Raw genomic sequence first — 230686 nt, 5'->3', positions numbered from 1 at the left:
CTGCCGCAATGATGACCAAATCCGCTGCCGCAATTTCTTCTGCGGTAAGTTGGTTCTTCGCACCGACTGAACCACGAGTCTCAACTTTAATCTGATGGCCCTGACGCTTACCTTCCTCTTCCAAAGCCTCCGCGGCCATAAAGGTATGCGCAACACCTGTCGGACAGGCGGTAATCGCTACAATTTTCTTGCTAGCCGACTCACTGCTTTCATCTTCGGCGACACAAGTCACCTGAGTTAAAACTGTCGCATGGTTAACGGCATGGGAAAGCGCCCCTTTCGGATCAGCCAACACATCTTCAATAGAGATTTGGGACAGCTTCTTACCTTTGAAGCGGGTCGTATCTACAGCGGTATTCGCAGCCACGACGATGCAATCTGCTTGTTCGATAACAGTCTGGCTCAACGCCTTGACTGGCACCACAGAAGACTGGCATTCAACTGCTGCTGTCCATTTAAGATCTGCTGCTGCTTTTTCAATTAAGCCAGCGGCAATAATGCTATTTGCAATGCCACTCGGACATGCTGTTATTACTGCAATTTTCATTTCAATACCCTCTGATCCGAATCAGCTATTCACGTTATTGAGTTGGACATTTTCTTTTACTTTCAGCACCTGGTTGATATCTTCTACACCAACCCCTACTTGGCTGACGGCCAATGCCGACAATGCTGTGGCAAAGCCCAATGTCTCTTTTTTATTCCACTGGTTGATCTGTCCCCAGCACAATCCTGCCACTAATGTGTCTCCAGCACCCACAGTACTCACTACACTCATTTTCGGTGGCTGGGATCTCAACCAGCCTTCACTGTTAAGCCACATCACACCTTTTGCACCCAGAGATACAACCACGTTGGCAATACCTTTTCCTGAGAGTTGCTCAGCCGCTTCCAACAAAGCATGTTCAGATTCAAGTTCACGTCCGGCCCAATCAGCAAGCTCTTCGTCATTAGGTTTGACCAACCAAGGCGAGGCATCCAAACCTGCGGCAAGGGCAGCCTTGCTGCTATCGAAGAACACCTGCTTACCGTTATCGTGCAACCATTGGATCCACTCAGCGCATTTTTCAGGGGTTATACCTCGAGGGAGGCTACCTGCAATCACGAACACATCATGGCTCTCGGCCAATGTGTACAATGTCGTTTCGAAAGCCTTGAGATCGTCTTCACCCACTTCGACACCCGGGAAGTTGATGTCACTAACCTGGCCATCTAGTTCTACCAATTTGACGTTTATTCGGCTGGCACCCTGCACCCGTACAAAAGCGTCTTTTGCACCGAGCTCTGCGAACAGCTGGCAGAACGGCTCTTGATTATCGGCACCCAATAGGCCGGTCACAGTGACGTCCGCACCTAATTCTGCCAGTACTTTCGCGACATTCACGCCCTTCCCTGCTGGGTGCAATGTACCGGTATTAACTAAATTCACTGTGCCTGGGTTAAGAACATCGAGACTACCGGTGAGATCCAAGGCTGGATTAAGCGTAACCGTCACGACCTTTGGCTTGCTATTGATACTTTTAGATTCAGTCATACCTATTTACCTTCACCAAGGCCATCGGCAATTGCTTGTCCTATTGCGACTAATGCTTCATCTGCATCATCACCCTTTGCCGTGAACTGTAATTCGTGGCCTTGCTTCACGCCTAAAGCAATCACCTTCATCAGGCTCTTTGCATTAACCGCTTTACCTTCGCTATTGAGGTTTGAGACCAAGATGTTGCTGTTGAATTTCTTGGCAACGCTCACCAGCATGGCGCCTGGACGGGCATGCAAACCGTGCGGATTGCGGATCTTGAAGACGTCAGTATTGCCATCCAGTGCTTCTTCGGTCAGAAGCGTCACGACCTGTTCGGCAGTAGAAGTGAATAACTTGCCGGCTTGATTGGTGAACAACAGCTGGGCCAGGTAATTCATGTTGTTAATATGTGCACCATTGCAAGCAGCAACAAACAAAAGACCTTTTACGGGGAAACCGGCTTCTTCAATAGATGTGGCTGGTGTAACAAATGACAAAGCCGTACGACTGACCCCTTTGCTGCTTTTTGCTACCCACAAACCCTGACCCAGGTGAGTCGCACCAGATGCAATCGCATCGGCAACAGTCTCGTTACTGGCCGATTGATGGTTTTTCACCAAACCAGCAGCAACAGCGGTTAGCTGAACGAGATCGGTAGCAGGAAATGTAAGCTGGATATAACTTTCATCAAAATCAGCTTCCAGTTGTGCTTCACCATTTAAAATAGCTATCAAGCCTTCAGCACTGTCACTTGTTTTCAGCTTCTCCTCTACCCCATCAGCAGACAACACTTTGGTTAACTGCTTAAGGATACCCAGGTGCTCATCAGATTTCGCCGCGATACCAATCGCAAGATACACGGTTTTACCATCGCCCCAGCTAACGCCTTGTGGGAAGTGGTGGACGCGTACTCCCGTTTCTTTAACTAGATCACGGGTGTCTGTTGTGCCGTGTGGAATCGCAATTCCGTTACCAAGAAATGTAGAGTTTTGCGCCTCGCGATCCAGCATGCCGCGAACATAGCCTGTTTCAACTAGGCCCTGCTGTTCCAAACCAGCGGCAATCGCTTTAATCGCTTCCTGCTTATCTATTGCTGATTGTTTGAGCTGAATGTCTTTTGTTGAGAGTGACAGCATGTGTTTACTCCAGTTTCGTTAAACCTGGTGAAGACCGGTGGCCTTCTCTCCCCGTCTACACAAATATAAATCAAAATGACCAACTGCATATTTTGCTGACTGAATCGATTCAGCTTTTGGTCAAAATAAAATTCCAGCAGAGTTTAGTTCAAAATTATATCGCTGCTGAAACCATTCAGCTGACATGCTGAATGGTTTCAGCTAAAATTGCAAATGTGCCTACGAGATCGTGAGTGAATTTATGATCCGACGCACATAAGGGTGCAACTATATGCGCACAATTCAACGAGTCAGCCTCTTTCTGTTCGTGATACGAACCAGTAGAATGAAAGTTGCCTGCTAACTGTAACCAACAAGAATCAGAATGAAGCTAGACGAAATTGCAAAACTTGCCGGCGTATCCCGTACCACAGCCAGTTACGTGATAAACGGAAAAGCACAGAAGTACCGGATCAGTGAGAAAACCCAGAAAAAAGTGATGGCCGTTGTGAATGAGCACAACTTCCGCCCTGATCATGCAGCGACGTCCCTTCGTGCAGGAAGCAGCCGGTCTTTCGGCTTGATCATCCCCGATCTTGAAAACAGCAGTTATGCCAAGTTGGCTAAACTCCTCGAGCACAATGTGCGAAAGGCCGGTTACCAGCTAATCATCTCCTGCTCGGATGATGATGCTGAAACTGAAATGAAAGTGGCTGAAACGCTGTTGAGCCGGCGCATAGATGCGTTGATTGTGGCGAGCGCCCTGCCGACCGATAGCGACTTCTACCAACGAATCCAAAAAGGTGGCGTACCTGTTATTGCTATCGACCGGGCGATGAATGATGAAATGTTTGCCAGTGTGATCAGTGAAGATCTAGATGGTGCTTTTGATCTCACCTTGAGTCTATTAGACAAAGAAATCAAAACGATAGGGTTAGTGGGAGCCGTACCAGAGTTGGGGGTATCAAAAGAGCGTGAACAAGGCTTTCTATCGGCTATCCGTTCGTACAGCACCCAAAAACAACAACCTGAAATTAGATCGCTAATAGCCAATGGCGATCATTTCAGCCAGCAACAGGGTCAGCGGCAGGTACAATGCTGGATCGACAATGACTGTATGCCAGATGCGATTCTGGCGACCTCCTACACCTTATTTGAAGGTGTACTCGATTGTTTGCTAGCCAATCCGGAATTAATGCAGAAAACCCACCTGGCGACATTTGGTGATAACCGCCTACTCGATTTCTTGCCAATAAAGATACAGTCATTACCGCAGCAGTTTGAGCTCATAGCCGACAATGCATTGGAGCTGGCACTCAATGCCATCGCGGGCCGTTACCGCACCGGAGTGGAAGTGATCCCGCGAAAAATTAAGCGCCGATAAAAAGCATGCTTGGGCCCGTTGAATAGACCAAGGCCCAAGTCATCATGTTTAAGCGGTATACCGCTTTACCGCCACCTTACCTAACCGGTACAACCGCTTTGCTTGTTTCGTCAGTGCGTCGCTCTTATGCTCAATACGACGCCGGTTAAGCTGAGTATTTACGCCATCTTGAAACGCACTCAGAAGTGCCTCTGCCAAGCAATCCATATTATAAGGTTGCTCATTTGGCGGCATCGCGACGATAACGTCATCGTCAGGCATGAGCTGTGCTTTATTGAAATCAAGCGCCGCTTTTATCGTGTTGGCTTTCGCTGATTGTGGCGCTGACAAATCATAAGGCGGCTGCCACTCTGAGGCTGGAGATAAACGGTCAACCTGATTAAGCACCATAACGATTTTTGGCTTTTTACGGCTACGATTCTCAGCCTGCTGATAGTGTTCATCAAATTGCTGGCGAAGTATCACATCGCTTTTTCTCGCTGGCTGATTGGCTTTCAACACCCAAAGGACAATATCACTTTGCGCCATTTGCTTAATCAGTCGTTTATTGGTCGACTCTTGCCCATCAATACCCGGAAGGTCAACCAAGTGGATAATATCAATTCCATCGACATAACAACGATGAACGACAATATTTTCCGTTGAAGGGATAGCGCTCACTTCAGCCACCATATTGCCAACAAACGTATTGACCAAAGAAGACTTACCCGCACTCACCTGACCAACAATAGCCACCCGGAGCGGCTTTAGCTCCTCAGCAAAGTGTTCGCTGTCTGTATCGCTGTTGTTCAGCTCTCCTTCCGCGGCTTTATATCGACCACTGTATAGGTCGATTGCTACTGACAGAACTTCCTGCAGCAGGACTTTTTTCAAATTGTGCTGGACTTCCTCACTAACTTCATCAAACAAACGGCCCAGCAATTGCCCCCTCGCCTCTGCGACCAAGCCTGCTGGTGTCATCGCTCTAAATACCCGGTATACATCATAGAACTTCTTGGCAGCGCCAAGCTTTTCTTTATGCTGGTACCCTTGCTGAAAGTAGGACAGCTTCAATGTTTCTGCGAAGGGAATATGATTAAGCAGAAAGAGACGGTAGCGATGGCTCACCTTCTCCAGCATCAATAGAAATTCCGGCGCGGTAAAAGACAAGGCTTGGGTATCGCGTTCAGGATAATATTGACTCGCAACCGCCATCGACAACGCTAAGGCATGCTCCCTTAACCCCAGCCAACTGTCATCCTGTTCGAGGTGGTGGGCTATTGCTGGGTTGAGAACATGCCAAACCTCAAGATCAAATTCACCCCACTCACCGGATGGCGCGACATCATAATCACCACCGAGCCGAATACCCTCCTCTGAAGATTGCCGACGCATCTTCCGCAGTGAAATCGCGCCCGCAATAACGACCAATGAGGAAGAGGCAATCAATACCGATAAGAACAACCATTGATCATCTTGAATAATCCGAAATAGCCCCCAGCCGGCCAACACGAATACCGGTATGATCAGCGAGGCAAAAACTAACGGCGCAACGCCTGATGAAATGCGCGTCAGCAAGCTGACGCTATTGATGGTCTTTTTCATGACTGTCTTTTGCCTGCTTTAACGCTTGTTCGAACACATGGCGAATATCACTCTCACTAACCGTTTCCCCGCGACTGATATGATAGAGATACTTGCAACCCGCTCGGCCTATCGCATAGGTAAGACCAAAGCTAATCGCAACCGCAACCGCGCTGCCTACCGTCTGCCCATATACCGGAATAAACTTCGCCAACTGCCTCACGCCCAATTTAGTGGCGTATTTCAATGCAAAGCTACTGCCTAAAAGACCTGCGAATTCTGTAAAACGCTTTCGGTTCCACTCCACCCCATATTGCCGCGCCAAGCTATGCAGCATTTTTCCTTGAATGGCCGGCACCGACACCAAGCCTACACCAGGAAGCGCATCTGAAGCCGCCGCACTGCCGGCATACCACATCACTTCTTGTTGAAGTTTATGGAAATTACTTTGCTCAGCATTACCATGCTGCTGTGATTGCTGCATCAGCTGAATAATCGGCAGCATTTCTGCTAGCTGCACATTCAATGCTGATAGACCAAACAATTCATTATTTTGGGCTGCTACACTCTCAGGATTGGTGGCCTGGAAGTCCACATTAACCGACATCAACGTCGTTCCCCATACTTTCTCCACCTGCGCTTGGTTATATCTAATCGCTTGGAGCCGTTGCTCTGGGTCGATAATTGACAAACACGCAGTATGGACCACCAGCAGACTGTCAATACGGCCATCTTTGCGGATTTTCTTCAACGCCGATAGCACATCACTCTGCTCCGGCTCTTCAGCTTTCATGACGACCAATAACGCATGACTTTGTGCCTGACAGGCCGATATATCCTCAGAAGGGTCATAATCAGCTTCTGATAAGCCACGTGTATCAAGAAAACGCAGCACTGGGTTTTCAGCGGGAAAAGCATATTCAACAGCGGTCTGGGTACACGGCTGGAAGCCATTCCCCACTTCTACCCACTCATTACCGGTGACTGACGCAACAAGCGTTGACTTACCCGCCCCGGTCTTTCCCAGCAACCATAGCGTTGGCAAAGATGACTCCCACTGCTGGTTAGCCGCTTGCAGGGCGGGATCTCTCTCTGGGTTGATGTACTGGTAAATATTTTTGAAAAAATGCTGCATTAAAACCTCTTACTCACCATCATACACCTGATAATACCTGCATTTATGCCAAACACAATTACCGCTCAAGTCTCTGGCTAACCGTTAATAAGGAGGGCATTATTGCGCTTTCGCATAAGTGGCGTGCAAACAATATAAATAATATATATCAGTTATTTATATTCAATTCCTGTACGATAAATAGATTAACTTTAAGACGAGCATGAGATAAATATGCAATACACTGTTGGGGTAAGGTCAATGTGTGCCTAGGGCGCAAATCGTTGGTTACTTTTATATAAAAATAACCAACGATAAATAACAACACTGAAATTAAGGTACAACAATGACATGACTTACATACCGATAAACGGTTAGCTTCAACTCAAAAACAAATCTCGCTGCAGAGAAGCCCCTGGCTTACAGGCATAGTCAGAAAAATCAGTAACACCTCGATGCTGCAATACCTCTTCATCAATAAAGAACCGCCCCGTACATTCTTTCGCATCGCGAGTGATAATTTCATAACACGCATCAGCCATGATTGCTGGATGGCGAGAGTGCTCCATGATTTTTTTGCCATTTTTCATGTGGGATATTGCTGACGTAGCAATCGTCGTTTTGGGCCACAACGAATTGGCTGCAATACCATACTCTTTAAGTTCGTTAGCAAAAGTCATGGTCATCATCGACATGCCATATTTTGAACTGGTGTAGGCACCATAGTTCTTAAACCATTGCGGGCTTAAATCAATCGGCGGAGACAGCGTCAAAATGTGTGGATTAGAGGATTTACGTAAATACGGTAAACAAGCTTGAGTTAATAAATACGTCCCACGCACATTAATCGAGAACATCAGGTCAAAACGCTTACTTGGGGTATTTTCCATGTTCTGTAGATGAATGCTGCTGGCATTGTTGATCACTACATCAATGCCACCGGTTTGCGTGACAACTTGCTCTACCGCACTAGCGATTGCCGCTTCATCTCGAATATCTAACACAACTGGAATGGCTTTCCCCTTCCCCGCTTGGTTAATTTCTTCTGCTGCGGTATATATGGTGCCGGGTAATGTCGGGTGTGGCTCTGCGGTTTTCGCCGCGATGACCACTGTCGCCCCTTCTTGCGCGCATCGCTTGGCAATCGCAAAGCCAATGCCGCGAGAACCACCGCTGATAAACACCGTTTTATTCACTAGAGAACTCGATTGGTCGGTAAGCGGCTTGCTGAGGTTCTTCTCACCTTGTTTTACTTTCGGCATAGAAATGGTATTCACCATCACTTCTAGCTGGTTTATTGCTCGTCTTGCTTTATCGAAAAAATTACTCATTACCACGACGTCCTGTTGTGTTGTTTATTGGTGCCATAAATGTCCACTGTATTCAAGGCACCGATGTCTATCCCAAAATCAAGTATAGAGTAATTATTCAAATGACAAGCAAAGAAAAGCTGGAATACAAAAGTGACAAAACACAATCGATATTCCAGCAGCTATCTATACCCCTAACACTCTACAGTTAAATTCAGCGGCGCTTAAATCAGTACTATTCGTTAATCAGGATTTTGCTCGACCTTGGCTGCTTCATCTGTCTCATTGCCACTCTCCTTCTCTTGCGGTGACACCTTCATCCAGGAAATGAACAGCTCATACCAAATGGCCAAAACCACCGCACCAAGGAAAAGTCCGATAATACCAGCAGAGATCATACCGCCAATCGCACCAATCAAAATAACCGGCATGGGGATTTCCACCCCTCGTCCCATCAATAATGGTTTGAGAAAATTATCAGATAACCCAGCCAATAAGACCCAAACAGTAAAAATAGTTGCTGGCGTGGTATCCATATAAGAAAAGACATACACGATGACCGGCAATACGATGAGCAAAGCGGGTAATTGCGCTATCGCCAAAATAAAGACAGCAAATGTGATCAGACCAGCCGCAGGGATTTTAAAAACAAACATCGCAGAACCAATCAATACTGATTGAATAAAGGCGACCCCAACAACGCCCAATAGTACGCTACGAATAGTCGCGGCTATTAATCCCGCCCACTCTTCGCCATGTTTGCCTACCACCCTGACCGAAATCTGTTTTACTGCTTTTGCCATCGATTCTGAGTAAGCCATGAAACCGGCGGCAATCAATAATGAGATGATAAACATCACGATGGTTGCCAAGCCACTTCCCAATGCGCCGGCAAAGGCACTCACACCCGCCTTAATTTCTTCGCCATAGCGCACCAGGGCTTGCTCCATATTGGTCGCAAATAATGCCCATGCACTATAAAGCTTCTCACCCACCAGCGGAATTTCAGCCACTTTCGGTGTTGGGCCGGGTAACTTCACCGTTTCATTTTGTAATAATGCCGTCAACCCAACGACCCCATCAAAGATCGAGCCCATTACAACCACTAACGGCACGACTAAAATGGCAATGCCTATCAGGGCTAGCAGAGTCGCTGACAGTCCTCGCCGCCCTTTCATTACGCCTTCAAGCTTAAGGGTCAGCGGCATCAAAGCCACCGCAATGATGGCCCCCCAAAGTACAGGGATGACAAAGGGCTTGATGATGTCATAAGTCCATACAAGCAGGATTAACAGCAGTCCAATTCGTATTGAGGACTCCAGCATATTATTGATAAATATCTTGCTTTTGTATTTTTCAAGTTGTTTATCCATCGTTGTTTTCCTGACTGTTTTGGCTGGCGCCGACCAGGCTGGCTACAACAATTGCCATATAGAACACACCAGCAATCGCTTCTAAATACACTATGACCTGAGCAACGGGTGAGATTGGGCTCATGTCGCCATAACCCAATGTTGTTAGAGTGACAAAACTAAAATATGCGGCATTGGAAAAGTTATCCCCCCAATTTTTGGCTTCTAAGCCAGTGAAGGATTCCGGGGAAAACTCGAGAATAAGCAGATAGGCAATGGCCCACATTAAGCCGAGAAGTAAAAACAGAGCCAGCGAACCCACGACCTTGTTATTATCAATCGAGCCGGTAAACAGGATCTGCCGCATGGTAGATTTGAACGTACCGAAAAAGAAACTCAGCATCAGCACCAGCATAGCGATATCGACTTGCTTGAAATCAAACAACTGGTTAATAATCATCAGCCCAATCCAGGCCACGGCAAGGCTCAGCAAAAAGCGATACCAACCTGAATCAAAACGTAAACTCAACAAGCAGACAGCAAAGGTCAGCAAAGTGATCCCCTGCATGATTTTATCCAGCCAAGTAATTTGCAGTACCTGATCGAGTGACGAACTCACCAGCAGAATAATTAGAGCGATAGTGAGGTAGTAAAAATTATTTTTCTCAGTAATTTTCTTACCCATTTCCCCTCCTAACACGATGATTGTTAATGCCCTGACTCTGAAGCCTGATTCTCTTCCATCACCATAATCGATGCCGTCATACCGAAACGCAGGTTCACGCCCTCAGGTAATGCCGATAACGTAATTTTTACCGGGATCCGCTGTGCCAAGCGAATCCATTGAAAAACAGGATTGACGCTTGGTAGTAAGTTATAGCCCACGGCACCGTTTTGCGGGGCGATCCCCCACCCGACAGAATCAACAACGGCCTCAATCGGCTCTTCTGGATAAGCCATCAAGGTCACTTTTGCCTGATCGCCTATGGCGATATTGGATAGTTGGTTTTCACGAAAATAGCCAAACACCCAAAAACTGTTTACATCTACCACAGCGAGTAAAGGCTGATTGGCGACGGCTTGCGTGCCTTCTCGAATATCCAAGTTAGACACATAGCCATCAACCGAGGCGAACACCTGGGTAAATTCCATATTCAATTTGGCTGCGCGCAGTTTTTGCTCGGACACTTTGATTTGAATGAGCGACTCTTCATAAGAGATTTGCCGACGGGTAATGTCCTTCAGTGATACAGCCCCTTTATCTTTACGTTGAATATCGAGTAAGCGGTCTAATTCGATTTTCTTGCCTTTCGAGCTTATTTTCGATTTCTCAAGAGAGGCTTCTGCTTGTGATAGCGCCACTTCATACGTGGTGGGATCGATTTGAAATAATAGCTCACCCTTGCGCACAAATTGATTATCGACAACAGGCACATAAACAACAGGTCCTGAAACCCTGGGCGCGACCTTAACAATATTGGCGCGGACTTGGCCGTTGCGAGTCCACGGGTTGTCGAAGTACTCTTGATATTTCTGGTAACCATAGTAGATGGCACCACCAATAATGATGAGATTTAGCGCAATAACGAATAGCTTTTTTATACTCTTCATATGCACACCTAAAACTGAATAAAGTAAGCATCAATAGCAACGGTATAAAGCACCGTTATTGCCAAAAATGTCATCGATGGGTAGGCAATCAGTCGAGATAGCCGCGTTTTATTTAAAATCACTACCGTTATCCAAGTCGCAATTACAGACAAGATGATGACAAGTAAAAAGGGCGAGTAATACACATCTCCCCAAGACATTTCATGCGGCACTTCCATTATGGGCCTCCAGGATAACGTTGCTTGGTCGGATCAATCGGCTCACCAAAGGGGGATACGGCTTTCGGCACTTCATTGGGCGACAAGACAGGAAGCTGCGTTTCATCCAGCATCTCCCCCCAGTCAGTCCGGCTCTCCATTTGCGAACGCAATGCATCATTGAGGTATGGCCGGCCGGTTTCAGCTTCCCATCCGCCGCCGAGTGACTTATAGAGAGCGATCACTTGATTGGCGACATTCCCTTTCACAGTGGCATAGGCATCTTCGCTTCGGGTCATCTTCTCGAGTGAGCTGAGTAAACGATCGAAGCTAATCTGACCATTTTCATATTGGGTTAATGAGATGTTGTAAGCACGTACTGATGCGTCTACGGAGCGGAAGGCAAGCTTTTGTTGATATTGATTGAGCTGGTAAGACTCCATCGCATTTGTGACCTCCTGTACCGCCAGCAGCACCTGCTTGTTGTAATTAGTCAACGTCTCTTGGAAGCGAGCGTCTTGAGCCCGAACCGTATTTTTCACCCGGCCGTACTGAAAAATATTCCACGAAAACGCGGGACCAAGGGAAAGATTGAGTGAATCACTAAAGCTAAAGTCATTACCTGCCGGAACGGTACTGTTGATACCGATGACACCAAACAAGGAGAACTGCGGGTATAGATCTGCTTCGGCAATACCGATTTGGCTACTCTGCGCATGGGCTTGTAATTCGGCTAGTTGAAGGTCTGGCCGGCGTAGTACCAAACCGGCATCGACTTGTGTACTGATAGGTAACGTGGCAGGTATCAATGAATATTGGTCGTAATCGCTGGTTAGCCTGCTAGTGCGCGTATTTTCATATTTATTGTCGAAGGCTTTCACTTTGGCACTTACCCAAGGGCTATCCAGCAGCACCATCGCTTGTTCCGGCAGAATGCCAAGCAGCACGGCAATGGCATTGCGCGATTGCATCATGCCGATTTTCAGACTAGGTAATACCGACTCGGTGTTATACAGCTGGGTTCTCGCCTGCTGAACATCCAATTCAGTCACATCCCCCGATTCATATTGAATCTCAGTGATCCGCTCAACGCGGCGCTGAATTTCAATATTTCGCTCAGATAGCAGCACCCGCTCTTGGAATGTCCGGTAATTGATGTAATTTCTAGCAACTTCTGAAGTAATGGTGACCAAAATATCGTGATAGGAAGCGATAGAGGCATACAGGGTCGCCTCAGCTGACTCGACGCCAAGCACATAACGCCCCCAAACATCCAGCTCCCAACCAGCGTCGAAGCTCAACGCAGCATTATCGAAGGTGTTCTCGTTTTGATATATTTTTGCCACACTCCCCGATACATTTTGTCGCTGTGGGTATTGAAATGATTCCGCGATACCGACGGCGGTCCGGGCCTGCAGGATCCTCAACCCCGCGGCTTCTAAATCGAGATTTTGCTGGCTTGCGGTTTCCACTAATTCATTGAGTACAGGATCATTAAATTGCTGCCACCAGCGAGCGGTTTTGTTTTTGCTCTGCACAAGGTCCGATGCAGACCACGATGTTGGCAACGTAGCCGGTGCCACGCCTTCAAACTTCGGTCCCAATACCGTACAGCCTGACGTAACAAGCAAGGATAATGATGTTATGCAAACGCCGATCTTACTTACCACACCCTGCCCCCTAAAATCGCTTCACCGACAATTCTTCCCAAACAACGTCATCGCTCGCCTGCTTGCAGCTCAGCAATGATTCAAAAATATTTTTCTTCAAGTTTAGAAAAATATAAAAGCCGGCAATGTCTGAATTAGAATACTTCTCCAATTCAAGATGAGAAAAATACTCATCGAGTCGAGCTTCTAAGTCTTGATAGTCTTGTTTTAAAAGCTCAGCATTGCGCCGCTCAGTTTCCGGTCGGTCCGCTATCCATAAAGCCTGTGACAATGCAGGGATCACCGTATCCCTATTGCCTTTTTGAGCCTGGGCCAATAACGGATTTTCATTCAATTTTTTCCGCGCTTTGATAAATGTCATCAAGTGATGGTGGAATAAGTCACATTGGGAGATATAGCGATTAAGCCGCTCAGTCGTGAGTGATGGATAAGGATCAGTGTTAAATTTCGATCCCCATACTTGCATCTTTTTCAACGCGACCACCATTGTGGTTACCCGCCAAGCCAATTGTATCTTTTGCCATAGTGACAACTGCTCGAACTGAAGCAACCGGATCACACCTGTCGCATGACGAAAAAAGCGTTCCCTGAACACCAACAACAAGTGTTCTGGACGACTTGAAAACGGTAAATAGTAGGAAATCACCACTGACAACACCGTCATGTAAAATAAGGTGACAATCGTTAAGGTGATGCCGAAGTGATACACCATGTTGTTATCGATACCGAGGGTGAACATCCCTAACAAGAAAAAGATGGTCACAGGGCCTTTGAGCACATAGAAGCCGACAAAGGTATAAATGAAAATAAACAAAGCCAGCTCTGCGCCTAGGGTTAATTGTGGCAATAGAAAAACATAGGCCGGTACAGAAAAAACAAAACCCAGCGTAAACAATATCAATAGCATTACTGGGTGGAACGGTAGAAAAGAGAGAATAGAAACAAACAGTGTGCTAAAAATGACAAAGTTATAGCCACCCGGCGGATTAAACTGAATCCAAAATGCGGCAGCGATCCAATAGGTCACAAATACCTTAATGCTAGACTTTGCATTTTCAGCATCCCACCAATTAAAATTGGGCTTGGCTTTTAATGGCGGTAAATCGAAATCGACGGTTCCTGTCAATGAATCGATACTGCTGATACAGCTTTCAAGCTTGGCCAGACGCTCTCGTAATTGGTTGATCAAATACCCCGAAGATAATGCCTCACCACGATACAGGTGCCCGGCTTGTTCCAACCTATCTCCATCATATTCAACAGGGTCCAAAGGCTGGGGAGAGTGTGCAGCCTGTTTTTCCCATGCATCAGGGAGCCTTTCAAACAGTTGGATCACCTCTTTGCGTAACTCATCAAAACCCCTAATGTATTCTATTGGATGCGCTCCTGACCGCGATTGTTCCTTGGCTGCAAAAAGAAGTAATTCCGTGATTTGAGCATACAACGCTACCGTGCCATCCCACTCTTTTTTATAAGCAGATACTTCACTGCACTCACTGTTCAGTGTTTGGTATCTAGTCTCAAATGCTTGCTGGGCAGCAAATACCGCTTTACTGAGTTCTGCCAAGGTTGGAGAGGCAGGGCCAACGTCGGTATCGCCGTTATCCGAACTATCCGCAGGCTCTGCCAGCGGCTTTTGCTTCGGCGGGACACTCATTGATTCAAACAAGTCTTTTTGCACACGAGTCAGATCATCACCTAACTGACGCAGATTTTGTTCGATCTTGGGCGGAAAGAGAAAGACACCAACGAGGGTATAAACAACGACCCCGAACACCGTCATAAAAGTACGATCAATACCGTAAATAAAAGCGCCCTCGGCATTGCCCCCGTTGTACATCATCAGGATCATAACGCCGGTGAGCATAAACAATGTCGGATCATTCAGATAGGCTGAACGGATATAGAACACGACCACCACAACAAGAGAAACCGCCAGCATATACAGCAAACGATCCTGCGCGAACAGTCCGACTAACAGCAAGCCAATAATGCCACCCGCAATTGTACCGAGTACTCGCAACGTCCCCTTTGCCATGGATTCACGACGACTACCTGTTGATGCAATCAACATTACGGTCGTTGCAGCGGTTGAAGGTTGTGTCCACCCCAAAGCCATTGGGATCATATAGGCTAATGTAAGACTGGTGGCGACACGGAAAGCAAACTTGAACTTATCGCTCAAGCAAAAAGGGATTAGCCAGTTTCCCAACTGGAAAACTGATAATTTATCTCTGATACGCAGTACCTGAGTGTTGGCTTTGCTCACCCCACCCCTCCAGCATTAGTCATTATGTCCGTGTGGACATAACTACAATGCTAGGATATTTTTGGTAACACTCAGCAAAAAAATTATCTTAGCTATCGAATTGTTAAGCTGTTAAAACAATTATCACAATAGTAAGAAATAACTTATAACTGCGTTAGTTCCTGCGGTTTAGAGAATATGAAGGCTGGCATATGCGTTTCCAATTCCATTTTAGAGCCATAACCCCAAAGCACACCTGCTGACGTTAATCCATTCTTATGTGCTGCAGTAAGATCGACATAGCGATCACCGATCATCAGGGACTTCTCAGTAATCACGCCTTGCTCCTTGAGTGCCTGCAGCTGTTGCCACTTTTCTACCCCAACATCCCCTCCATCGACAAACTCAAAGTGCTCAAGTAGGCCGAACAGCGCTAAAATCTTGCACGCAAAATCAACACGTTTGGACGTACAGACGCCTAGGCGATATTTCCCTTCCGATTTCAATGTATCAAGCGTGTCTCGCATACCAACATAAAGTTGATTCTCTGAATAACCGATATCGGCATAGCGTTGACGGAAGGTAGCAACAAGCTCAAGGATCAATGACGATTGCTTTGATCCAACAAGATCCATGAAAATTCTATCCAGCGGAGGACCAATATAGCGGGCAATTTCATCTTCGTTTCGTGCAGGGTAGCCATGGGCAATTAAAGCATGGTTCATCGAGCGCACCACCCCGACCTTGGGATCGCTGATAGTGCCATCTAAATCAAAAATCAATGTATCGAATTTCATGATCTCTCCCCCGAATAATGCCGCTACCATTCTGACGTCTTGCGTGGTTCAGTAGAAAAAACCCCAGCAATAAGCTGGGGCATGTAATCAATTACTGGTGATCGACGACTCACCTATTGGCTCTTTTACCAAAGGCGGTTGCTGAAGCGCATTGACCGCATTAAGCAGTAGCTTCACTGCGGGTAGCATGCGGCTCTCATCAATATCAAAATCACCGTTATGATGGCCAGCTGTTAAGTCCGAGCCAACCAGGCAATAGATCGCCTTACCGCCACGAGACTGAACACGATCAACCAAATATCCCGCATCCTCACTGGCACCGAAGTCTTTTTCTCGAACCACTTCGGTAAACCCACTCTCCGGGCCAACACCCTCGAGCAATTCAACTAATTCAGGATCATTCTCAAGGCCAATCGCCTCGCCTTGGGCACACAGATTAACTTTTACCCCGTGCATCATAGCTGCAGCTTGGGCGATATTCTCTACCTGCTGGAACATATAGGAATTAAGCGCACGATTTTCACCGCGGGTTTCCCCCAGCAACACTGCACTGGCCGGAATCACATTGCGCCCATCCCCCGCATGCATTTGCCCAACGTTAATACGGGTCATGCCATCACGATGACGCGGAATTGCCAACATTTGATTGACCGCCGTACAAGCCGCAGCAAGGGCATTTTGCCCAGCATTCGGCTCAATACCGGCGTGAGCCGGTTTCCCCACAAAATGAAGATCAAACTTGGAACTACATAAAAAGTGTTGAGGATCACAAACCAACGTACCACTTGGCACATTCATTCCGATGTGGGCAGCAAAGAAATAATCGACATCATCCAACCAACCACTTTCGGCGATTGCCTTACCTGCGCGGCAACCTTCTTCAGCAGGCTGGAAAAGTAATTTTATTTTCCCTTTTAGGAGGTGTTTATTTTCAGCCAGTACCTCGGCAACCCCTAGACCAATCGAAGCATGGGCGTCATGTCCACATGCATGAGCAATACCAGGGGCCAGAGAAGCAAAACCAAGAAAACGCGGTCGATGAGCATCTTCCTCGCTTTCCATCACTTCTACCGCATCGATATCAAAGCGGAGCGCAATCACAGGGCCTGGTTTACCGGTGTCCAGTACCGCACCAACCCCGGTGATCCCATCCATGTGGGCCAGATACGTAATATCAGCCCCCCAGCTTATTGCCCGCTCTTGCGCTTCAGCGACGAGCACTTCATTGCGTCCCATGATTGAAGAGCGCGAAATGATCTCATCACTGAAGTGCAGCGAGTAGCCCAAGTGTTCAAGGTGGCTAGCGATACGACTTGTCGTAAAGAATTCACGCCACGCGGCTTCTGGGTAGCGATGAAACTCTCGGCGATGATTCATTAAGCGCTGCGACAGCGTCTGTTCATCGAAATGCACGTTACTTAACACCTATTTTTCCTAATAATCTTTTACAGGGCTCGGCTTCAATAGCCCGTCAGCTCCATAAATCCTTGTCCTGTGTGACTACCCGTAACCGTTATAGGCCCTTCCCAGTACGAGAAGATGAAGGGAAGCCACTGCTCCTTTCGGACCACATCCACTTTAAGCTCTATCGCCTTTGACGGCACTTTGACCCGCCATACCACAGGATACGTCTTATCTGCATGTTTAGTAAATGATACCGGTGATAGCTGAATATCATCAGCTGACAATAGTTCAGTCGTACCATCAGGCCAGCTGAGCGAGCCAAAATAATACGGCCGGGTATCTTTTTCCCTGATCTGGTACAGCATTAACGCACTTCCATCATCAAGATGGATAGAGAACCAATCCCAACCTATCTGATCCTTTGAAAGACCACGGCTACTCCATTCACGGTCATACCAAGCATCACCAGATACCTGGTACAGCTTGCCATCCAGCTCCAACTGTCCATCAATCTGCAAAAAAGGTGCGCTGAAGTAATAAGATGCAATATCTTCCGTAGCGTGTTTTTTACTATAGCCTTGCTCGCCCTGCAGCACGATACTACCTGTTTGCTGAATGGCTAATTTACCCGCCATACCGCTATTGTCTGCGAACGATAAAATACCGGGAAACGGTGAATCTGAAACAGAGCGCCACTCCCAGTTATCCAGCCAAGCTCGGTAAGGCTGACCTAAGACACCGGCCTGTCCAATACCGCCACGGGCAAAGCGCTCCGCAGACCACGTTTTGTCTTTACTGGTCACCACCGTATGCGCCATATATCGCTGAGGACTTTTCCACCCCCGGCCAGCCTCTGTGACCGAGCGGGAGCGGAACAAAGTCCACTGCAAACCAAACTCTTCTCCGTCCTCAGATTTCAGGTTTGCCGTCAGGTACCACCATTCCGTTCTGAATTCAGGGTGCGGTAAATGATCTCGAGGAAACTGAAATTGATAGCCCGGCGTAACTTGCGCAAACTGGTCACTATCCTGCCCTACCATCATCGTAACAGAGGGGTCAGCCTTTGTTACCGGCCTGTCGTAGCTCAACATAAACAATGTGATGATCAGCGCTAATACCGATAAGGCCAGATACCAACGAGGAAACTTGTTTCCCTTCATTAGAATGACTCCCTTAATGACATAATGGCTGACTGCTTCACCAAACGCCATACGGGCCATGCTCCAGCAAGCAACAACACCAATAAGGCCGAACCTAAAGAGAACAGATAATTCGTTGGAAAATACTCAATCGGCATCGTCCAGCCAAAAGAATACTTAAGCACTACATCAATCAACAATTGGGCTAATACCAATCCCAGAGGCAAAGCTATCAATGCCGTCAACACCCCGATAACGAGCAACTGACCGCCACCGAGCAAGGCCAACTCCCGCCCCGTCATACCCATACAGCGCAGCAATGCAAACTGGCGAAGGCGCGAGGTTTCACCTGCCACCGTAGCAAAGAACAAACCACACACGGCCACAAATAAAGTAAGCTTGCCAAGGGTTGCCGTGACAATAAAGGTACGGTCAAATACGTTCATCGCTTGCAACATCAATTCATTATTGTTCCGAATCCGCTCTGGTGGCAGACGGAAGGCCTCACCCAACAAGCGGATCATGGTATCAGCCTGAGAATGGTCATCCAGATGTATCGCCAAGCTAACCTGACCTTTATTCGGCCATACCGCTTTCCAGCGTTTTTGAGACATGATTATTTGGCCATGGGGATTGCCATAATCATAGAAAACCCCTGCGACCCGCCATTGCTTATTGAGCGGAGGAGGAAGGTCTAACACTTGTCCCGGCTTGATATTCTGCTTCAATGCCATCGATTCACTGACAAGAATGGCACGCTCATGATGGAGCATCTGCCAGTAATTGGGAGCCGCAACTTTCACGGCCAAAGCCTTTTTCTCATCGGCTGTACCGCCAACACTGACAACTTGTAGTGTCCCCGCTTCGGTTGGCAGTACCTTACGCCACTGCCACCAAACCTGTTTCACTTCATCCTGATTTTCCAGCCATTGCGTCATCCTAGGTGCCATATTGACCGAAGGGCGGATATAGATATCAGCAGCCAATCGCTGTTCTAACCATGTTTGGGTAGTATTCCTGAAGCTACCGACCATGGTTTCCATCCCAATATTCGATGCCAATGCCAACATAAATGCCATTGAGGCAACGCCGCGATAGCTCAAACTGGCGGCGGCATCAGAGAAAAACCAGCGCAGGCGCGCCGAGCGTGCCGCAATACCCAAGACCCGAAACAGTTGCCACAGTAGGAATGGCATTACCAACGCCGACGCTATCAAAATGCAGGCAATCAAGACAAAGCCGGCCTTTTGACCATGTGGCAGCTGATACACCGCGATGGCAGCGCCGATAAACAGGCACGAGAATACCGCTTGAAGTGCAAACTCGCGCCCACTGAACCTGATCAGAGACATCCGAGTCGACAAGCGTGCAGGCTGAGTCCTTATTAAGCGTACTAATGGCCAACCACAGGCCAATAAGCAACCACCGACGGCAATCAATACCGAAGCAAGGCCCCACTCCCACTGCCAGCGAACAACAAGACTGACATTAGCCCCATAAAGATCGTTGAGGCTTTGCGCCACAGACGGCAACAACTTCTCCGCCAACAATAAGCCAAGAAGGTTACCACCAACCAGTCCGACAATAATCCAAACAATCAGCTCGACACTCAATGCCCGCACCAACTGCCCTGAAGAAACACCGGCTTGCCTCATTAACCCTACCAATGGCTGACGCTGAGAAAAAGACAGTGACATCGCTTGATAGAAGATGAATAGGCCAACGACAAAAGCCAGCATGCCCATTGCAAATAAATTCAAGTGAAACGCATCCGTCAGCGGCTCTAGGCCCGCCGTTTCTTGTTTCTCAAGCTTCAATGCTGCCGGTAACTTACCTTCAAGCCGACTGAGTGTTCGGGCATCCAATTCACCGCATAAAATAGAGCTCAACCCTGAGCTTGGCTGTAACTGCCTGAGCAAGGACATATCAGCAATGAGTCTAGGCCCCTTAATCCTTTCTTCATTTAATACGCGCAGTGGCCCGATAGTCTTTCCAGACTCCAGTAAAAGTGTCTGACCGTCTTGAAATCCCATATAGTTGGCAAGTTGGTCGCCCACCAGCACAGGATACGGCGGCTGCATTAATGACAGTATTTGCTCTTGGTTACCAGAACCAGCCATCGTGTTTTGACGGAAACTCGAGAACAGGGCGACAGGGTCAATACCAACGAGTTCGACACTGCGGCCATTTTCTAGCGAGATACGCTGTTCATCCAACGGTACGCACTGACTAAAACCTTCACGACGAAGCTGGATATAAAACCCCTGAGGCACCTTCAGTGCAGGTTGACTGTGACGAATACGATAAGGAAATGGATTTGAAAAAAGGAGTTCACCGTCACGGTAGCTTTCTCGGGCCTGCTGGTTAACCCCCATCACGCCAACAAGCAAGGCAATGCCTAAGGTCAACCCCAACCACACAAGGACAATTTGAAGTGGGTGACGCTTGTAATGCCCCCAGAGCGCTTTAGCTACGGGGCTTGACATGCAACAGCCCTCCTTGCAGGCGAATACAGCCATTCATATGCTTGGCAACCTGCTTACTGTGCGTTACTAACAGCAACGTACAGTGCAATTGTTTGGTCAGGTTTACCAATAAGTTAATTACGGCAGCTGCATTTCGTTCGTCCAAACTGCCGGTCGGTTCATCAGCCAATAAGATTTGTGGTTCCATGTAAAGAGCCCGGGCAATTGCAGCCCGTTGTTGCTGCCCCCCCGACATTTCTTCAGGGTAGCGGCCTAACAGCGGCATCAAATCTAATGCGGCTATGATTTGACGCCATAGTGCCGGTTTCTCTGGCAACCCTTTAAGCTGGCGACAGAAACGAATATTATCGGCAGTGCTTAAGGTCGGTAATAAGTTGAATTGCTGGAATACAAGCCCAATATTGTTACGACGAAAAGCAGTTCGCTCTCGCTCTGAGATCGAGTGTATCGGCTTATTACCTAACCATACTTCCCCAGAATCAACAGAATCTAAGCCTGCAATAAGGTTGAGCAGTGTACTCTTACCCGAGCCACTCTCACCCATTAATGCCAGTTGCTCACCCTGCTTTAAATCCAGCTCAGCTCCTTGCAAAACTGAATGGTATTCATCCCCATCCATGTACCCTTTGCAAAGGTTGACCAGTCGTAACATTATAATCCCCAGAGGTAGGAAGTCTTTGAACTGAAATTTACAGTAAACCGATTGTTCTATAAAGCACTTTGAAGAACATGGAGATAAAATACAACTAATCCATTACATCTGGCCTACATTTTCGGCAAACCCCCTACAAGGGACTCACAAAAAGACTCTACTTAATACCAATTACTGTTATATTTTAGTGTAAACCCTACTTACATTAAGTTGCAGGGAATCACTGTGCTATTAAGCCCAGAGTAACTATCCATACTAACCAGCAACCCTGTGACACGGAGCCGTAGTTTATGGAGCAAACAATTTTAGTGGTCGGCGCATCAGGTTACATAGGAAGTCACCTTGTGCCGGAATTGGCTAGCGCTGGCTACAAAATTAAAGCCACTGGTCGCAACTTAAAATTGTTAGAAAAACGCGGGTGGCAAGAAATACAAAACATCAGCCTTCACCAATTAGATCTCAATGAAGCCAACAATTTACCTGAGCTGCTTGAAGGTGTAGACAGTGTGTTTTTCCTTGTTCATGGTATGAATCATGGCCATGATTTTATTGATATTGAGTTACAGGCGGCTCAAAACTTCAGTAACGCCTTAAAACAATCTTCGGTCGAACGAGTGATCTACCTCGGTGCCCTGCAGCCTGCTGATGGCGAACCATCCGAGCACCTGCAAGCCCGAAAAGCCACAGGTGACATCCTTAGAGAAAGCGGTAAAACCATCACAGAATTACGAGCCGGAATCATCGTCGGCCCGGGCTCTGCGGCATTCGAGGTGATGCGGGATTTTGTTTTCCACTTTCCAATTCTCATCACACCTAAATGGGTGTATTCCAAAAGCTCACCAATAGCACTGCGTAACCTGCTGTACTATCTGCTGCAGTTACTGCATTTCAAGCCAACTCGCCATCAAATCATGGATGTAGCTGGACCAGACAATATCACTTACGCCCAACAGCTAAAAATGATCGGGAGGCATTTAGGCAAAAAAGCCCGTATCTTGTCGGTTCCCTTTCTGACTCCAAAGTTCGCGGCAAGGTGGCTACGTATTGTGACATCGGTACCGACCAATATTGCTAAGGCGCTGATAGGGGGACTCGGACATGATCTGCAGGCAAATGGCACAGCCCTACACTCCCTAATTCCCCAGCATCTGCTCAGCTACGACGAAGCAGTCGAAGAAACCCTGGGGCATGAAAATGAAGTCGTCAGAAGTGATATATGGGGCTTTGACCCGGATGCCCTCGCCCGCTGGCAACCCGGCTATGGTTATTACCCCAAGCAAGCAGGATACCGTTTGAAAACCGATGCTACCGCTGAGCAACTATGGCACCAAGTACAGCTCATCGGTGGAAAAGAAGGGTATTTCTATGCTAACTACCTATGGCGGATACGGGAATGGATGGATTTCGCTATTGGCGGCAATGCCCTCAAGCGCTATCGCAGGGATCCCAAGCAGCTGGAATTAGGTGACAAAATCGATTCATGGAAAGTCATCAACATAATACCGAATGCGTTTTTGTCACTGCTATTTGGCATGAAGGCACCGGGACTGGGCCGATTGGAATTCACCATTGAGGATAAAGGTGATTACCGCGAGATTGACATCCGAGCCTGGTGGCACCCAGCTGGGTTCTCAGGTTTACTTTACTGGTTTGCCATGATGCCGGCCCACCTCTTTATCTTCCGTGGTATGACTCATGCGCTAGTCGAACGCTGCCACGCACATGCCCAAGAAGGCAAAACCGAAACCATATAATGTAGACTGCCGCCGTATTATTGAAACCAATAACGGGAACCACAAGGTTCCCGTTATTCATTAAAAGCAGTCGTTTATTTTTGCGTTGGTAGCTCTGGCAGGTGCGTGCCAGCATTTCGCGGGAACAGCTTATACTCACCGTGGTACTTCACAATCGACTTATAGTCCGTCACTTTGTAAAGCAACAAACCTTGCCCATAAGCAACATCGATCAACGCACGGGCATCACCTCGAACAAACAGAGATAACGGTTTCACCATCTCACCCGCTTCATCAAAAGCAGCCGCATACTGTGTCGAGCAAACAACCAGTGACGCCTGACCATCAGTATGATGGGTTACCTTGCGGTTGACTTCATGCTCGGTCGTAACTAGCCAGTCTTGTTCTTCCAATTGCTCATAGAATGCTTTTAGTTGCGCATCGCTCAGCGTATTCGCGATCTCTCCTTCATGAGGGATCCCTTCGTAGCAAGCTTTGATCTGTTCAAACTGGCTCTTCAGTTGCGCATTTTTACCCATACTACGCGCCTGCTTCTGCCAAGCAACCAACGTCTTGGCAACAACATGCTCATAACGCTGCTGCTTGATGACCTTGGTCACCCAAGCATTGAGATACAGAGTCTCACTCACCGGGTTTTTAGGTGTCTTTCCAGCTTGCTGAGAATCAACCAACTCTTGCAGCCCCTGCGAAACAACCTTATATATTTCTTGATAAAACGTAGCCATTGATAACCTTTATGCCTCTCGTGAAAGGAACCAATAAAACAAAGCTGAAAGCACAGCACAGGCCGCCATTGTCAGCGCCATCGGCCACGGCGTATTGTTATGCATTAAAGCGACCAGCCCGCCAACAACGGTACCGGTACCAAAACGCAACGTTCCTGCCAGCGACGACGCCGTACCCGCCATATGAGGATAGCGAGCAAGCAGACATGCCATGGTGTTACTGCCGATAATTGAGATGGTTCCGACAAATAGCATGACAGGGATCACTACCCCCCACAAGCCCAAGCCAAGCAGCTGGCCACAAACCAAGCCAAGACCGGCGATTAACTGCACAGTCAGGCCAAAACGTAGCATCCAATGTGATCCTAACTTTTTCACCAAACGACCATTGATACTGGTCATCAAGATCAAACACACCACATTCAGACCAAATAACAGGCCGAAGTACTGTGTACTGACATGGTAAATATCAATGTAGATAAACGAACCAACAGTCAAGAAGGTAAACATACCAGCAAACGAGAAACCACTACAAAACACGAGGCCGACAGCCACGGGGGTGGTGAGCATTTTTGCATAGTTACGCAGGGTTGAACCAAGATGAAACGGTAAGCGTTTTTCCTTTGGCAGCGTCTCTGGGATTTTGGTCGTTACTGCCAAACAGATAATAATGGCAAAGAGTGCCAACACCCAAAAAATCGATCGCCAACCAAACCACACAGCCAGATAACCACCTAGCATTGGTGCAATCAAAGGCGCAACCGTCATCACCAAGGTAATGAACGACATCATTCGGGCAAAGTCTTCACGCTCGAACATATCCCGCACCAAGGCTTGGATAATTACTGCCGCAGCCGCACCGGCAAAGCCTTGCGCCGCCCGAATCCACGTCAATTCAATGATATCTCCGGAAACAGCACAGAAAACAGCAGCGATGGCGAATAGAATAATTCCTATAATCAGAATGGGTTTACGACCATAGCTATCTGCCAGTGGACCATGTACCAACTGACCGACGGCAAAACCTGCGGTATACGCAGTCAGCGTCGCTTGTACCAACCCGGGATTAACCATCAAATCTTTGGCAATGGTTGGCATCGCCGGAAGATACATATCAATAGCCAGCGGCGTCAGTGCACCAATTGCACCTAAAATTATAATAAGTTGAATACTTAGTTTTTGGCTGTCTGTCGCAGTCATGTGTTCTCAGTTGTGCTGGAAAAAGTCAAAGACTTGTATTGTACGATGAATTGGCTGAATACACTCTTTCCTTCTGGGAAATAGTGCGTTTCTACCATGTCATATTGCAGGGATAAATAGAAATGGAGAGATGTATAGAATGTAGAGGGATCACTAGCATAATCCCTCTTAAGTTATTCAATTATTATGTGCTGTTACTTGGAGAAAGACGCGACTTCTTCGGCCGTCAAAGCGCGGTATTCACCCGGTTCAAGATCTTCATCCAACTCCACGCTGCCGATCTGCTCACGGTGCAAGGCTTCAACCTTATTACCGACAGCAGCGAACATACGCTTCACCTGATGGTATTTACCTTCGGATATTGTAATCAACGCTGCTTTTTCATCTAAGATTTCTAGCTTCGCAGGACGAGTAAGATCTTTTTCACTGCGCAATTGCACACCTTCGGCAAACTGCTTGATAGTTTCTTCTGGAATTGGATCAGCCGTTTCCACGTAGTATACCTTTTCGCATACATGGCGAGGAGACGTGATACGGTGTGACCACTGACCATCATCTGTTAATAACACCAAGCCTGTTGTATCGCCATCAAGTCGACCAGCAACGTGTAGTTTTTCCGGGCTCACTACATCAAGCAAGACAAAAACCGTCGGGTTATGGTCATCCACGTGGGAACAAACAAAGCCCGATGGTTTATTGAGCATGAAATATCGTGGACCATCAAAACGCAAAGAGCGGCCATCAAACTGAACGTCGCAATCATCGGTCACCTTTAGGGAACCATTTTTTACAATGTCACCGTTCACTTCAATTTGTTTGTTTTTTAATAGCTTACCAGCTTCTTTACGGGTAATTCCAAGTGTCGTGCTAAGGAACTTATCAAGCCTCATTATTGGCTCCAGATGGTACAAAAGCGCGTATCATAGCAATTCTAAAGAGGTTAGGCATTATCCTCGGCGTGTAATGGACTAAAATAGAAGCATCTGAACAACGAAACCACAAAGCACCCTGCTTTGTGAAACACAATTTTCCCAAAAGTTCAGTGCAAAATCTCAGAACGTAACTAACCTCAAAGTCTCGAACTTTTTTCGATGTATCTGTAAGAATCAATAAACGTATTCAGGCAATGGTTACGTATAACAAGTATCATCTACGCATTGGTTATACCGACTAACTGTGAAGGTTACGATATGAATATTTCACTTGTTGCGCCAAGTATTTCATCTATGGACATGCTGCTTACTCTGGTTGAGGAACTGTTTGAATATGAAGTACTACCGAAAAAGAAAGAACAAACTCAACAGGCTATCCAACACCTGATCACTAACCCCGAGCTCGGCCAGGCTTGGTTTATTGAAGTGGACAATGATGGCGAAAAGCTCATTGCCGGCCATATTATTATTAGCTATAGCTTCAGCTTGGAGCATGGTGGACGAGTCGGCTTGATCGATCAGTTTTACCTTAAACCTGAATGGCGACAGCAAGGGATCGGGACGATTTTACTGCCACAAATCGAAGCGCATGCTGCTTCTGCTGGGGTTAACGCCCTTTCGCTTGAAGTCAATATCGGCAACAAAGGTGCACGTAAGTTCTATGAAAAACATGAATTTGTACCCCGTCGCCAGTTCTGTATGATGACAAAAATCATCACCGCAGAAGAAATGCCACTACACATCGCCTCTTAATCTATAACCCGAATACATCAACACCTGCGGGCAGTTTACCCGCGGGTGTTTTCATTCTATCGCCCTACCTGTACACTTACACAGTATTTTCATTTCCGGGCTTTCACCATTTATGTATACGCTCCGCCCATACCAGCAAGACAGTGTCAATGCGACCATCCATTACTTTAGAAAGAACACCTCACCGGCCGTACTTGCCCTGCCTACAGGGGCAGGTAAAAGCTTGGTCGTGGCTGAACTTGCGCGTATTGCCCGAGGACGTGTACTGGTGCTTACCCATGTCAAAGAGCTGGTCGAACAAAACCATAGCAAATATGAAAGCTATGGTCTCAAAGCCTCTATCTTTTCAGCCGGACTAGGAAGAAAAGAAACCGATCGCCAAGTCGTCTTTGCCTCTGTGCAATCAATGGCCAACAGCCTTGACCAATTTGCCAATGAATTTTCATTGTTGGTCATTGATGAATGCCACCGTGTGCCCGATGACGAGAACAGTGCCTACCGCCGGGTGATTTCACACGTACAAAAAATCAACCCCGGCATTAAGATCCTTGGCCTAACCGCGACACCTTATCGCTTAGGAATGGGGTGGATTTATAAATACCACACCCGTGGTCAGGTCCGTACCGAGGGAGAGCGTTTCTTCAGGGACTGCATTTTTGAATTGCCAATCCGCTACCTGCTCGATGAGGGCTTCCTAACCGAACCCAAAATGATGGATATGGCCGTAATGGGCTACGACTTCTCCCAGCTAAAGCCCGGCAATAATGGCCGTTATAAAGAAGCGGATCTCGACAGTGTGATTGAACAGTCTGGTCGCGCAACCCCAATGATCATCGATCAGGTGATTGACTACGCTAAGAACCGTCGAGGGGTGATGATTTTTGCCTCTACCGTCAACCACGCCAAAGAGATCATGGGTTATCTCGAGGGTGAAAACGCAGCGTTGGTCATTGGTGATACCCCGTTAGATGAACGGGATCGTATCATCGAGCAGTTCAAGAACCGTGAAATCAAATATTTGGTCAATGTTTCAGTATTAACGACCGGCTTCGATGCCCCACACGTCGATCTTATCGCGATATTACGCCCGACAGAATCTATTAGCTTGTACCAACAAATCGTTGGCCGAGGGCTGCGTCTGTTCGAAGGCAAACAAGATTGCTTGGTACTTGAATATGCGGGTAACTGTTATGACCTTTACCAACCCGAGGTCGGCGATCCCAAACCGAATAGCGACAGTGAAGTTATTATGGTTCCCTGCCCTGCTTGTGGTTTCAAAAACAGCTTCTGGGGCAAACTCGACCCTGCCGGGTTTCTGGTTGAGCATTATGGCCGCCGCTGCCAGGGCTACTTCGAAGATGACGATACTGGTGAGCGTGAAGAATGCGGTTATCGTTTCCGCGCTAAGTACTGCGAAGAGTGTGGCGCAGACAATGACATCGCCGCAAGACGCTGTAATGTCTGCGATGCGGTGATGGTGGACCCCGATAAGAAACTGCGTGACGCGTTGAAGCTCAAAGACGCAATGATCATGAACTGCCACGACCTCCGTCTTGAAGCGGGTAAAAACAAATACGGTAAACCCCAGCTTAAAGTCATTTACATCAGTGACGAAGGAGCAGAAATCAGTGAAGTGTGGCCACTATCAACCAAGGTCCAAAAAGAGATATTCACCAAGAAATTCGTCAATCCGCACCTTGCCGATCGCCACCGTCCCTTTACCGATACGGCACCGACAAAAGTCGCCAATAACGAGCACCGTTTCCGACCACCTGAAATCGTTATTGCCCGTAAGAACGGGCGCTTCTGGGCGATTCGCGACAAACTATTTGACCTAGACCAATATCAAAAAGCGTAAACCGTTTTCACCCCTTCCATAAAAAAACCGCACAACAGCAATAACTGTGTGCGGTTTTTTGTCTAAATAGATGTTGAATTAGAAGCTGTAATCGAGGTTGATCCCCCAGTTACGGCCAGGTTGTGTTCGGCGGTCAACACCGTCTGTCGAAGCCGTTGTGCCTTCTAGGTCTTGATATTGCCAGTACTTCTCATCAAAGGCATTAAATAGGCCAGCACGTAGGGTTAGATCCTGCGTAGGACGGTAGTAACCCGTTAGGTCAACAACGGTGTAACTCGGTGCCTCTAGGTTGTCAGTCTCTTCCCACTCATCTTTTGCTGATACCGCAGTAACAGTCAATGCACTCCCCCAGTTTTCTGACGGTGCATCGTAACCAACACCGACAACAGTCGTGAACGGTGCGATTGTATCAAGTGTGTCACCCGTTTCTTTATCTTCACCATCCAAGTAAGCCATCGACAAGCGAGCATAGGTTCCCATTGGCGCACCGAAAGCTTCATCTAACCAGAGGCTACCTTTTAACTCAGCACCATAAATACGCGCTTTATCGATATTCTCATTGGTCGTTACATCAATACCGTTCACTTCCTCGGTCTTTGACTTAATGAAGTTATCGTAGTCGTTGTAGAATGCTGCTAACTCCAATGCGCCAAGGCGATTGTTTGCTCGCAGGCCAATTTCATAAGACTGGCTTTCTTCCGGTTTCAGGTTCGGGTTAGAGACAATCTTGTAACCATGAGCAGCATTGTCTTTGTCGTAATAAAGCTCATAAATGGTTGGCGAGCGGAACCCTTCACTGTACTGGGCATACGTACTAACATTTTGATTCCAGTGATAAACAGCGCCTAATCGTGTCGTTATGGCATCACTGCTATGTTCTTCTAAGCCGGAAGATGAATCCGGTTTCGCCCTGTAATCGTCGTAGCGGAGGCCCGCTGTCACAACCAGCTTCTCATCCATCAAGAACATCTGGTCCTGCACGAATACAGCCCACTTCTCCTCGTCAGATTTAGGGACTTCTGACGAACCTGGCATGCTGGTGCCTGTATCCAGAAAGTAATCTGTATAGTCCAGCTCAAACGACGCGTCTGATGCATCAATACCGTAGGTCAACTCATGGCGACTTGTTGCCAATTGCAGCTCTTTTTGCATTTGAACATTAAGCTGTAAACTTTCATCGGTCCCTGAGCGGGCGCGGTTACGGTTTCCATAGGTATCAGTATGATCGAAGTTATTATGTTCAGTTTCACTCTTAGACCAGTTAAGCTTCCACTCTAATGAGTCAAAAGCGACGTTCCCAGCCAGCCACTCGTGCTCAAAACCCAGTCGTAAACGATCATCCTTATCATCACCTTTGACGTTGGTATAGACAAAGCCAGGCATGAAGCCACCGCCACCGTCGTAACCTTCACGGCTCAATGTGGTCACCATCTGATCGCGAGTATAAAATTCACCGGTTAAGCCAACACGGTGGTCCGCGTTAATTTGGTAAAAAATCTTACCCAGCACATTATGCGACTCGTAGCTCAGTGGATCTGCGGCACCACGTTCAGGACCGGTAATGCTAGCCCCGTCACCGTGTGTTTCAGTTTCATTACCATCGCGATAAGTGTAAATCACCATGGTTTCAAGATCGCCAGTACGGTTGGCCACTTCTACGGTTGCTTTATATTCATCACTCGCGCTGGCATAACCCGTTTTTAGACCAACATGGGTATCATCCCCAGCGTCAAGTAAATCCTCTGGGGTCTTGGTGCGCATCAGTACGGTACCACCAAGCGCATCACTACCATATAATGTTGATGTCGGCCCTTTATTGACCTCAATAGCTGTTAGCGTATCAACTTCAAACGTGTTGGCGTTTTTACGCATCACATCAGCACCCGGATTGTAAGATGCAGGTTGCTCTACCCCATCCACCAGCACTTTCACTCGGCTACCACTCATACCACGAACGGTAATATCTTCCATGCCAAAACGGCCTTGCCCATTTACCTGTACGCCCGGCTCATATTTCAACGCCTGCTTAACATCCGTCGCTAAGTTCTGCTCGATATCTTCCGAAGACACCTTAGAGACTGACGATGGAATGTTTTTGATACTTTGCTCTGAGCGGGTGCCCGAAACAACCACTTCATCAAAAACTGAATACTCTTCTTGTGCGTATAGAGCCGGTGAAAGCGCAAGAACCACTGAACTTGCCAAAAAAGTAAGCTTGTAACTCATATTCCCTGCTTAATGATATTTTAGTTGGTAATGAAACTGGCAATAATTATTACAAACACAAACGATAATTACTATCATTATCATGCGTATTTTTGGTTTTTCTTTTCTTTGATTGCTTTCGCTCTCAAATATCATCTAATCACGAGAAACTTTTTTGCTTCAGGCTATTAGGTATAATCAGTGCGTGGCTTATCGCCAAGCAATTGTCTTTTCGTGCTAATCGCTTAATTTTTAAGTCATTGAATAAAAGGAACGCTTTTTTCCTTGATGCATCACAGTATCGCTGCTATTCTTCGCGCTCGTTTTTACGACATTGAGTAAGGTCGCATTACTCAGTGAATTTAATTTAAAGAGTATTTAAAATGAAATTTGAAGCAGTAGTACGTACTGACCTTGGTAAAGGTGCGAGCCGCCGCCTACGTCACGCAGGTAAATTCCCAGCAATCGTTTACGGTGGCGAAGCAGCTCCTGTATCTATCGAGTTGAACCACGACGAAGTGATCAACCAGATGGACAAGCCTGAGTTCTACGAAGGTCTAGTTCTTGTGATCGACGGTCAAGAAGTTGCTGTTAAGCCTCAAGACATCCAGCGTCACGCGTTCAAGCCAAAAGTTGAGCACATGGACTTCAAACGCGCTTAATAGCCGTTGATTCATACTCAATATTAAAAAGCGCCTTTATGGCGCTTTTTTTATACCTGTCTCTCAACTAAAACAACTCTTGTTGAGGGGAATGACCATTGTCTGAATCGTCTTGACGGCCTTGCTGTGCTTTCGCCCTCATCACTCTCTGGTAGCGCTGCTTGCACAGTCTAACGACGTTTCGCTTCTGCTCATTGGTCAGTTGCTGCCAATGAAATCGCTCGTCACGACTGCGAAAACAACCTTTACAATATCCTCGGTCATTGGTCTGACATACCCCAATACATGGGCTGGGAATCGTAAAAAAATCGAGTTGTTCCATTCCTCTTCCCATCGTCGTTAAGTGATTACTACTAATGATAATAATCTCTAATGACATTTTCCCCAAATTAACCAATAGATATAAAAGTTACTCGCAATAAGCAGGAGAATTTCTCACCAAGAGTGAATGACCATTCATGGCCTTGTACTTTTGTTAATAATTTTGCTAGTCTTTTATCGTTATCTGGATCGATAGCATTCTCTAAATCGCAGTCAAATTTTTTTCCAATGACTGCTGTTCAACCAGGAGGGAACCATGGATTTCTTTGTACCATCGGCATCTAGCCCACAGCAAGCAGAAGCAGTATTCAACTCAATCGCTAACCACGTGTCTGCCCCAGAGCAAAATCAACGCATTTACAAACTTGTATGGCAGCATGAAGGTGCTGAATGTGCTTGTGAAATCGGCAAGCCGCTTCCTGAAGTATTCAGAACTGAAGAAACTGTACTGGCTATTTTCGAGTGTGATGAGGTATATAAGATCTGTACCCCGAACCGCGGCGCGATCAAATTTGATCCTATCCACGCCATGAAGTCTTCTGTATCCAATGTCGAGTACTTCGGCTGATCCCGACGATCTCTTGCTAAAGCAATAAAAAACCGCATATGAATGCGGTTTTTTTGTTTTCGTTTTACACCGTCACTCCAGCTTCTGCAAAACTCGCCATATTATTATAAAACTCAGCAGCAGCTCGAAGCAGCGGAACCGCTAACACTGCACCAGTCCCTTCCCCTAACCTCAAGGATAGATCCAGCAACGGCTCGGCATCCAGTTGTTCAAGTGCTATTTGATGGCCTGTTTCATGGGATTGGTGGGCAAAAATCAAGTAATCACGGCAGGAAGGGGCTATTTTTGTCGCCAGTAATGCTGCAACCGTCACAATGAAACCATCAACAAGGATTGGAGTACGTTGCTTTGCGGCTGCAAGGAAGCCTCCCACCATTTGCACAATTTCATAACCACCCAACTCAGCCAGCAGAGTCTGCGGGTCATTTGAGTGGCAACGTTTGATACCTTGACCTACCAATCGCTTTTTCTTTTCCAGTTGTTCCGAAGACACACCCGTGCCCAAACCAACGCATCGTTCAACGGGCTCACCGGTAACTGCAGCAAGCAGCGCTGACGCACTGCTAGTATTGCCGATCCCCATTTCACCAAACATGATCAGATCACAGCCTTGGTTTATCACAGCCTGAACGACGGATTGCCCCCATTCTAAGCCTTGCTGTACCTGTTGCGGTTTCATTGCCGGTTCAATGGCTAAATTTCCCGTCCGCTCACCAAGGCGCTGTTTGACCAGCAAAGGAGATTCAGACTCAATGGGCAGCAAAATACCGCAATCAATGACTTTTATCGCCACATCATTAGCACGGCAGAAACAGTTAACCGCCGCGCCTCCGGCCAAAAAGTTTAGTACCATCTGTTGGGTAACGGCACTCGGGGCGATACTCACCCCTTCTTCAGCAATACCGTGATCACCGGCAAAAACTAGAACGTAAGGTTGCTCTAATGTGACTTTATCAACGGCTTGTGCTTTACCTTGGCTCTGAATAAGCGCCAATTGGTGAGCCACTTTTTCCAGTTGACCCAGCGCCCCGAGCGGTTTGGTTTTTTGATCTATACGCCCTTGGATCTCGGTGCTATAACGGGTATCAAACATCTATTCTATCCTTGGTTTAAATTTAAAATAGCCCTAATTGCGGAGCGGTAATATCATCAAAGTGTTTACCGATGAAAGGCAAAATACCATCTGCTACGGGTCTTAGCTGCTTATCAATATAATGCTCGTAATCTATCGGGCTTTGCTGGGCTTCTATCGGTTCTGGGCCATTAATCGTGATCACATACTCAATCCAACCGCCGTTTTGATATTGCAGCGATCGGCCTTGACGTTGATTCACGTCATCAGCCATTCTGGCAGCCCTGACATGAGGTGGGACATTCTTTTGGTATTCCGACAAGTTACGCCGTAACCGCTTGCGGTAAACCAATACATCGTCATATTTCCCGGCTCGGGTATCTTCCACATACTGCCTGACGTACTCTTCCACTTCCTCGTCGTGAAACACATGATGATACAAGGTTTGCTGGAAAGTCTGTGCCAATCGAGTCCAGTCAGTGCGTACTGTCTCTAGCCCTTTGTATACCATTTCCTCCTGACCCTTATTGATCACCAAGCCGGCATAGCGTTTTTTACTACCCGTTTCCTGACCACGGATCGTCGGCATCAAGAATTTGTGATAGTGGGTCTCGTACTCCAGCTCCAGCGCGGACTCAACGGCATACTCATCTTGTAAGTGTTCAGTCCACCACTGATTGATATGCGTCACTAGCTGCTGGCCAATTTCATCGGCTTTTTCCGCTGAATGGGCGTGTTTGAGTGACACAAAAGTCGAGTCGGTATCACCATAGATCACCTCGTAGCCCTTCCCTTCAATCAGCTCACGGGTGGTTTTCATAATTTCATGCCCACGCATGGTGATCGATGAGGCCAAGCGATGATCGAAGAAACGGCAGCCTGATGATCCCAGTACACCGTAAAAGGAATTCATGATGATTTTAATCGCTTGTGAAAACGCTTTGTCTCCATCGCGCTTGGCTTGATCCCTTGCCGCCCACAACGACTCAATCATCTTCGGTAAAAAATGCCTAGTTCGATGGAAACGTCCTCCCCTGAAACCAGCAATCGCTTGATTGTCCTCTTTGCCTTCCTCGAGCAGTAAACCTTCAATCAATCCAAGTGGATCAATGCGAAAGGTACGGATTATCGACGGGTACAGCGATTTGAAATCCAGCACCAGTACCGATTCATACAGGCCGGGTTTCGAATCCATGACATAACCGCCAGGGCTTGCTATCCAGTTTTCGCTATCTAAACTTGGGGCCACATAGCCCGCTCGGTGAAGCTGAGGTAAATATAGGTTGGTAAAAGCCGCAACCGAACCGCCGATTCTATCCAGTTCTACACCGGTCAAACGGCTTCGCTCGATAGCGAACTCAAGCAAATGGGTATGGTCGAAAATGCGCGAAACCAACTTGCAATCTTGCAGGTTATATTTTGCCAGCGAGACTTTGTCATCACGAAACATCTGATTGATTTCCGCCATACGGTCATGGACATTATTTATCTCTTTGCCCTCTCCGAGCAGCTCTCGCGAGACTGACTCCAAAGACCAGGAACGGAAATTGTAGGTTGCGGTTTTCAGGGTATCGATACCATCTAATACCACTCGCCCCGGGATCGAAATAAAACCTTGATTGGGGTTTTGATTAGACTGTCGCCAATGAGGTGGCTGCTTTCCCCTCCCCATACGCAACGTAATCGCATTCCATTCCGCCCGTTTAAGCAGCAAGCGGAAGTCAAAATCAATCACGTTCCAGCCGATCACAATGTCTGGATCGAATTCTAGAAACCATGCTTCTAAGGCAAGTAATAACGCTTTTTCTGAGTCTACCCACTGAATCCAGTCGTGTGCGCCCTTATCGCAAGATGCCTCCCCCACCATAATCACTCGGCTGTCTTTGTCGCAATGCAAACCAACCGAATATAGCACTCCTTTTTCCGAGCATTCTATATCCAGCGACACAACCGATAGTTGAGGCTTATACTCGGCTGATTTCGCTTTAACCTGATGAAACTCATCGAAGCCGGCCTTAGTCGTCGGCTTACCGGAAAAAGCAATACCACCACAAATAAAGCGCTCCATCAAATAGCGGTCAGCTAAACGAATGTCAGCCTCGAAGGCTTCTATCCCGGCCGCACGTAAGATTTGAGAAAGTTGAAGACTGTCTTTTATCGAATGGCAATAACATGCGGCCATATCTTCATGCTGGAAGCTTTTTAGCGCCAATGGTTTCCAATCAACACGCATGCCTGCTTTATGGAGTTCGCTTTGGGCCATCACTTGATCTTGCTGGCGAAAAAAGCATACCGGCTTATCATTATTGATCACCAGTCTGGCTGGCCCATTGTCGGTGCTAACCCAAAGCACAATCTCTGTTTGACCACGAACATCGCGGCCTTGCCTTGTTAGTACAAAGCCTTTTGACTGAGTTTGCAAAAACACCTCGTTAGTATGGTATTAACCAATTTTACGTTCAATCTTATCAAATTCAGTGACTATCCACTGACCGAAGTCATTAATCATAAACAGTACGGCCTTTTTAGGGACTTGCTGACCTGAGACCAACATAAAAAGACGCTCAATCGCCAATTTGTGCTGAGGGTAATAAATCAGAAATTCCTGCGCGGCGTACTCTATCGACAATGCTAATTTTCCAGAACGATGAAAGACCAAGGAATAACACGACCAAATCATTTTTTGTGCTACATCACGGCATAAAGATAAGTAATGGGAAACAACCCGTGTAGCCATGATATTGCGGCGGTAACCGTTAAGTTGCAGCGACAAATCATCATTCATCGACTTGCCAATTTCCCAGCTTGGCTCAAAGCAGCCAAATCGACTGGATAGATCATCGCCAAACACACACACACAACAATGCTTCAGCCAGAATCCCCACTTAAAAATCGCTGCGATATCCAGCACCTCATGCTTTGCCAATCGTGTCATCTGTACAGCAACAATCTGTGGACATTGATGATCTATACGACTGACAATACTATTGAGTACAGCTTGATCCGATGATGTCAGCGGGTTAGTCGTCACTATGGTGACATTAAGATCTGATTGCCCAGGCACGGCTTCCAGCCTAACAATGCTACCCGCAATATAGACACTATGGAGATCGGGTATACAACATTTGAGCTGATAAACCAGTTCATCAACCGCCTGTTCGAACATCGGTTGAAATGTGGGTGGGCACTCCAAAGCAGGTAAAGCTCGTGTCACTGATATTCCTCTAAATTACTGCAAGCTGGCAAGGGCCTGTTGACCCTTTCGGGCAGCGTTTGATCAACTGCCGTAATGATATCAAATCGTAGGCCATCATTATCTAGCACCACCTCTAATTGAACATTAATTACACACCTACTGACAGATAATTGTCATCACTCACACACAAAACGACAAGATTATGACCAAGTATTAAAATATTAATAATTCCCCATATTTCCATATAATTACTAATAAAACTATTATAGTATTTGCGTACTTTTTGACTTTGACTCAACATAATGAATATAAAGAATCAATTTTTTATTTTTATTTGTATGATATTCACAGGCTTAGTAACATTCTTTGCCTACATTAATGCCTATGCGATTAGCAAGTCAGAAGACACGGCCAAAACATTACTGTCATCAATAAGTACAGAAATTACCACTATAGAAAAGCAATTAATTTCTATCGCTAAATTATACCCTGACTGCAGCGAAGAAAGTCGAAATGCACTCGAGGCGATGACATTGAAGAAGAGTGTCATTAAAGAAGTTATTTTCATCAGAAACAACACAACTATATGTAGCGACAGAAGCATGACTCTTACAAAAGAAGAAGTTGCTGATGTTGAAATAGAAAAAATACCGGCTGGAAAAAAATATTCAATATATCAAACCCATGACAACGACAATAATACATCCATTTTTTTCATGATGTATATAGAATCGGGTTGGTATCAAATTCATTTCGATAGGAATTTCTTACAGTTGTGGCTAAAAGAAATTGCCAGTCGTCATGAAGTTTACGCTTATATGTACAATAACCATCGGACATACCTATCGAATATAGAATTTATCAATATCGATAAATTGATATTTTATAAAAATCAAGAAGAATCAAAACGATACCCTGTCGGTATTTCCGTTGGTTATACCAGTGTGTTGTTGTTTAATCTCATCATGCATTTTCTACCAACTGGTATTTTATTAACTATTGTCAATGCGGTTGGTGTTACTTTCCTCGCACATTACTTTGTTTTAAAACGCGTCCCTATAGATATCGAGATTCAAAAGGGACTCAATAAATCAGAGTTTTATGCTGAATACCAACCTATTGTCTCTACTAACTCAGGGCAATGGATAGGCGCAGAATTACTTGTTCGGTGGCAACATCCAAAAAAACAGAAAGTCATGCCAGCTGAATTTATACCGGCAGCAGAGCAATCAGGGCTGATTAACGACATAACACTACAACTGCTTGAGCAAGCAGCAAAAGATAAAGCCTCCATGATGGCAATGGATAGACCATTTTACTTATCTATCAACGTAACCGCATCTATGATTGCCTCGCCACACTTTGTTGAGGCAATCACAGCAATTATTACACGCAATCCTCGGCTACAAAGCGGGATCGTTATGGAGTTTTCAGAGCGTGAAAATTTCTCCAATACCGATGTCTCGCTGCTGCAAAATGGTATGCAGGCACTGCGCGATCAGGGAATAAAGTGGGCATTAGACGACTTTGGAACGGGTTATGCCGGACTGTCTACCCTCCAAGCACTCAGTTTTGACATTATCAAGATTGACCGAGCATTTGTCGCGGCTTCATCCACAGACTCAGTCACCAAGTCAATCCTTGGTAACATTGCCCAAATAGGTCATAACCTTAGTTGCCATATAATTGCTGAAGGGGTCGAAACTTTGGAGCAGGTTGAGCACGTTAAAGCATTAAACATCCAAAGTTGCCAAGGCTTTTTCTATGCTAAACCGATGCCTTTTGAGCATTTTTTAGCTAAATTCAAAGTGCACTCGGCACTTCCAGAAGAAGTTAGCTCTTCAGTTCAGGAAATTGTTGGTGTTCAGGCTTAACCGTGGTAATTTTCGGTTTTTACCAACAGAAAGATATATCCCATGCCAAGAGCTAGTGAAATTAAGAAAGGTTTTGTCATTGTAACCGGCGGCAAAACGTTGTTAGTCAAAGATATTGAAGTTACAACACCTGGCGGCCGTGGCGGTACAAAAATCTATAAAATGCGTTGTTCCGATCTAGCGACAGGCCACCGTGTTGACGAACGCCTTAAAGCTGATGATGTGGTAGATACTCTCGAAATGACTAAGCATGCAGTTGCTTATTCGTACACTGAAGGTGAAAGCATCATCTTTATGGATACAGAAAGCTACGAGCAGTACACTTTCAACGCTGAAGATATTGCTGATGAAATGCTATTCATCACTGAAGACACCCAAGGCCTTCATGTCATTTTGGTGAATGACAAAGCGGCAGGTCTAGAGTTACCTTCAGCGGTTGAACTGGTTATCGAAGAGACTGACCCTTCAATCAAAGGGGCATCAGCATCAGCACGTACTAAACCTGCTCGCTTTGCAACAGGTCTGTCAGTACAAGTACCTGAATACATCTCTACAGGTGAGAAGGTTAAGGTAAACGTTCAAGAACGTAAGTTCATGGGCCGTGCTGACTAATTAATATAGTTAGACTATTACCAAAGGGAAGCAAATCGCTTCCCTTTTTGTTTTTAGGGTGATCGCTTCTCAGGTAATTCGCGCTCAAGGTTGATAACCAAAGGCCGAAACTTGCACCTTCATATTGCTTGGGTATACTGCGATTTCAATTAACCAATGACAGATAGAGTTCATGGACACACCAAACCTAATTTCTTACGACGATGTTATCGATGCCGCTTATGATATCTTCCTTGAGATGGCTTCTGATAATCTTGAGCCTGCCGACGTATTGCTCTTCACTATGCAATTCGACGAGCGTGGTGCTGCTGAGTTAGTTGAAACAAAAGATGACTGGGCTGAGCACGTTGGCTTTGACGTTGATAACGAAGTGTATGCCGAAGTGCGTGTTGGTCTGGTTAATGAAGAAAATGACGAGCTAGATGATGTCTTCGCTCGCCTTCTTGTGAGCCGTGATCCTGACAACAAATTCTGCCACGTTTTGTGGAAGCGCGACTAAGCCCCAAGCTCATAGAAATACAAAAAAGGCGGAACCATCTTCATGGCTCCGCCTTTTTATTTGTCTGTCTCGTTAAACCAAAACTGGGGTGTCATGCTGCTCACTGCGACGTACCCACAGCAAGCTCAATACAACCAGTATCGCCATCACCACCATTACCGCCCCTAAGCTATACTGATCTTCTGCTCGCATCATGGATGCTGCCAAAGTCGCCAGACCTGCACCAAGGTTTTGCAACCCCCCTAACACCGCACCCGCTGTTCCTGCATGGTGAGGAAAAGGTTGGATTGCTGCTGTGGTCGCAGCCGGAAATAGCACGCCAGCGCCAATAAAGTATACAAAAGCACCGCCAATCAATGAGCTTACGGTAACCAAACCAGCCATACCCGGAATAAAGATAGCCAATGCACCTGCAATAATCGCTAGCATCCCCAAGTACATCACGCGTGTGTTACCAATTTGTTTGGCAAGTACTGCCGATAACCAAGAACCAGCAAGGTAACCTGGGAGTGGCATAATAAACAATAAGCTTACCGTTTTCGGATCCAACTTCAGTACGCTACCCAGCAGGACGCCTGCCGCCGCTTCAAACACTGCAATACCTGCAAACGTGGCGATCAGACAAAGGACATAACCTTGAAAGCGACGGTTACCAAGCACATAGCGGTAGCTTACCAATACTCGTTCATGACGGCGGTTCTCTTGCGGTAACGTTTCAGTAAACATCAACATCATCGCGACGGTAACAATCGTACCGAAGATCAATAGGAACCAATAACTTGCCTGCCACTCAAATGCAGATGAAAGGAAGCCTCCCAACACTGGTGCAATAAGCGGTGAGAAGATCACTCCCATACTGACCAAGCTATTTGCACGGTGTAGCTGCTCACCATCAAAACAATCGCGAGTGACAGTCCGGCACATTGCGCCACTGCAACCTGTACCCATCCCCTGTACGAAAGTCGCAACCAGGAACCATTCAAAACTAGGTGAAAACAGTGCAGCAATAGACCCTGCTAGGAAGATCACCATACCAACAATAATAACTGGACGACGCCCTATTCTGTCAGATAACGGTCCATAGACAAATTGTGACAAGCCGTAAGGGATCAAATACGCAGCCATCACCGCTTGTAGGTATGCCGATTTTACTGAGAAATAATCCGACATTGCAGGAATTGAAGGCACATACATGGTTTGGGTCATTTGCCCAACAGCAGCAAGAATGATTATTAGAAATAACAACCGTGCCATGCTTGAAGAAGGTAATTGCTGTTTCACAGCCGATATCCTCATTACAGAATAATATTTTGGAATGCTGCGTCATCTTTGATGAATTTCATTAACAAACAAAATTTAATGCTATTTTTTGGAGTTGACGCGGAATATACACTCGATGAGGTGATCTTTTGCAGACTCAACCCCTGATACGTTGATCGGAATATTATAGCTGAACTTCAAGTATGGCAAGCAGTTAGGCGGCTGTGTAGCACGATTGTTTATTATCAATCGCATTACTTTAAGTAATGATTAACCACGCTAATTTGCTTATGTTCCTCGCGTAAAACAACCACCATTAAAAAGCGGGCGTAATATTCAGTGAATAGGACGTCGAATTTTATGCAAAAAAAACCCTGCGAATGCAGGGTTTGATAGACGTCTGAACAGGTATTAATCAAAGTGGAAGCGGTGTTTACCGTGCGCTGCTTTGGTTTTTAGATAGTTTTCGTTACCATCTTTGACATGCGCTTTTGTACCCACAACTTCTGAAATCACAATACCCAGAGACTCAAGCTCATGGATCTTTTTCGGATTATTGGTGATCAGACGAATTTCTTTCAAGCCCAACGCAGCCAGCATATGGGCTGCTTCAGAGAATTCTCGAAGATCATCACCAAAACCTAAGTGATTATTTGCTTCATAGGTGTTCATGCCCTGACTTTGTAGCTCATAGGCGTCAATCTTGTTGTAAAGACCGATCCCACGCCCTTCTTGACGCAGGTACAGTAGAACACCACCTTGTTCGCCCATTTTTTCGATGGTTTCATCTAGCTGCTCACCACAGTCACAACGCGATGAATGAAAAACATCCCCCGTCAGACATTCAGAATGCATGCGTACAAGTGGCGGTATAGAACGCTGATCGGCATTTTGGAAAATCACGGCAACGTGCTCTTTGCCTGATTCTAACCCGTTAAATGAAAGCAGTTCAGCAGGAATATCACTTCTTTGACCGACTTTAAAAGGCACACGGGCCCTTACTTTAACCATGTTGTTCCTAAGTACTTCTACAGCCAAACTAGCAGCGGCATTAAACTCGATACAAAGCCTACGGTTAAGGCTACAGGCTCACTGTTTGACTGACTATTCTTTACACAACACCCAGCGGTTGAATACTCGATAATACGGTTATCGCTAAGGCATTACTCTTTAACTCGGGTTGATAACTCGGGTTGATATACCCAAGTAACTTCAAGGCGCTTGAATAAACTCTGAATCCTTCAACTTGAAGTCACTTGGGTATAACTCGTAATGATATCTAAAATTATTGCACTAAAACAGCATAAAGGCATAGGTTGCTGGTTATCAGAGCAATATTGGCGCACCATGACGGTTACGTTATAACATAACACCACCAAGCAAAAAACCATAAAATGTCTAAGGTTTAGTCGGCGCTTACTCGGTAATAAGCTTTCAACCTGCGACTTTGAAAGAGACAAACTGACATCAAAGTAAAGCAGACGACCGACGCCATGATCAGCGACATTCGTAACCAATCGTCACCCATCATCAAACGGTTCGAGATCAAGCTATAGGTAACTTGTAGCCATTTCAGCGCAACTAGCACGAGGCTTATTGACATCACACGGGGAACCCAGCGATGGCGGATAACAAGTAATACGGGGAAGACGGCTAACAACAAGCTGGGGCCCCATGCACCGTAGCGTAAAAAGTGTGCCGCTATTAGCCAGAAACTCGCGACGATAGGGAATATCCGCATTATCATTTCATCACCTCCACTAAAGAAGCATTATATATATACCTTTGAGCGATAAATATAAAGATATATTTGATAATCAATACGTTGCTAGTATCAATAAATAGCCACCATTATAAGACTGCAAATTTTTGCTATTAATCATTGTGTTCCCTCTGTTATATCCTATAGAGTTGTGTTTCAATAACGCCCTTTTTGAACAACTCATATCCTATTGATGAACATGACTCTTTGGTTACGTTGGCGATTCCCTATCCTAGTTTTTATACTCGGTGCTACAACTATTGTTATGTCAGCACAACCGATACGCTATAACTTGTTCAAAAATGAAGTCGAAAAACGACTCGAAAATATCCATATTTTTTACCAAGAGAGATACCTGGATGTTGGGCGTGAATTACAAGACCTCATCACAGGGCTTAACTTTACCTGTACCCAGCAAGATATCTCCTTATTACGAGAGACCATTGAACAATCAACCGGTATTCAGCTACTAGAGCTGCAGACGGAAACCGGCCATTGCTCTGTCTATGGAAGCAATGTTCCACTGATCAAGGACTTTGATAAAGACAGCACTGTTATCGGACACGATACTGTCGCCTTTAGCTATAACGTCGCGCCTTATCACAACCACCGTCTGAAGCTTCACTACCGCCTGCCCGAAGCAAGCTTAATCCTGATCACAGAGCCAATACAACATGTCTTCACGCAAAGTGAAGTATGCAACAACTGCACAGCAATGACCCTGAGCAAAGGTGACGAGGAAATTCAGGTTTACCCTAAGCAAGGGACTGACCATTATTTCCACATTGCGACTAGAGCTTTTGGCCCCAACTTCGCTTTTAACGTCTATGCGACAGAGGAAGGGATCAACTATGTCACCACGAATGATTTGCTTATCACTCAGATGTTACTGTTCTTTATGCTGCTATCAGGTTGCTTGCTGATTGGGTTATACCGTACACCAGAGCGAACACTAAAAGACATGATTGCGGATGGCTTATTAAAAAAAGAATTCATTCCTTTTTACCAGCCGATCATTGATACAAAATCCGGTAGGATGACCTGCTGTGAAGTCTTGATCCGCTGGCAACGCCCTAATGGTGAGCTCATTTCACCGAATCAGTTTATCCCTAGTGCAGAGCACAACGGGCAAATCAAGCTATTAACAGTTTACCTGCTTGAGATGGTTATCGATCATTTTCAAGACGAGCTCATTGCTGACTCTGAATTTTATGCCAGCATTAACGTTACACCACAACAATTGGAAGATGACGAGTTCCTAAACACAACGATCAACCTACTTACGGAAAGGAAGATCCCTGCTCATCGCTTGGCGTTCGAAGTGACAGAGCGGATCCCATTCAAAAACTTGTCAAAAGCCAGATCAATCATTCAACAGCTGACAGATTTTGGCATCTCCATAAAACTTGATGATGCTGGCACCGGCTATGGTGGGTTCAGCTACCTACAAAACTTGCCAATCGATACATTGAAAATCGACAAAATGTTTATCGACACAATTGGTACCAATGATGTGAAGTCAAATATTCTTGACTCCATTATCCTATTTGCCAAACACGCTGGACTCAAAGTTATAGCCGAAGGTGTTGAGACACAGGACCAAGTTGAATACCTACATCAACGTGATATTCATTTGATGCAAGGTTTCCATTTTGCCAAGCCGATGCCGTTTAAGGAATTTAGAGAGTATTTACAACAAGATCTGAGGAAATTCTCTCGCTAATTTAGCTGTGATATTAACCAACCAAGATTTTTTTGCGCAACTTCAATTGTTATTTTTTCCAGAAACTCTAAAATTGCGCGGTTACATTCCTGTATCACCTGTCACAATACAGGCTCAGGATAAATTAATTAGTCTTGCTGCTTACAAGCAGTGATTGACGCAGTAAAGGAAACGACATGATTCAAGTAGTTGGTCACAAAAACCCTGATAGCGATAGCATCTGTTCAGCACTTGTTGGTGCTGCTCTTCTTAAAGCTCGTGGCGTTGAAGCTAAAGCTGTTCGTCAAGGTGAAATCAACCGCGAAACACAGCACATTCTAAATACAGCCGGTGTTGATCAACCTGAAATGTGTACGGGTGTTGCAGGCGAGAAAGTTTGGCTAGTTGATTACTCTGATCTAGCACAAGCACCGGATGACATCGCTGATGCTGAAATCGTTGGTATTGTTGACCACCACCGCCTAGGTGATGTGATGACAGTGAATCCACTTGAAGCATGGATCTGGCCTGTTGGTTGTACATGTACCATCATGTTCAATCTATTCAAGATGGAAGACGTAGAAATCACTCGCGAACTGGCGACTCTGATGATGTCTGCAATCCTAAGTGACACCGTTGGTTTCGCTTCTCCAACTTGCACTCAGAAAGATAAAGATGCAGTGGCTGAGCTTGCTCCACTAGCAGGTGTTGAAGATCTAGACCTGTTTATCAAAGAGCTACTGATTGCAAAAACTGACATCCAGGGCCTATCTGCTGCTGAGCTAGTAGAAAAAGACCTTAAAGCATACCCGTTCAAAGAGCGTAATGTTGTTGTTGGCCAAATCGAACTTGCGACTCTTGAGCAAGTTGAAGACATGATTGCAGATCTTGAAGCTGATCTTCAGCGTCGTTGTGACGAAGAAGGTCTAGCAATGGCGGCGCTAATGCTAACTGACATCACTAGCAGCACAACGCGTCTACTGTACAAGGGTGAGTGGAACGACGTGCTAGATACACATGCGAAAGACGGCATGTTGATGATGGAAAACACGCTAAGCCGTAAGAAACAAGGCTGGCCTTGGCTACAGAACGTACTTGCTTAATCGCCAGTACTTCTTGCTAGTTGAAAAAGGAACGCTTCGGCGTTCCTTTTTACTTGGGTTTATACCAAAAGCGATTATCAGTTATCGCTTTACCGCCGTGGCCTCATTCAAAATATCAGCAAAATGAGATATAAACTCACGCCCTATCAGTTTCCCCTCGCGATAATCTACCTCCAAGTCATCTTTACCGCTCAGCAATGCTCGACTCTTCAAACCTTTTTCTGGTGCAATTTGAATAATTTGCAAACCTTCAGGAGGAGACAGCATAAACTCATGCGAGCCTTGGTAAGTAGTATAGTAACGGTTGAGCATGTCAATAACCTCAAGCCGTTTATTACTGCCTGTCAGTGCTAAAAATCGCTCGATGTTGTCAGCCGACAGTAAACTCCACCCTTTTCCCTTGTTTATTGATTCCGCTTCAGGGCCGGCATCTGTTTGCCCAGTTTTTACTAATGGGGTATCGCGCCAGTTCAGCTTCCAGCTTTCGAATTTCGTTGTCAGCTCTCCATGTAATGCTTTCACCTTGTCCAACGATTCGTTCAAACTCAGCCGTTCAATATAATCAGGGAGAGCAATTTCAACTTTTCCTCTCCAATCATCAAAGCGGCTACTTTCATCTTGAGGTAACAACACAGGTTCAGTTCTAATGACAATGACCAAATCAGCGCCGCGCTGCCAAGCCTCCTTTACCGGCACAGCAGCACTCACTCCACCATCAACCCATTCCAAGTCGTCAAAGTTAACGGGTTGGTTATAAATAACAGGTATGGCGCATGAGGCCCGCAAGACGTCACACCAGTTATCCTTGTACATGGGCATGTAGATATCTTGCAGGGTATCTTTACGGGTGGCACAAGCTAGCGCGCGTCGATGACGCAGTACTTCCCTTGCAGTCGTCACATCTAGCGGAAGAGAACCTTGAGCGCGCACTTCGTCGAGTACCCAGTCGAGGTTCATCGGTTTCTGTTGGCTAAGGTACTTATATAAATTGAAGAATTCATTATCGGTCGTGTAATTAACAATGAAATCATAACCGAATCGAGGCTGACGACTGATATAAGAAGACAAATTTAGAGCGCCAGCAGAAGTGCCAATATAAAGTTCAAACGGATCAAAACCACTTTCCAGAAAAGCATCAAACACCCCGGCTGTAAAAATGCCGCGCTGACCGCCTCCCTGTACAACAAGAGCTATTCTTTTCTTTTTCACACTGAGCAACTGGCGCGAAAAATTGTTAATTAATGGTAAATCGAACGCTTTTAAGCTAAACGGCAAATGATTTGTCATACCCCTGACTCACTAACTACAGGAATCCTTGCAGGCAGTATACCGACCTATATTGATAAACCCTAACCTGTTCGATGTTTCATTTATCTATTAACACCTTAAGCAGTAACCGACACAATACCAAACCCCATGATGACAGTCATTATGATGATTGCCGTGAATACAGCTAGCTTCAATTCAAATTCCATAACAACACTCCTACAGCAAATAAAATTAACAACTTGTTAACTCTATTTTAGGGAGAGTTCAAGATTCTGGCTAATGAAAAAGCAATAATATAAGAAAGCTGTCACACTTATACCTATGTTTGCGTTATGGGGTAATAGTATGAAAGCAGGACATTTATTGATAGTTATCGCAGGGATGTTGACGGCCTCGCATACAGTATCGGCCAACACTATCTATGTGACGCCATACCTCGGCTACACATTTTCCAGCTCAATCACCGATGATAATGGCATTAACATTGAGCCCGAAAATGATCTGCATTACGCAATCGCGATTGAGACTGACCTCGACAAAGGCCGTGTGGGTTTATTTGTCAGCCACCAGCCGACAGACTATGAAAATTTTCTAAATTCTGGATCGTATACATACGTACATTTTCAAAGTTCGCTGCGTTTCGAAGCTTCTCAGCGCATAAATACTTACTTAGGCGCAAGTATAGGGACAACGATTATCGACGCGGATTGGAGCGATCAAGACCTGGTTTTCTCCGGTGGATTTTTAGGTGGTCTTGAGTATAAATTCAACCCCAATTTTTCCATCCTACTTGAAGGTCGCTGGCTAGCCAACCTGATGGAAAGCGACACCACAACTCTCTGTAATCTTCCCGAAGGCAACCAAACCTGTAATATTCGGGTGCATTCTGAGTGGTTAACCCAATTCCAAACAAACCTAGGCTTTACCTACGCGTTTTGAGTTCTGCTGACCTACACACCCGTGAACAGGTTCATTGGTGTGTAGATGAGCTGAAAACTGGCTAATTTACAGACTAAATCAATGAGTTTGTAAAATAATATTTCCAACCACGTATTTTCTATCTCGCTAGTTTTTCCCACCAACAAGAACCAGTTCACAGTTTTCTTCACTAGCAAATCACCCAAAAGCGAAAATTAACAACTACTCAAACCTCTCGCTACAACCTTACTCTCTATTGCTTTACATGTTTACTCTAGTTAATCTCGTCTCATCAGCGTGGTCTTACCTTTGATTCTCACGCTAAGTATCGATAATAATTGGACTAATTCTCTGACTAATCCTATTTCCATAGTGATTTGCAGTACATAAGGAGATGTATATGAAACGTGAACAATGGGGCTCACGTGCTGGATTTATTCTGGCAGCTGTCGGCTCTGCAATAGGTCTAGGGAACATCTGGCGTTTCCCTTATATGGCCTACGAAAATGGTGGTGGCGCCTTTTTTATCCCTTACCTTTTTGCCATGCTCACCGCCGGTATCCCTTTTATGATTATGGAGTTCAGCCTTGGTCATAAACTTCGTGGTGCCGCACCAAGAGCTTTTTCCAAACTCGGCCTAAAGTTTGAGTGGTTAGGTTGGTTTCAAGTCTTTATTGCGGCAATTATCGCCGTTTACTACGTGGCGATTATCGGTTGGGCAATTTCTTACCTGAGCTATTCATTCACCCAAAGCTGGGGTACGGATACCAATGCCTTTTTCTTTAGTGAATACCTGAAGCTAGGTGACAACAGTCCAAGCAAACTAGGCAGCCTGCAAAGCCACATTGCTATCCCGATGGCAATTGCCTGGGCGATCACCTTTGCTGCAATTTTCACCGGTGTCAAAGGGGGGATTGAGCGTGCAAGCAAAATTATGATGCCTTTGCTGTTTATCATGGTTATTGCGTTGATCGCGCGCGTTGCCTTCCTTCCGGGTGCACTCGATGGACTAAATTACTTATTCCAGCCTGATTTTAGCAAGATCATGGATGCCAAAGTCTGGTCAGCGGCATACGGTCAAATTTTCTTCACCCTGAGTGTCGGCTTTGCCATCATGATAGCTTACTCTAGCTACCTGCCGGAGAAGTCTGATATCAACAACAACGCCTTTATGACTGTCCTCATCAACTGTGGCTTCTCTATCACAGCCGGTGTATTGATCTTCGGTGTATTGGGCTACATGGCACAAGAGCAGGCTAAGCCAATCACAGAGGTGGTGTCGGCGGGTGTCGGCTTGGCATTTGTCACCATTCCCGCAGCAATTAACTTACTACCTGCACCCTATATTTTAGGTCCACTGTTCTTCTTGGCTTTGGTTGTTGCAGGCTTAAGCTCGCACATTTCAATTATTGAAGCGGTTACGTCAGCCATCATCGACAAGCTAAACATCACTCGCAAGCTTGCTGCTTCTTTGGTGTGTGGTAGTGGCTTTGTAGTTTCCATGGCATTTGCCACCAATGGCGGCTTACTACTACTTGATTTGGTTGACTACTTCATTAATAACGTTGCCCTTCTGGCTAGTTGCTTGGTTGAACTCATCGTCATTGCATGGCTGCTGAAAGTGTCTGATATTCGTAGCTATGTAAACAGCATCTCAGAGTTTGGTATCGGTAAATGGTTTGAAATCTGTATCCGATTCCTTAGCCCTGCAATGCTGGCTGTTATTCTGGGTACTAACCTCGTTAACACATTCAATGATGGCTATGGCGGTTACGAAACCTCTGATCTTCTGATGTTGGGCTGGGGCCTTGTTGCCGCAATGTTTATTGTTGCCGTCATTATCAATGTTTCATCTAAACCACAGCCACAGCAGGAGGCCAAACTATGACCACAGGTGCGATAATTATGATGCTTTTCGGCTTGGGCATTACATGGGGCGGCGCTGCATACTGTATTTCCGTCGCGATGAACAAGCAGAGCAAGTAACAAGCTCACGCTAACCGATTAAACAAGGAGGCTATTGCCTCCTTGTTTTTTTGAGTAAAGAAACTGAACAACCCGAGCATTTATGTTAACAACAATCAATTCTGTTAAAGAAATCTTTTCCTTATGGCAATCAAATAGCTACAATCGGGAGATTCAGGAGATTGCGGCAGATAAAAGCACAGAAAAAAGCAGCTGCCTTATATCTAGGTGATTTCAAGTTGTAAGACTTGGAGACAGCATCAATACGCTCAGTTCAAGGAACAGAAATGAAGTTAGCAGCATTAATACTCTCAACAGCACTTATCCCTTCCATTGCTTTTGCTTCTTCGACAAATTGTGAAAGTGAAAAATACCATCAGTACATTGATGCCTCCCTCAACTGGTATGAGAGCCTCGTTGAATTGGCAGTAGAAAAAGATCCGAGTCTTAGCGACGTTGGTCAATGGTTTCTTGAAGGCCGCAAGCATCACTTCGAATTGAACCGCGATGCCTTTGATTGGTATCTCGCCAATGACAAGGACAAGCTATCGCTTTCTCTCCCCGTTGAATCATGGCTGAACCTAACACAGCAAGATGTCAAAGCCTTATCCGCAGAACAGAATTCAAAATTGGGCAAAGCGGCGAAACTGGCCTTCGACGACAGACAAAGTAATCCCCATCCGCAAAACTATGCCTTGCGAAGTGCTTTCGCCGAATTGCTCACGCACCCGGGAAATATCGAAAAACCACTTAATGCCTATAACGAAAAAATGGCAGTGATTGCTGATATGAAGTGTAAATAAGCGTAGTATCTGATACCAGACACGAATTGCATATTCACTGGGCCAATATCTACCTCCAATTGTATACCAGTGCTGATTGATACATGGCGGATAATGTATTCTGCTATGGCTAAGCAACTCTTTTTCTGGATGAATCTCTGCTCTTAGGAAGGATCCACGATGATACACCGGTACATTAACGCATTATGCTTTCCCATACTGGCTTTTGGCATAGCCAGCAATGCACAAGCTAACCAGCCACAGCGATGGTCTGCTGGTTTTAATGCTGATATCTCGCTATTAGCGGGGTATTCGGAAAGCCGCTCTCCGTTTAATACTGATGACAGCACCATCAGTGATTATGGTAAAGCAGACAAAGAAAGTAACTTCCTTGTCGCTCCACTTGGGACCATTAGCTATACCAACCAAGCACTAGACAAACAGGTTTACTTCGGTACCAGTCGCTCTGACTTGGCGTTCGGTCGCTTCCATGTCGAATTAGGCTACAAACACAAGCTTGATAACAAGGGAGTATTGGTTTTTAGCTATGTTCCAGGCTTATTAACGAGTGAAACATGGCAAGACCCTTACCTACGAAACCAAAGCAGAGCTAAAACAGACAGTAAAATTAAAGGGGTACGTTTCCAATATAATCAGATCCTTGGCAGTAATTTCTCACTAGAACTTTCAGGTGGCAACCAGGACCTCGACGAAGAAACCAGCGGTTCAAGCCAAACCACGTTGTCTGATGCTCAGAAACAATCACTCGACAGGCAATCTGACATTTACTATGCCCAGCTAAGCCACTTCATGCCAATACGCCGAACACAATTCTTGCGCTCAGCCATCAGCTATACTCGCAATGATGCACAAGGCAATGCGATGGCCAGTGACAGCTACGGCGCAGAGCTCGGTGTTGTACAGCGAGTCAACAAAGCAAGCTTTGCTCTGACACTAAGCTACAACTATATTGACTTTGATGAACAAAACCCAATATTCGAACGTACACAGCAAGATGATAAGTGGGGTTTGTTCTTGGCGTCACAATACGATGCGCCTATGGGCTGGAAAAACTGGAACTTAGTCTCGCTGATAGGCTATAACCAAAGTAACTCAAACATCGCATTTTATGATGAAGAGAGCTTACTTTTTACCGTCGGTATGAACTACCGGTTCTAATTTTTTTTCGACAGCAGCGGCAAATTGCATTAAATTAGCTGCAATTTGCCGAAATAGTTACAAGTTATTAATCGTTATGGCAGTAGTGGATCACAAAAAAGCCGATGCAACCCAAGAGTCGTTGCATCGCATTTTTACAGTGCCGGAAGCACCTGAATCGACCTTAGGTCGGATTGAAAAAGAGATTTCAGAAAACCTGAATGCGTTTTTGCAAACGCATATCGCTGCCCGTGAAAAACCTCTGGCAGAAATCGAAAAAGACTTCTCGTCTGCAGATATACCTGAGCGCCCGAGCTTTGTCTCTGAGCATACCCATTTCCTATTGGACAAACTGGTTGCCCAGTCAGTGCACACATCTGCACCGACATTTATCGGCCATATGACGTCGGCCCTGCCCTACTTCTTGATGCCGCTGTCCAAGATTATGATTGGCCTGAATCAAAATCTGGTGAAGATCGAGACCTCCAAGGCATTTACGCCATTGGAGCGGCAGGTATTGGGGATGCTTCACAATTTGATTTACCACGAGGAAGACGCCTTTTACCAACAGTGGATGCACAGCGCCAACCACTCACTAGGCGCCTTTTGTTCCGGTGGTACTATCGCCAACATCACAGCTCTTTGGGTTGCGAGAAACAGTGCATTAAAGCCTGACGGAGAATTCAAAGGGGTCGCGCAAGAAGGCTTATTCAAAGCAATGAAGCACTATGGCTATGAGGATCTGGTCGTTTTGGTTTCGGAGCGTGGCCACTATTCACTTAAGAAAGCCACCGATGTACTGGGCCTAGGCAGAGACTGCCTGATCCCAATCAAAACTGACAGCCATAACCGCGTGTGTGTTAACGAAATGCGCGCCAAGCTTGATGAGCTAAGGCAGAAGAACATCAAGGCCTTTGCAATTGTCGGGGTAGCTGGTACGACGGAAACAGGTAATATCGATCCACTCGAAGATCTGGCTGATCTGGCGCAGGAATATGGCTGTCACTTTCATGTCGATGCCGCATGGGGTGGCGCAACACTGATGTCCAACACCTATCGCTCTCTGCTTAAAGGGATCGAACGGGCAGACTCAGTAACGATAGATGCCCACAAACAGCTCTACGTTCCTATGGGCGCAGGTATGGTCATCTTTAAGAATCCAGCCTTAATGACGGCTATTGAACATCACGCTGAATATATCTTGCGTAAAGGCTCAAAAGATCTGGGTAGCCATACACTGGAAGGCTCAAGAAGCGGGATGGCGATGCTGCTGTATGCCAGCCTCAATATTATCAGTCGGCCAGGCTATGAAATGCTGATCAACACCAGCATAGAAAAAGCCCAGTATTTTGCATCGCTAATCAATGAGCATCCTGACTTTGAGCTGATTTCTGAACCTGAGTTATGCCTACTGACTTACCGATATGCACCCGCTCGGACTCAGGACGCCCTTCGTCTTGCCGATCCCGAACAGCGTGAAGAGTTACTAGCCGCCCTTGATGATATGACCAAATTCATCCAGAAGCGCCAACGTGAATCCGGCAAATCGTTTGTGTCTCGTACGCGTATTACACCAGAAGCGTGGGACCGTAGGCTAACAACGGTTTTCCGTGTTGTGCTTGCTAACCCGCTAACCACAGAGCAAATACTCAAAGGTGTACTGGAAGAACAACAAGAAATAGCCAAGCAAAGTTTGATTAGTTTTCCTAAGATCAACACGCTAACTGAGAGCATCCTTAATCAACAAGTCGCGCTTTAAGCGGGATAAAAGCGCACTCACTTGCTAAGATAAAGCCTGACTGAAGTCAGGCTTTATTGCTTCTGTTATCAGAAAAGTGAATTCATATTTCTTCATAGACTGTGCTAAAAATAGCCATCTCCCTTAATAAAAACGCCCACAGCAGTTAACCGCCTGCTAATTAACCTCTTGAGGGTATAATTTACGACCAAACAGTCACTCTACCGAGTAGATAACTGCTCTCCACACCACTGCCCGCGCAACAATAAAAACCGTATAACCCAACCGTACATTAACTTTTAACCATAAAGCGCAAATTAAATTGCGAGAGTCTTGTTTATGAGAGCCTCTTCGCTATTCACATCACGCAATTACGTTTGATCAAGATCAACATAATTGCCGATAGAATCACACGAAAAAGGCCGATACCCTATGGATACCGGCCTAGTTATTACAAAATATTTCAGCGAGTCAGTAGTGCGTTGACGGGTAATTAGTCACCCGCGAACATGTAACCTTCGCCGTGTACCGTCACAAATATCTGTGGGTTTTTCGGATCAATTTCCATCTTCGAACGCATACGGCGAATGAGGACATCGATGGTGCGATCGTTCGGCGCTTCAACACGGTGGCTTAGCATATTCAAGATACGTTCACGACTTAACACCACATTAGGATGTGAAGAAAATGCCACCAACAACTCATATTCGGCCTTGGTCAGTTTTACCGGAACCCCGTTATGAGTAAGCGCACGTTTGTTGATATCAAACTGCCAATCACCAAAGCGAATAATGCTATCTTCCTGCATCTCAACAATGGTTTCATCACGTGCTTTTTCGACCAGAGAGATACGCCACAGCAGGTTTTTCACGCGTACCAGTAGCTCGCGAAGTTCGAATGGTTTAGTGACATAATCATCGGCACCCATTTCTAATCCGACGATACGATCAATACTGTCTGTACGTCCTGTCACCAAGATAATACCGACTTCAGAGCGGCTTCTGAGCTCGCGTGTTAGCATCAAGCCATCTTCACCCGGAAGGTTAATATCGAGCATGACCAAGTCGATTCTTTCACTGGCCATAACCTCACGCATCTGCGCGCCACTTTCGGCCTGACTAACTTTATATCCCTCGTTTTCAAAGTACCCAACCAATTTGGTACGGGTAACAATTTCATCCTCTACTACAAGTACGTGATGACTCATTTCTTTCTCTTTATGTCTTATTTACTGTTCTATAAAACGTTAGCACAGGAAGCGGCTATTCACAATTTGTCATAATCAAGCAAATCCTGTTCACCGCCGCCATTAACCTTATTCACATCGTGGAATTAAGATTACCCCATAAAAATTTAAACGTCACCGTAGTTTACGGCAGGCATTCATTCTAAATTGGAATATTCCACTATGAAAAAACTTTGGCAAATGTTAACTAAGCCTAGCAGCAAGTATTCGATTCTTGCGCTGGTCTTGGTTGGTATTGGTATTACCTTGGCGGGCGTTTTGACCGTACACAAGAGTTTTGAATTCGCTTCTACAACTGAATTCTGTACGTCTTGCCATACAATGGAACAGAACTACGAAGAGTACAAACAAAGCATTCACTTTAAAAATGCCTCAGGTGTTCGTGCCGAGTGTGTAGACTGTCACCAGCCAAAAGATTTGCCAGGCAAGCTTCAGCGTAAACTTGGCGCATGGAAAGATGTATACAACCACTTCATCACCAAGAAGATTGATACCCCAGAATTGCTGGAAGAACACCGTCTCGAACTGGCAACCGCCGTTTGGGATCGTATGAAGAGCCAGAACTCTAAAACCTGTAAGAGCTGTCACTCTTACGATGCAATGGATCACTCCAAACAGTCTGCTCAAGCTGCGTTTGAAATGAACAAAGCGGCAGCTGAAGACATGAACTGTATCGAGTGTCACAAAGGTATTGCCCACGAACTACCGAACATGGCGGGCGGCTTCCAGAAAGACTTCGAAGAGCTTCAAGCGACGGCTAACACGCAAGGTGCCGTTGCAGAGACCCTTTACTCACTCAGCGAAAAGAGTATTTTTGCCGTTGCTGATGCAAACAGCACCGTATCAGGCAACCTGTTACCAGCCTCTGAAGTTACTGTGCTTGAGCGTGATGGTGACATGATGAAAGTGAAGATTGATGGCTGGCTTGAGAAAGAAGGTCGTGGTCGAGTGCTTACTGAATACATGGGTAAACGTGTATTCAAGGCGACAATTCGTGGTGATGTGAAAGCTTCAGAGCAACTTCTCGAAGAGCAAACAGATGCGACAACCAACATCGTTTGGCAGCACGTTTCTGTTGAAGGCTGGATCACCAAAGATGACATGATTGATGACATCCAACCAATCTGGAACTACGCAGAAGGCATGTACGGCTCTACCTGTACTGCATGCCACGCAGCCCCAGCACCTGGGCATTTTACTGCAAACGGTTGGATCTCAAGCCTGAACGGCATGAGCGCATACTACCGTCTAAGCAAAACTGAAGAGCGTACCCTACTGAAGTACCTTCAGAACCACGGTAGTGACACCGGCGGCGCTGGCGCACATTAATTCCTGTTAGCAGGGGGGGAAGGCATCTTCCCCCTCCCACGCACAAAGAATTCAAATTTAAGGAATTGCTCAATGGCAACTCAAATTCTAAATAAAGGCGTTTCTCGCCGCCGCTTCTTATCTGGCATGGTAGTAGCGAGTGCTGCATCAGTTGTTGGTACTAGCCTACTGGCCCCACGTAGCGCCATGGCTGCAACCGAGACCAAAACAAGCTTCTCTGGTGAAGTGCTCTCTGGCTCCCACTGGGGTGCGTTCCGAGCCAAAGTCGAGAACGGCGTATGGGTTGATACCGTACCATTCGAAAAAGACAAGCACCCAACCACAATGATCGACGGTGTGCGTGAAGTTGTTTACAACCCAGCACGTATTAAGTACCCGATGGTTCGCCTAGACTGGTTGAAGCACGGTTACAAATCAGACACAACCCAGCGTGGTGACAACCGTTTTGTGCGCGTGCCTTGGTCTCAGGCATTGGATTTCTTCTACCATGAGATGGAGCGAGTCCAGAACAACTACGGCCCAAGTGCACTATACGCCGGCCACACGGGTTGGCAGTCAGTTGGCAAACTGCACTCTGCTGGTACCATGATGATGCGTGCCATCGGCCTGCACGGTACATTCCTAGCGAAAATGGGGGATTACTCAACAGGTGCTGCACAGGTGGTTTTGCCATACGTTGCCGGTGCAATGGAAGTTTACGAACAGCAGACTTCTTGGCCGCTAGTGCTTGAGCATTCAGACACCATCGTGATCTGGGGTTCTGACCCGATTAAAAACCTGCAGGTTGGCTGGTTGGTTCCAGATCACAGCCCATATGCTTACTTTGATCAGCTAGCAGAAAAAGTTAAAAACAACGAAATCAAAGTTATCTACGTTGATCCCGTTGTTTCTGACACCCAGAAGTTTGTCGGTGGCGAGCAGGTTAAAGTGAACCCACAAACAGATGTTCCTTTGATGCTGGCGATTGCGCACACGCTATACACAGAGAACCGCTACAACAAAGAGTTCCTGGCTGACTACACCACAGGTTTCGACAAATTCCTGCCATACCTACTTGGTGAGAAAGACGGTGTTGCGAAAACACCAGAATGGGCTGCGAAAATTTGTGGTATTGATGCTGATACCATCCGTGAGCTTGCTCGTCAAATGGCTTCGGGCCGTACCCAGATCATCGGTGGCTGGTGTCTACAGCGTATGCAGCACGGCGAGCAGTACGCGTGGATGCTGGTTGTTGTAGCCGCAATGCTGGGCCAAATTGGTCTGCCAGGTGGTGGTTTCGGCTTTGGCTGGCACTACAACGATGCGGGCTCGGTAACGTCTGCCGGTCCGTTGATGTCTGGCTTTAGTGGTGTTACCGGTGTTGCTCCAATCCACAACGGTTCATACAAAGGTTACTCAAACTTTATTCCTGTTGCGCGTTTTGTTGACTGTATTGAAAACCCAGGTAAGACAATTGAGTGGAATGGCCATTCAGTTAAATTCCCTGAGATGAAAATGGCGATATTCTGTGGTAACAACCCGTTCCACCACCACCAAGATCGTAACAAGATGATCAAAACGTGGCGTAAACTGGAAACGGTTGTTTCTGTAGACCACCAGTGGACAGCTACTTGTCGTTTTGCCGATATCGTTCTACCTGCAACCACAACGCACGAGCGTAACGATATCGAACAATACGGTAACCACTCCAACGCCGGTATCATTGCCCTACCTAAAGTCGTAGAGCCAATGTACGAAGCGAAAGACGATTTCGACATCTTCCGTGAACTGTGTCGCCGCTATGATCGTGAAGAAGCCTTCACCGAAGGCAAGTCACAGATGGAGTGGATTGAGCAGTTCTACAACGGTGCCCGCCTGCAAGGACGTGGTATCGGTGTACGCATGTCTAACTTCAATAAGTTCTGGGAAGAAGAAGGCTTCATCGAGTTCCCTGCTGGTACTGAGTGGGTTCGTCACGAATCATTCCGTAACGAACCGGATCTTGAGCCACTAGGTACTGCAACCGGCCTTATCGAGATCTACTGTAAGACTATCGCCGATATGAACTACGACGACTGTCAGGGCCATCCAATGTGGTTCGAGAAAACTGAGCGTAGCCACGGTGGTCCTCGTTCAGATAAATTCCCGCTGAACATGCAAAGTACTCACCCGAAACACCGCCTGCACTCGCAGCTGTGTTCTTCTACTGAGCACCGTGCAACATATGCGGTTGCTGACCGTGAACCGGTTTACATCAGTACGGAAGACGCAAAAGCACGTGGCATCAAGTCAGGTGATATCGTACGCGTATTCAACGACCGTGGTGAAGTTCTTGCTGGCGCAGTGGTATCTGATGACTACATGTCTGGCGTTTGTCGTATCCACGAAGGTGCATGGTACAGCCCACTTGAAGGTGGCAAACCAGGTACTATCTGTACTTACGGTGATCCAAACGTACTGACTCAGGATATCGGTTCATCAAAACTGGCTCAGGCAACTATCGCATCCTCTGCACAGGTAGAGATCGAGAAGTACACGGGGACGGTTCCAGCCGTTACCGGTTTCCACGGCCCAACAGCCGTTACTGACATTAACCCACTCTTCCCAGCAATGGATCTAGAATAAGTTAGTGTCCCGGGCGGTATACTACCCTGCGTGCAGGACGGTATACCGCCCGACTCGGAGGCTTCGGCCTCTGAGTATTTTTTTACTTTTATAACAGTGTGTTTAAAGAACCTATTCACGTATAATAAATGCATAATTTATTCTATTTGAATATGTTTTCTATACGGCGAAACTAGCTAGCCGTATGCCTTGATTTGGAGTGATCATGAAAGAGTTTATTGCTTTCAACGAACAGCGCGCAGAGATTTATTGGTGGATGTCATCCCTTTTCGCTCGTGAGCTAACCGAGCAGGACATCGAACAGTACCGTGGTGGCGACATGGTCACTTTCTTGTCAGGTTTGGCCATGACCCCAGAGCTTAAGCAGCCGGTAGAAGCCTTCCGCGAAGCCGTAAAGCGACTGGAGAGCCGTGAAGATGCCCAGCTAGAGCTTGCCGCTGACTTCTGTGGCCTGTTCCTTAGCACACCCAAATCGGGTGCCCTGCCTTATGCCTCTATGTATGTAGGCAAAAGTGGCCTGATGAACGACAAGCCGGCACAAGATATGAATAAGCTGATGGAAGAGTACGGCATTGCCCAGCGCAAAGAGTTCAATGAACCAGCCGATCATCTTGCTGTCGAGCTCGACTTCATGGGTAACCTAATCATCATGGCCAACCAGCAAGGTTCAGAAGAACAAGCCGAGCCGGTCATGCAAGCTCAACTCAACTTTATCAATACCATGCTACTCAATTGGCTGCCGGCATTCAGTGCAGAAGCGAAACAGCGCGATAAGTTCGGCTTCTATGCCGCTGCCGCCGCAGTTCTCGTTGCTTTCTGCCAGTTGGACACCCAATTCCTTAAGGGCGAAGAACACTAACCCTGACTGGCATCAGCCAGCAATTAAAAACACTATCTCAAGTTTATTGCCGGCACATGGATTGCCGGCTTTTTTATGCTTGTTCAGTCTTTATCCAGCATACATGACACAATACTGACATTCCGCTTGCAGCGCTTTTATACATTGCAGTCATAGCGATGATAACCCTCTATAAAGGTTAATTTATGCAAAACAGCAAAACGTATACCCAGCAACAACCGAATTCAGTATTGAACCTATTAAAATACGCTCTACCACTGATGCTTGTGACTATGTTCGCCTTCAGCCCTGCATCCAAGGCCAGTGACGTAGCAACAGATACCGTTGCCAATCAAAAAGAAGCAACGTATCGTATCAATGCGATCCAGCGCGACTTAACAAGTATCCGCCAGCAGACACTGCAATCTAACCCTGGGCTTGTTGAACAAGCAAAAGCATTCGAAGCTGCATATCAAGAAAAAGCTAAAGAAGTTGGCTATAACCCCGACGAGTTCATCAGCCAAGCGCAAGAGATTCAAAACAAAGTTCGTAATGCTGAAACCAGCGAAGAAGAGCGTGAAGCATTGATCAAGGAATTTGCCGCTGCTAAACGTCAACTGGCAGAACAACGCGAAAGCATTCTTTCTGACGCGACCTTGATGGCTATGCAGGAAAAACTTCAAGCCGATACGTTTGCCGCAATGAAGACGAGTAATCCTGAAACTGAAAACCTGATGAAAGAGCTCAATACCCTGCTTGAATCTCTTCAGTAAGCCGCAAACTTGCAGCATCCCCCTAAAAAATACCGCAGCCATTCGCTGCGGTACTTTTCAATGGCCATCCTCATAGTCACTCATATTTATGCCCATCTCTTCTGCGACTTCGACCCAGTAAGGTTCTGCCTCGCAGACACAAGTATCACACCAATCCGCGATACCTTCATGCATACTCAATGATCTTTTATGGATTTGATTGCCCTGCCCTACGTTATCCTGCTTTACATGATTAGTCGCCATAACGCCTCCTTGAAAGCCTTCATCTGCAACAAATTAACAGTGCTAAAGCCACGTTCCAACCGGGTAACACCCGCCTGTTTAAGTATAGAAGTTATGCACACTCGCCTAATTGGCCAAATAAAAAAGAGGCAGCATCTCTGCTGCCCCTCAAACATATTGATGATTAGAAGTACGAAGTTCTAAGCGGTACGAAAATCTATAAACTATGGCTGATTTGCTGGAACCATATCTGGTTCATCCGTCATGTTACGAGTCACGTATACCGCAAGTATTAAGGCACTTAAACCACCCACTAGTTTGCCAGCCACTACCGCCGAAATCATGTCGCTGTTTACCGCCGCGGTGAAGCCAAGGTGATCACCAAAGACAAACGAACCACACACCGCAAAGGCAACATTAATAACCTTACCGCGGTTATCCATATCTTTGAAAATATTAAACATCGCAATGTTGTTCGCCATTGTCGCCACTAACCCTGCAGCTGCCGTTTCTCCCATCCCCATCGAACTACCAAGTTTGATCAGCGGTTTGTTCAGGTGCTTAGTAATAAAGTGTACCATCGGGAAAGCACCGGCCAATACAATGGCGATAGCACCAACAATTTCGATACCGTCAGAGATAGGTGCCATACCCGGGATCAAAACAACCCCTGTTAATGTTTCTACAACAATCGCAGCCAGTGCAATCGTAATAACAGCAATCACCCCTTTACCAAACACTTCAAAGCCGCGGATCATCGCTTCAGGCTTGAGCCATAGACCAACGGCAATCAAACCGGCCACAATAACGATAGGGACTAAATTCCCCAAGATCATGGCCATATCAAAACCTGCGACCAAACCACCTACAAAACAGCCAACAGGAATGGTGGTCATACCGATTAGCACACCACGGGCCAGATATTTAGTGTCTTCTTTTTGGATAATTCCTAAAGCTACTGGAATAGTAAATACCAATGTTGGCCCCATCATGGCCCCAAGGATCAAACCTGAAAACAAGCCAGCAGCTTCGGTTTCAGCCATACTTTGTGCCAGTGGGTAGCCCCCCATATCGTTAGCCAATAATGTACCGGCAAACATCGCGGGATCGGCACCCAATGCGGTGTAAAGCGGCACCACAACCGGACTCAGTAAGTTAGCTAAAACCGGAGCCAAACTCACGACCCCGACCATTGCTAATGCAAGTGCCCCCATTGCCATGAAGCCTTCATCAAATTGCTGTCCGTAGCCCCAACGGTTGCCGAGTACTTTATCTACTGCACCCAACACCATAAAGCCCACCATAATGTATAGAATAATGTCATTCATGATGTACCTTCCTTTTCCCAAATAATGATTTTCATCAGTTGCACGTGATGGCTACTTTTTCCAAGGTGTAAGAAGCCCGCCCTATGCAACTGCATACGGCTAAAAAGTGAAACGTGTTAAATCGTATTGCTCGCCTTGTTAGGCGCTAATGTTTGGTAATTATTCGCTGGGTTATATTTTTCCTTCTAAAATTTCTTTGCGTGGCTGTGCAATCACTACCTTATCGACCAACACACCTTTGTCCCTAATTCTGTCGGCTGCAGCGTCTACCGCAGCTTGTACAGCAGCCACATCACCGGTTAGAGTGACAAAACCTTTACCACCAATGGCCATTGCCATATGGACTTCTAGCAATTCAATATTTGCAGCCTTCACTGCTGCATCAGCCGCTTCAACAATTGCAGCAACAGAAAATGTTTCAACAATACCCAGTGCTGAGGTATGTTCGACAACGCGGGTACCCGCAATAGCTGGAAACACATCTGGATGAACATTCGCAATGATCAGATCATCTATCACCTCACCACCGCCAACCCGCAACCCAGTTTCAACCGCGGCATTAATAGCGGCCACATCCCCACTCACCATGACCATAAACTTGCCAGGGCAAATCGTGCGGTTAAATAAAATCTCGACGTTGGCCGCTTTTAGCATGGCATCTGCAACCAAGTAGCCCCGAGCAATAGAGTTGAGTTCAATACAGCCAATTGCATTTACCATTTGTTTTTCCAATCTATTTCTAATTGCATTAAGCCACCTATTCTGTGACTGCCTGATAGTTAATGACGACAGAATCACCTACTGAAGCAACGATACCTGAGATACTGGCATGCACAGCGATACTGAGTCCGCCTTCTGCAGGCTGGCCGATCATCTGTCCTTTAACTACCACATCGCCCTCTTTGACAATGGCTTGAGCAGGCTTTCCAATATGCTGCGCCAACGGAATACAAACCTGTGCAGGCACATATTCACATTCTCGGTAAGTGGCTTTTACCCCCATGTATTGGCTTAACTCCAAACGCTGGGCGAGCCGCTTAGTCGGCACTCCTCGATACTCCCGCAAAGGATGCACCTCGGTTGTTTTTGCTTGCAGCTCCGCTGGCGTTTGCCATTGTTGCTGCTCACGTAACGCCCGCTTGGTAGTGCCACATACCCGGCTCGGATCCAGCCCTTCCGGACACGACCACATCGTACAAAGGTTACACTCGCAGCATGCTTGCGCCGCCAAGGCAAAGCTCTGGTTATTGCCGCCTGAAACCTGAAGCGAACGCATCGCCAAATGCGGTTTAATCGGATAGCCCAGCAAATTCCGCGGGCACATGGATGTACACAAGCTACATTGATCACATGCCGCTTTGCCTATCCGGCGAAGATCGGCTTCACTGCGCAATTTGAAGCGAGCTATTCGTGAACTTTTCGGCAACACCAGCAAACCACTGGAGACTTTCGTAATTGGCTTATCCAAATCCTCCGTCACCGAGCCCATCATCGGGCCACCTTCAACAACGACGCACTCGTCACGGGTCATACCACCAGCAAGTACGATAGCCTCACGGTAAGTCATTCCAATGGGTAACCACGCCGAATACGGTGACGGTACTTCTCCGTGAACGGAAATCATAGTTTCTGTAACTGGCAAGCCATTGGCCGCACGAAACACATTGATAAAGGACTCAATGTTATTAACCATCACCCCGATATCTTTAGGTAACCCGCCAGCAGGAATGCGTTTGCCCGTTGCATGGAAAACCAACTCAACTTCATCACCGGCAGGATAAACGTCTTCCATCAGCAGCAATTCGATATTGGCTGGCAACAATGCGGTCAGTATCGCAATGGTATCGGTATTTTTCTTTTTAATACCAATGATCCCACGGGATGCACCGACCTGCTTCATGGCCAATAACATCCCGCCACACAACTCGTGTCCCCACTGCTGCATCAAGACCTGATCTTTATACAGCAGTGGCTCACATTCAGCGCCATTGGCCAACACCAGCTCAACTTGGCAATCAAGTTTGACGTAGGTCGGAAAGCCAGCGCCCCCCGCACCGACGACGCCGCCTTGTTGAACCAGGTTCAATAACGGTTCCACATCGACCTCGCCTAGTTAGCTATTGGATTGCGAGCAACATCAAGTACGGCAGCCTCAAACGCATCACATGCCGCTCGGCACGCCGCTTGTGAACCGGCTAAATGGCCGCCACCAAAGTTAGTTTCCGACGGCGGCGCAAACAGGTTCACCAACTGAACATCAGCGGCTTTCAGCGCTGCATCCAGGGCGTACATTGCTTCTAACGGAGGAGCAATCAAATAAGCTAGAGCTTCGCCCTGCTCTACCCCGGCTTCGGCGGATAGATAGCTGCCTGTTGATGACACCAAATGGGCAAAAAAAGCAATATCACCATTTTCATCAGCGCACTGGAAAGCGGCTTCGTCTTCGATAAACGCTTTGGCTCGTTCTAGGCCAGCAATGACATCTGCCGGGCAACCACCAGCCAAAATACCGATCACTTCACCGGATGTCGGGCCGGATGAGTGCGCAGCACCGGCATAAAATGAACGGGCATAAACCACATCTACATTTGCCGCTTTGGTTGCTTCATCCAAGGCGCAATAGGTCACGTCATCACAATCAGAGGTGATGATACCTATGCTGTTGTGATGGGGCTGAAGCCCCATTTTTTCCTTGTACACCTGATCGACCGAGGCAATCACACGGGTAGCCAATACTGATGGTTGAATTTTGTCTAAAATTGCCATGCTTCGTTCCTTCTTAGCGCTTCAAGTTAATGCCACTGGCTTTCTGCGCCAGCATGGTTTTTACCAAATCGACGATCACCGCCGCTGCTTCTACTGGTGGTGTCCCCCCTGCGTGAATATTTGATATTACAGTGCGATCCGACTCGACCGTTTTATCTGTTGGCTTATAGATCGCATAACAACTTAAGGATTCTGATTGCCCCAACCCCGGACGCTCTCCAATCAGCAGCAAGTTAACTTCAGCATCAAGCAACATGCCAATTTCATCTTGTGCTTTTACCCTGCCGTATCGCAGGAAGAAAGGTGTGCCCACATCTAATCCAGCATTCTTTAAGCCATTGATGAGTGGCGGAAGAATTTCATCATGGTTGACGGTTACGGCGTCCAAACTCAGACCATCGGATAGCACAACCTGTACCTGTGGCGATTTTTTGCAGTTATCACGGATCAGCATCTTGGCATCATCATTGAGTTTGCGGCCAAGATCCGGGCGGGTTAGATAAACATCTTTATCAGCAGCACAAGACTGCACTTCCAGCAGGTTACGCTCTTGCAACCATGACGATTCGACATTCTTAATCACCGTATCTTTAGAACGTGAGTGATCGGCCAAAAATCGCAGTAAAGCCGTTGTTCTTGGACGAGGGCCGGTACGGCCAGTTCCCACCCGAGCATCCGTTTGTGACATCAAGTCATCAATCACTTTGCTGTCAGCGGCATCACGAATACCGTTCCACTTCTTAAAGCACTTATCACCCAAATCTGGTAATGATTCATTACTGTTATTACTCTGCTGTGTTACCTGAGCATCAACCACCTTGGTTACCGCTGCTGGGCTGACATCTTTTTCACCTAGCTGTGCAAGTACGGTGGCGACAATATCCTGAATCTTCTGTTCGTTCATTCCTAGCTACCCCTTATTTGAAGAAAACTGATGGGTCGCCCGCCTTGCGGGTTAAGCGGCCATTTTCCATGAAGCCCATGGTTTCCATCCACGCTTCAAACTCCGGCGCCGGACGCAATTTCAAAAGCTGCCTCACCGTGGCAGTATCATGGAATGAGGTGGTTTGGTAATTCAGCATGATGTCGTCACCAAGCGGCATACCAATGACAAAGTTAACTCCAGCAGCAGCCAGAAGGGTCACTAGGTTTTCGTTCGAATTCTGATCCGTATCGGCATGGTTGGTGTAGCACGCATCACACCCCATCGGAATGCCCGACAGCTTGCCCATGAAGTGGTCTTCCAGACCAGCCCGGATAATCTGTTGGTGGTTGTAAAGATATTCAGGGCCGATAAACCCGACGACGGTGTTGACCAGGTGTGGGTTATAACGTTGTGCCAATGCATAGCAACGCGCTTCCATGGTCATCTGATCGGCACCATGGTGGGCATCGGCAGAGAGCTCGGATCCCTGCCCGGTCTCAAAATACATCATGTTCTCGCCGGCCAAGTTGCAATATTGCTTACCGACCTCATAGGCTTCGTCAAGCATATCGACACTCACGCCAAACTCCGCCAGACCTTTTTCTGAACCCGCAATACTTTGGAATAGCAAACCACCAGGCGCGCCGCGGCGAACCGCTTCCATCTGGGTACTAATGTGCGCCAAGACACAAGGCTGGGTTGGAATATCCCATTTCGTGATCACATCTTGAATGGCATTTAGCATCTGGGTGGTATTTTCGACGCTATCTGTCACCGGGTTAATACCAATCACCGCATCGCCACAACCATAGGTCAAACCTTCATAGGTTTGTGCCAGAATCGAATTGACGTTATCGCGGGTATCATTTGGCTGTAGACGACAGCTAAAGTGCCCTGGCAAACCGACGGTCGCATTGGCTTTGGTGATAACCGGCATCTGACTGGCGCCATACATCAAGTCACCATTCGAGCACAACTTACCAACGGCTGACACCATTTCTGCGGTCAAACCTTTGCGCAGACGCTGCATGTCTTCGTTACTGACATCACTGAGTACATATTCACGTAGCTCACTCACCGTCCAGTTCTGAATTTTCTCGAACATGGTGCGATTCAAGCTGTCTTGATTAATCCGAGTGATCAAGTCGGTTTCGTAGCTGACAACCGGATTTTCACGCAAATCTTTCAAGGTCATTTCCGACAGCACGTGTTTAGCCGCGACTCGCTCTTGCGCCGTATGCGCCGCAACGCCCGCCAAAATATCGCCCGAGCGAAGATCTGACGCTTTAGCAAGTACATCTTTCACATCCCTGAATTGGTAAGTTTGACCAAACAGGTGGGTTTTTAACTTCATGTAACAACTCCTTTTAAGACGGGAAGGCGAGAGATTTCACAGTTAATGGCACAATCTCCCCGCCGAAGTAACTGTTTCCAATATCGATATAGTCACCCTCATGGGTGATCACTTCGTCAATGACCGTGATAGGCAGAGGATGCAGCTTAGGCTGTAATTCCATCCCCAACGCTTTACCAATATCGTTATGTACAATGACAAATGCCGGATCCTGATGATTGCCGTAGTGCTGGTAAAACTGCGCTAATTCAGCCGCGACATGCTGCACGGTTTGGTAACGTATTGGCATTCCACGATCGAGTGCTATTGCATAGCGGTCACAGCCTATGGCCAGATCCATTCGCTCAGCAGCAATAACAATTTGATTGCATATTTCTGGCTGTGGCTGTTGCCAGTCCACCGCAGGGTGTACCACAGGAATATTTTTAAGTGGCAGTTCGTCAGAATTAAGCCAGATCGTTGAGCCCGATAGTGTCAGTGAATATGCACCGGCACCAATGACCGTGGCGCGTAATGTCTGGTTTGGGCGGCGTATCGGATAATGAGCCAACCTGCCATGGCGCAACAATGACAGCGCAAGCTGAGGGCCAATATCGCCAAAATTATCTATTTGCGCGGGGTTATCCGCATGGTAGTAACACTCTCCGACGCCACCACTTAGAAAAACAGCATCAAGATCTTTATGTTCTGATAAAGCCGATGTTTGCAGCAGCTGTACTGCCAGTGGCGATAACTGCCCCTCCATGACTTCAACAATCAAATCGGCCATCCGGTCAACCATGCGCTTGAGATGATCACCGGTGATCTGACGCGGGTGTAAGGTTTCCCCAAACAAGTCCTGCATCACCGCTAAAGCCGGTTTATGGACATATACCACATCACCGCTGTCATTGAGCTCAACCAAGCGGCCACCGATATTGAGGCAAGCGGTTTCGACAACCCGGCCACAGTCAAACACCACATAATTGGATGTTCCGCCGCCAATATCGATATTCATCACTTTAAGGTGACCGTTAAGGGCCAGTTCCTGGGCGCCACTTCCGCGGCCCGCAATAACCGATTCGAGATTGGGTCCTGCTGTAGCAACCACAAAATCACCTAACCGCTGCGACAAATCCATAATTGCATCACGGGCGTTATGCGCTTTTGCCGTTTCACCGGTAATAATGATCGCGCCGGTTTCAACGCCGTCCGCAAGACCGGCTTGATCAATTTGCTGTTCAATAAATTGCTGTAACCCTGACGCATCAATCGTGCCCTGACGATTAATTGGTGTGAACGTCACCGGGCTCTGATAAGCAATTTCACGCTCAATAAATTCATAGACCGGCACCTGAGAGGCAGGCGCACGGTTAACCACCGTCAGGTTAGAAAAAATCACTTGGGTTGTGGTGGTACCAATATCGATCCCGACACTATGGATAACTTTTCTATCCATCAGCAATATCCTTCCGGCAAGGTGCCGGAAATGACTTGCTGCAATAGTCCTGAGATCTGCGCAGGCCTCACATCTCTTGGGTTGCCCTGCAGGCAGATGTCTTTCATTGCCTGTTCCGCCAACAAAGGAATATCCCGCTTGGCAATATCAACATCAGCAAGTGAGGTCGGCAGCCCCAAGTCCATTACCAGCTGACGCACTGCCAACACCGCCGCCCTGCAGCGCTCGCGCGGGGTCATGGAATCACGCCCGACACCCAGTGCATTGGCCACTTCTGCTAATTCGGCTTCACAGCTAAGGGCATTAAAAGCCATCACATACGGTAGCAAGATGGCATTGGCAACCCCGTGAGCAAGGTGATAGCGAGCCCCGACCTGATGAGAGATAGCGTGGGTCAAACCCAGCCCTGCATTACTGAATGCCAAACCTGCTTTATAGGCTGCGACGGCCATGTCATACCGCTTATCAATATCTTTGCCATAGCCTGCGGCAACGGGTAGTGCTTTACTGATAGCTTCAATCGCATGATAGGCATACGCTTTGGATAGCGGATTGGAAAAGCGAGAAATATACGCCTCTATGGCATGGGTCAGTGCATCGATACCCGTAGCAGCAGTGATCTCAGCAGGCACGCCTAGCATCAGGGTCGGATCGATAAGTGCCATATCTGGCACTAAAGCCGGCCCCTTTACGGGTACCTTGATACCCAACGCCAAATCTTTAATCACGGTAATATCGGTCACTTCTGAACCGGTACCCGCCGTGGTCGGAATCGCTCCCAGCCCGACTCGCCGTGATGCAATACCACCAACTTGATAATCGGTCAGTTTGCCTTGGTAATCACCAATAACGGCAATGGCTTTGGCGGCATCCAACGCCGAGCCACCGCCAACACCTAGCACAAAGTCTGCGCCACAAGCCTTGAGGATGTCGTTACCGCTCTTCAGGCAATCACTATCGGGCTCACCGGTAATATCGGTAAACAGTGTCAAAGAAAGTCCAGATAACTTGATAGCCGCTTCACAGCTTGCCGTTAAGCCAAGCTGGTAGACTTGCTTGTCGGCGACGAGCAGAACATTGGACGCACCAAGCTCTTTAAGCACATCCCCCAGTTGGTTGATGCAGTAGCCGCCTGTTACCGTGACGGCTGGTGAGCGGAAAGTAAAACCACGGTGAGGCCGGTATTGAGTTAGCGTTTGTTGGACAATCGCGGCGACATCGGCTTGTGACACGGTCATCGCTTACTCCTTACCTTCAAGCATCAGGCCATAGCTCGCTATGGCAAGTGGTGTCAGGTACAGGGCGCATGAAAACTCAACGACATTGATTGTTGGAAATGCCTTACGGAAAATATCGCTAAAGCCCGCAATCAAGGTGCCTCCCCCCGTCAAATACATCGCGGTTGGCTGGTGACCAACCAAATGATCACTAACAATGTCAGCCATTTTTTCAATAACAGGCTTGGCCATGGTGGCAATAAGTGGGTCTTCATGGCTGCGGCGCTTGTGTTGTTCTGCTTCATCCATCTCGACCCCAAGTCCACCCGCAATTGTCAAGCTGACATGGCGACCGCCCGATGGCTCGTCGAGGGAGGTGACCAACTCGCCATTGGCTATAATGGCAGTCCCTGTGGTTCCGCCACCGACATCAATCACCGCCCCATCTTGGATTTGCAGTAGCTCAGCAACGCTGCTTGGCTCATCAATCACATGACTCACTAACACCCCGGCGGATTCCACGACATTGATAGAAATCCGAGGATCGGTGCCCGGCGGGTATGATGTAATTGCATGCTCAACATTCACACCCAGCTTCTGCTCAACTTTACGTAACTGCTCCCGCACAATCCGACAAGCACCGACATAATCAACAACGACACCATCTCGCACCACATCGGCCCAATCTAGAAATGCAGCAACAGGTAGTCCGTGACCATCAACCACCACGGTCTGAATGTCTGCTGTACCTAAGTCGATGCCAACATGCCATTGCTGCGGTGCAGAAATCGGGGACTCGTCATTGACCAGTTCATCAATGAGCATCAGGTGTTGGTTAACACGTTCGCGCAAATTAGTCATAGCTATACAATCCTGAATGCATCTACTGCGGTACAACGGCGCTTGCGGGTGAACGTCAACGCATTCGTCACCCCTTCCCCTGTAGGGGTCGAAATCGTCATGGTTGTCCAACCTTCCCCACCAGCACCAATTGCAGCAATCGCAGGTCCATTTTTGGCAAGCAGGCTACAATCCATCTCAAAGGCCATCCGAGTTAGCACATCAATATTTTTTGAATGAATGGCTGCGGTATGGCGATTACCACTTTCAAGCTCTACAGCCCAATCAATTGCCTGATCAACATTCTGGGCCCGGATCAATGGGATAATCGGCATCATCTGTTCAGTTGTAGCAAAGGCGTGCTCTTTATCAGCATCAAAAACCAGCAGACGCGTATCATCAGGGACCTGGATATCAGCGGCAGCGGCAATTTTGGCCGCATCTCGCCCTACCCATTTAGGATCGGCCGATGGATGCTCTCCGGGATATCCCTTGAGTACAACACGCGCGACTGACTCTGCTTGCGCTGGGGTTAATTCAAACGCACCGTGCTGACACATGCAGGCTTTCAGTTCATCGGCTATCGATGCAACCGCAATAATTTCTTTTTCCGTCGCACACACGATGTTGTTATCAAACGATGCGCCTTGCACGATAGAAATTGCGGCACGTTGCAAATCAGCCGTTTCATCCACCACCACAGGCGGATTACCAGGACCTGCTGCAATAAGACGTTTATCCGTAACTTTGCGAGCAGCATCGACAACGGCGTCACCACCAGTCACGACCAGCAGACCGATCCCTGGATAGCAGAACAAGGCTTGAGCATTTTCTAGGGATGGCGTAGCAACCGTGGTACAAATGCTGGCTGGGCCACCCACACTTTCACAAGCCTTATTAACCAGCTGGATTGCATACTGCGACACCTTCTTAGCAGCCGGGTGAGGAGCGAAGACCACCGCATTGCCCGCAGCAATCATACTGATCGCATTATTGATCACCGTACAAGATGGATTCGTACTTGGAGTAACTGAAGCGATGACCCCCCAAGGCGCATTTTCCATCAAGCTCATACCGGCATCACCTGAAACCGCCTGCGGGGCAAGAATTTCAGTTCCGGGAGTACGCTGGGCAACTAACAAGTGTTTGGCGATTTTATCGTCGATACGGCCAAACCCCGTTTCTTCTACTGCCATAGTCGACAGCTCTTTAGCATGCTTTTTGGTCATTCGTCGAATGGCCAAAATCATTTCATCCCGTAAAGCCAACGAATGAATTTTTTTCTGGGCAAGCTTCGCTGCTGCAACAGCGCCATCCAATGTGGGATAGATACCGTAATCACCGACCTCACTACCAGAAGGCGTACTGGAGACATCTAGTTGCATCACTACACGTCTGACAATTTCTTCTATTTGCTGCTGATCCATAATGAACCTACTCCAAGCAACAGGTTAAATTTTCCGATAAAGCTGTTCGCGTGACGCGGTGACTTCATCAATGATCCCCACCACGCAGAGATCAACCGGTGAACCGGTTTGCAAATCGCCGTAAGCCGCTCGGGCCGAACTGCCCGAGACCACCATCACCCACTCGTCTTCGCCCGCGCCAAGCTGATCCATCGCAATATGGAGCTCACCCATGCCACTACCCTGCTTATCGATAAACTCGACCAAGCAGAGCTTATCCATCCGCATGTGTTGACTCCGGACAGTTGCAATAACATGGCCTATGACTCTCGCGATGCGCATACGAATTCCTCATGCTGTTAATCCCTCAGCACATGCCAAGGGAAAGCCATTACTTCACTGTGATCGGAAATACTTTTTCAAGATCTTGATGAGGGCGAGGAATAACGTGGACAGCCACTAGCTCACCCAAACGCTGCGCGACAACAGAGCCTGCATCCGTTGCAGCCTTGCACGACGCAACATCGCCACGGATCAGCGCAGTAACATAACCAGAGCCAATTTGCTGATAACCAACTAACTCAACACGTGCCGCTTTGACCATCGCATCCGATGCCTCGATAAGCGCAGTCAAGCCTTTCGTTTCTAGAATTCCTAATGCGTCCATTTGTCTGCTCCTAAATTATTTGGTTTCACTGCGTGATTTTGTTGTTGCTGGTTTTGCTTCCACTTCGGTAGTGATCGGGAAGATGGCTTCCAAATCGCCGTGAGGACGCGGGATCACATGAACGGCAACCACTTCGCCAAGGCGTTGAGCGGCAGCAGCACCGGCATCTGTTGCCGCTTTGCAAGCCGCCACATCGCCACGTACCATCGCAGAAACGATGCCAGAGCCAATTTGCTTGTAACCCACCAACTGAACGCGAGCTGCCTTGACCATCGCATCAGATGCTTCGATCAATGCAGTCAGTCCTTTGGTTTCAATAATGCCTAACGCTTCCATTAGTTATTCCTCAACATTTGTTTGTTTAAAGTTATCGACACAGACAGGACGCCAATACCGAAATATCTACGATATCGTTCGCACTACAGCCGCGAGATAAATCATGTACAGGTGAAGCCAAGCCTTGCAGCATTGGCCCCAACGCAATATATCCACCTAACCGCTGGGCAACCTTGTAAGCAATATTGCCAGCGTTAAGGGAAGGGAAAATAAACACATTCGCCAGCCCTTCTAGTGGGCTATTTGGCATTTTCTGCGCCGCAACCGCAGGGACAATGGCAGCATCAAACTGCACTTCACCATCGATGATTAAGTCCGGGCAGCGATGGCGAACCATCTCTGTTGCTTCGGTGACTTTGCTTACGACGGGGTGCTCTGCACTACCTTTGGTAGAAAATGACAGCATGGCGACCCGCGGAGTTTGGCCAGTGATACGGGCAAAGTTTGCCGCTGTATCAATAGCGATATCGGCTAACTGCTCTGCCGTCGGCAACGGGATCACTCCCGCATCGGAAAACGCGTGTACGGCTTGGCCATCTGGTGAGAGCATCAGAAAAAAGCTCGATACCGTTTTGGAGTTCGGCGCAATACCAACACCGCGAATAGCCGAACGAATGACATCACCCGTTGTCGATACGTTACCGCCGATACAGATGTCGGCATAACCGTAGGCAACCATCATCATGGCAAAATCCAACGGTTGTTTAAGCCGGCTACCTGCTTCCTCAACAGAAACCGGCTTACGCTGACGAGCCACGTAGCTGGCGACCATTTCATCAAAACACCCAGCCGACTCTGGAGACAGTAAGGTCAAACAAGGTACTGCGATCCCGCTGCGGTGGGCCAAGTCACGTAAACTGAACGGGTTACCTAATAAAATCGGCTCTGCCAGCCCAGCCAATTTCATTTCATTGGCAGCATGGAGCAGGCGTACATCCTCAGCATCGGGAAAAACAATCCGTTTCGGTTGCTTACGACAGGCTGCCCGACAGGTTTCAAGCAACTTCATGGCCCAACTCCTTGAGGATGGCCTGATGGCCTTTTTCACACTGCAATACCAAAATCATCACAACATAGACCGCACTGGACAACCGGTTCAAACCCGCCACAATGTCATTTCGACTCAGCTGCATACAGTCATCGAGATAGACCTGGCTGGCAATCAGCTCAAGCTCGCGAACCAACGCACGTAAATAATTCAGCTGAGCAACCGTGTGGCCATAACATGCATCCGGCAACAAATGGTCATGTCCGAGGTAAACCAATGGCTTATGCGACCAGCGATGTACCTCATCGGCACCGAAAGAGCCAAGGCTCGGCAATGGCAGCGCTTGCTCGGTCACCTCAGCTTGAAGTACTTGCCCTAAATAAGAACGAATATCTGCCATAAAGCCCTTTAGCTGTTCCGGCAGGGCTTCCATCGTGCACTGGGTCACCACACAAAAGCAGATGCAACTATCAAGCTTGCCCCGCAAGGCAATTCTGGGGTGAGTTTTGGGCACCAGCACTTGATCGTTGAGATGGGTCATCAAGGCCGGCTTATCGGCAATATGCGATCCGCACATCACACACGCATTCTCAGGAAGTACATTATTGGTTTTCAATGGGTGTACCTGCTCGGCGGGTTCCTGGGCCTCGCCTTCTCGGCTAGAAAACACCTGTCCGTTGTCACTACGCCACTTCACCGTAATTTGCCGCTCAGTGACCATCTGCTGGGCTGCGGGTGTAAAGCGGGTTCCTACCGGCAAAAAGATCTCACCGCCAACACGTAAACCAACATGCTGACGTAAATAATCTTCAGTGATAAAGGCAGGAGTGGCTTTGCTGTCCATGATTACGCCCACTCAACTGGGTATGTAATGTAGACATAGCGCACATGGGTCGGAGTACCGAACTCCACCGAGCTCCCCTTAGGAATGAAAATGACATCCCCCGGCTTACCAATCGTGGTCCCAGAGGCCGTCTTCACATGAAACTCCCCTTCCAGTACCACGTTGACTTCGTCATAGCATAGGGTCCAAGGGAAAAAAGCATTCTCCCATCCCATGTAGCCGACCCCCATGTTGCTGTTGTCTTGGGCACCAATGACATCGGTTAGACCGATATTCTTACCAGGCGCGCCATCAAACTCACCCAACTGGACCGCGCTGCCTCTTACCAGAACAATGCCATCATCATTGATTTGGCGGGCTGACGGCGGTGCCTGTACACCGAAATCTTTCAGCGCTTTACTGATCAGTTCTTTTATCAACGAACTCTGATCACTGTCCACGCTCGAAAGTTTCGACTCGATCTCAGACTGGATCTTGGCCGCAAGCTGGTTCGAGCATTCAGCGTCGCTTTTCTTTACTTCAGGCAATGCCTGGTTGCTGACTGCATTTACCGCTGGTACCGTAACTTGTTGAGGGCATGGTTCCGCGTCGAGCAGTTCAATCTTCTCGACGTTGGCGACATCGCGCGCTTCCGGTGTAATGATGTACTGCGCTACTGGCACAACCAAATAGCTTTTTTTATTCGCTTTTGCTTTACGTATATCCGCAGCAGAAATTAACTGTTTCATTACCGCTTCCCTTGCAATTAGAATGGTTTCACTCAGCACTTACCGGCTGAAGAGAAAGTAAGTGCTCATAGAGTTGGTCAATCGACGAAGGGTCATAAATCGAGGTGCGAAAATAAGGTCCGGCTATCCCCTGTCCCTTCAATAGGCGTTCAGCCCTATCACAATCGGCATTCTCAGCATCAGCCTTGCTGATCACCGCCACAATATTCTTATTCGGGTACACCCGTAACAAACCGCTCGGCGCACTGACGCGTTTCGCATCGGCTGGCTGCAAAATCACAATGGTTTTTACCGTCGAGATAGTCGACAGCAATGCACCATTCCACGAGCGGTTATCAACAAACTCCCCAGGAGTATCAATAACACTGCCCTGATAAAAAATAGCGGCCTGCGTTTTACCTGTATTTGTGTCTTGATTAAGTATCTTATTAATCAGTGCAGACTTACCTGCATCCACCTCACCAATAAAGGCGATATTCGTTATTTGTTGGTCAGCCATACTATGTCCTAGTTATTTCACAGGTGTTATAAGACAGCGTCCTATTAAGTACAGAGATAACTGTATTTAGTGCTTCATCAACCGATGCAACACTACCTGTAATAACTAGAGCCCCAGAAAACCGGTCAAGAAACCCAATATTTACATTTGCAGATTTAGTTGCAATATCGCCGGCAATAATAGATGTTTCGCCAGGAGTTAGCGTTAAAATGCCTATCGCACCTTTACTTTCGACGCCAACGCGCTCGCACAATTCTTCAGTCGGGTTTGCAACTAAATGAGCAAGCGTCACCTGCTTACCCGGCACAAACTCCTGGATAATCCGTTCCTTACCAGATGAAAGATCTAACATTAGTGGGTACTTAGTATAAAAACACTAAACCAATCTACACCTCTGCGAGGCGCTTTTATGAAACCCCTGTCACACAACTATTTTTTTACTTCTATTAATTATTAAAGTTATCGATAAAACATGACAGCAATCACTTAATCGCTTATTAAAAGACTTTAACTGCACTTAAAAAAAACAATTAAAATAAAATCAGACAACCAAAAAAATTAGTATACTTAACGATAGAGCAACAGAGATTAATGATTCATTTTGAATGTATCTATCAAAATGATAATTAAACATACCCTCTTGTTCGTTTAGATAAATATATCAACACAATTAAAAACATACTTGACGTAAAAATACGGAGGCATAAAAAAAGCTGATGAATAAACACCAGCTTTTTAAAGTATAAATATCCCCGGTATGGGTAAGATTACAATTTCACAGGCTGATTGGCTTTAAGCAACTTCATACCTTGAATGTGCTGGATAAACCATTTCACAATAGCCAGTACCGCAATGATAAGACCGACAACGGGAATGACCTGCAAGATCTTGTGCAAGATAGGGCTATAGACCCAGTACTCAGCCCCGGCAATGATCCCAGTGGTTGTCGCTGCCGTTACACCAAGCACAACAAAGAAAGTGAAGAAGTAGAAGAAGGTACGAATGATGGTGTAATAGTGGCTGTAGCTCAGCTCATCAGTGCCCTTGTTCAGCTTATAAGCCGAGTAGATAACGGCAATGATGCCTGAGATCATCAACGTCAGCGGGGTTAGGAAGCTAGCGATATACGCAAATCGCACTTCGCGTCTTGGATCGGTAGACATGACTTTATCCATTGATAATTATGTTTACCCTAATTATCACACGTATTTTTGCGCTATCAAGTTTGAACGTTGAAGACGCTGATCACGATCAAGCCTATCCGCTATAGTCTGTTATAGTCACTTAAAATAACAGCGCAAATAAACCAGCCTAGGTGAGCATCCTAGGCTGTTGTTAGATAATATCTTTTTAGGCCTTTACCGTTCTTCTGTCGGCTGAGTGACTTCGCTGCCGTCTTTGATACGACGGTGGCCTTCTTGTAGATGTACAAAATCCACTAAATCATCACCACTGACTTGGAAGGCTTGGCCAAAGCCCTTAACGAACAAGCCTTGAGTTGGTTCAAACCGGAACATTTTGAAATCTTCCAAACCACTTAGGCCATCAATAATTTCACCAAAACGCTCTTTTAGCTGTTCAACAGCAGCGAGCCACTTTTCAGTCTCACGCTCGACTACTACCACGTTGGCTTCGAACGTTAAACGCTTACGTGCATAAATGGTTTTAGATGAAGCTTCGTCTTCAATCATCATCAAAGAAACCTGAGGATTCTCCAGCAAATTCCGGGCGTGCTTGGCAATCTGGCTGATCAGCACGTAGTAGCCATCGTCAAGCAACGCAAACGGTGCATAACTTACATTCGGTTTACCATCAGCATCAACAGTCGCCAGCTGAATCGTCTGGCAAGATTGGCGGAACTCTGAGATTTCTGGGCCTAGACGGTTTTGAAGGCGCTCTTGCTTTACAGCATTCATTCTGACTTTCTCCGTTATTATACCCAAGCTACTTCAAGTTACTGGTTCATCGAGAATTTAGAAGCTTAGAAAACTCGCCCTTCGGGAGGGCGTCAGCCCATCCACTCCTGCACCTTGAGGAAACTTGGGTATATTATTATTTGAATTTTATTTTAAGTGCTTGGAATTTTTCAATCTGCTCAGGGAACAGCTGACGTTTTTTATCGCGACCTAGATACACTTTGAAGACACACTCACCGCCTTTAGCAAAGAAACCAATGAAGTAGCTTTCTTGCCCCATGAATGGCTTACTAACCAAACCGATATCTGTCACTAGATCTAGGCGAAGATGGCCATGTAATTCACCCTCTTTACCCATCAAATTGTAGTAACCACGCGCCTCTTTACCTTTAGGAAATGGGGCTTTTACTTCGAAAATTGAGGCCATGGAGTGAACGATAGTCGTCACCGGCCCCCATGTTGGCAAATCTTCCAAAATCGCTTGTGCATGTTCACCCGGTAATGCAACCACCAACTCTTCAGGGAAGGCCATTACGACTTCACCTTCAGTCACACCTAAAGTGTCTGCAATCGCCATTGCGTGCAGTTTCGGTTCAACGGCAAGTTGTTCAGCCACTTGGGCTTTTAGCGCTTCAAATGAAATTTTATCAAACACGATTTATCTCCAAGTACATCAATGTACAGATCTTTTAATAGGTTATATTTAATTCGTTTATGCGGCGACTTGCTTAATCGCACTCTGTTGCAAAACTTGAATCAACGACTGTGCCAAGGTCACAGACCAGAACGTTCCGGCTAACGTCAACGAGAGGTACTGATCTTCCATTTTCACCAAACCGTTCTTTTGCCATGCTTCAAACAAGGGTTTGCAAAATCCAAACAGATCTTGGCCAAACTTTTGCTGGAAATCTTTTGCAGACAGGAAACCGCGGTCAAAGCTGGCTTTAATTTCGGAATGTAATGCAGCCTGAGGGCCAGACTTCGTCATCATGGCTAACGGAAGCTGTTCAGCTTTAATTGCTTCGATATAAGCATCCAAGGTTCTGTGCTGCATGAAACCGAACCCACCGACGTTACCACCAGCACCCGCGCCTAAAGGCAAGACTTCAGCAGATGTCTTAGCGAGGCTGTTATAAATGCTGCGCTCTCGGTTATCACGAGCCCAATGGTTTCCACTTAACCGGCGTAGATGGTGCTGCGCCATAAAGTTTACGCCATATTCAAACATGGAGGCTTTAGTCGGCGTATCTGCAGGCTCAGGAAGGCGGCCTTGTTCTATCATGCCTTTCATCGGTGTCCCCCCCATCTCAATCAGCTGATAGAGATCAACACCATGCGCGCCACTGTCCAGAAAGTCAGCAAGATCTTGCTGCCAAATTTCCATATTTTGATAAGGCAGACCGAACAGTAAATCAATAACGATCGGCGCGGCGTTGGTTGCGCTGAGAGATTGAATACGTTCGATTACAGGTTCACGATCATCAAGGCGCTTCGCTTTGCGGCGAACGGTTGTATCAAAACTCTGGACACCAAATGAAAAGCGGTTGAAACCACCTTCTAGTGCACCGTCGAACATACGGTCATCGAAACGGTTGATGCGCCCTTCAAGGGTAATTTCACAGTCGGTGGTCAATGGAAAGTGAGCTTTCACCATTTTACCCAAACGTGTCACTTGTTCAGCTGAAAGATCCGTCGGCGTACCTCCGCCAACGTACACGGCCCGAAAGGGCGCAGCCTGGGTCCAAGCCATAGCAGCTTTCGCTTTCAGCTCTACCATCAACGCCGCGAAATAATCATCAATGAGTGATTGGCTAGAGGCATACTGAAAGAAATTACAGTATGTGCAACGAACACGGCAAAATGGAATATGAATGTAAAGGCAGCGGCTATTAGGGCTTTCCGGTACCGTTGAGAGCGCTTTCAGTGCTAAGCCCTGCCGCTCTTCCTCTGCGACTATTGACGACATCCCCCCCGCATGCGCAGAGCGCTTGTTGGCAAAGGCATACCGGAGTGGATCGGGCGTATGTTTTCCGACGATCCCTTCGGTTAGTAGTTCCGGCGCCAATACAGCAGATTGTAATGCTTGTTCTTCAATCATCTACTTCTTCGTCGAGCTAGTTTCCTAGCCCCTCCTCAACAGGCGAATGCCTGCCTGTTTCCCTCACTAGAGCAGCAATACTTTGCTGTTGATTTCTAGTACCACGTTGAGCAAACGAGATACTCAAGTCACTTCATTCAATTTGAAGTGACATGGGTATTACGACTTCCTTTGGGCTCAGCCCTATTTTTTGTGGAATGATAACCACTCTTGTTTGAAGGCAATCATAAGTGCCAATAAATGATATTGCAAATGATAATTGATATTATTACGATTACGTGGATAATGAGTGCTATTCTTGATTCGAAGCGTTAAGTGACAGATCGCTGATAAAGCGATTTTTCAACATTAACAAACACATATAGCATTATTTCGCATGGTTGGAGTTGAACAGTGAACGCAAAGAGATATGCCATAGCCGGTGCTATATCCGTGCTTGCCCACAGCCTATTACTTTCTGCTGTCCCAAACACAATGGCGATGGCGATGCCTGTTGGCACAGAGTCAACCAAGGTATCGCTAAACCTCGTTTCGGCACCCACGCCTCAACCAGCGGGGCCTGTTACAACCGAACCGCCTGCACCTAAAGCCCCTAAAAAAGTCGTCAAAGATGAGACGGCAGTGAAAAAGCTGGCCAAGAAAAAGCAACCTACGGCTGAGACTAAGAAGATCAACAAGCCCGCTCCCAAAACAAGCATTGATAAAAAGGTCGAGCAAAAAGTCACTAACAAAACAGAGCCTGTTGTAAACCCAGTTGAAATAAACAAACCAAAACCAGCACAAGAGTTAACTAAAGCCACTGAGCCAGTACCGACCGTTCAATCCCAAGCTGCATCAGGGGTAAACAGCGAGCCTCAACTCGTCACCAAGCCAACGTTTGCCACGCGCCCTAGCCCGGTGAAATACCCTCGTATTGCCAAGCGCCGTGGACTTGAAGGGCAAGTACTGGTTGAAATTTGGATTGATGAATCCGGCAAACAGGTAAAACAAAACCTGCTGAAATCATCCGGTACAGAGATCCTTGACGAGGCAGCAATAGCTGCAATTAAGCGCTGGCGTTTTTCATCCCATATTGTTGATGGTCAAGCTATTGCCCATCGCGTACAAATTCCTGTCCGATTTAAGTTGGACTAGCATCTAGTTGGATTCACTCATGGAAATGTTTTACTCCCTACAACATCAATTTGGCCTAATGACGGCACCTTTGCTGATTTGTTCAGCGCTAACATTGATGATCCTTCTTGAACGCTGCATTCAAGTATTGTTATGTACCGGCGTTGGCAGAGGAAAAATTCATGCACTATTAGCGAAACAAAGCCGAAATAATGAAGTAGGACTTGATCAACTAGCATCATCACTAAAGAACCAACGCCCTTTGCTATTTAAAGGCGTATCGATGCTGATCTCACACCGCCATTTCTCCAAAACCTTACGGGAAGATGCTGCTGGGATCTGGCTACAACAGAAACGTTCTCAGCTACGTTCTGGTTTACGACTACTTAGCCTTATTGGCGTGATCAGCCCACTGCTTGGCCTACTTGGTACCGTTCTTGGCTTGATTGAAATGTTCAAAGGTATTGCCGTCAGTTCTGGCTCAGTCACACCCAATGATCTTGCTGACGGCCTAGGTCTTGCCATGCGTACAACCGCTGCAGGTCTCCTGATTGCCCTACCCGCTATTACCGGCTCCCAACTACTGGGCCTATGGGCTGATAAAGTCACAGCAAAGCTCGAACATAGCCTTAACCACTGTAACCTATGGTTGGAAGGCTTAACGCTTGATGCAAATTGCCAACCTAGCAATGAAAGTCCCAACAATGTCGAGGCGGCATCATGATCCGAACTCACCAAGGCGTGACCAGTGATAACGATCTCAAGCCCGACCTGACCCCGCTGCTCGATATCATATTTATCGTCATGGTATTCCTACTACTGACTGCCAGCGTAAAGCTGCAATCGTTGGATGTCGAACTGCCACAGACAGAAACACAAGCACTGCAAGAAACACAATCAGATCCCATTACTGTCAACATCACCTCTACAGAGCCTTACTGGGCGCTACAAGGTGCTGAAATCGAAAGTTGGGATACCTTCAAGACCGCACTTCTCAAGGAAGTAAAAGCCAACCCAGAGAAGCCCGTTGTTATTGGTGCTGACAAGGCTGGCTCAGTTGAAAACATGCTAAAACTCCTCGCTTTTCTTCAACAAAATGAAATCAAGGCGACACAGTTATTAATGGAAGAGGATAAAGAATGAAGCGTTTTGCTCTGGCTACCGCATTACTTCTCGCTGCAAATTCATCATACGCCAGTGAGCGCATCATCAGCGCAGGGGCCGCAATTACCGAGCTTATCAATGCAATGGGGGCACAAGAACAACTTGTTGCCGTTGATATCACCAGTCAATCACAGGTTAAGGGTGAGTTGCCTGTCTTGGGCTACCACCGTCAACTCTCGGCTGAAAGCTTGATAGCGCTTAGCCCAACCCGTCTATTGGGTTCCAATGAGATGGGCCCTAAAACAACCTTAGATCTCATTCAGCAAGCAGGTATAAAGGTTGAGGTAGTCAACTCTGGCGAAACCGTTGATGATCTTCTGTCCCGCATTGAACAAGTCGGCGAGTTAACTAAAACTGAAAAAGAAGCCCACGCTCTCCAGGCACAAGTCCAGCAAAAGGTCGATTCCATTCATCAGACCCTCGCCCAGCAAACCGTAAAGAAAAAAGTTCTGTTCCTGATGATCCACGAAGGCCGTCCAGCGAATGTTGCAGGCCGAAATACAACTGCAGATAGCGTGATCCAACTTGCGGGTGCCATCAACCCTGCAGCGGCTGCTGTTGAATCCTACAAACCTATTTCACTGGAAGCCATGGTAGACATGCAGCCTGACATTATTTTGCTGAGTTCACGTACCCTTAGCCAAATTGGCTCAGTGGATGATTTGCTAACACAAATGCCTTTGCTGGCAGCGACACCAGCAGGTCAAAAAAAAGCGATTGTCACTATTGATGGAACAGCACTGATCGGTGGTCTCGGCCTTAAGAGCCTGAGCGAAGCAGAACGTCTAAACCACGCGTTCTACCCTCAATAACGGTTAACCGTTTATTTTAAGCACTATATCTATGATGCAGTTACAACGAATTCCCGCCAATATCGTCTTTCCAGTTGGTATCACATTACTGGTATTGGCTGTCACATCATCCATCGCGGTTGGCCCGATGAACATCAGCTTTGCCGATAGTTTTAAAGCACTATTGCCATTGCCATTGGATTTACCCGCCCATATTGAGATTGTCATCCATCAGATCCGCCTACCACGGACACTATTGGGTATGGCAATTGGGGCTATTTTGGCGCTATGTGGTGCCGTTATGCAGGGCCTGTTTCGAAATCCGCTCGCCGACCCCGGCATCATTGGCGTCTCCGGCGGTGCTAGCCTCGGTGCCGCACTTTCCATCGTTATATTCGCGCCGCTGGCTGCCAGTTTTCCGTTATTACTGACACTGGGCACCGTCCCTGTTTTCGCCTTCTTTGGCGGCGCAATCAGTACCTTCGTCGTTTACCAGCTTGGTACAGATAAAAATGGTACTTCGGTAACCATTATGCTGTTAGCCGGTGTGGCGATCGGTGCCCTGTCAGGTGCTGCACTGGGGTTAATGAACTACTTTGCTGACGATCAGGCACTTCGTGATCTCTCGCTATGGACCATGGGCTCGTTAGCAGGAGCAACATGGCCGGGGATTGCTTTGGCCTACATGACACTGTTCGGCCTGTTGGTTGCTTTTGACCGCAACGCTAATGCGCTCAATGCCTTCTTATTGGGTGAAGCCGAAGCTAAGCACCTTGGGGTTAACGTACAACGCTTGAAACGTATGCTGATTTTACTCTGTGCTGCAGGGGTTGGTATTGCCGTTTCCCTTACCGGTGTAATCGGTTTCGTTGGGCTTATCGTACCGCACATTGGTCGTATGATTTCAGGCCCCAACCATAAGACACTGCTGCCGCTTTCGGCCTTACTAGGTGCCCTGATCCTGCTCGTTGCCGATATGCTAGCCCGTGTCGTTGCCGCCCCCGCTGAATTGCCTGTCGGCATTATTACCGCCTTGCTCGGTGCCCCATTCTTCATTTACCTCCTTGTTAAACAAAAGGGTAAGCTGTCATGAGCTACACCGCCAACACACCTCATCAAGCTAACATAAGCACCGGAACTAACGTCGCTATCAACGCTGAACATTTGTCGCTGCGTCTTGGTGGGAAAACGTTGCTCGATGATTTTTCACTTCAAATCAAAAGCGGTCAGCTAACGGCATTACTTGGCCCTAATGGTGCTGGTAAGAGCACCTTATTGAAAGTGCTGTGCGGGGAAATGGAAGCCGAAGGCGAGGTAAATCTTTTCGGTTACCCTCGCCATGACTGGCCGACATCACAGCTCGCTCGCCACCTCGGTGTTCTGCCTCAGCACAGTTCGTTGAGTTTTGCCTTCACAGGCCAAGAAGTGGTCGAGCTCGGTACACTGCCGCTAGCACTTCCCAATGCCCAAGCAAAAAAAATTGCCCACGAAAAAATGGCAATGGTGGGTGTCACCGAGCTTGCTTCCCGCCTCTACCCAACCCTGTCAGGTGGTGAAAAGCAGCGGATTCACTTTGCCAGAGTGCTGACTCAATTAAGCCAAGCCGATGAGCGGTGTATATTGATGCTGGATGAACCCACATCGGCTCTCGATTTGGCCCACCAACACAACGCATTGATTGTGGCTAGGCAAATGGCAAAGGCCGGTGCCGCCGTGATCATAGTGATCCACGACCTGAATCTAGCTGCTCAATACGCAGACCGGTTGGTCATCATCAATCACGGTAAAATCCAAGCAGACGGTACCCCAGAGCAAGCGTTGACAGCAAAAAACATTGAATCCGTTTATGGTTGGCCGGTATGCATCACCCAACACCCTGTCGATAACTATCCTATCGTATTAGCAGCAACAACTTAGCCATAGAACATGATTATTTTGCAAGCACAATAGCGATAGCAACTCATGAAATTTGCAATTTGAGATAACAAACATTGCACTATCGGCCACACTAAGTAAAATGTGAACGCAAGCGATTAAACAATGCAACACATGCGATATGGCATGTCACGCATACAGCATAATTAAAGAAACGAAGCCGCCCATTCGTGATGCGGCCTTTTGCCGTTTCTGCTGATTGTACCCAACAGAACAATGAACTACTCGTAAAGTTAATGGTGAACGAGTTTATTGTTCTGTTGAGTAACGTATTAATTTACAAGGTTCTCTGACCTTTATTATTAGAAGAATAACTATGGCAACGATTAAAGATGTTGCACGTATGGCAGGTGTATCTACAACCACCGTCTCTCACGTGATTAACAAAACACGCTTCGTCGCAGAAGCAACCCAAAAGAAAGTACTGGCTGCAGTTGAAGAACTGAATTATGCACCCAGTGCGGTTGCGCGAAGCCTGAAATGCAACACAACAAGAACCATTGGTATGTTGGTAACCAAATCGACCAACCCATTCTTTGCCGAAGTGGTACACGGCGTGGAAGAGTTTTGCTACGGTGCCGGTTATACACTGATTTTATGTAATACCGAAGGTAACCTAGTCAAACAACGTGATTACCTGCGCATGCTGGCTGAAAAGCGTGTAGATGGCCTGCTGGTGATGTGTTCTGATCTCGACGAGCAGTTGTTAGAATTGCTCGAGCGCCAGAAAGACACCCCGATGGTGATCATGGATTGGGGTCCAGAAAGCCCGCACACCGATCAAATTCAAGATAATGCCGCACTTGGCGGTTATGTTGCCACTAAGTTCTTTATCGAGCATGGTCACAAAGCCATTGGCTGTCTGACCGGCCACAGCGAAAAAGCGGCTTGTCGCGAACGCCTGCAAGGTTTCCGTAAGGCCATGGGCGAAGCAGACTTGCACGTCAATGAAGATTGGATTATTGAAGGTGACTTCGAGTGTGAATCTGCTGTTGCTGCTGCCAAGAGATTCATCGCGATGGAAGAGCGCCCTACCGCGATTTTCTGCTTCAACGACATCATGGCAATGGCGATGATATCCACCTTCCAGCAAGCAGGAATTAATGTTCCGGAAGATGTCTCTATCATCGGCTACGACAACATCGATTTGGCGCCGTATTTCTCGCCGCCACTAACGACAATTCACCAACCGAAGCGTCGTCTCGGCAAGAGTGCGATTGAAATCCTTATGCACCGCGTCAAAGATAAGGATCACGCAACTCAGGTGTTTGAAATGATCCCAGAGTTGGTGATTCGTAATTCGGTAAAAAACTTAACTAAGTAACCGTCATCATTTACTTTTTTAGACTTAAAATGGAGACCTTCGTCTCCATTTTTTTCCGCTGAGTTCACATACCACCAACCATTTTTAGATGAAAAAATTCTTTCTAAAAAATAAGATTAGATCGATTTTTGGAATAAGCATCACATTTCCAAGTTGCGATCAAGTTCAAAAATATCTTCTGAGATATTCTTAAATTGTCACGAACAAGGCAAACCTATCGAAAGGTAGGGACGCAAAGCTTCCGGCCTAAGAGTCGTTGGGTATTTTTAACTCAGTCAACTTATGGTAGCGGGGTTGCCGATGGATATAGCAACTAACGTCAGGAAACTCTTACTTTTTCCTGACAGTGTAATGTGTTGATATTTGCTATCCTTGAATCCTCGCTCTGTTGTTAGGTGACCCTAGAATTTTTCACCGAGAAGAAGCATGGACAAACCAATTTTAAAAGAATCTTTACGCCTATTTAATTGTTTCGATAACGTTAAATCTCGTTCTATGTTTGGCGGTTTTGGAATTTTCGCGGGTGAAACAATGTTTGCACTCGTGGTAAATGACAAACTTCATCTTCGCGCCAACGCAAAAAACGAACAAGAATTTAAAAAGGCGGGACTTAAGCCGTATATATATAAAAAGCGCGGCTTTCCTGTTGTAACAAAACATTACGCCATTCCTGAAGAGTGGTGGAATGAAGCAGGGAAAATTATCGAACAAGCAACTCGCTCTCTTGATGCCGCTAAAGTTGATAAAGAAACCAAAGAGAAAGCATCACCTGATCGAATAAAAGACCTACCCAACCTTCGCCTGGCGAATGAAAGAATGCTAAAGAAGGCAGGGATTTGTACTGTCGACGAGTTATTGGAAGCAGGTGCCATCAATGCCTTTAAAGCATTGCAAACCAGCCATCAAGGCACGGTAAGTATTGAGTTACTGTGGGCGCTTGAAGGTGCAATTAGCGGTAGACACTGGTCGGTTATTCCCAAAGATCGCCGTTCAGAGTTGCTAGCAAAATTAAGCTAGATCAACAATATTCATATATAAAAAGAGATCGTTCAGATCTCTTTTTTGTATTTATTGCGCCAATAATACGAGTCAATAATCAACCATCGCAGTGACAGCTTTTGGTCAATTTTAGTGAAAAATTGAATCATCTCACAATGCTGTTTATAAATCGCTCAGCAGCCTTTTATTGCAAGCTCACGCTTGTAGAATATGCGAAACGTATTTTTTGGGGGGATTTATGAACTGTTCAAAACCTTTTCCAGGCCAAAGTGAGCAGATGTTCAAGGATAAATTTGGTAAATGGCCGCGAATTATGCGCTCGCTTGTTTTGTTCAGCCTACTTCCTCCGCTTGTCGCTTTTATCCTAGTACAGAATAACCTCACCACTTATCAATCACTTCAGTCTTTGCTGACCTCGGTTGCCAGTCTAAATGCCATTTTATTAGTGTGGGGACTGTTGCTCAAAATCAGGGCTCGCAAGTATTGGTATCGCAACTATCACATTGGAAAAACCATGCTTGTGGCGATCCTTCCGCTCATGGCATGCGGCTATATCGTGGTGACAGAGCTCTCATCCAGCAAGATTATCACTCAGTCCAAACCCCAAGTTGTTCAAATATCCGTCAATTAAATACGATTTCTGCAATTCATTGAAATTAATTGCATCCTAGTAGGGTCTTTGTCTTATAACTATCTGATAATTTCGGTAATAATTATTACCGTCACCCAGATAAGCTCACTGTAGCTTAATAAAGAGACAAGGGATCATCGTGCGCATTTCCACCAAAGAAAATTATTCGCTATTTATCAAGCCACTACTATGGCTGCAAAAACGCCATTACGGCAAGGTCCTCAACCCTGCAAAGCTATGGGGGCGACGCCCTGCCCTGTTCTGGCTCGTTGCCGGATTTTTTGGTTATTTAGACCGCCGCTCATCCCCATTAAAACCTGTCATCCGCTCACTAGTCTGCGTAAGAGTGTCGCAATTAAACGACTGTGAATTTTGCGTTGATGCCAATGGCATGAAGCTCGCCGAACGTTGTAATTCTATCGAAAAAATCAAAGCGCTTTCCACGTGGCAGCACAGTACACTGTTTGATGAGCAAGAACGCGCGGTACTGAGTTACACAGAAGCCATGACAATAACCGGGCAGCGCGTTACCGACGGCATGCTCTCAACGCTAAAACAATGGTTTGATGAAGATGCTATTGTTGACTTAACTGCTTTGATTGCATTTCAAAACCTTTCGGCAAAATTCAACACCGCACTCGATGTACCAAAGCAAGACTTCTGCTCTCTGCCGATTCAACCCGGTGAGCAGCAAGCTGCTGATGACCCTAAACAGACGGACAAATAATCGGAGCTAACCATGGACAAAAAAAAACTGCTGGTGATCAGTATTATTGTTTCCTTGATTGCAGTGTGGTTCGCATTCGATCTGGGCCAGTATTTCACCCTTGAGCAAGCAAAAGCCCAGCAACTGGCTCTGACCGACACCATTCATGCGAAGCCATTTTTATCAAGCATGCTCTATTTTGTCCTATACGTCGTTGTTACGGCCCTTTCGTTACCGGGTGCCGCTGTGATGACCTTACTGGGTGCCGCGCTGTTCGGGTTCTGGTGGAGCTTGCTACTGATCTCTTTTGCCAGCACTATCGGGGCAACCCTCGCCTTCCTGTTTAGCCGCTATATCCTACGTGATTGGGTGCAGGCTAAATTCGGTCATCGCCTGTCAGCCATTAATCGCGGGGTAAAAAAAGACGGTGCATTTTACCTGTTTACTCTTCGACTGATCCCCGTATTTCCTTTTTTCATCATTAACTTGCTGATGGGTCTGACACCTATCTCAACACGCATGTTCTACATTGTTAGCCAGTTGGGTATGCTCGCCGGTACCGCCGTCTACATTAATGCCGGTACTCAGCTTGGCCAGATCAACAGCCTTAGTGGCATCATTTCTGCGCCTGTTCTTGTTTCGTTGGCGTTACTGGGTATCTTCCCGCTCTTGGCCAAAGCGGTCATGCAAATCGTTAACAAGCGCCGTGTTTACGCAGAATGGGAAAAGCCAAGTCACTTTGATCAGAACATGGTAGTGATCGGCGCAGGGGCTGGCGGTTTGGTTAGCGCTTACATCGCAGCAGCCGTCAAAGCGAAAGTGACGCTTATCGAGCGTCACAAAATGGGGGGAGATTGCCTTAACACTGGCTGTGTTCCTTCCAAGGCTATTATCCGCGCAGCTCATACTATGGCGGAAATCACTCGTGCCAATGAGTTTGGTATAGAAACCAGTGAAGCCAAGGTCGATTTTGCCAAGGTGATGGCTCGCATCCATAACGTGATAGCCAAAATTGAACCTCATGACAGCGTGGAGCGTTACAGTAAGCTGGGCGTAAACTGTGTCTCGGGTGAAGCCACTATTCTGTCGCCATGGGAAGTCGAAGTGAATGGCGAGCGTATGACCACCCGTAATATCGTGATTGCGACCGGAGCACGCCCGCTGGTACCGGGGATCCCGGGTCTTGATAAGGTCAATTACCTCACTTCCGACTCTATTTGGTCTTTGACCGAACAGCCTAAACGCTTGCTGGTGTTGGGGGGCGGACCGATTGGCTGTGAGCTCGCTCAAAGCTTCCAGCGCCTTGGCAGCGATGTCACCCTCGTCGAAATGGCAGAACAACTCTTGATCCGTGAAGACAGTGACGCTTCAACGTTAGTGAAATCGAGCCTTGAAAAAGATGGCGTAGACATTAAAACAGGTCATAAAGCGGTTAAGTTCAGCATTCATACCGATGAAAACGGCCAGCAACAACAATCTGTTTTACTTGAAACGGCTGGCGACGAATCACTGACCATTGAGTTCGATGCCGTAATGCTTGCGCTTGGCCGAGTTGCCAATGTACAGGGCTTTGGTCTGGAAAAACTGGGGATCACCACCTCTGAGCGCGGAACCGTTGAGGTCAATGAGTACCTTCAGACAAAATACCCGAACATCTTTGCTGTCGGTGATGTCGCAGGCCCATTCCAGTTAACCCATGCTGCCGCTCACCAAGCTTGGTATGCCGTGGTGAATGGCCTCTTTGGTCAATTCAAGAAATTCAAAGCCGATTACTCGGTATTGCCAGCAGCAACCTATACTTCACCAGAAGTGGCGCGTGTCGGCATCAATGAAAAAGAAGCTAAGCAACAAGGTATTGATTTTGATATTGTTACCTATGGAATTGATGATTTGGACCGTGCTATTACCGATGGCGAAGACCACGGTTTTATCAAGGTGATCACGCCTAAGGGTAAAGACAAAATCCTTGGCGCAACGGTGGTTGGCAACAATGCCGGTGAATTACTCGCCGAGTTTACGCTAGCGATGCGTCATGGCTTGGGGCTCAACAAAATCTTGGGGACTGTCCACCCTTACCCAACCATGAGCGAAGCGGCTAAATATACCGCTGGAGCCTGGAAGAAAGCCAATGCCCCGCAGGGGCTATTGACTCTGGTTGAGAAATACCACCGCTGGATGCGCAAAGATCAACAGGTCGCAACCGACCAACAAAATGTCAATACAACGACCAGTGTCCAAGTTGACACTGTTGAAACACCTCCAAAGCGTAGCAGTGAAGGTGCGCTGAGCGAATAATAGGGATGGAAGACAGGATCATGAAAAAAGCACTCCTCGGGCTAGCGCTTGCGCTGGCCTCTGGCCTTAGCGCAACCCAAGCCGCTCCGGCAGCCCAGCAAAGCTGGGATGATGTAGTCAAGCAGGCGGATGGACAAACGGTCTATTTTAATGCTTGGGGTGGCAGCCAAGAGATCAATGACTATCTACGTTGGGCTGGTCGTCAATTGCAGGCGCAATATGGCGTCAGTCTAAAGCATGTCAAAGTCGCTGATATCGCCGAAACAACCCAGCGCTTGTTAGCAGAAAAAGCCGCCGGTAAAAGTGAAGGTGGCAGCGTTGATCTGGTTTGGATCAACGGTGAAAACTTCCGTTCCATGAAGCACAGCAACCTGCTTTACGGCCCGTTTACCCAGCAGCTGCCAAACTGGCAATATGTTGATACCCGCTTGCCTATTGATGAAGACTTCACCGAACCCACCGCTGGGTTAGAAGCACCTTGGGGAGTGGGACAGCTAGTCTTTATCCATGATAAAGAGACACTGAACAACCCACCGAAAAACTTTGCCGAGCTGCTCAGTTTAGCGCAAGCATTTCCAGGCAAGGTCAGTTACCCGCAACCGCCGGAATTTCACGGTAGCAGCTTCCTCAAGGCCGCTTTGTTGGAGCTGAGTAACGAATCGGATTCGCTCTACACTGCTATCGACAGTCAAGCTGAGCGGCAGCGATTTGAGCAGGTCACGGCCCCATTATGGCAATACCTTGACCAGCTCCACCCCGTCGCCTGGCAGCAGGGTAAACGCTTTCCATCTGGCACCAGTGAAACCATCCAACTTCTTGATGATCAACAGCTTATACTGGCGATTACCTTTAACCCCAATGCAGCCAATGCGGCAATTGAGAACGGTAATTTGGTGGAAACGGCACAAACCTATGCTTTTGAACAAGGGGCATTGTCCAACATTCATTTCTTGGCCATACCCTGGAACGCTCAAGCCAAAGCGGGCGCCCTGGTTACCATCAATTTCTTGATGAGCCCGGAAGCGCAGGCACGTAAAGCCGATGCCAAAATCTGGGGTGATCCATCGGTTCTCAAACAAGAATCACTGAAAAACAGTGGAACCCAAGGTTTTTCACTGTTTAAATCTATCCCTGAGCCACACCCAAGCTGGTTAACTGCCATCGAACTCGAATGGCAAAAACGTTACGGCAGCTAAAATTAAAAGGCTAAGCCTAAAGGGTGGGAGCTGACTCCCACCCAACGAGTAATTTATGATTCATCTGTTTTTTATTGTTGCAGTTCTTCTGTGTTTCTTGCCTTTATTACCGGGCATCATAGGGTTGAGCCTCTCTTCACTTTCTTGGCTCCCTACGCTGGGCTTTGAAAGCGTCAACCTTAATGCATTCTCCGAGGTGGTAACATGGCCTAACCTCACGACATCTATCGGTCTCAGCCTCCTTTCTGGGCTTGGCAGTACTGCGCTTGCCCTGTATTTCACCTATGTCATCCTTAAACGGTATTGGGGCACCAACCGCTGGCAGACGTTAGAACGAACGCTCTCGCCTATGCTCGCCATGCCCCATGTTGCTTTTGCCATTGGCTTCGCTTTACTGTTTTCGCCTACGGGCTGGATTTTCAGACTATTTGAAGCCTTAGGGATCGCCGATACAGCTGCTATCGCACTGCTCCAGGGAAACCTCATTCAAGACAACTATGGGATAGGCCTAATGCTGGCACTGGCCATCAAGGAAACCCCATTTCTACTGATCATGAGTATTCCAATTCTCAAGCAGCTTGACGTGGCCCAGCTCAGCGCGATGTCAGCCAGTTTGGGTTATAGCAAGTCAGAATCTTGGCGTAAGGTTATTCTGCCGCAATGGCTTCCTAAGCTGCGTTTATCCCTATTTGCCGTTGCTGCATACGGCCTGTCTGTTGTTGATATCGCCTTGATCTTGGGGCCAACACGCCCCTCGACCTTGTCAGTTCTTGTATGGCAATGGTTTAACGAACCCGACCTACTCCTTGTCCCCCGTTCGGCCGCTGGCGCTTGCCTGCTTGTGATGCTCACAGCAACAGGCCTTGGCTTTATTCGTGCTATCGAGTGGTTTTTCCTGCGCTATAAGCGACATTGGCTGACCCAAGGAGCAACCCCTTCTCAGCAAGTCACGAGAAAACCAACCCATCATTTGGCCTTGTATAGCCCGTTTATTGTGATCCCGGTGCTGATCATCCCATTATTGGTTGTCTGGTCATTTGCCCAACGATGGCGCTTTCCAGACTTACTGCCAAGCCGCTATAGCGGACGGTTTTGGCAGCAAGAGCTTACAACCTTAGCCGAACTTATGGGAACCAGCTTAGTGCTGGCGTTGATCTCCAGCATCATGGCGTTGATCTTGGTGATCACATGCCTTGAATACCGCCAGAAATACCAACGGGCTATCCCTGTCTGGCTGATCGCTATTCCTCTCGTTACCCCTCAGCTGTCCTTGTTGTTCGGGATCCAAATAGTCACATATTTAATCCCCGGTCAGCACTATTCGCTTTGGGTGATCTGGAGTCACCTCATTTTTGTTTTCCCATACATGTACTTGGCGCTCGATGGCGCATGGCGTAGCTATGATGTTCGCCTTGACCAATGCAGCCGAAGTTTAGGCCTAACTGCATGGCAAACCTGGTGGCGCGTAAAACGCCCACAAGTCCAGTCCGCTATCATTTTCGGCCTTGCCATCGGGATCAGTGTCAGCCTCGCCCAATATTTACCTACGCAGATGCTCGGGGCTGGCAGGATCAGTACGGTGACGACCGAAGCCGTGGCCCTTGCCAGCGGTCAAGACCGCCGGGTAATGGCAATTTACGGCCTTCTTCAAGGCGTTCTTCCATTGGTATTCTTTACGCTTGCGATTACAACTAATCGCCTGAGTTATCGTTGGCGTCACTATCGTCAACACTCTCGACAAATACCGTCTACATCCAATAAATCAAAGGAGTACACTCACGGATGACATTATCTGTGAATAACCTCGCAATCCAACTTGGTGATACCTCCCTTTTTTCACCTGTGAGTTTTGACGTTTGCCCTGGTGAGGTTTTCAGCTTAATGGGCCCAAGCGGTTGTGGGAAATCAACCTTACTGAGTGCTATTGCGGGACATCTCGTCAATGACTTCTCCTTATCCGGCGATGTAACACTCAATGAGCGCAGCGTCATCGCGCTGGCCCCTGATCAACGCAAGATAGGTTTACTGTTTCAAGACGATTTGCTTTTTCCACATCTAAGCGTGTTAGAAAACCTCATGTTCGGTATTCCACGCCATTACCGTGGTGAGAAGCGGGTTAAACGGGCCGAATCAACGCTCGCAACCCTTGGTTTATCGCAATTGGCTAATAAGCAGCCCAGTGAAATATCTGGCGGACAACGTGCAAGGATCAGCTTAATGCGTATGCTTCTCTCGGAGCCTCAGGCCGTTCTGCTCGACGAACCGTTCAGCAAGCTCGATAAAGCGCTGCGTAATGAATTCAGGCAGTTTGTCTTTGATCAAATCAACAATCGCCAGATCCCCACGATCATGGTTACCCATGATCGGGATGATATCCCACTGCATGGCCGTGTATTGGATTGGCCATGGACTAACGCTGTTCAGGAACAACAAGCATGCTAGATAGATACGCGATCAAGGTGATCCGCTGGCCACTTACCACGTTTTCGGCACTACCGGACAAACTCGGTATTACGGCAAACCAAGTGACCGTAACCGGTTTTGTCATTGGTTTATTTGCCCTACCCGCCTTAGCTTTAGAAGCTTACAGTTGGGCACTCGGCTTTATTGTCATCAACCGTATCTTCGACGGACTCGATGGTGCTATAGCTCGACGGCAAGGCATCACTGATTGCGGCGGTTTTCTCGATATTACCTTGGATTTTCTGTTCTACTCCATGGTGCCCTTCGGCTTCGTTTTGGCTAATCCAGAAGCAAACGCCATTGCAGGTGCTTTTCTTATCTTCTCATTCATCGGTACAGGATCTAGCTTCTTGAGCTTTGCTATCATGGCCGGTAAGCGCAACATCGAAAGTCCAGTCTATAAGCAGAAGTCGCTGTACTATATTGGTGGTCTGACTGAAGGGACCGAAACCATTACCTGCTTTGTTCTGTTCTGCTTGTATCCTGCACACTTTGCCACCATCGCTTGGATATTTGGCGCGCTTTGCTGGATCACGACTGTTACCCGTATTTGGGCCGGGTATCAAACCCTTAAAGAAGCCTAAAACAAGAAGGGAATACAGACCAATCACATAAACAAAAACAGCTACCGAAGGTAGCTGTTTCTTATCTACTGAATTGAAGCTTAGATAAATTACGCTTGGACTGGTTTTACATCAACCATGTCGTTCTCAACAGCATCTTTGTTGAAACCGTCATGCAAGCGGTAGTAGCGTTGGTAAACGATACCACTTACTGCCATCAATATGGCAGGCAAACCAAACATCATAAAGTTCAGCCCCATAATGGTATCAGCTGTTTGCTCGACATTTGGTACATAACCAACCACTGACAAGCCCACACCGACGATAAAGCCACCAGCAGCACCGGCGAATTTAACTAGCATTGTCTGCACAGAGAAGATAACACTCTCACTGCGACGACCTGTTTTGTACTCACCATAGTCAACAACATCGGCAAGCATTACTGTTTGTAGTGCGTTAGCAATACCCACACCGAACTTAATTGCTGCACCCGCCAAACCGATAAGTAGCGTACTGCCAGGGAACATGACAGCCATTACAAGCAAAATGATGCAAGATAGAATTGGGAAACCACATGCCATTTTCCACAAGTGCTTACGTGGAAGTTTAGCGGCAATACGAGGGAACAAGAACACACCAGCAACTTCTGCTGCACCCGCTACCATCATATAGACAGGGAACAGTTCTGGATTACCCAGTGCGTAAGAGAAGTAGTAGATAGCAAAGCCACCAACAAGCAGGTTAGCAATCTGGAATGATAGCACAGTACCAATCAGTGCTTTTAGCTGGTCGTTTTTACCAATAATGATAAGTACATCTTTGAAACTGAATTTTTCTGCAGGTTTTGCATTGGCCGGCGCTGCTTTTTCTTTTACGTTACGGGCAATCAAGAAAGCACTCATCACGAACAGTACTGCAATCAGCATCGCCATATTGAAGAAGCCATCGCCTTGGTTACCGTCACCCAAGACACCCACAATGTGAAGGCCGTAAGTACCGGTGATAAACCATGCTAGGCTGGCAAATAGACGTGGCCATACAACCAGCTTTTCACGTTCTTGGCGCTCGCTCGACAGCGCCGGGATCATTGACCAGTACGGGATATCCATAATGGTATATGTGAGGCCCCAAAGAATGTATGCAGCTGCAGCATAAAGGTATAGAGCAGGACCTTCGAACATGTGAGTGCTGAACAGGCCAACCAATACGATGGCATTCAGCAATGTACCAATCACAATCCACGGGCGGAATTTACCAAATTTTGAACGGGTGTTATCAACAATCACCCCCATCATTGGATCAGTAACCGCATCAAGAATTCGGGCTGCAAGGAAGATAGTACCCACAAAGGCAGCAGACAAGCCTGCAACATCGGTGAAGTAGAACATCAAGAAAATATAAATCGGTGCACATGCGAAATCTTTACCTAGCGCACCGAGACCATACGATAATTTGGTTTGTAATGTAATTTTGTCAGACATTTTTTATCCTTCATTCTGTTCCACCCCCTTTCCCTAACTAAAAGGGCGCGTACAGAGTTCATTATTGTATCTTTATTAATTAAGCTCTGGGCTCATTAGGTATATTAAGGATCTACAGAAGGATAACTGTGATCTAAGCCCCACCCATGGAAACGTTTCCATGAGTTCCATGAATAGAATGACAAAATGAGATTTCGATCACTTCGCATGCTTATCGCTATATTTTTAATGGAATGAAGTGCTGTAAGGTAAACAAAAAAAGGGGCCTGACTCGGCCCCTTTTATTCAAATAAAATCAAAGATAGATTTTTATTCCGTAACTAACCTGATAAGAATAGCGCTTTCTGCATCAAGGATTGGCATTGCGAGTCCCACTTTCTGGCACCACTCACCTGTAAGCGTTACCGGCTGTTGCGTCCAAGCAGGTTGCTGGTTCACCAAGCCTGCATGGAAGTTAGCAGGCTGATCAATCACCGATATGGTATAGGCTTTATCTGTATCTAGACCTGGGATCCTCAGCACACCACTGAGTGAATTGGTCGGCATCGCAAGTTGCGCCACCATGACCAACGCTTCGTTACCATCGTCGCTGACAACCGCTTTTGCTAACTGGGCATCGTGGTCATCCACCGGAATGCGTACGGACTTACCGCGATGAAGTAACGAACGATAAGTCTTGTGTAATTTGATATAACGCTCAAAGCCTGCTTTTTCTTCAACCCCTTCTTTCACAGGATCCAACTCGATCCCCATATGCCCGAACAAAGCGGTTAGTCCACGGAACTGGATATCATGGGTACGGCGGGTACTATGACAATGGCGGGCACCTATGTGGCTTCCCATCACTTCTGGGGGGAAGAAATAGCTGAACCCCCGTTGGATTTGCTGCCTTTCAAGCGCATCGTTGTTATCCGATGTCCAGAAACGATGGGTACGTTTAAGTACTTCGAAATCAATTCGGCCACCACCCGCAGCACAAGACTCAATTTCAACCTCAGGATGACGTTCACGGATCTGCTCTACCAATTCATAATAGCGCTTCACCTGATTATTCCCCGCAGCACGCCCTCTGTGTCCTGGTTGAACAATCTCACGGTTCATATCCCATTTGATATAAGCGATATTGTAGGCAGACAGGAAGTGATCCAGCCTCTCAAGCAGGTAATCAAACGCCTCTTCATTTTGTAAATCAATAGCATATTGGTTACGGCCCGTTGGCTGCTCGTAGCCTTCGATAGCCAATACCCAGTCAGGGTGATTGCGGTACAGATCCGAGTCCTTGTTGATCATCTCTGGCTCAAACCACAAACCGAACTCCATGCCCAGCTTATTGACATGACTGACGACCCCCTCAAGTCCCTCGGGGTATTTAGTTTCGTCAAGATACCAATCGCCCAGCGCGGCTTTATCGCCATCACGACCGCTAAACCAACCGTCATCAATAATGAAGCGCTCGACGCCCATTTTTGCGGATTCTGTTGCCATATCTTTGATATAAGCCGGATCGTGGTCAAAATATATGCCTTCCCACGTATTAAGGTGGATTGGCCGTGGCTTTTCACTGATTTGTGGCGCAAGAATCGACTCACGAACATGACCATGGAACTGCTGGCTCATGCGATTTAAACCCGCCGCACTGTGTGAGGCATACAGTACTGGTGTCACGAGAGTTTCGCCTGGCTGCAAAGAGATTTCACCTGGGAAATATAATGCCTCAGCCTGCACAACACGCCGTCCATCGGCTTTGACATCAACACGCATGCGGTGATTACCACTCCAGGCTAAATGGAAGCCCCAGACATCACCATCACACTCTCCGAAGCCCTTGGTTCCAGCAATCAATGCAGGATAATGTTCGTGTGATGTGCGGCCACGACGGTTTTCTTGCTGGTAGCCACCTTGAGATAAGGTTTGGCGCACCTGCTGAAACTCTTTCACCCAACGACCATAGTAGGTTAGTAGCTCATTGGCCCGCTCAGGAATCGGTAAGGTATTTGCCAAGCGGTTAACCTGATACTCCCCTTCCCCGGTATTGGTGAGTGTTTGCTTAAGTTGGACAACATCATTGCTATCCAACGTCAAATTTACCGTTAGCGCTAGCCCTGAAATAGGATCGTGGCTTTCAATAATAAGGCTACCGCTTTCGTGTGAAATAGACTTGATGGTAAATGCAGGTGCCCAGTCTTGCCCATTACGGTGACCTTCCAGTGCTGGACTACCAAATACGCCTCTTGCTAATTCAGGATGCAACGAAACAGGCACATCATTATCTAAGCGGCCATAAGGAACAGGACGTTTCAAAGCTAACTCAGCCCCTTTGGGGTGGCCTGAAATAGCCTCTCCCCAATAGAGGATTTCTGCGAAATTCCCTACTTCAACAATCAGTTCAGACTGCGTACCTTTCAAACGAATGATTTGCTTATCCATATTCATGGTTTCCTGTTAAGCATGAAATTTCACCCGATCATAATGAAATACCCGGCAGATACTGTGAGCCACCCCGCACACTGGAAACGTTTCCATAAATCACGATACCGTAACCAGCTTTTAAGCAGGACTGTGCTTTTATTTGAAAATCATTCCTGCCAAAGAAAGGGATATCCTAAGAGGTATGAAATAAACGGAGTCAGAAGTGACCCCGTAACAGGAGGCTATACAATATTGTTAATACGTCGGCTGAGCTTTCTTATCGGTTACTTCTCTCTTCAACTCATTACACTCGGTAATTAACAAGTGTTTATGAATGAGCTTACCATCAATCACACAGGGGACGCTCGGAATCCCCCCAGTACCAGAGCCTCCCCCGGCCTGTACCGAAACGCTGAAAAACATAATTACCAGTAAACCAATTAGCTTTTTCATGAAATTAACCTGCATAAGTAAAAGGCATCTATAAGGATAGATGTTTTTTGCTAACCAGTGCATACAATGACCTGGCAATAGTTTGGTGATGTGATGGGTTGTCAGTTATGTGCGGCTTCGGTTCGCCGACACTAAATTTGACATCTTAAGATAAATTTTAATTATCATTTTTATAATTATCGATAATTTCAATTAATAACCATCCATACATATACTCTCTCCATCGAAACAAATCACGTCACAATCATCTGAGTCTGGAGCAAATTATGAAAATGAATCACGTTGGTATCATGGTGGGCGATATGGATAAAGCGGTAGAGTTTTATACCAATGCTCTTGGCCTAAAAATCGTCATGAACAACACCAAAGTTATTGAAGAACGTGAAACCGCTATCGGTAGAATGTGTATCGCGGTATTTGGCGAAGGCTTTAAGGGCTTTAACATTGCCCATCTCGTAACAACAGATGGTATCGGGGTCGAGCTATTTGAAATGAAAGCGCGACAGGAACGCCACGAGGTCGATTTCTCTCGTCTTGGTATTTTCCATTTCTGCCTTCAGACCGATGATTTCGCTGGTGTAATTGATAAAGTAGAAAAATTCGGTGGTAAAGTACGTATGGACATCATGCGCTACCACCCAGAAGATGATAACAAACCAGCCAAAATGGTTTATCTAGAAGACCCATTTGGCAACCTATTTGAACTTTACTCACACACTTACGAAGAAACTTACGCTTCTGATTACGAGTAAATGTTCGCAAAAACATCAACAAAGGATTGGCTCAATGCCAATCCTTTTTTTGCATTCGGACACTCCCTGCTGATGACGACTCACTTTGTATCACCGCTCCCTATCATCCCATTGATACTGTTAGTAATATGGTCGAAATAGTCGAATACTTCTGAGTATCGCACGTTACCAAAAAGGCCAATACAAAATAACGATGTTTTATTCATACCATTTCTCCTATATCAAAATAAGGAAAAGGTTAAATATGGTGGTAATTGCATAAATAATCGTGACACTACATCGCTTTCAAAGAGCAAGTATTAATGCTTATATATCAGCAGCTTAAACCCATGGCTTCACTTTCAAGCCATTATCGTCAATAAAATGGCTAACCGTTAAACTCTTATTGAACAATGGCTATGATCTAAGTATTAAATATACCCGTTATAAATACCCGCATCTTTGCCGTGCAATTATTGAATGCTCACATTTAGCGCTCAACTTTAGAGACAGCTCTCACACCTTCATCCGTGTTTTGTGCATTATTGTCATTACATTGGTAATTTCCTTTTTTTAAGAATTATGTAGGTTGGAAATATGACTTCTGTCGCCTTAGTTGATGACCATATTGTGGTCCGCTCAGGTTTCGCTCAATTGCTGTCAATGGAACCAGATATTCAAATTCACAGTGAATTCAGCAATGCTCGTGATGCATTTCGAGGACTGTCTGATTCTGATGTCGACGTCGCAGTGATCGATATTTCGATGCCGGATGAAAGCGGGCTGATTCTGCTAGAAAAACTGCGTAGAAAACACCCTCATTTTAAAGCCATCATCCTCAGTATTTATGACTCCGCCTCCTTTGTCAGCAAAGCAATTGAAGCCGGAGCTTATGGCTATCTATCTAAACGCTGTGGCCCTAGCGAGCTCGTTAAAGCAATACGCACCGTCGCTAATGGCGACCGCTACCTTTGTGCTGATGCTCTGGTCAACCTCAGCAATGCATCGGCAGGGCCCAACGTATTGCAAGATCTCACCAAACGAGAGCGCGAAGTGTTCGATCACCTGATCCTAGGCAAGGATGTCAAAGAAATAGGCAGTGAACTGTATATCAGTCATAAGACCATACACGTCCATCGGGCAAATATTCTTAGCAAACTCAATCTTTCCAATAATGTTGATCTCATTCGCTTCGCCCTCCAGCATAAATTGCTCACTGATGGGCCAGTATGAACGAAATAACCCGGCAACGGCATCTGCCACAGCTCATCCTGACGCACGGCTTTAGCTATGCTTTCGCTCTGGTTTTGTACACCATCAGCTGGTTTTGCCTCTGGAATATCAGCCGCTACCTGGTACCAGATCTTCTTTTAGCGGGCCTTTTTCTTCCCACAGGACTCAAGTTAGCCGTCTATGCCCTAAGCCCACGCCGCTATTGGCTGTTGTTTACCCTTGCAGAAGCAGGACTGATCGCGCTAATGCTTCCCGTTATTAGTGATAACAGCGTGCTCTACCTGCTCATGATGTTCTCCTTCTTTTGCCATGCTTCAGCCATCGCGTTTCACCCTATATGGCACAAGTTCGATGTGTACTGGAAACAAATTCTGGCGCTGTGCTGCTTTGCTTTTGCTTACTCCTGCATCTGTGGCATCGCCCTTTTGCTGGTCACCAAACCCATTGGTTTCGGCTTTGATTACGTGCTGGAAGGTGCCGTCTCAGCATTCACCGGCGGCATCTTGCTAACGCCCTTTTTCTTCCTGCTTTACGACTATTTGCATCGCCAGATATGGCAACCTCTCAGCCCCAAGCTTGTACATCAGGAGGTAACACTTCGCAGCTCTGCATTTATCTGGTGTCTGGTGTTTTTCACCATCGGACTCGTGGCAGAGTTGACCTTGCTAGAAGAAATGAAATCTCTTTCGCTACTCTTGTTCCTGCTGCCCAATATTTTTATGGCTTATCGCTATGGTTGGCAAGGTGGCGTACTGGCAAGTGTAATGAACAGTATCCTTCTTGCCACTGCTCGCCAAATCTCTGGCTCCTTTGATACCGACCTAGAATTACAAAGCTTTATTGCCACGCAAGCACTTATTGGATTGGGGCTAGGTATCGCTATCAGCCGTCAGTACCTACTTTCCCAGCAACTGAAACAGGCCAATAAAGAGCTGCAAAAGGAGCTGTTCTTCAAGAAACAGCTTGCGCGGCAGCTGGTCCATGTTGAAGAAGATATTCGCAAATCCGTCGCAAGAGAATTGCACGATGAAATCGGCCAGAATATTACCGCCATTCAAATCCAATCAATGTTGGCTAAAAGGTTGGCTGAAAACGCTGAAGCCGAAAAAATCGCTACGACGACGAACGACCTCGCCATGCGAATTCACTCCTCCACCCGCCAACTGTTAAAACAACTTCGCCCACAGGCATTGGATGAGATGGGGCTAGAGTTAGCCATTCGTCAATTAGCTACGGAGATGCGCTTTCGAGAACGAAATGTCGATTTTAAGCTCAATTTTGGCATTTTGGCTGAACGCTTGGATGAGGTAACAACGGTTACCCTTTATCGTGTAATACAAGAGCTGCTCAATAATATCTGTAAACACGCTCATGCAACTGAGGTTCAGCTCACCTTGGTTCCGGGGAGCCAGTTCAGTTTAGAATTGCGTGATAATGGTGTCGGTCTACCGAAACACTGGCGGGAGAAAGGGCAAGGATTACGAGGCATTGAAGAGCGAGTACAGGCTCTTGGAGGTCAACTGACGATTCAAAGCAGTTCGCTTGGTAGCCGTATAATTGTTAACTTGCCCACAAAACCCGAGCCCCTTCAATCAAACTAGGAATTTTTCCTAGTCATTTATGAAACTGTCTCATTCTTTTCATTCACTTTATCAATAACATTTCATTCAGCACTTAAGGAGAAGTGATGACGTTTGCAGCCGTACCTAGCCCTCGTCAAGTTAACGAAAGCTATCGCTATTGGCGTCTTCATTTGATGGCCGCAATGTATATCGGCTACGGGGTGTTCTATTTCACCCGAAAAAGCCTGAGCTTTGCCATGCCGGTGATGCTATCCGATCTCGGGATGAGTACTGCTGATTTTGGCCTCTTAGGCACGCTTTTTTACATCACGTACGGCGCATCGAAATTTCTGTCCGGGATGGTCAGTGACAGAACCAAACCCAACTACTTCATGGGGCTTGGTCTAATTGCCACCGGGATCATTAATATCCTGTTTGGACTCAGCTCATCGCTTTCAACGTTTGTGGTGCTGTGGACATTAAACGCGTTATTTCAAGGCTGGGGGTGGCCACCTTGTGCAAAATTGCTGACCTCTTGGTATTCGCGCTCCGAACGGGGGTTCTGGTGGTCAATTTGGAACACCTGCCACAACTTAAGCGGTGCTCTCATTCCGATCTCTATCGGGATAATTGCCGTCAACTGGGGCTGGCGCTACGGCTTCATTTTACCTGGGCTACTAGCCATCGTCGTTGGCACCGCACTTTGCTTTCGGCTTCGGGATAAACCACAAACTCTCGGTCTGCCGAGTGTTGGGGCGTGGCGAGATGATGAATTAGAGAAGCAACATGAGGCCGAAGGCCGTGGGCTGCCTTTTAGGCAGATAGTCAGAACCTACGTGCTGGGTAACAAGTATATCTGGTTGCTTTGTAGCTCTTACTTGTTGGTGTATGTGGTACGGATTGCCATCAACGACTGGGGCAATTTATACCTGACCGAACGCCATGGTTACCAACTCATTACCGCCAATACCGCAGTGTCGATGTTTGAGGTCGGTGGTTTTCTTGGTTCCCTGTTTGGTGGCTGGGGCTCGGACAAGTTTTTCCGAGGCAACCGGGCACCGATGAACCTTATTTTTGCACTGGGTATTTTTATCTCCGTTGCCGCCCTGTGGCTAACCCCACTCAATAACGTCATGGTGCTTTCAGGTTGCTTCTTCTCCATTGGCTTTTTTGTCTTTGGGCCACAAATGATGATTGGGATGGCCGCTGCAGAGTGCTCACATAAAGATGCTGCAGGTACAGCGACAGGGTTTGTCGGTTTGTTTGCCTACCTTGGTGCCGCACTGGCCGGTTATCCGCTGGCGGTACTCATAGAAAGATTTAGCTGGGAAGGTTTCTTCGGTGTCATCACGCTGTGTGCAGCGTCGATCGGACTGCTGATTTTACCTTTCGTCAAAGCACAACAACGGGCAGGGATCGCCGTTCCTTAAGTATTTTGACTCCCTCTCGTTGTCCCTTATTCCAACCCCCTACACGTTGGAAACAACAAGAGGAAATAATAATGAAAGTTAGAACAAAACGCTCCCTGCTTGCCGCCTGTATCCTTAGTTCAACGTTTGCCGTCCCTCAGGTGATGGCTGAGGGCCGGTTAGTCGTCTATTGCAGTGCAACTAACGCAATGTGTGAAGCGGAAACCAAAGCTTTCTCTGAAAAATACGACGTTAAGACGTCATTCGTTCGAAACGGCTCGGGTAGTACCCTTGCCAAGATTGAAGCGGAAAAGAAAAACCCGCGTGCTGACGTTTGGTACGGTGGCACATTAGATCCTCAATCCCAAGCCGGCGAAATGAACCTGCTGCAAGCCTACCCTTCGCCACAGCTCGACAACATTATGCCGGATTTTCGTGACCCGGCGAAACGCAAAGGTAACTACTCATCCGCCGTCTATATGGGCATCCTTGGCTTTGGTGTTAACACCGAGCGTTTAGCTGAAAAAGGTCTGCCAATCCCACGCTGCTGGAACGACCTGACCAAACCAGAATACACCGGCGAAATTCAGATCGCCGATCCGCAAAGCTCAGGCACAGCCTACACCGCGCTGGCTACTTTTATTCAGCTTTGGGATGAAGACAAAGCCTTCAGTTACTTCAAATCACTCGATAAGAATGTATCCCAATACACGAAATCTGGGGTCACTCCTTCTCGCAATGCGGCTCGTGGCGAAATAGCAATTGGTATCGGCTTCTTGCATGACTACTCACTAGAGCAATCCAAAGGCGCACCGCTTGAATTGATCTCTCCTTGTGAAGGCACAGGTTATGAAATTGGCGGCGTAAGCGTGATCAAAGGCGCACGTAACTTAGATAACGCCAAGAAGTTTGTTGATTTTGTACTGTCTCAAGAAGGCCAGGAAACCGCTTGGAAAAAAGGCCAATCGTTCCAGATCTTGACCAACATCAAAGCCGAGCAATCACCGAATGCGCTCAATCCAGAAGATCTGACATTAATCAGTTACGACATGGATAAATATGGTTCGTCTGACGAGCGTAAGCGTCTGATTAATAAGTGGGTGAACGTGGTTAAGATGGGCGAATAATCCTGAAGGGGCTGCAGAAGCAGCCCCCTGATCCTCTCCTTTGGCTAGGCCAAAAAATGTAACATTTCAGGTATATACAATGAACGAACTTGCCGCACACATCACCCCAAGTGCCATAAAGCGAGACCCTGTCTTCTATTGGATATTGAGTTTGCTCGCAGCTTTTATCCTGCTACCGGTTTTCGCCCTCGACTGGGGCTTATTTGAATCCACCCAGGAAGAATTTAGAGCTGCAATGGGATGGAGCAGCATCAACATATCTTGGCTATGGTTTGCCCTACCTGTAGTTTTGTTGATCCGCCCAGCACAAGTACAAGATAAATATGCCAAAAACCGCCACTACTTCGACATCGTCTATTCTGCATTTTGTATGTTGTTTGTCGTGCTTTCTTCTTGGTATACCGCACAAGGAATGGGCTACGCCACCATCGCATTGTTTGTCGTACTCGGCGCGGTAATGACATTGGCTTTCTCCCGCCTTGAATTTCTGGGTGGTGATACCTTTGTTATTGGCTCTCTGATCACTATCATCTTGCTGATCACTACCTTTATCATCTATCCGAGTATCGCCATCTTTGTCCCTATGTTCAAAGACGAAATGGGGAACTTTGTTGCTTGGCAGTTTCTCGACATACTTGGTCGCGCCCAAATAATCCAAATCATCATGAATTCCGTCATGCTGGGGACCTCTGTGGGGATTGGTGCAACCTTCTTCGGCCTGGTATTTGCCATATACACCACCCGTATTGCCAAGCGCAGTGCTTTTATCGCCCGTATCTTCTCGATTCTGCCCATCGTAACACCGCCATTTGTCGTCGGTTTGGGTGTAACCTTGATGCTAGGCCGCTCAGGGTACATTACTGAACTGATGGCTGACTGGTTCGGCCTGACCCAGACCAACTGGCTTTATGGTTTTACCGGGATCTGGATGGCGCAGGTTCTAGCGTTCGCGCCAATGTCGTTTATGATTCTAGACGGTGCGATGAAATCCTTGCACCCTTCTCTGGAAGAAGCGTCCTATACACTGCGCGCTAACCGTTACCAGACCTTCTTTAAAATCGTGATGCCTTTGCTAAAACCCGCATTGGCAAACAGTTTCCTGATTATTTTTGTTCAATCTCTGGCCGATTTTAGTAACCCATTGGTACTGGGCGGCAGCTTTGATGTACTGGCGACGCAAATTTACTTCTACATAGCTGGAGCCCAGCTAGATTACGCCTCTGCAAGTACGTTAGGCGCAGTATTATTGCTCTTCTCGCTGGCCATTTTTGTGGTGCAGTATCTGTGGATAGGCAAGCGCTCTTACGTCACTATTTCGGGTAAGTCTTACCGTGGTGATGTGCAGCCGCTACCAAACACACTTAAGCACACGGTCTCCGGTCTGCTTTATTTCTGGATGGCGTTTAACGTTCTGCTTTACGGCAGCATCATCTACGGCAGCTTCACGGTAAACTGGGGGGTGGACTACAGCCTTACTCTGGCGAACTACATCAATCTGTTCGGCATGGGTATGAGTGAGGGAGCTTGGCCATCACTTATCACCACCATGACATACGCTGGTATCGCGGCACCGCTGACAGCGTTATTTGGCCTATTGATTGCTTACATCGTGGTTCGTCAACAGTTCCACGGCAAGAAGGTCATCGAATTTGCCACCATGCTCTGTTTTGCCGTCCCAGGAACCGTAGCGGGTGTCTCTTACATCCTCGCCTTCAATGATGCGCCGGTTTACCTCACCGGTACTGCCGCGATTGTCGTGATTTCCATGGTCATGCGTAACGTTCCTGTCGGTATCCGTTCCGGCATTGCAGGCCTTGGCCAATTGGACAAATCATTGGATGAAGCCTCACTCAGCTTACGCGCTAACTCACTGAAGACCATCACCCATATTTTGCTCCCACTGCTGCGTCCCGCCATTCTGTCGACGCTGGTATACAGCTTTGTTCGGGCGATGACTACTGTGAGCGCCATCATATTCTTGGTCACCCCAGAAACACGGGTGGCAACCTCTTACATCCTAAACCGGGTCGAGGACGGTGAATACGGTATCGCCATCGCTTATGGCTCGATCCTGATCGTGGTTATGCTAGCCATCATTCTGATATTTGATTTTCTTGTCGGTGAAGCGCGCGTCTCGCGCTCCAAAGCCAATAACGAAGAGTCGTAACTGGAGAAAAACTCATGGCAACTGAAAATTTTGTAGTGCTTAAAAACATCTGTAAGCGCTTTGGAGACAAAACCGTCATTGGCAACCTCGACCTTGAAATTAAAAAAGGCCACCTTGTTACCCTGCTGGGCCCATCTGGCTGTGGTAAAACCACCGTGCTTCGACTGGTAGCCGGATTGGAAAAACCCAGTAGCGGACAAATCTTTATTGATGGAGAAGATGTCACCAACACCTCTATTCAACAACGTGACATCTGTATGGTATTTCAGTCCTATGCCCTTTTTCCGCATATGTCCCTGCATGAAAACGTGGGATATGGACTGAAAATGCTTGGCCTTGATAAAGCCGAGATCAAAAAACGCGTTGATGAAGCGCTAAAAGTTGTTGATCTAGAAGGATTTGGTGAGCGTTTTGTTGATCAGATTTCAGGTGGGCAACAACAGCGGGTCGCACTGGCACGCGCATTGGTCCTCAAACCCAAAGTGCTGCTGTTCGACGAGCCGCTAAGTAACCTTGATGCTAACCTGCGCAGAAATATGCGGGAAACCATTCGCGATCTACAACAGCGTTTTAATATCACATCACTTTATGTGACCCACGATCAATCCGAAGCTTTTGCCGTATCAGATACCGTGATTGTAATGAAGGATGGCGACATCATGCAGCAAGGCAGCCCGACGGATTTATATAAACATCCTTCATCGATGTTTATGGCTAACTTCATGGGTGAAGCCAACATGTTCGAAGGCCATTATGATGGTGAATATATTGATATCCACGGCTATCGTTTACCGGCAGCGAGAGATAATGTTGTCGGCATTGAACCGAATGACTATCAGATTGGCGTGCGTCCAGAAGCCATTTTGCTGGCTGAGGAAGGGGAACCCTGTCAACAGTGTAAGGTTATCAGTGCCGCCTATATGGGCTCGATGTACGAAGTCGTCGTCGAATGGCAAAATCATGAGCTGTTACTTCAACTGAACTCAGCACAGTTCAATGCCAACTTTATCGATCATGCTTACTTAACGATTAACCCTAATGGCGTGTTCATACTTCCCCCCGAACAAAGCTAAGGGTATTCGTCTAGTCTAAGCCGCTCAAAAGAGCGGTTTTTTTATATTACAGCTATAAAAAGCAATAACATAAAAAGGGATGAAAGCATTCCAAGAGTTCATGGTACACCCAGACCGATTAGATAAAATTCTAAAACGCCTGGAGCTAACACGTGCTCGTACTTTCGATAAGTAAAAGCAACGGGGTGAAATCGATACCACCCCAGTAAAAATGCGGTGTTTTGAGTTAAACATACACTCAAGGAGTTTCACATATTACTTGAATTCACACTCATTGCTGACGTATTCTGTGATTATTGTGATTCAAAGTGAAACGTTATCCTTGGGTTCCTAACTCAAAACACTCATAGATAGCTTCTCTACTTGGCTTACCGAGCAATCAGTACTGCTTGGGAAAGAAGTTAGTTTCCATTGATCAAAAAAGCCCAACCTTATGTTTTGTTGGGCTTTTTATTTATCTCCTCTCCTTACCACCCCATTCTATGTAATCGTTTCCGGACGATGAACGTCATCACCTGTATAAAAAACCCTCAAAAACAGCCAAAAGACGTCGTTTATGTGACCTGAATTACAATTTCATCAAATGTTTTGCCTTTGTTTGATAAAATCAGTCAAGCCTCACTGTAAACGTTTCCAGAGCGATGTTAGGATCAGTCTCGAGTTAGGACCCATAAATAAAAAAACATAATATGGAGACGTTTCATGAAACAGAAGATGCTAGCAAAAGCAGTCGGTATCGCTTTGGTACTTGCCCCACTAGCCAGCCAAGCAGCAGTGGAAAATATCACTTACTTTGGTTATGCAAAATGGGGAAACATCTACACAGACAATGATGATCATAATAATGGCAAAGGTGAGCGCAATGATGTGATCCGTGCCAGTGAAGGTTATGGTAATTACCGTTTGGGTAACGAGCTGAATTGGTGGGAAGCCGGTCTGAAAGCTGATGTATGGCAAAACGGTGACGCTTATTTTGACACCACCCTTTATCTTGGCAGCGGTGAAAGCTGGGGTGATGTCAGCATCATCCAAATGTGGTCAGCAGGCCACGGCCTTTTCGCCTCGCAGCCAGATGCCAAAGTATGGGCCGGTGAGCGCTTCTACCGCCGCCACGAAGTCCACATGATAGATATCAAGTACTGGGATACATCAAGTACAGGTATTGGTATCGAGGATTGGGATCTTGGCTTCGGTAACGGCCACATTGCCTGGATGGCACCAAATTCCAGTGCTGATGGCCGTAGCTTGCATAACATCGATGCCCGTATCAGCGATATAGCGATCAACGACACCGCAGATCTGACCTTTGGCTTGAACTACATTTTCACCCAAAACTCTAGCTATGAAGAGTCCGATATCACCACATCCGGTGCCATGCTATCAGCTCTTTACCGCCAAGCTTGGGACTACGGTTCAAATACTCTGGCCTTCCAGTATGGTACCGATGCCCTAGCCGGTGGTTTGATGAGTGCCGAAGGTGGCTCTAATCGTAAATACAGCACAGGCGTAGAGCATGATGGTTACAGCTGGCGTGTTTTCAACTCCGGTGACCTGAATGTCAATGAAGATTTCCAGGTTATGTATTCCATCGCCTATCAGGACAAGAACCTAGACAACAACGACGGTGAGAAATGGTTCAGTGTCGGTGCCCGTCCTCAGTACAGCTGGACAGATTATATGGCGACCGCACTAGAAGTCGGTTACGAAACCGTCGAAGCGCAAAATGGTGCAGGTACCAATGACATGTATAAAGTCACTGTTGCCCAGATGTTCCAGGCAGGCAAAGGCGTATGGGCTCGCCCATCACTGCGTATTTTCGCCACTTACTCAGAGAAGAATGATGAGTGGAACCGCGATGGTAAAACCTACGGTACTGCGATGAGTAACGTCAGTGGTAAAACAAGTGTTGACGAAGTGACCTTTGGCTTTAACGTTGAAACTTGGTGGTAATAGCCCGCTAGCGGCGGTCTGACTTGAAGTGGTACAGGCCTTATGGGGTCTGTACCCTGAGGAAAAAACATGAAGAGAAAACAGTTGGCAACCATACTGCTTGGCTTGAGCCTAACCGCTTGCAGCAGTATTCCAGACACGGTACTCAATACCGATCTTAACCAATCGGCTTGCTGCGATTCTGTCGCTGAGCTGGCTATCCAGCCTCTTGCGCTGGACAGTCAGCAATATGTCACGCTGGATGGTAATGGCGAAACACTGCCTCTTACATCAGGTCGTACTCCGGTCAAAGCGTATGCCTTACCGCAAGTTGCTTCCCCGTTCTTACTCACTGTCAGAGCTCCGATCAAAGACAACCAGGTCATCGCACCAGCTGTCGCTATTTATGACACTCAGTGGCAGTTGGTCGAACACTACACCACCAATGACTTTCAGTATTTCACTAACGACTTAAGTGGTGTCGAGCGTATTGAAGGAAAGTTCATCCTCAGCACACAGTTGGATCAAATGGCTTATTTGGTGATCCAGCAGGATCCCCCCCAAATAGGTAACCAACTCACGCGGATCCACCCAGAACAAGAATTTGCCGAATCACAAAACATAGTCGGCAACAAGCGATTACCGCTCGTCGCGACACTTTCTCCAGTCGGTATCGTTGAAATCACCACGCAACAACACTTTGGCAACCCTGTCGTCGATATGCTTGCAAACCTGACAGCACAACAGGCATCAACAGCCGCAGCTGTGCCTGTCACCAACGTTGAACAGGACAGACAACCAGCCCTTTCCGTGCAACCGCAAACAACTCAGTCAGCCCCACAGAGCTGGCACTATTTTAAACAGCATATCGACCAAGCAATGAATGACGGAAAGCTAAAACAAGCGGTTGATTGGGCAAACCTTGCTGAAGAAGCAGGACATTCACAGGCCAAAGATTACCTGTTGGATACCTTGGCTCAGTAACAGCTAGAGCACACCAAATTAATGGCAGTGTGGCAGTCACCATAGCCGTACTGCACAGTAACTAAAATTGACAAGAATAAGTAAGATCACTTTAAGTAGGATAACGATGACGGCATTTTCTAACATTATTCAGCGCCGAGACTGGGAAAACCCACAGTCAGTGAACATCCATTGTTTGTCTGCGCACAGCCCATTAGCCAGCTACCGTGACATTGACAGTGCCCGTGACGGGAAAAATGCCCAGCGCCAGTCATTGAATGGCGAATGGAAATTCAAACTTTTTGACGCTCCAGAGCACGTTAACGGTGAGTTCGTTGTCCCTCAATTCAACGATCAGGAATGGGATAATATTGCAGTCCCATCTAACTGGCAGCTCCACGGTTATGACAAACCTATTTACGCCAACGTCAAATACCCGTTTGAGGTTAACCCGCCGTTCGTTCCAAAAGACAACCCAACCGGTTGCTACCGTACGCACTTTTCGGTGGAAGAAGGCAAGCTAGCACAATCACACCGTATTATCTTTGATGGCGTGAATTCTGCCTTCCATTTGTGGTGTAACGGACATTGGGTCGGTTACAGCCAAGATAGCCGCCTGCCTGCCGAATTCGATCTCTCCCAGTACCTTGTTGCTGGCGATAACAGCCTCTGCGTAATGGTGATCCGCTGGAGTGACGGCAGCTACCTCGAAGATCAAGATATGTGGTGGCTAAGCGGTATCTTCCGTGATGTGACCCTTCTGACCAAACCTACGCAATGCATTGAAGATGTGTTTATCACACCTGATCTCGATGCTTGCTATCGCGACGGCAGCTTGTCGGTTGTTACCCATATCAAGGCTTCAGCTGATCACCAAGTACAAATTCAACTGTTTGATGGCGAGCAGGCCATCACTGCTCCCGTGATAGACCGCCCGAATAACCGCCGTATTGATGAGCGCGGTAGCTACAACGACATTGTTTTCCAAACACTTTCAGTACGCGAACCAAACAAGTGGAGTGCTGAGGCACCGAACCTGTACCGCTGTGTTATCTCGTTGCTGGATGCTGATGGCAACCACATTGAAAGTGAAGCCTATCAAGTCGGTTTCCGTAAAGTCGAAACCATCGGTGGCCAGCTTTGCCTCAACGGCAAACCTCTGCTGATCCGCGGTGTGAACCGCCACGAGCACCATCCAGAACTGGGCCATGTGATGACTGAAGCGGATATGATCAAAGATATCTGCTTGATGAAACAATATAACTTCAATGCCGTTCGTACTGCCCACTACCCTAACCATCCTCGTTGGTACGAACTGTGTGACGAGTACGGTTTGTATGTATGTGACGAAGCCAACATCGAAACCCACGGCATGGAACCGATGAACCGCCTGTCAGCCGATCCGATGTGGGCACACGCTTACATGAGCCGCTATACCCAGATGGTACAGCGCGATAAAAACCATCCGTCCATTATCATCTGGTCATTGGGTAATGAATCCGGTCATGGCAGCAACCACAATGCCATGTATGCTTGGTCGAAAAATTTTGACCCATCACGTCCGGTTCAGTACGAAGGGGGCGGCTCCGATACCACGGCGACTGATATTATTGCCCCAATGTATGCCCGGGTTAATACCACCATTGCCGATGAAGCCGTACCAAAATGGTCAATCAAAAAGTGGATTTCATTGCCTAACGAAGAGCGTCCATTGATCCTGTGTGAATATGCTCATGCGATGGGTAACAGCCTCGGTAGCTTCAATGAGTATTGGGATGCATTCCGTGATTACCCTCGCCTGCAAGGTGGCTTCATTTGGGATTGGGTTGATCAAGGCATCAGCAAGTATGACGACCAAGGCGAACACTTCTGGGCCTATGGGGGAGATTTTGGCGATACAATCAATGACCGTCAGTTCTGCATCAATGGTCTGGTGTTCCCGGATCGCACACCTCATCCAACATTGGAAGAAGCCAAACACTGCCAGCGAATGATCACCGTCCAGATCGACAGTGAAGAACAATTGGCTAACTGCGTGGCGTATACCCTGACCGTAACCAACGAAAACGCGTTCCGAGCAACGGATAACGAACAGTTGACATGGTCACTGCTTGAAAATGGCCGTGTGATTACCTCTGGTGAACAGCAACTTGACGTTCCGGCAGATAGCCAGCGGACACTTTGCATTGATGTCGACTTTAAACCTCGCTCGGGTGCGGTTTATCACTTAAATACCGACATCGTACTGATTGAAGCAACCGTATGGGCTGAAGCTGGCCACACTATTGCCAGCGAACAATTCGCGGTTACCAACCGAAACTCGTTGGCTTACCCTTCGATAACACAAGGTAATGCACCTATCGCAACAGAAAGCGATGACGCTATTTTGGTCAGTAGCGAAAACGGTATGCATCACTGGAGCTGGAACAAAGCGAGTGGCTTATTAGAACAGTGGACTGTTGAGGGTAAACCTCAATTCGTCACCTCACCAGTCGATAATTTTTTCCGTGCACCACTGGATAACGATATCGGTGTCAGTGAAGTTGACTCTATCGACCCAAATGCTTGGGTATGCCGCTGGAATGCTGCGGGGATTGGTCAGTGGGATCGTGAGTGTGTCGATTGCCAGGTCAATACGCTTAACCATCAAGTCACCGTAACGTCAACGTTTGTCTATACCTTCAATGGTAAGGTACAAGTGATTACGAGGTGGACCTACAGCTTGGGCAATAACGGCGAAACCAATATTGATGTCTCGGTTCAACTCTCCGATGAGCTCCCGCCGATGCCACGTATTGGTATCGAGCTAGCCCTACCTCTACAGGATGAACAGCAGCACGTTGAGTGGCGAGGTCTTGGCCCATTCGAAAACTATCCCGACAGGCTATCGGGAGCACGTTTCGGTCATTACACTGAAGCGGTTACAGCCATGCACACGCCTTATATCTTCCCAACCGATAGTGGGCTGCGTTGTGGTTGTCAGTCACTGACCGTTGGGACCCTGAACATTTCGGGTGACTTTCAGTTCAGTGTCAGTCAATACAGCCAGCAACAACTGACTGATGCTAAGCATACCAATGAGCTGAACACAGAACAGCAGTTATACCTGCGTGTCGACCACCAGCATATGGGTGTGGGCGGTGATGATTCATGGAGCCCAAGTGTCCATAAGGAATTCAGGCTGGCTGACAAGCAATATGCTTACAGCCTGACTCTAGAGCCAAGTAAACACTAAAATCTAAACATAGATTTTAGCTCTGTCGTGCTGCATTGACTTCCCCCTCAGTGTGGCACTCTTCCTCTTTTCCTCCCCTAGTGTCTCGTCCTATTCACTTATTTGGCTATAAATCATACGACTCTCAATTCTGTAGAGTGACTCACCTTACAATAATTAATTCAGCCAATGAAAAAACACCGGCGAAGGTTTGTTTTATATCGCTAACCATTGTTTAATGAGCCAGCAATAAAGAGAGAGGGCTCTATGGCTACCATCAAGGATGTCGCGAAAGAAGCAGGCGTTTCCGTCGCTACGACTTCACGGGTGATCAACAACGCACCACACACCAGTGAAACGGCTATCAAAGCCGTAAAAGCTGCAATGGCAAAGCTCGGCTACAGGCCCAATGCCAATGCCAGGGCTCTAGTGAGTAAATCAACCAACACCATTGGCGTACTGGTCAATGATGTCTCCGCCCCCTTCTTCGGCACCATGGTTAAAGCCATTGATACCATCGCCAATCAGCATGAGAAGCAACTGCTGATCGGTAGTGGCTATCACGATGCCGTTAAAGAGCGTAATGCGATTAACCTATTGATCAACAGCCGCTGTGAATCACTGGTTATTCACAGTAAAGGATTGGACGATCAAGAACTCATCGATTTAGCGGCTGAAATTCCGGGACTGGTGATAATCAATCGTATCGTGCCACAGATCGCCTCGCGTTGTATTGCACTCGATAACCGCAAAGGATCGTACCTCGCCACTGAATATTTGATCCGCCATGGTCACAAGCATATCGGTTACCTGTGTTCCAGCCATGACATCGAAGATGCCAGGGACCGTAAAGCGGGTTATCTCGAAGCGTTAAAAGATCATGGACTCGAAGTCCACGAAGAATATATTGAATACGGTGAACCAGATGAGCTTGGTGGTGAATACGCCATGACTAATTTGCTCTCGAAAAACCTTCCCGTGACTGCCGTGGCCACCTATAACGACTACATGGCGGCAGGCTGTTTATCCGTTCTGCATGAAAATAATTTGCGCATCCCGGAAGATATTTCCGTTATTGGCTTTGATGATGGTGATATTGCTCGATACGTCCATCCAAAACTGACCACTATCCGTTACCCTATTCAAGTTATGGCCGAACAAGCGGCAAAACTGTCTTTGCAACTGGCAAGTGAAAATAAAAATGCATCACAAGCGAGATTGTATAACCCGACATTAGTCCGTCGCTTATCCGTCGGTGTCGCCCCGCTGTAGCCATATCGTCTATGAGCCAGTCCGATAGGAGCGGCTCATATATCCAAATAACTTGCCCCCCGCTCATCATATACCCCTTCACATCTCCTTCAATTCCCCCTAAAATTGCCAGCCAATTTCGATTTGGTATGTAACCATGAACCGCAAGAAGAAAATTAACGAAGCGCTGAAGAAAAGGCAGAAGAAAACAAACGCCAAGTTGCACCGCAGCAACAAGCCGCGCTACATCTCCAAGGCCGAACGCGCCAAGATGGAGGCTGAAGCCCAGCAAGCTGAACAAGCACAAGATGTTAACCCTGCGGAAAGTGCTGAAAGCGAGCAACCGGCGGAATAACTCAAAGCGGTTAATAATGGGGCTTATCGCATCCATTCATGATGGAGCTGCTCGCTGTCACCCAGATAATCGAGCAGCCAATCAATCGCTGGGTTTTGGCTTTCTTTATTCCAGGCTAGGCAACACGGGCTAACCGGTGGTTTCACCGCGAGTTGTTTCTCCACCAACTCCCCGCTTTCAATAAGTGGCAAAGCCTTATGCTCTGGCACCACACAAATCCCAAGACCTGACTTCAAGCACGACATTGCACTGTGCCAGTTAGGTACCATGATTCGACGCTGGTTATCCATCAACCAAGTTACTCGCTTAGGTAACACCCGTGACGTATCTTCAAGGCAGATAGCCGGGTACTCGACAAGCTCTGCGGCTTCTAACGGATAATCAATTTCGGCGAGTGGATGATCGGGGCTAACAACAAACCGCCATTCCAACACCCCCATATCGCGATAATCAAAGTAACCGCTCACGGGCACTGCCGCCGTTGCGCCGATAGCAATATCTGCCCGACCATCCGACAACGCATCCCATACACCGTTGAATACCTCCATCGTCAGATGCAGCTCCATATCCGGAAACTGCCGATAGAAATCCCGTACCAATGTATTTACCCGACTCTCACGAACCACCGTATCCAGCGCCACCGACACACTTTGCGACCAGCCATTGGCAACACGCTGGGTTTGCAATTTCAGCATCTCCATTTGCTTAAGAAGCTCTCTGGCTTCCTCAACAAAAAACGCCCCAGCAGGTGTTAATTGCACTTGCCGATGAAGGCGAACGAATAAATCGACAGCTAACCGCTCCTCTATCACCCTGACGGTATAGCTAATTGCACTGGGTACTTTGTGCAATTCTTCAGCAGCCGCCGAAAAACTTCCGCGTCGAGCGACCACATCAATCACTTGCAAATCGTTATAAGAAAACATCAGGCTCTTCCTTTCGCTTGTACTCAGCCCATAAAAGCTGCAGCCAAAATTGCTTATTTTCACAGCAACAATGCAACAAGTTGCGTCTAATAGGTGCTATCTGCGCAATACTCAACCACACTCAGTGCGCAAGAGAATATCACGCAGCACTGATGAAAAAACAATCAAATCAATTTTTTTGAAAGCAATGTTTAAATTTTACCGTTTCACACCATAAAAAACCATGTATAGACTTGCCACAAAGTACAAAACAGCTAATGACATAAAACTATGACCAATCAACCTTCAAAAATGACCACTCTGTGGTTTGCGTGTTTAAGTATGCTGGGATTCCTAGCAACTGACATGTACCTTCCTGCTTTCGAAGTAATTCGAGAGGATTTTGATACATCACAATCACTTATTGGCCTAACTCTGAGTATTTTCTTGTTAGGTATGGCACTCGGCCAGCTTATTTACGGCCCACTGTCTGATCGTATTGGTCGTATCAAAGTGCTAATGGGCGGTATGACACTCTTTAGTATCGCTTCAGTATTCTGTGCCTTTGCGCCGAACGTTGAACTAATGCTGGCAGCACGCTTTGCACAGGCTCTAGGGGCATGTAGCGCAACTGTTATCTGGCAAGCTGTCGTTATCGACCGATACGAAGGCAAGGTCTCTGAACGCGTATTTGCGACCATCATGCCGTTGGTCGCCCTATCACCAGCACTTGCTCCACTTGCAGGCGCAATGCTTGAACATCAGTTTGGCTGGCGTAGCATCTTTATCGCTCTTGTTGGCTTTGGTGCGGTTTTGTCCATTATGACGCTTAAAGAAACTGAAAGCGCTAATTTGGATAAAAAACAAGAAAAAGTGTTAGTGCAACTTCGCCGTGATTATGCCCAAATTCTGAGTTCAAAAAAATTCATTGGTAACATGATCATTTTTGCTGCATGTTCTGCTGCTTTCTTTGCGTACCTAACGGGCTCGCCATTTGTAATGGCCGCTATGGGTTACTCAGGCGCAGATATCGGTCTGAGCTACGCGCCGCAAACTGTTGCGTTCATTATCGGTGGCTACGGTTGTCGTACCCTACTGAACAAATACGATAGCCAGCAATTGCTGCCGTGGATCCTTAAGCTGTTCTTTGCCAGCGTAACCATTATGTTCATGATCTCAATTCAGACTGAACCAACGACTATTTGGCCAATCCTAGTCCCATTCTGCTTCCTAGCGGTTGCTAACGGTGCAATCTACCCACTGATCATCAGCAAAGCGTTGGAAGATTTCAAAAACTGCAGTGCGACAGCAGCTGGCTTACTTAACTTCCTACAAACAATGGTGTGCTTCGCCGCAAGTGGCTTGGTATCAGCATTCGCAATGCACGGCTTGATAACAGTGACCATTGCAATGTTTATCACAGGTTTTGTGGCACTTATCGGTTATGCATTTGTGGTTAAAGCCCGCCGCGAAACAGCTGAAATCGCCCAAACGGCATAATTTCATCACACGGTAAACCCCATACATCCAAAGGCCACTTTCTTAGTGGCCTTTTTTTCGCCAGAAAAATGCGTAATTATTCCCACCGCGCTTGTTCACTTTCTTTCTCTTTTCACATCTTCCACGTCATTACTGTATTTACAGTAGTTTAAATGGCAAAAAACCCAAAACCTAGAACAAAAATCAAACAAAAATGCAACCTGTGGAATTTTTTATACATTTTTCTTGCATAAGATCTCACTCTGGGTAATATAACCATCAAGTGACGTTTAATGCAGTAAGTCAGCATGAGTATTCAAGTTAAGAGTGTTAATAAATTCTATGGTGATACCCAGGTCCTTCATGACGTTGAGTTCACCTGCGGCAAAGGCGAGACCTTGGTATTGCTTGGCCCAAGTGGTGCAGGCAAGAGCTCTTTGCTAAGAGTGCTTAACTTGCTGGAAAACGCCAATAGCGGCCAGCTACAGGTCGCCAATGAAGCCTATGATTTTTCTCAATCAATCTGTGAAAAACAGGCACTAAAGTTAAGACGCAAAGTCGGCATGGTGTTTCAGCAGTATAACCTTTGGCCTCACCTAACAGTGATGGAAAACTTGATTGAAGCGCCGATGAAAGTTGCAGGGATTTCTAACGTTCAGGCAACTGAAGAAGCCATGGCATTGCTGACGAAATTACAGCTGGCAGATAAAGCAGAAGCTTGGCCTCTGCAACTCTCAGGGGGACAACAGCAGCGAGTTGCCATAGCCCGTGCCCTAATGATGAAGCCAGAGGTACTGCTATTTGATGAGCCAACTGCTGCGCTCGATCCTGAAATTACCAATCAGGTTGTCAACATCATCAATGACCTTGGTGAAACAGGTATCACCCAGGTGGTGGTAACCCATGAAGTAGAATTCGCCAAGAAAATCGCCAGCCACGTGCTGTACCTTGAAAAAGGTCACATGGTGGAACACGGCACCAAAGAGGCATTTACCCATCCGGCTACACCGGAATTTGCAGAATACCTCACCCACTAAATTGATTTATATACCCAAAGATATTGGGAACATACCCTATTTTCAGCATCACCTACCCACGTGATGCTGCACCTAACGACGCACGGAGTATCGCGATGAAAAAGATTGTATTGGCAACATTGATTGGTTTGGTTTCAGCTAACGCTGCCGCTCAAGAAGAAATTAAGTTTGCGATGGAAGCAACTTATGCCCCATTTGAATACGTTGACGAGAATAATGAGATTCAAGGCTTTGATGTTGACCTGGCCAATGCGCTATGTGATGTCATTGAGGCAAAATGTACTTTCCACAACCAACCTTTTGATAGCCTGATCCCTGCTCTAAAATTCCGTCGTTATGATGCAGCTATCTCGGGTATTGATATCACTGAACAGCGTCAGCAAGTGGTGAACTTTACCAATGCTTATTACGACAACTCAGCCGCTTTCGTTGCTCTTGATGGCAAAGTAGCAGATCAAGCCTCTCTCAAAGGTAAGCGTGTAGGGGTACAGAACGGTTCAACCCACCAAAGCTACCTGACCGAACAGCTTGATGGTGTTACCGCCGTTCCTTATGCAAGCTACCAAGATGCCTTTATCGATATGCAAAATGGTCGTATCGACTCTGTATTTGGTGATACTGCCGTGGTGGCTGAGTGGTTCAAAAAGAACAACAACCTTGTTTATGTCGGTGATCAAGTAACCAACGCCAAATACTTTGGTAACGGTTTTGGTATTGCCATCAATAAAGACAACCAAGAACTGCTGGACAAACTGAACACGGCACTGAAAACCGTGAAGACCAATGGCCAGTACGATGAAATCTTCAACAAGTACTTCGGTGAGTAATTTATGGCGTTATCAGGTTATGCTCTGACGCTACTTGAGGCAAGCTGGGTCACTATCCAGCTTAGTCTAGCCAGCGTCACTGTTGGATTGGTCTTGGCTGTATTGTTTGCCGGCGGTGAAATGTCACGATTCCGTGCCATTGCTTGGCCTGTTACCGCGCTGGTCACCGTGCTTCGGGGCTTACCTGAAATATTGGTTGTACTGTTTATCTTCTTCGGCTCAACACAGGTTCTGTTTTTGCTGACAGGGGATTTCATCGAGGTCAGCCCGTTTTTATCAGGGGTTATTGCCTTATCCCTCATTTTTGCCGCTTACGCCTCCCAAACATTGCGCGGTGCGCTAAAGGCAGTACCCAATGGTCAGCGTGAGGCGGCAAGTGCACTGGGGATCAGCAAACCGCGGGCGTTCTTTAAGATTGTTCTGCCACAAGCCGTTAGACATGCCCTCCCCGGCTTGACTAACCAATGGCTTGTACTGCTCAAAGACACTGCGCTTGTTTCTTTGATTGGTGTCACCGATCTCTTAAAACAAGCTCAGCTGACAGCGGCAGCTACCCACGAAAGTTTTACTTGGTATGCCTGCGCAGCGGCTGTTTATTTGGTCATCACATTGATCACCCAGCGTGTGGTTAAGCAGCTAGACAAAAAATTCAGCGTACAAGATGGCAACTCACCACAAGGCGCGTCTGTTAAAAGTAAATCAATACACGCTAACCCAGTAAAAGGAGCAAGCGCATGAATGAACTGCACGTTTGGCAACTGCTCGAAGGGTTAGTCGTTAGTCTTGAGCTAACAGCCGTTTCCTTGCTCGTGGGTTGTACATTGGCGTTATTGATGACTTTAACGCTTATCTTAAAAACGCCCGGCCTTCACTGGCTAAGCCGGGGGATCATTACCTTATTTACCGGTACGCCGTTGCTGGTACAGATCTTTTTGATTTACTACGGCCCGGGTCAGTTCGAGTGGGTACGTGAAAGTGTATTGTGGTACTGGCTACGCCAGCCTTGGTTCTGTGCAATGCTTGCACTCGCACTTAATACAGCAGCTTACAGTACCCAACTGTTCAAAGGCGCATTCAATGCTATCCCTTCTGGTCAATGGCAAGCCTGTAAAGCCTTGGGGATGGATACCAAAGCAACACTGGGTGTGCTGCTGCCCTATGCGATTCGCCGCGCCATTCCCGCTTATTCCAACGAAGTGATTCTTGTCTTCAAGGGCACATCACTTGCCAGTACCATCACTATTATGGACATCATGGGGTATGCCCAGCGAATCAATGCCCAGACCTACGACACATTAATGGTCTTTAGCGTCGCGGGTGCCTTTTATTTGACAGTTAATGGCGTGCTTACCCTCATTTTCAGACAGGTAGAAAAAAAAGCACTTGCGTTTGAAGTCGCACGATAAGTAGGTTTCGACAAATATGCTCTTTATATAAAGCTGGCAGACGCCAGCTTTTTTATTTCGAGTAAGCAATGTCCACAGAAATATACTCTGTAATAAATCATTTCCAATCAAGCCTGCACTGAAACATATTTAATATCTTACTTTTGTCCAATAAATTGAGATGCTGGATTATGTATAGAACTCCCTTCTCGTTTACATGGTTAATATTCATATAGATCTAGATCACACTTTAAATTGATCAACACACCAACAATCTCGTTGTTATTGTGTTTTATTCTAATAAAGGAGATCAAGAGAGCAACAAAACACAAACCTATTTAACCATAATTAAACACAAGACCCTATTAACACTTCTTCATAACTACCTATAAATAGTTATATAAGATCGCATGCCATTCATCTTTCCGTTGCAGATCAAAAAAGGGATAACTAGGTTAAATCAATATCTTTTGCCCAATTGAATCACCCCAGAAATATATTCTAAGATCCCCTTAAAACATTTGTTAACACTTTTCTTTTCGCTCAATTAACAAAGTAGAACGGGTAAATCTATGAACAATGGAATCAGCACAGTTGCTAAGGATGAAAAGCAACGTGAGTGGCGTGCTTTCTTTTTCATCACAGTATTTCTCTTTCCCATCCTCAGTATTGCCGCCGTCGGTGGCTACGGTTTTTTCGTATGGATGATGCAGATCTTCTTTATGGGGCCTCCTGGCCACATGGGATAAACCGATATAACAACAATCAAATAACCACACACTGAGTACACAACATGAAAACATTTCTCACTAAAACTTGGCGGACATTTTCTCGGCCAAGTGTCCATATCAGCCTTGGGGTATTAACCCTTGGCGGCTTTATTGCCGGGGTTATTTTCTGGGGTGGTTTCAATACTGCATTGGAAGTGACCAATACCGAAGAATTCTGTATTGGCTGCCATACCATGGAAAACAACGTATACCAAGAATTACAAGAAACCGTACACTGGAAAAACACGTCCGGTGTTCGCGCCACCTGCCCTGACTGTCACGTTCCGCATAATTGGACCGACAAGATTGCGCGTAAGATGCAAGCCAGCAAAGAAGTGTTCGCCCAAGTATTCGGTGATTTAGACACCAAAGAAAAATTCGAAGAACGCCGCGTTGCACTGGCCCAACATGAATGGGATCGCTTCTCTTCCAACAAATCGCTGGAATGTAAAAACTGCCACAACTACGACAGCATGGATTTCGACAACATGCGCCCAACGGCACGTATCCAAATGAAGCAAGCCGCCGAACGTGACCAAAGCTGTGTCGACTGCCACAAAGGTATTGCCCATAACCTACCAAAGAACATGGACAGCTCTGGCGGCATGATTGGTGAGCTAGAGCAGCTTGCATCAAGCACCAAGTTCGAGACAGGCCAAGAGTATGTCAGCGTACGCCATCTCCCCCTTTATGAAGAAAAAGCCCTTACGACAGAAGCTGGTCTGCTAAACCCGGCATCAACAGTCAAAGTCATAGACCAAACAGCGGATGCTATCGAAGTTGAAGTCTCTGGCTGGCGTAAAGACAAAGGCTTTGGCCGTGTGATCCAGGAAGATTTCGGCATGAATATTGCCGTTGCTTCACTGCTGAAAGAGTCAGCGACTAATGATCAGGTCGTTGAGAAGTTCGAGCGTAAAGAAGATGACCTTACCGGCCTGCCTTGGCAACGAGTCACCGCCAAAGTGTGGATGAAGAAAGAAGCACTAATGGCCGATGCGCAACCTATTTGGGATAAAGCCCGACAGTCTTACAACACCAACTGTTCTGTGTGTCACACCCAGCCGGATGAAGCGCACTTTGATGCCAACACTTGGCCAGGCATGTTCAACGGCATGATGGCATTCGTTAACTTCGATACCGATAGCAAAGCCTTAGTATTGAAGTACCTGCAGAAACACTCATCTGACTTTGCAGATGGCCACCACTAAGCGATTGACGGAGTAATTGAATATGTCTGTAAGCAGAAGACGCTTCCTACAAGGTATGGTAGCCACTAGCGCCGCATCAGTGATCGGCCCTAGCCTGTTAGGTGGGGATAAAGCCATGGCGGCTGAAACTGTAGGAACCTGGAAAGTATCAGGTTCTCACTGGGGCGCATTCCGTGCCCATATCTACGGTGGTAAACTGCAAGAGATCAAACCGCTTGAGCTGGATAAGCATCCAACCGAAATGCTCAACGGTATCAAGGGCATTCTTTACAGCCCATCCCGCGTGCGCTACCCGATGGTTCGCCTTGATTGGCTGAAAAAGCACAAATACAGTGCTGACACACGTGGTAATAACCGCTTCGTCCGTGTGACATGGGATGAAGCTATCGATTTGTTCTACCGTGAACTAGAGCGCATCCAGAAAGACTACGGTCCATGGGCACTGCACGCCGGACAAACCGGCTGGCGTCAGACCGGTCAATTCCATAGCTGTGGTAACCACATGCAGCGTGTTGTTGGTATGCACGGTAACTACATCAAGAAAGTGGGTGACTACTCAACCGGTGCAGGCCAAACCATCTTGCCTTACGTACTGGGCTCAACTGAAGTGTATGCACAAGGTACTTCATGGTCTGAAATTCTGGAAAACAGTGACAATATCGTGCTATGGGCTAACGATCCGGTGAAAAACCTGCAGGTTGGCTGGAACTGTGAAACCCACGAGTCATTTGCCTACTTGGAGCAACTGAAAGAGAAAGTCGCCAAAGGCGAAATCAATGTACTTTCTGTTGACCCAGTGAAGAATAAGACGCAGCGGTACCTGAATAACGATCACCTGTTCATTAACCCGCAAACCGATGTGGCGTTTATGCTGGGTGTGGCGCATACACTCTACACTGAAGCGCTGTATGACAAAGAGTTCATCAAGATGTACTGCTTGGGCTTTGATGATTTCATCCAGTATGTGATGGGTGAAACCAAAGATAAGATCGAGAAGACACCAGAATGGTCAGCAGAGATCTGTGGCGTTTCAGCCGATAAGATCCGCGAATTCGCCCGCATGCTGGTCAACGGCCGAACCCAGATGTTGTTTGGTTGGTGTATCCAACGTCAGGAGCATGGTGAGCAGCCATACTGGATGGGCGCGGTTATTGCTGCCATGGTCGGTCAAATTGGCTTGCCGGGTGGTGGTATCTCTTACGGCCATCACTACAGCTCAATTGGTGTTCCTTCTACGGGCTTTGCGGCGCCGGGTGGCTTCCCACGTAACCCAGATGAAGGTCAGAAACCGAAGTGGGACAACAACGACTTCAACGGTTATAGCAGCACCATTCCAGTTGCACGCTGGATTGACTGCCTGTTAGAGCCTGGTAAGCAAATACGCTACAACGGCTCCAAAGTCACCCTGCCAGACTACAAGATGATGGTGATCAGTGGGTGTAACCCTTGGCACCACCATCAAGACCGCAACAGAATGAAGCAAGCTTTCAAGGCACTGCAAACCGTTGTGACCATTGATTTTGCTTGGACAGCAAGCTGCCGTTTCTCGGACATCGTTCTTCCTGCCTGTACCCAGTGGGAACGTAATGACATCGATGTCTATGGCTCATACAGTGGCCGTGGTCTGATTGCAATGCAGAAGTTAGTCGACCCGCTATTCCAGTCAAAAACCGACTTTGAGATCATGACAGAAGTGGCTCGCCGTTTCGGCCGTCACAAAGAATACACCCGAGGTATGGACGAAATGGAGTGGGTTCGCCAGCTATACAGCGAGTGTCGTGACGCTAACAAAGCCAAGTTCGACATGCCAGAGTTTGATGAGTTCTGGGCACAGGGTTACTTCGATGCCGGTACAGGTAAACCTTGGGTTCGCCATGCCGATTTCCGTGAAGATCCAGAAATCAACCCACTGGGTACCCCTTCTGGCTTTATCGAAATCACCAGCCGTAAGATTGACCGTTTTGGCTACGAGCACTGCCAGGGTCACCCAATGTGGTTCGAGAAGAGCGAGCGTTCACACGGCGGACCGGGGTCTGACAAGCACCCATACTGGCTGCAGTCTTGCCACCCGGACAAGCGCTTGCACTCACAGATGTGTGAGTCGGAAGACTTCCGTGCCACCTACGCGGTACAAGGTCGTGAGCCGATCTACATCAATCCGCAAGATGCCGCTGCCAAGGGCATTCAGAATGGCGACCTGGTCCGTGTATACAACGGCCGTGGCCAATTGTTGGCTGGTGCTGTATTAACCGATAGCTACGCACCGGGTGTCGTTCGCATCGAAGAAGGTGCTTGGTACGGTCCTTTAAGCGAGAAAGTGGGCGCAATGGACACCTATGGTGATCCGAATACCCTGACGCAGGATATTCCGTCTTCTGAGCTGGCTCAGGCCACCAGTGCCAACACCTGTTTGGTTGAGTTTGAGAAGTTCACCGGTACCGTTCCACCGGTCACGTCGTTCGGCGGGCCGATTGAAGTGAGCTAATCCTCACTGATAGGAAAACGAAGGGGGAGTCGCCAATGGCCACTCCCTTTTTACATCTATGGTAACGGTTACACTTCTCTTTCTCTTTGATTTTTAATCAATATAGTGAATAGCACTGACTTTTTAGTGCAAGATGATTGCACCCGTTACATAGTCGGTGTTAAATAGGTACCAAGTTTGATTTGAGCTAGGATGTGTAGCCATGGCTACGATTAAGGATGTGGCAAAGCTGGCCGGTGTATCCGTTGCGACAGTATCACGAGTGATCAATAAATCCCCAAAAGCCAGTAAGGCCTCGATTTCGTCGGTGACTCAGGCGATGAAAGAGCTTGGCTATCGCCCCAATGCCAATGCCAGAGCCTTGGTCAGCCAATCCACCAATACGATTGGCGTGGTTGTCGGCGATGTCTCCGATCCCTTCTTTGGCTCCATGTTAAAAGCCATTGACCAGATAGCACGGCAAAACGGCAAGCAAATTTTGATCGGCAATGGCTATCACAACGCCGCGACCGAAAAAGAAGCCATTGAACTGCTTATCAACAGCCGTTGTGAATCACTGATCATTCACAGCAAAGGCCTGAGCAATCAAGAGCTGATTGACTTTGCCAATGAGGTACCGGGAATGGTGGTTATCAACCGTTATATTCCTGAGATAGCCCATCGCTGTATTGCACTTGATAACCATAAAGGCTCATATCTCGCAACTGAATACCTGATCAAGAACGGCCACCAGCATATCGGTTATGCCTGTTCAAACCATGACATTGAAGATACCGAGCAGCGCCTCGCCGGATACCTCGATGCACTTAGGGCCTATAACCTACCCACCGATGACAGCTATATCGAATACAGCTCACCCGATGAAGCCGGTGGTGAGCATGCGATGATGAATCTGCTTTCCAAAAACCTGCCAATTACGGCGATTGCCGCTTACAACGACAATATGGCCGCTGGGTGTTTATCGGTACTGGAAGAAAACGGTATTTCCCCACCACAAGATATCTCTCTGATCGGTTTCGATGATGGTATCATCGCAAAATATTTGAGCCCGAAGCTAACCACGGTTCGCTACCCGATCAACATCATGGCTGAACAAGCAGCGAACCTTTCGCTGTCATTGGCAAAAGGTGATGAAAACAAGACGTGTACCCGGATGTTTGTCCCCACCCTAGTACGACGCTTGTCCGTCACTCAGAAATAACGCGATCGCGACGATCAAAGAGCAATAAGAGGAATGTATGCTTAATCTCGACAAACAGCTGGCCTTTATCAATGAACTGGATCGCCTTAAAGCGATCTACCGCAAAACCATGGTAAAACCAGATAACAATCGCCAGGAAAACAGTGCTGAGCACAGCTGGCACATTGCTCTTATGGCGCAAGTACTAAAGGACTATATCGAAGAGCCTGTCGATGTGAATCGCGCAGTCATGATGCTACTCATCCATGACATCGTTGAGATTGATGCAGGTGATACTTTTGCTTTTGCTGAGCAACATGAACTAGACGGCCAGGAAGAAAAGGAAATTGCTGCTGCCAACCGTTTGTTTGGCCTACTGCCAGAAGCGCAGTTCAACGAGATGAAATCGCTATGGCTGGAATTTGAACAAGCTGAAACCGCCGATGCCCGCTTTGCCAAAGCGATGGATCGCATTTTGCCGCTGATCCAGAACATGTCCAACGGAGGTGGTAGCTGGGTTAAACATACGGTAACCAAGCAACAGGTCCTAAAACGTAATGCGTACCTAGAAAAAGTAACGCCTAAACTATGGCAATACGCTTGCGAACAAATTAATTTAGCCGTAACGAATGGCTGGCTGGTCGACGACTAATCGTTTTCTTAGTAGAAAATGACAAAGGCCGGAAAGACTTCTGAATATCTTTCCGGCCTTTTTCTTGTTGAATCATTTACAGTAGTCATACCACGTTTGGCATGCTGGATATCCGTTTCCAACTCTTCCATAAAGATTCTATTCGGTTACTTATCTTTGCTAATTAGCGCCGATTTGTAAGCAAGGTTACCTTCTACATCCATTGCCCTGAATTTCACACTACCTGATCGGTTAGATGCAATAGTCACATAAGCCCTACCATGCTCATCCGTGGTGAAAGAGCCTGTACCTGGAACATTGGTAGTAATTGTAACGTTGCTAGCTGGTGCTCCGTTTTCACTTACTTTTACCCATGCACCTTCATTTTGTGGCGTAACATCAAGGTTTAAATCAGCCATCACTGGTGAGCTTAGTAATACAGTCGCAGCAATCATGGTACCTGTAAGCTTAAGCATAATATTTCTCCGTTAATATATTCGTTTGGGTTCGGAGTTAAATTTAGCTGGGGCATCAATATAATGAAACATAGAAAATCAATCATGTCGTTCGAATTATTCGAACATGATTTATTGTCCTGACAGTGCTTTACATTTGTATACGCATGGCTTACAAATAACCAATTTAACTGATAATCATTAATTTACAGAGTAATAATTCTAAAATTACAAATAACCACTATATTTTACCGCCACCCACTTTATCCTTTACCAAGCACAATAAAGCTATAGAGCATAAGAAATAACAACTTCATATAAGTCGTTTTATTTCTCAAAAATAATACAAGCACATGGTAAATGAGCGTAAAAGACCGTCAATCAAACGATATTTTATTGTGTTTTTGTAAAGATAATTTACGCACGTCGATCAGCATTCTGTCTTAGAAATCATAATTTAAACTGATCGTACTGTAGAACTCACCATTATTTTGAACTGATGCCACTGTTGAGTTATAGATGTACTCCATATCCCATTACAAAAAGACATCTTCCATCAACTGGTTTTTAAAAATACCTTTTATCAATTATCGACAGGCATACCTTCATCGCACTTCTTGCATTCCAGCCTATAACCCAGCATCGATTTTCTACCTGTTTTAGAAACAACCCAAGGACGATTGATAAAGGGTGGCTGATGTCTGACATGCTGGTTGTGGCCGCACTCTAATTCAGCCACCCAATGATTTTCTTCATCCAAATGATAATTAATAATGGCTTGTCGCATCGATATACCCAGTATCCTATCCAACTATCGATCTGCTGGATGGTTAACACCATCATTCGTCACCACATCACCTAACTCAAAGGGATTGACACCTTCCAGACACCCTATGTTGTAACCATACTCTTCGGGATTTGAACGTCTTTGGTGATGAGTGTAAATGCCACATTCAGAGCAGAAGTAGTGCTTCGCGGTATGGGTATTAAATTGGTAAAGTTTAAGAACATCTTGACCTTTAATTATACGAATACCATCAAGTTTTACCGACCCCACTATTGCCCCTTTACGGCGGCAAATGGAACAATCGCAACGGCGAGGATTTTCAATACCGTTAGGTAGTGTCAATTCAAGCTCTACGGCCCCACAGTGGCATGTCGCCCGATGCTTAGTTTGAATTTCCGTATCACCTACTCTTTTGATCATGTTTCTTCCTTGATTCACAAGTGCTGTAATTCGTTTAATATATAACGGGTGTTTTAATCGATAACTAAGCTACCGTCAGCATTGAATTCCCAGCAGTCTCCATAAGCGACTTCCCATAAATACCCATCGGGATCGGAGAAGTAGCCGCTATAGCCGCCCCAAAATACATCTTGCGCCTGCTTTTCAATTTTACCGCCTGCTTGCTCCGCCAGCGCCAATACCGCATCCACCTCTTCTCTTGAGCGAGTATTATGAGCCAAGGTAATACCGGGGAAGCCCGCTTTCACCGCATTGAAATCAGGTGACACATCTTCTGCCAAAGCATCCAATGGGTATAACGCCAAGCACACCCCACCCGTTTTAAAGAATATGATGCCGTCTTCTGGCTTTTTCGGCGATGGGAAACCCAGTTTACGGTAGAACTCATACGACGCCTCAAGGTTTGCTACACCCAATGTGATAATACTGATTCGTGGTTCCATCCTTTGCTCCTAATAACGATATCATTCATAAATTCAACATGACAAAAATGTCATGTTGGCGTCCGGTTTTGGTCACCATCAGTTCGGTATTCTCTCTAACGTAAAGTCAAACACTGAGAGGACACTACTATGAAATTACTTAAATCAATTGCCGTCGCCACAACACTTGTAATGTTTAGCTTACCATCAATGGCTTCCACTTCATTGCTCCCAGGTAGCAAATACAGCGTGCAAAGCAATGAGCGTGTAATCAATACTACAACCTTTGAAACCCGTGATGCAGCCTACGCTGAAGGCCAGCATGTACTGAATGTGTTAGAAACCAGCAAGCCAGAAGAGTTACACAAAATGCTGCGTGTTATGGCATGGGGTCCACAAGAAATTTCTAGCCTGCGCATTCAAGACAACGGTTATGTCACCGTCGATGAGATGATGAGTTCTGATGGAAATGTCGAATACCGTGCAAATGTCAATGTTCGTTATGAGCACTTCCGCTACGATAATAACTAATAGGTATCAGATGCCTACCTAGATATACCCAATACGAAATGGACAGATTAAGGGGTTGAAGGACCCACCCCTTGCAACCATGTTTTAGAACTGACTTGAGGTAAAAATGAAGTTACTGCTGATTGAAGATGAACCAAAGACCGGCGAATACCTTAGAAAAGGACTCACCGAAGCAGGCTACATTGTTGACCTCTCATCAGACGGCGTTGATGGCTTATACCAAGCGACCAGCGCCAGCTATGATCTCATCATCCTTGATGTCATGCTGCCACAACTCAATGGCTGGCAAGTATTAACCACACTCCGTGCCAGCAATATCGAAACACCGGTCATTATGCTGACCGCTAGAGATCAGGTCGAAGATCGAGTAAAAGGCCTGGAGCTTGGTGCAGACGACTACATTGTAAAGCCTTTTGCCTTTGTCGAACTCGTCGCTCGAATCAAGAATACACTACGCAGAAAACAACCCACGCCTTCAAAAGAACTTGCCCTTGAAATAGCCAACCTCCATCTTGATTTACTCAAGCGCAGGGTGACCCGTGCTGGTGACAGCATTACCCTCACTGCCAAGGAATTCTCCTTGCTTGAATTATTGATGCGACGCCAAGGCGAAGTGTTATCACGCTCAGAGATTGCCTCTATCGTATGGGATATGAACTTCGACAGTGATACCAATGTCATTGATGTTGCAGTCAAAAGACTTCGAGGCAAAGTCGACAAAGACTATAAACCCAAGCTGATCCATACTATTCGCGGGATGGGGTATATGCTAGATGAACAAAATTAAAGGCAATCGACTCTTCAATTCAATGTCAGCAAAGCTCATCATCTCATTTTTTACGGCCTCGCTCCTTGTGCTTTGCACCTTAAGTACCGTCATCCTTTACCAATTAAAGCACCACTTTTATCAGCAAGATCAGTATACCCTTGAGCAAAAGTTCAAAACGATCAACACGTTGCAATTACAGAACGATTTCATCGCCAAGTATGGAACCTTCTTTGAGTTGGGCGAAACTAAGCTATGGTTGATCAACAATGGGGAAATTCGGCACCAAACCGAAGATGTTGACTTACCAGAATTTTTCCTCGATAACCGCTCAAAGAAGAGCGTGGATTGGCAGGCTAACGATGTTCGCTACCGCGCATTTCGGTTCCCGGTAGATAAAGAGCCAAACGTCGATGTTATCTTAGGTATTAATATCAATTACCATCATGTCTTTCTGACAAGCTTTACTACCGTACTCATTTGGACCACTTTGTTTGCCAGTATTATCAGTGGCATTTTCGGGTGGCTGATCGTCAAAAAAGGCATGCGCCCAGTCAAACACCTCGAAGAACACTTACAGCAAATTTCGACGGAGAAGTTGGATCTACGCATTGAGCCTGCGTTGTTTCCCAGCGAGCTCCAACAGTTGGTTATTGTTTCTAATGACATGCTGTCACGGCTTGAGAACGAATTTGAACGCTTATCTGAATACTCATCTGATATTGCCCATGAACTACGCACGCCAATCAGCAATATGATGACCCAGACCCAAGTGCTCCTCACCCATCCTCGCACAGTCGAAGAGTATCAGGAGAGCTTGATTTCAACGTCAGAAGAGCTAAGTCGTTTAACCAAAACCATTACCGATATGCTGTATTTGGCTAAGTCTGAGCATAATTTGTTGCAGACAGCCAATGAAGATATCGCCCTTAGCCCTCTGATTGAAGACTTGGCTGAATATTATGAAATGGCCGGTGAAGAAAAAGGCGTCACTATAAACCTATCGGGATCTGGCTTTGTTCACGGTGATAAAGAGATGCTCAAGCGCGCCATCGGTAATCTAATGTCCAATGCGGTTAGGCATAGTGATGATAATGAAGCGATAAATATTCAAATCAGTGAAGTAGACAGCACTACTCGGGTGGCCGTTATCAACAAGGGAGAAACCATCCCAGCAGAGAACCTGCCTTATATATTTGAACGCTTCTACCGCGTCGATAAGGCCAGAATGCACCGAGCCACAGCTGGCGCTGGATTAGGGCTTGCGATTGCCCGTTCTATTGCCAAAATCCACCACGGTGACATTCTGGTGCGATCCGATAATGGCATTACCAGTTTTGTTTTGTCGGTGCCTAAACAAACCAACGTAAAATAATACAGCTAACCAAAGCAGGGAGCCCCGCAATAAACATCATTAGGCCGAACTGATAGTTGTGGTGGATTTGCGTCTGTTGATCACTTTTGAAGTCATGATCTGAAACCATAGAGCTTGACTGCTTTGCGGCTGGGTCGTCATTCCATGTTCGACTCTCTCGACCACCATCCCAAGTCAACCCTGCGATGGCCCAAACGACTATTACGATATAGAACAGAAAATCGCTTAGACCCGTCGTTTTAAAAGCGGGCACATACTGAGATAAAACCATCACCACAATTGCAGCAATTAAATTAACTATCGCGATTTGTTTAATCAGCCTTTTCATCATATCCCTTGAAGTAAAAGGAAAAGCAGAATACAGCCTTCAACGTTATCATTTTCTAAGACAAAATAAAAATGCTCAAAAAGCAACCAAAAGAAAGCCCACGCGGTTACGTGAGCTGACAAAAAATCTTTGGGGCAATATTTTAATCTAACTGCTCGCCATTCGTTTCAATGACTTTTTGATACCAGTAAAAACTGTCTTTCTTATATCGCTTGAGCTCTTTCGCGCTCTCTTCGTCACGGTCGACATAAATGAAACCATAGCGCTTAGCGTAGCCGTTTAACCAGCTGAATAGGTCTTGGCAAGACCAAGTGCAATAACCGATAACCTCACAGCCATCATCAATAGCCTCTGAAATCGCTTCGACATGGCGGCGGAGGAAGTCGATCCGGTAGTCATCGTGTACCTTGCCTTCTTCTGTCAGTGTATCGAATGCTCCAAGGCCGTTTTCACTGATGAGGATAGGCAACTCGTAGCGAGAGGTGATCCGACGCAGCGCGACCCGAAGACCATTTGGGTCAACCGCCCAATTCCAGTCCGTCATTTCTAGGTATTCGTTATCCGCCCTTGCAAATAGCTTATCCGTCGGGATGTCGCTAATTTCTGATACCACCGAGACCTGTGAGGCATTACCCGTCTGAGCTGTTTTTTGCTTATTCTCTGCAGCAACGAATGTCGCAGACTGATAGTAGTTCAAGCCCATGAAATCACATACACCGGCAGCCAACAGTTCTTTATCACCCGGTTGGAAGTCGATATGGATATTCAAGGTCTCCAACCGCTTCAAGGCAATTTTAGGATAACGGCCTTTGGCATACACATCCATCCAAAACAGATCTTGCAGTTCTTGGGCATCTTCCGCAGCGATGACATCTTCAGGTTTCGCTGACTGTGCATAGGCAGGGCTGTAAGCAAAGCTGGCACCAATTTTGGCCTCGATACCCATCTCACGGAATTTTTTCACTGCGCTGGCATTGGCTAAGTTAGCAATATGATTGGCATTAACAAAGCGTTGGAAGTCAGAAACTTTCGGCGGGTGAATAGCCTGCAGGTACCCAAGACTGGTAAAGATATTCTGCTCATTGAGACTGACCCAATACGGTATTTTATCGCCGTACTCTTCAAACAGCACTTCACAGTATCGAGTAAAATCGTCAATGATGTCACGGCTCTCCCACCCCTGATACTCATCTTGTAATGCCTGCGGCAAATCCCAATGATAGATCGTCAATATCGGCGTGATGCCATTCGCAATCAGGGTATCGATGACTTTGTGATAGAACTCCACTCCTTGTCGGTTAACCGTACGGCCATCAGCCATAATTCGTGGCCAAGATACCGAGAAACGGTATGCCTGCAGGCCCATTTCCTTCATCAAGGCAACGTCTTCTTCAAAGCGGTGATAGAAATCTATCGCGACCTCACCGGTGGTATTTTTGAAAGTATTCCCTGGTACTCGGGAGTATACGTCCCAAATGGAATCTCCCTTGCCATCGAGGTTTGCAGCTCCCTCTATCTGGTATGCTGCCGATGCACTTCCCCACAAAAACTCTTCTTGAAAACTCATAATCCACCCTATGATCGACCCTGTAATCCACTTTCGTGACCAAGGGCATGCCTATTAAATGTATTCGCTATGCTAAAACCAGCTTTTACGATTAGTTGCACACAGCGTTGATAGCGAAACACTAAACAAAACCATATGGTTTTACACCAAGAAAGGAGCAAAAACACAACAACGATCACACCCAGTGTGGTTTTGGGCGCTGTCATCAACGCAGAATTAAGGTATTCTGCTCATCCAACCTAAACAGATACAGAGCAGTAATGAGCAAATATCAGGCTATCTATCAGCAACTTAAAGCTCGCATTCAATCTGGCGAGTACAGCCCTACAGTGAAACTGCCTGAAGGAAAAAAGCTCGCCGCCGAGTTTGAGTGCAGTGAAATCACACTGAAGAAAGCGATGGATATTCTGGTGAAGGAAGGAATGGTTGTCCGAAAAAGAGGGGCCGGTTCATTCATTAAAAGTACGCCGCCACAACAACCAGATAGCCACTTGCTAGGGACCAAGTTACGCTACGAAGGTACGGGGAAGAAAGTCACCACAGAGGTAAAGCAGTTTCGAATTGTTGAAGCCGACCATGAAACTTCCGAGCTTGTTAGTGGGGCTGTCGGTGATCATCTTTTTGAAATCATCCGAGTACGTTCAATCGATCACCAACCAACCATCGTTGAATATACCTATATGCCAACTGCCGTTGTGCAGGGGTTAACGTTGGAGCAAGCTGAAGATTCCATCTATGGCTACATAACCGACACCCTAAACCAAGGGATCCACAGTGCAAACCTGACGATCACCGTTGATCAAGCCAACAAACAAGAAAGCCAATGGTTAATTATTCCTGAGGGCGAGCATTTAGTTACCGTCGCCCAGCGCGCCTACCTAGATAATGGACAGCTTTTTGAACACTCCGTTGCCAAACACACCTGCGACTCTTTCAAGCTATCAACGACCTATGTGAAGTCACTACAGTTAAAGTAATTGATATAGCGCCCACGGTACAGTGGAAGTGAGACGCTATACCCAGCTGACCTCTGGGCATAACATTGACTACTGGCGTTGATAAGCAAACGTCAAGTTGCATTGATGCAGACCAAACGTTGAATGGTCAATTGATTAGACGGGGATTATTATATCCAAATATCAAGCAATTCATGTCTGCATTGCTAGACTCAAGTAAGTTGGACAATAAGTTTATAATTTACTTACTTTTTGTGGGGACATGGAGGAAACCATGAACGCTCTATCTATTAAGCAACGCTTGATGCTGATCATTCTGATCGCGGTAGTATCCCTCATTTCAGCCACCTTGTTTGCCCTGTTTGATAAGAGAGACAGCATGCTTGGTGAACGCAAACATCAAATTCAAGTCCTTGTCGAGTCTGCTGAAACACTCGTCTCGGATCTCTATAATCAGGCTCAACAAGGCGAAATAACAATTCAAGAGGCACAGAAAAGGGCAATATCGGCACTTAATGCCATGCGCTATGGCGACAATGGCTACTTTATGGTGTACGACATGAAAAGCACCATGATACATCACCCTATTAGCCCACATTTAAACGGGCGAGATCTCTCAAAATTAAAGGATATCAACGGTGTACTTATTGTCAGTGAGCAAGTCGAGGCAGCCAAACTAGGTGGCGGTTTTGTGACTTACCACTGGCAAAAAGCAGGACCAGATAAAACTCCCTACCCTAAAGTGGCCTACTCACTCCCTTTTCAACCTTGGGGCTGGGTACTCAACACCGGACTTTATGTCGATGATGTTGATACCGTATTTTACCAAAACATAAGAGATCTCATCGTTTTGATTGGTTTATTGGCTAGCGGGCTGATTGTTGTCTCACTCTACATAACCAAAACCATCACCTCACCACTTGCAAAGCTGCAATCTCTTATTCTACAAGCAGAAAGTAATCTTGATCTTACTGTGCGGATTCCCAAACAAGGTAACGATGAAATATCTGATGTTGGCTTCGCGTTCAATAGCCTGATGGCTACCTTTGAAAATACCTTACAGGGGGTTCATCGTGGAGCCGAAGTACTTGACGAACAAGCAGCGAAACTTGATGTACTAGCCAACCACATCGTCAGTTCCTCTAATCGTCAATCAGATGATACCGGCTCCATCGCCGTTGTTATTGAGCAATTCAGCCAGAGTATTCATACCATTTCACTTGATGCCGACAAAATAAAGTCCCTCTCCAATGACAGTGGGGAGCAAGCGAATATCGGAGCCTCAACAATGCTTAAAGCAATTGACAATATCAGTGTCTTGTCGGAAAAGTCCCGTCTTTCAAGTGATGCTGTCTCTGAGTTGGGTCACCATTCCAAAGAGATTGAGGGTATTGTCAGTGTCATCAATGATGTCGCGGAACAAACCAACCTCCTCGCCCTAAATGCGGCAATAGAGGCCGCTCGTGCCGGTGACCAAGGCCGTGGCTTTGCCGTTGTCGCCGATGAAGTCCGACACCTTGCAGTCAGAACATCCGACTCGACTAAGCAAATAGCCTCAACCATACAAGAGCTACGAAACGGGATTGAGTCAACAGTCGACCATATAGAAGTCAGTCTCTGTGCTGTTGAACAAAACTTGTCACAAACCGTGGAGGCAGAAAAAAAAGTGCGCTCGATGCAGAGCATGTCACAAGATCTAATGTTATTGATCGACGAAGTCACCGGCTCATTACATGAACAGTCCAGCGCAAATCAAGAGCTTGCTGAACGAGTGCAAAAAATTGCCGAGATGGCCACTAACAACCAGCATTCTGCCAATGATGTTCAAGGGGCTGTAAAGCAAGTCAATGACCTAGTCGCTGCATTCCACAACTCTATTGGCAAGTTTACCTTCTCGGCAACCTAACCTTTTACGGCTTTTATCTTCACCTAGATTAAGCCCTGCAATGCAGGGCTTCTTATTTAGAGCAACGTCAACTTGTTAAGAAACTTTCTTTAGTTTTTTCACTTTGCTCTGTTTTAGCCAAGAACCATCTTTATGACGTGGGTGAAAATGCGCTGGTAATACATCGTCAGCTTGGGTCCATGGTGCTTCTTTCAAAGCCTGCTGCATGTCCTCATATCCACAATCGCGGCGTAACCGAATAGAGCGGCGAGAGAACTCTGTATCACTAAGTGGGATATGGCCATGTAGAGGATCAAAAGTAATATGAACAATATCAATTTTACTGCCCGCTTTTAAAGCGGTGACATCCGGCACCTGGGCGCTCGCAATTAATTCTGGCACTGTCTGTTTTAAATGATCGAGATTACGTTTGGCCACCAGCGCTTCGAGATGCTCACAAGTACGACTAGCATATTGAATCTCTTTCTCGCGCCATATCACTTCCGACATGGTTTTGGGCAGATCGCCATTGGCGTTCCAAAGATCGACCATGAAAATCAATAAATCTTCGTCTTCTGCTAGATCGAGAATACCAGTAAGAGGCGTGTTGGACACCACCCCGCCATCCCAATAATGATCTTCACCGATCTTTGTGGCAGGAAATCCCGGCGGCAGGGATCCACTCGCGACAGCATGAGCTGGTGCCATGGTATCGGATTGACTGTCAAAGAATACCAACTCACCATCAGTCACCCGCGTCGCCCCCACAGTGAGACGCACTTGATTGCTATTGATCAAGTCAAAGTCAGAGAGATCATCCAAAGTGCCAAACAGCGGTGCAGTATTGTAGAAACTTGTCGCTCCTTCACCAGGAGGTGCAATCCAAGGATTAATTAATCGTGGAGAGAAAAAGTTCGGCTGGCCAAAAACTAACGCTGACGAGGCACTTAGCATATTAAACGCTGAGGCAAATTCGGTGGGGATTTTCATATCCGTCCCCGATCTTGAAATCATCTCCCAGAATGTTTCTAGCTGTGTAAGCCGCTTTTCAGGTTCGTTTCCAGCCAGAATGGTGGCATTTAAAGCCCCAATCGAGATACCTGCAAACCAATCCGGAGTGAAGCCCGCTTCTTCCAATGCCTGATAGGCACCGATATGATAAGCCCCCAGCGCCCCGCCCCCTTGCAGTACTAAACACACCTTGGGCTTTTTTCCAATACTTGCTGTCTTTGCCATGCTCTTTTCCTTGAGTTTATAAACACTCATTTGTCTTTAGTCCAAGACATTGAGCACAACCAGTCAGGTTTCTCGTCAACGCGCAAGTACGGAAAACCCATCACAGTTTGTAGTTAGGACGTTTCACAAACCAACATGGTAATGAGTCATAAACATATAGGGCTAAGGCATCAGTGATGTACTAAGTGCAGTCACACCAACGGCTGTCGTACGTTACAAAGTATTTTGCGAAGCACTTAATCGAAAAAAGTCATACGTTAATGACCAAGATCAATTTACTGCAAACCGGTTGGTCGTATGTTGGAAACATGTTAAACAAAAAGGACGAGCGTATATGGAACTTATTCAAGATCCAAGATGTTATACCGACATCTGTATAGACGGAAAATGGTTTCATCATGACCATTGTACCGATACAGCCTACATGCTTTGGGGTGGTTCTTCCCCTTATATCCAATTAGACAAAACCCCGAAAACCGAAAACGAACTCATTGACCTTCTCAGTCATATCACTCGACGTTAGGGCTCACCGAAGAGAATGACTTATTACCTTATATAGCTGGTACTCAAATAAAAGTACCAGCTTGTGCCGTATAACAACGAAGGGCTCGTTTATTCATTACTCACGAAGCGTTTGCCTAGCCTCGTGAAAGCGAAATAAATGGGTACATAAATCACAAGTAATATCAATGTATCGAGCAAAAAATGTAGCTCTCCCGCCTGCAATAAAGCACTAACGAGGACGTTCTTAACCGTTATTGCACAAAACACCGACACAAAAGTGACGATAAAAGTCATCGTATTTTTTTTCATTTTTTAACCAAATTCGCAATAGCAAAAAATCAGTATGAAATTATACCGATTGTTAGAAGCTGACGCATATTTATCTGGTAACAACACCCATAAAAAAGCCCGCTCATTTGAGCAGGCAAACCCCAATTTCAACAAAGGAAATCAAAACGACTAGAAGGTAAAACGATAACCGGTGTAGTGAGCATAAATTTGTTTTGGCCGCAGGATGCTATCACCAGGCCACTCAGGGTGATTCGGAGCATCTGGCAAATATTCAGTCTCAAGGCAGAAGCCTTGATGAATTCTATATTCTCCCGATGTACCTTTCGTTCCAGCTAAGAAATTTCCTGTATAAAGCTGAACCGCTGGTTTGGTCGTTTGTACCGCCATTGTGACTTTCTGATCCGGTGAGACCGCTTTAGCAATATCACTGATACCATCCGTTAGTTCTGGAGGCATAATAAAAGCATGATCATATCCTTTTGCTAATACCTGCTCAGGATCGCTCAGTAAGTCTTGTCCGATAGATTTCGCCTCGCGGAAATCAAATCCCGTTTGATCAACAGGTTTCAATACACCGATTGGGATCCCAGCATCAGATGTCGGTACAAAGTGATCAGCATTAATTGTTAGCTCATGCAGCAAACAGTCATCACCAGCGTCTTCACCAGCAAGGTTGAAATAAGCGTGATTGGTAAAGTTGACAGGGCAAGGTTTGTCACCCTCAGCTTGATAACTAATAGCCACCGTATTATCAGCGGTTAATTCAAAGGTTACTTTGACTTGTAGGTTACCTGGAAAGCCTTGATCGCCATCTTGCGACAATAGGCTAAACACTAACTTTGAGTCACTTGGTGATTCTATCGTCCAGCGACGCTTATCATAGCCTTCAGGTCCCCCATGCAGTGTATTACCTGCATGGTTAATTGCAACTTGAGTCGTTTCACCGTCAATCGTAAATTGACCATGGGCAATACGGTTGGCATAACGTCCTACCGTTGCGCCAAAATAGGCTGTTTGCTTGCAGTGATCAGCCATGGTGGCACAGCCGAGTAACACTTCACGCGCTTCACAACTCTTGTCGCCTTCCCCACTCACTGGCACAGTACAACTTAGCCATGTCGCACCAATATCCATGAAGGTTGCGGTCATTCCTGAAACATTGGTCAGGGTAAACAGCTTAGCAGGACGGCCATCATAGGCCGCCTCCATGGTCATGGTGTCGTGCAGTGCTAACACTTTATGAGGTAGTGTCATTTGTAATCCTTATTTGAGCATCTCAACTTAGGCAATTGCGCCAGCACCCGCTTTTGCTTTACACACATAGATCGTTTCTTTTAGGCCAGTCTTCGCTTCATATTTTTCCGCAAGTGCAGCCGTCAAGTCATCAACCAATGCAGGTGGCACAATAGAAACAATACAGCCACCGAAACCACCACCGGTCATACGGACACCACCCTGCTCGCCAATGACCTCTTTCACGGTATCAACAATAAAATCAATTTCAGGGACTGTAATTTCAAAGTCATCACGCATTGAAGCATGAGATTGTGCCATCAGCTCACCCATACGCTTCATATCACCTTGGCTTAGGGCAATGGCCGCATCTTCTGTACGGTCGTTTTCAGTGATCACGTGACGAGCCCGTTTGGCAACCGTTTCATCCAACTCCTCAACACGGGCGTTGAACTGCTCGAGAGTAACGTCACGTAGCGCTTTCACACCGAAAATACGTGCAGCTTCTTCGCACTGCTCGCGGCGGGTGTTGTATTCGCTGTCGACCAAACCACGCTTCTTGTTAGAGTTGATAATCACTACTGCCATATCTTCCGGCATTGAAACTGCTTTGGTTTCTAGTGAACGGCAGTCGATTAGCAAGGCATGGTTCTCTTGACCTTCGGCAGAAATCAACTGATCCATGATGCCGCAGTTACAGCCGACGAATTCGTTTTCCGCTTGCTGGCCGTTCAGTGCAATCTCTTGCTGGCTAATTTCAAGAGCGAATAGAGTTTTGAACGTTTGACCAATGACCACCTCCAGTGCCGCTGATGAGCTCAGGCCTGCGCCTTGTGGAACATTACCGCTTACCGCAATATCTGCACCCGCGAATTCGTAACCACGCTCGCGTAGACACTTGACCACTCCTTTGATGTAATTGATCCACATGCACTCTTGATCGAAAGTGATGTCAGCTGTTAGGTCGAACTCTTTGGTCTGGTTGTCATAATCCACAGAAACAACACGGACGATGTTGTCATCACGACGAGCAGCAGCAACAAAGGCTTGATAATCTATCGCACACGGTAGTACAAAACCGTCATTATAATCGGTGTGCTCACCGATCAAATTTACACGGCCCGGCGCTTGGATAAGGTGAGTCGCTTCGTAACCCAATACAGAAGAGAATGAGGTATTAACAGCGTCAATGAGTAGTTGCGTTTTAGACATAATATATTCCTATCTTTCTTTATGGATTACTTTGTATTTGTTGTCGTTGTTTCGCGGTAATGTACGTCGCTTAGGGCACGCAGTTTGTCTGCCGCCTGCTCTGCAGTAAGGTCACGTTGGCTTTCTGCCAACATTTCGTAACCCACCATAAATTTACGCACAGTGGCAGAACGAAGCAGTGGCGGATAGAACAGCGCATGCAACTGCCAGTGTTCTGTTGAGGTATCGCCCTCTTTGAAGAAAGGCGCATAATGCCACCCCATCGAATAAGGGAATGAGCACTTGAACAGATTGTCATAACGGCTGGTTAGTTTTTTGATCGCGACAGCAAGATCATCACGCTGCGCCTCAGTTAAGTCATTCATGCGACGTACATGCGTTTTCGGCATCAGCATCGTTTCAAATGGCCAGGCGGCCCAATAAGGCACAACAGCAATCCAATGCTCAGTTTCAACCACTGTACGTGAACCATCAGCCATTTCAGCTTCTGCATAATCTACCAGCAAATTTGAGCCTTGCTCTTGGTAGTAAGCACGAAGATTGTCGTCTTTGCGCGCGATTTCGTTTGGCAAGAAACTGTTCGCCCAAATTTGACCGTGCGGGTGTGGCTGGGAGCAGCCCATAGTGGCTCCTTTGTTTTCAAACGCCTGAACCCAAATATATTCTTGACCTAACTCTTCTACTTGCTCGTTCCAGGTATCAATAACCTTACGAATCATCCCTACAGGTAATTCAGGCAATGTTTTACTGTGATCAGGCGAGAAACAGATAACACGGCTCAAGCCGCGAGCACTTTCACTGCGGAACAACGGGTTGTCCGGTGTCGGCGCTTCCGGGGTGTCAGGTGTTAAGGCTGCATGATCATTGTTAAACACATAGGTATCGGCATAGTCTGGGTTTTTGTCACCCGATACTCGGGTATTGGTCGGGCACAGAAAACACTCGCTATCATACGCTTTGTCTTCCGCTTGTTCTGGGGTCTCATCAGCACCCTGCCACGGACGCTTGGCTCGATGTGGTGAAACCAGAATATATTGGCCTGTCAAAGGGTTGTAGCGACGGTGAGGGTGGTCAACGGGATTAAATTTTTGTTCAGACATTATATAAACTCGCAACTACAGGTTAACTGTAAAAAAATAAAAGTAGGAACAGGCAAACATTGGGGTGAAGACGCTGCCTGCGCCCTAAAATCATATAGAGGCTAATTAATAGCCATTTGGATTTTCAGACTGCCAGCGCCATGTATCTGCAGCCATGGCTGTCACATCAAATTTAGCTTCCCAGCTCAACTCAGCTCGAGCTTTGGCCGTATCAGCCCAGCATTCTGCAATATCGCCAGGACGACGAGGACAAATTTTGTAAGCAACATCGTGACCACACGCTTGGCTGAAAGCGTCAACCATCTCAAGTACACTGCTGCCCTTACCTGTGCCCAGGTTGTAGATGTGAAGGCCAGCCTTTTCACCCACTGCCCGCAAGGCAGCTATATGGCCATCGGCCAAATCCATAACATGTATATAATCTCGAATGCCGGTACCATCAGGAGTTGGGTAGTCATTGCCAAAGACAGAAAGGTATTCGCGACGGCCTACCGCCACTTGGGCGATGAACGGCATCAAGTTATTAGGGATACCTTGTGGGTCTTCACCCATAGTGCCTGATGGATGAGCACCTACGGGGTTGAAATAACGCAACAACGTAATGCTCATTTGTGGAGCGGCTACTTGGATATCACGAAGGCACTCTTCCACCATGTATTTACTGCGGCCATATGGGTTAGTCACTTGACCTGTAGGAGTCGTTTCTTTGATTGGGATTTCTTCGGGATCACCATAAACTGTTGCTGATGAGCTAAATACTAAGCTGTTTACCCCAGCATGTTTCATAGCATCCACCAGCATCAATGTGCCATGAACATTGTTGTCGTAATATTCAAGAGGCTTTTCAACGGACTCACCCACCGCCTTCAAGCCAGCGAAATGGATAACAGAGCGGATATCATTCTCGGAGAAGACCTGATCTAAAACCTCACGGTCACGGATGTCGCCATGATAGAAAGTCGGCTTAGCCCCTGCCAGTGCTTCAACTCGCTCAAGCACGGCTTCTTTACTATTGCAAAGGTTATCCAGAATAATTGGTTCGAGGCCTGCTTCAATCATTTGTACACAGGTATGGCTGCCGATATAGCCCATACCACCTGTTACTAATACCTTCATCACTTTCTCCCAATGCGTTGTTAGTGACGTGTTCAGTTGTCACCACACCCAAATCACAACTTCTTGTTCTTAACTGCGGACAATATTACCAACAAGAAGAAAGCGAAATCTGTGATCAAACCCACACAGTGTAAACGTTTCCACAAATATCACCACTATCGTCAGCATCTAAGCTATCAGAAACAAAGGGAAAGTGAGACGCCAATCAAAAAAAACTAAAATATAAGCACTTAATGATAGCTTTAGGCATCAGAGCCGATTCAATCTGCGAAAAAGGCACCAAAGAATAGTGAAAACGATTAACCACAAGAGAAAGAAAGCGTCTTCTTAGTCAAAATCGTGACATAGCAGACAAATTCATACATCCAACCTATGTGTTATGATGAATATGTCTAGTTTTGCTTACTCCGATGCAATCAAAAGCATAAAAAAGCTATACTAATCTTGTTGATATGCGTCATGGTGAAGTATGAAAACAACTATATTACGGTTTTTACTCTTTTTTATTCCATTACTGACTATTACGTCAGCGTCTATCTTTTATATCTACAGTGAAGATTTAAACCAGATCAACCAACGTATCCAAGATCGTGAGAATAGCCGTCATCAATCATCGTTACACATCACCCGCCTGCATTTCGCTCCGATTATTGAAGATTTGAGATATCTGACAGAAAAAGCCAAAGAGCTTTCCAACACATCATTGGATATTGAAAGGCAACACGAAATTCTGACGGCTAGCTTCCTACGCTTGTCAACCACCCGCCATTATTACGATCAGGTTCGGCTTCTCAATGCCGAGGGCCAAGAAGTCATCCGGGTTAACAAGGTTGGCGATAGTGCAACGGCTCTTCATCCCAGTCAACTTCAAGACAAAGGCCAACGAGACTACGTCAAAAAAGCGTTGAAGATCCAACCCGGTGGTTTCTACACGTCTCAGTTTGACTTGAACCAGGAAAATGGCCAGATAGAATTACCCCACAAGCCAATGTTGCGCTTTGTCAGCCATTTCAAAGTGAATGGACAGAGCTGGCTAATCACCCTCAATTACTTAGGCATTGACTACCTAGGGGAACTAGAAAGCCAATATGGATGGGACCAAGTACAAAACTGGTTGGTGAATAATCACGGACAGTGGCTGCTTGGTCCAACGAACGATAGTGCATGGCAGTTCATGTCCCCCCTCAACCAGCCAAAAGAGCAAGATTTCCACACCCAGTACCCGCAGTTATGGCAAGACATTAATCTTAACAATTCAGGACAGATCATTATTGATGATCATCTCTATACCTATACCCGTTTTTTTTCCGGTACAGCTTTCGGTGGAGAAAACAGCTTCACCTTACCTTTCCAAGGCTCAGACTTACCATGGACCATCATTTCACGCGTCAATATGACAGAAGCGGTCACCGAGCTGGCCTTTACTCAAAAACGGATATTAAAGCTGGTCATCTTCACAGGGCTCGTGATCAGTTTAGCTTCAGGGTGTTTGGTATTAGCTTGGCACTTATCTCAACTCCTCAATACACAGCGTAAGATGACACTGAAAATTGAAGACACAGCCTTGCAGTATGCAACAGTATTACGTCATGTCCCCGACGGTTTAATGACTCTTGATCAAGACATGAAAATTGTCACCGCCAATAACACAGCCATACAAATCCTCTCCCTTGGAAATAAAGAAATACGCGGCTGTACCCTGACAAAACTATTGCCCGGTTCACAATCCCGGCGGCAAGTCGAAGCCATTATTGAACAACTGCATCAGCTAAGAGAGAGGAAGCAACCAACAATAAAGATCCGATTGCAATTTAACAATTTAAAAACTAAGCATATAGAGATCATCGCGACGGAAACTACTTACAGCTCAAGCCGGGAGATTTTGCTCAATCTCCGGGATGTGACCTATTGGATTGAACGGGAAGAGAAGCTCAAGAGCATGTCACGGGCACTCGAGCAAAGTAACGACTCGATTATCATTACAGATCGCAGAGGTGTTGTTGAATATGTAAATCGCTCTTTTGAAAAGCATAACGGTATAACGTCGAAAGATATTATCGGTAAACAGTCCATTGAGCTACTGAGGAATACACTCAATAACCTCAACGACGTCAAACATGTCCAAAAGCAGTTAAAAGAGGGCCATGTCATTGAGCGGGTTATTGCGCATCAGCAAGGTGATCAGCAGATCATATACGAAGAAAAAACCATTGCCCCTATCCGAAATAGTCGAGGCAAGATCAGTCACTATATATCCACAGGTAAGGACATAACAGAACGCGTCTTGTTCGAGAATCGCTTACATCGCTTGGTCCATTACGATCTATTGACTGAACTACCCAATCGCACTCTCTTGCAACAACAGCTCTGTGCGGCGGTGAAATGCAATAAAAGCACGGGTGAGAATATCGCCCTTCTCTCACTGGATTTGGATTACTTCAAGCAGATCAATGATTCCTTAGGCCACGCTGTCGGTGATAAGGTGATCCAAGCAGCAGCCAAGCGCGTCCACCGCCTATTAAGAGAGACCGACATACTGGCACGCCTAGGTGGTGATGAGTTTGCCATTTTACTGGCACAAAATGCCAACCTACAGAATGTTACCAATATCGCCACTCGTATCCTTAAGCACATTGCCGCCCCGCTGATAATCGAAGGCAAAGAGCTGTTCTTGACCGCGAGTATTGGCATTAGCTTCTTTCCCGATGACTCAGAGGCACCTGAAGACCTCAGCAAATATGCCGATATCGCTTTATATCGGGCAAAGGAACAAGGACGTAATCAGTTTTGTTTCTATACGTCGGAAATGGGTATACATAGTGTTCAGCAAATTCAATTGGAATCAGAACTTCGCCGAACGTTGGGTTCAGATCGCTATGAGTTTTTCTACCAACCTAAAGTAAACGCCAAAGATCATGCCGTATGTGGAGTGGAGGCTCTACTAAGATGGCGAAATAAATATGGTGAGCCTGAATCTCCACTTAATATCATCCCTATTCTTGAACGTTCTGGGGTTATTATCGAGGCTGGAGAGTACCTCATTAAAAAAGCCTGCCGACAATTGAAAGTCTGGCAATCAAAGGGAATTTACCTCAACTTTGCCATTAATATCTCAGCCCAACAGTTATTAGGCTCGAATATTGTCGAGACTATTGATAAGGCCATCATCCAAACTGGGTGTGACCCACAGTATCTCGAAATAGAAATCACCGAAACGGTTATCATGTCAGACGTCGATACCGCTCTGGACAAGTTAATTAAACTTGAAGCACTGGGTGTAAAAATCGCCATTGACGACTTTGGAACCGGTTACTCTTCGCTGGCTTACTTGAGCCGTTTCCCTATTCATATACTCAAAATTGATCGTGAATTCATTAAAGATCTCCCTTGGAATGAAGACAACACCACCATCACCCGCTCTATTGTTGAGCTGGCACATAACCTAAACATGCAGGTTGTTGCCGAAGGTGTCGAAACTCAATCTCAGTGTGATTTTTTAAGCAGTATCGGAGTGGAAGAGTTTCAAGGCTACTTATTCGGCCGCCCCCAGCCGGTTCATGAATTCGAGCAACATTATCTGCATACGGATAAAAGTACGGTGTAAGTCAAGAAAGGCTATTGCAGCAGTAATACTACTTAGCAATAGCCTGATACTCACGTATCTTGGGTGTAATATTGGCACCTTTGACTATTCTCAGCTTAAAACAGCAAAAAAATTGATCTCACACGGATTATATACGCTGTTTTATTACTCACCACTCCCAACAAATCAATCAAATCTATCGTGTAAGAGCACCTCTGATAAAAAAAACAAAAAAATATCGATAAGAAAACAACCATTCAGGTGAGTATTAAGCCCAATCTTCTAATTCGATTACTAACTAATCGACAAAATTAGTGGCGTAACATATTAATTACAATAATTATTGGTTTATATATTCCGCTTTTTTCGTATGGATATTCATCACTTCAGCATTAGCCTACTGATTTTAAAGCAGTCGCGTTTTCGCTATGAGACTTTTCTTGTTTTTAAAGCCTATTATCAATAAAAAACCACCTCCTCACCAACAAGAACATACCAATAACAAAGCAGCCTACAGCTTTGCCATCCAATATACATAAATATCATAATCAAAACATAAACAACTAAGCTGCAACTACGGGTCTACACTATTGAGGTTGAAATGGCAATATAGGCAGTCGCCATTTTAGGGGGTAAAATTAACGCCTAAAAAACAATGAAAAGACATAATCATGAATTCAGTTATACAAGTAAGCGAACTTGAGTCGTTTCTCATTGCGATTATTGTGCTTTTTCTTGGCTACTTCATTAATAGCAAAGTAAAGGTATTCCGGAAGTACAATATTCCTGAGCCTATTGTTGGCGGATTGATTGTTGCCGTACTAATTGCAGTTTTACATACTCAAGGCATCGACATTACCTTCAAACTAAGCCTCAAAGATACACTGATGCAGATGTTCTTTGCCACGGTTGGTTTGGCGGCAAGTTTTAAACTATTGGCCAAAGGCGGTTCACGGGTTTTCTTGTTCCTGGGTATTGCAACACTGTACATCATTATTCAAAACGCGGTTGGTGTTAGCCTAAGCACCATGCTAGGTCTTGATCCTCTTCTTGGGCTTATGGTGGGCTCTATTACCCTATCTGGTGGGCACGGTACTGGAGCTGCTTGGTCGCAGACTTTTACCGAGATCTACGGCCTGCATACCCTCGAACTGTCGATGGCCGCTGCAACGTTTGGGTTGGTGATGGGTGGCATCATCGGGGGGCCTGTTGCGCAACGCCTAATCAACAAGTTCTCACTAAAATCTGAGTTTGGTGCAGGTGAAAAACACCATATCGAACACCCAGATCTAGTGACATATAGTGATCACGAAGAGGATCGCATCACTGCCAAGAACACCATTGAGGTGCTCTTCATCTTGTTGATTTGTGTTGCCGGTGCCGCACACGTCAAGGAATTAGTCGACAGCTTTGGTATCAACTGGCTACGTATCCCTGACTTTGTGTACGCCCTCTTTATTGGTGTCTTCATTACCAATGTCTGTGAGACGAGCAAAGTCTACAAAATTAATAATGAAACCGTCGATGCACTAGGTACAATTTCACTGTCACTGTTCTTGGCCATGGCACTAATGAGCCTTCAACTGTGGGAGCTTCTCGGCTTAGCCCTACCAATGATTGTGATTCTATCGGTACAGACAATCACGCTAGCTGCCTTTGCCTACTTTGTTACCTTCCGTTTAATGGGCAAAACCTATGACGCAGCGGTAATTGCAGGTGGTCACTGTGGTTTTGGTATGGGCGCAACACCGACGGCGGTGATGAACATGGGGGCCCTTGTTTCACGTAATGGCCCATCACCCCAAGCGTTTATGGTTGTGCCAATCGTCGGGGCTTTCTTTATCGACATTGCTAATCTCATCGTGCTGCAAACCTATATCAGCTTCATCCAGTAACCTCCCCTTCAGCCGGGCCTATTAGGCCCGGCTTTGCCGTTCGGCATCTCCAAGCTATTATTAATTTATTGGCCCTGCTTGTGGTTGATTGTTGATGGGTCCATCAACCATATTTATAGCGAATTTCTGAACAACCATCTTCACTCGTTTTAGGGTGCGCTTTGTGGGTAGCCACAAAATTCTGTGGTATGAATGTTAATTTTATGCCTATCGTCTAATTCGGTAGGATCGTAATAAGCGTGGGAGTATCAATATGTTAGGTGAAAATCATGCACTGTTTATCGAGTACCCTGAGCATCAAGATAGAATTAAGGAGCTGAAGCAATCCGACCAAGATTTCAAACAAATGGCTGACCGATACCACCAGCTTGATCATAAGATTAGAGGCCTAGAAGGTAACAACATTCCCACCGACGATCATCACTTCACAGAACTCAAATTAGAGCGCGTGCAACTGAAAGATAAAATCTACAGTATTCTTTCTCATTGATACTACCCTGTCCGTGTTATTTATCATGTTCACTTCACTGACTTACAAGCTGTGAAGTGAACATAAATTCATACTTACCCGCGAATATGAAATGCCTCCCCAAAAGCAACATAAACCTCTGATTAGAAAACAAAATACTCATTAACAGCATGTGAACAGATAAAACAACCACAGAAACATTTGTAACCAAATATTTCTAGCGGTTTCCTATTCAAAAAATGTTGATAGAATCCGCGCACCTTTAGTGACAATCAACTTTTGTTAATAAAGACAAAATTTTTTTGAGCACAGTATGCAAGCCATACTGCTTTCCTTGTAGTGACTGAGAAAACGATGACTAAATTCGATAAAGCAAAACAGATCCTGCTAGCAGGCTTCTGTATCAACCTATGTATGGGCATTCTGTATGCTTGGAGTGTATTCAAGCAAGCACTTGTTCTCGATATGGGCTGGTCAGATGCTGATGCTTCTATGCCATACTCAGTTGCCGTAATTACTTTTGCTCTATCACTTTTGGTAGCTGGCGTGCTTCAAGACCGTATGGGCCCACGCAAAATCCTTATCTTGGGTACTGTGCTTGTTGGTTCAGGTATGATCATCTCCAGCTTAGCCACTAGCCCACTTCTGCTTCTTCTTACTTTCGGCCTAATGACTGGTGCAGGTATCGGCTTTGGCTACGCATGTCTTGCGCCGTCCGCGATGAAGTGGTTCCACCCTTCTAAGAAAGGTTTGGTGAACGGCCTAATCGCTGCTGGCTTTGGTCTGGCTGCGGTATACCTTGCCCCGCTAACATCTCTGCTGATTGACTCTTTCGGTATCAGCACCAGCTTCCTGATCCTTGGTGTTGCGATTCTGCTTATTGCTGTTCCGCTGGCAAGCACTATCACCAACCCACCGGAAGGTTACAAGCCTCAAGTACCGGCTAACTACAAAGCTAAAGCGGCTAAGCCTGTAGACATCCAATGGCGTGCAATGCTGAAAACACCTCAGTTTTACTCACTGTGGGTAATGTTCGCAATGGCTTCATCAGCAGGCCTGATGCTAATTGGTAACATCACTTTGATTGCTTCGCAGCAAGCAAATATCACAGAAGCAGCGTTCCTCGTTGTTGTTCTGTCTATCTTCAATTCTGGTGGCCGTGTTGCCGCAGGTATGCTGGCTGACAAAATTGGTGGCCTACGTACACTTACCATTGCGTTCATCATGCAGGGTGTCAACATGGCACTATTCGCAAGCTTTGACTCTAGCTTCACGCTAATGATCGGTGCCGCACTTGCTGGTGTTGGTTACGGTACACTGCTAGCGGTATTCCCAACGCTAACGGCTGAGTTCTATGGTTTGAAAAACTACGGCGCAAACTTCGGTGTGCTATACACCGCATGGGGTGTGAGCGGCTTTATTGGTTCAGCGATCACTGCTATCGCAATGGGCGCATCTGGTAACTACACTCTAGCCTACTCTATCTGTGCGGTTATGATGGCAGTTAACGTATTGCTGTCTATTCTGACTAAGCCTGTTGATGCAGAAGCGCTTGAGAAGAAATTGGCTAACGCCTAAATTTTAATAAACATCATAGAAAAGCACAGCCTTGCTGTGCTTTTTCTATTTTTGTCTCATGTCAGGTTTATTATTCCCCCTTTCAAGATAAATCCCATACCTTTGTATTAAATATTACGTCCGCAAATTTAACACCTCTGCTTCACTATTAAGTTAATTAATCATACCTGTTTGTATTGGCTGTTTTTATTCTGCTTTACCAATTACAGCCTCTCCTTTATTCCTTGTATTTATTTGTTACCTTATTTTCAATAAATGTATCATTTTTACACACCATTCTAAATTACGGAGCTTATATCCATAAATAACACTCGTTTCTTTTTTATCGATTTACTATTTTCACAAAAATAATAATTAAGACCTAAAATAACATCCATCTTTATTGCACGGGAAATTCTCGTAGATAAAAGCAATATTTCGTAATGGACGTTAGGGGTGAGTGATGAACAATAATACGTTATATAAACGTCATCGACTAACAGCCTTAGTAGCAGCTTCAATGTTAGGGTTAGCTACCGGTATCGCCAGTGTTCATGCCGAAGAAGAGGTCGAGACACCAGATTTATCTGGACTTGGCTCCCTTAAAGGCATTCAACCGGCTCCTGTACCAGGGCTCGATGAGTATGTAAAAGACGAAAAAGCAGCTGTATTGCTAGGTAAAGCGTTGTTTTGGGATATGCAGGCGGGTAGTCAGGGACAAGCTTGTGCGAGCTGTCACTACAGTGCTGGTGCCGATAATCGAACGAAAAACCAAATCAGCCCTGGGCTTAATAATGTTGATGAGACCAAGCGGGAAATATTTGATCCAACCCGCACTGGCATAGGCGGTCCTAACTATACGTTGGTACCGGATGATTTCCCATTCCGTGTATATGCCGATCCTGATGATCGCAACTCACAAGTTTTATTCGATACTGATGATGTTGTATCTTCACAAGGTGTGGTCGGGGGGGTATTTGACGAACTATATGGTGGTTCATATGGCGACCCCAGATACTCAGACCGTAGAGAAAGTTGTGAATTAGTCAAGGATATTTTCCATGTCGGTGGCGTTAGCACTCGCAAGGTCGAACCTCGTAATACGCCGACCGTGATCAATGCTATTTTCAATTTCCGCAACTTCTTAGACGGCCGTGCAAATAATACTTTCAACGGCGTTGACCCATTCGGGCGACGTAATCAAAACGCAAAAGTGTGGCACTTCAATCCATACACCGAATATGTAAGTATGAAAGAAGTTAACCTCATTAACTCAAGCGCGGCGTCACAGGCTGTTGGGCCTCCGGGCAGCGCATTTGAGATGACCTGCGCCAATAAAGCTTTTCGTGATATGGGTAAAAAGTTACTCAACTTGAAACCCTTAGGCTTACAGCAGGTTGACCGTTCTGACAGTGTACTGGGGGCTCACTCCAGTTATCCGAACGATGGTCTGCGTAATAGATACCGTGACATGATCAAAGATGCCTTCAACATTGAGTACTGGGGCTCAAATAAAGACTTTGACGGCTACAGCCAGATGGAGCAGAACTTCAGCCTATTCTGGGGCTTGGCTATCCAGTTATACGAGAAAACGTTGATCTCTGATGATTCACGCTTTGACCGTTTTATGGATGGTGACAGCTATGCACTGAGTGATCTTGAAAAACAGGGCCTGGAAGTGTTTGTCGACAAAGGCAAGTGCGTCAATTGTCACAGTGGTCCAGAGTTCTCCAAGGCCATGACACATTTAATAGCAGAAGAGCAAGAAGAAGGCCTGGTTGAGCGGATGCTCATGGGGGATCAAAATACCTCTCTCTATGACAACGGCTTTTACAACATTGGCGTTACACCAACGAAAGAAGATCTTGGCCTAGGGGGGAAAGACCAATGGGGTAACCCGCTATCGCATACCGAACAGTATATTCAGAAACTGTTAGGCAACAATGTACCAGATGATTTCGAGGTTGACCCTTGTACTTTTGAAGAAAAGGTCATCGACCAAGACCCGTGTAACTCCGCAGAGCAAACTGAAGCCTTGAAACTTCTGGTTATAGCAGGAACAGAACGTACGGCCGTTCACGGTGCATTCAAGACGCCTACGCTACGCAACGTTGAGCTAACGGGTCCTTACATGCATGACGGTAGTATGGCGACGCTTGAGCAGGTCGTTGAGTTCTATAACCGAGGTGGTAACCGTACCAGCGAAGGTAGTGGTGACTCAACTGGCTTTGATGGCATCTCTTCTAACCTTGACCCTGATATTCGTAGCTTGGGATTAACGGATTACGAGAAGAAAGCGCTCGTTGCCTTTATGAAATCCCTAACGGATGAACGTGTACGTCAAGAGAAAGCACCGTTTGACCACCCACAACTGTTCATTCCGAATGGTGTTGAAGGGGATGAAAACTATGCCGAGACCAACATCAATGGCTCACCCCGTGAAGAGTGGATTGAAATCCCGATGATCGGCTCTCACGGTCGTGCCGCGAAAGGTTTAGAGCCGTTAAAACCTTTCCTCGATGGTGTTAACTCTGATTACGATGCCCCTGGATACAATGAGCCTGAACCTGCGCCCGAGCCTAGCTATATTGTGGCTAAGGATGATGCTTTTTCAGCTAAATACGGCCGTACAACCGTGATCAAACCACTAGAGAATGATGTAGCAGGTAGCTACGATATCGACCTACGAAGTGTGGTGATTCATGATGCACCAAGTAGCCTTGATTGCCGTTACTACATCCGCTCTGACGGTAGCATTTCAATCACACCACTAAAGGACTACGACATGACAATGACTTACAGTGTCAAAGACAGTAAGGGCAACGAGTCGAACGTAGCAACAATGAACATCAATGTATACCGCTAAAGGTTAACCTAGCAATATCCTCTAAAGCCCCGCCCTATGCGGGGCTTTCTTTTCTCACCACCATGTTAACAAGTTATTAACTAGAACTATTTCAAAGTGTTTCTATACTAAATAGTGACAAAAAAACAGACAGTTATTTTTTATGGCTGAAAGAAAGTGCCTTCTAGAAAGATAAATCATGGGGCACACTTTTGGAGATAACTGCTAATAATGACGATAAGAAGCGTCAATTCTCATGATAAGGAATAACAGGACGTAATTATGAAGCAAAACCTTACCTCTACCTTGGCAGTATCCACTTTTGCTCTAATTATTGCTGGCTGTGATAGCGGTGGTAGCAGCAGCCAAGACAAAGAAATGATCCAATCGCTACAGACCAAAGTCGAAACTCTTGAACAGCAGCTCGCCCAAACGTCAGATGGCGCAATCGCCGCCGTGGAATCTGGCTCTGAAGAACTAAAAGCTAAAATTGCCGAACTGGAAAGGCAACTGGCAAGCAAACCCGATGATAGCGCAGCAGCACCTTCAACCGCCACCGGTACCCTCGCTCGAATCCAAAAACAGGGTTACATTCAATGCGGTGTGACAACAGGTTTACCTGGCTTCTCAAACCCGAATGAGAAAGGTGAATGGGAAGGTATCGATGTTGAGTTTTGCCAAGCCGTCGCCGCCGCAACGCTCGGTGATAAAACGAAAGTAAAATACATCCCATTAACGGCCAAAGAACGTTTCACAGCCCTACAGTCTGGTGAAGTTGATCTGTTATCTCGAAACACAACCTGGACCCTTCATCGAGATACCGCTCTAGGCATCAACTTTGCTGGTGTGAACTACTATGATGGCCAGGGGTTCATGATCAACAAAGATCTTGAAATCGAGAGTGCCGCTGAGCTTGATGGTGCTGCGGTCTGTGTCCAATCTGGCACCACGACTGAGCTCAACGTAGCGGATTATTTCCGACACCGTGAAATGAAATACGCACCGGTTGTGTTCGACACCAATGTCCAAACCGTCAAAGGCTTTGAAGCCGGCCGCTGTGACGTACTCACCACCGACCAGTCCGGCTTGTATGCCCTTCGCTTGAACCTGCAAGATCCCTCTTCAGCGGTTGTATTGCCCGATATCATTTCTAAAGAGCCTCTTGGGCCTGCCGTTCGCCAAGGGGATGACCAGTGGTTCAATATTGTGAAATGGACACTCAACGCAATGATCAACGCCGAAGAGTTAGGGGTTTCTTCTCACAACGTTGATGACATGGAAAACTCTAACGACCCCAATATTCGACGCTTAATCGGTATTGATGGCCCCAAAGGAAAGGGGCTCGGCCTAAACGATGATTGGTCTTACCAAGTTATCAAACAGGTCGGCAACTACGGTGAAAGCTTCGAACGTACCGTCGGTATGAGCTCTCCACTTAAAATCAAGCGCGGGATCAACGCGCTATGGAATGATGGCGGGCTCCTGTACGCGCCACCTATGCGCTAGCACTTGGCGTAACGTTAGCCCATTTGGAGAGGGGAACGGCCCCTCTCCTGCCATCATTATCTCTTACACAGGATGTGTGTATTGGCAGCGAAGAATAGCAACCTCTTTTATAATCCGACATTTCGTTCCCTGCTGTTCCAAACTCTCGCGGCAGCAGCCTTGGGTTATTTTATCTACTCAATCATCAACAACGCACTAACGAATCTTGATCAGCGCGGCATTGCTACTGGGTTTGGTTTTCTTACACAGGAAGCGGGATTCGGTATCGGGCTAAGCCTGATTGATTACGACGAAACCTTCAGTTATGGCAGAACGTTTTTTGTTGGCTTGCTCAATACGGTACTGGTCTCTGTGCTGGGGATTTTGCTGGCAACTCTTTTGGGTTTTATCATTGGGGTAGCACGACTTTCCTCCAACTGGATGGTCAGCCGTTTCGCTGCGGTTTACATCGAGACCTTTCGCAATATTCCTTTATTGCTTCAAATATTCTTCTGGTATTTCGCGGTACTACAAGCTCTCCCCTCACCCCGTAACAGTATTAGCCTCAGTGAGAGTGTGTATCTCAATGTCCGAGGTTTGTATTTTGCCAAACCCGTTTTCGAACCGAATGCCTACTGGATTGGACTGGCACTCATTGTTGCGCTAGTACTGAGTATCAGCTACGCCATTTATGCCAAAAGAAAACAAAAGGCGACTGGTAAGCAGCCTCCTATTCTTTGGGTATCGTTAAGTCTGGTTATTATATTTCCGACGGTCAGCTATTTCGCCAGCGGTCAACCGATAAGCTTGGAATCTCCTGAACTGAAAGGATTTAACTTTAGGGGAGGGATCAGCATCATCCCTGAGCTGGCAGCCCTACTGCTCGCCTTAAGTATCTATACCGCTTCATTCATTGCTGAAATTGTGCGAGCAGGGATCAACGCCGTCAACCATGGACAAACAGAGGCAGCTCTTTCACTCGGCTTACCCCAAGGAAAAACCCTGCGTTTGGTTGTGATTCCCCAAGCCTTACGGATCATTATTCCCCCGCTGACCAGCCAGTATCTTAACTTAACCAAAAATTCATCATTGGCAATGGCAATTGGCTACCCTGATCTCGTCTCGGTGTTCGCAGGAACCACACTCAACCAAACCGGCCAGGCCATCGAAATCATTACCATGACCATGGCGGTTTACCTAACGCTTAGCCTGCTCACTTCGCTGCTTATGAATACCTATAACCGAAAAGTTGCGCTGGTCGAGCGATAGGAGCGAGTAATAATGCATCAACATCAATTTCGTCCAGACTTACCCCCGCCGTCCAATACCGTCGGTGCCCTCGGATGGCTAAGGAAAAACCTTTTTTCCAGTGTCTTGCATTCTTGCCTGACCATTATTTTGGGCTATTTTGCCCTATTCTCTATTTGGAATATCATCGACTGGGCACTGTTACAAGCTGATTGGTTCGGCACAACACGTGATGACTGCAGTCGAGAAGGGGCTTGCTGGGTATTCATTTCCGTTCGCTTCGAACAATTCATGTTCGGTTTCTACCCCGAAGCAGAGTTATGGCGACCGACACTGTTTTACTTCACCCTTGCTGTTTTCATCACATTATTAGCGATTGAAAAAACACCCGGACGAACATGGATCTGGCTGTTCTTCGTCAATATCTATCCCTTTATCATCGCGGGCTTACTCTATGGCGGCATCTTAGGGCTTCCTGTCGTTGAAACCCACCTTTGGGGTGGCTTGCTGATCACCCTGATCATTGCCATTGTCGGTATCGTTGTCTCGCTACCGATAGGCATCGCACTGGCTTTGGGAAGACGCTCGAATATGCCAGTGATCCGCAGCCTGTGTACTGTCTATATCGAAATTTGGCGCGGCGTCCCCCTTATTACCGTACTGTTTATGGCTTCCGTCATGCTTCCACTTTTCCTCAACGCCGAAACCGAGACCAACAAATTGCTCAGAGCACTGACTGGGGTTGTGCTCTTTAGTGCAGCCTACATGGCCGAAGTTGTTCGTGGCGGACTGCAGGCTATTCCATCAGGGCAATATGAAGCAGCAGATGCACTAGGACTGAACTACTGGAAGAAAATGTACTTTATCGTTTTACCGCAAGCACTGAAGATCAGTATTCCGGCAATAGTGAATACTTTCATCGGGCTGTTTAAAGACACCAGCTTAGTACTCATCATCGGTATGTTTGACGTGCTTGGTATCGGTCAGGCTGCCAATACCGACCCCAAATGGTTGGGCTTTGCCACGGAAAGCTACGTCTTTGTGGCACTGGTCTTCTGGCTGTTTTGCTTTGGCATGTCGCGATACAGCATCTATTTGGAAAACAAACTTCATACCGGCCATAAGCGGTAAGTCATCAAGAGGGAAACTATGACAGATAACGATAGCCAGACAATAATGCTAACCATGGCCGCGGTGAATAAATGGTATGGGGAATTCCACGTACTAAAAGACATTAACCTCACCGTCAAACAAGGGGAGAAAATTGTCATCTGCGGTCCTTCAGGCTCGGGGAAATCAACATTAATCCGCTGCATAAATCGCCTAGAGGAACACCAACAGGGACAGATCATTGTGGCAGGCAATGAGCTCAACAGTGATCTGAAAAACATTGAACTGGTGCGCCGGGAAGTTGGGATGTGCTTTCAGCACTTTAACTTGTTTCCCCATTTAACCGTACTTGAAAACTGCACCTTGGCACCGATCTGGGTGAAGAAAATGCCTCAACAGGCGGCCGACAAAATCGCCATGCAATATCTGAAACGAGTAAAAATACCCGAGCAAGCCCACAAATACCCAGGCCAATTATCAGGTGGGCAACAACAACGGGTAGCTATCGCCCGCTCATTGTGCATGTCACCACAGGTGATGCTGTTTGATGAACCGACATCAGCCCTAGACCCAGAAATGGTCCGTGAAGTACTGGAAGTCATGGTTGAGTTGGCCAATGAAGGGATGACCATGATCTGCGTGACCCACGAAATGGGGTTCGCCCGTCAGGTTGCCGATCGGGTTATCTTCATGGATATGGGTGAAATCATTGAAGAAAACACCCCGCAGGCATTCTTCGACAACCCACAGTCAGACAGAACGCAGCTGTTTTTGAACCAGATCTTGCACTAATCCGTACTAAGATTGATGGTTAAGTGGCCTGATCACACGGGAAAACAAACACTTAAGGAGGCGCAGCAAGCATGTGCTGTAACATTATTTTACAACTTCGACCACAAAGAAAAGGAATTGTTAAGTATCATTCAGGTCTTATCGTTAAACTGGTGATTATTGTTTGGGGACAGCCACATTAATTTGACAAACGGCTTGCAATAGCGATTAAATGCCCCAATATACATTCATATTAGCAATCACATATCTAACCCTGAGGGGACTATTTATGAACGATCGTATAGTCAATCGTGGCACAGCTTACGAAAGCGTACTTTCTACGAACAAGGTTCTACGTAACACTTATTTTCTTCTGTCTCTAACGCTTGTATGGTCAGCTGTCGTTGCAGGTTTTGCAATGGCGATGAATATGCCTCACCCAAGCTTAATCATCACTCTGGTTGGCTTCTACGGTCTGATGTTCCTAACAGAGAAAAATCGCGACAGCGGCTTGGGTATCGTATTTACCTTCGCTCTGACTGGCTTTATGGGCTACACATTGGGGCCAATCCTCAATATGTACGTAGGTGCTGGCATGGGGCATGCAATTGTCCCGGCACTCGGCGGTACAGCACTGACCTTCTTTGCGTGTTCGGCATATGCTCTGACCACTAAGCGTGATCTGTCTTTCCTTGGCGGCATGCTATTGGCTGGTTTTGTTGCCATTCTTGTGATGGTTGTTGCAAACATCTTCCTACAGATGCCAATGCTTTCTCTGGCCATCAGCGGTATGTTTGTTCTGTTCTCGTCAGCAGCTATCCTGCTTACAACACAGAACATTGTTCGCGGCGGTGAAACAAACTACATCTCTGCAACCGTAACGTTGTATGTATCTATCTACAACCTATTCCTGAGCCTACTGCAAATCCTAGGTATCATGGGTAGCAACGACTAATCTCTGATTCAGTCATAGATAACTAAAAAGCGCCGAAAGGCGCTTTTTTTGTCGCCGCAGCCTTGCAGCGAAACCTGAATATCACTATGCTTTGGCCGTTCTATATGCGAGGCAAACATGCTTGAATTTGAAGGTAAACAAATCGAAACCGATGCTCACGGTTATCTGAAAAACACCGACGACTGGAGCGAAGATCTGGTTCCTCTTCTGGCTGAAGAAGAAGGGATCACCCTGAGCGAAGCCCATTGGGAAGTCGTCCGTTTTGTTCGCGAGTTCTATCAGGAATTCAATACCTCACCGGCCATTAGAATGCTGGTGAAGGCGATGGCTAAAAAATACGGTGAAGAAAAGGGCAGCTCACGTTACTTATACAAGCTGTTTCCGAAAGGACCAGCAAAGCAAGCAACGAAACTGGCCGGCCTACCAAAGCCTGTTAAGTGTATCTAACCACTTGCTGGTGATTGCTCATCTGGGCGAGTGGTCTCCTCTCGCCTATCCCCTCTTTCCTGCTCGCTGCAGCCAAACTTCCCTTGTTCGCACCTTGGCTACATAATCTCAAAGCCATCATAGTGCCGCCAGTCAATTTGCTCCCAGCTTACATTGTCGACCCTTGATGTTCTCGGCCCCGTATTCAACCAGGTAAGTAGCTGCTTGACCTGCCCTTCCGGCCCGCAGACCATCACCTCAACACTGCCGTCAGGTAAATTTTTGGCGTAGCCTGTCAAACCGCACTTCAGCCCTTCATGTGCGGTATGAAACCTAAACCCAACGCCCTGAACCATACCGGTAATCAGCGCCTTCACACAGATTTGTGACATATATCACCTCAAGCTTCCTGCTTTTCACTCGATAACAATATAATATTGCTCGCATAAAAATGCTCTAAGCTTTTGTTTTTAGGAATCAATATGAAAGAAGTTGCCTTTAGATGGATTGACCGCTACTTAATCCATATCACCTTACAGGAAAAGTTCTACTTACTCTTCCTGTTGCCAATTATTGCATTGATAAGCGTAACTACAATACTAGCTGATAGTGCTGGTCAACAACGTATTGAAATCACGACACAACAACTAGAAACTACCGCCTCTCTCCTCTCCCAGCAACAAATAAATCAATCAGATGCATATCAGCTATTATCCAACACCAACCTTCACGTTGGACAGGGTGAGAACTCTGTATTTGTCAGTGGCATGAATTACAGCATCACTTCAAATGGTTCTGCAGATCTATTTTCACATGTAAGCTCAGGCCAATGGGCAATCATGGCGATTATCCTGCTAATCACACTGGCTGCGATATACTACATCATGACCTTTATCGGCGGTGCGATGTTCACCACCAATAAAGCACTACAAAGTCTTGCTGATGGCGATTTAACTAACCGCCTTAATTTTTTCAAAGTTCGCGATGAATTTAGCACCATTGCGATTACTATTGACCGAGTGAGTGAACGAGAACAACAACTGGTTAAGGCCTCCCAACAAGCTACCGCGTTAATGCAGCAAATCAGCCGCAATTTGCGTCAACGCAGCCTAGGCAGCGAGCAGCTATCCACTTCGCAGCAGCAGCACCTTGACTCTCTGGCCAGTGCGACTGAGGAAATGGCAACCTCCATCCGCCAAGTTGCGGACCACGCCCATCAAACCTCCGAACAAACCCGTGAAACGCAGGATGTGTCCGAGCAAGGTCGCGCTCAAGTCAACCAGACCCGTAATGCTATCTGTCTATTAAGCGAAGAAATCACTCAAGCGGCGAATGCCGTTGCCGAGTTAGATAGCAACGCCGCCAAAATCGACGCTGTGGTGACCACCATCAATGGTATCTCAGAGCAGACAAACCTGCTGGCCTTAAATGCCGCCATCGAAGCCGCTCGAGCTGGAGAACAAGGCCGGGGCTTTGCCGTTGTCGCCGATGAAGTGCGTACTTTGGCAGGCCGAACCCAAAGCGCGACTGTCGAAATCCAACAGATGATCGAAGCGCTTCAGAAAGATAGCCAGCAACTCATGTCGGTGATGAAAAAGACCGTTGAAAATGCTCACAATAGTGAAACACTGATGGAGTCAGTAGACAGTGAGATTTCGCATATTACCGAGCGTAACCAGCATATTTCAGACCGTAGTACCGAAATCGCCGCCGCTGCCGAGCAGCAAGGTGCCGTCGCTGACGACATTGCCAAGAATGTTGAGCAAGTTCGCAGCCAGTCACAACAAATTTGTACGGCGATCAATGCCTCTACTAGTGAGATCGACCAGTTGAACACGCAAGCTGAAGCGCTTGAGTCACTGATGCGAGGACTGAAAGTCTAATCTCTACCATATACCCAAGTTACCTCAAGGTGCAGGATTCAGAGGGTTGTTAGCTCATTCAATGCAAGGCGAAGATTTGCAGGAATGGCATTCCCTTTTAAAATCGTCAACGAAGGAGAAGTAGCTTGGGTATATACAGTACCTTCCCATTAGGCACTGCCACTATTGATCCATATAAATTTGATTTTATGTGGTTTCGACAACATAATACGCCCCCATTCCTTACTCCATACTGGGCAGTCATGACAGTTTCAATTTATCTGGTTAAAGGCCGTGAAAAATCACTTCGCCGCCGCCACCCTTGGGTTTTCTCGCGCGGTATTCAGCGCGTCGAAGGTAAGCCATCGCTTGGCGAAACCGTTGATATCTTCGACCACAAAGGTGAGTGGTTAGCTCGCGGTGCATTTTCTCCGCAATCTCAGATCCGTGTTCGAGTATGGACCTTTGATAAAAACGAACAAATCGATGTGGATTTCTTCGTCAACCGCCTTAAATCCGCTCAGGGTCTGCGTGATATTCTTGCTGCCCGTGATGGCTTAACCGGTTACCGCCTTATCGCCGCTGAATCTGACGGCCTACCAGGTATCACTATTGACCGCTATCAGGACTTCCTCGTCTGCCAGCTGCTAAGTGCAGGCGCTGAAGCGCAGAAAGACGCATTGGTTGAAGCACTAAATATCTGCTACCCAGAATGTAGTGTTTATGAGCGTTCCGATGTATCAGTACGCAAGAAGGAAGGTCTTAAGCAGCGTACTGGCGTACTGTCTGGTGAAGAGCCACCTAAATTTGTCACCATTGAAGAAAACGGCGTGAAGATCAATGTCGATATCGTTGGCGGCCACAAAACCGGTTTCTACCTTGATCAGCGTGATAGCCGCGAAGCCGCTGTAAAATATGTCAACGGCAAGCGCGTGCTTAACTGTTTCTGCTACACTGGCGGATTTGGTCTGTATGCACTGAAAGGCGGCGCAAGCAATGTCGTGAACGTGGATGTATCGCAACCAGCACTAGACACTGCTCGCATGAACGCTGAAGCGAACGGATATCCGCTGGAGAACGCTGAATTCCTTAACGCTGATGTGTTCAAATTGCTACGAGAATACCGTGAACGCGGTGAGCTGTTTGATGTTGTGATCATGGATCCACCAAAGTTTGCCGAGTCGAAGTCGCAGCTAGTCGGCGCATGCCGCGGCTACAAGGACATCAATATGCTTGCCATGCAAATTCTAAAACCGGGTGGTACCCTGTTGACGTATTCTTGCTCTGGCCTGATGGATAACAACCTGTTCCAGAAAATCATCGCCGATGCTGCCCTTGATGCCAAGCGTGAAGTCCAGTTTATTGAGCGCTTCGGACAGGCTGCGGATCACCCACTAGACAGTGCTTACCCAGAAGGTTTCTACCTGAAAGGCTTCGCCTGCTACGTGAAGTAATCGTGCGCTAACAGAGCCGCATTTGCGTAAGTGTAAAGAAGCCAACATTATGTTGGCTTCTTTATTTTAGTCGGTTAGCATTGCCGCAGCAGAACCGCACAAGGTCATCAAGAACAGGAACCACTTCAAGGTTTCCGGCCTCGCTGAAATCGCCATCTTCACCGCAAGATGCGATCCCACCATTGTTCCCCCAGCTAACATCAACCCCGGCCCCCACATAACCAGATCTTCAATGATAAATAGCACTAAAGCCACTGTTGTGAACGCTAAAGCACACAGCATTTTCAATGCGTTTGCTCGCACTAAGTCATAACGAAGCGTCCCCGCCAAGGCTGCCAGCAAGACAAAGCCCACCCCAGCCTGTACAAAGCCACCATAAAAACCGGCCAGACCCAGCCCCCACCATGAACTAGGGGTATTTCTTACTTTCTTGGGTTCGCTTCCTGCCGGTGGGGCAACAATCGAAGGACGAAGTAAAATGACTAAGGCCATGGTTAACATGGTGCCAAGCAACAGCGGCTTGATCCAACTTGAGGGCGCATATGTCGCCCCCACCGCACCCAGGAGACCACCGATGATTGTCGGTAATAAGATAGGGCCGGTATCTGACATATCGAGCTTGCCGTGCCGCCGAAAACCGAGTAAAGCTGTAAGCCCTTGTACCGCTACCCCCACCCGATTGGTCGCATTGGCAACTTCAGCGGGTATACCCATAACCATTAACGCCGGCAAGGTAAGATTGGAGCCCCCACCCGCTAAGGTATTGATGATCCCCGCGAGGAACCCGGTACCAAGTAGCAAGCAAATCTGTAGTAAAGACATATCCATTGTTTTGTTCAATCCGTCGTAATGAGTTATTTTGTTTTGACCAAATATACCCAATACACCAAACAAAATGTTATATTTACTGATTAATTGATTCAGTATTAAAAGAGCATCAAAGTCATTATTCAGCTCTTATTCAGCAACCTAGCGACAAACTGCTAGGATAATATCAATAAATACAATCAATTTCGGACATTGTTTTTCAAGGAACCGCTATGAAATTTCGTACCGCGTTAATGGCTATTGCAGCATGCGGCATCAGCTTCTCCTCACTGGCTGACGTTAAGCTTGACCTCCCATACCAAGCTGATCTTGTTCTGGTTAATGGCGTACAGAAAAGTGGCAATGACACAGTAACGCTACCAAATGGTATCAATCAGTTTGCCTTTACTTACGTTGATTCACTCCGTGATAACGGTGATGACTATCTCTATAAGTCTGACGTTATCGTGGTTAAATTTGACGCCAGTGATGAAAGCTTAAAGCTTGATCTGCCAAAACTACGTACTGCGCAAGACGCACGTAAATTTGATAAATCGCCTAAGCTCTCATTGGTATCAGCCAATGGAGAAACAGTCAGCTTTGAGCAAGATAAACTGATTAAATCTGGCTTACAGTTTGGCCGCGATTTTGAAAAAGAAATAGCCGTTTATAACCAATCAGGCAAAGTCGCTGCCGTAGCGACGTCAGCAGCGGCAGTGCCGGTAACCCTCCCAGCAACTGCACCGTCAGCTACGTCACCGAAACCGCCTGTTGACCAGCAGCAAACACGTAATGTAGCTGAAAACATGCTGAACTACTGGTATGAGCAAGCTGACGAAACAACGCGAGCGCGTTTCAAGGCGAAAATCAACCAAGAATAATCCTCCTATATAAAGAGCCTTCGGGCTCTTTTTGCATTTGACCTTCTCGACTTTCGTCTTAACGCCCTCTTTGCACTAACCGCCTGCATATCACACTGAAACCGATCAGCCATTTCATGGTTACCCCCTGCAATACTTTATCTATTAGCCACCTCCACCAAGTAAGATTCAGCTTCCAACACCTTTCTCTTTGGATGAACAGATTCCAGCCTGAAATTTAGTTATTGGTGCAAAATAACACTATTTACATTACATAAAATAAGCAGCTTTTTGCGATGCAACATGTGATTCATAACAATTTAACCGACCAAATTTGATATTCCCCTTATACTTTTTTCACGTCGCAACATAAGACAGAAATGCCGTAATCAATTTCTACTAACCCGTTTCAATAATGAAGGGAGTATTCAATGGAACACTTGAAACAAGGACTGGCGATAAGCCGAGCACTAAAGCTCAGTACACTCGCCGTTTCATGCATGGCGGCAATGAATGCCCATGCAGCAATGGAATGTGAAACCGTCGAAACATGGAATAGTGCCGTCGCTTATAACGGCGGTGCTCAGGTTCAAGAAACGAATAAAGTGTATAAGGCAAATTGGTGGACGAAAGGGAATGCACCTTCAGCCCATTCAGGCCCCCACCAAGAGTGGTCATTTGTCGATGACTGTTCAAACGGCGTAGTAAACCAGCCGCCTGTTATTGCGATCACCTCTCCTAACACTGGCACGTCCATCATAACGGGAGACTCCGTAACCATCTCGGCAGATGCGACAGACAAGGATGGAACGGTAGCCCGTGTTGACTTCTATGTTGGCTCATCAAAGCTAAGTTCAGTAACCCAACCCCCTTATCAGATAAACTGGACTGCCGTCACCGGTAACCAACTGCTAAGAGCAATTGCGACCGACGACGAAGGGGCCTCTACCGAAACATCTGTTGCCGTTATTGTGCAGGATACCGCCAATAGTCTCCCCACTGTCGATCTTGCCCTCTCAGCATCCAGTATCGAGCTTGGCAGCTCTATTATCCTTACCTCTGTTGCTGAGGACAGTGATGGCACCATTGATAAGGTCGACTTTTTTGCCAACGGCTCGTTGATTGGCACGGTTGCTACCGCCCCTTATACGCTGAACTATACGCCAGCTCAATCTGGCACTATCACCTTTTTTGCCCGTGCCACAGACAACCTTGGCGCGACATCGGATTCAAGCTCAGCAACACTGGCCGTTAATGGAGGGGGAACAACGCAGAGCTGTCGCCCTGACGGCCTGTATCAAACAGAAGGGGTCACGGTCCCATACTGTACAATATATGACGAGCAAGGCCGTGAAATCATGGGGGCCGATCACCCACGTCGTGTCATCGGCTACTTCACAAGCTGGCGCAGTGGCGACGATCCCCAAGCGGCCTACCTCGTCAATGATATTCCGTGGGATCAACTTACCCATATTAACTATGCCTTTGTCAGTATTGGCAGCGATGGAAAAGTCAATGTCGGTAACGTTGCTGATCCTGCCAACCCAGCGACAGGTAAAGAGTGGCCAGGCGTCGAGATAGACCCAGCCCTAGGCTTCAAGGGCCACTTTGGTGCGCTCGCCACCTATAAAAAGAAACATGATGTCAAGACCCTGATCTCTATCGGCGGTTGGGCTGAAACCGGTGGTCACTTCGGTGCCGACGGTAACCGAGTTGCTGACGGGGGTTTCTATACAATGACCACCAATGCTGATGGCTCGATCAACCATGCAGGTATCGAGAAATTTGCCACGTCAGCGGTCGAAATGATGCGCCAATACCAATTCGACGGTCTGGACATCGACTATGAATACCCAACCTCGATGGCAGGAGCCGGTAACCCCGATGACAAAGCCTTTATGGAGCCTCGCCGTGCTTACCTATGGGCTTCTTACCAAGAGCTAATGAAAGTACTACGCCATAAACTAGATAACGCTTCAGCGCAGGATGGTATCCATTACATGCTGACTATCGCTGCGCCTTCATCTGGTTACTTGCTACGTGGTATGGAAGACTTTGATGTCACCAAGTACCTCGACTACGTCAATATCATGTCCTACGACCTACATGGCGCGTGGAACGATCATGTTGGCCACAACGCAGCACTGTTTGATACTGGTAAGGACTCAGAGCTGGCGCAGTGGAACGTATACGGCACCGCCGCATATGGCGGTATTGGCTACCTAAACACCGATTGGGCATACCACTATTTCCGTGGTTCAATGCCTGCAGGCCGCATCAACATCGGGGTACCTTACTATACCCGAGGCTGGCAAGGTGTAACCGGTGGTGAAAACGGACTATGGGGCCGAGCTCCACTACCTAACCAGTCTCAGTGTGAACCAGGCACCGGGGAAGGTGAAAAGAACAATTGTGGCTTCGGTGCCGAGGGTATCGATAACCTTTGGCATGACAAGAATGCCGCCGGTGATGAGATGGGGGCTGGTTCAAACCCAATGTGGCATGCCATGAACCTTGCCCAAGGGATCTTTGGTAGCTATAGCACAGCTTACAAACTAGACCCTGCCAACAACCCGGCTCATCAGCTAACGGGTAACTATACCCGTCACTATGACAACGTTGCCGTCGCACCATGGTTATGGAATGCAGACAAGAAAGTCTTCCTATCGACAGAAGACAAGGCCTCCATCAATGTCAAAGCGGACTATGTCGTTGACAAGGAAATCGGCGGGATCATGTTCTGGGAGCTAGCCGGCGATTATAACTGCTACGTCCTTGATGCCAATGGAAACCGTACCACCGTCGATACGACAGAGAATGCATGTAAGACAGGCAATGGTGAATACCACATGGGTAATACCATGACCAAAGCCATCTATGAGAAATTCAAGTCTGCGACACCTTATGGCAATAAGGTTGCCACAGGTGCAATCCCGACTGAAGTGCTTAATATCGACGTCGATGTATCAGGCTTTAAGGTGGGCGATCAGAACTACCCTATCAACCCGAAAATTACCTTTACCAATAACACTGGTCAAGATATCCCGGGCGGAACGGAATTCCAGTTCGATATCCCGACATCAGCACCCGATAATGCCAAAGATCAATCTGGCGGTGGCTTAACCGTGATTGCATCAGGTCATAGCCGCGCCAATAACATTGGTGGCCTTGACAGTGTAATGCACCGCGTCGCATTTACACTGCCTGGTTGGAAGAGCCTACCTGCAGGCGGTACCTATGAGCTTGATATGGTGTACTACCTACCGATTTCAGGCCCAGCCAACTATAGCGTTAGTATTAGCGGCAAGGACTACGCGTTTAAGTTTGAGCAGCCTGATTTGCCACTTGGCAATATCGGCGACGGTAGTGGCGATGGCGGTAATGGTGGTGGCGACGGAACTTGTAACACAACGGGTATCAATACTTATCCTAACTGGCCACAAACTGATTGGGCTGGTAAACCTAGCCATGCGAACCAAGGTGATAAGATCATCCACAATGGTGTGCTATACCAGGCAAACTGGTGGAGCAGCTCAACACCAGGTAGTGACGGCAGCTGGTTAACAGTGTGTACAATTTAACCAGTAGGCAGTAAATATGATGCGCAGGGCTTTTCCTGCGCATTTTTTATCCAAACAGTTGCCAAAACAGTTAGATCGCCTTTTTAAAAAGCACATATCACGCCCCTTAACGGCTATTTATCACACAGCAATTTCTTTCACTGAGCCTGTTCCCTGCAGTGAAGGAGTAAAAAAATGCGATAAAGAGCTCAATTTTCAACCAAACAGTCAAAATGCCAACATTTCTTTGTTTTCAAAATATGACACCGCATTTAGCTTTAACAAACAATACATTATCATATTGACAATTGTAACAATGATGGATTTGGGTGATTTTTTCACCTTTAAGACAATATTTCATATAAAAATGACAATCGCTTTTAATTACTTGTAATTAATTATTTTTTAAACAACCACAAACAATAAAACAGAATTTTTTTGCTTTTATCACGTCCTTCCCCCCAAATTTCGTAGCATCAAATGTCTTTTTTTTTGTGTTAAAGTCAGCCTCAACCAACCACAACGACAAAATTGAACATTTTACAGGGACAATGAAAAAGCTAACCGTACTATTTGTGATGGCATTAATGATTCTGCCATTGCAGGCTACTGCCAGTGTTATAAAGAGCCAGACTCACACCAGTAACCAGCACGCTGACATCTTAGCTAAAGATGTATATAACAAAGCAAAGTTAAATGGAGTAATTAATTATCAAGTATTTAAGGAAGCCTACGAGGCTTATTACAATACCAAAGGCCGCAAGAAACCGGTTCTAACGATCATTGATTACAGCCTTCCTTCAACGAAAGAACGCTTCTTTGTCGTTGACCTGAAGAACAACACACTGCTATACCGTACTTTTGTTTCCCATGGCGTCAATAGCGGCGGTAAAAATGCAACAAAGTTTTCTAACATCGTCAACTCGCGTCAAACGTCTTTAGGTACCTTCCTGACTGATACCACCTACTATGGCGGCAATGGATACTCACTCCGCCTTGATGGTATGACGCCCGGCATTAATGATAAAGCAAGAAAGCGCTACATTGTTATCCACGGTGCAGATTACGCGACTAAGTCTTTTATTAACCGCCATGGGTATTTAGGCCGCAGTTGGGGATGCCCAGCATTGCCGACAGAGCTCTCTAGAGAAATAATCGATATTATTAAAGGTGGCAGTGTCATCTACGCACGCGCTTAATTTCACTTCCCCTGTATTATAATCTTAATAAACAGCAGCTTAATCAGGCTGCTGTTTTTTTATGAATGGCTATTTAGTCTATTGCTAATATTAATTAACACTGATGGTTAATTTACCTGACAGCCAAAGGTAATATGTTGAATTATATATTTATTAAATCATACATTGATGCCTTACTTTATTCCATTATACTTTATTACTCACTAACAAACCTGTTATAGCAACTTACTTAATTAGCAGTAACTTCTTAATATTAGTGACTAATCACTATACCCAAGCTACATCAAGATGCAGGCTCAACGAGAACGTATAAGCTTGTAGACGAGGTGTTGTTTGGAACAATCTTGTAGCTCTACACCGCAAAACAAGAACCAAGACGAATATGCGCAAAAAAAATCCCTGCACAGGCAGGGATTTAGAATCGTTTTTTTGATTATTGCGGTGTTGTTACGCTAGTACTTTCTCTGGCGCAATATACGCAAGGCCTAACGCTTCTGATACTTCTTCACAAGTGATCTGGCCACGATATACGTTCAAACCGTTCAGCAGATGCTTGTCTTCTTGCAGTGCCGCTTTGTAGCCTTTATCTGCCAATTTAAGAATGTATGGCAGGGTGACATTGTTCAGTGCGAAAGTAGAAGTACGAGCAACGGCCCCTGGCATGTTCGCTACACAGTAATGAACAACGTCGTCAACAATGTAAGTTGGATCGCTGTGAGTCGTTGCATGAGATGTTTCAACACAGCCACCTTGGTCAATAGCAACATCTACGATTGCAGCACCTGGCTTCATCTTTTTGATCATTGCCGCTGTAACCAGTTTCGGTGCAGCAGCACCTGCAACCAGAACACCGCCAATAACAAGATCCGCTTCTAACACGTGTTTTTCAATTGCATCTTTGGTCGAGTAGACACACTGTACTGAACCGCCAAACTGAGCATCAAGCTGACGTAATACATCGATATTACGGTCTAGTACTACCACATCAGCGCGCATGCCTACCGCCATTTGAGCAGCATTGGCACCAACAACACCGCCGCCGATAATTACGACTTTCGCAGGCTCTACACCCGGTACGCCGGCTAGCAACATGCCGCGACCGCCTCTTGATTTCTCAAGCGCTTGTGCACCGGCTTGAACTGACATGCGACCTGCCACTTCTGACATTGGAGCCAATAATGGTAGGCGCCCTTTATCATCTGTAACCGTCTCGTAAGCAATACACACAGCCTTGCTATTGATAAGGTCATGCGTTTGTTCTGGGTCTGGCGCAAGGTGAAGGTAAGTAAATAGGATTTGGCCTTCACGAAGCATGGCTCGTTCTACCGCTTGTGGCTCCTTAACCTTTACAATCATTTCTGATTCTGCAAATACCGCTTCGGCTGTTGGCAGAACCTGGGCACCTGCTTCAATGTAGTCCTGATCGCTAAAGCCGATACCAGAACCCGCATTGGTCTCAACGTATACCTTGTGTCCATGAGCTACAGCTTCGCTGACTGAAGCCGGGACCATACCCACACGGTATTCGTGAACTTTGATTTCCTTAGGTACACCAATAATCATCTTTTGTTTCCTTGCTGCCTCGTTAAAAGATATACACACAATAAAGTAAAAACCTTGGAATGTGTGACCATTTTTTAACTTATAGCCAACAAATCAAACTGAAATTTTATCCTGATGTAGCACAAGAAACTGTTTTTGAACTTGGTCACACAAGAAAAAACCAACATCAACCAACAAAACAGACCAGTCATCTGCATAAACCATTAAAACCAGTTAATTAAACCAATATGAAAGCAGTTTAGCAGATATAACCACTACCAAACCAGATAGATGCATTCGTTTTTTTTGTTGTTTTCAAGTGTTTTTTTCAAAAAAAGTGACATTAAATCGGTTAGCTGCAACATTTTTCTCTATTTTAAGCGCCAACAATAAATGGCTTTCAATCTAGAGCCGCCACGCACAAGGAAACAAAAACAGAACATATAAATAACAAAAAAGCCGCTAAAAGCGGCTTTTTTATGAGCTATACCAAAGGTTAGTCATCAAACTCCCAAGGCATATCTGGTAATGCGTCCAGATTTTCACTGTAGCGTTTCAAATCGAAGCTACCGCCATTTTTGGCCACATCAAACACTTCAATAGATAATGCACAAGCAATCATTTGAAGTGCCTCTTCTCTCGGTGTACCCGTCATCACCAAGCGCATTAAGGTTTCTTTCACCTTAATTGGATTACCATCTTCAAGCTGGTTTTCTACTGTTTCAACTAGCATATCGCCAGTCATGATATCTTCATCTTGCATAGCAACGCCTTTTACTGAGCCTTTAAACTAGGCCTATTTACTTAATCTTGGGAACCTTGCCTATATCATAGCCAAAGATACCGTTGTTATGCGACAAGCCATTTCACCTGCTGCGCTTGTGCTTCGATCAAATTGCCATAACGGTACGGTGTCAGGTCTACACCAACAGGGTGTAGATCATTAACCACCACCAGCCTTAACCCAGCCGCATACGCCGATTGCGCACCGGTCTGGCTATCTTCAATCGCCACAGCCTGATGTTCCGATACGCCGAGGGTACGGCAAGCCAATTGATAAATCTCAGGGGCGGGTTTGTTCTGTGCGACATCATCACCGCAAAATACATGATCGAAGTAATGTAACCAGCCTAGATGGGACAAAATACCCTCAACATAATTTCTTGGCGAACCGGTGACCACTGCCAATGGCCGTGAACCATGGAGCGACTTGACCAAGTCAAGAGCCCCCTCTTTAGCAGGGATCCCTCTTTCTATAATAGCTTGATAGGTTAGCCGCTCCATTTCAGATACTACAGTAGCTGTGGTATGCGGTATGGAAGCGATTGAAGTAAAATGTTTAGCGACTATTTTCCAAGGAACGCCAGCAAAATCAGCCAAAAAGTCATGGGCTGATATGTCAATATTTAAGCCAGATAGGTACTGGCTCCAATTCTGAGCATGGAAAATTTCCGAATCGACCAACGTACCATCGAAATCAAAACAAACTGCCTGCATGGGCTTACTCCACGAACAACAAGGCCGACATTTTACTCAGTTAAGCTCAGCAAATCCAAGCCAGGATGACTTTTCCATCTGTATACCTTAAATAAGCTTGCGACTTCACTGGGCGATGACCCTTGCTCTAAACACATTGACGAAGGTCTGAATTCACCAACTTAAAGCTACCTAGCTAACTCTACCCTTTGAGAATAGAAAAGCAGCTCTCAAAAGGGACTGCTGGACTAAAGAAGAATCCCTGAACAAAGTGGCAATTCATTTCTCGCAAAATATCCAGCTGCTTTCGCGTTTCGACACCTTCGGCTATCACCTGAATACCCAGTTTATGGCTCAAATCTATGATCAAGGACACCAAGGTTCGGTTATCCTGTTTGTCGATTTCCTCAATAAAACTACGATCTATTTTTATAATATTCGGCCGAAGATCGACCACCGAGCTCAAGGAAGAGTAGCCAGTACCAAAATCATCCAGTGCAATTTCGATCCCTCTTTGCTTATACGACGCCAGCAGAGATTGAATATCACTACTTTCGCTCGATGCCGTCGACTCAGTGATCTCCACCACAATAGACTTCAGCGGCAAGCCATATGATTCAATGACCTCCCATATAGGAGGAAGCCCATTACTGCCGATAAATTCTTTCACAGAGCGGTTAATGCTCATTGTCACATCAGAGAATCCGGCTTGGTGTAACTGCTTAAGGTCACGACAGGCTTGGTGCAGAACAAATGCCCCCAACGGTCTTATCAAGCCATAGCGCTCGGCAACAGGAATAAACTCTGCGGGAGAGATCCATCCATCAACGTCATCGTTCCATCTGATCAAGGCCTCGAATCGATTAATTTTTCCAGTACGCGCATCGACAACAGGTTGGTAATAGACCGTGAGCAATTTGTCGGAAATTGCTTTTTTGAGCCGATCTCGCATTTTTAATTTTCCAATATAATCAGACTGTAATGCGCTGTCATATTGGCAGACCCCATTTCGCCCCTGCCCTTTCATGTTATACATAGCATAATCTGCATTCTTGAGCAGTTCGCTATGACTTTCACCACTCTCGGGATAGGTCGAGATCCCAATACTAACGGTGGTATTCACTTCAATGTCATCAAGTACAAACGCTTCCGCCACACGGTCAACGACCTGCTGTCCCCATACCCTTGCTGCGCCGGAAGTCGTTTCAGGCAGCAGAACACAAAATTCATCACCACCATATCGACAAATATTGTCTGCAACCGGGAAAACGTTTTTAAGACAGCTGGCAATATGAACTAAGACTTTATCACCAAAGTCATGGCCATAAAGATCGTTGAGTGACTTAAAGTCGTCCATATCAATGAACAATAGCGAGAAGGTTTGAGCCCGTATGTCATCGATAGTAGCGATATGCTTCTTTACGCGCTGAACAAAGCTACGACGATTTACGAGGCCGGTAAGCGGATCTTTATAGGCAAAGAAAGACAGCTGCTCTTCGGCTTTTTTCCAATGACTAATATCACGGAATACTGCCACGAAATTAACGATCTCGTCATTGTCATCGCGGATCACATTGATCGATATTTCTTCTGGATAGATCTCACCATTCTTGCGTCGGTTCCAGACCTCGCCTTTCCAATGACCGTAACGGCTCAGGTTATACCAGAGAAACTGATAATACTTGTCATCATGTATCCCCGATGACAGCACGCTAGGTGACAGGCCAAGCAGTTCTTTCTCGCGGTAACCCGTTATTTCCTCGAATGCACGATTGACTGAAATGATCTTGTTCTTTTTATCAGTGATCAATATGCACTCTGAGGTGTTATCAAACACCACCTGAGCACGATCCAACTGGCGTTTAGCTTCGATGGTATGGGTGATATCACGCTGAATACCAGCAACTTTGGTTGGTTTGCCGCTTTCATCCCGAGCAACAACACCCCCCTTTATGGTTAACCAACATTCATTGCCATCTAGCACCATACGGCTACTGCTCTTTAGGCGAAATTCAAACTGAAACACAGAGACATGCTGTTGGTGGATAAAACGATCAAAGTAATCAACACCCTCGTTTCTATCTTCTTCAACAATACACGAGAGCCACGATTTGAGATCGTCACCTTCCTTGGGTTTTTCATGGCCGAGTAAATGCCAGAACTTAGCGGAGGTCGCAAACTCCCTACGCTCAAGATCAAACTCCCAAATCCCTTCTTCTACAGAATTAAAGGTTGTTGTCAGTTGGCGGGAGGCTTTATTCAGCTTAGCGGATATCTGATACACATCGGTGACATCATGGACAGTGCCACGCATTTCAACAGCCTGACCTTGCCTATTACGTATCACTTCAGCCCGCTTACGTAGATACTTGATGGTGCCATCCCAAAGCTGGACTCGGTGGACCAAATTGTAATTGACCTCATCACTCTCAATCGAGCGATACAGTGTGTCGAGTACCCACTCACGATCCTCTGGGTGGATTAAAGCCGACAGCATTGACAATGTCGGCAGGAGTGACTCATCTTTAATGTCATAGATGCGATAGGCTTCTTTGCTCCATTCAAAGTATTGCTCTTGGAGATTCCAAATCCAGCTCCCCACTTTTGCAACCCTTTGGCCTTCTTCCATTTGCCATTGCAACTGTGACTGGCGCATCAACAGAGCTTCATAGCCGACTTCGCAGCCAAGATACGTCGAAAACGTATTACAGTACTCAAGCAGCGCATCAACCGAATGGAAAGGTCGTTTGAATAAGCAGGAGAGAACACCAACTAACTGATGGTTACGAGCAAAAAGGGGGATACTAACGAAGGTGTCTACTGACTCATTGTGTTTATGGGAATAAAAAGGATACGTCTGATCAAGCTGACCCTGGATAATAAGGGGCTTCTTACTCTCTACCACTTTAGCTTCGGGTATTTCCGCTAGAGGAAAATAATCGCTTTCTCCTATTTCCCCCTGAAAACAGCTCGAAAGGACACGGATTCCGTCACAATCGTCATTGATAAAGCCAATAAAGACAGTGTCCACCGCATAGGCCTCATACAAACTCTGGCCAATCGCTTCAAAGAGCTGGTGTCCGCTAAGTTGGTTAAAGGTATTTATTTTATTGTAGTCCATCAGCATTTTTACTATTACCAAAACAACCTTTCAGCCTGCTTAATAATAACACTATCATTTCACCCAATTCGGACTTTACCCCATGACCCCACGATATAAAAGCAGACCTAGGGATTCGCAAAAGAGATATAGCAAAAGATTGATTAACATCACCCCAATGAAAACCAACCGTTTACATAACATGCAAAATGATATCCGTATTCCATTGCAGACATAGCAACCCATGACTTAACCATCCAGTCGAGATTTAGCTCACGACGGTCAAAATTCGGAAAAAGGCCAAAGCAGTTAGTTACTTCGACCTTAATCTATTATCACTCGTCACTGCTTTTTAACGACACATATACCCCGCGATATACTTATCAAGATCATTCAGTAGTCTACTGGCATCCCAATGGCTCCAGTTACTTGGTTGATAGCCATAACGGCTATAACCAGATTGCTCAAGCATGGTCTGTGTCTCTTGCATTGCCGTTTGTGCTTGCTGGCAACCATTTAAGCCATATTGTTCATGCAGTTTTGCACTAAACAACCGAGAAGCAAGGTGATCAGCACTACCAAATGAAGAATACTTATCTAAGACTTCGGTTGCTTCTTCACAAGTATCAACGTGGTATCCACCAAGCATATAAGTATGCGCCTGTAGATCATCACGACTCAAGTAACTGCCATAAATAGGTTTATCATAACAAGCTACTGGCTCTGTTTTCTTAACCTGCCTATTGTCTACCTGGAAGAACAAGGCCTGCCCTGGCTTCACGGTAAAGTTAACACACAGCGTTAGATCATCGTAAATAGACTGGATTGTAGTATCGGTCTAGTTCAAAGAAGCAGCGCTGGCTCCTCGTAACTGTTACTACAAAATTTAGCTAGGCAGTTTTAAGTAAACTTGCTAAATACGAGACATTACGTTCTTTGAGTCAAGTTGTTAGCAATGAGAACAAAAAATGCCGATGGTGCTAGTGACTCAGGTGCTTAAACTGCAGCTCAACCAGGCGCTGATATAACTCACTACTTTGCATTAATGATGCGTGATTGCCGATATCGGCCAACCGTCCTTGCTCAAAGACGGCAATTTGGTCAGCGTGCTGAATCGTCGAAAGTCGGTGTGCAATAATAAGGGTCGTTCTCCCCCGCATGAGCTCTTCCAAGGCTTGCTGAACGTGGTATTCGCTTTCGCTATCCAGTGCGCTGGTCGCTTCGTCAAGCAATAGGATTTTCGGATCTTTTAAGATCGCCCTAGCAATGGCGATTCGCTGGCGCTGCCCGCCTGATAACCTGACTCCCCGCTCACCGAGAAAGCTATCGTACCCATCAGGCAAACTCATGACAAAGTCATGGGCGTGGGCTTTTTTCGCAGCCTCTATCACTTGCTCATCTGTCGCTTGCGGATTGCCGTAGCGAATGTTGTGGAAGACATTATGGCTAAACAGTGCAGGCTGCTGTGGCACCAACGCCATTTGTTGACGTAGCTTGCTGGGATCGAACTGGCGAATATCAATACCGCCTAATGTCACCTTGCCTGACTGCGGATCGTAAAAGCGCTGCAATAATTCGAACAGGGTTGTTTTACCCGCGCCTGAAGGTCCAACCAACGCAAGCACTTTCCCCTCTTCAGCTGTTAGCGTTAACTGCTTGATCGCTGCCTGATCCGGCCTTGAGGGATAACAAAATGTCACATCGTCAAACTCTACTTCCGCTGACAACGTCTGAGGTGACACTGCACTTTGGTTTGGCGCAACAATATGACTATCGACATGAAGCAGTTCTATCAGCCTTTCCGTGGCTCCTGCTGCACGTTGAAGCTCGCCCATGACTTCAGAAATGGTAGCCAGTGATGAAGCAACCATAATGGCATAGAAGACAAATGCCCCTAAATCTCCCGCCGACATCACACCATGGATGACATCACTGCCACCAACCCACAGCATGCCTGCAATCGCACTGAAAACAATGACAATCACACCAGAGATCAGAATCGCACGCTGCATCACCCGCTGGCGGCCGATGTCGAATGCCTTTTCAACTTCAGTTGCAAATGAGGCTCTTTCTTGCTCTTCATGACTATAACTTTGCACCGTCTTGATGTGTTCTATCGCCTCGCCGGCATAGCTCCCTACGTCAGCCATCGAGTCTTGGCTCTGGCGCGACAATGCTCTGACTCGGCGACCATAGATAAGAATAGGAACAAGCACAAACGGCACCGAGGCCAATACGATTAATGTCAGTTTTATATTGGTGGCAAAGAGCATAATAATAGCGCCAGTACACATAAAAGCACTGCGCATCGCCATCGAAAAAGACGAACCTATAATGCTTTGTAGCAACGTCGTATCCGTGGTGAGGCGCGACATGATCTCGCCGCTGCCATGGGTTTCAAAATAACTGGGGTGTAATGTGATGACATGATTGAACACCGCAAGCCTAATATCTGCGCTGACTCGCTCACCAACAGAAGACACCAAATAAAAACGAAAGAAGGTGCCAATAGAGATAAGCACGGTGACAACAAGAATAAACTGGATAGCACTGGCAAGTTGTTGGGACGATTGTTGCGAGAAGCCTTCGTCAATCAATATACGCACACCATGGCCAACGGAAAGCGTTAAGGAGGCAGTGAAGATCAATGCCACCAGCGCAGCCAGCACCCGTCCTCGATATGGCTGAACAAACTTAACGAGCTCAAATAAAACACGAAGACTTTTACGCTGCCCCTTTGGGGTTAACATGTCATTTTGAACGTGACTGCTTGACGGTGTTTGACTAGACGATTCCATAGATGTCCCTTTCGTTTTCCCTTTAGCAAGCTTATCACTAAGCGCTCTAGGAATTCGTAAAGGATGCAATTTCAGAAAAAAAAGCCTCAGTCATTCTGCTGAGGCTTTCCTTTTCGTCACTATTACTCTATCTCAACCGGTGGCCTGAATACCATTTCATGCATAACGACGTCTTGTGGTAGTTCCAATAACAACGCAATCGTTTCAGCAACGCTTTTCGGATGCATATATTGAGGGCGGTCAACTTCTCTAAAATTGGTATCGGTACCGCCAGGGAATAACGAGGTCACTTTAATGCCATGAGGTTGTGCCTCTTTCATGAGGATCGCACTAAACCCCGCCAACCCTTGCTTCATCGCTGTGTACACACTCATTGTTTCATTTGAACGCTTGGCGACAGTACTGAGGACATTAATGATTTGACCACTCTTGGCGAGTTTCATCACCTTCAATGCTTCACGACTGAGCAAAGCAGGCGCTCTCAAATTAACAGCATACTGGTGGTCGAATTCTTCCACTGTGAATTCATCAATTCCACATTTACGCGAGTTCATCCCGGCATTATTTATCAGTACATCCAATCCACCGAGCTTTTCAACCGCTTCCGTGAAAAGTTCAAGGGGTTGCTGTGAATCACTCAGATCAGCCTGGATCGTATAACAACCCGTTAGCTTGCAAAGCTCTGCCAACTTGTCACTATTTCGCCCTGTCGCCACCACCATATGCCCTTTTGAGCAAAGTGTTTTGGTTAACTCGAAACCAATACCGCTGGTCGCCCCTGTTATTAGTACACGTTTCATTCTTATCCCTATTCAGCAACCCTTAACGATGACTAATTACCAGTCTGTCATATTAATAGGGATAAAAGAATACGGGAGCATTTAAACGTAATTACCCTTCTCCCTAAACAGGCTTAAGCATTTGCATATCCGTACCATAATCATCAGATAGATATTCCATATTGTGCACAGACCCCATTTTTCAAAACAATGTATAAAGCATCAGGCTCACTAAGATAACCATCAATGTAATAATATACGTTGTTTTCTCAGATATCTTGCCGAGTAAAGAAGCCGCAACAGGAACGCCGATGAACGAGCCAACAACAAACCATATTGCGGTATACACATCCGCCTGCCCTCCTTTGGCATAGCCTAGTGCGGCGAAGCCTGATAAGAACAGGGCCAATACCACCGATGAACCAATCGCTTTCTTAATATCAAGGTTTAAGACATTGTTGAGAACAGGAAGTAACAAAACACCGCCACCGACACCCGTAGAGCCTAAAATTGATCCACAAAACATACCGGATACTAACGCTTTTCTATCGCTGTTGTTCACAGCCGAAGACGTTTGATTGGTGTTTGGCGAGCTTCTGAATTTATAAAACACGGACACCAAAGAGCCAATCATCACAACCGTAACAAGACTCGTAATCATTGTTTGTGTTGTTTCTTGATGCAGTGGATGCTCATTAAAATAAATCACAACCTGTGTCACCAGTAATGTTACGGGTAAAGCACCAGCAAACAGTATTGAAATTTTCCGCCATGATACATTCTTGGCTTTAACATGAACGATTGATGCATTCACCTTTACCAATGCGGATATCAAGCTTGCTGTCCCCACCGCGAGTACAGGAGGCATACCACAAAATAGCTGCAGCATAGGGATTAACAACACTCCCCCGCCGACCCCGGTTAACCCTAAGCACAAACCAAAAATACTCCCCAACGCTATTTTTAGCATTAAGGCCTCTGTCGCTAGTACACCCACGAAAAGATCTACCATCTCCATGAAATGCAATCCCCAATAAACAATTGTAATTAAATGCTTGCAAACGTTTTCATTAATATTGATTTTACGGGATCAACAAACGTAAACTTTATGGCGATGATCATATTTGCTTATCTTATTGTCAGGTAAAGTACTCTTAAAACCTTTCTCAGGCATAATCTAATAATGGATATTGATATTCGCAGGCATTTAACTGATCAAACAGAAACCATTGACGTTAGCAAAAAACAGGTCGTTTACCATAATGGTCTGCCAGCTAAAGGGTTTTACTATCTAGAACAAGGTTTAGTCGGTCTGTATCAAGTTTCAGAAAATGGGAAAGAGTCGCTGCTAAGAGTGTATGGGCCGGGCTCTTACTTTGGCTATCGGTCTCTATTTACTGCGCAAAACTACCCGTCAACAGCCAGAGCGATGATAGACAGCACTGTTGTTCGGATAAATGTAAACGATTTCAAATCTCTCGATACAACGGCCCCGAGTTTAGCCCGATTTCTGATGGCAGAAGTCTGCTCTGAGTTAGGGGAAGCTGAAAAACGACTGATGCAATTTAATGCCTTCAGTGCCAAAAAACGTATTCTCGATACGATTTTTTATATGTTTCAAACATACCCTGAATACCCTTGGACCTACCGTGAGATTGGTGAATACAGCGGTACAGATACCACGACAGTGATAAGGTATTGCAAAATACTGAAAGAAAAAGGGATTCTTGACAAAAACAGTCGAAAGCCACAACCTGTTAATCTGCAGCAATTGGCAGACTACCGTAAGTCACTACTAATTAAATAGCCAACCAATGAAACGTATCAAACAACGACTCCCCCGACAGACTTGGCGCAACGAAGGGAAAGCGCCAGATTACCGTTTTTCTCTAGCAAACGAGCGAACCTATCTGGCCTGGATACGTACTGCTCTTGCACTACTGGCCGGTGCTATCGGTATTGATCAGCTTACCCCCGACCTTGCCGATCCCCTTGTCCGGGTATTGATATCATCCTTTTTGTGTCTTTGCTCAGGCTTTCTGGCCGTTTTTGCATACCGCCGTTGGTCGCAGAATGAAAAGGCTATGCGAACCAATGCCCAATTGAAATATACCGGCTTTCTCAAAATCATTAGCCTTGTTATGCTATTTCTTACCATTATCGTCATCTTGGTTATTCTACTTTGAGTAGGGATCCGGGCTTGCAGCCAGAGCGAACGACGATGTCCTGGCTGAGAACCCAGCTGGTATTATTCGCATTAGGACTACTATTCCTCAAAGTCACCCAGCAAAGTGACATCACAGTTTTACCCGCAATAGGTGTTATCACAATGCTGTCGGCAATATTGGGGACGTTTTACTGCCGTTATCGTTTTACTCAGATATTCGACAATGACATGACTGTTTCAGCCAAGGAGTGCTGGGTTAAATCATATCTGTCACTGCTGATTGCATTAATAGCAACTGGCTATTTTGTCTATCTGTGGGTACCAATAAGTTAATGGGGAAAATAACGGCGTATCCGCCGAGGAATTGTCGAATACCAACTGACAGTTTCATCAGCCGAGAAAGACAATGTAGTGGAAAGAAGACCTAATGGAAATAGAGAATGATCTAGATAAAGAAAAGCCCCAGCATTTCTGCTGAGGCTTTCTTATGTAGATGGTGCCCCGGGCCGGACTTGAACCGGCACAACGCGAACGTCGAGGGATTTTAAATCCCTTGTGTCTACCAATTCCACCACCAGGGCACGCAATTCTTTGCGATGCGCTAACTGAAAAGTTAAACACCATCTTTACCTTACCGCTGTTGCCGTAAGTATTATATCTGGAGCGACACACGAGGTTCGAACTCGTGACCTCAACCTTGGCAAGGTTGCGCTCTACCAACTGAGCTAGTGTCGCATTGGTCTTTTTAGGCTTTGCCCTGAAGACGAGATGTACTTTAACCGATTACAGAAATGAGTCAACGCGTTTTTTTAGTCTTTTGATTCAACTGGATAAAACTCGATCAACACCCTGCAATATGTCACATTTTTCAACCAGCAATTTGCAATTTATAAGTGGCTCTGTTTTCTAAATGCCCCTAAAAATGCAGCCCGCTCTGTAGGCCGGCTGCATGCGTTTTAGCTAATTATGCTTTCGCTTTTACTTCTGGGTGAGCCGGTAAGCGAATGGAGATAATCGTTGTCACTATCAAGAAGGCAACGGATACCCACAAGCACGCAGCCAATCCAGCCATTTGATAGATTAAGCCTGAGAGTATAGTACCAATCAGGCGGCCCATGGCATTGGCCATGTAGTAGAAGCCGACATCCAACGATACACCGTCATCTTTGGCATAGCTCACAATCAAATAAGAATGCAGTGAAGAATTAATCGCAAAGACTGCGCCAAATATCAGTAAACCCACAACAATAGTCAGTTCCGGCTGCCAGTTAAGCTGCACACCCAGTGCCACTGCCATGGTAATAATGCTTAACAGCCCTGCCCACCCCATCGCAGCGCGACCGTCCGGAACCGTTCCTTTGGCTTTACCGGTAATTTTAGGGGCAATGCCCTGAACAAAACCGTAGGCAATCACCCACAGTGCCAAGAAGCCACCCACCATAGTATGGTCCCAATCAAAGACCTGACTTAGGTAAATTGGCAGTGCGACAACAAACCATACATCCCTAGCACCAAACAAAAACATACGGGCAGCAGAGAGAATATTGATGCTCGAGCTTTTCGAGAAAATCTGCTTAAACTTGATCTTGTTTTTAGCCTTACCCATGTCTTTTTCTAGCGATACAAGACTTAAGATAAGTACCAATGTCAGTACTGCCGCCATCGCCAGCACTGCACCTTTGAAACCAACCACCGCAAGCAGCAGACCGCCGATGAAGAAGCCTGCGCCTTTCAAGGCATTCTTAGAACCGGTCAGAATAGCGATCCATTTGTACAGTGCTCCTTGCTGCTCACCGGGCACCAGCGTCTTAATTGCACTCTTGGCACTCATTTTATTGAGATCTTTGGCGATACCTGACAAGGCTTGAGCCAACATTACCCAAGGAACGGTTAAATAGGCAGACGGAACCGCAAGCATTACCAAGGCACCTACCTGCATGGCCAAACCGATATTCATGGTACGGTTCAAACCCAGCTTCGCCCCTAACCAACCGCCAATTAAGTTGGTAACCACCCCAAAAAATTCATAAAACAAGAAGAGTGAGGCGATTTGAAGCGAAGAGTAGCCCAGCTGGTGGAAATGTAGCACCACCAACATACGCAATGCGCCATCGGTAATGGTGAAATTCCAGTAATTGAAGGTAACCAGCATATACTGGCGCACATCTTTGGAGAGGTTGGCAATAGCCGAAATCATGCAATAACTCGCTTCTACTTTTTGTTGCTAAGGCCGCTGCTCACGACGTTGAGTGAAGAGCGGCCCATTTTGGCGGGTTGGCTTATGCTAGGCCAACCTTGCGGATCAGCTCAGAAGTACGTGTCGCGTAACCCATTTCGTTATCATACCAAGCGTACACTTTCACCATGCGATTGTTCACGACCATAGTTGAAAGCGCATCAACGATAGTCGAGCGCTGATCGCCTTTGTAATCGATCGACACTAGCGGACGGTCTTCGAAACCAAGAATGCCCGCAAGCTCATTTTCAGAGGCTTCTTTAAGCGCAGCATTCACTTCTTCAGCAGTAACATCACGGCTCAAGTCAAAAATGATATCGGTCAGAGAGGCATTCGCCAGCGGTACGCGAACAGCGTGGCCGTTAATCTTGCCTTCTAATTCAGGGAATATATCAACAATAGCCTTGGCTGAACCTGTGGTGGTTGGGATTAAGCTCATACCACATGCGCGGGCACGGCGGAGATCTTTATGTGGCGCATCAAGGATAGTCTGGGTGTTGGTTAGATCGTGAATAGTCGTGAACGACGACTGCTCAATACCAAACTTCTCGTGGATAACCTTAACTACTGGGGCAATACAGTTAGTGGTACAAGATGCCGCTGTCACAATCTGGTGCTTATCGGCATCAAACAGGTAATCATTTACACCCACAACAACGTTCAATACGCTGTCATCTTTTACCGGTGCGGAAACAACCACACGCTTAACACCCTGTGCAAGGTACTTGTTCAAGAATTCCATTTCACGGTGAACACCGGTTGCTTCCAAGACAACATCACAACCTGACCAATCAACCGCATCGATATCACGCTCTTGGGTACAGCGGATCACTGCGTCAGCAATCTGCATTGATTGTCCGTCAGAAGTAACAGCATGGTGCCAACGGCCTTGTACTGAGTCGAACTCTAGCAGGTGAGCCAGTGTCTTCGCATCACCCGCTACATCATTGATCTGAACAAACTCTACTTCGTTCCAGTCAAACGCTGCACGCAACGCCAAACGACCAATACGACCAAAACCGTTAATACCTACTTTGATAGCCATAATCCACTTTCCTTAAACCGTTAACTCGAACATATGATAATTCATATATATGGTATGGCGAATATACTAGCCAGATCCAAGCAGCTTTACCAGATCTTTTTCCGATTATTTATCGTATCTATCGGTGACAACTTATGTCGTTAGGGAGGGGACAATTATCACAAAGCAAATTATAGCTGAGCGATTTCTGGGTACCTGAAAGCCATAACGCAGATACAAAAAAGCCCTGCATTGCAGGGCATTACATTCGGTGTGCTATGACTGCAGCGATTTACTTGTATTGCTGGATGTAGTCAATATGCGGTTGGCGCTGGAAAGCACCAGGGCGAAGTGCTTGGATCTTCTCGATGGATGAGCTCAATTCAGCACCACGCGATAGCATAATACGCGCCGCGATCAAGCCAGTACGCCCCGATCCTCCCATACAATGAACGACAATCGCATCTCCATTGTCCAACATTGCCTGAGCGGCTTTATTTGCTTCAGGGAAATTCGCATCAAATTGCGCCCCCGGAGCACAATCATCTTCAATCGGAAGGTGGAACCAACGCATACCTAGGGCACGGCACTCTTCTGCTAATGCTTCCAAGCCCCCCTCAGGGAGATCTTCTGGCTCCAATGCCGTCAATACTGCGGTTGCGCCCGCGTCCTTCAATTGCACCAGAGAATCGTGCAGTGATACTTCTTTTGTTCCTGGACATGGGGTCAGTAGCAACGTGCCGCTATCCTCTAAAGGGAGCGTCCAGAACGGATGTGTGTTTGACATATTTGCGCCTATAATAAGTAACTTCTAATTAATCTCTTCAATCGCTCGGTGATACCAACCTGAGTTATACGACCAAGCGTTTTATAATCTGTGAATGCTGGATGCTTAGCTCCATTTGCTAAAGCCCGGCTTTTTGCGCTCACTGCGCTGGCTAAGCTTTATCTTCTCGCCATTGATCATACCGGGGTTTCCATTTCTCACAGTTGAAAGTATATGGCGGATCCAAGTCGGAAGTTGTCTGGCTAAATGATAGAAGATCCACTGCCCTTCCCGCTGGGTTTCCAATACGCCGCCATCACGCAGCAATGCAAGATGACGAGAGACCTTCGGCTGGCTAACATCAAGCACATCGACTAAATCACCAACAGTAAGCGCCTGCTCATCTTCAATCAGCATCAAAATACGGAGGCGAAGCGGATCACTCAGAATTTTAAACAGTTCAACGGGACCAATTACCGAGTCCTGCTCTTCCCCATTTAACATCAAGAACAGGGCTATTCGGTTTTCAAGACCATTAAGCGTATCGCGGAAAGATTGCTCACCGCTTTGAGGTTTGGGATCTTTGAAGTCCCAGTGAAGAAGTGCGTCTGAATCTGCGAATAAAGCACATTCATTACTGGCTTTATCACACAGCGTAATAACCGTATCGAAATGCTGCCCTTCAAGGTCTCCTGCCGAACAGCTCTTCAAGTTATCGCTGCTGATGCCGCGTTCGGCCAGTACACTGTATACACGGGGATCGACTCCCTCTGGCGTCATCCCTGCACTGACAACTTCGTAATGCTCGCCCGCCATATGCCGCATTGCAGCTTCGGCCAGCTGAGAACGGGCTGAGTTTCCGGTACATAAAAATAAGATACGTTTCATGCGACTCGCGGCAAGTGACTTACATATGGAAAACATTATATATGCTTTACCTTATATGTAAATCCTTTGATGAATGACCCGCATTAATTCTCTATCGCTACACCGTATGCTTGAGTACCCACTCACTCACTTTTGCCGCCACAGCAGGATGATTGAGTAAGTCGAGATGATCCACGCCTCCGATAACCCACTTATGATCGTCAGGATAATTCAAAGCCATTACCCCTTTCGAGCTATCAGCCAACGCACTTGCAACAGGCACGAGTCCATCGCCTAGTCGTCGATTACTTTCATCGTGGACATTCTTACCAAGACAAGATGCAATCGCGTAACACTGAACACTTTCCGGTAGTGAAGGACGCTGTATAAGCGCGGTGCCTACAGCCTTATCATGATCAGCTTGCTTCACAGGGATAGCAGGGGCTTGCCAGTCTTCATGGACAATATAGCCTCGGCTGAGATCTTTGCTGCCGCTACTTCGAATTTCCCCCAGCTTTTTGAGAAACTTCAGTTGGGGGGTGGCAGAAACTTGTTCATCGATCCAACAAGCAAGCTTCGCCAGTGGTGCGCCATTATGCGGTGTACCGAGGGTAATGAAGGTACATAACACATCCAGCCACTGTAATTGGTTTAAGCCTGCGTAATAACAAGCGCTACGGGTTACCAATCCCCCCATACTGTGACCTATTATCACCAGCTCTTTGACTTCGCACGGCCAAGCCTGAAGCAACTTTTCTAACCGAAACGCAAACTCTTCACCATTTAAGGAGATGTGATTACCAGTGTTGTACCACAAGTAGATTGGTGTATAACCCGCATTGATAAATTGCTTACCGTGATCATGCCCTTTCCTGATCCAGCCTTTGTCAGCCATGCACCAACCATGGACACACAGCACGATGCGACTCGACGCCTCTGGCAATTGACGTTCCAGCTCTTTCGGATCATCACTGAGGTGTTGGGTATGGTCAGTCAGCACCATCGGAATGGCAAAGCGGCTATTCCTCTGGAGCAAATGGTCCCCGACCAAACCATTGAAGCTTGCTAACAGCGCATCACCCTGCGCCGGCGGTAATCCATGCTCAAGCAACTCGACAACACGTTGTTTAGCAAACTCCGAGTTTTCTATCACTTTGCTAGAAATATCGTCCTTGAGGTTTTTGAGCTTATCGCTCCATTCATTTTTAGAAATCATTACTACCTCAAATAAACTTCCTTCTATATTGTTCGATATTAAGCATATGGATTAGAATTAACAACCGATTTTAGCTGATATAGTAACTGGTATTTCCAGTTATGAAATCAACAGATAGGATGAAGGATAAAATAAAACAACAGAATATAATAGAATAAAAAATTAGAATATTCATACTAATGTTTAGTTTATATAAAAAAAGCACAATGAAAATAGTCTCATCGTGCCATTCCATTTATTATGACAACCTACCTAAGCAACACAGTCTTTAACCGTTTCTGCGGTTGCTTTCTTAACTGAAATATCATTTAAGATCATGTCTGCGGCTTTTTCTCCAATCATAATGGTCGGTGCATTGGTATTGCCCCCCACTAGAGTGGGCATGATCGAAGCGTCGACAACCCGTAAACCTTGAACCCCATGAACACGGAGTCGTTCATCAACCACAGCCAGTGCATCATGTCCCATTTTACAGGTGCCAACAGGGTGATAAATTGACTCGGCCTTTTGCCTAATGAACTCCGCCAATTGTTCATCCGTCTGTACGTCCTTCCCTGGAAAGACCTCTTTGCCACGATAGTGGCTAAAGCCGTCTTGCATTAAAATTTGCCGTGACAACTTGATAGCTTTGAGCATCACTTCCATGTCTTCAGGGTGACTTAAGTAATTGGCTGAAATACATGGCGGCATCAACGGGTCGGCACTGCTCAGTTCCAAGCTACCACGGCTTTTCGGACGCAAATTACAGGCATGAAGCGAGTAACCATGCTTGATGGTTTGCAAGAGGTTCAAGCCATGATTGTCCAGGAAACAAGGGGAAAAATGAAACTGGACATCGGGTTTATCTAGTTCGGGGGAGGTCTTGGCAAACCCCCCGGCCTCAGCAATGTTGGTGGTAAAGTTTCCTTTTCTAAACAACAAGTAATCAAATACACCTTTAATCGCTCTGGCTAATGCAACAGGCGAAAAGCCAACTGAATGGAAAGTACGCTCGCGTGTGACCACCAAGACGTCTAGGTGATCTTGAAGGTTCTTACCCACCCCAGGCAAGTGATGTTTCACTTCAATACCGTGTGCTTCCAACTCTTGACGATCACCGACGCCAGATAACATCAGCAACTGTGGACTGTTGATTGCCCCACCGCTTAGTATCACTTCTTGCCTTGCTGTAACCTGTTGCTTCTCCCCTTTTTCAATATACTCAACGCCGAATGCTTTTCCCTCTTTAATCAGCACTTTAGTGGTGGTTGCACTGGTGATAACTGTTAGATTTGACCGTTGCTCTGCCGGTCTTAAATAGGCCACCGCCGAACTACAGCGCTGACCGTTTTTTTGAGTGACCTGATAATAACCAACACCTTCTTGTTCTTTACCATTGAAGTCTGTTGATATCCGATGCCCGGCCTGCTCAGCAGCCTTGATAAACGCGTCCGACAACGGATTATTTATCCTAAGATCAGAGACATGCAAAGGCCCATCAGCCCCATGATAATCATCTCCACCGCGCTCTTGGGTTTCGGATTTCCTGAAGTAAGGCAACACCTCATCAAAGCTCCAGCCTTGATTACCCAGCGATGCCCATTCATCATAATCACTGGCATGGCCGCGTATATAACACATGGCATTCGAGGAAGAGCTTCCTCCCAACGTCTTGCCCCTAGGCCAAAATAACTGGCGGCTTTTGAGGTTTGGCTCTTGAGCTGTGTAATAGCGCCAGTTCATTTTCTTTGAGTGCATCATCCCTATGATACCCAGAGGGACATGAACAACCGGGCTACTATCTTTTGGGCCAGCCTCAATGAGGCAGACTTTTATAGATGGATCGGATGATAATCGATTTGCAAGCACGCATCCTGCCGAACCGGCCCCTACAATAATGAAGTCATACATACCATTCCCTCAATGTAATATCATTTATATGCCAGCCAATTATTTAATCCAGTCTTTGTCATCTAATTTTAAGTGTTATTTAATCATAGTGTAGTTTAATTTTTTGATGACAAATACAGCACAGGTTTGCATTTATTTTTCCAATAAAAATAAAAAGTGATCCATATTAAACTTTTTGCATTTAGTGCAAGACAAGAACTCAGACCAGTGTGATTATGTATAGGTTAAAGGAATAAAGCTATTACTAGCGTTTTCTTAATTCTTAAACCTAACGGTTTACTCTAATCCATTGACTGGATAATTAGAGTTTTCATCAATTATCTCTGCACACTATTTCGTGCTGGCTAGGAACAAGTAAAGGATCACATCATGGCAGATTTAAAAGCGAGTTTTGAACAAGCTCAAGTTGACGTTAAAGCACTGACTAAGCGCCCATCTAACGATGAGCTACTCGCACTCTACTCTCTGTTCAAGCAAGCTACAGACGGTGACGTTAAAGGCAAACGTCCAGGTATGTTTGATTTCAAAGGCGGCGCAAAATACGACGCTTGGGAAAAACTAAAAGGTATGGATGCAGAAACCGCAATGCAGCAGTATGTCGACAAAGTTGGCGAACTGACTGCGGCGTACGCGTAAGCCGTACTGAGAAGCTCCACACTCTCAAACAAAGGTCGCATTGCGGCCTTTTTTTTTGTCCTTCTTAACCCACACTCTCCATGAAAAAGGCCTGCGTAAGCAGGCCTCATCATTCATTTCAAGCAACAACAATTAGCACTAACTAGCACTCTTCGCTTTTCTTACTCTCACTTTTTTTGGCGCTTGGTTGAGATCGTCTTGGTTGGTTGCCGGGGTTTCCGGATCAATCTCAACCGTTGCCGATAGCATTTCGGTCAATTTCGCCAGCTGCTTTTCAAGCTCTTCAACTTTACGTTGCTTTTGCTGGTAGAGCTTCTCAAACTCATCATCTTCCGGCGTCAGAGATTCCTGGGCTGCTTCAACAGCAAGCTCAACCGCTAATGATTCGTCATGCTGGTAACCCAACTGCTCGGCCACTGCCTGCGCAGCAGTTTCCATCACTTCTTGCTCAATCTCGGCAAACGCATCACACATGTAGTCCGTGATCACATCGAAGCCCGGTAGCGATTGGTTACATGCCACCAGCGAGAAGTACATCATGTCGGCATTACTGAAGAAAGTGATATTCAGAGTCTGACCCGGCATCAACAATGATACTGGGTACTGCTCACGCACTTTGGCACCCATGAAATAAAGCTCTTCTTTGGCCCCTGGCACGTTGGATATCAACAAGTTACTAGCAGGTGGAATGAAATTATTCAGGCCGAACTTACCACTGAACAGGGATACGCCATTAACCAATATCGAGTAATTGATATACGCATCCGGTGAGATATTCAATGCTTCATTTTTCAGGTCCGTCGTCGCATGCTGAATCGATTCCAGACGCTCAAGAGGTGACAAGCCCTGCTTACCCAGCTCAACATGGCCAATTGACATCTTGTTGCCTGACTTACCTTCTTCACCTTTCGCACGCAAATTCATCGGCATCATCGCGACCAGAGGTTTGCGGATAGGGATCGCACGATCATTCAGGTAGCGGTTAAGCGCGATATCACTGATGGTAAACAGGATATCGTTCATTGATGCCCCAGTGATCCGGCTGATGTGCTTAAGCTGAGAAATGGAAAAATGGCCCAAGCTAACAGCACGGCTACGTTTAGGGCTTAAGTTAAACGGCGTTTTAGGTGCAGTAAATGGGACTTTCAAGTCACAATCAGCAAGGTTTACCGCTTTTAGCGCCAACTTGCTACCTAACCGAAACATGGATGGGAGCAACGAGATCTGCTTGGTGGCCGCGACCGCCGTTTTCATTACCGTATCGGTAAGGTGTGTTTCCTCACGGCGTTGGCGTGGTGTTTTTCTCAAGTCACATTGCCACAGAGGCTTAGTGAATGACTCTTCAACCGATGTGGCACAGCTTTGCGTAAAAATCTTACTGGCTTTCACACCGTCTGCCATTGAATGGTGAATTTTCAATACCAGTGCCACTCGATTATTCTCAAGGCCACCAATCACCCAGACCTCCCACATGGGACGGCTGCGATCCAATACTTGGCTGTGTAGTCGCCCGACGACCTGCTGCAACTGCTGCTCATTACCAGGCGATGGTAGCATGGTAATGCGAAGGTGATCGTCCAAGTTAACGTGATTAACCGTGGTCCAACTAGGGCGGCCTGTTAGCGACCAGTTTAGTTTCCAATTGAATGGGGGCACCACTTCAGTCTGCTGAAGAAAGCTGGCGTATAATTCTTGAGCGTAGGTCCCGGCATGCTCTTTAGGCGGGTCAAGAATAACCAAACCAGTAACATGCATAGGGGTTTTTGCCGTTTCAAAGGCAATGAAGCTGAAATCCAGCAGAGACAAACTCGGCATAAATCTTTTCCTTTTTTGCGTTGTGGCATGGTCTGATTGATGGCGTAAACTGCTCTTATATCGTATCGCGGTGTTACCACCACCAATCAAGGTCTGTCCCTTTGCCATTGTCGCCTAATGTGTACAGTCCGTTACTTTGCAGCCAGTTTTTCTACAATCTCTTGTAGGTGGTCAACTTTCTTCTCAAAATTACTCATACGATCGCGGTCAATACCGCAAGTCGAATTAAAACCACGGTTGAATTGCGATTCAGCTTGACCAAACAATCCGCGCTTGGTGTCTTGTATGCGCTCAACCATTTCAGTTTCCACTTCACTGCCTTTAGAAACTAAATCTTGCAGTTGCTTAGTTATCATATGCTGCGCCATACCGACTTGCTCGGTACCTTTGCTGTATGCACCAAGCCCAGCCCAAATGACAGTGCGAACTGAAGATTCACCCATCTGGGTGGCCGATTTAACACTACCAATAAGTTTTTTAGGGTTAATCATCATTTTATCCTCAACAAATCAGAGAGATGTAGTACCCAAATAACTTGGGAATACTCGATGCTTCAACCCTACCAAGCAGAATTAGATCAATCTTTCTAATTCAAGAAAGGAATTGGTAAGTTGCTCACACATCTTCCTACAGATGAAAATCACTGGCTTCAACGTATAGCAATACACTAGCAATGCTCATTGCCCATACACGTGACAAAAGTCCCAAAACAAGACAATGAGTAAATTTGGGGCCTTTTTTACCCAAAAATAGAGTGAACGCTCTAAGTTCAGGGGTAACAATGGGGAGATAACAACTATAAGAACTTATATGAATAACATCGAACAAGGAATGCACTATGTCAGTTTTAGAAATCGTAGATTCATCATACCCAACCTCACCCCTTGATACGTCTGTCCACCCCGATAAAGCTCCCGCTACTGTCGTTGCCACGGCTGACGAGATGGTTGATCAAATCATTGCGACAGTGGGTAAGAATATTGTTTTGGGTGCTCCGCTTGCTATCGGTAAGCCTGTTAGTTTTGTTAACGCGCTTTATCAGCGAGCCAAAAAAGACCAGAGTATTAACCTGCGCATCGAAACCGGGATCACCCTTGAAAAGCCCGTAGGTAAAAGCAAAATCGAACGCGGTTTTCTGGAACCTTTTGTTGCCCGTGAGTTTGCTGACGTGCCAGACATCGACTACGTCATGGATCTTCGGGCAGGCAAAGTACCAAGTAACGTCACCATCAGTGAGTTCTTCTTCAAAGCCGGTAGCTTCATGAACTCGCCACAACAGCAGAACTACACCTCTACCAACTACACCCACGCCGTTCGTGACTTACTTGATAAAGGTGTTAATGTTATCGGTCAGCTGGTTGCCGCCCGTACTATCGACGGCGTAACGACCTACAGCTTATGCAGTAACTCCGATCTCGCTTTGGATTTTATCCCTGAAATCAAAAAGCTAAATGCACAAGGCCGAAATATCGCTATTATCGGTGAAGTAAACAGCAATATGCCATTCATGCAAAATCATGCTGAAGTGGCTAGCTCTGCATTTGATTTCATTTTGGATGGCAATAGCCTGCCAGATCACAAAGACTATCAGCTGTTTGCAGCGCCTCATGCCAGCATCTCAGCTGAAGATCATATGATTGGCCTCTATTCCAGTGCCCTGATCAAAGATGGCGGTACCCTGCAGGTTGGGATTGGTTCGCTCAGTAGTGCACTTAGCTATAGTGCCTTGGTACGCCATCAGAAAAACCGCATCTACAACAAGATGCTATCTGAGCTCAATGTCTACGAAAAATTCCCTATCTGTAAAGAAGTGGGTGATACTGGCGTATTCGAACAAGGGCTTTACGGCTGTAGCGAACTGATGGTTGATGGTTTTGTACACCTATACCGAGCCGGTATCTTGAAGCGCGAAGTATTCGAAGATCTCACTATCCAACGCCTGCTCAATGATGGTTTGATTAATCATGATGTCTCTGTAATCACTTTGCTCGCACTACTAGAGCGAGAAGCGATTTCAGCCGAGTTAACAGCCGCAGATGTGACTTACCTTAAACGCTTTGGTATTTTCAACAACAAGGTCGATTACGTTGACGGTAAGCTAGTCACCACCGACGGAACCAGCAAAGCCAATATCCAAGACAAAGATGCTCTGGAGTGGATCACCAAATACGCACTCGGCCAACGCCTCAAAGGCGGCACGGTCATGCACGGTGCTTTCTTCATTGGCCCTAAAGACTTCTACCAAGAGCTGAATAACTTTACTCAGGAAGATCACGACAAGTTCTGTATGACCAGTGTGAATTATGTCAATGACTTGTACGATCACTTCCTTGGCAACCAACAGCTCAAACAAGCTCAGCGCCAACATGCTCGCTTTATGAACTCAGGCATGATGGTGACGCTGGATGGCTCAGTGGTATCTGATGCACTTGAAAACGGTCAAGTCGTTAGCGGTGTTGGCGGGCAGTACAACTTTGTCGCTCAGTCAGGGCAAATGCGTGAGTCTCGTTCTATCATCAAGATCCGCAGTTGTTCGTTCCGTAAAGGCAAATTGCGCTCGAACATTCTGTTCAACTACGGCCACAATACCATTCCACGCCAGTTGCGTGATATTGTGGTAACGGAATACGGTATTGCTAACCTCCGAAGCAAGCCTGATCACGTGGTATACACCGAGCTGATCAAGATTGCCGACTCACGTTTCCAGCAGCAGCTACTAGAAGAAGCCAAAGCCGCAGGTAAAGTAGCCAAGGATTACCAAATCCCGAAAGAGTTCGCCAATAACACCCCGGAGGCTATTCAAGCTTTCTACAAGAAGTACACCGACCAAGATATTTTCGGGCCATTCCCATTTGGCTGTAGTTTTACCGAACAAGAGCTGAAACTTGGCAAAGCCTTAAAAGCGTTGAAGTCTAAGTGCGCAACACCAGCAGGCAAACTAAAAGCAATCGCTCAATCTTTGTCTGCACCTAAAGCAGGCCACGATGTAGACATTCTGCTTAAGCGTGTCGGTCTCGACAAACCTGAGAGCCTTCAAGAAAAAATTACACGCAAGTTAGTGATCGCTGAACTAGTGAAGTGATCATTGCGTTAATAAAGACTGGGTCCCCGACGGCCCAGTTTTCTTATATAGCAATAGAGAGCAATGAGGTATTCAATGTCGAAGAAAAGTAAAGAAATGGCGCTGTGTCCGTATGCCGCCGTGTGGGGATGCCCAAAATGTCCGGTTAAGAAAGTCTGCCCAGGGAAAACAACCATCGGTGATCAGCCGATAAAGCGTAAGGAAGATTCTCACAAGTAACCCATAATTTTATCTCCCAGGTGCAGCCCTACCTGCATCTGGGATTTATACAAAAACAAGATTTACTCAAGCCCCTCAAGAATATTGTCTCATCTGTTATAACCTTCTAAAAAGCATATGCTTTCTTCTGGCACATAATATCCACCCCTGACTATGATTAAAATAAAACCACCGAAAGTCATAGCCCCAGTAGCGTCAATATACAGGGGAAAGGCGGTGAGTCTCTGAGGGGGGAAATCTATGGAAATGATGAAAGCCATTCTGTTTGGTATTATCTTGTCATTAACCGTCGGGCCAATAGCCATTTTGGTGCTCAACAATGGGATACACCATGGTTATGTGGCAGCGGTTCGAAGCGCTGCTGGAGCAGCCTTGGCGGACTATTGCTACGCATTGATCAGCTTCGTATCCGGCAGCCTGCTGATCAGCCAACTCGACCAATACCATTATCAGATCATTCTGCTCTCATCTTGGGTACTTATTTTCATGGGGTTCTATATGATGTTCAACGCCATGAAAAATACCAAGCTGCTCGCAAAGGTACATCGCCCGGCCAAAAAACTCGGGTTCCGTTCAGCCTTTTACCTCACCCTTGCCAATCCTATCGCCATCATCGCTTTGTCGGCATTTATTGGTCATTCTACCGAGCAAGTCGATTTAATCTTTGCCATGCAGTTAGCTGGCGCCATCTTTTTTGGCAGCTTAACCGTTCAGTGCCTACTGGCCCTTTCCGGATTTGCCTTCAAGGATGATGACAGCATCACCTTTCCCTTCTACCTACAACTGTTAGGCGGGTTGGTCATTTGCTTGTTTGGGGTCAATAATTTTATCGAGTTGGCAGGATGAATACATACAAAAAAGGCCTAGCGTTACCGCTAGGCCTTCAATGATGGAGGCGCGTCCCGGAGTCGAACCGAGGTCCACGGATTTGCAATCCGCTGCATAGCCACTCTGCCAACGCGCCAAATTGTTCAAACTCACCCACTAGGCGGTTTGTTCGGTTGCTGCCACCCACAAGGCACCAGAACCTGATATATGGAGGCGCGTCCCGGAGTCGAACCGAGGTCCACGGATTTGCAATCCGCTGCATAGCCACTCTGCCAACGCGCCAAATTGTTCAAACTCGCCCATTAGGCGGTTTGATCGGTTGCTGCCACCCACAAGGCATCAGAACCTGATATATGGAGGCGCGTCCCGGAGTCGAACCGAGGTCCACGGATTTGCAATCCGCTGCATAGCCACTCTGCCAACGCGCCATCAATTTTATTCTTACCGCTCGATTCGGCCAATGCCGCTGCGGTACGGAGGTGTAATTTACTGATTTTCAGGGATGAGTCAAACAAAAATACAATAACTTGCGTCAACTGAACAATTTCCAACACATCAAGCCAAAAAAACGACCTCTTTCGTATGGAATACCATCAATTGCTGTTTTGACTAAGAAAGGTTGATAGTAGCAGAATCCGATCACTTTGCTATATGCGCTGCAAACCAAAAGAGGCCCACCAGAAGTGGGCAACTAACAAACACAATTTCGAGGTGAGAAACCTCAGTTATTCACTGACTAATTCAACCGCTTCACGAACCAAACGGCCAATTTCGTCCCACTCGCCATTTTCAATTAGCTTTGGCGCCACCATCCAAGTACCGCCGCAGCAAATCACCCGTTCGATAGCTAAGTAATCACGCACATTGGCCTTACCGATCCCCCCCGTAGGCATAAAGGACACATCCACGTAAGGTGCCAGCAGCGACTTGACCATGTTGATACCACCTGATGCTTCAGCTGGGAAAAACTTCAAGAACGTCAATCCCAACTCCAACGCTTGCTCAACTTGGCTTGGGTTGTTGACGCCTGGTACCATCGGGATCCCTTGCTCTTGGCAATAGCGAACCGTATTAGGATTAAGGCCAGGCGCAACCACAAACTCAGAACCGGCCGCTTTTGCTCGGTCAACCTGCTCAGCATTCAGGACTGTCCCTGCGCCAATGCACATCTCTGGATAGGCTTCACGCATCAAACGGATAGCTTCAGCTGCGGCTTCAGTGCGGAATGTCACTTCTGCAACCGGCAAGCCATTTTCGACTAGAGTCTTCGCCAGAGGCACAGCCTGAGACACATCGTTGATTTGAATAACAGGGATAACTTTGAAGGCTTTTAATTTCTCGATGATTTGCTGAGACATGTTCCAATGTTCCTATAATCTTTTACATTAAATCGTTCATTGCATCTGCCGGAATAATCGCGCCGGGATGCTGAATAACAATTGAAGCTAACTGATGACCCAGTTCAGCTGCCGTGGTTTCGCTGCCACCACTTAAGCGGCCAGCCAAATATCCTGCAGCAAAAGAATCACCGGCGGCACAGGTATCAATCACTTTTTCGACTTTGTTTGCCGCGATATATGACTCATGCGGATGGGCAGATTGCAGCTCACTAACAACTAAGCATGGCTCGCTTCCACGTTTAATCACCACTTCCTGACACCCGAAGGATTGGCATCGGTCAATAATATCTGTCTGCCCCCAGACCAAGTGATCATCATCTTCAGTGATCAAAGCAATATCCACAAACGGCAGAACTTGTGAATACCAATACTGAGCTTGCTTTGAGGTCCATAATTGAGGACGGAAGTTATTATCGAATAATACTTTTCCGCCTTTCGCCTTGTGTTTTTCCAACAAGGTGATCAAGGTTGCTTTGGCATCTTCAGCTAAAATCGCCACACTGATCCCGCTGATATACAAGGCATCGAATTCATGTTTTTCGATAGCTTGCTCAAGCGGTGATGTACCGCTGGCAAAATAAAATTTCGCCGCACTGTCGTTGCGCCAGTAATGAAAATGACGCTCACCGTTTGGCTCGGTTTCAACCAAGTAAAGGCCCGGTAACTTATTCTGTAGTTTGCACACCATCGACGTTTCGATATTTTCATGCACCCAAGCATTCAACATATCCTGGCTGATGTTATCAATACCCAAGGCCGTAGCGTAGCTGACAGCGATATCACGGCTCGTGCCCAGACGTGACAAGTACAGCGCGGTATTAAGCGTATCGCCACCAAACGTCCGTTGTAGCGGTTGACCACTGAGTTCAACCATACACTCACCAAAAAAAGCAATTTTCACACTGCCACCTTTCTATTTATTCGAACTGTTATTAAAGCGTAATTGAAGATGCAGGCCTTACATCACAACAAAGGCCTGCATTTTGACGAGTTTTAGAAGATTATTTTGCAGTGGCTGGTTCAGCGTTGATGCCTTGCTCTTCAGGCTTTTCCATCTCTGCGCGCTCTGCATCAAGGATCGCCTTGGCTTCTTCTTTAGAAACCGCATTGGCTGGCGTTACTAGGCTCACTACCACACCGGCAATCAAAGCCGTTGTCACGGATGGGATCACCGGGTTACCCCAGAATGCCGTCCACTCCGCATTGAACATGATAGAGAACGATGCTGCCGATGCACCTGCTAAGGTCGCCAGTGCACCCTGCCAGTTGTAGCGGCCCCAGAAGCGACCCAACATACCGCACACGAACATGCCAGACATTACCGTTGAAATCATCTTGGTGATGTAGCTGATAATGTCATTTGAGGTCAGGGCGAACAGTAGTGCCAAACCGATACAGATAACCAAAGCGATACGCGAGTAAGTCACCATCTTGTCTTTTGACGGCACTTTGCCGGTAAACATGATGTAGATATCACGCAACAGGATAGAAACACCAGCAATCGCATCAGAGCTGGCGCTCGACATGGTTGCTGATAGACCAGCGATCAGAACAATCATGCCGATACCCACTGGAAGTACAGTGGCTGCCACATACGGGAAGGCAAAGTTCGCATTGTTCAGTTCAGGGTTAATCGCATGCGCTGACATACCGATAACCGCAGGGATGATAGAGAAGAACAAGTACAGTACACCCGACATCACGAACGAGCGGCGGATAGTCGGGACATCTTTACCCGAGTAGATACGCTGGCGGAAAGAAGGCGTTGCCAAGATACCCACACCAACCACTAGTGCCAATGATATGCCCGGGATCATGCCCAGCTTTTGCAAGCCAAGGAAGCTAACCGACGAAGGCTCCATGGCCGCATACAGGTTGTCTAGGCCACCAATGTGGTCAACCGACATTACCGCCATCAAAATGAAGCCACCAAAGAGAATTACGGCCTGAATGGTATCGGTCCAGACTACCGCAGTGTATCCACCGATAACAACGTATATGGTGAAAGCAGCGGCAATAATCAACTTCGCCGTGTTGATATCAATATCTGCAATCCAGGCAAGGTACATACCGCCACCTAGAATGTGGGCCCCCAACCAGCCGATAGAGGCGGTAAAGATCAGAATGCCCACGACATTTTTGACAACTTTGTTGGCACCGACATAGTAAGACAGCTCTTCACTCATGGTCATGAAGTTCAGCTTACGTACTGGGGCAAACCAGTAGGCGAGCAGTAGAATACCCAATGCACCGCCGATGCCGTATAGTGCACCCGCCCAGCCATTGTTGTAGCCAAAGCCAACCGCCCCCATACTCGAGCCTGTACCCACCATGGTGGCTACTGTGGTACCCAGTACCAAAAATAGCGGAAGACCACGACCTCCAAGTAAAAAATCTTCGCCTGATTTCTGGTTACGCGATACAAACCATCCTAACCAGATTAAAAAAACCACATACGCACCGAAACCGGTGAGAAAGAGTGTACTGTTCATCCCATACCTCTTATAATTTTAAATCCAGCCTGAACGGCTGGTATATGCTTTTATTTGCTTGGGGATAGTCTCATCACTTACTACCCCATGAATTACTGAACATTCAGTATTTTGCTTTTTTAGGGTTGGTACTTTGCCAACCTTTTTTCTTTGGCCTTCCGGCTCTTGTTGTAATAGCTCGCCAACGTCCGTTGTGGTCTGCGCCTTTTAACCAGCGCTATTGACCTGCGTCTATCAAGTAGGCTTCTGTTGACCCCGCGACTTTATTGTTTATATGCGGGGCCCGAAGATAATGCCTGAATTAACGACGATCTTCGCGGTAGCACGTCACATCGACTTCAACTTTTACGTCAACAACCAAGTCACATACCATGCAGATACGTGCCGGTGGGTGCTCACCGAAGAACTCTTTGAACACCTTGTTGAATGACTGGAAGTAACGTGAATCTGTCAGTACCACTTTCACGTGTACGACATGTTCCAAGCCGTAGCCTGCTTCTTCCATGATATCGACACAGTTCTGAATCGCTAGGCGCGACTGATCAACGATGCCACCTTCAACTACTTCGCCGTCTGTCATCGGTGTTTGACCAGAGACATACAGGAAACCACCCGCCTGAGTTGCACGAGCAAAAGGTAGGTGCTGACCGCCAGTGCCTGTACCGCCTTCGATGCCGTAGCGTGTGATAGTCATAATTTTTTTCTCCAACGTTGTGTTACTGAGTTCAATTTGCTGTCCCTGGGTGTTTAGTCCTGGTGACGGTGTAAAAAACGACCATGGCGGTTATTACTCACCTGACCGTCTTGATAACTGATGCAGCCATTAACCATGACTACGTCAATTCCTTTCGCTGCTGCAATCGGATTTTCGAAACTTGCAACATCGATAATGGTATTGGGATCAAACATCACGATATCGGCATAGGCCCCTTCGCGGATTTCCCCTCTATCTTTCAGGCAGTAGCGCTTAGCCGACATACCTGTCATTTTGTGAATCGCCTGCCCTAAGGAGAACAACTGGCGTTCACGGCTGTAATAGCCCAGCACCCGTGGAAACGATCCCCATAGGCGCGGATGTGGGTGTGGGTCATTTGGCAAGCCATCTGAGCCCACCATGGTTAATCGGTATTTAAGTACCCGCTCAACATCGGCTTCATCCATACAGTGGTATACCGCGCCTGCTGGCTGAAGTTGCTCGGCCGCTTCCATTAAAGGCAGATTCATATCATCGGCAATCTGCTTGAGCATCTTCCCAGCATGCTGCGGGTGGCTCTCTGACCAAGTGATAAAAATGTCTATCTCATCGGTCACTTGCTTGAGATCAAGCGTTGATGAACTGGCTGAATACGGGTAGCAATCGCACGCGACATCTTGGTGCTTGGCCGTTTTTTCCATCAAGTTGAGTACTTCAGCAGTGCGCCCCCAGTTGCCCGCTCCGGCACATTTGAGGTGAGAAATCACCACAGGCACCTTGCCATGCTTACCTGTTGTAAAAGCTTCCTCCATTGCATCGAGGATCTGCTCGAATTCAGTACGCATATGAGTGGTATAGATGCCATCGAACTCAGCCAGCTCTTCGGCTAGGGCCATCACCTCTTCGGTTGGCGCCTGCTTTGCAGAGGCGTAAGCTAACCCTGAGCTTAATCCCAATGCACCCTGTGCCATTGCATCGTGGAGCTTGGCTTTCATTGCCGCGATCTCTTCGCTCGATGCTGCCCGGAACAAATCATCCATTTCGTTGTTACGCAAAGTGGTATGGCCCACCAGCGCAGCAACATTCACAGCAGGTTGAGCGGCCATGACGGCCTCGGCGTAAGAAGCAAATGTTGGGTATTTAAAGTCTTGCTGCTTACCTAACAGGTTCATTGGATCCGGTGGATCACCAGCTAAAATCGTCGGTGACGCGCTGATCCCACAGTTACCAACGATGACGCTGGTGACCCCTTGACTGATCTTCGGTAGGCAATCGGGGTAGCGGATCACATTGGTATCATCATGGGTATGGACATCTATAAAGCCCGGCGCCAACGCCTTACCCTGTCCATCAATGATCTCAGCAGACTCACACCTAGCAAGATCCCCTATAGCTGCAATACGATCCCCTGTAATAGCAACATCGGCGTTGTAAGGCTCACTACCCGAGCCATCAACAACTTGAACATTTCGGAAAACGGTATCGAACTGCATGAAACTTCCTTCTTTATGACGCTAATTCTTCACAACCGTTAGCCCGAACTGTTCGGTCTAGGTTGTGTCAATCGCCGAGAGGCTGTCTATCCTCTCCACCCCGGTGACTGTCTAGTGCCAGCTTCAAGCGGCGCAGCTTATCTCGGGTTCGGCGTTTGTGGCTCAAGGCCAGCTCCGTGGACAACACATCAATCAAGGCCATCATGGCGTAACGTGATGCCGACGGTTTGTAAATAAAATCGGTTTCCTTGGTCACTATTGGCAATACCAAATCACTGACTTCAGCCAATGGCGACTCTTTCGGTGTAATTGAAATCACTTTCAAGCCGTATTGCTTGGCAATCGATGCTGGCTCTACCACTTCTGGTGTGTAGCCGGTAGCGGATATCACCACCATCACATCATTGGCATCGGCGGTTGAAGCCACCATTCTTGCCAGCAAGCCATCGTTGTATGCCGTTACCGGGTAGCCCAAACGGAACAAGCGGAACTGCAACTCCTGCGATAGCATTGTTGAACCACCACCCATACCGACGGCCAAAATTTGGCGAGCGTTTTGCAAAATGTCGACGGCGGTTGCAATGTCCTGCTCATCGACAACCTTGCGATTTATGTTGATCACATTTTTGATCGACTCATACACCCCTTGGATACCCGACTGATCTGGCGATTCATGAATGAAGCGCTGACCAATTGCCAATGACTGCGCCAATTTGAGCTTCAGATCGCGCACATTCTTACAGCCTACGGCTTTGGCGAAACGGGTGATCGTGGCTTCACTCACCCCAGCTTCTTCTGCCATCTGGGTAATGCTATACCCCGAGGCAGCAGCCAAATCATCAATCACCAACATGGCGACTTTCTTCTCGGCTTCCCGCAACTGCGAAAAACGCTCAGTAATTCTTGAAACGATATCAACTTCGATTGTCACGGCTTTCACCTTTCTCTCGACAGGGCAAATAGTAATTTCAGGGCAGGTTAAAAACAGTGAGAAACAGCACAAATAGACCAGTAATGTTTGATACTTTCTAACACCGATAATATTATCATCACGCCAAAAGGCAGTAACAACAAGCCCTGAGGGCTATGTTAGGAGAATAATAAATGACCCAAGCAAATAAAAAGCATGTTAGTAAATACCAAGACACCCATCACAAAAAATTTCCCGTAGGGACTAAAGGGATATGGGTGGATGAAAAAACGGAGGGAAAATACAGCCTAATTAACGAGGAAATAAGCTTACCTGCAGCGGTTATCAAGCAACAATCCATCGATAACAACCTTAACTGGATGCAACAGTTTGCTAACCACCACAGTGTGAAGTTATCGCCACATGGCAAAACAACCATGACCCCAGCTTTCTTTGAGCAACAACTTAAAGCTGGCGCCTGGGGCCTCACGGTCGCGACAGCGCCTCATGCTGAAGTTGCCGCAGCTGCGGGTGCCAAGCACATCATGATGGCAAACCAGCTTGTCGGCAAAGCTAACATGGCGATGATCAAACGCTTATTAACCCAGCACGATATTAACTTCTATTGCTGTGTTGACTCCCAAGCCAATGCCGAGCAACTGTCTGAATACTTTGCAAGCTCAGGCGTTACTGTCCAGGTACTGATCGAATTCGGTGTCGAAGGCGGACGCTGTGGTTGCCGCACACCAGAACAGGTGGTCTCGTTGGCACAATACATTGACGCATTGCCGGGCATTACCCTTGCGGGTATCGAAGTATATGAAGGCGTGATCCATGGCGATAACGCCGAGCAGGCTATCCGTAATTTCTTGGCAACGACTGTAAAAACGGTCGAGCAACTCAAGGAAAATGGGTTAATCCATCTTGATAGACCAATAGTGACCGGTGCGGGATCTGCTTGGTATGACGTGGTGGCCGAAAGTTTCACTGACTGCCAGCACTTGTTGGCGATCATCCGCCCTGGATGTTACTTGATCCACGACACCGGTATCTACCAAGACGCCCAAAACAATGTGATGGCAAGAGCGCAAACTAACCAAGGTTATGCGTGTGATCTTGGTGGCGATCTTGAATCAGCGCTGGAGGTATGGGCCTATGTGATCTCCCGTCCAGAGCCGGGAAAAGCGGTGATTGCTCTTGGCAAACGTGACGTGGCTTTTGATGCAGGCCTGCCAATTCCTGAGCGAGGCTACCGCGATGGAAAAAGTATTGAGGTAGGCGGTTTGCAAGCCACTGCAATTATGGATCAGCACACATTCGTCACCGTGCCGGAAGGTCGTGAGCTTCATGTAGGTGATGTGATTGCCTTTTCCACCTCTCATCCGTGTCTAACATTTGATAAGTGGAAATACATCTGTATTGCCGATGAGGAACACCAAGTAACCAGTGTGGTGGAAACCTGCTTCTAGCGGATGATGCATCCAATTTAGAACAACAAGCCCATGAACTAGACCCATAGCCGCGTTGATTACTTTCCCATCATCGCAGCGGTTATAATTCAGGCAGCAATACATCTATTGCTGCCTATTCATTCAAATGCACAATTAAACCAACTAAAACCCTGTTTTTAATGAGGTTTATTATTGATAATCCTTTGTCAGATAAATTGGAATGTGTATTATCCCTACATAATTTCACGTGCCACAAAGGATTAGGCCTGTTTATGAATTTCACTTATCTTATTGAAGGTACGCTATTTGGTTTGATCGTACTGCTTATTGGCTTGGCAGGCGGTTTCTTCTTTACCATGGCGACGGTAAAGCCCGCAGAAGGGAAGAGTATTGTTGAATCTCGTATCGAATTCGGATTTTACGGCGTGGCCAGCTTAGTCTTCGCCGGCCTGCTTACGGATATTATCAGCTAACATTTCCTTGCTTTTATATGTCTCATTTAAGCTTGATAAAGCTCTAGCGGTAACCCATCCGGATCTTGAAAAAACGTATACGGTTTGCCCGTGTATTCATCGATCCGGACTGGTTCTACTTCTATCCCTCTTGATTCTAAATACCCACCCACTTGCTCAACCGAGTCCACGACAAACGCTAAATGGCGCAGTCCCCTTGCTTCTGGAAAACTCGGTCTTTCTGGCGGATTAGGGAACGAAAACAACTCTATCTGGCTGTTATCTGGTAGTTGCAGATCTAATTTCCATGAGTCTCTTGCCTCGCGGTAGTGCTCAGCCAATACAGTTAAGCCAAGAATATCAACGTAGAATGCTCTCGAGCGGTGATAGTCCGAACAGATAATTGCAGCATGATGAATCGCCTTTAACATGAATAACCCTTTATTAATCATTAGTATAAGTAAGAAATTTTCACTCTCTCACTCCATCACCACAAACGCAACAGAGCAGTACTATCCTTCAGTAAAGCAAATAAATACAATGTATTCTCATGCTATCTATTTACACACTAGTGTTTTATTTATATGTTGTAACTGATTTCGATATTTACGTTCAGGATAACACCATGTTTAAACCTACTTGCCAGCTTTCAGTTTGCAAGCCTGTGAAGATGACAGGCGGAACGTTTGTATCGCGCGAAATTATTGCTGCTATTCTAGTGATTATTAACTAGGCTGGCGGCTATTCACCCGTCAGCCAGGCTGACGGGGAGCAATGTCTTAACCTACCTGTTTTTCTTCAGCCTTTCTGACGGTCCATAACAAAAACTGAGTAATATCAGAGGACTTGTCCGAATGAATAAACACAACACCCTTGCAATAGGCCTAATGACTTTTGCGATGTTTCTCGGCGCTGGGAACATCATCTTTCCGCCTTTACTGGGCCTGCAAGCCGGTACCCATTACTTGCCAGCTATGCTTGGCTTTCTTATCACCGCAGTGGGCCTACCCGCTCTGACGTTAGTCGTTCTTGGTCGCCTTAGCCACAGCCAGCAACTTACCGCAGCCCTGCCAAAGCCAATGGCCACGGGTTTCTGGGTATTGCTGTTTACCGCCATCGGTCCAGCGTTTGGTATGCCGCGTGCAGTCACAGTCGCCTATGAAATGGGTATCGCGCCATTTACTAATGGCGATCTCCTACTGCCCTTCTCGCTGATTTTTGTGGCAGTAACCCTACTCCTCGCTTTCCAACGGGGCAAGTTAGTCGACTACATTGGCAAAGTCATGACTCCCTTACTGGTTTTACTTCTTGCCGTATTAGCCGTTACCGCTTTTGTCGCACCTGTTAGTCCAATGACCCTGCCAAGTGGTGATTACCAACACCAAGCCGTAACTCAGGGGCTTATTCAAGGCTATATGACCATGGATGCGATTGCCGCCGTTGGCTTTGGTTGGGTAATCATCAAAACGATTCAAGATAAAAGCGTGAGTCAGAATAAGGGCGTGAGCTCACGTGGGGCCTTATTCTCCAGCACCGTAAAAGTCACCCTGATCTATGCCGTGCTTATGTCCGCCTGCTATCTCGCAATGGGCTATGTCGGAGCCACTTCTTCGGCAGTCGCAAGCGGCGCAACCAACGGCGGAGAAATCCTAACCAACTATGTCGCGAGCCTATTTGGCATCTACGGTCAGTACCTACTTGCCGTCATCATCATTATGGCCTGTCTGACTACCACCGTTGGCCTAACCAATGCGTGTGCCGAATACTATCAACAGACCTTTAATACGCCATTCTCGGTGACGACGGTGATCGTGTGTGCACTTACCGGCCTGATTGCCAACTTCGGCCTAGATCAGATCCTGGAAATCAGCCTACCGGTGATTTTGGTACTCTGCCCGGTTGCCATTGCGCTGGTTATCACAGCCTTGGTGGTTAAACCGTCACCGTTCCAGCGACCTATTTTTGTCGCAACCGTCTCAGTCACGCTGGTGTTTGGCACCATAGATACCCTGCATATTCTTGGCCTGATCCCGACTCAATGGGAAGCGGTGCTGAGTGATTTCATGCCTCTCTATGCGGCCCATGCAAGCTGGCTGCTGCCATGTTTGACAACGCTGCTCTTTAGCCTGTTAGCCAACGCGTCGCTTGCTCGCCGTGAGAAAACAGTAACAACCACTTCGGCGAAATAGGTATAAAGTCAGCGATCACGTCGCTAAAAAACTAAAAAAGCCGCTACTTCACAAACAGTAGCGGCTTTATCTCAACCCGCAGTTTTAGCCATTTAATACACTGATTGCACCTCAGTAAAACAGCTCCACCAGCAGATAAAAAAACCACAAAGCTCACCCAATACCTATATAAATACCAAGCAACCCAAACCTTGCAGCTCAATAATTAAGCGATAGCCAATTTTGTGACTTTTTTCACTTTTCCTGTTTACAGTCCAGAAAAATGCTTATATGTTGTATACCCAAGTGACCTCGCGTTGCTTTGTTATATTTGTTGTTCGCATTAGGAAATCAGCACTATGCTAAGCCTTATTACTCAAACCGCTGCTACTACCGTTTTGGCTCGTGCCAAGCGCGCGGTTTTGCGTACAACACAATCAGTCGTCTCTGTCGTCGTCCTAGTCATCTAGGCTGACGGCTATTTCCGTCAGCCAGGCTGACGGAGAATCAACATATCATCACGTTTATCTTCCCAGCCCCTGACGGTCCCAAGCATTAAAAGCAAACACAGGGCTCGTCCAATGAAGACCAACGATACACTCGCCATCGGCTTGATGACCTTCGCCATGTTTCTCGGCGCTGGCAACATCATTTTTCCACCGTTCCTCGGTTTAGAGGCTGGCACACAACTACTGCCTGCTATGGCTGGTTTTTTGATCACGGCTGTCGGCCTGCCCGCACTGACCTTGATTGTTTTCGGTCGCCTGAGCGACAGCAAACAGCTCACTAACCCACTGCCCAACTGGCTCGCCACCCTAATTTGGGTCGCCTTGCTTACCGCTGTTGGCCCGGCTTTCAGTATGCCTCGAGCAGTAACGGTGGCTTATGAAATGGGGATTAACCCGTTTGTCGACAGCGATCAGCTACCTCTTTTTTCCTTCATTTTCTGTAGCTTGACTCTACTGCTGGCCTTCCACCCCGGAAAGCTTGTCGATTTCATTGGCAAGATCATGACCCCCTTGCTGATCATCATGCTGTGCACACTTGCCATTACCGCTGTTATCAACCCATTGTCTGCACCGCAGCCTCCGCAAGGCGAGTATATTGATTTCGCCTTTACCCAAGGGTTAGTGCAAGGTTACATGACCATGGATGCTATCGCGGCGGTCGGCTTTGGTTGGGTGATCATCAAAGCAATTAACAACAAGGGTGTAACGAACAAAAATGAGGTGGGTAAATCGACCTTTCAAGTGGCGATGATTTATATCGTGTTGATGGGAGCGTGTTATCTGGCGATGGGTTATGTCGGCGCCACATCGAGCCCTATCGCCCACGAGGCAACCAATGGCGGGGAGCTGCTTAGTCTGTATGTCGCCCACCACTTTGGTGAATACGGACAGTTGCTACTGGCTGCGATTATCATCATGGCATGTCTAACAACAACCGTTGGCCTGACCAATGCGTGCACCGAGTATTACCAGCAAACATTTGGCGTGCCGTTCCGCAGAATCGCAACCATTGTGGTTCTGCTGACTGGCGTTATCGCCAACGTCGGACTCGATCAGATCTTGGCGTTAAGCTTGCCGGCAATTCTCGTGCTTTGCCCTGTCGCTATAGCCCTGATTTTGTGTGCCTTGTTCTACCCGGGCCAAAAAAAGTACCGGAGCACATACATAGCAGCCATTGCTACCGCTTTCGTCTTCGGCAGTATTGATGCTGCCAGCATCCTTGATGTCGTACCGAGTGCGTTGGACAAGAGTTTTAATGACTGGCTTCCGCTTTACTCTGCCAATGCCAGCTGGCTGCTGCCGTGTGGCGTGATCCTACTTTCAAGAAAATTGGCGTACTCTCGTAAGCAACAACTCTCCATCGTAAATCATTAAACACAAAAGGGGAGTCTCCTTTGGAGGCTCCCCAACGTTTACCCCGCTATAGCCCGCAATTCGTAACGAACGCTCTACGCGTCTTCAATATGGCTAAGGTTAACTTCGGTCGTAAACTTAACCGTCCTTAGGGAAATTGACGTGTGGAATTTTCTAATATTCAGATCTTTACGCAATGAGCCTTCGATAAAGTTTTCATATTCTGCAATGCCACGCACCTGAACAATAAGCAAAAAGTCATAGCTCCCTGAAATTTGATAGCACTGACTGACTTCTGGGTACTTCAATATTGAGCGGCGGAAGCTGTGGTAAACATCTCCCCTATCGCTGTCCATTTCAATGGAAACCACGAAGGTCATCATATTTCCAATAAGCTCAGGGTTGATGAGCGATACATCACCAATAATCGCCCCTTCTTGCCGCAGCCGCTTTACTCGCTTGAGACAAGCAGGAGGAGAAAGTCCGACTTCTTCAGCTAAATCAACATTCGCGATTCTATTGTTCTTTTGCAAAATCATGAGGATTTTGCGATCTATCCGGTCTAAATCCATAATTTCTTTAATGCCCCAAAATGCAAAACATTTTCCTCATTATTTTATGACAAAAGAAATATTTGATACTCATTTTGCCATTTAAGAAATACTATTAATCACGCATTTCTTATCATATCACTCTTCAGAAAATTCGATAGGACACAAGAATGGGACGCGTCACCAAAGAGCTTATCCAGTTAGGCCGCGACATAGTTTCAACCACAGTTTCATTGTTTAAGATAATGATCCCAGTGATTATTTTGATCAAAATAGCGGATGAACTCGGTGCAGTAACACTACTCGGTGAACTCCTTGAGCCACTGATGGGGATACTCGGATTACCCAGTTCCATGGCACTGGTTTGGGCTACCACTATGCTTACCAACCTTTATGCGGGGTTACTGGTGCTTATCAACACCGATGCCACACTTACCGTTGCTCAGGTTACTGTATTAAGTAGCTTACTCTTAATAAGCCACGGGCTACCTATCGAAGGGATGATATCTAAAAAAGCCGGTGTACCCATGTGGGCAGTACTAACGTTACGGATTGGCGGTGGTGTTACCTTTGCGTGGCTTCAAAATGTTTATTACGAATATTCCGCCAAAAATCAACATACCGCCCAGATCCTTTGGCAAAACGAACCGGTTGTTGGCGAAAGCTACCTGCAATGGGCCATGGGCCAAGCCCAAAGCCTATTCAGCATCTTTCTGGTCATCGCTGTACTTATCACCCTACTCCGACTGCTGAAACTTCTAAAAATCGAACAATTAATGTCACTTATAATGATGCCCTTCTTGAAGATTTTAAAAGTCAGTAAAGATGCTGCCAACTTAGCGGTTATCGGCATTACATTAGGCCTATCCTATGGCGGGGGGCTCATTATTAACGAGAGCAAAAAAGGAAATTTAACCGCAAAAGATGCGTTAATCACTGTCTTGTTGCTCAACCTGCTACACAGCATTATCGAGGATACAGCCTTAGTGCTGCTTATCGGTGCTGACTTGAATATGGTGCTCTGGGCTCGGATTGTTTTCTCGGTCTGCGTCATGGCCATCATTTCTCATGTGCATACGCTGTTTTCAAGCAGAAAGGAAAAGCAAGAGTTACATTCTTAGTCGATGATTGAGCAATGACTCCGACATACCCAAGTAACGACTCTAGTTACTGGGTATGAAGGTATAAGAGACCGGGGGTGGTATTAACCTCTATTGTTTAACGAGCTCGCTGCTGGCGACGAATTGTTACCCAGATGATTGAACCAAATAAGCCTAGCAGCAAAAATGGTCCACCCCACAGTAAGTAAGTGTGCGGATTCAAACGTGGTTTGTACAACACGAAATCGCCAAATCGGGATGTCATGTATTCAATCACATCTTCGTTACTGTCACCGGCATTAACCATTTGATAGACCTTGAGCCGCAGGTCTTTCGCCACCGGTGAGTTTGATTCAATCAGGTTCTGGTTCTGACATTGCGGGCAGCGCAAGCGGCGAGACAGCTCGATAGCCCGCCGCTGCTCGGCTGAAGAGCGAAACTGGAAGGTCTCGACTGATTCAACCAGCGCCATATCAGCGGCTACAAAAATTTGATCTGTTTGTGCGACTGCCGGTACGCTCACGGCCAATAGACACATGCTGATAACCACCAGCAATGACTTGATTCGGTAAACCACTTCCTTACCCATTCGTTCTCTTTTCCTGTTGCACTTCCTGTTGCAAAAGCTCAATCACGGGTACGAATTCCCGCAGCCATACGCCTTCATCCAATGCCCCCAGATAGCGGTAACGGATCATGCCCTGGCTGTCGATCAAATAACTTTCCGGTGTACCATATACACCCAGGTCTAATGCGAGTGATCCTTTAGGATCATACAGCACCGCTTGATAAGGGTTGCCGCTCTGGGTCAGCTCCCGCAATGCCGACTGGCGGTTATCACGATAATTAAGCCCTACAATCGACACCTCACCTTGATGTGCCAACTGCATCAGGAAACCGTGCTCACTTTTACAGATACCACACCAAGAAGCCCAAACATTCAATAACTGCCATTGCCCAGTAAATAGTGTCTCATCTGCCGTGACGGCGGGCTCCAACAGCTCCAAGCTAAATGGTGGCATCGGTTTTTCTTCAAGCTTGGGAGCATGCCCTTCTTGAGTGGATGTCATTGCCAAGCTGATGATCACAAGCATCACCACCACAACAGCTAGCGGAAGATAACGGCTAGTTACTTTCATTTCGAGTACACCTTGAATCCTTATCGACCATTACTCCAAATCACTAATTCCAAACTATTACTTCCAAACAACGATCGTTTCAATCTTCTTGGACTGCTGCAGCTTGTGTGGCACCCGCTTGCCAGCAAGACTCAGCACCGCCATTGCCCCACCAATCATCATTAAGATACTCCCCAGCCATAACCATCGTACATACGGCTTGTATTGGATCCGCACCGCATAGTCTGTACGGTTAAGCTTTTCGCCCAGCGTAATATAGATATCACCATGCCAGAACCAAGCGATACCCGGTTCACTCATGTTCATTGTGCGCACGGTATAGTGACGGCGCTCTGGGCGGATAGTCGCAATCAACATCTCTTCTTTGGTCACCGTGATCTGTGCTTGTTCTGCCGTATAGTTCGCCCCAACCAGCAAGTCTGTCTGCTGGTAGGTAAAATGGTATTCATCGAGAGTAACACTGTCTCCCGGCCCCATTTTGCTGCTAATTTCCTGATCATAGAAGCTCACCAAGGTCGCGCCAATGATTGTCGCCGCGATCCCGGTATGGGCAATGACCATAGCCGCCTGCTTCCACACAATCCCCTTCATGCCTTTCGCACGTCTAGCATGGATTCGTATGTACATTGCTTGAACAGCGGTTGAGGTAATCCAAATCGCCGTTATAAACGCCAAACACACCGTAATGTTCACCCCTCGCTCAAACATCACAGAAAGAGCGACACCCAAAACAATGGATACCGACATCGGTGCCAACGAACGAGTGATCACATCATCCAACCCAACCTTGTGCCAACGTACGACGACGCCTAGCCCCATAAACAGGAATAAGATGAAGCTCATCGGGACAAACATCGCGTTGAAATACGGCGCGCCGACCGAAATATTGCCCAGCCCCAACGCCTGGAATATCAATGGATAAAACGTCCCGAGCAGCACAGTAAACATCGCGACGACAAACAAACTGTTGCCCACCATAAACATGGCTTCTTTGGTAAAAAAACCAAATTTGGCGGCAACAAAGTAACGGCCCGATCGAATAGCAAACAGTGACAAGGCAACAATCAGGATCAATGCCAACATGGCCAGTAAGGTCACACCGCGAGTCGGGTCAACGGCAAAGGCATGAACCGACGTCAATACCCCGGAACGAACAATAAAGGTGCCGAGCAAGCTGAGGGAAAAGGTCGCGATGGACAGCAATAAGCTCCAACCCGACAATGCCTTGCGGGATTCAGTGATCATCAAGGAGTGGATCAACGCTGTCCCCGTCAGCCATGGCATCAAAGAGGCATTTTCTACCGGATCCCAGAACCACCAGCCCCCCCAACCTAATTCGTAGTATGCCCACCAAGAGCCCAACGCAATGCCACCAGTAAGAAACACCCAAGCAGCAAGTGTCCAAGGTCGGCTCCATTTTGCCCACTCACCTTTGCCGTGATCGCCCGTTAACGCCGCAATGGCAAAAGCAAAACTGACCGCAAAACCGACATAACCTAGGTAGAGCATTGGCGGGTGAAAGATCAACCCTATATCTTGCAGCATCGGATTCAAATCGCGCCCTTCAAGCGGCGTCGGGAACAGCCGCTCGAACGGATTGGATGTCAGTAAAACAAACAGACTAAACAGAAGGATCAGGCCAGAGAGTGTAATCAGCACCCTTGCAATAAACGCCTCATCCAGCTTCCGACATGCTCTGGCAACACAGGCTGTCCACAGCGTAAGAGAAAATAACCAAAACAGGAATGACCCTTCATGGCCGCCCCATACGGCAGCTAATTTGAAGAAAATCGGCAATTGGGTGTTGGAGTGATGAGTAACATAGGCGATTGAAAAATCATCCAACGCGAAACTCACGCCCAATAAGACAATCGATAGGCCAATAAAACCAAAGGCGCCATAACTTAATGGCCAAGCGTAGCGAGTAAGGTATGAATCCTTTCTGACTAATCCTACTGCGGGAACGGTGGCACCAAGTAAGGCGAACACCATACCTAGGATTAACGAAAAATGTCCAACTTCAGGGAGCATCTATATTCCTTGTTACTAAATCGCCACAGCGCTAACTGTGGCGATTCTATTTTTTGTTGCAACCTACAAGGTTGTCATTTGCCCAGCATACAGCACAAACGTACGTAACATCAGTACACCGATCAAACTTAGTGTGGTCACCAGCATAATGAAGGCTTTGTTATGCTTAACACCCGCAGGACTAACCGCATTCAGCCCCAATGGCACCAGCATTCCCATACCGATAACACCATACCAGAACCAGCTAGCCCAGAATCCGCCACCGATCGCCGACAGTGCTGCGACCTGACTTTGGCCCCCACCGAAGTACAAACCGGAGAAGAAAGCAAAGATAACGAACAACTCAAACATCACCACCGGACGCTCAAACTTGTGAACCCAACTGACACTGGCACTCTTCGCCGACTCTTTGAAGAACACCACGCCAAACAACAAACAAGCGGCCGCACCGGAGGACAAGCTCGAGAACAAAAACAAGATAGGCAATACTGGGTTATTCAGCATCGGGTAAGTCTGAAGCGCCGATAACAGGAAGCCGGTGTAGGCTGCCAGTAACAATGCCAGAAAGCCCAAGAACAGCTCAATGCTGTTTTCGAAGCGGTCCAATACCTTCATGACTTTTCCGACAATAGGCAATCTATCGCCCAACAATGCCAGCAATTCGTTCTTGTAGATAATGGCAATCCAAGCGAACAATACCACCATGTACACTTGGAATAGCACCACCCCCATCGACATCACTGACGTTGGGTTATAGAAGATCATTATCTTCCAGAATGACCATGGCTTGGTCAGGTGGAAAACCAGAATCAACAAGCCGACAATGATCCCAAAAGGAGCCAGAATCGCTGTTGCCTTGATAATACCATTGCTCGCCGGATACCCTTCGATCACCTTACGCTTGAGGTAAATGGCAATCATAACGGCACCGGCTGACATCCCTGCTAAGAACAGGTAGACCGCTATGATCCAGTCCCAGACCAGCGAGTCAAAATAAAAGGCATCTGCAAATGTCGTACTCATCCTTTTATCTCCCCTTTTCCATGTGGCACCTTGTACATCTTAGGCTGGGTGCCGAGCTCGACTTTTTGTCGGTAAACCGGCTTCTGCGTGATCATCTGGCTGATTTCACTGTTTGGATCGTTCAAATCGCCAAATGTCAGTGCCTTGGTCGGGCACGACTCCACACAGGCTGGCTGCTTGCCTTCCTTAAGGTTGGTCTCACGGCAGAAGTCACACTTATCTGCCGACTTGGTTTCCGGGTGGAAGAAACGCACCTGATACGGACAAGCCGCAAGGCAGTAGCCACAGCCGACACACTTAAAGTTGTCTACAGCAACAATGCCTGTTTCGTCATCCTTATAGGCAGCTCCCGTCGGGCAGACATGAACACACGGCGCGTTATCACAATGCTGACAAGAGATACGGGTAAATTGATAGTCAACATTCGGATATTCGCCCTGTGGTTCACTGCGGACGATCTCCAGTCGCGATACCCCTTCAGGTACATTATTCACTTCACGGCAGGCATCGGTACATGCCGTACAACCAATACACAGTGTTTCGTCATGGACCATACCGTAACGCTTCACACCATCATCCATGGTGGCCGCCAAAGATTTACGGCCCACCAGGTTTGAAGCTCCCACCCCTGTAGTGAAGATGACTGCCCCGGCACCGGCCAGGAAGTTACGTCTTGAACACGTCATAATCTCTCCCCTACTCTTTAGCTTTTATCTGATCAGAGTGGCAATCGACACAAAGCTTGATTTTTGGCTTTCTCTCGATACCTTTCATTGGATCAGACGTTGGGTGGATGTTATGGCAAGAAGCACATGAGAGATCGAGCGCATGGACATCGTGTGTCCAGTTCACTTCACGCAGATTCTCCGGCTCATGACAATTCACACAGGTTTCATTTTGCTGCGTGATCCAAGCGACATCAGCCGCCGGTTTTTCACTGCCGGCAACAGATTGCGCCGGTGCAAATTTCGTGACCTCTGATGCGCCATTGCGGTGATCGCTACCTACATTGCTGTGGCAGTCGACGCAAGTCACATCACGATTTGTGTGCGGGTTAATAGCGGTGCTGTGCGCACCTTTGAGAACGTCTTGTTCATCTTTATGGCACTGGGTACATGCGTAATCCCTGTCCCGATTGAATTCGACGACATGTCTGCCGGACTCCGAAGTAGTAACAGAAGGGCTGGCTGCTGTGGCTTCTGTGTTCTGGGAGTCTGCGGCAACATTGATTGAGAAACCCCAAATACACATAGCGACAAACAACGTCAACATGCTATTCAGGGCTACTTTATGATTGCCCATTTTTCACCTTTTCATCTTCCACAATTACTTTTAATCAAAAATCAAAAAGTAACCGGTGCTGATATTACAAATTAGGCACAATAGTGCCCGTTTGATTTCGCAATTAATAATCCATCGCATTTGAAATCAATTCTTATTTGCATCAACTTTAAGCCACAACGCTCAACAAGCTTATTAAACTATATTTCAGGATGTGAAAATATGCGACAAATAACAAATACACTAAAAGTAATATTGAATATGATTATTTTCTGATTTAGATCAATCTCAAAAAACATGCTAACGTGTTGTTTTACAATAACATTAATAGAAACCCCAGACTCAATAATAAAGGGTTATGTAAATACCCCCTTAGGGGTATATAGGTAAATTATTAATCTACCTCGCGTTATTCACTTTTCACTTTTGATCCAAAACAAAAAATAAATCGCTTTTATCTCGTTATTTCTCCTTTCTGATATCCTTATTTAGAACTCTGATTCTGTTTGCATCGAAAGCCGCTCTCACAACGCTTGGCTCTACTTACAACAAGAATTATGGAGTGCACATCGTGAGTAATAAATGGACGAGAAATACTGCCGCTGTTGCAGCATTACTGTCTGCAATATTTCTTTCTGGCAATGCGTTTGCTACTGAGCAACCCGCTGAAAAAGAAAGAATTGAAGCACGCAACGAAGCTTTTGCCGCTGAGCATGCAGACCAATACAAAACTTGGGAAGCAACCAAGGAAAGCGAACAGATCGAAGATGCCCTTGAAGGCGACCCTAATATGGTCATCCTTTGGGCCGGCTATGGCTTTGCCAAAGACTACAACAAAGCCCGAGGCCACTTCTATGCGGTAACTGACGTTCGCGAAACCCTACGTACTGGCGGCCCGAAAGACGAAAACTCTGGCCCAATGCCAATGGCCTGTTGGAGCTGTAAGAGCCCAGACGTTGCCCGTGTCATTGATGAACGTGGCGAAGATGGCTATTTCGACGGTAAATGGGCTCGTCTAGGTTCAGAAATCAACAATGCCATCGGTTGTGCCGACTGCCACAATACCAATAGCGAAGACTTCAAGCAGGGTAAACCAGCCCTCGCTTTGTCACGTCCGTACGCCGCCCGAGCAATGGAAGCAATCGGCAAGAAATTTGAAGACGGCTCACGCCTTGATCAACAAGCGCAAGTGTGTGGCCAATGTCACGTTGAATACTACTTCCAGAAGCAGAGCAAGAACGCCGTGAAATTCCCATGGGACATGGGTACCGGTGTGGATGAAATGGAAGTGTACTTCGATAATATCGGCTTTAGCGACTGGACGCATGGCGTCTCTAAAGCACCGATGATCAAAGCGCAGCACCCAGAGTACGAAACATGGCGTGACGGCATCCATGGCAAGAACAACGTGACGTGTATCGACTGTCACATGCCGAAAGTGCAAAACGAAGACGGCGTTGTCTTCACTGATCATAAAGTAGGCAATCCATTCGATCGTTTCGAAGACACCTGTGCCAATTGTCATACCCAAGACAAAGAAACGCTGCAAGGCATCGTTTCTACCCGTAAAGCGCAAGTGCTAGAAATGAAACTTCGGGCCGAGAAACAGATTGTCGCTGCACACTTTGAAGCGAAAGCAGCATGGGATGCAGGGGCTACCGAAGAAGAAATGAAGCCAATTCTTACCGATATCCGCCACGCACAATGGCGCTGGGACTACGCGATTGCTTCTCACGGTGTTCACATGCACGCACCAGAAGTTGCCCTACGCGTTCTAGGTACGGCACTAGATAAAGCGGCTGACGCCCGTGCTAACGTAGTCCGCCTACTGGCTACCAAAGGCATTACCGATCCAGTTGAAATTCCTGACATCTCAACCAAGCTGAAAGCCCAGCAAGCGCTAGGTATGGATATGGATGCGATGAACCAAGAAAAAGAAGACTTCCTAAACACTGTTGTGCCGAAGTGGGAAGAAGAAGCTAAGGCTCGTGAAGCAAGCTATGACCAGTAAGATTGAAAAGTCTTAACTAAATGAACAACGCCCCGATATATCGGGGCGTTTTAATTTGATGACTGCTTACCTGACATCTAGCACAAAGTGAAAATCACAATGCTGATTTATCGTTGCCAAGGCAGTTACGACAAAACTCAATAAACTGTTAGGGAATGTTAACCCACAACTATAACTTGGCTACTAATCATAGAGAGTGTTATATCATCACTTCACAAACCCTACATTAAAGCCTTAAAATTCAAAAAGATAAGAACACCCACTCATTACACACTCAAATTGCAGGAAGTGATAAAACCAAAATTTAACCTACATGGGATATTTGACACTCACCCATCTCTAAGGTTTATAATTCAAACGATTCTGGCACAGGCTTTATTCAATGCGTTTACCTCGTTTCATAACACTGTTGTTGCTACTAACAATTTCCCTATCAGGGGGAGTCGTTGCCGCACCAGTAAATTATGAATCCAGCAATATCGCGCAAAGTATCACTCCTGTGAATACAAGCGATTGCCATGCTACCGACACGCATTGCGAACACCATAATACCTCACATCACCCTAGCTCTTCACATCACAACTCTTCAATTCATAGCAATGTGGAACAGGTGCACACCGCCTGCCCTCACGATGGACTGCAAGAATGCTGCCTGATGACTCCTTGTAGTTTTTCCTCAGCGGCCTTTACTCACACATCAGTCAAACTGCCAAGTTTCAATTTTAGTCATCAACGCCCATTATCTGGCGTTTCTTTCTACCTTTCAGCCTCTCCGAATAACCTCTATCGGCCTCCAATAGCCTAACTATTCTCTTATTTATTAATGATGTATTGAATGCCAAGGCTTCAGTACGCCTGTTATTCACTAAATAAAATGAATAGTAATGAAAATCAGACAATTAAATTTAGTAGCAGCACTCTGCAGTACACTGCTGACTGTGCCTGCAGCATTGGCATCGCTAACTCTATACGAAGCAGTTGATATTGCCATCGAGCAAGACACCACCCGATTACAGCTAGATTACCAATCCCAGGCGATTCGCCAGAGCGCGGTGGCAGCTGGTCAATGGATGGATCCCAAACTGAAAGTCGGGGTGGGTGGGCTTCCCGTAGACAGTTTCTCCATGAATGACGACATGATGACAAATGTCTCTGTCGGCTTGATGCAGACCTTCTCTCGGGGAAATACCCTTGCCTTACAGGAGACTCGCGGCGGCATCGAAGCTGATAGCATGGAGCTCGCTATGGACCTTCGGGCCCTCGAACTGTCACGGACGATCACCGACCTATGGATCGAACTCTATTATTTGCGGCAGTCCCATGAGCTGCTCCTTACTCGCCAAAACCTCTTGGAGCGTCAACATAGTGAGGTCATAGAGTCTTATGCCCTGGGGAATAATGCTGACGCAGAAGCGGTATTAGCTGTTGAAATTAGTCAAGGGCGTATCGAACAACAGCTATTGGCAAACCAGCAACTTCAGCGGGTCCAACTGGCACGCTTGACCGAATGGCTCGGGAGCGATCTCGCTGCCGTCGACGCCAGCCACCTACCTGAATGGCCAACATTGCAGCAAATGCTACAAACGCCTTCCCGCTGGACCGAACAGTTGTTATCTCACCCGAGCGTTCGTCAGCTAGACAAGTTGATCGATCTTCGGGCAAATGATGTGGATATTGCCAACGAGGCATATAAACCCGAGTTCGGCGTCGAAATGATGTATGGCTATCGCCAGGCAGAGGATATGGGTGGCCGTCAGGCTTCTGACCTCGTCAGTGTGTCTCTGACGATGGATCTGCCCCTCTTTACCAACAAGCGCCAAGACAAGCGTCTCAATGCCGCCCAGCTCAATATGGTCGCGGGCAGAGCACAGCGCGATACATGGCTGCGCCAACTGCACGCAGAAATAACTCGATTGGAACAGGAAACAGCCATCACCCAGCAGCGAATTGATACCTATCAAGATCACATCATTGCGCGCAGCAAAACGCGTCTCGCCACAGTGGAAAGCAGCTATGAAAGTGGCTTTGCTACTTTTGCCGATGTGATTCAAGCCTCAGATGAGCTGCTAACCGTAGAAATGGAGCTCGCACGGGTCAAAGCCGATCATCACCAACGCCTCAACCAACAGGCTTACTTTCTGAACCGCTACTTCTAAAGCCAATACCAACAGGAACATGAATAATGAAAAAATATGTTTTTACCTTTTTAGCTCTGAGCATCAGTGCTGGTGTTGGCTTTACATTAGGCAAGCACACAGATAACTCCCATGCGCATGCAGAACATAGCGGGGAAAAGCAACCGCTGTACTGGGTTGCGCCGATGGATCCTAATTACAAACGCGACCAACCGGGTAAATCACCGATGGGCATGGATCTTATTCCGGTCTATGAAGAAGATTTACAAGGCGGAAATGAACCTGCAGGAACGGTCTTTATCGACCCTGCAGTAGAAAACAACCTTGGCGTAAAGAGCTCGCCAGCAGAATTTCAAAGCTTAACGCACCCGGTTGATACTGTGGGCTACGTTAGCTTTGATCAACAACGCTATTGGCAGGTCAACCTGAGGGTCAATGGCTGGGTCGAGCGCTTATATGTTAATACTACCGGAGAGAAGGTCAGTAAAGGGGATGTGCTCTTCACGCTCTATTCGCCTGAATGGGTAAAAGCCCAAGAAGAGCTGCTCAATGCCGTACGCGGCAACCGCAGCGCAATGGTTAATGGTGCGAAGCAGCGCTTGAACGCCCTAGGGATGGATGATGCACAGGTGTCTCAGGTTATGCGATCCGGCAAGCCCATTCATCATGTCGCGGTTAAAGCTCCAGCAGACGGTATTATTGATGCCCTGAATATTCGCGAAGGGGCATTTTTGTCACCTCAGCAGACCGTCATTAGCGGTGGTGCGTTGAATACGGTCTGGGTCGAAGCCGAAGTTTTTGAACGACAAGCAGATCAGGTTGAGGTCGGCTCTCGTGTCAGCATGACAATCGATGCCCTGCCAGGCGAGCAGTGGCAAGGCTATGTCGATTACATCTACCCGGTCCTGAACTCTGCAACGCGTAGTATGCGGGTACGAGTAGTATTTGATAATCCCGACTTGCGGCTAAAACCTAACATGTACACCAAGCTAGTGATAGAGGCGACATCTAAACAGAAAAGTCTCGTTGTTCCTCGCCAGGCAGTGATCCGAAGCCGTGATATGACCCGTGTTGTCTTGGCGCTCGGAGACGGTAAATACCGCTCGGCCCGGATAGAAACCGGAAAGGAAAACCGTGAATGGATCGAAGTGACTGCCGGCCTGGCTGATTCAGATAGGGTCGTGACATCGGCACAATTCATGCTGGACTCAGAATCATCACAAAGTGCTGACCTAAACCGGATAAATGGTGTCGGAGCTGCGCCTGTAATGGTCGATGGTCTGTTTGTTGCCTCTACCGGTCAAAACCGGGTTCGAATTTCCCATATGCCAGTACCTGAATGGAATTGGCCTGCGATGGAAATGGACTTTGATGTATCTGATGATGTTAGCTTCACGACGTTTTCAAAAGGTGAGCCGATCCGCTTTTCACTGCAAAAAGAGAAAAACCAATTCCTCATCGTGTCCCTGTCTGATGAAAAACCACAGTTACCCGACGATTTCATCCTGAACGACAACAGCATGATGGATCACAGCGCAATGGGCCACGACATGATGGACCACAGCACTATGGATCACAGCGCAATGGGCCACGACATGATGGACCACAGCACCATGGATCACAGCGCAATGGGCCACGACATGATGGACCACAGCACCATGGATCACAGCGCAATGGGCCACGACATGATGGACCACAATGAGGATGGCAAGTAATGATAAACAAGATTATCCGTTGGTCGATCACCAACCGATTCTTTGTCCTCATCGCTGCGGCCATGCTGGCAGCGGGCGGCCTTTATTCGGTAAACAAGACCCCTATCGATGCTATTCCGGATCTGTCGGATGTGCAGGTCATCATTAAAACCAGCTACCCGGGACAAGCGCCACAAGTTGTCGAGGACCAAGTGACCTACCCGCTATCGACAGCCATGCTGGCAGTACCAGGCGCACAGGTCGTGCGCGGCTTTTCCTTCTTCGGTGACTCGTACGTTTACATTATCTTTGATGACAGCACCGATATGTACTGGGCTCGCAGCCGGGTACAGGAATACATGGGGCAAGTTGCCTTACCGGCGGCAGCCAAACCCGAGCTGGGCCCGGATGCCACTGGGGTGGGCTGGGTGCTGAGCTATATCCTGCAAGATAAAACCGGTCAGCATGATCTGAGCGAGTTGCGCAGCCTACAGGACTGGTTCTTAAAATATGAACTGCAGACTGTCGATGGTGTATCAGAGGTGGCGACTGTTGGCGGTATGGTTCGCCAGTATCAGGTCCAGATTGACCCTGACAAGTTACGCGCCTATGACCTGACACTGGCCCAGGTCAATCAGGCTATTCAAAGCGGCAATCAGGAAGTGGGCGCCTCCGTGATCGAAGTCGCCGAGGCTGAGCATATGGTGAGAACCACAGGCTACCTCCGCTCTGCGGAGGATATTGCCGCCCTGCCGCTCAAACTGTCAGAAACCGGCACGCCTTTGATGCTCGGTGATATCGCGGATATCTCAATGGGACCACAGATGCGCCGCGGTATTTCAGAGTTCAATGGTGAAGGTGAAGCTGTCGGTGGCGTCATCGTTATGCGATACGGGGAAAATGCCCGTGAGGTTATCACCAATGCCAAAGCGAAAATGGCCGAGCTGGAACGTTCGCTGCCTGATGGCGTCGAGATGGTCATCACCTATGACCGTTCTGGCCTGATTGACTCGGCGGTTGATAATCTCAGCAACACTCTGATCAAAGAGTTTGTGGTCGTTACGCTGGTTTGTGCGCTTTTCCTTTTCCATATTCGCTCTTCGCTGGTCATCTTGATCAGTTTACCGCTTGGTATTCTCAGTGCGTTTATCATCATGCAATGGCAAGGTATTAACGCCAATATCATGTCTCTGGGTGGGATTGGTATTGCCATTGGAGCCATGGTAGATGGTGCCATTGTAATGATTGAAAATGTCCACAAGCATCTTGAGCGAAACACAGATACCAACAAAGACCGTTGGGAGATCATTACAGAGGCCGCAGAAGAGGTGGGCACTCCCCTTTTCTTCTCGCTGCTCATTATTACCCTCAGCTTTGTTCCTGTCTTCGCCCTGGAAGGCCAGGAAGGCAAGATGTTTGCGCCACTGGCTTTTACTAAATCCTATGCCATGGCGGCGGCGGCTGGGTTGGCCATTACACTCGTCCCTGTACTGATGGGGTACTTTGTTCGAGGCCGTATCATGCCCGAGCAGAAAAACCCAATCACCCGTATGCTTATAGCCAGCTACCGCCCAATGCTGAAAATCAGCCTGCGCTACCCTAAAACCATGATCGCGATGTCGTTGGTGTTGCTGGCATCGGCCTGGTACCCGTATAGCAAAATGGGCAGCGAATTCATGCCTCCGCTCGATGAAGGCGATCTAATGTATATGCCGACAACCTATCCGGGGATCTCAATTGGTAAAGCACGGGAGTTATTGCAGCAAACCAACAAGCTGATCAAAACCATCCCTGAAGTTGAGACCGTGTGGGGCAAAGCCGGACGTGCCGAAACGGCAACCGACCCCGCTCCGTTAACGATGATAGAGACGTTTATCCAGCTGAAGCCGCAAAGTGAATGGCGAGAAGGTGTCACCACAGACACATTACGCAATGAGCTTGATAGTTTGGTGAAATTTCCCGGCCTGAGTAACGCCTGGGTCATGCCAATCAAGACCCGCATCGATATGCTCTCAACCGGGATAAAGACGCCGGTGGGAATTAAGGTTTCAGGCCCAGATTTAAAAACCATCGAAAAAATCGGCAAATCACTCGAAGACGTTGTCGGCCAAGTTCCAGGGGCTGTATCGGTATACGCTGAGCGCGTAGCCGGCGGTCGTTACGTGACTATCGATGTGGATCGTCACCGCGCGGCTCGCTACGGTTTATCCGTCCAAGATGTCCAGCAGGTAACCAGTGCCGCCGTCGGGGGTATGAACGTCGCCGAGACCTTGGAAGGGCTAGAGCGCTATCCGGTGAATGTCCGCTATCCGCAACACTATCGAGATTCTGTATACAGCCTGCAAAATCTGCCTTTAGTCACGCCATTCGGAGCGCATATCACCCTTGCTGATGTGGCCGATATCCGCTACGAGGATGGCCCTCCGATGATCAAAACCGAAAATGCTCGTCCCAACGGCTGGATATTCGTAGATATCGAAGGCCGCGATCTCGGTAGCTTTGTCGAGGAAGCACGCCAGCGTGTTGCCGAGGAGATAAGCTTGCCGGCGGGCTATGCCATCAGCTGGTCAGGGCAGTACGAGTATATGCAGCGAGCCATGGAGAAACTTAAAATTGTGACCCCTGTGACGCTCGGCATCATTTTTATGCTGCTGTACATGAGTTTCCGCCGTTTTGGTGAGGTTGCCATTATTGTTGGCACCCTGCCACTAGCCCTCGTTGGTGGCCTTTGGTTGATGTACTACCTTGACTACAACCTCTCGATTGCTGTTGGGGTTGGTTTTATCGCCCTGGCAGGCGTGGCGGTAGAAACCGCCATTATCATGCTGGTCTACTTGAACCAAGCCTGGCAGCGCAGGATAGAAGAACGAGAACAACAAGGTAGTCACGTAACATCAGAGGACCTGGAACAAGCCATTTTAGAAGGGGCTGGACAGCGCATTCGCCCAGTCATGATGACAGATCTAACCGTCGTTATCGGCCTGATCCCAATTATGATCGGCAGCGGCACGGGCTCCGAGGTGATGCAGCGCATTGCCGCCCCTATGCTGGGGGGCTCGGTGTCATCGGCCCTGCTAACCCTGCTGGTGCTGCCATCTATCTATAAGCTTTGGAAAACCTACTCTCACCGCCTGCAAACTGCACCGGCGGCTGAGGTTCAATTAAATATCAATTAAAGAAAAACTATTATGAAATACTTCAACAAAATCGCACCTGTAGTTGTCCTAATGGCTTCGTTTGGCACGTCAGCAATGACGGCTGAAGAATTTACCGCTCTTAGTCCGCAACAGGCATTGAAACAGTCTCACCAGTGGCACCGCACAGGTGAGGCAACCGTTAAGGTGATGCCTGACAGCCTAGAGGCAACGCTGCCTTCTGGCGAGGAAGCGGCCATTCCGCTTACCGAGGAGTTCCTGCTTTCTATCGCCCCGTATATCAATTATACCCATCCTTGTACATACCATGTGCCGACAGGGTGCCAGGGTGAACTGGTAGAAGAAAAACTGCACCTGATGGTTAAAGACATGGCGACGGGAAAAGTCGTGAAGAATGAAATGGTCACTACGCAAAAAGATGGTTTCATCGATATCTGGATGCCACGAGACGGTGAATATCAGTTTATGTTCCACAAAGGTAACTTGATGGCATCAGAAGTACTTAGCACCAAAGGGGACAGTCGCACCTGCATTACCACGATGAACCTGGTAGCCATGTAACCCCCTAAACCGACTGGCTGGGCTGGCTACTCTTGTAAGCCAACCGTGTAAAAGACGCTGGGCCTAGAGGGGATGAAACCAACATTCACAAAGCAAGCTACAGCCAGTTAGACCATCTCGGATAATGAACAGCGCCCCGATATCGCGGGGCGTTGTTTTTCTGTCAGTCGCGCATACATACTGATTAAAGTGCTCAAACAAAAAATCTAGGAACAGACGAATTCGTTTGGGCTGATATTGCCGGCTCTTTTTCAAATGCCATCCGAATATGATCATTCAATCGTTTCAAAGTAGAACTTATATTCACGTACACCCTCTATATAAATCCCTTTGTCTCTCAGCTCAAGATACTGCTGAAGTTTAACCGTTCTGAAATCCATCGCTTTAAGTGCAAGGATTATGCGGAGTTCATCCATTGAACGCGACTTAGATCCAGCGCTACAATTTCCACAGACAACATGTATCTTTGTCTTAAAACCAGTCTTATCAAGCCAGCTAAGCTCTTTCGGCTCTTTACGCTCCCCGCAGAAGTAACAACGACTGTCCTGTTTCAATGCAGCCTGTTCCCTTAGCACTTTAGGGCTCTGTGGTTTGATAGACGGGGGAGTATGGGTCTTCTTACTGCCACTGAACGCAGAGAACTGAACAACATTAGACATTTGGGTAACTCTCTCTAATAAAGGTGTATTCGAATGCTTCGCAATACCAAAAAAAGACCTAAATATTGAACACCGGCATTACTTTGCGCCTTGGCCGTAATGCTTACAGCTTCCTTACACTTAAATAAAACGCTTTGCCCGGTTAATCGCATTAATTACCTCGACCCTGTCAAGGTCAGTGCGATCGGTATCCAGTATCTGCTGCCAAGTATCAATCGCTTTTTGATAACGAGCATTGAGGAAATAATCAGAAGCCAATAACATCAAGGCAGAGATATTATTTTCGTCCAACGCCAATGCCTGCTCCAGCCAAGCCTGACTTTGTGGCGTGAAGTGCTGCTTTTCTTGGTAATAACTGGCCGTTGCCATTGCCGAATAGATATTGGACTGGGGCTCAGGTGAAAGCCGTAATGCGTAAAGAAATGCAGTACCGGCGTTTTCAAACTCACTGCTGTACATATAGGCATTACCCAACGCATACCACAGCTCGCCATTTTGCGTATCTTCTCGGAGTTTGTCTTGGATCTCTTCAATACGTTTCTGATTCAGCTCTGACGCACTCATCAGCATTTCTTCTGGTAGTGCTTCAAGGGCGACGACTGGCCGCATAACGGTATTTTTAGGTTCATGACCTAAGAAGGTATAACTGGTTACTGAAACCACAGTCAGTACACCAATAATTATCAAGGAAATCGGCGTGACTTTGCGGTTGTATCGAAACGAATGAGCAATAATCAATGCGGACGCCATGACTAACAACAGCAGGAAGAACAATCCGTGATAACTGACACCTTGAGAGAGAAAGCCTTGGTCGCTGAGCATTCCTGAAAATCCATATATCGTAATTGAAATACCAGTTTACCAGAGCCGCGCCCCCATGCCGGAAAAGAATGTCCGATATTTAGCCTAGATCAAACCGAAAAAAAGCAGCGTCACTGCGCTGCCTTTTCTACCATATTGGGTAAGCGAGGCAATCTACCTCCTTGCGCTTACAGCTCAAAATCTCCAAACGCATCGTTCTCTACCTGACGCGCTAGGAAAGCAACCAAATCGTCATGTCCGCCGATATATTGGCCGTCCAAGAAGATTTGCGGAACAGTGCGTACAACATTACCCGTTTGCTGTTCGATGAAATCAACCATCATGGTCTTGGCAAGGTCAGTACCCAATACCAATGTTGTATATTCGGTACCGCGCTCATCCAAGATTGCTTTCGCTTTTACGCAAAACGGGCAGTTTGGCTGGGTGATCACTAGGTTCTGGAAGCTCGCAAGCTGCTCCATTGTCATATCAGACATGTTTACTTTCTCATCCGGGGTTTTGTGATTAAGTATGTAAGATATCGGATCGCTGATACTGCTGACAAGCCCAGACAACGGATATACGCTTATAACCCCCTTATCTGCTGGCAATTTGCACAGGGATCCTGCGCCGTCCAAATGCTTTCTCGATAGGCTTGAATCGACCGGCTAACTGGTAACCACAGTAGTGGCACTGTCCCTGGCTGGTCAGGTGGCAATCCCCCAATTGATACCAGTTACGGGAAAGCACATTCTTACCACAGCCCGGACAATAGGTGCTGTCACCTATTTCATCGAAGATATTCCCCACATAGGCATAATGCAACCCATTGGCCATAGCGATCTCCCGCGCTTTTTTCACTGTCTCGGGTGGGGTTGGCAACTTGTCCAGCATTTTAAAATCCGGATGGAAGGCACTGAAATGGATTGGAATATCGGGGCCTAGATTGTCGTATACCCAGCGGGTCAAAGCCTCTATTTCTTGCGGACTGTCGTTTTCATCAGGGATCAACAAGGTGGTAATTTCAAACCACACATCGGTTTCATGGCGCAGATATAGCAAGGTATCGAGCACAGGCGCGAGATGGCCGCTGCATATTTTATGGTAGAAACGTTCGGTAAACGCTTTCAAGTCGATATTGGCGGCATCCATATGGGGATAAAAATCAACCCGAGGTTTATCGCAGATATAGCCCGCACTGACCGCCACGCTATGGATACCTAATTCACGGCATGCCTGAGCGGCATCGACGGCGTACTCCATGAAAATCACCGGATCGTTATAGGTAAAGGCAATACTGTCACAACCATAACGCTGCGCAGCCAATGCCAATTGCTCTGGCATAGCCGATGCCCCCAAGGTATCTATCTGGCGGGATTTGCTGATATTCCAGTTTTGGCAGAACTTACAACCGAGGTTACACCCTGCGGTACCGAAAGAGAGCACCGAACTTCCGGGGTAAAAGTGATTGAGTGGCTTTTTCTCGATAGGGTCGATACAAAATCCGCTGGAGCGGCCATAACTGGTCAGGACTATTTCACCCTCATGGGCCTGCCTAACAAAGCAAGCACCTCGCTTCCCCTCTCTCAATCGACATTGCCGCGGGCAAAGATCACACACCACCCGACCATCATCAAGCCGATGCCAGTACTTTGTTGGATAAAACTCAGGAGGTTGACGCATGATAATCATCCAAGTGTATATTTGTTCCTATACTTAAGATTAGTCCAGATCTTTAGACTGCATATGAGTAGGTGACCTATGAGTACACGTCCACCAGCCGTTGCGGGTCAGTTCTATTCCCACTCAGCGGCAGCCCTGAAAGTACAAATGGATAAATGGCTTAAGGTTTCCCAACATGCAACGCCTATTCGAGCACTCATTGTGCCTCACGCTGGGTATATGTTTTCAGGCAGCGTCGCCGCCGATGCCTACCGTTACCTGCTGGCAGAAGCCGAACGTATTCGCCGGGTGATCCTCATAGGCCCCAGCCACCGCTACTATTTCCAAGGTTGCGCCATCCCTGCGGCGGATCATTTCGAAACACCGTTAGGTAAAATAAAAATTGACACACAATTGGTTGAAAAGATAAAGGAAATAGATGATATTGAAGTATCGGACCAGGTTCATGCGCTTGAGCACAGCCTCGAAGTGCAATTACCTTTCCTGCAGTCATGTTTACATGACTTCACCCTATTACCGCTTTTAACCAGTAATGTACATCCGGCCAATGTCGCCAAGCTGATTGATTCCCTCTGGCAAGGTGACGACTGTTTGCTTGTTGTCAGTAGCGATCTAAGCCACTTCCATCCCTATTCGGAAGCGCAACGTATAGACCGCCAGACCTGCACAATGATCGATAACTACGAGCCAACGCTCGTTCCGGAACAAGCTTGTGGCTCAACAGGTATTAATACATTGCTTTTGTTAGCCAAACAAAGGGGATACACACTTATACGTAAAACATTAATAAACTCAGGCGACACCGACGCCGGAGATAAGGAGAGAGTCGTAGGATATGTCAGCTATCTCGTTTCAGAACCTCAATAAAGGTGAGTTAACCCAGCTTTTAGATGTGGCTCGCGATGCTATTCGTGGCCATTTTTCGGATACTATTC

Annotated in this window: 205 protein-coding genes, 5 tRNA genes and 1 riboswitch (2 of these 211 only partly in view); of the genes, 100 read left to right on the top strand and 110 right to left on the bottom strand. The window is 46.8% G+C overall.

Features of this window, described 5'->3' with window-relative positions; translation table 11 throughout:
• The 3 genes in view from fruA to fruB are tightly spaced (at most 21 nt apart) and all read right to left on the bottom strand, a layout consistent with a single transcriptional unit that may run on beyond the window.
• On the bottom strand, positions 1–547 hold the beginning of the coding sequence (fruA, locus tag C9I99_RS10305; RefSeq protein ID WP_107348784.1) for a PTS fructose transporter subunit IIBC. 1196 nt of this gene lie to the left of the window's left edge; the window shows 547 of its 1743 coding nt (coding positions 1–547); the start codon lies at positions 545–547; its stop codon lies off the left edge, out of view.
• Positions 548–568: 21 nt separating this feature from the next.
• Positions 569–1534, bottom strand: a complete 966-nt coding sequence (pfkB, locus tag C9I99_RS10300) for a 1-phosphofructokinase (RefSeq protein ID WP_107348783.1) — start codon at positions 1532–1534, stop codon at positions 569–571.
• Positions 1535–1536: 2 nt separating this feature from the next.
• Complete coding sequence (gene fruB / locus C9I99_RS10295) at positions 1537–2655, bottom strand: fused PTS fructose transporter subunit IIA/HPr protein (protein ID WP_107348782.1); 1119 nt, start codon at positions 2653–2655, stop codon at positions 1537–1539.
• 364 nt (positions 2656–3019) lie between these two features.
• Between fruB and cra the strand changes: the two genes are divergently transcribed.
• A complete protein-coding gene (gene cra / locus C9I99_RS10290) occupies positions 3020–4018 on the top strand; it encodes a catabolite repressor/activator (RefSeq protein ID WP_107348781.1) in 999 nt (332 codons plus the stop codon).
• Between the two features lie 48 nt (positions 4019–4066).
• Here cra and C9I99_RS10285 read toward each other — a convergent pair whose 3' ends face one another.
• The 14 genes from C9I99_RS10285 to C9I99_RS10220 form a co-directional block, all read right to left on the bottom strand.
• Positions 4067–5602, bottom strand: coding sequence for a GTPase family protein (locus C9I99_RS10285; RefSeq protein ID WP_107348780.1), 1536 nt, complete (start codon positions 5600–5602; stop codon positions 4067–4069).
• Complete coding sequence (locus C9I99_RS10280) at positions 5583–6716, bottom strand: YcjF family protein (protein WP_107348779.1); 1134 nt, start codon at positions 6714–6716, stop codon at positions 5583–5585. Before C9I99_RS10280 ends, C9I99_RS10285 begins: the two co-directional genes overlap by 20 nt.
• Before the next feature lie 359 nt (positions 6717–7075).
• A complete protein-coding gene (locus C9I99_RS10275) occupies positions 7076–8026 on the bottom strand; it encodes an SDR family oxidoreductase (protein WP_107348778.1) in 951 nt (316 codons plus the stop codon).
• Positions 8027–8247: 221 nt separating this feature from the next.
• Positions 8248–9378 (bottom strand): AI-2E family transporter, encoded by a 1131-nt coding sequence (locus tag C9I99_RS10270; RefSeq protein ID WP_107348777.1) that lies wholly within the window; start codon positions 9376–9378, stop codon positions 8248–8250.
• A complete protein-coding gene (locus C9I99_RS10265; protein ID WP_107348776.1) occupies positions 9371–10042 on the bottom strand; it encodes a potassium channel family protein in 672 nt (223 codons plus the stop codon). The genes C9I99_RS10270 and C9I99_RS10265 overlap by 8 nt, the downstream gene beginning before the upstream one ends.
• A 23-nt stretch (positions 10043–10065) precedes the next feature.
• Positions 10066–10959, bottom strand: a complete 894-nt coding sequence (locus tag C9I99_RS10260) for an HlyD family secretion protein (protein ID WP_107348852.1) — start codon at positions 10957–10959, stop codon at positions 10066–10068.
• Between the two features lie 17 nt (positions 10960–10976).
• Positions 10977–11180, bottom strand: a complete 204-nt coding sequence (locus C9I99_RS10255; RefSeq protein WP_082008569.1) for a DUF1656 domain-containing protein — start codon at positions 11178–11180, stop codon at positions 10977–10979.
• 5 nt (positions 11181–11185) lie between these two features.
• A complete protein-coding gene (locus C9I99_RS10250) occupies positions 11186–12835 on the bottom strand; it encodes a TolC family protein (protein ID WP_107348775.1) in 1650 nt (549 codons plus the stop codon).
• A 10-nt stretch (positions 12836–12845) separates the two neighbouring features.
• Positions 12846–15020 (bottom strand): FUSC family protein, encoded by a 2175-nt coding sequence (locus C9I99_RS10245; RefSeq protein ID WP_107348851.1) that lies wholly within the window; start codon positions 15018–15020, stop codon positions 12846–12848.
• A gap of 227 nt (positions 15021–15247) precedes the next feature.
• Positions 15248–15880: an HAD family hydrolase gene (locus tag C9I99_RS10240; RefSeq protein ID WP_166645425.1), complete on the bottom strand. Its 633-nt coding sequence runs from the start codon at positions 15878–15880 to the stop codon at positions 15248–15250.
• Positions 15881–15967: 87 nt separating this feature from the next.
• Positions 15968–17305, bottom strand: coding sequence for an amidohydrolase (locus C9I99_RS10235; protein WP_107348773.1), 1338 nt, complete (start codon positions 17303–17305; stop codon positions 15968–15970).
• A gap of 35 nt (positions 17306–17340) precedes the next feature.
• On the bottom strand, positions 17341–18444 hold the full coding sequence (locus C9I99_RS10230) for a lipocalin-like domain-containing protein (RefSeq protein WP_243734482.1): 1104 nt from the start codon (positions 18442–18444) through the stop codon (positions 17341–17343).
• Positions 18444–20909, bottom strand: a complete 2466-nt coding sequence (locus tag C9I99_RS10225; protein ID WP_107348772.1) for an ABC transporter permease — start codon at positions 20907–20909, stop codon at positions 18444–18446. The genes C9I99_RS10230 and C9I99_RS10225 overlap by 1 nt, the downstream gene beginning before the upstream one ends.
• Complete coding sequence (locus tag C9I99_RS10220) at positions 20890–21561, bottom strand: ABC transporter ATP-binding protein (protein WP_107348771.1); 672 nt, start codon at positions 21559–21561, stop codon at positions 20890–20892. Before C9I99_RS10220 ends, C9I99_RS10225 begins: the two co-directional genes overlap by 20 nt.
• A 290-nt stretch (positions 21562–21851) precedes the next feature.
• Here C9I99_RS10220 and C9I99_RS10215 point away from each other — a divergent pair, with 290 nt between their 5' ends.
• Entirely contained in the window at positions 21852–23315 is a 1464-nt protein-coding gene (locus C9I99_RS10215) for a DUF2867 domain-containing protein (protein ID WP_107348770.1), read from the top strand.
• A gap of 74 nt (positions 23316–23389) precedes the next feature.
• On the opposite strand, the gene C9I99_RS10210 is transcribed toward C9I99_RS10215, so the two are convergent.
• From C9I99_RS10210 to rsuA, 3 genes are all read right to left on the bottom strand, one after another.
• Complete coding sequence (locus C9I99_RS10210; protein WP_107348769.1) at positions 23390–24040, bottom strand: DUF2913 family protein; 651 nt, start codon at positions 24038–24040, stop codon at positions 23390–23392.
• A gap of 9 nt (positions 24041–24049) precedes the next feature.
• Entirely contained in the window at positions 24050–25240 is a 1191-nt protein-coding gene (locus C9I99_RS10205; RefSeq protein ID WP_107348768.1) for a Bcr/CflA family multidrug efflux MFS transporter, read from the bottom strand.
• 194 nt (positions 25241–25434) lie between these two features.
• Positions 25435–26130 (bottom strand): 16S rRNA pseudouridine(516) synthase RsuA, encoded by a 696-nt coding sequence (gene rsuA / locus C9I99_RS10200; RefSeq protein ID WP_107348767.1) that lies wholly within the window; start codon positions 26128–26130, stop codon positions 25435–25437.
• A gap of 300 nt (positions 26131–26430) precedes the next feature.
• Here rsuA and C9I99_RS10195 point away from each other — a divergent pair, with 300 nt between their 5' ends.
• Both C9I99_RS10195 and radD read left to right on the top strand, forming a co-directional pair.
• The gene (locus C9I99_RS10195; RefSeq protein ID WP_107348766.1) at positions 26431–26925 is read left to right on the top strand and encodes a GNAT family N-acetyltransferase; all 495 of its coding nucleotides are present in this window, start codon (positions 26431–26433) and stop codon (positions 26923–26925) included.
• Between the two features lie 112 nt (positions 26926–27037).
• Entirely contained in the window at positions 27038–28783 is a 1746-nt protein-coding gene (radD, locus tag C9I99_RS10190) for a DNA repair helicase RadD (protein WP_107348765.1), read from the top strand.
• A 78-nt stretch (positions 28784–28861) separates the two neighbouring features.
• On the opposite strand, the gene C9I99_RS10185 is transcribed toward radD, so the two are convergent.
• The gene (locus C9I99_RS10185; RefSeq protein WP_107348764.1) at positions 28862–31009 is read right to left on the bottom strand and encodes a TonB-dependent hemoglobin/transferrin/lactoferrin family receptor; all 2148 of its coding nucleotides are present in this window, start codon (positions 31007–31009) and stop codon (positions 28862–28864) included.
• 362 nt (positions 31010–31371) lie between these two features.
• Between C9I99_RS10185 and rplY the strand changes: the two genes are divergently transcribed.
• Complete coding sequence (rplY, locus tag C9I99_RS10180) at positions 31372–31650, top strand: 50S ribosomal protein L25 (RefSeq protein WP_107348763.1); 279 nt, start codon at positions 31372–31374, stop codon at positions 31648–31650.
• A 67-nt stretch (positions 31651–31717) separates the two neighbouring features.
• Here rplY and C9I99_RS10175 read toward each other — a convergent pair whose 3' ends face one another.
• Positions 31718–31972 (bottom strand): DUF1289 domain-containing protein, encoded by a 255-nt coding sequence (locus C9I99_RS10175; RefSeq protein WP_107348762.1) that lies wholly within the window; start codon positions 31970–31972, stop codon positions 31718–31720.
• 255 nt (positions 31973–32227) lie between these two features.
• Here C9I99_RS10175 and C9I99_RS10170 point away from each other — a divergent pair, with 255 nt between their 5' ends.
• Complete coding sequence (locus C9I99_RS10170) at positions 32228–32539, top strand: hypothetical protein (RefSeq protein WP_107348761.1); 312 nt, start codon at positions 32228–32230, stop codon at positions 32537–32539.
• A 64-nt stretch (positions 32540–32603) separates the two neighbouring features.
• Here C9I99_RS10170 and cobT read toward each other — a convergent pair whose 3' ends face one another.
• From cobT to C9I99_RS10155, 3 genes are read right to left on the bottom strand one after another with little or no spacing between them, the layout of a single operon-like run.
• Positions 32604–33632 carry a nicotinate-nucleotide--dimethylbenzimidazole phosphoribosyltransferase gene (gene cobT, locus C9I99_RS10165; RefSeq protein ID WP_107348760.1) on the bottom strand — a complete coding sequence of 343 codons (1029 nt, stop codon included), beginning with the start codon at positions 33630–33632 and terminating at the stop codon, positions 32604–32606.
• Positions 33633–33654: 22 nt separating this feature from the next.
• Positions 33655–36039 (bottom strand): DNA polymerase II, encoded by a 2385-nt coding sequence (locus C9I99_RS10160; RefSeq protein WP_420849235.1) that lies wholly within the window; start codon positions 36037–36039, stop codon positions 33655–33657.
• Positions 36040–36054: 15 nt separating this feature from the next.
• Positions 36055–36825 (bottom strand): nucleotidyltransferase domain-containing protein, encoded by a 771-nt coding sequence (locus C9I99_RS10155; RefSeq protein ID WP_243734479.1) that lies wholly within the window; start codon positions 36823–36825, stop codon positions 36055–36057.
• A gap of 284 nt (positions 36826–37109) precedes the next feature.
• Between C9I99_RS10155 and C9I99_RS10150 the strand changes: the two genes are divergently transcribed.
• The 3 genes from C9I99_RS10150 to C9I99_RS10140 all read left to right on the top strand — a co-directional run bounded on the left by C9I99_RS10150 (position 37110) and on the right by C9I99_RS10140 (position 39792).
• Complete coding sequence (locus C9I99_RS10150; protein ID WP_107348758.1) at positions 37110–38681, top strand: EAL domain-containing protein; 1572 nt, start codon at positions 37110–37112, stop codon at positions 38679–38681.
• 42 nt (positions 38682–38723) lie between these two features.
• Positions 38724–39293: an elongation factor P-like protein EfpL gene (efpL, locus tag C9I99_RS10145; RefSeq protein ID WP_107348757.1), complete on the top strand. Its 570-nt coding sequence runs from the start codon at positions 38724–38726 to the stop codon at positions 39291–39293.
• Between the two features lie 172 nt (positions 39294–39465).
• The gene (locus C9I99_RS10140; protein ID WP_107348756.1) at positions 39466–39792 is read left to right on the top strand and encodes an HI1450 family dsDNA-mimic protein; all 327 of its coding nucleotides are present in this window, start codon (positions 39466–39468) and stop codon (positions 39790–39792) included.
• Positions 39793–39864: 72 nt separating this feature from the next.
• On the opposite strand, the gene emrD is transcribed toward C9I99_RS10140, so the two are convergent.
• The 3 genes from emrD to C9I99_RS10125 form a co-directional block, all read right to left on the bottom strand.
• Entirely contained in the window at positions 39865–41046 is a 1182-nt protein-coding gene (emrD, locus tag C9I99_RS10135; RefSeq protein WP_208113398.1) for a multidrug efflux MFS transporter EmrD, read from the bottom strand.
• A 417-nt stretch (positions 41047–41463) separates the two neighbouring features.
• A complete protein-coding gene (locus tag C9I99_RS10130) occupies positions 41464–42063 on the bottom strand; it encodes a GTP cyclohydrolase II (RefSeq protein WP_107348754.1) in 600 nt (199 codons plus the stop codon).
• A gap of 394 nt (positions 42064–42457) precedes the next feature.
• Positions 42458–42799 carry a hypothetical protein gene (locus tag C9I99_RS10125; protein WP_107348753.1) on the bottom strand — a complete coding sequence of 114 codons (342 nt, stop codon included), beginning with the start codon at positions 42797–42799 and terminating at the stop codon, positions 42458–42460.
• 280 nt (positions 42800–43079) lie between these two features.
• Between C9I99_RS10125 and C9I99_RS10120 the strand changes: the two genes are divergently transcribed.
• Entirely contained in the window at positions 43080–44537 is a 1458-nt protein-coding gene (locus tag C9I99_RS10120; protein WP_166645423.1) for an EAL domain-containing protein, read from the top strand.
• Between the two features lie 176 nt (positions 44538–44713).
• Positions 44714–45619 (top strand): manganese-dependent inorganic pyrophosphatase, encoded by a 906-nt coding sequence (locus C9I99_RS10115; RefSeq protein WP_107348751.1) that lies wholly within the window; start codon positions 44714–44716, stop codon positions 45617–45619.
• A gap of 81 nt (positions 45620–45700) precedes the next feature.
• Here C9I99_RS10115 and C9I99_RS10110 read toward each other — a convergent pair whose 3' ends face one another.
• Complete coding sequence (locus C9I99_RS10110) at positions 45701–46906, bottom strand: patatin-like phospholipase family protein (RefSeq protein ID WP_107348750.1); 1206 nt, start codon at positions 46904–46906, stop codon at positions 45701–45703.
• Positions 46907–47233: 327 nt separating this feature from the next.
• Here C9I99_RS10110 and C9I99_RS10100 point away from each other — a divergent pair, with 327 nt between their 5' ends.
• The 6 genes from C9I99_RS10100 to panP all read left to right on the top strand — a co-directional run bounded on the left by C9I99_RS10100 (position 47234) and on the right by panP (position 53470).
• Positions 47234–47827 (top strand): porin family protein, encoded by a 594-nt coding sequence (locus C9I99_RS10100; RefSeq protein WP_243734477.1) that lies wholly within the window; start codon positions 47234–47236, stop codon positions 47825–47827.
• A 379-nt stretch (positions 47828–48206) separates the two neighbouring features.
• Positions 48207–49694: a sodium-dependent transporter gene (locus C9I99_RS10095; protein WP_107348748.1), complete on the top strand. Its 1488-nt coding sequence runs from the start codon at positions 48207–48209 to the stop codon at positions 49692–49694.
• Positions 49691–49792, top strand: a complete 102-nt coding sequence (locus C9I99_RS10090) for a MetS family NSS transporter small subunit (RefSeq protein WP_107348747.1) — start codon at positions 49691–49693, stop codon at positions 49790–49792. Before C9I99_RS10095 ends, C9I99_RS10090 begins: the two co-directional genes overlap by 4 nt.
• A 266-nt stretch (positions 49793–50058) precedes the next feature.
• On the top strand, positions 50059–50574 hold the full coding sequence (locus C9I99_RS10085; protein ID WP_107348746.1) for a hypothetical protein: 516 nt from the start codon (positions 50059–50061) through the stop codon (positions 50572–50574).
• A gap of 159 nt (positions 50575–50733) precedes the next feature.
• Positions 50734–51732 (top strand): DUF2860 domain-containing protein, encoded by a 999-nt coding sequence (locus tag C9I99_RS10080; RefSeq protein ID WP_107348745.1) that lies wholly within the window; start codon positions 50734–50736, stop codon positions 51730–51732.
• Positions 51733–51808: 76 nt separating this feature from the next.
• The gene (panP, locus tag C9I99_RS10075) at positions 51809–53470 is read left to right on the top strand and encodes a pyridoxal-dependent aspartate 1-decarboxylase PanP (protein WP_107348744.1); all 1662 of its coding nucleotides are present in this window, start codon (positions 51809–51811) and stop codon (positions 53468–53470) included.
• Positions 53471–53942: 472 nt separating this feature from the next.
• Here panP and torR read toward each other — a convergent pair whose 3' ends face one another.
• Positions 53943–54656, bottom strand: coding sequence for a two-component system response regulator TorR (gene torR, locus C9I99_RS10070; RefSeq protein ID WP_107348743.1), 714 nt, complete (start codon positions 54654–54656; stop codon positions 53943–53945).
• A gap of 201 nt (positions 54657–54857) precedes the next feature.
• On the opposite strand from torR, the gene torC (C9I99_RS10065) reads away from it, so the two are divergent.
• The 4 genes from torC (C9I99_RS10065) to C9I99_RS10050 all read left to right on the top strand — a co-directional run bounded on the left by torC (C9I99_RS10065) (position 54858) and on the right by C9I99_RS10050 (position 60239).
• Positions 54858–56024, top strand: a complete 1167-nt coding sequence (gene torC, locus C9I99_RS10065; protein ID WP_107348742.1) for a pentaheme c-type cytochrome TorC — start codon at positions 54858–54860, stop codon at positions 56022–56024.
• Positions 56025–56096: 72 nt separating this feature from the next.
• A complete protein-coding gene (torA, locus tag C9I99_RS10060) occupies positions 56097–58628 on the top strand; it encodes a trimethylamine-N-oxide reductase TorA (RefSeq protein ID WP_107348741.1) in 2532 nt (843 codons plus the stop codon).
• A gap of 205 nt (positions 58629–58833) precedes the next feature.
• Positions 58834–59487 (top strand): molecular chaperone TorD, encoded by a 654-nt coding sequence (gene torD, locus C9I99_RS10055; RefSeq protein WP_107348740.1) that lies wholly within the window; start codon positions 58834–58836, stop codon positions 59485–59487.
• 185 nt (positions 59488–59672) lie between these two features.
• Positions 59673–60239 carry a hypothetical protein gene (locus C9I99_RS10050; RefSeq protein WP_107348739.1) on the top strand — a complete coding sequence of 189 codons (567 nt, stop codon included), beginning with the start codon at positions 59673–59675 and terminating at the stop codon, positions 60237–60239.
• Positions 60240–60296: 57 nt separating this feature from the next.
• Here C9I99_RS10050 and C9I99_RS10045 read toward each other — a convergent pair whose 3' ends face one another.
• The 23 genes from C9I99_RS10045 to hutW all read right to left on the bottom strand — a co-directional run bounded on the left by C9I99_RS10045 (position 60297) and on the right by hutW (position 79811).
• Positions 60297–60482 carry a hypothetical protein gene (locus C9I99_RS10045; RefSeq protein WP_107348738.1) on the bottom strand — a complete coding sequence of 62 codons (186 nt, stop codon included), beginning with the start codon at positions 60480–60482 and terminating at the stop codon, positions 60297–60299.
• A gap of 203 nt (positions 60483–60685) precedes the next feature.
• Positions 60686–61789, bottom strand: coding sequence for an ethanolamine utilization protein EutH (eutH, locus tag C9I99_RS10040; protein WP_107348737.1), 1104 nt, complete (start codon positions 61787–61789; stop codon positions 60686–60688).
• A gap of 171 nt (positions 61790–61960) precedes the next feature.
• On the bottom strand, positions 61961–62509 hold the full coding sequence (locus tag C9I99_RS10035) for a BMC domain-containing protein (protein WP_107348736.1): 549 nt from the start codon (positions 62507–62509) through the stop codon (positions 61961–61963).
• 37 nt (positions 62510–62546) lie between these two features.
• On the bottom strand, positions 62547–63887 hold the full coding sequence (locus C9I99_RS10030) for a 4Fe-4S dicluster domain-containing protein (RefSeq protein ID WP_107348735.1): 1341 nt from the start codon (positions 63885–63887) through the stop codon (positions 62547–62549).
• Between the two features lie 11 nt (positions 63888–63898).
• Entirely contained in the window at positions 63899–64555 is a 657-nt protein-coding gene (gene eutL / locus C9I99_RS10025; RefSeq protein WP_107348734.1) for an ethanolamine utilization microcompartment protein EutL, read from the bottom strand.
• 13 nt (positions 64556–64568) lie between these two features.
• Positions 64569–65459 (bottom strand): ethanolamine ammonia-lyase subunit EutC, encoded by an 891-nt coding sequence (gene eutC, locus C9I99_RS10020; protein ID WP_107348733.1) that lies wholly within the window; start codon positions 65457–65459, stop codon positions 64569–64571.
• Between the two features lie 13 nt (positions 65460–65472).
• Positions 65473–66834 carry an ethanolamine ammonia-lyase subunit EutB gene (locus C9I99_RS10015; protein WP_107348732.1) on the bottom strand — a complete coding sequence of 454 codons (1362 nt, stop codon included), beginning with the start codon at positions 66832–66834 and terminating at the stop codon, positions 65473–65475.
• A gap of 13 nt (positions 66835–66847) precedes the next feature.
• A complete protein-coding gene (locus tag C9I99_RS10010; protein WP_107348731.1) occupies positions 66848–68272 on the bottom strand; it encodes an ethanolamine ammonia-lyase reactivating factor EutA in 1425 nt (474 codons plus the stop codon).
• On the bottom strand, positions 68272–69510 hold the full coding sequence (locus tag C9I99_RS10005) for an iron-containing alcohol dehydrogenase (RefSeq protein WP_107348730.1): 1239 nt from the start codon (positions 69508–69510) through the stop codon (positions 68272–68274). Before C9I99_RS10005 ends, C9I99_RS10010 begins: the two co-directional genes overlap by 1 nt.
• A gap of 3 nt (positions 69511–69513) precedes the next feature.
• The gene (gene eutJ, locus C9I99_RS10000; RefSeq protein WP_107348729.1) at positions 69514–70350 is read right to left on the bottom strand and encodes an ethanolamine utilization protein EutJ; all 837 of its coding nucleotides are present in this window, start codon (positions 70348–70350) and stop codon (positions 69514–69516) included.
• Between the two features lie 2 nt (positions 70351–70352).
• Positions 70353–71756: an aldehyde dehydrogenase family protein gene (locus C9I99_RS09995; protein WP_107348728.1), complete on the bottom strand. Its 1404-nt coding sequence runs from the start codon at positions 71754–71756 to the stop codon at positions 70353–70355.
• 24 nt (positions 71757–71780) lie between these two features.
• Complete coding sequence (locus tag C9I99_RS09990; protein ID WP_107348727.1) at positions 71781–72077, bottom strand: EutN/CcmL family microcompartment protein; 297 nt, start codon at positions 72075–72077, stop codon at positions 71781–71783.
• A gap of 49 nt (positions 72078–72126) precedes the next feature.
• Positions 72127–72402, bottom strand: a complete 276-nt coding sequence (gene eutM, locus C9I99_RS09985) for an ethanolamine utilization microcompartment protein EutM (RefSeq protein ID WP_107348726.1) — start codon at positions 72400–72402, stop codon at positions 72127–72129.
• Positions 72403–72417: 15 nt separating this feature from the next.
• Entirely contained in the window at positions 72418–72738 is a 321-nt protein-coding gene (gene eutM, locus C9I99_RS09980; protein WP_107348725.1) for an ethanolamine utilization microcompartment protein EutM, read from the bottom strand.
• Between the two features lie 31 nt (positions 72739–72769).
• Complete coding sequence (gene pta, locus C9I99_RS09975) at positions 72770–73747, bottom strand: phosphate acetyltransferase (protein ID WP_107348724.1); 978 nt, start codon at positions 73745–73747, stop codon at positions 72770–72772.
• The gene (gene eutT / locus C9I99_RS09970) at positions 73734–74570 is read right to left on the bottom strand and encodes an ethanolamine utilization cob(I)yrinic acid a,c-diamide adenosyltransferase EutT (protein ID WP_107348723.1); all 837 of its coding nucleotides are present in this window, start codon (positions 74568–74570) and stop codon (positions 73734–73736) included. Before eutT ends, pta begins: the two co-directional genes overlap by 14 nt.
• A 2-nt stretch (positions 74571–74572) precedes the next feature.
• Positions 74573–75298: an ethanolamine utilization acetate kinase EutQ gene (gene eutQ, locus C9I99_RS09965; protein ID WP_107348722.1), complete on the bottom strand. Its 726-nt coding sequence runs from the start codon at positions 75296–75298 to the stop codon at positions 74573–74575.
• Positions 75299–75326: 28 nt separating this feature from the next.
• Complete coding sequence (locus tag C9I99_RS09960) at positions 75327–75797, bottom strand: EutP/PduV family microcompartment system protein (RefSeq protein WP_107348721.1); 471 nt, start codon at positions 75795–75797, stop codon at positions 75327–75329.
• A 1-nt stretch (position 75798) separates the two neighbouring features.
• Complete coding sequence (gene eutS, locus C9I99_RS09955) at positions 75799–76149, bottom strand: ethanolamine utilization microcompartment protein EutS (RefSeq protein WP_107348720.1); 351 nt, start codon at positions 76147–76149, stop codon at positions 75799–75801.
• A gap of 415 nt (positions 76150–76564) precedes the next feature.
• Positions 76565–76960, bottom strand: coding sequence for a hypothetical protein (locus tag C9I99_RS09950; protein ID WP_107348719.1), 396 nt, complete (start codon positions 76958–76960; stop codon positions 76565–76567).
• Between the two features lie 195 nt (positions 76961–77155).
• Positions 77156–77713: a heme utilization protein HutZ gene (hutZ, locus tag C9I99_RS09945; RefSeq protein WP_107348718.1), complete on the bottom strand. Its 558-nt coding sequence runs from the start codon at positions 77711–77713 to the stop codon at positions 77156–77158.
• A gap of 136 nt (positions 77714–77849) precedes the next feature.
• Positions 77850–78368 carry a heme utilization cystosolic carrier protein HutX gene (gene hutX / locus C9I99_RS09940; protein WP_107348717.1) on the bottom strand — a complete coding sequence of 173 codons (519 nt, stop codon included), beginning with the start codon at positions 78366–78368 and terminating at the stop codon, positions 77850–77852.
• Between the two features lie 57 nt (positions 78369–78425).
• On the bottom strand, positions 78426–79811 hold the full coding sequence (gene hutW, locus C9I99_RS09935) for a heme anaerobic degradation radical SAM methyltransferase ChuW/HutW (RefSeq protein ID WP_107348716.1): 1386 nt from the start codon (positions 79809–79811) through the stop codon (positions 78426–78428).
• 393 nt (positions 79812–80204) lie between these two features.
• On the opposite strand from hutW, the gene C9I99_RS09930 reads away from it, so the two are divergent.
• From C9I99_RS09930 to C9I99_RS09860, 15 genes are all read left to right on the top strand, one after another.
• Positions 80205–80945, top strand: a complete 741-nt coding sequence (locus C9I99_RS09930; protein WP_107348715.1) for an energy transducer TonB — start codon at positions 80205–80207, stop codon at positions 80943–80945.
• 19 nt (positions 80946–80964) lie between these two features.
• Positions 80965–81648, top strand: coding sequence for a MotA/TolQ/ExbB proton channel family protein (locus tag C9I99_RS09925; protein ID WP_107348714.1), 684 nt, complete (start codon positions 80965–80967; stop codon positions 81646–81648).
• Positions 81645–82067 (top strand): ExbD/TolR family protein, encoded by a 423-nt coding sequence (locus tag C9I99_RS09920; RefSeq protein WP_107348713.1) that lies wholly within the window; start codon positions 81645–81647, stop codon positions 82065–82067. Before C9I99_RS09925 ends, C9I99_RS09920 begins: the two co-directional genes overlap by 4 nt.
• Positions 82064–82900: a heme/hemin ABC transporter substrate-binding protein gene (locus C9I99_RS09915; protein ID WP_107348712.1), complete on the top strand. Its 837-nt coding sequence runs from the start codon at positions 82064–82066 to the stop codon at positions 82898–82900. Before C9I99_RS09920 ends, C9I99_RS09915 begins: the two co-directional genes overlap by 4 nt.
• A 34-nt stretch (positions 82901–82934) precedes the next feature.
• On the top strand, positions 82935–83972 hold the full coding sequence (locus tag C9I99_RS09910) for a FecCD family ABC transporter permease (RefSeq protein WP_107348847.1): 1038 nt from the start codon (positions 82935–82937) through the stop codon (positions 83970–83972).
• Complete coding sequence (locus C9I99_RS09905; protein ID WP_107348711.1) at positions 83969–84796, top strand: heme ABC transporter ATP-binding protein; 828 nt, start codon at positions 83969–83971, stop codon at positions 84794–84796. The genes C9I99_RS09910 and C9I99_RS09905 overlap by 4 nt, the downstream gene beginning before the upstream one ends.
• A gap of 334 nt (positions 84797–85130) precedes the next feature.
• Positions 85131–86138, top strand: coding sequence for a substrate-binding domain-containing protein (locus tag C9I99_RS09900; RefSeq protein ID WP_107348710.1), 1008 nt, complete (start codon positions 85131–85133; stop codon positions 86136–86138).
• Between the two features lie 197 nt (positions 86139–86335).
• A riboswitch (cyclic di-GMP riboswitch) is annotated at positions 86336–86440 on the top strand.
• 124 nt (positions 86441–86564) lie between these two features.
• Complete coding sequence (locus C9I99_RS09895; RefSeq protein ID WP_107348709.1) at positions 86565–87155, top strand: TfoX/Sxy family DNA transformation protein; 591 nt, start codon at positions 86565–86567, stop codon at positions 87153–87155.
• A 220-nt stretch (positions 87156–87375) separates the two neighbouring features.
• Positions 87376–87768 (top strand): DUF3624 family protein, encoded by a 393-nt coding sequence (locus C9I99_RS09890; protein WP_243734476.1) that lies wholly within the window; start codon positions 87376–87378, stop codon positions 87766–87768.
• Positions 87769–87907: 139 nt separating this feature from the next.
• Entirely contained in the window at positions 87908–88495 is a 588-nt protein-coding gene (locus C9I99_RS09885; protein ID WP_107348708.1) for a carboxymuconolactone decarboxylase family protein, read from the top strand.
• A gap of 12 nt (positions 88496–88507) precedes the next feature.
• Positions 88508–90769, top strand: coding sequence for a dihydrolipoyl dehydrogenase (gene lpdA / locus C9I99_RS09880; RefSeq protein WP_107348707.1), 2262 nt, complete (start codon positions 88508–88510; stop codon positions 90767–90769).
• Between the two features lie 20 nt (positions 90770–90789).
• Positions 90790–91965, top strand: a complete 1176-nt coding sequence (locus C9I99_RS09875) for an ABC transporter substrate-binding protein (RefSeq protein ID WP_107348706.1) — start codon at positions 90790–90792, stop codon at positions 91963–91965.
• 55 nt (positions 91966–92020) lie between these two features.
• Positions 92021–93751, top strand: a complete 1731-nt coding sequence (locus tag C9I99_RS09870; RefSeq protein WP_107348705.1) for an ABC transporter permease — start codon at positions 92021–92023, stop codon at positions 93749–93751.
• Complete coding sequence (locus C9I99_RS09865) at positions 93748–94407, top strand: ATP-binding cassette domain-containing protein (RefSeq protein ID WP_107348704.1); 660 nt, start codon at positions 93748–93750, stop codon at positions 94405–94407. The genes C9I99_RS09870 and C9I99_RS09865 overlap by 4 nt, the downstream gene beginning before the upstream one ends.
• Positions 94401–95012, top strand: a complete 612-nt coding sequence (locus tag C9I99_RS09860; protein WP_107348703.1) for a CDP-alcohol phosphatidyltransferase family protein — start codon at positions 94401–94403, stop codon at positions 95010–95012. The genes C9I99_RS09865 and C9I99_RS09860 overlap by 7 nt, the downstream gene beginning before the upstream one ends.
• Positions 95013–95101: 89 nt before the next feature.
• Here the strand turns inward: C9I99_RS09860 and melB are convergent, their stop codons facing one another.
• From melB to C9I99_RS09845, 3 genes are all read right to left on the bottom strand, one after another.
• Complete coding sequence (gene melB / locus C9I99_RS09855) at positions 95102–96472, bottom strand: melibiose:sodium transporter MelB (protein ID WP_107348702.1); 1371 nt, start codon at positions 96470–96472, stop codon at positions 95102–95104.
• A 309-nt stretch (positions 96473–96781) separates the two neighbouring features.
• Entirely contained in the window at positions 96782–98905 is a 2124-nt protein-coding gene (locus tag C9I99_RS09850) for an alpha-galactosidase (RefSeq protein ID WP_107348701.1), read from the bottom strand.
• Between the two features lie 231 nt (positions 98906–99136).
• Positions 99137–99334, bottom strand: a complete 198-nt coding sequence (locus C9I99_RS09845; RefSeq protein WP_133638231.1) for a hypothetical protein — start codon at positions 99332–99334, stop codon at positions 99137–99139.
• 266 nt (positions 99335–99600) lie between these two features.
• On the opposite strand from C9I99_RS09845, the gene C9I99_RS09840 reads away from it, so the two are divergent.
• The 12 genes from C9I99_RS09840 to C9I99_RS09785 all read left to right on the top strand — a co-directional run bounded on the left by C9I99_RS09840 (position 99601) and on the right by C9I99_RS09785 (position 116348).
• Positions 99601–100086 carry a VOC family protein gene (locus C9I99_RS09840; RefSeq protein ID WP_107348699.1) on the top strand — a complete coding sequence of 162 codons (486 nt, stop codon included), beginning with the start codon at positions 99601–99603 and terminating at the stop codon, positions 100084–100086.
• A 576-nt stretch (positions 100087–100662) separates the two neighbouring features.
• On the top strand, positions 100663–101298 hold the full coding sequence (locus C9I99_RS09835; RefSeq protein WP_107348698.1) for a response regulator: 636 nt from the start codon (positions 100663–100665) through the stop codon (positions 101296–101298).
• The gene (locus C9I99_RS09830; RefSeq protein ID WP_107348697.1) at positions 101295–102899 is read left to right on the top strand and encodes an MASE1 domain-containing sensor histidine kinase; all 1605 of its coding nucleotides are present in this window, start codon (positions 101295–101297) and stop codon (positions 102897–102899) included. Before C9I99_RS09835 ends, C9I99_RS09830 begins: the two co-directional genes overlap by 4 nt.
• A gap of 86 nt (positions 102900–102985) precedes the next feature.
• The gene (gene uhpC / locus C9I99_RS09825) at positions 102986–104290 is read left to right on the top strand and encodes an MFS transporter family glucose-6-phosphate receptor UhpC (RefSeq protein WP_107348696.1); all 1305 of its coding nucleotides are present in this window, start codon (positions 102986–102988) and stop codon (positions 104288–104290) included.
• Between the two features lie 71 nt (positions 104291–104361).
• Entirely contained in the window at positions 104362–105396 is a 1035-nt protein-coding gene (locus C9I99_RS09820) for an ABC transporter substrate-binding protein (RefSeq protein WP_107348695.1), read from the top strand.
• Between the two features lie 79 nt (positions 105397–105475).
• A complete protein-coding gene (locus C9I99_RS09815; RefSeq protein WP_107348694.1) occupies positions 105476–107563 on the top strand; it encodes an ABC transporter permease in 2088 nt (695 codons plus the stop codon).
• A gap of 14 nt (positions 107564–107577) precedes the next feature.
• Complete coding sequence (gene fbpC, locus C9I99_RS09810) at positions 107578–108636, top strand: ferric ABC transporter ATP-binding protein (protein ID WP_107348693.1); 1059 nt, start codon at positions 107578–107580, stop codon at positions 108634–108636.
• Between the two features lie 702 nt (positions 108637–109338).
• Positions 109339–110586, top strand: coding sequence for a carbohydrate porin (locus tag C9I99_RS09805; RefSeq protein ID WP_107348692.1), 1248 nt, complete (start codon positions 109339–109341; stop codon positions 110584–110586).
• A 69-nt stretch (positions 110587–110655) separates the two neighbouring features.
• Entirely contained in the window at positions 110656–111549 is an 894-nt protein-coding gene (locus tag C9I99_RS09800; protein ID WP_107348691.1) for a MalM family protein, read from the top strand.
• 106 nt (positions 111550–111655) lie between these two features.
• Positions 111656–114763 carry a beta-galactosidase gene (locus C9I99_RS09795; RefSeq protein WP_107348690.1) on the top strand — a complete coding sequence of 1036 codons (3108 nt, stop codon included), beginning with the start codon at positions 111656–111658 and terminating at the stop codon, positions 114761–114763.
• A gap of 246 nt (positions 114764–115009) precedes the next feature.
• Positions 115010–116014, top strand: coding sequence for a substrate-binding domain-containing protein (locus C9I99_RS09790; RefSeq protein WP_107348689.1), 1005 nt, complete (start codon positions 115010–115012; stop codon positions 116012–116014).
• A gap of 136 nt (positions 116015–116150) precedes the next feature.
• Positions 116151–116348, top strand: coding sequence for a DUF2986 domain-containing protein (locus C9I99_RS09785; protein ID WP_107348688.1), 198 nt, complete (start codon positions 116151–116153; stop codon positions 116346–116348).
• A gap of 23 nt (positions 116349–116371) precedes the next feature.
• Here C9I99_RS09785 and punR read toward each other — a convergent pair whose 3' ends face one another.
• Positions 116372–117274: a DNA-binding transcriptional activator PunR gene (punR, locus tag C9I99_RS09780; RefSeq protein WP_107348687.1), complete on the bottom strand. Its 903-nt coding sequence runs from the start codon at positions 117272–117274 to the stop codon at positions 116372–116374.
• Between the two features lie 270 nt (positions 117275–117544).
• Between punR and punC the strand changes: the two genes are divergently transcribed.
• The 10 genes from punC (at position 117545) to C9I99_RS09730 (ending at position 128276) form a co-directional block, all read left to right on the top strand.
• On the top strand, positions 117545–118753 hold the full coding sequence (punC, locus tag C9I99_RS09775; protein WP_107348686.1) for a purine nucleoside transporter PunC: 1209 nt from the start codon (positions 117545–117547) through the stop codon (positions 118751–118753).
• A 287-nt stretch (positions 118754–119040) separates the two neighbouring features.
• The gene (gene artP / locus C9I99_RS09770) at positions 119041–119769 is read left to right on the top strand and encodes an arginine ABC transporter ATP-binding protein ArtP (RefSeq protein ID WP_107348685.1); all 729 of its coding nucleotides are present in this window, start codon (positions 119041–119043) and stop codon (positions 119767–119769) included.
• Between the two features lie 95 nt (positions 119770–119864).
• The gene (locus tag C9I99_RS09765; protein WP_107348684.1) at positions 119865–120596 is read left to right on the top strand and encodes a lysine/arginine/ornithine ABC transporter substrate-binding protein; all 732 of its coding nucleotides are present in this window, start codon (positions 119865–119867) and stop codon (positions 120594–120596) included.
• Positions 120597–120599: 3 nt separating this feature from the next.
• Complete coding sequence (gene artQ / locus C9I99_RS09760) at positions 120600–121334, top strand: arginine ABC transporter permease ArtQ (RefSeq protein ID WP_107348683.1); 735 nt, start codon at positions 120600–120602, stop codon at positions 121332–121334.
• Positions 121331–122002 carry an arginine ABC transporter permease ArtM gene (artM, locus tag C9I99_RS09755; RefSeq protein ID WP_107348682.1) on the top strand — a complete coding sequence of 224 codons (672 nt, stop codon included), beginning with the start codon at positions 121331–121333 and terminating at the stop codon, positions 122000–122002. The genes artQ and artM overlap by 4 nt, the downstream gene beginning before the upstream one ends.
• A 551-nt stretch (positions 122003–122553) precedes the next feature.
• A complete protein-coding gene (gene torE, locus C9I99_RS09750; RefSeq protein ID WP_107348681.1) occupies positions 122554–122730 on the top strand; it encodes a trimethylamine N-oxide reductase system protein TorE in 177 nt (58 codons plus the stop codon).
• 44 nt (positions 122731–122774) lie between these two features.
• Positions 122775–123959, top strand: coding sequence for a pentaheme c-type cytochrome TorC (gene torC / locus C9I99_RS09745; protein WP_107348680.1), 1185 nt, complete (start codon positions 122775–122777; stop codon positions 123957–123959).
• A gap of 22 nt (positions 123960–123981) precedes the next feature.
• The gene (torA, locus tag C9I99_RS09740; RefSeq protein WP_107348679.1) at positions 123982–126444 is read left to right on the top strand and encodes a trimethylamine-N-oxide reductase TorA; all 2463 of its coding nucleotides are present in this window, start codon (positions 123982–123984) and stop codon (positions 126442–126444) included.
• 202 nt (positions 126445–126646) lie between these two features.
• Positions 126647–127645: a substrate-binding domain-containing protein gene (locus C9I99_RS09735; protein ID WP_107348678.1), complete on the top strand. Its 999-nt coding sequence runs from the start codon at positions 126647–126649 to the stop codon at positions 127643–127645.
• Positions 127646–127682: 37 nt separating this feature from the next.
• Positions 127683–128276, top strand: a complete 594-nt coding sequence (locus C9I99_RS09730; protein ID WP_107348677.1) for an HD domain-containing protein — start codon at positions 127683–127685, stop codon at positions 128274–128276.
• An 8-nt stretch (positions 128277–128284) separates the two neighbouring features.
• On the opposite strand, the gene C9I99_RS27535 is transcribed toward C9I99_RS09730, so the two are convergent.
• The 5 genes from C9I99_RS27535 to C9I99_RS09710 form a co-directional block, all read right to left on the bottom strand.
• A complete protein-coding gene (locus tag C9I99_RS27535; RefSeq protein ID WP_275937921.1) occupies positions 128285–128407 on the bottom strand; it encodes a hypothetical protein in 123 nt (40 codons plus the stop codon).
• A 15-nt stretch (positions 128408–128422) separates the two neighbouring features.
• A complete protein-coding gene (locus tag C9I99_RS09725) occupies positions 128423–128731 on the bottom strand; it encodes a hypothetical protein (protein ID WP_107348676.1) in 309 nt (102 codons plus the stop codon).
• A gap of 562 nt (positions 128732–129293) precedes the next feature.
• Positions 129294–129497 carry a DUF3565 domain-containing protein gene (locus C9I99_RS09720; RefSeq protein ID WP_107348675.1) on the bottom strand — a complete coding sequence of 68 codons (204 nt, stop codon included), beginning with the start codon at positions 129495–129497 and terminating at the stop codon, positions 129294–129296.
• Positions 129498–129521: 24 nt separating this feature from the next.
• Complete coding sequence (locus C9I99_RS09715; RefSeq protein WP_107348674.1) at positions 129522–129917, bottom strand: GFA family protein; 396 nt, start codon at positions 129915–129917, stop codon at positions 129522–129524.
• A 53-nt stretch (positions 129918–129970) separates the two neighbouring features.
• Entirely contained in the window at positions 129971–130399 is a 429-nt protein-coding gene (locus C9I99_RS09710; protein ID WP_107348673.1) for a VOC family protein, read from the bottom strand.
• 129 nt (positions 130400–130528) lie between these two features.
• On the opposite strand from C9I99_RS09710, the gene C9I99_RS09705 reads away from it, so the two are divergent.
• The 3 genes from C9I99_RS09705 to C9I99_RS09695 all read left to right on the top strand — a co-directional run bounded on the left by C9I99_RS09705 (position 130529) and on the right by C9I99_RS09695 (position 133050).
• A complete protein-coding gene (locus C9I99_RS09705) occupies positions 130529–130909 on the top strand; it encodes a DUF3316 domain-containing protein (protein ID WP_107348672.1) in 381 nt (126 codons plus the stop codon).
• Between the two features lie 106 nt (positions 130910–131015).
• Complete coding sequence (locus tag C9I99_RS09700; protein WP_107348671.1) at positions 131016–131696, top strand: heavy metal response regulator transcription factor; 681 nt, start codon at positions 131016–131018, stop codon at positions 131694–131696.
• A complete protein-coding gene (locus C9I99_RS09695) occupies positions 131683–133050 on the top strand; it encodes a heavy metal sensor histidine kinase (protein WP_107348670.1) in 1368 nt (455 codons plus the stop codon). Before C9I99_RS09700 ends, C9I99_RS09695 begins: the two co-directional genes overlap by 14 nt.
• Here the strand turns inward: C9I99_RS09695 and C9I99_RS09690 are convergent.
• Together C9I99_RS09690 and C9I99_RS09685 are read right to left on the bottom strand one after the other, a co-directional pair.
• The gene (locus C9I99_RS09690) at positions 133028–133378 is read right to left on the bottom strand and encodes a hypothetical protein (protein WP_107348669.1); all 351 of its coding nucleotides are present in this window, start codon (positions 133376–133378) and stop codon (positions 133028–133030) included. The two genes, C9I99_RS09695 and C9I99_RS09690, sit on opposite strands and share 23 nt — an antisense overlap.
• Positions 133379–133520: 142 nt before the next feature.
• Positions 133521–134945 (bottom strand): glycoside hydrolase family 1 protein, encoded by a 1425-nt coding sequence (locus tag C9I99_RS09685; protein WP_107348668.1) that lies wholly within the window; start codon positions 134943–134945, stop codon positions 133521–133523.
• Positions 134946–135205: 260 nt separating this feature from the next.
• Between C9I99_RS09685 and C9I99_RS09680 the strand changes: the two genes are divergently transcribed.
• Together C9I99_RS09680 and C9I99_RS09675 are read left to right on the top strand one after the other, a co-directional pair.
• Entirely contained in the window at positions 135206–135922 is a 717-nt protein-coding gene (locus C9I99_RS09680; RefSeq protein WP_107348667.1) for a GntR family transcriptional regulator, read from the top strand.
• Positions 135923–136175: 253 nt separating this feature from the next.
• Positions 136176–137807 (top strand): methyl-accepting chemotaxis protein, encoded by a 1632-nt coding sequence (locus C9I99_RS09675; RefSeq protein ID WP_107348666.1) that lies wholly within the window; start codon positions 136176–136178, stop codon positions 137805–137807.
• Positions 137808–137882: 75 nt separating this feature from the next.
• Here C9I99_RS09675 and C9I99_RS09670 read toward each other — a convergent pair whose 3' ends face one another.
• Positions 137883–139022, bottom strand: coding sequence for a patatin-like phospholipase family protein (locus C9I99_RS09670; RefSeq protein ID WP_107348665.1), 1140 nt, complete (start codon positions 139020–139022; stop codon positions 137883–137885).
• A 334-nt stretch (positions 139023–139356) separates the two neighbouring features.
• Between C9I99_RS09670 and C9I99_RS27445 the strand changes: the two genes are divergently transcribed.
• Positions 139357–139545: a hypothetical protein gene (locus C9I99_RS27445; RefSeq protein WP_107348664.1), complete on the top strand. Its 189-nt coding sequence runs from the start codon at positions 139357–139359 to the stop codon at positions 139543–139545.
• Between the two features lie 440 nt (positions 139546–139985).
• On the opposite strand, the gene galM is transcribed toward C9I99_RS27445, so the two are convergent.
• From galM to galE, 4 genes are all read right to left on the bottom strand, one after another.
• Positions 139986–141071, bottom strand: coding sequence for a galactose-1-epimerase (galM, locus tag C9I99_RS09655; protein ID WP_107348662.1), 1086 nt, complete (start codon positions 141069–141071; stop codon positions 139986–139988).
• Between the two features lie 27 nt (positions 141072–141098).
• Positions 141099–142262, bottom strand: coding sequence for a galactokinase (galK, locus tag C9I99_RS09650; RefSeq protein ID WP_107348661.1), 1164 nt, complete (start codon positions 142260–142262; stop codon positions 141099–141101).
• Positions 142263–142288: 26 nt separating this feature from the next.
• Positions 142289–143362 carry a UDP-glucose--hexose-1-phosphate uridylyltransferase gene (locus tag C9I99_RS09645; RefSeq protein WP_107348660.1) on the bottom strand — a complete coding sequence of 358 codons (1074 nt, stop codon included), beginning with the start codon at positions 143360–143362 and terminating at the stop codon, positions 142289–142291.
• Positions 143363–143467: 105 nt separating this feature from the next.
• Positions 143468–144478 (bottom strand): UDP-glucose 4-epimerase GalE, encoded by a 1011-nt coding sequence (gene galE / locus C9I99_RS09640; protein WP_107348659.1) that lies wholly within the window; start codon positions 144476–144478, stop codon positions 143468–143470.
• 469 nt (positions 144479–144947) lie between these two features.
• Between galE and C9I99_RS09635 the strand changes: the two genes are divergently transcribed.
• The 11 genes from C9I99_RS09635 (at position 144948) to tusE (ending at position 160843) form a co-directional block, all read left to right on the top strand.
• On the top strand, positions 144948–148082 hold the full coding sequence (locus tag C9I99_RS09635) for a sensor domain-containing protein (RefSeq protein ID WP_107348658.1): 3135 nt from the start codon (positions 144948–144950) through the stop codon (positions 148080–148082).
• 650 nt (positions 148083–148732) lie between these two features.
• Positions 148733–149956 (top strand): sodium/glutamate symporter, encoded by a 1224-nt coding sequence (gltS, locus tag C9I99_RS09630; RefSeq protein ID WP_107348657.1) that lies wholly within the window; start codon positions 148733–148735, stop codon positions 149954–149956.
• Positions 149957–150209: 253 nt separating this feature from the next.
• Entirely contained in the window at positions 150210–150446 is a 237-nt protein-coding gene (locus C9I99_RS09625; RefSeq protein WP_107348656.1) for an HP1242/YdcH family protein, read from the top strand.
• 333 nt (positions 150447–150779) lie between these two features.
• Positions 150780–152003 (top strand): L-lactate MFS transporter, encoded by a 1224-nt coding sequence (locus C9I99_RS09620; RefSeq protein ID WP_107348655.1) that lies wholly within the window; start codon positions 150780–150782, stop codon positions 152001–152003.
• Positions 152004–152445: 442 nt separating this feature from the next.
• The gene (locus tag C9I99_RS27530; protein WP_107348654.1) at positions 152446–154848 is read left to right on the top strand and encodes a cytochrome-c peroxidase; all 2403 of its coding nucleotides are present in this window, start codon (positions 152446–152448) and stop codon (positions 154846–154848) included.
• A gap of 261 nt (positions 154849–155109) precedes the next feature.
• On the top strand, positions 155110–156333 hold the full coding sequence (locus C9I99_RS09610; protein ID WP_243734474.1) for an amino acid ABC transporter substrate-binding protein: 1224 nt from the start codon (positions 155110–155112) through the stop codon (positions 156331–156333).
• 81 nt (positions 156334–156414) lie between these two features.
• Positions 156415–157581, top strand: a complete 1167-nt coding sequence (locus C9I99_RS09605) for an amino acid ABC transporter permease (RefSeq protein ID WP_243734472.1) — start codon at positions 156415–156417, stop codon at positions 157579–157581.
• 12 nt (positions 157582–157593) lie between these two features.
• Positions 157594–158691, top strand: a complete 1098-nt coding sequence (locus C9I99_RS09600) for an amino acid ABC transporter permease (RefSeq protein WP_107348652.1) — start codon at positions 157594–157596, stop codon at positions 158689–158691.
• Between the two features lie 18 nt (positions 158692–158709).
• Positions 158710–159462: an amino acid ABC transporter ATP-binding protein gene (locus tag C9I99_RS09595; RefSeq protein ID WP_107348651.1), complete on the top strand. Its 753-nt coding sequence runs from the start codon at positions 158710–158712 to the stop codon at positions 159460–159462.
• 268 nt (positions 159463–159730) lie between these two features.
• Entirely contained in the window at positions 159731–160396 is a 666-nt protein-coding gene (locus tag C9I99_RS09590) for a Bax inhibitor-1/YccA family protein (protein WP_107348650.1), read from the top strand.
• A gap of 117 nt (positions 160397–160513) precedes the next feature.
• Positions 160514–160843 (top strand): sulfurtransferase TusE, encoded by a 330-nt coding sequence (gene tusE, locus C9I99_RS09585; protein ID WP_107348649.1) that lies wholly within the window; start codon positions 160514–160516, stop codon positions 160841–160843.
• A 98-nt stretch (positions 160844–160941) separates the two neighbouring features.
• On the opposite strand, the gene yccX is transcribed toward tusE, so the two are convergent.
• Positions 160942–161214 carry an acylphosphatase gene (gene yccX / locus C9I99_RS09580; protein ID WP_107348648.1) on the bottom strand — a complete coding sequence of 91 codons (273 nt, stop codon included), beginning with the start codon at positions 161212–161214 and terminating at the stop codon, positions 160942–160944.
• A gap of 90 nt (positions 161215–161304) precedes the next feature.
• On the opposite strand from yccX, the gene C9I99_RS09575 reads away from it, so the two are divergent.
• Positions 161305–162705 carry a methyl-accepting chemotaxis protein gene (locus C9I99_RS09575; RefSeq protein ID WP_107348647.1) on the top strand — a complete coding sequence of 467 codons (1401 nt, stop codon included), beginning with the start codon at positions 161305–161307 and terminating at the stop codon, positions 162703–162705.
• 242 nt (positions 162706–162947) lie between these two features.
• Positions 162948–164138: a class I SAM-dependent methyltransferase gene (locus C9I99_RS09570; RefSeq protein ID WP_107348844.1), complete on the top strand. Its 1191-nt coding sequence runs from the start codon at positions 162948–162950 to the stop codon at positions 164136–164138.
• Between the two features lie 66 nt (positions 164139–164204).
• Here C9I99_RS09570 and C9I99_RS09565 read toward each other — a convergent pair whose 3' ends face one another.
• The gene (locus C9I99_RS09565; protein ID WP_107348646.1) at positions 164205–164966 is read right to left on the bottom strand and encodes a sulfite exporter TauE/SafE family protein; all 762 of its coding nucleotides are present in this window, start codon (positions 164964–164966) and stop codon (positions 164205–164207) included.
• Positions 164967–165178: 212 nt separating this feature from the next.
• Here C9I99_RS09565 and C9I99_RS09560 point away from each other — a divergent pair, with 212 nt between their 5' ends.
• The 4 genes from C9I99_RS09560 to C9I99_RS09545 all read left to right on the top strand — a co-directional run bounded on the left by C9I99_RS09560 (position 165179) and on the right by C9I99_RS09545 (position 170564).
• Entirely contained in the window at positions 165179–165826 is a 648-nt protein-coding gene (locus tag C9I99_RS09560) for a YccT family protein (RefSeq protein WP_107348645.1), read from the top strand.
• A 410-nt stretch (positions 165827–166236) separates the two neighbouring features.
• A complete protein-coding gene (locus C9I99_RS09555) occupies positions 166237–169386 on the top strand; it encodes a chitinase C-terminal domain-containing protein (protein WP_107348644.1) in 3150 nt (1049 codons plus the stop codon).
• A gap of 16 nt (positions 169387–169402) precedes the next feature.
• Positions 169403–169759, top strand: coding sequence for a hypothetical protein (locus C9I99_RS09550; protein ID WP_107348643.1), 357 nt, complete (start codon positions 169403–169405; stop codon positions 169757–169759).
• A gap of 157 nt (positions 169760–169916) precedes the next feature.
• Complete coding sequence (locus C9I99_RS09545) at positions 169917–170564, top strand: murein L,D-transpeptidase catalytic domain family protein (RefSeq protein WP_107348642.1); 648 nt, start codon at positions 169917–169919, stop codon at positions 170562–170564.
• Positions 170565–171011: 447 nt separating this feature from the next.
• On the opposite strand, the gene ald is transcribed toward C9I99_RS09545, so the two are convergent.
• The 8 genes from ald to C9I99_RS09505 form a co-directional block, all read right to left on the bottom strand.
• On the bottom strand, positions 171012–172127 hold the full coding sequence (ald, locus tag C9I99_RS09540; protein ID WP_107348641.1) for an alanine dehydrogenase: 1116 nt from the start codon (positions 172125–172127) through the stop codon (positions 171012–171014).
• Positions 172128–172602: 475 nt separating this feature from the next.
• A complete protein-coding gene (locus tag C9I99_RS09535; RefSeq protein ID WP_107348640.1) occupies positions 172603–172869 on the bottom strand; it encodes a hypothetical protein in 267 nt (88 codons plus the stop codon).
• Between the two features lie 86 nt (positions 172870–172955).
• Complete coding sequence (locus tag C9I99_RS09530; protein WP_107348639.1) at positions 172956–173603, bottom strand: HAD family hydrolase; 648 nt, start codon at positions 173601–173603, stop codon at positions 172956–172958.
• 181 nt (positions 173604–173784) lie between these two features.
• Positions 173785–176703, bottom strand: coding sequence for a bifunctional diguanylate cyclase/phosphodiesterase (locus C9I99_RS09525; RefSeq protein WP_166645422.1), 2919 nt, complete (start codon positions 176701–176703; stop codon positions 173785–173787).
• Between the two features lie 331 nt (positions 176704–177034).
• Positions 177035–177463 (bottom strand): hypothetical protein, encoded by a 429-nt coding sequence (locus C9I99_RS09520; RefSeq protein WP_133638230.1) that lies wholly within the window; start codon positions 177461–177463, stop codon positions 177035–177037.
• 199 nt (positions 177464–177662) lie between these two features.
• Positions 177663–179480: an ABC transporter ATP-binding protein/permease gene (locus tag C9I99_RS09515; RefSeq protein ID WP_107348636.1), complete on the bottom strand. Its 1818-nt coding sequence runs from the start codon at positions 179478–179480 to the stop codon at positions 177663–177665.
• A gap of 122 nt (positions 179481–179602) precedes the next feature.
• A complete protein-coding gene (locus C9I99_RS09510; protein WP_107348635.1) occupies positions 179603–180280 on the bottom strand; it encodes an SDR family oxidoreductase in 678 nt (225 codons plus the stop codon).
• Positions 180281–180461: 181 nt separating this feature from the next.
• Positions 180462–181277: a sulfite exporter TauE/SafE family protein gene (locus C9I99_RS09505; protein ID WP_107348634.1), complete on the bottom strand. Its 816-nt coding sequence runs from the start codon at positions 181275–181277 to the stop codon at positions 180462–180464.
• Between the two features lie 165 nt (positions 181278–181442).
• Between C9I99_RS09505 and C9I99_RS09500 the strand changes: the two genes are divergently transcribed.
• Genes C9I99_RS09500 through C9I99_RS27690 form a run of 3 tightly spaced genes read left to right on the top strand, consistent with a single transcriptional unit; the run spans position 181443 to position 182759 of the window.
• Entirely contained in the window at positions 181443–182066 is a 624-nt protein-coding gene (locus tag C9I99_RS09500; protein ID WP_107348633.1) for a Crp/Fnr family transcriptional regulator, read from the top strand.
• A gap of 7 nt (positions 182067–182073) precedes the next feature.
• The gene (locus tag C9I99_RS09495; protein ID WP_107348632.1) at positions 182074–182445 is read left to right on the top strand and encodes a YidH family protein; all 372 of its coding nucleotides are present in this window, start codon (positions 182074–182076) and stop codon (positions 182443–182445) included.
• Positions 182442–182759, top strand: coding sequence for a DUF202 domain-containing protein (locus tag C9I99_RS27690; protein WP_420849233.1), 318 nt, complete (start codon positions 182442–182444; stop codon positions 182757–182759). Before C9I99_RS09495 ends, C9I99_RS27690 begins: the two co-directional genes overlap by 4 nt.
• 161 nt (positions 182760–182920) lie before the next feature.
• Here the strand turns inward: C9I99_RS27690 and C9I99_RS09485 are convergent.
• From C9I99_RS09485 to C9I99_RS09450, 8 genes are all read right to left on the bottom strand, one after another.
• Positions 182921–183007 (bottom strand) — tRNA-Leu (locus tag C9I99_RS09485).
• A 78-nt stretch (positions 183008–183085) separates the two neighbouring features.
• A tRNA-Gly gene (locus C9I99_RS09480) sits at positions 183086–183161 on the bottom strand.
• A 229-nt stretch (positions 183162–183390) separates the two neighbouring features.
• On the bottom strand, positions 183391–184623 hold the full coding sequence (arsJ, locus tag C9I99_RS09475) for an organoarsenical effux MFS transporter ArsJ (RefSeq protein WP_107348630.1): 1233 nt from the start codon (positions 184621–184623) through the stop codon (positions 183391–183393).
• An 82-nt stretch (positions 184624–184705) separates the two neighbouring features.
• Positions 184706–185707 (bottom strand): ArsJ-associated glyceraldehyde-3-phosphate dehydrogenase, encoded by a 1002-nt coding sequence (locus tag C9I99_RS09470; RefSeq protein ID WP_107348629.1) that lies wholly within the window; start codon positions 185705–185707, stop codon positions 184706–184708.
• A gap of 271 nt (positions 185708–185978) precedes the next feature.
• Entirely contained in the window at positions 185979–186473 is a 495-nt protein-coding gene (locus C9I99_RS09465; RefSeq protein ID WP_107348628.1) for a phosphatase domain-containing putative toxin, read from the bottom strand.
• Between the two features lie 105 nt (positions 186474–186578).
• On the bottom strand, positions 186579–187340 hold the full coding sequence (locus C9I99_RS09460; protein WP_107348843.1) for a metalloregulator ArsR/SmtB family transcription factor: 762 nt from the start codon (positions 187338–187340) through the stop codon (positions 186579–186581).
• 97 nt (positions 187341–187437) lie between these two features.
• Complete coding sequence (locus C9I99_RS09455) at positions 187438–188535, bottom strand: alpha/beta hydrolase (RefSeq protein WP_107348627.1); 1098 nt, start codon at positions 188533–188535, stop codon at positions 187438–187440.
• A 252-nt stretch (positions 188536–188787) separates the two neighbouring features.
• The gene (locus C9I99_RS09450) at positions 188788–190425 is read right to left on the bottom strand and encodes a GMC family oxidoreductase (RefSeq protein WP_107348626.1); all 1638 of its coding nucleotides are present in this window, start codon (positions 190423–190425) and stop codon (positions 188788–188790) included.
• Between the two features lie 369 nt (positions 190426–190794).
• Between C9I99_RS09450 and C9I99_RS09445 the strand changes: the two genes are divergently transcribed.
• Positions 190795–191061, top strand: a complete 267-nt coding sequence (locus tag C9I99_RS09445; protein WP_107348625.1) for an acyl-CoA-binding protein — start codon at positions 190795–190797, stop codon at positions 191059–191061.
• A gap of 138 nt (positions 191062–191199) precedes the next feature.
• Here the strand turns inward: C9I99_RS09445 and C9I99_RS09440 are convergent, their stop codons facing one another.
• On the bottom strand, positions 191200–192876 hold the full coding sequence (locus C9I99_RS09440; protein ID WP_107348624.1) for a wax ester/triacylglycerol synthase family O-acyltransferase: 1677 nt from the start codon (positions 192874–192876) through the stop codon (positions 191200–191202).
• 131 nt (positions 192877–193007) lie between these two features.
• The gene (locus tag C9I99_RS09435) at positions 193008–193370 is read right to left on the bottom strand and encodes a phasin-related domain-containing protein (protein ID WP_166645421.1); all 363 of its coding nucleotides are present in this window, start codon (positions 193368–193370) and stop codon (positions 193008–193010) included.
• A 344-nt stretch (positions 193371–193714) separates the two neighbouring features.
• Between C9I99_RS09435 and C9I99_RS09430 the strand changes: the two genes are divergently transcribed.
• From C9I99_RS09430 to C9I99_RS09425, 3 genes are all read left to right on the top strand, one after another.
• On the top strand, positions 193715–195958 hold the full coding sequence (locus C9I99_RS09430) for an acetyl-CoA hydrolase/transferase C-terminal domain-containing protein (RefSeq protein WP_107348622.1): 2244 nt from the start codon (positions 193715–193717) through the stop codon (positions 195956–195958).
• 75 nt (positions 195959–196033) lie between these two features.
• Complete coding sequence (locus C9I99_RS27195) at positions 196034–196177, top strand: hypothetical protein (RefSeq protein WP_166645420.1); 144 nt, start codon at positions 196034–196036, stop codon at positions 196175–196177.
• 240 nt (positions 196178–196417) lie between these two features.
• A complete protein-coding gene (locus C9I99_RS09425) occupies positions 196418–197023 on the top strand; it encodes a LysE family translocator (RefSeq protein ID WP_107348621.1) in 606 nt (201 codons plus the stop codon).
• 44 nt (positions 197024–197067) lie between these two features.
• Here the strand turns inward: C9I99_RS09425 and C9I99_RS09420 are convergent.
• The 9 genes from C9I99_RS09420 to C9I99_RS09380 form a co-directional block, all read right to left on the bottom strand.
• Positions 197068–197141 (bottom strand) — tRNA-Cys (locus tag C9I99_RS09420).
• 72 nt (positions 197142–197213) lie between these two features.
• Positions 197214–197287: transfer RNA gene (locus C9I99_RS09415), tRNA-Cys, on the bottom strand.
• Positions 197288–197359: 72 nt separating this feature from the next.
• Positions 197360–197433: transfer RNA gene (locus C9I99_RS09410), tRNA-Cys, on the bottom strand.
• A gap of 297 nt (positions 197434–197730) precedes the next feature.
• A complete protein-coding gene (locus C9I99_RS09405; RefSeq protein WP_107348620.1) occupies positions 197731–198363 on the bottom strand; it encodes a bifunctional 4-hydroxy-2-oxoglutarate aldolase/2-dehydro-3-deoxy-phosphogluconate aldolase in 633 nt (210 codons plus the stop codon).
• A gap of 22 nt (positions 198364–198385) precedes the next feature.
• Complete coding sequence (locus tag C9I99_RS09400; protein WP_208113397.1) at positions 198386–199279, bottom strand: sugar kinase; 894 nt, start codon at positions 199277–199279, stop codon at positions 198386–198388.
• Between the two features lie 127 nt (positions 199280–199406).
• A complete protein-coding gene (locus C9I99_RS09395; protein ID WP_107348618.1) occupies positions 199407–200897 on the bottom strand; it encodes a sodium:solute symporter family protein in 1491 nt (496 codons plus the stop codon).
• Between the two features lie 301 nt (positions 200898–201198).
• Positions 201199–201591, bottom strand: a complete 393-nt coding sequence (locus C9I99_RS09390; protein ID WP_107348617.1) for a RidA family protein — start codon at positions 201589–201591, stop codon at positions 201199–201201.
• Positions 201592–201644: 53 nt separating this feature from the next.
• Positions 201645–203084: an N-acyl-D-amino-acid deacylase family protein gene (locus C9I99_RS09385; protein WP_107348616.1), complete on the bottom strand. Its 1440-nt coding sequence runs from the start codon at positions 203082–203084 to the stop codon at positions 201645–201647.
• 67 nt (positions 203085–203151) lie between these two features.
• Positions 203152–204015: a MurR/RpiR family transcriptional regulator gene (locus tag C9I99_RS09380; RefSeq protein WP_107348615.1), complete on the bottom strand. Its 864-nt coding sequence runs from the start codon at positions 204013–204015 to the stop codon at positions 203152–203154.
• 173 nt (positions 204016–204188) lie between these two features.
• On the opposite strand from C9I99_RS09380, the gene C9I99_RS09375 reads away from it, so the two are divergent.
• Positions 204189–205463, top strand: a complete 1275-nt coding sequence (locus C9I99_RS09375) for an amino acid deaminase (protein ID WP_107348614.1) — start codon at positions 204189–204191, stop codon at positions 205461–205463.
• 254 nt (positions 205464–205717) lie between these two features.
• Complete coding sequence (locus C9I99_RS09370) at positions 205718–205918, top strand: hypothetical protein (RefSeq protein WP_107348613.1); 201 nt, start codon at positions 205718–205720, stop codon at positions 205916–205918.
• A 26-nt stretch (positions 205919–205944) separates the two neighbouring features.
• On the opposite strand, the gene gloA2 is transcribed toward C9I99_RS09370, so the two are convergent.
• On the bottom strand, positions 205945–206328 hold the full coding sequence (gene gloA2, locus C9I99_RS09365; protein ID WP_107348842.1) for an SMU1112c/YaeR family gloxylase I-like metalloprotein: 384 nt from the start codon (positions 206326–206328) through the stop codon (positions 205945–205947).
• Positions 206329–206751: 423 nt separating this feature from the next.
• Here gloA2 and brnQ (C9I99_RS09360) point away from each other — a divergent pair, with 423 nt between their 5' ends.
• Both brnQ (C9I99_RS09360) and brnQ (C9I99_RS09355) read left to right on the top strand, forming a co-directional pair.
• Positions 206752–208086 carry a branched-chain amino acid transport system II carrier protein gene (gene brnQ / locus C9I99_RS09360; RefSeq protein ID WP_107348612.1) on the top strand — a complete coding sequence of 445 codons (1335 nt, stop codon included), beginning with the start codon at positions 206752–206754 and terminating at the stop codon, positions 208084–208086.
• 560 nt (positions 208087–208646) lie between these two features.
• Positions 208647–209948, top strand: coding sequence for a branched-chain amino acid transport system II carrier protein (gene brnQ / locus C9I99_RS09355; RefSeq protein WP_107348611.1), 1302 nt, complete (start codon positions 208647–208649; stop codon positions 209946–209948).
• 74 nt (positions 209949–210022) lie between these two features.
• Here the strand turns inward: brnQ (C9I99_RS09355) and C9I99_RS09350 are convergent, their stop codons facing one another.
• Positions 210023–210499 (bottom strand): Lrp/AsnC family transcriptional regulator, encoded by a 477-nt coding sequence (locus C9I99_RS09350; protein ID WP_107348610.1) that lies wholly within the window; start codon positions 210497–210499, stop codon positions 210023–210025.
• A 224-nt stretch (positions 210500–210723) separates the two neighbouring features.
• Between C9I99_RS09350 and C9I99_RS09345 the strand changes: the two genes are divergently transcribed.
• Positions 210724–211599, top strand: coding sequence for a hypothetical protein (locus tag C9I99_RS09345; RefSeq protein ID WP_243734471.1), 876 nt, complete (start codon positions 210724–210726; stop codon positions 211597–211599).
• Between the two features lie 97 nt (positions 211600–211696).
• Here C9I99_RS09345 and C9I99_RS09340 read toward each other — a convergent pair whose 3' ends face one another.
• The 6 genes from C9I99_RS09340 to nrfB all read right to left on the bottom strand — a co-directional run bounded on the left by C9I99_RS09340 (position 211697) and on the right by nrfB (position 217073).
• The gene (locus tag C9I99_RS09340) at positions 211697–212167 is read right to left on the bottom strand and encodes a cytochrome c-type biogenesis protein (RefSeq protein ID WP_107348608.1); all 471 of its coding nucleotides are present in this window, start codon (positions 212165–212167) and stop codon (positions 211697–211699) included.
• The gene (locus C9I99_RS09335; RefSeq protein ID WP_107348607.1) at positions 212160–212717 is read right to left on the bottom strand and encodes a DsbE family thiol:disulfide interchange protein; all 558 of its coding nucleotides are present in this window, start codon (positions 212715–212717) and stop codon (positions 212160–212162) included. Before C9I99_RS09335 ends, C9I99_RS09340 begins: the two co-directional genes overlap by 8 nt.
• Positions 212718–212774: 57 nt before the next feature.
• On the bottom strand, positions 212775–214748 hold the full coding sequence (locus C9I99_RS09330; protein WP_107348606.1) for a heme lyase CcmF/NrfE family subunit: 1974 nt from the start codon (positions 214746–214748) through the stop codon (positions 212775–212777).
• Between the two features lie 63 nt (positions 214749–214811).
• Positions 214812–215771, bottom strand: a complete 960-nt coding sequence (gene nrfD, locus C9I99_RS09325; protein ID WP_107348605.1) for a cytochrome c nitrite reductase subunit NrfD — start codon at positions 215769–215771, stop codon at positions 214812–214814.
• Positions 215768–216457, bottom strand: coding sequence for a cytochrome c nitrite reductase Fe-S protein (gene nrfC / locus C9I99_RS09320; RefSeq protein WP_107348604.1), 690 nt, complete (start codon positions 216455–216457; stop codon positions 215768–215770). Before nrfC ends, nrfD begins: the two co-directional genes overlap by 4 nt.
• A gap of 10 nt (positions 216458–216467) precedes the next feature.
• Entirely contained in the window at positions 216468–217073 is a 606-nt protein-coding gene (nrfB, locus tag C9I99_RS09315; RefSeq protein WP_107348603.1) for a cytochrome c nitrite reductase pentaheme subunit, read from the bottom strand.
• 550 nt (positions 217074–217623) lie between these two features.
• On the opposite strand from nrfB, the gene nrfA reads away from it, so the two are divergent.
• The 5 genes from nrfA (at position 217624) to C9I99_RS09290 (ending at position 226608) form a co-directional block, all read left to right on the top strand.
• Positions 217624–219063: an ammonia-forming nitrite reductase cytochrome c552 subunit gene (gene nrfA, locus C9I99_RS09310; protein WP_107348602.1), complete on the top strand. Its 1440-nt coding sequence runs from the start codon at positions 217624–217626 to the stop codon at positions 219061–219063.
• 884 nt (positions 219064–219947) lie between these two features.
• Positions 219948–221219, top strand: coding sequence for a TolC family protein (locus tag C9I99_RS09305; protein WP_107348601.1), 1272 nt, complete (start codon positions 219948–219950; stop codon positions 221217–221219).
• Positions 221220–221245: 26 nt separating this feature from the next.
• Positions 221246–222913, top strand: coding sequence for an efflux RND transporter periplasmic adaptor subunit (locus C9I99_RS09300; RefSeq protein WP_107348600.1), 1668 nt, complete (start codon positions 221246–221248; stop codon positions 222911–222913).
• Positions 222913–226068, top strand: a complete 3156-nt coding sequence (locus tag C9I99_RS09295) for an efflux RND transporter permease subunit (RefSeq protein WP_107348599.1) — start codon at positions 222913–222915, stop codon at positions 226066–226068. The genes C9I99_RS09300 and C9I99_RS09295 overlap by 1 nt, the downstream gene beginning before the upstream one ends.
• Before the next feature lie 12 nt (positions 226069–226080).
• Positions 226081–226608, top strand: coding sequence for a CueP family metal-binding protein (locus tag C9I99_RS09290; RefSeq protein ID WP_107348598.1), 528 nt, complete (start codon positions 226081–226083; stop codon positions 226606–226608).
• A 272-nt stretch (positions 226609–226880) separates the two neighbouring features.
• Here C9I99_RS09290 and C9I99_RS09285 read toward each other — a convergent pair whose 3' ends face one another.
• The 4 genes from C9I99_RS09285 to amrS all read right to left on the bottom strand — a co-directional run bounded on the left by C9I99_RS09285 (position 226881) and on the right by amrS (position 229751).
• Entirely contained in the window at positions 226881–227267 is a 387-nt protein-coding gene (locus C9I99_RS09285) for a hypothetical protein (protein WP_107348597.1), read from the bottom strand.
• Between the two features lie 120 nt (positions 227268–227387).
• A complete protein-coding gene (locus C9I99_RS09280) occupies positions 227388–228089 on the bottom strand; it encodes a TPR domain-containing protein (protein WP_208113395.1) in 702 nt (233 codons plus the stop codon).
• A gap of 167 nt (positions 228090–228256) precedes the next feature.
• On the bottom strand, positions 228257–228565 hold the full coding sequence (locus C9I99_RS09275) for a glutaredoxin domain-containing protein (RefSeq protein ID WP_107348840.1): 309 nt from the start codon (positions 228563–228565) through the stop codon (positions 228257–228259).
• Positions 228566–228665: 100 nt separating this feature from the next.
• Complete coding sequence (amrS, locus tag C9I99_RS09270) at positions 228666–229751, bottom strand: AmmeMemoRadiSam system radical SAM enzyme (RefSeq protein WP_107348839.1); 1086 nt, start codon at positions 229749–229751, stop codon at positions 228666–228668.
• A 78-nt stretch (positions 229752–229829) separates the two neighbouring features.
• Here amrS and amrB point away from each other — a divergent pair, with 78 nt between their 5' ends.
• Entirely contained in the window at positions 229830–230618 is a 789-nt protein-coding gene (gene amrB, locus C9I99_RS09265; protein ID WP_107348596.1) for an AmmeMemoRadiSam system protein B, read from the top strand.
• Positions 230587–230686, top strand: partial view of an AmmeMemoRadiSam system protein A gene (amrA, locus tag C9I99_RS09260; protein WP_107348595.1) — the beginning only. It continues 491 nt past the right edge of the window; 100 of the gene's 591 nt are visible here — the first part of the coding sequence; its start codon is at positions 230587–230589; its stop codon lies beyond the right edge, outside the window. Before amrB ends, amrA begins: the two co-directional genes overlap by 32 nt.

This window comes from Photobacterium lutimaris (assembly GCF_003025555.1).
GTDB classification, from domain to species: domain Bacteria; phylum Pseudomonadota; class Gammaproteobacteria; order Enterobacterales; family Vibrionaceae; genus Photobacterium; species Photobacterium lutimaris.
Note: the sequence above shows the minus strand (reverse complement) of the source record. Positions and strands in the feature narration are given on the sequence as shown.

What these genes read in the sequence shown, in the direction of transcription:
- pfkB (WP_107348783.1), bottom strand. Translation starts at nt 1,534, where the DNA reads ATGACTGAATCTAAAAGTATCAATAGCAAGCCAAAGGTCGTGACGGTT.
- fruB (WP_107348782.1), bottom strand. Translation starts at nt 2,655, where the DNA reads ATGCTGTCACTCTCAACAAAAGACATTCAGCTCAAACAATCAGCAATA.
- cra (WP_107348781.1), top strand. Translation starts at nt 3,020, where the DNA reads ATGAAGCTAGACGAAATTGCAAAACTTGCCGGCGTATCCCGTACCACA.
- C9I99_RS10285 (WP_107348780.1), bottom strand. Translation starts at nt 5,602, where the DNA reads ATGAAAAAGACCATCAATAGCGTCAGCTTGCTGACGCGCATTTCATCA.
- C9I99_RS10280 (WP_107348779.1), bottom strand. Translation starts at nt 6,716, where the DNA reads ATGCAGCATTTTTTCAAAAATATTTACCAGTACATCAACCCAGAGAGA.
- C9I99_RS10275 (WP_107348778.1), bottom strand. Translation starts at nt 8,026, where the DNA reads ATGAGTAATTTTTTCGATAAAGCAAGACGAGCAATAAACCAGCTAGAA.
- C9I99_RS10270 (WP_107348777.1), bottom strand. Translation starts at nt 9,378, where the DNA reads ATGGATAAACAACTTGAAAAATACAAAAGCAAGATATTTATCAATAAT.
- C9I99_RS10265 (WP_107348776.1), bottom strand. Translation starts at nt 10,042, where the DNA reads ATGGGTAAGAAAATTACTGAGAAAAATAATTTTTACTACCTCACTATC.
- C9I99_RS10240 (WP_166645425.1), bottom strand. Translation starts at nt 15,880, where the DNA reads ATGAAATTCGATACATTGATTTTTGATTTAGATGGCACTATCAGCGAT.
- C9I99_RS10230 (WP_243734482.1), bottom strand. Translation starts at nt 18,444, where the DNA reads ATGAAGGGAAACAAGTTTCCTCGTTGGTATCTGGCCTTATCGGTATTA.
- C9I99_RS10225 (WP_107348772.1), bottom strand. Translation starts at nt 20,909, where the DNA reads ATGTCAAGCCCCGTAGCTAAAGCGCTCTGGGGGCATTACAAGCGTCAC.
- C9I99_RS10220 (WP_107348771.1), bottom strand. Translation starts at nt 21,561, where the DNA reads ATGTTACGACTGGTCAACCTTTGCAAAGGGTACATGGATGGGGATGAA.
- C9I99_RS10215 (WP_107348770.1), top strand. Translation starts at nt 21,852, where the DNA reads ATGGAGCAAACAATTTTAGTGGTCGGCGCATCAGGTTACATAGGAAGT.
- C9I99_RS10210 (WP_107348769.1), bottom strand. Translation starts at nt 24,040, where the DNA reads ATGGCTACGTTTTATCAAGAAATATATAAGGTTGTTTCGCAGGGGCTG.
- C9I99_RS10205 (WP_107348768.1), bottom strand. Translation starts at nt 25,240, where the DNA reads ATGACTGCGACAGACAGCCAAAAACTAAGTATTCAACTTATTATAATT.
- rsuA (WP_107348767.1), bottom strand. Translation starts at nt 26,130, where the DNA reads ATGAGGCTTGATAAGTTCCTTAGCACGACACTTGGAATTACCCGTAAA.
- C9I99_RS10195 (WP_107348766.1), top strand. Translation starts at nt 26,431, where the DNA reads ATGAATATTTCACTTGTTGCGCCAAGTATTTCATCTATGGACATGCTG.
- radD (WP_107348765.1), top strand. Translation starts at nt 27,038, where the DNA reads ATGTATACGCTCCGCCCATACCAGCAAGACAGTGTCAATGCGACCATC.
- C9I99_RS10185 (WP_107348764.1), bottom strand. Translation starts at nt 31,009, where the DNA reads ATGAGTTACAAGCTTACTTTTTTGGCAAGTTCAGTGGTTCTTGCGCTT.
- rplY (WP_107348763.1), top strand. Translation starts at nt 31,372, where the DNA reads ATGAAATTTGAAGCAGTAGTACGTACTGACCTTGGTAAAGGTGCGAGC.
- C9I99_RS10175 (WP_107348762.1), bottom strand. Translation starts at nt 31,972, where the DNA reads ATGGAACAACTCGATTTTTTTACGATTCCCAGCCCATGTATTGGGGTA.
- C9I99_RS10170 (WP_107348761.1), top strand. Translation starts at nt 32,228, where the DNA reads ATGGATTTCTTTGTACCATCGGCATCTAGCCCACAGCAAGCAGAAGCA.
- cobT (WP_107348760.1), bottom strand. Translation starts at nt 33,632, where the DNA reads ATGTTTGATACCCGTTATAGCACCGAGATCCAAGGGCGTATAGATCAA.
- C9I99_RS10150 (WP_107348758.1), top strand. Translation starts at nt 37,110, where the DNA reads ATGAATATAAAGAATCAATTTTTTATTTTTATTTGTATGATATTCACA.
- efpL (WP_107348757.1), top strand. Translation starts at nt 38,724, where the DNA reads ATGCCAAGAGCTAGTGAAATTAAGAAAGGTTTTGTCATTGTAACCGGC.
- C9I99_RS10140 (WP_107348756.1), top strand. Translation starts at nt 39,466, where the DNA reads ATGGACACACCAAACCTAATTTCTTACGACGATGTTATCGATGCCGCT.
- emrD (WP_208113398.1), bottom strand. Translation starts at nt 41,046, where the DNA reads ATGGCACGGTTGTTATTTCTAATAATCATTCTTGCTGCTGTTGGGCAA.
- C9I99_RS10130 (WP_107348754.1), bottom strand. Translation starts at nt 42,063, where the DNA reads ATGGTTAAAGTAAGGGCCCGTGTGCCTTTTAAAGTCGGTCAAAGAAGT.
- C9I99_RS10125 (WP_107348753.1), bottom strand. Translation starts at nt 42,799, where the DNA reads ATGATAATGCGGATATTCCCTATCGTCGCGAGTTTCTGGCTAATAGCG.
- C9I99_RS10120 (WP_166645423.1), top strand. Translation starts at nt 43,080, where the DNA reads ATGTCAGCACAACCGATACGCTATAACTTGTTCAAAAATGAAGTCGAA.
- C9I99_RS10115 (WP_107348751.1), top strand. Translation starts at nt 44,714, where the DNA reads ATGATTCAAGTAGTTGGTCACAAAAACCCTGATAGCGATAGCATCTGT.
- C9I99_RS10110 (WP_107348750.1), bottom strand. Translation starts at nt 46,906, where the DNA reads ATGACAAATCATTTGCCGTTTAGCTTAAAAGCGTTCGATTTACCATTA.
- C9I99_RS10100 (WP_243734477.1), top strand. Translation starts at nt 47,234, where the DNA reads ATGAAAGCAGGACATTTATTGATAGTTATCGCAGGGATGTTGACGGCC.
- C9I99_RS10095 (WP_107348748.1), top strand. Translation starts at nt 48,207, where the DNA reads ATGAAACGTGAACAATGGGGCTCACGTGCTGGATTTATTCTGGCAGCT.
- C9I99_RS10090 (WP_107348747.1), top strand. Translation starts at nt 49,691, where the DNA reads ATGACCACAGGTGCGATAATTATGATGCTTTTCGGCTTGGGCATTACA.
- C9I99_RS10085 (WP_107348746.1), top strand. Translation starts at nt 50,059, where the DNA reads ATGAAGTTAGCAGCATTAATACTCTCAACAGCACTTATCCCTTCCATT.
- C9I99_RS10080 (WP_107348745.1), top strand. Translation starts at nt 50,734, where the DNA reads ATGATACACCGGTACATTAACGCATTATGCTTTCCCATACTGGCTTTT.
- panP (WP_107348744.1), top strand. Translation starts at nt 51,809, where the DNA reads ATGGCAGTAGTGGATCACAAAAAAGCCGATGCAACCCAAGAGTCGTTG.
- torR (WP_107348743.1), bottom strand. Translation starts at nt 54,656, where the DNA reads ATGAGTCATCACGTACTTGTAGTAGAGGATGAAATTGTTACCCGTACC.
- torC (WP_107348742.1), top strand. Translation starts at nt 54,858, where the DNA reads ATGAAAAAACTTTGGCAAATGTTAACTAAGCCTAGCAGCAAGTATTCG.
- torA (WP_107348741.1), top strand. Translation starts at nt 56,097, where the DNA reads ATGGCAACTCAAATTCTAAATAAAGGCGTTTCTCGCCGCCGCTTCTTA.
- torD (WP_107348740.1), top strand. Translation starts at nt 58,834, where the DNA reads ATGAAAGAGTTTATTGCTTTCAACGAACAGCGCGCAGAGATTTATTGG.
- C9I99_RS10050 (WP_107348739.1), top strand. Translation starts at nt 59,673, where the DNA reads ATGCAAAACAGCAAAACGTATACCCAGCAACAACCGAATTCAGTATTG.
- C9I99_RS10045 (WP_107348738.1), bottom strand. Translation starts at nt 60,482, where the DNA reads ATGGCGACTAATCATGTAAAGCAGGATAACGTAGGGCAGGGCAATCAA.
- eutH (WP_107348737.1), bottom strand. Translation starts at nt 61,789, where the DNA reads ATGAATGACATTATTCTATACATTATGGTGGGCTTTATGGTGTTGGGT.
- C9I99_RS10035 (WP_107348736.1), bottom strand. Translation starts at nt 62,509, where the DNA reads ATGGTAAATGCAATTGGCTGTATTGAACTCAACTCTATTGCTCGGGGC.
- eutL (WP_107348734.1), bottom strand. Translation starts at nt 64,555, where the DNA reads ATGGCAATTTTAGACAAAATTCAACCATCAGTATTGGCTACCCGTGTG.
- eutC (WP_107348733.1), bottom strand. Translation starts at nt 65,459, where the DNA reads ATGAACGAACAGAAGATTCAGGATATTGTCGCCACCGTACTTGCACAG.
- C9I99_RS10015 (WP_107348732.1), bottom strand. Translation starts at nt 66,834, where the DNA reads ATGAAGTTAAAAACCCACCTGTTTGGTCAAACTTACCAATTCAGGGAT.
- C9I99_RS10010 (WP_107348731.1), bottom strand. Translation starts at nt 68,272, where the DNA reads ATGGATAGAAAAGTTATCCATAGTGTCGGGATCGATATTGGTACCACC.
- C9I99_RS10005 (WP_107348730.1), bottom strand. Translation starts at nt 69,510, where the DNA reads ATGACCGTGTCACAAGCCGATGTCGCCGCGATTGTCCAACAAACGCTA.
- eutJ (WP_107348729.1), bottom strand. Translation starts at nt 70,350, where the DNA reads ATGACTAATTTGCGCGAACGTGTTAACCAACACCTGATGCTCATTGAT.
- C9I99_RS09995 (WP_107348728.1), bottom strand. Translation starts at nt 71,756, where the DNA reads ATGGATCAGCAGCAAATAGAAGAAATTGTCAGACGTGTAGTGATGCAA.
- C9I99_RS09990 (WP_107348727.1), bottom strand. Translation starts at nt 72,077, where the DNA reads ATGCGCATCGCGAGAGTCATAGGCCATGTTATTGCAACTGTCCGGAGT.
- eutM (WP_107348726.1), bottom strand. Translation starts at nt 72,402, where the DNA reads ATGGACGCATTAGGAATTCTAGAAACGAAAGGCTTGACTGCGCTTATC.
- eutM (WP_107348725.1), bottom strand. Translation starts at nt 72,738, where the DNA reads ATGGAAGCGTTAGGCATTATTGAAACCAAAGGACTGACTGCATTGATC.
- pta (WP_107348724.1), bottom strand. Translation starts at nt 73,747, where the DNA reads ATGAAGTTGCTTGAAACCTGTCGGGCAGCCTGTCGTAAGCAACCGAAA.
- eutT (WP_107348723.1), bottom strand. Translation starts at nt 74,570, where the DNA reads ATGGACAGCAAAGCCACTCCTGCCTTTATCACTGAAGATTATTTACGT.
- eutQ (WP_107348722.1), bottom strand. Translation starts at nt 75,298, where the DNA reads ATGAAACAGTTAATTTCTGCTGCGGATATACGTAAAGCAAAAGCGAAT.
- C9I99_RS09960 (WP_107348721.1), bottom strand. Translation starts at nt 75,797, where the DNA reads ATGGCTGACCAACAAATAACGAATATCGCCTTTATTGGTGAGGTGGAT.
- eutS (WP_107348720.1), bottom strand. Translation starts at nt 76,149, where the DNA reads ATGTTAGATCTTTCATCTGGTAAGGAACGGATTATCCAGGAGTTTGTG.
- C9I99_RS09950 (WP_107348719.1), bottom strand. Translation starts at nt 76,960, where the DNA reads ATGTCTACCGATCCAAGACGCGAAGTGCGATTTGCGTATATCGCTAGC.
- hutZ (WP_107348718.1), bottom strand. Translation starts at nt 77,713, where the DNA reads ATGAATGCTGTAAAGCAAGAGCGCCTTCAAAACCGTCTAGGCCCAGAA.
- hutW (WP_107348716.1), bottom strand. Translation starts at nt 79,811, where the DNA reads ATGATTGAAGAACAAGCATTACAATCTGCTGTATTGGCGCCGGAACTA.
- C9I99_RS09925 (WP_107348714.1), top strand. Translation starts at nt 80,965, where the DNA reads ATGGAAATGTTTTACTCCCTACAACATCAATTTGGCCTAATGACGGCA.
- C9I99_RS09920 (WP_107348713.1), top strand. Translation starts at nt 81,645, where the DNA reads ATGATCCGAACTCACCAAGGCGTGACCAGTGATAACGATCTCAAGCCC.
- C9I99_RS09915 (WP_107348712.1), top strand. Translation starts at nt 82,064, where the DNA reads ATGAAGCGTTTTGCTCTGGCTACCGCATTACTTCTCGCTGCAAATTCA.
- C9I99_RS09910 (WP_107348847.1), top strand. Translation starts at nt 82,935, where the DNA reads ATGCAGTTACAACGAATTCCCGCCAATATCGTCTTTCCAGTTGGTATC.
- C9I99_RS09905 (WP_107348711.1), top strand. Translation starts at nt 83,969, where the DNA reads ATGAGCTACACCGCCAACACACCTCATCAAGCTAACATAAGCACCGGA.
- C9I99_RS09900 (WP_107348710.1), top strand. Translation starts at nt 85,131, where the DNA reads ATGGCAACGATTAAAGATGTTGCACGTATGGCAGGTGTATCTACAACC.
- C9I99_RS09895 (WP_107348709.1), top strand. Translation starts at nt 86,565, where the DNA reads ATGGACAAACCAATTTTAAAAGAATCTTTACGCCTATTTAATTGTTTC.
- C9I99_RS09890 (WP_243734476.1), top strand. Translation starts at nt 87,376, where the DNA reads ATGAACTGTTCAAAACCTTTTCCAGGCCAAAGTGAGCAGATGTTCAAG.
- lpdA (WP_107348707.1), top strand. Translation starts at nt 88,508, where the DNA reads ATGGACAAAAAAAAACTGCTGGTGATCAGTATTATTGTTTCCTTGATT.
- C9I99_RS09875 (WP_107348706.1), top strand. Translation starts at nt 90,790, where the DNA reads ATGAAAAAAGCACTCCTCGGGCTAGCGCTTGCGCTGGCCTCTGGCCTT.
- C9I99_RS09870 (WP_107348705.1), top strand. Translation starts at nt 92,021, where the DNA reads ATGATTCATCTGTTTTTTATTGTTGCAGTTCTTCTGTGTTTCTTGCCT.
- C9I99_RS09865 (WP_107348704.1), top strand. Translation starts at nt 93,748, where the DNA reads ATGACATTATCTGTGAATAACCTCGCAATCCAACTTGGTGATACCTCC.
- C9I99_RS09860 (WP_107348703.1), top strand. Translation starts at nt 94,401, where the DNA reads ATGCTAGATAGATACGCGATCAAGGTGATCCGCTGGCCACTTACCACG.
- melB (WP_107348702.1), bottom strand. Translation starts at nt 96,472, where the DNA reads ATGTCTGACAAAATTACATTACAAACCAAATTATCGTATGGTCTCGGT.
- C9I99_RS09850 (WP_107348701.1), bottom strand. Translation starts at nt 98,905, where the DNA reads ATGAATATGGATAAGCAAATCATTCGTTTGAAAGGTACGCAGTCTGAA.
- C9I99_RS09845 (WP_133638231.1), bottom strand. Translation starts at nt 99,334, where the DNA reads ATGAAAAAGCTAATTGGTTTACTGGTAATTATGTTTTTCAGCGTTTCG.
- C9I99_RS09840 (WP_107348699.1), top strand. Translation starts at nt 99,601, where the DNA reads ATGAAAATGAATCACGTTGGTATCATGGTGGGCGATATGGATAAAGCG.
- C9I99_RS09835 (WP_107348698.1), top strand. Translation starts at nt 100,663, where the DNA reads ATGACTTCTGTCGCCTTAGTTGATGACCATATTGTGGTCCGCTCAGGT.
- C9I99_RS09830 (WP_107348697.1), top strand. Translation starts at nt 101,295, where the DNA reads ATGAACGAAATAACCCGGCAACGGCATCTGCCACAGCTCATCCTGACG.
- uhpC (WP_107348696.1), top strand. Translation starts at nt 102,986, where the DNA reads ATGACGTTTGCAGCCGTACCTAGCCCTCGTCAAGTTAACGAAAGCTAT.
- C9I99_RS09820 (WP_107348695.1), top strand. Translation starts at nt 104,362, where the DNA reads ATGAAAGTTAGAACAAAACGCTCCCTGCTTGCCGCCTGTATCCTTAGT.
- C9I99_RS09815 (WP_107348694.1), top strand. Translation starts at nt 105,476, where the DNA reads ATGAACGAACTTGCCGCACACATCACCCCAAGTGCCATAAAGCGAGAC.
- fbpC (WP_107348693.1), top strand. Translation starts at nt 107,578, where the DNA reads ATGGCAACTGAAAATTTTGTAGTGCTTAAAAACATCTGTAAGCGCTTT.
- C9I99_RS09805 (WP_107348692.1), top strand. Translation starts at nt 109,339, where the DNA reads ATGAAACAGAAGATGCTAGCAAAAGCAGTCGGTATCGCTTTGGTACTT.
- C9I99_RS09800 (WP_107348691.1), top strand. Translation starts at nt 110,656, where the DNA reads ATGAAGAGAAAACAGTTGGCAACCATACTGCTTGGCTTGAGCCTAACC.
- C9I99_RS09795 (WP_107348690.1), top strand. Translation starts at nt 111,656, where the DNA reads ATGACGGCATTTTCTAACATTATTCAGCGCCGAGACTGGGAAAACCCA.
- C9I99_RS09790 (WP_107348689.1), top strand. Translation starts at nt 115,010, where the DNA reads ATGGCTACCATCAAGGATGTCGCGAAAGAAGCAGGCGTTTCCGTCGCT.
- C9I99_RS09785 (WP_107348688.1), top strand. Translation starts at nt 116,151, where the DNA reads ATGAACCGCAAGAAGAAAATTAACGAAGCGCTGAAGAAAAGGCAGAAG.
- punR (WP_107348687.1), bottom strand. Translation starts at nt 117,274, where the DNA reads ATGTTTTCTTATAACGATTTGCAAGTGATTGATGTGGTCGCTCGACGC.
- punC (WP_107348686.1), top strand. Translation starts at nt 117,545, where the DNA reads ATGACCAATCAACCTTCAAAAATGACCACTCTGTGGTTTGCGTGTTTA.
- artP (WP_107348685.1), top strand. Translation starts at nt 119,041, where the DNA reads ATGAGTATTCAAGTTAAGAGTGTTAATAAATTCTATGGTGATACCCAG.
- C9I99_RS09765 (WP_107348684.1), top strand. Translation starts at nt 119,865, where the DNA reads ATGAAAAAGATTGTATTGGCAACATTGATTGGTTTGGTTTCAGCTAAC.
- artQ (WP_107348683.1), top strand. Translation starts at nt 120,600, where the DNA reads ATGGCGTTATCAGGTTATGCTCTGACGCTACTTGAGGCAAGCTGGGTC.
- artM (WP_107348682.1), top strand. Translation starts at nt 121,331, where the DNA reads ATGAATGAACTGCACGTTTGGCAACTGCTCGAAGGGTTAGTCGTTAGT.
- torE (WP_107348681.1), top strand. Translation starts at nt 122,554, where the DNA reads ATGAACAATGGAATCAGCACAGTTGCTAAGGATGAAAAGCAACGTGAG.
- torC (WP_107348680.1), top strand. Translation starts at nt 122,775, where the DNA reads ATGAAAACATTTCTCACTAAAACTTGGCGGACATTTTCTCGGCCAAGT.
- torA (WP_107348679.1), top strand. Translation starts at nt 123,982, where the DNA reads ATGTCTGTAAGCAGAAGACGCTTCCTACAAGGTATGGTAGCCACTAGC.
- C9I99_RS09735 (WP_107348678.1), top strand. Translation starts at nt 126,647, where the DNA reads ATGGCTACGATTAAGGATGTGGCAAAGCTGGCCGGTGTATCCGTTGCG.
- C9I99_RS09730 (WP_107348677.1), top strand. Translation starts at nt 127,683, where the DNA reads ATGCTTAATCTCGACAAACAGCTGGCCTTTATCAATGAACTGGATCGC.
- C9I99_RS27535 (WP_275937921.1), bottom strand. Translation starts at nt 128,407, where the DNA reads ATGGAAGAGTTGGAAACGGATATCCAGCATGCCAAACGTGGTATGACT.
- C9I99_RS09725 (WP_107348676.1), bottom strand. Translation starts at nt 128,731, where the DNA reads ATGCTTAAGCTTACAGGTACCATGATTGCTGCGACTGTATTACTAAGC.
- C9I99_RS09720 (WP_107348675.1), bottom strand. Translation starts at nt 129,497, where the DNA reads ATGCGACAAGCCATTATTAATTATCATTTGGATGAAGAAAATCATTGG.
- C9I99_RS09715 (WP_107348674.1), bottom strand. Translation starts at nt 129,917, where the DNA reads ATGATCAAAAGAGTAGGTGATACGGAAATTCAAACTAAGCATCGGGCG.
- C9I99_RS09710 (WP_107348673.1), bottom strand. Translation starts at nt 130,399, where the DNA reads ATGGAACCACGAATCAGTATTATCACATTGGGTGTAGCAAACCTTGAG.
- C9I99_RS09705 (WP_107348672.1), top strand. Translation starts at nt 130,529, where the DNA reads ATGAAATTACTTAAATCAATTGCCGTCGCCACAACACTTGTAATGTTT.
- C9I99_RS09700 (WP_107348671.1), top strand. Translation starts at nt 131,016, where the DNA reads ATGAAGTTACTGCTGATTGAAGATGAACCAAAGACCGGCGAATACCTT.
- C9I99_RS09695 (WP_107348670.1), top strand. Translation starts at nt 131,683, where the DNA reads ATGAACAAAATTAAAGGCAATCGACTCTTCAATTCAATGTCAGCAAAG.
- C9I99_RS09690 (WP_107348669.1), bottom strand. Translation starts at nt 133,378, where the DNA reads ATGAAAAGGCTGATTAAACAAATCGCGATAGTTAATTTAATTGCTGCA.
- C9I99_RS09685 (WP_107348668.1), bottom strand. Translation starts at nt 134,945, where the DNA reads ATGAGTTTTCAAGAAGAGTTTTTGTGGGGAAGTGCATCGGCAGCATAC.
- C9I99_RS09680 (WP_107348667.1), top strand. Translation starts at nt 135,206, where the DNA reads ATGAGCAAATATCAGGCTATCTATCAGCAACTTAAAGCTCGCATTCAA.
- C9I99_RS09675 (WP_107348666.1), top strand. Translation starts at nt 136,176, where the DNA reads ATGAACGCTCTATCTATTAAGCAACGCTTGATGCTGATCATTCTGATC.
- C9I99_RS09670 (WP_107348665.1), bottom strand. Translation starts at nt 139,022, where the DNA reads ATGGCAAAGACAGCAAGTATTGGAAAAAAGCCCAAGGTGTGTTTAGTA.
- C9I99_RS27445 (WP_107348664.1), top strand. Translation starts at nt 139,357, where the DNA reads ATGGAACTTATTCAAGATCCAAGATGTTATACCGACATCTGTATAGAC.
- galM (WP_107348662.1), bottom strand. Translation starts at nt 141,071, where the DNA reads ATGACACTACCTCATAAAGTGTTAGCACTGCACGACACCATGACCATG.
- galK (WP_107348661.1), bottom strand. Translation starts at nt 142,262, where the DNA reads ATGTCTAAAACGCAACTACTCATTGACGCTGTTAATACCTCATTCTCT.
- C9I99_RS09645 (WP_107348660.1), bottom strand. Translation starts at nt 143,362, where the DNA reads ATGTCTGAACAAAAATTTAATCCCGTTGACCACCCTCACCGTCGCTAC.
- galE (WP_107348659.1), bottom strand. Translation starts at nt 144,478, where the DNA reads ATGAAGGTATTAGTAACAGGTGGTATGGGCTATATCGGCAGCCATACC.
- C9I99_RS09635 (WP_107348658.1), top strand. Translation starts at nt 144,948, where the DNA reads ATGAAAACAACTATATTACGGTTTTTACTCTTTTTTATTCCATTACTG.
- gltS (WP_107348657.1), top strand. Translation starts at nt 148,733, where the DNA reads ATGAATTCAGTTATACAAGTAAGCGAACTTGAGTCGTTTCTCATTGCG.
- C9I99_RS09625 (WP_107348656.1), top strand. Translation starts at nt 150,210, where the DNA reads ATGTTAGGTGAAAATCATGCACTGTTTATCGAGTACCCTGAGCATCAA.
- C9I99_RS09620 (WP_107348655.1), top strand. Translation starts at nt 150,780, where the DNA reads ATGACTAAATTCGATAAAGCAAAACAGATCCTGCTAGCAGGCTTCTGT.
- C9I99_RS27530 (WP_107348654.1), top strand. Translation starts at nt 152,446, where the DNA reads ATGAACAATAATACGTTATATAAACGTCATCGACTAACAGCCTTAGTA.
- C9I99_RS09610 (WP_243734474.1), top strand. Translation starts at nt 155,110, where the DNA reads ATGAAGCAAAACCTTACCTCTACCTTGGCAGTATCCACTTTTGCTCTA.
- C9I99_RS09600 (WP_107348652.1), top strand. Translation starts at nt 157,594, where the DNA reads ATGCATCAACATCAATTTCGTCCAGACTTACCCCCGCCGTCCAATACC.
- C9I99_RS09595 (WP_107348651.1), top strand. Translation starts at nt 158,710, where the DNA reads ATGACAGATAACGATAGCCAGACAATAATGCTAACCATGGCCGCGGTG.
- C9I99_RS09590 (WP_107348650.1), top strand. Translation starts at nt 159,731, where the DNA reads ATGAACGATCGTATAGTCAATCGTGGCACAGCTTACGAAAGCGTACTT.
- tusE (WP_107348649.1), top strand. Translation starts at nt 160,514, where the DNA reads ATGCTTGAATTTGAAGGTAAACAAATCGAAACCGATGCTCACGGTTAT.
- yccX (WP_107348648.1), bottom strand. Translation starts at nt 161,214, where the DNA reads ATGTCACAAATCTGTGTGAAGGCGCTGATTACCGGTATGGTTCAGGGC.
- C9I99_RS09575 (WP_107348647.1), top strand. Translation starts at nt 161,305, where the DNA reads ATGAAAGAAGTTGCCTTTAGATGGATTGACCGCTACTTAATCCATATC.
- C9I99_RS09570 (WP_107348844.1), top strand. Translation starts at nt 162,948, where the DNA reads ATGACAGTTTCAATTTATCTGGTTAAAGGCCGTGAAAAATCACTTCGC.
- C9I99_RS09565 (WP_107348646.1), bottom strand. Translation starts at nt 164,966, where the DNA reads ATGGATATGTCTTTACTACAGATTTGCTTGCTACTTGGTACCGGGTTC.
- C9I99_RS09560 (WP_107348645.1), top strand. Translation starts at nt 165,179, where the DNA reads ATGAAATTTCGTACCGCGTTAATGGCTATTGCAGCATGCGGCATCAGC.
- C9I99_RS09555 (WP_107348644.1), top strand. Translation starts at nt 166,237, where the DNA reads ATGGAACACTTGAAACAAGGACTGGCGATAAGCCGAGCACTAAAGCTC.
- C9I99_RS09550 (WP_107348643.1), top strand. Translation starts at nt 169,403, where the DNA reads ATGATGCGCAGGGCTTTTCCTGCGCATTTTTTATCCAAACAGTTGCCA.
- C9I99_RS09545 (WP_107348642.1), top strand. Translation starts at nt 169,917, where the DNA reads ATGAAAAAGCTAACCGTACTATTTGTGATGGCATTAATGATTCTGCCA.
- ald (WP_107348641.1), bottom strand. Translation starts at nt 172,127, where the DNA reads ATGATTATTGGTGTACCTAAGGAAATCAAAGTTCACGAATACCGTGTG.
- C9I99_RS09535 (WP_107348640.1), bottom strand. Translation starts at nt 172,869, where the DNA reads ATGCAAGATGAAGATATCATGACTGGCGATATGCTAGTTGAAACAGTA.
- C9I99_RS09530 (WP_107348639.1), bottom strand. Translation starts at nt 173,603, where the DNA reads ATGCAGGCAGTTTGTTTTGATTTCGATGGTACGTTGGTCGATTCGGAA.
- C9I99_RS09525 (WP_166645422.1), bottom strand. Translation starts at nt 176,703, where the DNA reads ATGGACTACAATAAAATAAATACCTTTAACCAACTTAGCGGACACCAG.
- C9I99_RS09515 (WP_107348636.1), bottom strand. Translation starts at nt 179,480, where the DNA reads ATGGAATCGTCTAGTCAAACACCGTCAAGCAGTCACGTTCAAAATGAC.
- C9I99_RS09510 (WP_107348635.1), bottom strand. Translation starts at nt 180,280, where the DNA reads ATGAAACGTGTACTAATAACAGGGGCGACCAGCGGTATTGGTTTCGAG.
- C9I99_RS09505 (WP_107348634.1), bottom strand. Translation starts at nt 181,277, where the DNA reads ATGGAGATGGTAGATCTTTTCGTGGGTGTACTAGCGACAGAGGCCTTA.
- C9I99_RS09500 (WP_107348633.1), top strand. Translation starts at nt 181,443, where the DNA reads ATGGATATTGATATTCGCAGGCATTTAACTGATCAAACAGAAACCATT.
- C9I99_RS09495 (WP_107348632.1), top strand. Translation starts at nt 182,074, where the DNA reads ATGAAACGTATCAAACAACGACTCCCCCGACAGACTTGGCGCAACGAA.
- arsJ (WP_107348630.1), bottom strand. Translation starts at nt 184,623, where the DNA reads ATGATTTCGGCTATTGCCAACCTCTCCAAAGATGTGCGCCAGTATATG.
- C9I99_RS09470 (WP_107348629.1), bottom strand. Translation starts at nt 185,707, where the DNA reads ATGGCTATCAAAGTAGGTATTAACGGTTTTGGTCGTATTGGTCGTTTG.
- C9I99_RS09465 (WP_107348628.1), bottom strand. Translation starts at nt 186,473, where the DNA reads ATGTCAAACACACATCCGTTCTGGACGCTCCCTTTAGAGGATAGCGGC.
- C9I99_RS09460 (WP_107348843.1), bottom strand. Translation starts at nt 187,340, where the DNA reads ATGAAACGTATCTTATTTTTATGTACCGGAAACTCAGCCCGTTCTCAG.
- C9I99_RS09455 (WP_107348627.1), bottom strand. Translation starts at nt 188,535, where the DNA reads ATGATTTCTAAAAATGAATGGAGCGATAAGCTCAAAAACCTCAAGGAC.
- C9I99_RS09450 (WP_107348626.1), bottom strand. Translation starts at nt 190,425, where the DNA reads ATGTATGACTTCATTATTGTAGGGGCCGGTTCGGCAGGATGCGTGCTT.
- C9I99_RS09445 (WP_107348625.1), top strand. Translation starts at nt 190,795, where the DNA reads ATGGCAGATTTAAAAGCGAGTTTTGAACAAGCTCAAGTTGACGTTAAA.
- C9I99_RS09440 (WP_107348624.1), bottom strand. Translation starts at nt 192,876, where the DNA reads ATGCCGAGTTTGTCTCTGCTGGATTTCAGCTTCATTGCCTTTGAAACG.
- C9I99_RS09435 (WP_166645421.1), bottom strand. Translation starts at nt 193,370, where the DNA reads ATGATGATTAACCCTAAAAAACTTATTGGTAGTGTTAAATCGGCCACC.
- C9I99_RS09430 (WP_107348622.1), top strand. Translation starts at nt 193,715, where the DNA reads ATGTCAGTTTTAGAAATCGTAGATTCATCATACCCAACCTCACCCCTT.
- C9I99_RS27195 (WP_166645420.1), top strand. Translation starts at nt 196,034, where the DNA reads ATGTCGAAGAAAAGTAAAGAAATGGCGCTGTGTCCGTATGCCGCCGTG.
- C9I99_RS09425 (WP_107348621.1), top strand. Translation starts at nt 196,418, where the DNA reads ATGGAAATGATGAAAGCCATTCTGTTTGGTATTATCTTGTCATTAACC.
- C9I99_RS09405 (WP_107348620.1), bottom strand. Translation starts at nt 198,363, where the DNA reads ATGTCTCAGCAAATCATCGAGAAATTAAAAGCCTTCAAAGTTATCCCT.
- C9I99_RS09400 (WP_208113397.1), bottom strand. Translation starts at nt 199,279, where the DNA reads ATGGTTGAACTCAGTGGTCAACCGCTACAACGGACGTTTGGTGGCGAT.
- C9I99_RS09395 (WP_107348618.1), bottom strand. Translation starts at nt 200,897, where the DNA reads ATGAACAGTACACTCTTTCTCACCGGTTTCGGTGCGTATGTGGTTTTT.
- C9I99_RS09390 (WP_107348617.1), bottom strand. Translation starts at nt 201,591, where the DNA reads ATGACTATCACACGCTACGGCATCGAAGGCGGTACAGGCACTGGCGGT.
- C9I99_RS09385 (WP_107348616.1), bottom strand. Translation starts at nt 203,084, where the DNA reads ATGCAGTTCGATACCGTTTTCCGAAATGTTCAAGTTGTTGATGGCTCG.
- C9I99_RS09375 (WP_107348614.1), top strand. Translation starts at nt 204,189, where the DNA reads ATGACCCAAGCAAATAAAAAGCATGTTAGTAAATACCAAGACACCCAT.
- C9I99_RS09370 (WP_107348613.1), top strand. Translation starts at nt 205,718, where the DNA reads ATGAATTTCACTTATCTTATTGAAGGTACGCTATTTGGTTTGATCGTA.
- gloA2 (WP_107348842.1), bottom strand. Translation starts at nt 206,328, where the DNA reads ATGTTAAAGGCGATTCATCATGCTGCAATTATCTGTTCGGACTATCAC.
- brnQ (WP_107348612.1), top strand. Translation starts at nt 206,752, where the DNA reads ATGAATAAACACAACACCCTTGCAATAGGCCTAATGACTTTTGCGATG.
- brnQ (WP_107348611.1), top strand. Translation starts at nt 208,647, where the DNA reads ATGAAGACCAACGATACACTCGCCATCGGCTTGATGACCTTCGCCATG.
- C9I99_RS09350 (WP_107348610.1), bottom strand. Translation starts at nt 210,499, where the DNA reads ATGGATTTAGACCGGATAGATCGCAAAATCCTCATGATTTTGCAAAAG.
- C9I99_RS09345 (WP_243734471.1), top strand. Translation starts at nt 210,724, where the DNA reads ATGATCCCAGTGATTATTTTGATCAAAATAGCGGATGAACTCGGTGCA.
- C9I99_RS09340 (WP_107348608.1), bottom strand. Translation starts at nt 212,167, where the DNA reads ATGGGTAAGGAAGTGGTTTACCGAATCAAGTCATTGCTGGTGGTTATC.
- C9I99_RS09335 (WP_107348607.1), bottom strand. Translation starts at nt 212,717, where the DNA reads ATGAAAGTAACTAGCCGTTATCTTCCGCTAGCTGTTGTGGTGGTGATG.
- C9I99_RS09330 (WP_107348606.1), bottom strand. Translation starts at nt 214,748, where the DNA reads ATGCTCCCTGAAGTTGGACATTTTTCGTTAATCCTAGGTATGGTGTTC.
- nrfD (WP_107348605.1), bottom strand. Translation starts at nt 215,771, where the DNA reads ATGAGTACGACATTTGCAGATGCCTTTTATTTTGACTCGCTGGTCTGG.
- nrfC (WP_107348604.1), bottom strand. Translation starts at nt 216,457, where the DNA reads ATGACGTGTTCAAGACGTAACTTCCTGGCCGGTGCCGGGGCAGTCATC.
- nrfB (WP_107348603.1), bottom strand. Translation starts at nt 217,073, where the DNA reads ATGGGCAATCATAAAGTAGCCCTGAATAGCATGTTGACGTTGTTTGTC.
- C9I99_RS09305 (WP_107348601.1), top strand. Translation starts at nt 219,948, where the DNA reads ATGAAAATCAGACAATTAAATTTAGTAGCAGCACTCTGCAGTACACTG.
- C9I99_RS09300 (WP_107348600.1), top strand. Translation starts at nt 221,246, where the DNA reads ATGAAAAAATATGTTTTTACCTTTTTAGCTCTGAGCATCAGTGCTGGT.
- C9I99_RS09295 (WP_107348599.1), top strand. Translation starts at nt 222,913, where the DNA reads ATGATAAACAAGATTATCCGTTGGTCGATCACCAACCGATTCTTTGTC.
- C9I99_RS09290 (WP_107348598.1), top strand. Translation starts at nt 226,081, where the DNA reads ATGAAATACTTCAACAAAATCGCACCTGTAGTTGTCCTAATGGCTTCG.
- C9I99_RS09285 (WP_107348597.1), bottom strand. Translation starts at nt 227,267, where the DNA reads ATGTCTAATGTTGTTCAGTTCTCTGCGTTCAGTGGCAGTAAGAAGACC.
- C9I99_RS09280 (WP_208113395.1), bottom strand. Translation starts at nt 228,089, where the DNA reads ATGCTCAGCGACCAAGGCTTTCTCTCTCAAGGTGTCAGTTATCACGGA.
- C9I99_RS09275 (WP_107348840.1), bottom strand. Translation starts at nt 228,565, where the DNA reads ATGTCTGATATGACAATGGAGCAGCTTGCGAGCTTCCAGAACCTAGTG.
- amrS (WP_107348839.1), bottom strand. Translation starts at nt 229,751, where the DNA reads ATGCGTCAACCTCCTGAGTTTTATCCAACAAAGTACTGGCATCGGCTT.
- amrB (WP_107348596.1), top strand. Translation starts at nt 229,830, where the DNA reads ATGAGTACACGTCCACCAGCCGTTGCGGGTCAGTTCTATTCCCACTCA.